Origin of the sequence: Curtobacterium sp. PhB137 (assembly GCF_003814955.1) — a bacterium.
GTDB lineage: Bacteria > Actinomycetota > Actinomycetes > Actinomycetales > Microbacteriaceae > Curtobacterium.
In genome coordinates, this window is the sequence record NZ_RKQO01000004.1 from 1,069,376 (window position 1) to 1,300,061 (window position 230,686).

Here is a 230,686-nt window from a genome sequence, read left to right on the forward strand (position 1 = left end):
GGGCCGCAAGGTCTTCGTCGGCGTCACCGCCTGCCCGACCGGCATCGCGCACACCTACATGGCGGCCGACGCCCTCGTCGCCGCGGCGCAGCGCGCCGGTGCCGAGATGCACGTCGAGACCCAGGGGTCCTCGCAGGTCGAGCCCCTCGACCCCGCCCTCATCGCCCGTGCCGACGCCGTCGTGTTCGCGGTCGACGTCGACGTCCGCGACCGCGGTCGCTTCGCCGGCAAGCCGCTCGTTTCCGGACCCGTCAAGCGCGGCGTCGACGAGCCCGACAAGATGATCGCCGAGGCCATTCGTGCCTCGGACGACCCGAACGCCGCACGCGTCCAGGGCGGTGCAGCCGTCGACGGTGCGTCCACCGCCAAGAACGAACACTTCGGCCAGGCGCTCAAGCGCTGGCTGCTCACCGGCGTCAGCTACATGATCCCGTTCGTCGCGGGCGGCGGGCTGCTCATCGCGCTCGGCTTCCTGCTCGCCGGCTACGGCATCGCGCTCACCCACGGTGACGACGGCGTGAACAACGCGGTCTTCGCGCTCCAGCACTACAACCTGGTCGACCTGCCTCCGGAGGGGCTGCGCTACTACCTCGGTGCCGCCGCGTTCCAGATCGGCTCCGTGTCGCTCGGCTTCCTCGTCGCAGCGCTCGCCGGGTACATCGCCTACGCCATGGCCGACCGACCCGGCATCGCGCCCGGCTTCGTCGCCGGTTCCATCGCCGTCTTCATGAACGCCGGGTTCCTCGGTGGCCTGATCGGTGGCCTCATCGCCGGTGCCGCGGCGTACTGGATCGGTCGCATCCCGACCTGGCGCTGGCTGCGTGGCCTGATGCCCGTCGTGATCATCCCGCTGTTCGCCTCGATCATCGCCTCCGGCCTCATGCTGCTCGTGCTCGGTGGACCGATCGCCTGGCTCATGACCCAGCTGACCGAGTTCCTCAACTCGCTGTCCGGCGCCTCGGCGATCCTGCTCGGCATCATCCTCGGCCTGATGATGGCCTTCGACCTCGGCGGCCCGGTCAACAAGGTCGCCTACGCGTTCGCCGTCGCCGGGCTCGGCGCCGGGACCGCCACCAACGTCGTGCCGTTCGAGATCATGGCTGCCGTGATGGCTGCCGGCATGGTGCCGCCGCTCGCCCTGGCACTCGCGTCGACCGTCCTGTACCGCAAGGGCTTCACGAAGCCCGAGCGCGAGAACGGCAAGGCCGCCTGGCTGCTCGGGGCGTCCTTCATCTCCGAGGGAGCGATCCCGTTCGCCGCGGCCGACCCGCTGCGCGTCATCCCGGCGTCGATGGTCGGTGCCGCGGTCACGGGTGCGATCTCGATGGCTGCCGGTGTGACCTCGCGGGCGCCGCACGGTGGGATCTTCGTGTTCTTCGCCATCGGGGACGTCGCGATGTTCATCGTCGCGATCCTGGCCGGCACGATCGTGTCCGCGCTGGTGCTCGTCGGGCTGAAGAAGTTCGTGCGTCGGGCCCCGGCGGCGGACGCCGCCGTGTCCGAGACGGCAGACGACCGCGTGGCCGTCGCCGTGTAGTCGACGTCACCGCGTGACGGACGGGAGGCCCGGTGCCAGCTGGCACCGGGCCTCCCGTCCGTCCGTGGTCGCGACGCACCGCCGGCCGCACGTCGGGCGGTCACGTTCCGTCGCTGGCGTGGCGCCCAAAAGACGAGACGTGACCGCGCGCCGGCACTGAACGGGGTGTCGTGACCACGCGAGGAGCACGCGCGTCCCGCTACTCGGCGATGTTCGCGGTGATCGCGTCGATGTAGGCGGCGCGGTCCTCGCGCGAGTGCGGCCGCCCCGGGACGCCCGGCCGCTGCTCCCACGGGAACGGCCCGGCCTCGTGCCGGTACTCGATCCCCATCGCCTCGAGCCGCGCGGTGTGCTCGGCCAACCGCCCGCGGAACTCGGCGACGTCGCGCGGTCCGGTGACGTCCGCCGACCAGAGCGCCTCGGCCAACGCCGCCACCCGCGGGAACAGCTGGTAGTCGAGCTTCCGGGCGGTGTCGACGTGCTCGGTCCACATGTTGCCCTGGCCGCCGATGACGTGGGCGCGCTCGGACTCGGTCAGGCCGGACGGCACCGGGTCGAAGCCGAAGACGTCGTCGACCGTCAGCACGATGGACACCGGGATCGGTTCGGTCGCCAGGTCGCTCTGGCGGTAGTCGAGGTAGGCCTGGTCGTCGGGCGACGAGATGACGTCGTGCCCGCGCTTCGCCGCCGTCCGCGCACCGGTCAGACCGCGCCACGACACGATGGTCGCCGAGGGGTCGAGGGTGCCGCCCTCGAGGATCTCGTCCCAGCCGAACGCCTGCCGCCCGAGCGAGGCGACGTGTGCCGCGAGCTGCCCGATGATCCAGGCCTGCAGCTGCTCTTCGTCCTCGAGCCCGAGTGAACGCATGCGCTCCTGCGTGCGGGGGTCCTCGACCCACTGCACCTTCGGGCACTCGTCGCCGCCGATGCCGATGTAGCGCGAGGGGAAGAGCGCGATGACCTCGTCGAGGACGTCCTTGAAGAAGTCGACGGTGCTGTCGTCGGCGTTCAGGACGTCGTCGGCGATGCCCCACTCGGTCCAGACCTCCACCGGCGTCTCGGGGTGCACGCCGAGCGACGGGTAGGCGGCCAGCGCGGCACGGACGTGTCCGGGGGTCTCGATCTCGGGGACGACGGTGACGAACCGGTCTGCCGCGTAGGCGACGATCTCGCGGATGTCGTCCTGCGTGTAGTAGCCGCCGTGCGGGCGGCCGTCGAACGATGCCGGGCGCAGCACGCCGTCGGCGTCGGGGACGTGTGCGCCCACCTGGGACTCGCGGCGCCACGACCCGACCTCGGTCAGGCGCGGGTACTTCCGGATCTCGATGCGCCAGCCCTGGTCCTCCGTCAGGTGGAAGTGCAGCCGGTTGATCCGGTGCGCCGCGAGCTGGTCGACGACGCGCATGACCTCGTGCTTGGTGCGGAAGTGCCGCGCGACGTCGAGCATGACGCCGCGCCAGGCGAAGGCGGGGGCGTCCTCGACGATGGTGGACGGGACGGACCACGGCCCGGTGCCGACGCGGCCGCTCCGGTACACGTCGGCGGGCAGCAGTTGGAGGAGCGCCTGGACGCCGTAGAACACGCCGGCGGCCGAGCCGCCCGCGACGTCGACACCGTCGGGTGTGACGGTCAGGCGGAAGGACTCGGCGCGCTCGCCCTCGGGCGACGGCGGACCGGCGGGCAGGGAGGGGTCGTCGGTGACGCGCAGCGAGATGACGCCCGTCCGCACCGACCCGTCGGCGGAGGCCGCCCCGTCGACGGCCACGTCCTCCGCTGCGTCGCGGACCGGCTGGCCGGTCGACGCCCGGAGCGTCTGCTGCAGGTACAGTCGGACCGATCCGCTCGCTGCGTCCGCTGCGATGCGGGTCGACGGGGTGATCTCGAAGGCGCCGGTGCCGGGGACGGCGCGGCGCGGTCGTGGGATGAGCATGTCGGAGTCCACCATTCCTCAATGATCTTTCGTAATGTGGAGGCTATGGCCGTGGACGAGACCGTGTCAACGATCCCGAGTGTCGTGGGGACGACGCCGGGTGTGCTCCGACTCATGAACTCCCGGGCCATCCTCGACGAGCTCCTGCGCGACGACGCGTCGCGCACCGTGACCGAGCTCAGCCGCACCGTCGGGCTCTCCCGCCCCACGGTCGAGGCGGCGCTCGCAGACCTGGTCGACGAGGGCTGGGTGACCGAGGCCGAGGCGATCGCCACCCCGAACAAGGCCGGCCGCCGGGCCAAGCGCTTCGCCGCGGACGCCACCGCCGGTTCCGTGCTCGGCGTCGACCTCGGACTGCACGGCATCGTCGGCATCCGCGCCGACCTGCGCGGGAACACCCTCACCCGGGTCGAGGAGCGCTACGCCGACCTCGCCGACGCGGAGCAGGCCTGGACGAGCGTGCAGGACGTCGTCCGCCGCCTGACGGCCGACTCGGAGGCGTCCCCGGTCCTCGCCGCCACGTTCGGCGTCCCCGCCGTCGTCGACCGCGCCGGCGAGATCGACTACACGGTCGCGGTGCCCGAGTGGGTCGAGCGCCGCGTGCCCGGCCGGATCCAGGACCTCTTCCCCGGCATCGCGACGTTCTTCGACAACGACGCCAAGCTCGCCGCCACCGCCGAGGCGATGTGGGGGCGCTTCCGGGGCGTCCAGGATGGCCTGTACCTGGTGATGGGTCGGCAGATCGGTGCGGCCTACGTCATCGACGGGGCGTTGGCGCGCGGGGCGCGTGGTGCGGCTGGCGAGATGGGCGGCCTGGCCTCGACCGGGTGGCCCGGTGCGCCCGCCCGCCTGGAGGCCCGGATCACGTCCGACACGGACCTCGAGTCGGTCTTCGCCGCAGCCGGGCGCGGGGGCGCAGCGCCGGGTCGCGTCGGCGAGGACGGTCCGGACCCGGCGGCGGTCGACGTCGTCCGCGCCTTCGCGGACGACGTGGCACCGGGCGTCGTGCAGCTCGTCACGACGATCGACCCCGAGATCGTGGTCGTCGGGGGCGAGGTCCTGCCGGCGGCGTCGGTGTTCGCCGAGGCGCTCGCCGCGGTGGTCATGCCCCAGCTCCGGCACCCCGTCGAGATCGTGCCGTCGACGGTGGGTCGCGACGCCGTCGCCCGCGGTGCCCTCGCGCGGTCGCTGACGCACGTGCGGACCTCGCACATGGGACTCGGCTGACGTTCAGGTACCGCGCCGGGTCCTGACAGGGCGCTCAGGGATGCTGGGGGCATGACGACTGCCGTGACCGCCCGTGCCATGACCGTCGCCACCGGCGACTCCACCGCTCCCTCGGACCTCGGCGGACTCTCCGGCCTCGTGCTCCAGATCATCGACGCCCTGGGGGAGTGGGGCGTCGCGCTCATGCTCTTCATCGAGACGGTGTTCCCGCCGATCCCGTCCGAGCTCATCCTGCCGCTGGCCGGGTTCCTGGCGGGCGCCGGCCAGATGAACCTCGTCCTCGTCCTCGTGCTGGCGACGCTCGGGTCCTACCTCGGTGCGCTGGTGCTCTACTGGCTCGGCGCGAAGATCGGGTTCGAGCGCACCACGCGGTGGTTCGGCAAGCTCCCCTTGGTCGACGAGGACGACTTCCGCAAGGCCGCCGCGTGGTTCCACCGGCACGGCAAGAGCGCCGTGTTCTTCGGCCGGTTCGTCCCGATCGTGCGGAGCCTCATCTCACTGCCCGCCGGTGCTGACCGCATGCACCTCGGCACGTTCTCGGTGTTCACGATCATCGCGAGCGGCATCTGGAACAGCGCCCTGGTGCTGCTCGGTGCCGCGTTCGGCTCCCAGTACGACCGCGTCGAGCAGTACACCGAGTGGATCGACCGGGTGCTCTACGTCGCGATCGCGGTCGTCGTGGTCACGTTCGTGGTCCGGCGGGTCCGACGGTGGCGGGCAGACCGCCGCGCGGACGGAGGTGGCAACGGCGACGGTGCCGCGAGCGGGGGCGCACGAGGTCGTCGTCGCGCCGAGCCCGCCCGCGACTGAGTCGGTCGTCGTCAGGCCTTGGTCAGCGCCGACTCCTTGTGCGCGGCCTGCTTCCCGCTCTTCTCCGACTCGACGATCCAGTACGGATCGTCGTCGGTCGGCTTGAACGTCTGACCGTCGAACTCGAAGTCGCTCGTGCGCTTCCGCACGAGTTTCCCGGTCGTCCGTCCCTGCGAGGTGTTCCAGTGCACCTCGTCACCCTTCGTCAGTGCCATCGCTGTCCTCCTTGCGTGATCGCTCACCCTGGTCGGAGGTCGAACGGTACCCTGATGCATCCGCATGAACACAGGGAAGTACGCCGATCACGATGTCATAACACCCGCCCAAAAGCGGGGTCGGACGCGTACCGTTTCTCGTGAGCCAACACGCCGGCAGCAGCCGCGGAACCTGCGGCTCCCGACGGAACGACGGACACCATGACCCTGCTCGACGGCTTGCGGACGGAGACGGTCCTGTCGGGCCGGTACCGACTGGTGAAGCTCATCGGCACGGGTGGCATGGGGACCGTCTACGAAGCCCGCGACGAGCACACCTACCGCGCCGTCGCCGTGAAGCTCTTCGCGACGCCGGACAAGATGACGACGGCCGACCGCGTCCGGCAGGAGCGCGAGATCCGGCTCCTCAGCATGCTGTCCCACCCCGGGCTCATCCCGCTCTACGACGCCGGCACGCACGACTTCCCCGACGGCCCGCACCGGTTCATCGTGATGGAGCTCATCGCCGACACGACGCTGCTCCGCCGACTGTCCGAGGGGGCCCTGCACAACTACGAGGTGGCCGACCTCGGCGCCCAGCTCGCCGACGCCCTGGCCTACGTGCACTCGCGCGGCATCGTGCACCGGGACGTCAAGCCCGCCAACATCCTGATCAGCGACGAGGGCTCGTCCGGCTTCGCCCGGACCGTGAAGCTCACCGACTTCGGCGTCGCGCACTTCGTCGACGGCTCGCGCCTGACGAACGACGGCACGATCATCGGCACGGCGGCGTACCTGAGCCCCGAGCAGGTCGCGGGTGAGCCGATCAGCTTCGCCACCGACGTGTACTCGCTCGGACTGGTGCTGCTCGAGTCCCTGACCGGCAAGCAGGAGTACTCCGGCACCCTGATCGAGGCGGCACTGGCCCGCCTGCGGCACGACCCCGAGATCCCGGACGACGTCGCCTCGGAGTGGCGCGAACTGCTCAGCCGGATGACCGCCCGCGACCCGGAGCGTCGTCCGACCGCGGTGGCGATCGCGAACGCCCTGCGGGGCGGCTCCACGCAGGTCACCGGCCCGGTGCCGCTCGGACCCGAGCGCGTCAAGCACCAGCGCGACCACCGGATGCACCGTGCGGCCCACCGGCACGCGAAGCGCGGGACCTTCTCGGCCGTCCGCCGCTGGCGTCGGCGGAACGTGCTCGTCGGCTCGTTCGCGGCGTTCGGCGTGCTGGTCGCGTGCGGCTCCGCCTACGTCGCCGGCATGCTGCACTGACGTCGCGAGCTCGTCCCGTTCGTCCGTGGTCCCTGGCAGGATGGACAGCATGACCGACCAGCGCTGGATCAAGATCTGCGGCCTGTCGACGCCCGACACCGTGGACGCCGCCGTCGACGCGGGCGCCGACGCGGTCGGGTTCGTCTTCGCCGCGAACAGCCCCCGCACCGTGACGGCCGACCTGGCGAAGGAACTCGTCGAACGGCTGCCGGACGGCATCGACGCCGTCGGGGTCTTCCGCGACCAGAAGATCGACGAGATCGTCGGCATCGCGTCCGAGGTCGGGCTCACCACCCTGCAGCTGCACGGTGGCGAAGCCGCGACCGACTTCGCCCGGGCCCGCGACGCCGGCTTCTTCACCATCCGGGCCCTCGCGGCCGAGGACTACCTGCGTGAGACCGCCGAGCAGCGCGCCTCGTACGACCACGACCTGCTGTTGCTCGACGCCGCCGTGCCGGGCAGCGGTCGGCTGATCGACCCCGCCGTGATCGAGGGCGGGATCGACGAGGCCTGGATCCTCGCGGGCGGCCTGACCCCCGCCAACGTCGTCGCCGCGGTCGAGGCGCTCGACCCCGACGGTGTCGACGTGTCGAGCGGCGTGGAGTCCGAGCGCGGCGTGAAGGACCCGGCCAAGATCCGCGCGTTCGTCGAGGCCGTCCGCAGCCTGGGCTGACGCGGGGTCAGCTGCCGCGCCGTCGGCTGCCGCGCGGTCAGCGCAGGGTCGGGATGAGCTCGGTCAGGAAGGCGTCGGTGTCCTCCCAGCCCTCGACCGCGTGGCACGGCACACCGAGGGCCTTCACCGGGTAGTCGTTGCCCTCGGGGTCGAGCCGGTCGCCGACGAAGAGCATGTCGTCGAGCGCGATGCCGGTGATCTCGGCGAGACGCTGCATGCCGTACGCCTTGTCGATGCCCTTGCGGGTGATGTCGACGCTGGTCGAGCCGCCGGATCGCACCTCGAGGTCGGGGAGCTCCGCCTGCACGCGTCGACGGAGGTCGTCCTTCTTCGCGCCGGTCGGGTCCCACTGCTTCTTGACGTCGACCGGAGCGGCCTGGCCGAGCGCGGAGAACGTGATCTGCGAGCCGCGGTCCTCGAGGATGTCACCCCAGGTCTCGGACTCCCAGTAGCCGGCGTCCTTCGCGACGGACTCGACCGCTGCGAGGGCGCGTGCCTTCTGGTCGTCGGTGAGGTCCTCGGCGTACTGCAGGGCCCAGTCGTCGTCGGCCCAGCGGTAGTACCGCGTGCCGCACGTCGGCAGGAGGTGCAGGTCGTCGAGGGTCAGGCCGTCGCGGTGGCGGAGCGGGGTGACGAGCTGCTGCTCGAACTGCGTGAAGTTGCCGCCGGAGATGACCGCGACCGGCACGACCTCGAGCAGGGACGCGAAGGTCTCGAGCATGCGGGGGTCGAGGGAGGACTTCGACGGGGCGAGGGTGTCGTCCAGGTCGAAGGCGACGAGGCGGGGCGTGGTCATGCCCCGATCCTGCCAGAGGCCACCGATCACGTGCCGGGTGCGGTGCTCACCGCGCCCGGCACGTGCGCGATGTCTGCGGGGTCACGCGCGGTCACGCGGGTCAGGCGCGGTGCGTCGCGGGGACCCGGTCGCGGTCGTACGTGATGTCCGTGTAGCCGTGCGGCGCCGGGTTGCCGTCGTCGTCGAGGTTCACGAACACGACCTCGTCGATGGTGAGGATGCTGCGGTGCGTGAAGAGGTTCCGCGCCTCGGCCCGCATCGTGAGCGAGCTGCGGCCGAAGCGGGTGGCGACGAGGCCGATCTCGACGATGTCGCCCTCCTTCGCCGAGGACACGAACTCGATCTCCGACATGTACTTCGTGACGACCTTGCCGTTGCCGAGTTGGATGATCGCGTAGACCGCGGCCTCTTCGTCGATCCAGCGGAGCAGGCTGCCGCCGAACAGGGTGCCGTTGGCGTTGAGGTCCTCGGGGCGGACCCACTTGCGCGTGTAGAAGTTCATCTCGGGCTGCATGTCACGACATTCTACGCGGCAGCGGGTACGGCAGCGGCCGCGCCCCGGTGGGGACGCGGCCGCGTGCTGGTACCGCGGACTACTCCTTGACGAGCACGACCTCGTCGAGGGGCAGGCGGGTGCGCGGTGCGACCTCGCGCTCGGCCGCCTTCTCGTCGAGCTGCGACGGGTGCGCGACGGTGCCGATGGCGGTCACGGTGAAGGGCAGGAAGCGCTCCGGCAGGTCGAACGCGGCGCGCAGGCCCGCGGCGTCGATGCCCGCCATCTGGTGCACGTGCAGGCCCTCGGCGTGCGCCTGGACGGTGAGCGCCGCGAGCGACTGGCCGAGGTCGTACTGCGCGAAGGGACGCTCGTCGCCGTCCTCGGTCACGGTCTCGAGCACGCCGACGACGAGGGCGCTGGCACGGAAGGCCCAGGCGGCGTTGAAGCCGAGCAGGTTCTCGTTGATCTTGCGGAACGTCTCGGTGCCACGACGGCCCGCGATGAAGCGGCGGGGCTGGAAGTTCATCGCCGACGCGGCCCAGCGGGCGGCCTCGAGGACGGCGTCGAACTGCTCGTCCGAGATCGTCGCGGTCTCGTCGTAGGAACGGGGGCTCCAGCGCTCTTCGAGCAGGGGTACGAGGGGCTGGCTGGAGTCGGTGGACCGGGTGAGGGTGTCGGCGTTCGTCGAGGTCATGGTGCCTGCAACGGTATTCGATGCGAACGCATTTCCGACCTGAGCGACGTCACATGGTGCAAGGATGGACGCGATGGGTGGCGTGTTGACCGGCTTCGCGATCATCGGCGCGATCATCGCCGGTGGGTACGTCGTCGGGCGCATCGGACTGCTCGGCCCGCACGCGCAGTTCGTGATGAGTCGCCTCGCGTTCTTCGTGCTCATGCCCTGCCTGCTCTTCCACACCATCGCCTCGGCCGACATCGAGTCGCTGCTGTCCCCGATGCTCTGGGTCTCGCTGCTGAGCGCCGCCGTGGTCGCACTCGGAGCGGCGGCCGTCTTCCGGTTCGTGCTGCGGCGACCGGTCACCACCACGACGGTCGGGGCCCTTGCCGCGAGCTACGTCAACGCGAACAACATCGGCCTGCCGGTCGCCGTGTACGTGCTCGGGCAGGCGACCGCGGTCGTGCCGGTGATCCTGCTGCAGCTCATCGTCATCGCGCCGGTCGCGTTGACGATCCTCGACGCCGCGACCTCGGGCGCCGGCGGCTGGGGACGCCGGATCTCCGGGCCGTTCCGGAACCCGATCATCATCGCCTCGCTGGTCGGCCTGGTGTTCTCGGCGACCGGCACCACGCTGCCCGACCCGGTGCTCGAGCCGTTCTCGCTGGTCGGCGCTGCTGCCGTGCCCGTCGTCCTGCTGTCGTTCGGGATGAGCCTGCACGGTGCCGCGCCGCTGCGGGACCCGGCGATCCGGACGGACGTCATCGTGGCGTCGTCGATCAAGCTCGTGGTGATGCCGGCGGTCGCGTACGTGTTCGCACGGTTCGTGTTCGGGCTCGGCGACCAGGACGTCTTCGTGCTCACGACCCTGGCGGCGTTGCCGGCGGCGCAGAACGTGTTCAACTACGCGCAGCGGTACGACGCGGCGGTCCCCGTCGCCCGCGACGTGGTGCTCATCTCGACGATCGGCTCGGTCCCCGTCCTGGTCGCGATCGCGGCCCTGCTGCACCCGTAGCGCGCCCTGGACGCACCGCGAGGCGGACGGGAGGCCCGTGGCGGGGCCGCCCCGTGCCTCCCGTCCGCCGTGGGGTCGCGTGCACCGCGGATGGTGAGCAGAAATGGTCGGGTCGCGGTCACCGACCCGACCATTGCTGCTCACGAAGCGCATCGGGGGCGCGCGTACGCTGACACCCACGGGGCGGACCCGCCTCGGGACCACGACGGACGGAGACCTCCGATGGACACGATGGCGATGATGAAGAACATGTCGATGACGGACATGCCCATGGAGATGGACATGGACGTGATGCAGGACACGATGATGGCGATGAACGCCGCGTCGATGGCCGCCACGATGTGCTCCGCGAGCGACATGCGCATGGGCGGCGAGATGGCCACGTGCGCCGCGATGTGCTCCAACACGGCGATGATGGCCGACACCGGCATGCGGATGATGATGCGTCCGGCAGGCATGGACCTGCCGAGCATGCAGGCGATGCTCATGGCCGTGATGACGATGGGCACGATGTGTGCCGCCGAGTGCCGGAAGCACATGGACATGGACGAGTCGTGCCGGTACTGCGCCATGGCCTGCGACGAGATGGTCGCGAAGTGCGAGGCGATGCTTGCCTCGATGTCTGCCTGAGCCGACGGGCTACGCGCTGCGTGCCGTGGTCTGACGACCGCCGGCGCTGAGGATCTCCGCCACAGGGTGGTGGGCGACCGGATCGCCGACCGACAAGAAGGCGTCGGCGTCCGCCACCCGGAGCTGGGTCACGCCGCCGTCCAGGAACACCACGACGGCGTCGGCGGGACGGGTCTCGACGACGATTCCGTCGCGCCAGGCGCCGGGGGCCGCGTTCGCCATGACGCGCTGGATGGGAAGGATCGTCGTGCGGGACATGGCTTCACCTGCTCTCGAAGGGGTTCGGTGCAGGAAATCTACGTCGGCGCCGTCACCTGCTCAACGAGGGCGGACGCCGGGCGTAACAGAACGCGTCACGACCGCGTGATCGCTCAGAAGATCATCGGGCGGTCGTCGTCGAGCGACGTGTCCAGGTCGAGGTCGACCACCACGGGGACGTGGTCGCTCGGGGCGTCGCCCTTCCGCTCGTTGCGGTGGATCGAGGCATCGGTGACGACGTCGGCGAAGGCCTGCGAGCCCATCACGAAGTCGATGCGCATGCCCTCGTTGCGCGGGAACCGCAGCTGCTTGTAGTCCCAGTAGGTGTAGCCGTCGGGGACGATCGGCCGGACGACGTCCTGCAGCCCCTTCGCCTCGAACGCCCGGAACGCGGCGCGCTCGGGTTCGCTGACGTGGGTGTGGCCCTCGAACACGCGGACGTCCCACACGTCGGTGTCGAGCGGTGCGACGTTCCAGTCGCCCATCAGCGCGAGCGGGGTCTCCGGCGACGCGGCGATCCACTCGGCGGTGCGGTCGGCCAGCTGCGCGAGCCAGTCGAGCTTGTACGTGTAGTGCGGGTCGCCGACCTCGCGCCCGTTCGGCACGTACAGGCTCCAGAGCCGCACGCCGTCGACGGTGACGCCGATGGCCCGGGCCTCGACGGGCAGGTCCGGCCCCTCGTGTCCCTTGAGGAAGCCGGGCTGGCCGGGGAAGTCGCGGGTCACGTCCTCCATCGGCAGCCGGCTGGCGAACGCGACACCGTTCCACTGGTTCAGGCCGTGCGCCTCGACGTGGTAGCCGGCGTCCTCGAACGCCTGCACCGGGAACTGCTCCGGCTTGCACTTGATCTCCTGCATGCCGAGGACGTCGACGTCCTCGCGCACCAGCCAGTCGACGACCCGCCCCACTCGGGTGCGGACGGAGTTCACGTTCCAGGTCGCCACGCGCATGGCATCGAACCTACCGGGGACGACCGACCCCGCCGTGCAGCGCGCCGCCTGCCGCTCTCGGGCGCAGCGCGGCACGATGGTGTTCGCTGGAAGTCCAGCAAGCGAGCGCAGGAGGCACTGATGGCATCGACGACGAACCGCGTCGACGGGACCGTGACGACCGGCACCACGACCGGCACCACCACCACGCAGGTCACGGCCAAGGGCAAGACGATCATCGACGACACCGTCGTCGCCAAGGTCGCGGGCATCGCCGCGCGTGACGTCCCCGGCGTCTACGCCCTCGGCGGGAACGCCTCGCGGGCCTTCGGCGCCATCCGCGACGCGATCGGCTCGAGCGCGCTCGGCCAGGGTGTCCGTGTCGAGGTCGGCGAGACCCAGGTCGCCGTCGACCTGACGATCGTCGTGGACTACCCGATCCCGATGATGGACGTCGCGTCCGCCGTGCGCGCCGCCGTCACGAGCGCCGTCACCGAGCTCGTCGGGCTCGAGGTCACCGAGGTCAACATCGCGATCAACGACGTCAACATCCCGGCACTGAACGGCACCGCCGACGACCTCGACGGCGACGTCCGCGAGGGCCGGGTCCGGTGAACGCCACCGTCGTCGGGATGGGCGTCGGCGCCCTCCTCGCGATCGTCGCGGTGACCCTCGGGTTCTGGGCGTTCGTGGTCGTCGCCGTCTGCATGGCCGTCGGCGGCCTGGTCGCCCGCATCGTCGCCGGTGACGTCGACGTGCGTCGCCTGGTCGACGTGCTGCGCGGACGCCGGAGCTCGTCGTGACCGACGCCGCCGTCGCCACGGTCGGCGACAGCGGCGTCCGGCTCCGCGGCTCCGACCGCATCGGCACGTCGGCGCTCGTGCACACCGCCCAGGCGGTCGCCGCCGAATCGCTGCGCGTGGCCTTCCGGGAGGTCCGTGCCCGGGTCTCCGACGACGGCCGCGGCGCGCTGGCGGTCGAGATCACCGCCCCGCTCACCCTGCCCGTGCTGGGGAGCCACGCGGTCCCCGACGAACCCGTCGTCACGAGCGCGCACCGGGCCCGTGGCACGATCGCCGAGCGGCTCCGGACCATCACCGGCCGACAGGTGTCCCGGGTGACCGTGACGTTCGCGTCGTCGGTCGTCGACGTCCCGCGGAGAGTCCGGTGACCGCCGTGGACGACCGGACCGCATCGGTCCCCGAAGCCGGCCCCGCACCGTCGACCGACCACGCCGCCACCTACCGCCGTCTGCTCCGCCGCGAGACCCACGTGTCCCGGTCGGGTGCCGTCGTCATCGCGATGCTCATCACCCTCGTGCTCGCCGCCGCTGCCGTCTTCGCCGGTGCCCTCGTGCTGCTCGACCAGAACGTCCTCGGCGTCGACCCGCGTGCCGTGGTGGACGCCGCCCTCGCCGCGCCGGACGGCCTCGACACCACGCTCGTCGTCGGGATCGCGGCGATCGTCGCCCTCGTCGGCCTGGTGCTCCTGCTGCAGGGGTTCCTGCCGCAGCGGCGTCCGCGCCACGCGATGGCATCCGACCGGCTCGCCGTCGTGGTCGACGACGAGGTGCTCGCCTCCGCCGCGGCACGTGCCGCCCGTTCCGTCACGCGGCTCGGGCCGGATGCCGCCGTCGGCACCGTGGGCCGCCGGACCGTCGAGGTGGTGCTGCGTCCCGCCGCCGGCGTCGACGTTCCCGCAGTGGCCGCGACCGAGGCCGTCGAGCACGAGTTCGCGGGGATCGACGCGCTGCCCGCCCTCGCTGCACGGGTGCGCGTCCAGCCGACCGGACGGGTGGACGGATGAACGCGACCAACCGTGGGCTCGGCCGGACGGCACTCGTCGTCGTCGGGCTCGTCCTGTTCGTCGCCGGGGTCGGTGCGATCCTGGTGCAGACGGCCCAGGGCCTGCCGCTCGTGGCGTCCTGGTGGCGCACGGCCGGCGACGCACTCGCGGGCCTCGGCACGGACACGTCGCGCGATGACTCCCTGCTGTCGTGGACGTGGGTGCTCGGCGGCGGGGTCGTCGTCGGCATCCTGGCGATCGTGGTGCTGACGACGCTCGGCGGTGGCCGTGCGGGCACCGTCGTCGAGAGCGACGGATCCTCCGACGGCGTCGCCGGTTCGGTGCGCGTCGAGTCCACGGCCGTGCAGCACGCGCTGTCGTCGGCGATCGGGGAGCTGCCGCAGGTGGCCTCGCTCGCGGTCGACGTCTACCGCGTCCGCGGCGGCCGGGCGATCCGGGTGCGGGTCCGTCCGCGCCGGGGTGCCTCACCGCGCGAGGTCACCGAACGGGTCGAGGCCGTCGTGGCCGACCTGGACGCCCTGCTCGGCGAACGACTGCCGGTCCTGCTCGAGATCGCACGCGGTGGGGCCGGGTCCTCGCGCCCGGACCGCGTGCACTAAGGCCGTCGTGGTGCGGTCGATCGGCGGGCTGCCGGGGCCGGACTCCGTCGTCCCCGTGCCGCGGGTGGTCGTGGAGGCCGCCCGGGGCCGCGAGGTCGCCCTGGTCTGGCACAACGAGATCGGCGGCACGACGTTCCGGATCGGCCCCGACGAGCACGCCGACGAGTTCGTCAAGGTCCTGCCGCACGCCTACGGCCGGTGGATCGGCAACGAGGCCGCGCGACTGGAGTGGGCGTCACGGTACGTGCGGGTGCCCGAGGTGCTCGACCACGGTGCGGACGACGACGGCGTGTGGCTGCACACCCGTGCAGTCCCCGGGTGGAGTGCCGTCGACCCGCGGTGGCACGACGAACCCCGGACCGCGGTGGTCGCGGTGGGCGAGGGCCTCCGCGCGTTCCACGACACCCTGCCGGTGGACGACTGCCCCTTCGTGTGGTCGACCGTGGCGCGGCTCGACCGGGCCCGCGCGGCGGGTGCCGACACGGATCGTCTCGGGCCGGAGCCTCCCCGCGACCTGACGGTGGTGTGCCATGGAGACCCGTGCACGCCGAACACGCTCATCGGTGCCGACGGTCGGTGGAGCGGGCACGTCGACCTGGACGCCACGGGTGTCGCCGACCGCTGGGCGGACCTGGGGGTGGCGACGATGGCGCTCGGGTGGAACTACGGGCCCGGATGGGAGTCGCTGTTCCACGAGGCGTACGGGGTGCCCGAGGATCCGGAGCGGACGGCGTGGTACCGGGCGCTGTGGAACGCCGACGTGGACGACCTCGGGGACTAGAAGGCGACGCCCCGCGCGGACATGAACGGCACCGGGTCGGTCGTGGCGCCGTTGATGTGCACCTCGATGTGGCTGTGGCACCCGGTCGACTGGCCGGTCGACCCGACGAGCGCGATGAGCTGCCCCGCGGAGACCTGCTGGCCGATGCCGACCCGGAAGCCGCCGTTGACGATGTGACCGTAGGCCGTCTGCACGCCGTTGCCGTGGTTGATGCGGACGTAGTTGCCGTAGCCGCCGTACCAGCCGACGTAGTCGACGGTGCCGGCCGACGCGGCGACGATGGGCGTCGAGCAGCCGCTGGCCAGGTCGGTGCCGTCGTGCTTGATGACGGTGCCGTAGATCGGGTGCACGCGGTAGCCGTACGGGCTGATGACGTAGCCGCTGGCCGGGCGGACCCAGCCCTGACCGCCACCCGAGCCGGCGGAGCCGCCACTGCCCGAGCCGCTGCTGCCGGAGCCGCCACCGCCGCCGGACGATCCGCCGCCGGCGTTCGCTGCTGCCGCTGCCGCCGCGGCCAGTTCTCGGGCGGCACGGGCTTCGGCCTCGCGCGCGGCCTTCGCCTCGGCCGCCTTGCGGACGCGCTCACCCTTGGCGAACTCGGCCTCGGTCCGGACACGGCCGGAGACCAGGGTCGCGAGCTGGGCGTCGAGACGGGCCTTGTTCGACTGCTGTTCGTCGTACGCGGTCTGCACGGCGTCGGAGGCGGCCTGCGCCTCTTGCATGCGGGCCTCGGCCTTCGCGGCGAGGCTGTCGAGTTCTTCGGAAGCGCGGTCCGCCTGTGCCTCGAGCGAGCGGGCGACGCCCGCGTCGACGCTGGCGGCGGCCTGGACGCGCTCGGCCTGTTCGGACAGCTTGCTCAGCGCGCCGAGGTCGTAGAGCAGGTCGCGGGCGTCCTCGCCCTTGGTGAGCACCGAGGTCGTGACGTCGGCACCGCCCGAGCGGGCCATCTGCGCGGCGAACTGGCCGGCCTGCGCGGCGCTCTGGTCGGCGACCTTCGCGTGTTCGTCGGCGTCGGCGCGGAGCTTCTGCTCCTTCTCGGCGGCTTCCTGCGCGTCGGACTGCGCGTCGAAGAAGACGTCGCCGAGTTCCTTCGCCTTCGCCTGGGCGGCTTCGACCTTGGCGTCGAGGTCGCTGATGATGCCCTTGATCTCGGTGATCTGCCCCTGCTTGGCGGATTCCTTGCCACGGGCGTTCTTGACCTCGTCCCACGTGGGGTAGGTCACCGCCTGGGCAGTGGGTGCATCGACGACGACCGTGCCGACGAGGCCCGCGAGTGCCAGTCCGGTGACGGCGAGGCGGAGGCGCACGGAGGCACGAGGGGTGCGGTGGCTGGTGGGGCGAGACATCGACCACGAGCCTATACATCCGTACAGAGATGATCGGACGCCGACGCGCCGCTGTGGACAACTCCTAGAACCCGCGCTCCTGCCGGATCTCGTCCGCACTGCCGACCACGTCGCGCCGGAGGACGTCCGCGCCGGAGGTCCCCGCGTAGTCGTAGACGTCGAACCCCGTGCAGTGCGTGATCGTCGCCGGGGCACCGAGGGAGTCCTCGACCGCGGTGGTCCACAGGTCGTGCGACCCGACCACCACGAACGTCGGGTCGGCGTCACGGTAGGCCCCGAGGTCGACGAGCCACGGGTACGTGTCGAAGGTGTCGCGGACCTGCAGCAGCTGCACGTTCGTCGCGGAGTACGTGGCGAGCGGCCGCACGGTCCAGAACTGGCCGACCCCGGTGACCGATCGTCCGTCGGCCCAGCGGTCCAGGCAGGACGACGGCGTGTACCGGGCGGTGGCGACGGCGTGCGCGGTGCTCGGTGCGGTGGCGATCCCGGCGGCGAGGACGGCGACGGCGGCGATCGCGACGGTGGCGCGGACCCCGCGGAACGGCCGGTGCACGCGGGTGCGACGGACCGCGGTGCGCGTGAGCTCGGCCACCGCGACGAGGGCCAGCAGCGGGGCGGTCACGACGGGCTCGAGGTACCGCGGGGTCTCCGACCCGACGAGGACGACCCCGATCGACGCCGCGACCACGGTCACCAGGGGCAACGCGGTCGCGACGAGCACGGTACGCGCGGTCCGGACCCGCCAGGCCCACACCGTGCCGCCGACGGTGACGAGCACCCCGACGAACATCAGGAACAGCCCGGCGTCGCCCGCCGCCGTGCCGGCTCGCACGTCGGTCAGCGCCGCGAAGAACTGCAGGGTCTCCACCGCGCGCGACGGCCGGACGTAGGCGGACGGGTCGAGCGACACGAAGGGCTGCAGCGGGATCCGCACCAGGTACCCGAGCAGCGACCCGACCGTCACGGTGCCGGACAGCAGCAGCGCGGGACGCCACGGCACCCGGCGCACCGCCGCCAGCAGCAGGAGCGTGACCACCACGGGTGCGGCGGACCACGGCACGTACAGCGGGTTCGACGCCGTCGTGCACAAGGCCACCAGCCCGAGCACCACGAGCACGACGACCGACGCCCGCCCGACCCGCACGGCGCGGAGCACGAGCACCGCGGTGCCGAGCATCGCCAGCACCACGCCGTAGTAGTACGTCGTCGTCAGCAGCAGGGACGCCAGCTCGAGCGACGTCGCGGTGCCGGACGACTCCGTCAGCACCAGCAGGGTCACGAACGCCACGCTCACCGCCGACACCGTGATGCGGGCCGCTCGTCCGGCCGACGGCATGAGCTCGTTCGCGGCAGCCCGGACCAGCGCGTACACGGCCAGCAGGACGAGCACCCCGTTCAGCGCCAGGGCCTGCTGCGGGGTACCCGTGACGAGGGCGCAGAGCAGGTAGACCGGCAACTCGGGGAAGAAGAACAGCGCCGGGGACATCGCCCACTCGAACGGCTGCCCGAGCTGCATCGACCGGTGCACCAGGGGCAGCAGCACCGAGTCGCCGTCGTACCAGAGCAAGGCGACCCGTTCCGTGGCGACGACGTGGCGGAGGGCGATGACGGACAGAGCCAGTGCGACCAGGGCGCCCAGGGCCTCCCGTCCGATCGCCCCGGCCACACCGCCGGACCGACGGCCGCCGGACGGAGCCGGCGCCACGGCGGAGCGACGCGGTGCTCGGGGCATGTCCCGGAGCGTACCGAGGGCTGCTCGGGACGACCCCACAGGACGGGGGAGCGCGCTGCGAGTCCGACCGGCTACCCTTGTGCGCTGTGACCGACGCGCGCGAACAGTTGATCCAGTACATCTCCTCCGAAGCGGTGTTCCACGGCGACTTCACCCTGACCAGCGGGAAGAAGGCGACGTACTACATCGACCTGCGGAAGGTCAGCCTGGACCACCGGGTCGCGCCGCTGATCGGGCAGGTCATGACCGAGCTCGTGCAGCAGGTGCCGGACGTCTCGGCCGTCGGCGGACTCACCATGGGTGCCGACCCCATCGCCAGCGCCGTGCTGCACCAGGCCGCCGCACAGGGCCTGACCTACGACGCCTTCGTCGTCCGCAAGGAGCCCAAGGACCACGGCCGCGGCAAGCAGGTCGAGGGCCCGGACCTCAAGGGCAAGCGCGTCGTCGTGCTCGAGGACACCTCCACCACGGGCGGCTCGCCGCTCAAGGCGGCCGAAGCGCTCGAGCGTGAGGGCGCGATCATCGCCGCCGTCGCGGTCGTCGTCGACCGCGACACCGGCGCCAAGGAGACCATCGAGGCAGCCGGGTACCCCTACTTCGCGGCCATCGGGTTGGCTGATCTGGGGCTGACCGCGTGAGCGGGGAGCGTCCGGACGACGCGCGCGACCCCGAGGACACGGCCGGCCCCGCAGCGGCGGCCGATGGTGCCGACGGGGTGGACGGCCAGGAGGCCCGGCGCGCGTCCGACCCGGACGCTCCGTTCCACGGTCTCCGCAGCGCCGCGGACATCTTCGGCGCCCCGCGGGGCGAGGAGGACTGGCCCTCGCGACGGGAGCGCCGCGAGGCCGAGCGCACCGCACGCGAGACGGGCGCACCGTTGCCGGAGCCGTTCGAGGCTGCGACCCCTGAGGCCTCGGCCCCCGAGGCGTCGGCGCCCGAGGCGCCCACCGCGCCTGCTGCTCCGGTGCTGGACGACGGCGCGACGCAGGCCATCTCGATGCCCGAGCAGCTGTCGGCGCCGTCCGAGAGCCCGGACGCCGCCGCCGAGCACGAGCGCTCCACCCTGCACGACCGCATCCCGCCGGCCGCCGTCGTGCCGCCGAACCCCACCGCGCCGCACCCCTCGTCGATCGTGCTCCCGACCGCGCAGACCCACCGCGACGAGCGCGCCGCGGCGTCGCAGGCCATCGAGGACGAACGTCGCCGCGTCGACCCGTTCGGCGAGGGCCGTGCCGACGTCGACTGGCTCGGCCGTGCGACCGGCTCCGGCGCACCTGTCCCGCCCGCCGGACCCGTGGCGCACCAGCCGCTCGGCGTCGAGAACGTGCTGCCCCCGTCCGAGGAGCCGCCGAGCTTCACCGACCTGCTCCGGATCGCCGGCACGGGGTCCGTGCCCACGCAGGGCGCCGGACCGGACCGGCCGTTCGACTGGGCCATCCGCGACGACGAGACCGGCGAGGTCCCGACGACCCTGACCGGCGACTCCTTCGACACGACGGCGTTCGGTGGCGGCGGTTCGTGGTCGTTGGCGGACGAGACCGATGCCGAGGACGAGGTCGTCTCCGGCGAGGTCGACACCCCGGTCGACGGGGTGCCGCAAGCGCCACGGACGTTCCCGGTGCCGCCGGCGGTGCCGACTGCTGCTGCTGCGGCTGCTGCGGCTGCCGCCGTGCCGCCTGCTGCTGTGCCGCCGACGGTGGCCGGTGCCGGGCCGGTGGCTCCCGCGGAGCCGACCGAGGCCCTGGACGCGACCCGCTCGGCTGCCGAGGGCGACGGGGCGGACGCGGCCACGGGTCTCCCGGACGCCGCGACCACCGCGCTGCCGGTCGCCGGGACGCCCTGGTGGTCCGAACCCGACGCGACCGTGCCGCCGACCGCTGCGCCGCCCCTCGTCGAGCCCGCTGCGTCGCCCGCGTACCCGGCGCACCTGCCGCCCGCGGTGGGCCAGGACCTGGACGCCGTCCTCGGCCTGCGCCGGGACGACACGGGGGCGCAGCCCACGGCGTTGCCGGCCGCGGCGCCGGACGAGCTGGACCAGTCCGAGTGGGACGGCCGCGAGACCAGCGACACGAGTGCGATCAAGGACCTGTTCGGCACCGAGGCCGTCGGGCAGCTCGGCGGCACGGGCTACGACCCGGAGGACACCGGGACGCGGATGATGCCGGCGGCCGCGGTGCCGTCGGCTGCTGCCGGTGCCGGTGCCGGTGCCGGTGCCGGTGCGTCGTCACCTGCTCCCGCTCCGTCGGGCCAGCCGGTCGAGCGTGACAACTTCATCAACCAGGGCGCTGCGCGCCTGCGGAGCGAGGGCAAGCGCGGCAAGCAGCTGCTCGTCTACGGCTCGATCGCCCTGATCGTCGTGCTCATCGTCCTGGTGTTCCTGCTGTCGAAGTGGATCCTCGGCAACAACATCTCCGACCAGGAGATCGCGCCGACGAAGTCCCCGGCGGCAGCGTCATCGGCTCCGGCGACTCCTTCGACTGCGGCGTCTGCCGCTCCCTCGGACGAGGCCGCTGCTCCGGCTGCGACGCTCCAGTTCGCCACCACGCCCGCGCTGCCGGGCGAGCACGCCTGGACCGACCTGGCCGGCGGGGAGTGCCTGTCGCCGTTCACCAACGCCTGGGCGCAGAGCTTCACGGTCGTCGACTGCGCGACGCCGCACATCGGGCAGCTCACCGCACGGATCGCCGTCGACGGGGACGCCTACCCGGGGGCCGAGGCCCTCGCGACGCAGGCGGCCGACCAGTGCCAGTCGGACGCGGCGCTGAACGCCTCGGCGGCTGCGGCCGTCGGGGACGTGCAGGTGCAGGGGTCGTACGCGCCGGACCAGGCGACGTGGGACCAGGGCGACCGGTTCATCTCGTGCTTCGTGACCCGGTCGTCGGGGCAGGAGCTCACGGCGTCGTTGGCGCCGGGGGCGTAGGGCTGCGGCTGCGGCTGCGGCTGCGGCTGCGGCTGCGGCTGCTGCTGCTGCGGCGGCGGTCGGCTGCAGGTGTCGGCTGGACGGGGTGCGTGCGGGCGCATCTTCCGACGATCCACGACGTGATCGACGCGTGTTCTGTCGGCACATGCGCACGCATCGGATGCGTGTGCAATGAGCGACGTTCCACGAGTTGATCGTCTGGTGGATCGTCGGAACATGCACACGCATCCGTGGCGCGCGAGCCAGGCCGGGGTCGAGGCGGGCGCGTGTCAGGCGGCCGCGGGGACCTTCGCCGACACGTCGGACAGGGTCTGCAGCTCGTCGGCGCTGAGCTCGAGCTCCGCCGAGGCCAGCAGCGCCGGCAGCTGCTCGGTGTTGCGGGCGCTGGCGATCGGCGCGACGACGTCCGGCTGCGCCTGCAGCCACGCCAGGGCGACGGTCGCGAGCTCGGTGTCGCGGGCCTCGGCGATGGTGGACAGGGCGTCGACCACGGCGAGTCCCTCGTCGTTGAAGTAGCCCGAGACCTGCCCCTCGCGGTCCTTGCCGGCGAAGTCCTCCTTCGAGCGGTACTTGCCGGTCAGGAACCCGGCGGCGAGAGCGAAGTACGGCACGACGCCGAGGCCGTGCGCGTGGGCGAGTGGGGCGATCTCGGACTCGTACGGCTCGCGGGTGACGAGGTTGTAGTGCGGCTGGATCGCGACCGGCTGCGCGAGGCCGTTCTCGGTCGCGATGCGGATCCACTCCTCGGCGCGGTCCTTCGAGTAGTTCGAGATCGCGGTGTAGCGGACGATGCCGTCCTTGACGAGCTGGTCGAAGGCGCGGACGGTCTCCTCGAGCGGGGTCGACTGGTCGTCGAAGTGCGCGTAGTACAGGTCGATCCGGTCGGTGCCGAGGCGCTGCAGGCTGGCACGGGCGGCAGCGGCGACGGTGTCCGCGCCGAGGCCCTGGAACTGCGGGTGCTGCGAGCCCTTCGTGGCGATGACGACGTCGTCGCGCTTGCCCGAGGCCGCGAGCCACGAACCGATGACCCGCTCGGACTCGCCGCCCTCGTTGCCGGGGGCCCACGCGGAGTACACGTCGGCGGTGTCGATGAAGTCGCCGCCCGCCGCGGTGTAGGCGTCGAGGACCTGGTGGGAGGTCGACTCGTCCGCCGTCCACCCGAAGACGTTGCCGCCGAGGGCGAGGGGGAACACGTGGAGGTCGCTGGTACCGATGCGGGGCATACGGGGGTCCTTTCGTGGTCGGGCGAGCGGTCCTCGATGCGAACCGCTCCTCGGCCGACGCTATGCCCCGAGGCTTGACACGGCCCCGGTGGCAGCGGGTTGCATGGACCCATGACCGCACTCACCGATGCCCTCGCCGACCCCCGTTCCTCGGTGCGGCTGCAGGCCGTGATGGCCGCCGGGACCACCCCGGACGCCGCCGACCTCGACGTGCTCGTCGAGCAGTGCGCCGTCGAGCCGGACTTCTTCGTCCGCGACATGCTCACCTGGGCGCTGACCCGGCACCCGTCGGCCGACGTCGTCGCGCGGGTGGTCCCGTCGCTCACCCGTTCCGAGCCGCAGGCCCGCAGTCAGGCGTTGCACACCCTGTCGAAGGTCGGCGACCCGTCGGCTTGGCCGTCGGTGCGCCCGTTGCTTGCGGACCACGACGACGACGTGCTCCGCGCCGCCTGGCGGACCGCCGTCGCGCTCGTGCCCGACGACGAGCGGGGCGACCTGGCCCGGACGTTGGCGGTGCAGCTCGGGGTCGGTCCGCGCGAACGGCGGCTCAGCCTGTCGCGGGCACTGGTCGGGTTGGGCGAGGATACGGTGGCGCCGGTGCTCGCAGCGGCTGCCGCCCGGGGCTCCGACGCCGTGCGGGACCACGTCGCCGACACCGAGCGGCTGTTGCACGACCCGGACGCTGCGTCCGCGCTCGCCCTCGAGCGGGCTCGGCGCGAGGTGGCGCTCGGCCGCACCCGGTCTGCCAAGGGCTAGGGCCGGTGGGCGCGCCCGGCTGGGCGCGTCGAGTGGTCGAGAACCGTCGGCGTTGCGGTGGTGGGGCGGGCGCGTCGCGCGGTCACGAAACCCCGTGCCCTGGGCGCCGAGTGGTCGTGAACCGTCGGTCGCGGGGCTGTCGGGCGGCGGTCCCTGGCCGCTCGGCGGACGTGAGCGGGGTGTCGTGACCAGTGGGGGCGACGGACGGGAGGCGCGTGGCGGCCGCGCACCGGGCCTCCCGTCCGACACCACGCGCGTTCGCGGGCCGCGGTGCGGTCGCGACGCCCCGTGCCCTGGGTGCCGAGTGGTCGTGAACCGTCGGTTGCGGGGCTGCCGGGCGACAGATGGTGACCGCTCGGCGGACGTGAGCGGGGAGGCGGGCGGGCCCGCTCAGTCGGCGTCGGGAGCCAGCCAGATCGCGGTCGCGGCGGCGGCGGGCAGGTCGACGAGCGCCTCGGCGCCGTCCGCCCCACGTCGGGAGACCGCGATGACGCCGGCGTAGTCCCGCACCCGCTCGACCCGCAGGTGTGTGCCGAGGCCGACCCCGAGCTCGTCGAAGTACCGCAGCAGCGAGGGGTCGTCGTCGGACACCCGGTCGACGGTGCCGCACGCGCCGGGCTCGATCGCACCGAGCAGCGTGCCGAGCGTGGCGGGGACGGTGCCGTCCGCGGCAGGGATGGGGTCGCCGTGCGGGTCGTGGGTCGGGTGCCCGAGATCGGCGTCGACCCGGTCGAGGAACCGCTCCGACACCGCGTGCTCGAGCGCCTCGGCCTCGGTGTGGACCTCGTCCCACGTGTAGCCGAGGCGGGACACCAGGAACGACTCGATCAGCCGGTGCCGTCGGACCATCGCGACCGCGACCTGCTGCCCGAGCGGGGTGAGCACGACGCCGTAGTACGGGGTGTGCTCGATGAGGCCGTCGCGGTCGAGCTTCTTGAGGTTGCCCGACACCGTCGAGGCCGACACCTTCAGCGTCGCCGCGATGTCCCGCGTGGCCAGTCCGGTGCCGCCGCGCTCCCCGGCCTTCCAGATGAGCTTGACGTAGTCCTCGGCCATGGTCGACAACGAGGGCAGGCGCATACCGCCAATCGTACGGCTGCACTGGTACAACCGGGACGTGCACCAACCCCGTCGTCGCCGCTGGCCGGTCCCGCCCTCGCTGCTCATCGGCCTCGCGCCCCTCGTGGTCTTCGCGGCGATCAGCGCGTGGCGGTCACGGCCGAGCGACGACTACCCGACACTCGGCCAGACTGTCGACAGCGTCGTCCGTGCCCTGGTGATCCCCGAGGGCATCGCCGCCGTCGCGCTCGCCGTGGTCGTCACCGGGCTCGGGTGGTGGCGGATCGCGACCGTCGACCGCACCCGGACGCCGCTGCGCTGGTCCGCGCTCGCACCGGCGCTGGTGCTCGTGGTGTGCCTGGTGCGGCTGCCCCTGATCGACTGGACGGCGCTGCCCGCGCACTACTTCCTGCTGCTCACCGTCGGGGTGCTGTTCGTCGGGGTGTTCGAGGAGCTGATGGCCCGGGGCATGCTCCTGGTCGGGTTGCGTCGCCGGGTGCCCGAGTTCGGGGTGTGGGCGCTGTCGTGCGTGCTGTTCGGGCTGCTGCACCTGCTCAACGCGCTCGCCGGGGCCGGGATCGGACCGACGATGATCCAGGTCGTGTTCGCGGCGTCGTTCGGCTCCACGCTGTACGTCGCCCGCCGAGTGACCGGTTCGCTGCTCGTCCCGGTGCTGCTGCACGCGTTCTGGGACTTCGGGTCGATCGGGTACTCCGCGACCGCTGACCCGTCGGACACGGGTCGCGTCGTGGTGCTCGGCCTGATCGGGCTGTTCTCGTTCGTCGTCCTGGGCTTCGGGATCGTCGCGGGCGGCATGGTCGCGTGGCGCGACGACCGGCCGCGTCGCCTGGCGAAGCGGTGGCGTTCCGTGCCGCCGATGGCGGCCTTCGCCCTGGAGGCCCGTGGCGACCTGGCAGCGCCGGCTGCGGACCGGTAGCGGCCCGGCTCCAGAGCCGGGCGCGCGGGCGCGCGGGCGCGCGGGCGCGCGCAGCAGCGCCCGGTGGCGCGGGCCGTCAGGGCTTGCGACCGACCGCGAAGACCCGACGGAACGGGTACACGGTGCCGTGGGCGCTCGCCGGGTACGCCTCGCGCAGCGCCGCCCGGTACCGGTCGACGTACTCCGCCGTCAGCGCACCGGAGGGGTCGGCGGCGTCGAGAGCCGCCAGTGCCGGTCGCAGCCCGGTGCCGCGCACCCAGTCGAGCACCGGGTCCTCTCCCGGCAGCAGCTGCGCGTAGGTCGTCTCCCAGGCGCGGGCGGCGAACCCGGCGTCGAGCATGATGCCGAGGTAGCCGGCGGGGTCGAGCACCGGGTCCTCGCGCAGGACACCGTCGAGCGCTGACGCCCAGGGACCGGAGGTCCCGATCGACCGCATCAGGGCGTGCGACGGGGACCCGAAGTTGCCCGGCACCTGCATCGCGAACCACGATCCGGACGGCATCGCGTCGAGCCACCGCGGCAGCAGCTCCACGTGCGACGGTACCCACTGCAGCGCCGCGTTCGTCACGACCACGTCGTCGGTCGGCCCGGGCGTCCAGTCCTCGATCGCACCGAGCTCGAACGACAGGTTCGGCAGGCCCGCCAGAGCGGGGTCGGCCGCAGCCGACGCGAGCATCTCCGCCGAGCTGTCGATCCCGACCACCGGCGACGAACGCCATCGCGCTGCCAGCGTGGCGGTGAGGGACCCGGGACCGCAGCCCAGGTCGACGACGCGACGCGGGGCCTCCCGTCCATCGTCCGCTGGCCACGCGACCTGCGCGACCAGGTCGTGGAAGGGGCGCCCACGGTCGTCCGCGAACGCGGCGTACCGTGACGGGTCCCAGCGCATCGCTACAGCTCGACCTCGAAGGGGGCGGTGCGCACGAGTTCGTGCACGCCGGAGATGACCTCGCTCGGACGGAACGGGTAGCGGTCGATCTCGGCCTGGTCGCTGATGCCCGTCATCACGAGGACGGTGTGCAGCCCCGCCTCGATGCCGGCCTGCACGTCGGTGTCCATCCGGTCGCCGATCATGCCGGTGTTCTCGGAGTGCGCGCCGATGCGGTTCATCGCCGAGCGGAACATCATCGGGTTTGGCTTGCCGACCACGTACGGCTGCTTGCCGGTCGCCTTCTCGATCATCGCGGCGATCGCGCCCGTGGCGGGCAGGACGCCCTCGGCCGACGGGCCGGTGGCGTCGGGGTTGGTGACGATGAAGCGGGCGCCGTCGCGGATCAGGCGGACGGCCTTGGTGATCGCCTCGAACGAGTAGTTGCGGGTCTCGCCGACGACGACGTAGTCGGGGGCGGTCTCGGTCATGATGAACCCGGCTTCGTGCAGGGCGGTGGTCATGCCGGCCTCGCCGATGACGAACGCGGAGCCGCCGGGCATCTGGGACTTGCAGAAGTCGGCCGTGGCGAGGGCGCTCGTCCAGATGCGCTCCTCGGGGACGTGCAGGCCCGAGCTCCGGAGCCGGGCGCTGAGGTCACGCGGCGTGAAGATCGAGTTGTTCGTCAGGACGAGGAACTCGGTGCCCTCGTCGAGCCACTGCTGGATGAGCTCGGGGGCACCGGGGAGGGCCTGGTTCTCGTGGACGAGCACGCCGTCCATGTCGGTCAGCCAGCACTCGACGTCGTCGCGGGTCGCCATGGGCTCACCCTACTGCGCACGGCCGACGGGCCGGCCCGTCGGCCGGGTTCCTTCGAAGGGGCCGGGAGGCGCGGATCGGCTCTTGCGCGTCGCCCGCGGACCCGAGATGGTCGAGTCACCGAACGCCACTCGGCTTTGCCCTAGGCTTTTCGGGACACGTACCGAATCAAGGAGAACCCGCCGTGCTCGTCGAACCCGGATCCCCGACCGCCACGCCCCGCCCCGCTGCGGTGCCGGACCTGGAAGCGGCTCCCGATCTGGTCGAGGCGACACCGCGACGACGTCGGGGCCGGCCCAACGTGCTGAGCCGCGAGCAGGTGATCGACGCCGCGACGGCGATCGCGAACGAGGACGGCCTCGACCGCCTGTCGTTCCGTGCCCTCGGGGTGCGGCTCGGCGTCGCACCGATGACCGTGCACCGGACCATCGGCGGCCTCGACGACCTGCACGGTGAACTCGTCCGTCGCACCGTCGACGAGTTCACCGCCACCTTCGTCTGGCCGGACGAGTGGCACGCCGTGGTGCGCACCTTCGCCACGACGTTCCGCGACCTGATGCGCACCCACCCCCTGGTGCTCGAGTCGCACAGCCGGCGCGGGGCCCTGGTGTCCACCGAGTCCGACGCTGTCGTGGCGAAGGTCGTCGGGGCGCTCCGTTCTGCCGGGCTGCCCGATGCCGAGGCGATGTACGCGTTCTTCGTCGTGTACGACTTCGTGGTCGGGCACACCTCGGTGGAGATCGGGCGGGGCGATGCCGAGGCCGGGCGTCCCGAGCGGCATGCGCTCGTCGGAGAGCTCCTGGGGGAGCACTCGTACGACGCACGCTTCGCGCTCGGGCTCGACGTCCTCGTCGCCGGGATCGAATCGCGCGTCCGCTGAATTTCGGTACGCTTCCCAACAAAAAAAGATGTGAGATACCGTCTTTCACGATGTCCACTCAGTACCAATCCCCACAGTCTTCCGTTCCGCAGCCCTACGGTTCCGTCCCGCACCGCACGAACACCCTCGCGATCATCTCGCTCGTCGCGGCGTTCGTCGCACCGCTGATCGGGTTCATCCTCGGTCTCGTCGCGATGTCGCAGGCGCGCAGACGATCCGAGGGGGGCCGCGGCCTCGCGCTCGCCGCGGTCATCGTCGGTGGGGTGGTCACGCTGCTGTACATCGGGCTGTTCGTGACGATCGCGGTCCTCGCGGCGAACGCCCCCGATCCGACGTACTCGTACTGACCGACCACGCACGTCGATCATGAGCACCACCGATCCGGCCGCCGCCCTCCGTGCGAAGGCCGCCGCGCAGCAGGGCAGCGCCCGTGCACTGGTCATGACGATCGTGTGGGCGGCGCTCCTGCTCGCCGTCGGCGTCGTCGTCGGGTACGCGCTCGGGTCCGTCCTCGGCACCATCCGGGACATGACCGTCAACAGCGTGTTCTCGGACACGCCGGACCCGGAGTACCCGTGGTGGGCGATGCCCGTCGCGGTCACGGGGTCGATCGTCACGCTGGGCATGTACTCGAAGTGGAACCACCGCTTCGCAGGCCGGGCGTCGGAGTTCGTCGGGGTGGGACCGGTGAGCATCTGGCTCGTCGGCGCCGCAGCCGGGCTCTGGTGGACGACCGCGACGCAGTGGGCGCCCGTCGACCGCGTCGGGACCACCGTCGACCCGGCGTTCGGCCGCGACGAAGTCTGGGGCATCGGCGGCTGGATCTGGTACGCCGCTGCGTGGTGGATCCCCGCACTGGTCACCGCGCTGGCGCTGGTCGCCCTGATCGGCGGGACGGTTGCACGCCGCGGGCAGGGCGGCCGACGCGGTCGGCTCGAACAGCTGCTGCGTGCGGGGCGCCGGGTCGACGGGATCGTCACCGCGGTCAGCGGCTCGACCGCCCACGACGCCTCCTTCACGCTGCTGCGCTGGACCTTCACGTTCACGGACCTCCAGGGACAACAGCGCTGGGTCGACCGGACCGAGGGGTTCGGCGACGGAACCGGCCCGGTGCTCGGAGCGACCGTCGTCGTCGTGTTCGACCCGACCCGTCCGAGTGATCGGAAGCGCATCTTCGCGGCGACGAACGCCGGTGCCGTGCCGGAGGACTTCCTCCGCCCGGGTACGCAGTGACACCGTGACGCGGCGGGCGTTCGGCTGGACCACGTTCGTCGGACTCGCGCCGACCGGCCCGGTTCGCCGCGGCTCTACCCTGGAGGCGTGACCGACGAGCCCGCCCCGACGCACGAACTGACGACGAACGGCGTCGGCCCGCACCCGGAGCCCTGGCCGGACGACCCGCGGCTCGACCCGGAGCTGCTGGCGGCGGGGGACTCGCGGAACGTGCTCGACCACTTCCGGTACTGGTCGATGGACGCCATCGTCGCCGAGCTCGACACCCGCCGGCACGCGTTCGACGTGGCGATCGAGAACTGGCAGCACGACCTGAACATCGGGTCGATCGTGCGGAGCGCCAACGCGTTCCTGGCCGGCACCGTGCACATCATCGGGCGGCGGCGCTGGAACAAGCGCGGCGCGATGGTGACCGACCGGTACCAGCACGTCCGGTACCACCCCGACGTGCTGGCGTTCCTGGCCGCGATGGCCGAGGAGCAGCGCCCGGTGATCGCGATCGACAACACCCCCGGCGCCGATCGCATCGAGACCGCGGCGATCCCGGAGCGGTGCGTGTTCCTGTTCGGCCAGGAGGGCCCCGGGCTCACCGACGAAGCGGTGGCCGGGGCGTCCGGGCACCTGGAGATCACGCAGTTCGGGTCGACGCGGAGCATCAACGCCTCGGCGGCGGCTGCGATCGTCATGCACTCGTGGATCGTGCAGCACGCCGGCGTCCCCCGGACGGGGTGAATGGCAGGGTGAAAAACCCTCGTTTGGGCGACACGTGTCCGTGAGCATGCACAGGATGGACCTGGCGACCTGTGAGGCGGTCGCCGTTTCCTGATCCCACCCGGCAGCGTGGACCCGACCACTCCCAAGGGTCTGTTCGACGTGCCCGGAAGGTCACTGCTTGCTGCTCGCACCACGCCCCCGCCACCGTGCGGAGACCGCCGTTCGACCCCGCTGGTTCCGGGGTCTGGCGATGGCGCTCGCCGTGCTCATCCCGACGGCCGGCGTCGCCCTCGGCACCGAGGGCATCGCCCAGGCCGCCGTCGTGCAGTGGGGTGTCGGCGGTGACCAGGCGCCGAACTACCAGGCGACGGTCAACGGCGACTTCACGATGACCGGCAACGGGGTCCTGGCGTGCTCGGGTGCGGCACTGACGGCGACGAACACCAGCGGTTCGTGCACGGACCTGCACGCCAACAACCCCGGCTCGGGCGTCTCCACGTCGTACAACGACTACTTCAAGATGGTGAACTCGAACACCGTCAGCGGGTTCAGCACGAACTCGTCGACCGGCTCGATCACGATCCCGTCCGGCGCGACCGTGGCGAAGGCGTACCTCGACTGGAGCGCCAACACCGGGGTCTTCACCGGCTCCGGCAACGTGACCTGCTCGGGCAACTCGGCGAACGGTTCGCAGTGGTACGCCACCCGTCCGGACGCGGCCTCGGGCTACCGGACCCAGGGCGTGCAGCTCAAGGTCGGCTCCGCGGCGATCCGCACCGTCACGCCCGACGCCCTGCTCGAGGACCCCGCATCGCAGGCCAGCGCGCTGTACTACTCGGGCTCCGCTGACGTCACGAGCGCCTTCGCCGGCGCCACCACCGGGTCGGCGCTGCCGGTCAGCGCCGGCAACATCTGGGCGGCGGTCGGTGCCGGGTGCTACGCGGGCTGGTCGCTGACGGTCGTCTACGACTACGGCAAGTACATCCCCGGCAACACGAACTCCGCCCCGCACAAGGTCATCTACTACCAGGGGCACGTGCGCGAGGCGGCGTCGGACAGCCCCCTCACCGTGAACTTCACCGGCTTCTCGGCGCTGCAGTCCGGTGTGAAGTTCGGCTACACGCTCTACGAGGGCGACCGCGGCATCACCGGCGATTACATGCGGTACACCCCGCAGGGCGGCTCCCCGACCGAGGTGCTCAACACGAAGAACGCCGCGGGCAACATCGGCGTCGGGCAGGCAGACGGCTCCGCGCGGTACACCCAGACGAGCGACACGTCGACGTTCACGAACCAGAGCGTCGACGTGCACACGCAGACCCTGTCCGGCGTGGACAAGGGCGACACCTCGATGACCCTGACCGTCGGCACGAGCGGGGACTCGTACCTGCTGCAGAACGCCGTGCTGTCGGTGCCGACCGCCGCGCTCAGCGTCGTGAAGACCCTCGACGGCACGGTCAACGACCAGTACCGCACCGCGACCGAGAACACCGCGTACTCGGTCACCGTGACGAACAACGGGTCGGTGGCGCTGTCGAACATCCAGCTGACGTTCCCGGACACCGAAACCTGCACGCCGTCGTCCACGATCGCGGGGCCGCTCGCGTCCGGTGCGACCGCGACCGTGCGGTGCACCGGCCCACCGCCCACCGCGGCGTCGACCACCAGCTCCGTCACCGCGACCGGCCAGGTCGCCGGCGACACGAGCGTCACCGTCGCCGACACCGGGTCGACCAACACCTACCTGTCGTCGCTGGCCCTGACGAAGACCTCCGCCCTCGCCTCCGGTGCCACCGGCAAGGCGGGCGACACCGTGAACTACACGTTCACCGCCACGAACAACGGCACCGGACCGCTCACCGGCGTCGCGATCACCGACCCGCTCTCCGGACTCTCCGCACTCACCTACGGCACCTGGCCGTCCGGCACGAGCGGGTCGCTCCAGCCCGGACAGTCCGTCACCGCGACCGGTACCTACACGCTGACCCAGACCGACGTCGATGCCGGCTCCGTCGCGAACACCGCCACCGTCACGGGCACCGACCCCGACGGCGGCCCGAAGCCCACCGCGACCGCCTCGCGCACCCAGCCGCTCACCGCGGCCAACGCCCTCGCCCTGACGAAGTCCGGCGCCCTCGCCTCCGGGTCGACCGGCCGCGTCGGCGACACCGTGAACTGGTCCTTCCGCCTGACCAACACCGGTGCCCAGACCGTCACCGCCGCGACCATCACGGACCAGGTCGCCGGGGTCTCAGCGATCACCTACGGCACGTGGCCGCAGGGAACGACCGGCAGGCTCGGTCCCGGGCAGTCCGTCACCGCCACCGCGACCGCGACCCTGACCCAGGCGCAGGTCGACGCCGGCACGGTGACGAACACCGCGACCGCGTCGGGCCGGAGCGCCACGGGCAGCACCGTCACCGCGCCGACGGCCAGCGCATCGGTCGCCGTCCCGGCCGCGAACGCCCTCACCCTGACGAAGTCGGGTGCGATCGCGTCGGGGTCCACCGGCAAGGCCGGCGACACCGTGAACTGGTCGTTCCGGTTGACGAACGCCGGCAACCAGACCGTCACGACCGCATCGATCACCGACCGGCTCAGCGGGGTCTCCGCGATCACCTACGGCACCTGGCCGTCGGGCACGAGCGGCACGCTCGCACCGGGACAGTCCGTGACCGGGACCGCGACCTCCGCCCTCACACAGACCGACGTCGACGCGGGCAGCGTCGTGAACACGGCCGGTGCCGCTGCCAAGGGGGCGACGGGGTCGACCGTCACCGCGACCGACGCGACGGCGACCGTGGCGGTGACCGACGCCTCCCGGCTGACCATCGTCAAGGACGGGAGCCTGGCGTCCGGCGCGACCGGTCGGGCCGGCGACACCGTCAACTGGACCTTCACCGTCACGAACGGGGGCAACCGCACCCTGACCGGCGTGACCATCGCCGACCCGCTCGCCGGGATCTCGGCGATCGCGTACGGCAGCTGGGCCTCCGGCACCACCGGGAAGCTCGCTCCCGGACAGTCCGTCACCGCGACCGCCACGTCGACGCTGACGCAGGCGCAGGTCGACGCCGGAGCGATCACGAACACCGCGACCGCCTCGGGCACGAACCCGTCCGGCACCGCCGTGACGAGCGGACAGACCTCGAAGACCGTCGACATCGCCGCCGCGCAGAAGATCGCCGTGACGAAGAGCGGCTCGCTCGCGAGCGGCGCGACCGGCGGCGTCGGCGACACCGTGAACTGGCGCTTCACCGCGACGAACACCGGCAACACGACCCTGTACGGCGTCGCGATCGCCGACGAACTCGCCGGCATCTCAGCGCGCACGTACTCGTGGCCGGGCGCCACCGGACGCCTCGACCCGAACCAGACCGTCACGGCGACCGCCACGTCGACCCTGACCCAGGCGGACGTCGACGCGGGCAGCATCGTGAACACCGCGACGGCAGCCGGCACCACGCGCGCCGACGGCTCCGGCCAGTCGGCGTCCTCGACGACGACCGCGGCGGTCGCGCTCTCCCGCGCACCCGGCATCGCGATCGCCAAGTCCGGCGCGCTCGCGGCCGGGTCCACCGGCGCCGTCGGCGACACCGTGACCTACACGTTCACCGTCCGGAACTCCGGCAACACCACGCTCACCGGCGTCACCGTCAGCGACCCGCTCACCGGGCTGTCGTCGATCGCGTACTCGTGGCCGGGGACCAGCGGCCGGTTGACGCCGGGGCAGACCGCGACGGCGACGGCGAACTACCAGCTCACCCAGAAGGACGTCGACGCGGGTGCGGTCCGGAACACCGCGACCGCGAAGGGCACCGCACCCGACGGCACCACCGCCACGAACGCGGCGTCCGCGACCACGACGGTCCCGGCGTCGCCCGCGCTCACCGTGTCGAAGACCGGTGCCCTGGCGGCCGGCGCGACCGGAGCCGCCGGGGACACCGTGGACTACACGTTCACCGCGCGGAACACCGGCAACCAGACCCTGACCTCGGTCACCGTCGCCGACGCCCTGGCCGGCGTCTCCGCGGTGACGTACGGGACGTGGACCTCCGGTACGGTCGGCACGCTCGCCCCCGGGCAGTCCGTCACGGCGACAGCCCGCTACACGCTCACGCAGGCCGACGTCGACGCCGGCAGCGTGGTGAACACGGCGCAGGGCTCGGCGCGGACGCCCGCGACGACGACCATCACGGCGAGCTCGCCGAACACCCTGCAGATCCCCTCGAGCGGCACCCTGTCGTTCGCGAAGTCCGGCGTCGTCGCGGGCTCCGGCACCCCGTCGGCCGGCAGCCGGGTCGACTGGACCTTCACAGCCCGCAACACCGGGAACGTCACGCTCACCGGCGTCGCGATCGCCGACCAGTTGCCCGGCCTGTCCGCGGTCACGTACTCGTGGCCCGGGGCCACCGGCCGACTCGCACCCGGTGCGACCGTCACGGCGATGGCCACCTCGACGCTGACCCAGGCGCAGATCGACGCCGGCACCGTCCGCAACACCGCGACGATCGCCGGGTCGACCCCGAACGGCACGGCCGTGAACCAGGTCGCCGCTGCCTCGGTGTCGGTGGACCGCACTGCCGCGATCAGCGTCGCGAAGTCCGGCGCGCTCGCTGCCGGGTCGACCGGTACGGCCGGCGACACCGGCACGTGGACACTCCGGATCACCAACACGGGCAACACCACGCTGACGACGGTACGGGCGACGGACTCCCTCGCCGGGCTCTCGGCACTCACCTACGGCACGTGGCCGTCCGGCACGGCGGGCACGCTCGCGCCGGGGCAGACCGTCACCGCGACGGCGACCGGCACCGTGACACAGTCCGACCTGGACGCCGGGTCGGTCACGAACACCGCGACGGCGACCGGCACCGGTCCGTCCGGCACGGCGACCCCGACGGCGCAGGGCTCCGGCACGATCCCGCTCGCGGGCAACCCGGCGCTGACGTTCACGAAGTCCGTGGCGACGGGCGCCGGGTACACCGGCGCGGCGGGCGACACGCTCGACTACACGTTCCGCGCCACGAACGCCGGCAACCAGACGCTCACGGGCGTCACGATCACCGATCCGCACGCCGGCCTCGGCACCCTGACATACCGGTGGCCGGGGGCCGCCGGGCGACTCGCCCCCGGACAGTCCGTCACGGCGACGGCCCCGTACACGGTCACGCAGGCGGACGTCGACGGCGGCACGGTGTCGAACCGCGCCACGGTGTCCGGCACGAACCCGCAGGGCACCGCCGTGGCGACCCCCGCGACGGCCGCGCAGACCATCGCGCCGGCGCCGGGGATGACCGTCACCAAGAGCGCGGTCGTCGGCGGCACCGGTCGTGCCGGTGACACCGTGACCTACCGCTTCGACGTCGCCAACACCGGCACCACGACCCTGCGCGGCATCGCCGTCACCGACCCGCTGTCCGGCCTGTCCGGCATCACGTACGGCACCTGGCCCTCGGGCACCGCGGGCACACTCGCGCCGGGGCAGACCGTCCGCGGCACGGCGACGTACACGATCAGCCAGTCGGACATCGACGCCGGCAGCATCGTGAACACCGCCTCGTCGTCGGCGACGACCCCCGGTGGCGGCACCGTCCGTGCGACCGGCACCGCCACGGTCACCCCGGCCTCGGGTGCCCCGGCCATCGCCCTCGCGAAGACCGAGCGCCTGGCCACCACGGCCACGGGGGTCGCCGGCGACACCGTGCGGCTCGGCTACACGATCACGAACAGTGGCAACCAGACCCTGACGAACGTGGCGCTGACCGACGACCAGTCCGGCCACTCCGCCTTCACGTACGGCACGTGGCCGTCCGGCACCGCCGGCACGCTGGGCGTCGGACAGTCCGTGACCGTCACGGCGACGTACACGCTGACCCAGGCCGACGTCGACCGCGGCCGGGTGTCGAGCGACGCGACCACGACGGGTGTCTCGCCCGGCGGCACCACCGTGCGGGCGTCCGACACCGGCTCCGTCGTGCCGAAGCGCGTCCCCGGGGTCGCGCTCACCGAGACCGGATCCGTGACGACCGGCAACGGCGGCGTCGGCTCCGTCGTCACCTGGACGTACCAGGCGACGAACACCGGCACCGTGACGCTGTCGGTCCCCGAGGTCGTGCACGCCCTGGGCGGCACCGTGACGTACGCGTGGCCGAACGCGCCGAACCGCCTGGCACCGGGTGAGACGCTCACCGCCACCAGCACCTCGACCGTGACCCAGGACGACGTCGACGCCGGGTCCCTCGTCGACACCTCGTCCGTCACCGGCACCGCGCCCAGCGGCACCGACCCGGCGACCGTCACCGCGACGTCCGCCGCCACCGTCCGCACCTCGGACGCCGCCCCCGGGCTCGCCGTCAGCAAGGTCCAGACCTTCGACGCCGACGGCTCGAAGACCCGCGCCGCGACCGCCGGCGACCAGGTCGACATGCGGTACGTCGTCACCAACACCGGCAACGTCACGCTCACCGTCGTGGGCGTGCAGGACGCGCAGCGCGGCATCTCGAGCGTCGTGTTCGCCGACGGTGACACCACCATCACGCTCGCGCCGGGCCGCTCCGCCACGGCGACCGCCACCTACACGATCAGCCAGTCCGACGTCGACTCCGGCGGCATCCGTTCCGCCGCGACCGCGTTCGGCACCACGCCCGCCGGGGTGCGCGTCACCGCGACCGCCACCGACGGCGTGACCATCACCCCGCAGCCCGCCGTCACGCTGACGAAGACCGCCCGCTACGGCACCGGCCCCTCCGGTGCGGTGCAGAGCGGCCAGGTCGGCGACACCGTGGTGTTCTCGTTCCTGGCGACGAACACCGGATCGGTGACGCTCACCGGGCTCGCGCTCCGCGACCAGCTGCTCGGTCTCGCGCAGGCGACCCCGGTCGACGGCTCCGCCACCCTGCGCGACGTCGAGTGGTCCGGCGGCAGCGCCGGGTCCCTGGCGCCGTGGGAGCGGGTCCGTGCCACCGCCCGGTACACGGTCACGCAGGCCGACGTCGACGCCGGCAGCATCACGAACACCGCGACCGTCTCCGGCGCGACGCCGGCCGGTTCGACGACCAGCGGCGACGCGACCGTCACGATCGCCACCGACGCCGAGAACACCGCGGCGATCGGCATCGTCAAGCAGGCCACCGTCCCCGGCACCGGGACACCGGCGCCCGGCGACCCGGTGCTGCTCGGCTACACCGTCACGAACACCGGCGACTTCACGCTCACCGGTGTCGGCATCACCGACGCCGGAGCCGATGCCGGAGCCGACCCGGGGCCCGGCGGCACCGGAGCGATCGCCTACGGCACCTGGCCGTCCGGCACCACCGGCCGGCTCACGCCCGGGCAGACCGTCACCGCCACCGCTGTGCACACCCTGACCCAGGCGGACATCGACGCCGGCTTCGTCACGAGTCCGGCGCGCACGACCGGCACCCCGTCGAACGGCGGCGAGGCCGTCACCGCGACGAGCTACCGCACCGTGCCGATCACCCAGGTGAACTCCTTCGTCTTCTCGAAGCAGGGAGCGCCCTCGGGCAGCACCGCCGGCGTCGGCGATGCGCTGACCTTCACGCTGACCGCACGCAACACCGGCAACACGACCCTCGACCTGCTGCAGATGACCGACCAGCTGCAGGGCGTCGGCGTGCTCGAGTACCGCTGGCCGGACCCCGCGAAGCCCGGCGTCGTCGGGCCGGGCGAAGCCGCGACCGCGACCGCCGCGTACACGATCAGCCAGGCAGACGTCGACTCCGGCAGCGTGCTGAACCGCGCGAACGCCGTCGCCAGCCCGCCGACCGGGTCCGCGATCACCCGGACCGCGACGAGCACCACCGGTGTCGACGCCAGCACGCCGACCATCACGCTCGACAAGACCGAGGCCCTGGCCGACGGCGACGCGGGTGTGGCCGGCGACACCGTCCGGTTCGGCTACACGATCACGAACGCCGGCACGACGACCCTCACCGGGGTCGCCCTGACCGACGAGCAGCCCGGCCTCGGCGCCGTCGCGTACGGCGCCTGGCCGTCCGGCACGGTCGGGTCGCTGGCGCCCGGACAGTCCGTCACGGCGTCCGCGACCTACCGGCTGACACAGGCGGACGTCGACCGTGCCGCCACGGACACCGCCGACGGCATCGCGCTGTCGAGCGGCGCGACCACCACGGCGACCGACCGTCGCAGCGGGGCCGCCGTCACCGCGACCGACGACGGGACGGTCACGCTCACGCCGACCTCGGGCCTCAGCACGCGGAAGACCGCCGCGACCGTCGGCACCGGGAACATCGGGGCGGTGCAGGTCGGCGACGTCGTCCGCTACACCGTCACGTCGACGAACACCGGCCAGACCACGCTCACCGGCGTCACCGTGTCCGACCCGCTCGCCGGCCTCGGCACGCCGACGACGACGTGGCCGAACACCACCGCGGGCACGCTCGCCCCGGGGCAGGCCGTCGTCGTCACCGCCGACCGCACCGTCACCCAGGACGACGTCGACGCCGGGTCGATCGCGAACACCGCGACCGCGGTGGGGACCACCCCGGCCGGCACGACCGCGTCCGGTTCGGGCACCCGCACGGTCGTGACCACGTCGGGCGCTCCCGGCATCACGGTGCAGAAGTCCGAGACGCTGCCGTCCGGTGCGACCAGCCGGGCCGGCGACACGGTCGACCTGACGTTCACCGTCACGAACCGCGGCGACGTCACGCTCACCGACGTCGACGTGTCCGACTCGCAGCAGGGCGTCTCCGCCGTCCGGTTCGACACCTGGCCGTCCGGCACCGCCGGCCGCCTGGCGCCCGGCCAGTCCGTCGTCGCCCACGCCACGTACACCCTGACGCAGCAGGACGTCGACCGGGGCACCGTCACGAGCACCGCGACGACCACCGGTGTCCCGCCGCGCGGCGCCGCCGTGTCCGACTCGGACGAGGGCTCCGTCACCATCACCCCGCGCGGCACGCTGTCGATCGACAAGACCGGCACGCTCGGCGGCGCGACCGGAGCGGTCGGCGACACCGTCCGCTACGGCTTCCGGATCACGAACACCGGCACCGTCACGCTCACCGGCGTCGGCGTCGCGGACGTCCTGTCCGGCGTCTCCGACGTCGAGATCGCGGACTGGCCCGCAGCAGCGGGCCGCCTCGAGCCGGGGCGCACCGTCACCGGCACCGCGACCTACCGGGTCACCCAGGCGGACGTCGACGCGGGCAGCGTGCTCAACGACGCCACCGCCACCGGCCGCACGCCGGCCGGCGACCCGGTCACGGCCTCGGACACCGCGACCGTGCCCCTCGCCGCAGCGGCGCCCGGGATCCGGCTCGACAAGACCGAGCAGCTCGCGCCCGGCGCCACCGGCGTGGCCGGCGACACCGTCCGTCTCGGCTACACGGTCACCAACACCGGCACGGCGACGCTGTCCGGCACCGCTCTCGACGACGCCCAGGCCGGCCTGTCCGACATCGCCTTCGGCACGTGGCCGTCCGGCACCGGCACGCTCGCACCCGGCGAGTCCGTGACGGCCACCGCCACGTACACGCTCACCCAGGCGGACGTCGACCGCGGGTCGATCGGCAGCACCGCGACCGCCACCGCCACCAGCCCGAAGGGGACCGAGGTCGCCGACGGCGCCCAGGCGGCGGTCACGCTGACCGCACCCGCCGGGGTGTCGGTCGCGAAGCGCGCCGCGTACGCCGACGGCGGCACCGGTCGTGTCGGCGACACGGTGGACTACACCTTCACCGTCACGAACACGGGGCAGGTCACGCTCGACGCCGCCCGCGTCACGGACCGGCTCGCCGGCCTCGGCACGGTCTCGGTCGGCTCCGGTCCCCAGGACGACGGTTCGCTCGCGCCCGGACAGTCGCTCGTCGCCCGCGCCGCGTACACCGTGACGCAGTCGGACGTCGACGCCGGCAGCATCGTCAACCAGGCCACGGTCACCGCGACCCCGGCCCGAGGCGACGACGTGTCGGCATCGGACAGCGCGACCGTCCGCACGTCGGACGGTGCGCCCGCGATCGACATCGTCAAGACGGAGCGCCTGACCGGGTCCGGAGCACCCTCGGTCGGCGACACCGTGCGCCTCGGGTACACGATCACGAACACCGGCAACCAGACGCTCACCGGCGTCCGTGCGACCGACGCGCAGATCGGGACCTCGACGGTCACCTACGGCACCTGGTCCGGCGGCACCGTCGGCCGGCTGGCCCCCGGGGAGTCCGTGACGGCGACCGCCACGTACGCCCTCACCCAGGCCGACGTCGACGCGGCCCGCGTCGCGAGCGCCGCCACCGCCACCGGCACCACCCCGACGGGAGGCACGGTGCGCGCCACCGACACCGCCGGCGTCGACCTCGCCGCGGCTCCAGGGCTGTCGCTCGGCAAGCAGGGTCGGCTCGCGCCCGGTGCCACGGGCGCCGCCGGCGAGGGCATCCAGTACACCTTCGCCGCGACGAACACCGGCAACGTGACCGTCGAGCTCCTCGACTTCCGCGACCGTCTGGCCGGACTCACCGACCCGACGGTCGGCGACTGGCCCGGCTCGGTCGGGGTCCTCGCACCCGGACAGACCGTCACCGCGACGGCGACCTACACGATCCTGCAGTCCGACGTCGACGCCGGTTCCGTCGCGAACACGGCGACCGTCGTCGGGCGTGCTCCCGACGGCACCGACGTCACCGGCACCGACGGTGCGACCGTCGAGACCGCCGCGTCCGGTCCGCGCATCGGCGTCGTCAAGACCGCGACGCTCGCCGACGGCGCCACCGGCAGGGCCGGCGACCGCGTCGAGTACCGCTACGACGTCACGAACACCGGCAACGTCTCGCTGTCCGGCGTCGGCGCCACCGACGACCAGACCGACGTGTCGGCGATCACCTTCGGCACCTGGCCCGGCACCACCGGCCGGCTGGCTCCGGGGCAGACCGTGACCGCCACGGCGTCGCACGTGCTCACCCAGGCCGAGGTCGACTCCGGCGCCCTGACGAGCACGGTCGCCGCGACCGGCACGGCTCCGGGCGGCGTCGGGGTCCGCGACACCGACACCCGCTCGGTGACGATCGCACCGGATGCGGAACTGGCCTTCTCGAAGACGGCTTCCTACGTCGACGGCGGCACGGGCCGGGTCGGCGACACGGTCCGCTACACGCTGCGCGGCGAGAACACCGGCACCGTGACGCTCACCGACGTCACCGCGACCGACCGCCTGGCGGGGCTCTCGCCGCTCGACGCCGACTGGCCGGCAGCCGAGGGCACCCTCGCCCCCGGAGCCGTGGTCACCGCCACCGCGGAGTACACCGTCACCCAGGCCGACGTCGACGCCGGCAGCATCGTGAACCAGGCGACCGCGTGGGCGAACCCGCCCGCCGGTGCCCCGGTGACGGCGACCGACGGCGTGACGGTCCGCACCGTCGACCCGGACGCCGCCATCGCACTGGTGAAGGACGAGCGCGTGACCTCGGGCACGGGCGTCGCGGGCGACACGGTGACGTTCACCTGGACGATCTCGAACCCCGGCAACCGCACGCTGTCCGACGTCACCCTCGACGACGACCAGCGCGGCCTCGGCACCGTGGCGTACGGCCGCTGGCCCGGAGCGGTCGGTTCGCTCGCCCCCGGGCAGACCGTCACCGCCTCGGCCACGTACACGCTGACCCAGGCCGACGTCGACCGTGGTTCCGTCACGAGCACCGCGACGACGACCGGCACCGTGCCCTCGGGCGACGTCGTCACGGCCACCGCGGCCGGTGGGGTGGACACGGTCCGGACCGCCGCGTGGACGATCGACACGACCGGCGCACTGGCCGGCGGCGCCACCGGCGTGCTCGGAGACCGCATCGACTGGACCTACCGCGTCACGAACACCGGCACGGTCACGCTCACCGACCTGGCGGTCACCGACGCGCTGCCCGGTGTGGGCGACCCCGCCGTCGTCACGTGGCCGAACGGCACCGCTGGCACCCTGCTGCCCGGACAGTCCGTCACCGCCACCGCGCGGTCGACCGTCACCCAGACGGACGTGGACGCCGGGAGCGTCGTGAACCGTGCGGCATCCGACGCTGCCGTCCCGTCGGGCGTCACCGACCCCGGCGTGCAGCGGGACAGCGCCACCGTGGCCCTGCGGAGCGCGACCCAGCGCATCGACGTCACGAAGACCGCGCGCCTGGCCGACGACGCCTCCGGACGGGCCGGTGACACCGTCGCGTTCGGCTACGTCGTGACCAACACCGGCACGTCGACGCTCACCGGGGTCACCCTCGCCGACGAACGACCCGGCACCCAGGCGATCGCGATCACCTGGCCGGGGCGGACCGGTGTGCTCGCGCCGGGCGAGAGCGCGCGTGCGACGGCGACCACGTCGTTGACGCAGGCCGACGTCGACCGGGGGACCCAGGCCTCCCGTGCGACCACGACCGGCACCGGACCCGGCGGCACGACCGTCACCGCGACCGACTCGGCCGCCGTCACGATCACCGGCCGTCCGGCCGTCGCGCTCACCGAACGGGGTGCGCTCGCACCGGGCGCGACCGGCGCGGTCGGTGACACCGTCCAGTGGACCTACGTCGTGACGAACACCGGGTCCGTGACCCTCGACCGCACCGCCCTGCAGCAGCAGCTCGGCGGCACCGCGACCTTCGGCACCTGGCCGGCCGACTCCGGGGTCCTCGCGCCCGGGCAGTCCGTCACCGCCACCGCCACGTCGGTCATCACGCAGGCGCAGTTCGACGCGGGCAGCGTGACGAACCCGGCCACCACGACGGCGACGGCACCGGACGGTTCCACCGCGACCGCCGATGCCTCGGCCACGGTCGAGACCGGACCAGCCGACGCCCGCATCGGCATCACGAAGTCGGCCACCCTGCCCGACGGTGACACCGCGCCGCGGGCCGGGGACGTCGTCACCTTCACCTACCGCGTGACCAACTCCGGCACCTCGACGCTGACCGGTGTCGGCGTGACGGACGCGCAGGACGGTGCCGGCCGACCGACCTTCGACTGGCCGGGGGCCCCGGGCACGCTCGCGCCCGGGCAGGTCGTCACCGCCACCGCGAGCTACACGCTCACCCAGGCGGACGTCGACCGCGGGACGGTCGGCAGCACGGCGACGACGACGGGCACCCCGCCGGCCGGCACGGACGTCGAGGCCACCACGGAGGCGACGCTCGTGCTGCCCGGGTCGCCGGAGCTCGAGGTCGCCAAGACCGGCACGCTGGCCGACGGCGCCACCGGTTCGGTCGGTGACACGGTCGACTACCGCGTGACGGTCCGCAACACGGGGACGACCACGGTGCGGGACCTCGCCGTCAGCGACCCGCTGCCGGGCCTCGGCGCACTGACGTTCCCGGCCGGGTTCGACGGGACACTCGCACCGGGCGACTCGGTGACCGCGACCGCCGCCGCCACCGTCACGCAGGACGACGTCGACGCCGGCAGCGTGGTGAACACCGCGACGGCGATCGGCAACCCGCCCACCGGGGCACCCGTCACCGCCACCGGCAGCACCACCGTGCCGCTCGCCGCCGCGACCGCCGGCATCTCGATCGAGAAGCGTCAGCAGCTCGCCGACGGCGCCACCGGACGTGCGGGCGACGACGTGACCTTCACGTTCACGGTGACGAACACCGGCAGCACGACCCTGCGCGGCGTCACCGTCGCCGACGGCCAGCCGGGCCTCGGCGCCGTCACGGTCCGGTGGCCGGACGCGAGCGGTGTCCTGCGGCCGGGGGAGACCGCGACGGCCACCGCCGTGTACACGCTGACCCAGGCCGACGTCGACCGCGGTTCGATCACGAGCACGGCGACCACCGCGGGCACCACACCCGACGGCGCCGCCGTGCAGGACACCGACGCCGGCACCACGACGGTCACCGGCACGCCGGCACTGCTCGTCACGAAGCGCGGCTCGACCGTCGGCGACGCCGTCGGCGGAGCCGAGGTGCGCTGGACGATCGACGTGGCGAACACCGGCACGGTGACGCTCACCGACGTGACCGTCTCGGACGAGCTCGCGGGCTTCACCACCACCGGCACCACGTGGCCCGCCGCCGCGGGCACGCTGGCACCTGGCGAGACTGCACAGGTCTCGGGCACCTCGGTCGTCACGCAGGCCGACGTCGGTGCCGGCGGGGTCGTCAACACGGCCCGTGCGACCGGCACGGCACCCGACGGCACGGCGACCGCCGGCGGTGGCGCCGCGACCGTGCCGACCACGGCCGCGCCCACGCCGCCGGCCGGTCCGCACCTGACGCTCGACAAGCGGAGCACGCTCGCCCCCGGTGCCACCGGAACGCTCGGCGACCGCGTGGACTACACGTTCACGGTCACGAACGACGGTGACGTCCCGCTCAGCGGCGTCCGGATCGACGACCCGATGGCACGACTGTCCGGGATCACCTGGAGCTGGCCGGACGAACCGGGCGTGCTCGCGCCCGGTGAGCAGGCCGTCGGGACGGCGACGTACGTCGTCACCCAGGCCGACGTCGACGCCGGCTCGCTGGTGAACACGGCGACCGTGCACGGCGACGCACCCGGCGGCATCGTCGTCGGCAGCGAGCCGTCCACCGCCGGGACCCCGCTCGGCGGCCACGGCGCGCTGACGATCACCAAGACCGTGCAGTACGCCGCGGGCACGGACGGCACCGTCGGGCAGGAGCTGCGGTACGGCTTCACCGTCGTGAACACCGGCACCGTCACGCTGCGCGACGTCCGCGTCGACGACCGCATGCCCGGACTCTCCGACGTCGTGTACGGCCAGTGGCCGGGCGCGACCGGGACCCTCGCCCCGGGGCAGCGCGTGACCGCCACCGCGACGTACACCGTCGGACAGTCCGACGGTGCGTCCGGTAGCGTCGAGAACAGCGCAACGGCGATCGGCACGCCACAGCCCGGGACCCTGCCCGGTGACGAACCGATCGTGTCCGCGCCCGACACCGTCCGGATCGTGGTCCGCCCGGCCGCGGGGGTCCCTGCCCTCGCGTTCACCGGCGCTGACCCCGTACCGGCCATCGCCGTCGCCGCACTCCTGGTGGCGCTCGGCATCGCCACGGCGGCCATCGGGAGCCGTCGCCGCACCCGGAAGGAACACCGATGACCCTGCGCCCCACGCGCTCCCTGTCCGCCCGTCTGTTCGCGATCGCCGGCGTCGCCGCGCTCGGCCTCGGCCTCGCCGGCTGCTCCGGCGGCGACACCCCGGACGGCGGCGCCTCGTCGACCCCGAAGGCCTCGGCCACCGAGCGTCCGGCGATCACCGACGTGGACACCCCGGCCGGCGGCACGGGCGACTACGTGGGGGCGCTCAAGGACGTCCAGGTCAGTTCGTGCAAGAAGTCCGGGTCCGACTGGGCCGTCACCGGCACCGTCGAGAACCCCGCGAAGAGCGCGCAGGGGTACCGCATCTACGTGTCGTTGCTCAAGGGCCAGTCGGACACCCGCGCGGTGAAGGAGGTCGACGTCGCCTCGGTCGCCGCCGGCGCCTCGGACGAGTGGTCGACGACGATCGGGACCGCCGAGAGCGGGTTGTCCTGCGTGCTGCGCGTGGAGCGGTTCGCCGCCTGAGCGCGGCCGACCTGCTTCCGTGTCGCCGTTGCCCCGGCCCCACACCACCGCTCCCGTGAGCGGCGTCCGGCGTGCGCCGACCCCGGAGATCGGACGGCCGCGACTCGTCGCCCGGATCGAGGCCGCGCTGCGTGCCGGACGTCCCGTGGTGGTGTCCGGGCCGCCGTCCTCCGGGGTGACGACGCTCGTCCGGGAATGGACCGGATCGACCACGCGGGCCGTCGCCGTCGGGCTGCGGCCGGACCGCCCCGAAGCCGACGCCGTCCTGGTGGTCGACGACGCGCACCTGTTCGGCGTCGACGGCATCCGGGCGCTCCTGGACCAGGCATCGCACGTGCCGGTGCTGCTCGCCGGTGCCGCGGGGCCCACACTCGAGCAGATCGCGGACGACACCGGCGCCGTGGTCCTCGGTGCCGGGGACCTGGCGTTCGACGCCACCGAGACCGCCACCCTGCTCGGCCGGGCCGTCGGCGTGGTCGTCGCCCCCGTGGTCGTCGCCCGGACGGTCGAGGGCGTCGGCGGTCTGGTCGGGGTGCTCGCGGCCGCAGCCGGTGCCGTCGCCGCCGAGGACCGGCCGCCCGTCGACCTCGGCACCCGGTTCCACGGCGCCGTCGACCACGCGACCGCCGCGTGGATCGACACGATCGACGACCCCGGACTGCTGACCTTCAGCGAACACGCCGCCGTCGTGCAGTCGGCGCCGATCGCGTTCCTGACCGAACTCGGCGTCGGGCCGGTGGACGACCCCGCGTCGGCGTACCGGGCTGCGGCCGCGGCCGGGCTCGGCGCACTGGGCTCGGCGGGCTCCGGGTCGCGTGCCGGTGCGGGTTCCGCGTTCACCTGGTTCGACGCCGTCGCACGGGCGTTGCGAGCCGCCGGGACGATCCGGCACCCCGAACGACACCGCGAGGTCGTCCGCCGCGCCGCCGCCTGGGCCATCACCCACGACGACACCGTCACGGCCGTCGACGCCGCCGTGCAGCTCGACGACCTCGACCTGCTCTCCGACGTGCTCACCACGTCCTGGACCCGCCTGACCGGCCCCGGTGCGCCCGCGATCGCACGGCTCCTCGACCCCATCCGGCCCCGACGTGCAGCACGGCACCCCGTCGTGCTCGCCGCGATCGCCCGCGCCGAGTCCGCTGCCGACCGGCACCACGCCAGGGCATCACGGGTGAACGCCGCGATCGTGCCGTCGGTCGCCGCGGCCATGGGCAGCGCGCACCCCGCCGAGGCGGTCTTCCTCGGCGCCGTCGAGAGCCAGGCACGGCGGATCACCGGCGACGACGCCGGCGCACGCGCGGTCGCGACCACGGTCCGGGAACGGTTGCACGCGCTCGACGCGACGGCCGCCGACCGGCTGGCACCGCGCCTCCCGTTCGTCCTGCAGCAGCTCGCCGCGACCGCGCTGGCGGACGGCGACGTCGAGACGGCGCTCGCCACCCTGGCGACGATCGAACCGGTGGACGGCCCCGACGGCGTCCTGCAGCGGGCCGCCGTCGACGGCCTCACCGCCCTCGTGCACGCCCTGGCCGGCGAGGTCGACGTCGCACGACGCTTGCTCGCCCACGACGGCGCACTCGACCTGCCCACCGGGACGCTCGCGAGTGCCGTCGTCGCCCTCGAGGACGGCGACACCGACACGGTGCTCGCGTTGCTGCACCGCGTCGACCCGCTGTTCGGCGCGTTCGAGCACTGGCCCATCGTCCTGACACTGCGGGCGCGCGCCACCACCATCGCCGGCCGGGTCCCGCCCGCCGACCAGCTCGCCGCCCACGACGCCGAGGTGCTGCGGTACCGGCTGCGGAGCACCGCCGGGGGAGTCGGCGCCCGGCTCCTCGGTCGCGCCCGGGTGCGGCTGCAGCTCGCCGCCGGTCAGCTGCAGCACGCCGAACGGGGACTCGACGCGCTCGGGCCGGTGCGCGGCTGGAACGCCGCCGAGCACATGGGCGTCGCACTCGCCCGCGCCGAACCGGAGCGCGCGCTGGAGATCGTCACCGCGGTGGCCGTGCTCGGCGGCTACGAGGCGAGGACGACCGCGCTGCTCGTGCTGCTGCGCGCCGTCGCACTGCGGCGGACCGGGGACGTGCTCGGGGCGGTCGCGGCCTTCCGCGAGGCGATCGACCTGTTCGACCGGTACGGCATGCGCGGCGAGCTGCTCACGCCTCCGCGGGACGACGTGCTGCAGCTGCTCGAGGTCGCCGAGGACGAGCGGGCGCGGGAGCTCTTCGCCTCGATCGGTCGGCTGCGGTCCGTGCTGCCCGGGCCCGACGTGTCGGTGGTGCTGTCGGAGCGGGAGTCCGTCGTGCTCGGGCTGCTCGCGGCACCGGACAGCGTGCCGGAGATCGCGTCGGAGCTGCACGTGTCGGTCAACACCGTGAAGACCCAGGTGCGGAGCGTGTACCGGAAGCTCGGGGTCTCGACGCGCCGCGAGGCCGTCGAGCAGGGCCGGTCGCTCGGGCTGCTCGCGTAGCGCGGCGCGGCGCGGCGCGCCCGCGGCGCGCGCGGCGGCGCGCGTGCGCTTGGTGAGCAGAAATGGTCGGGTACGGGCCCTGGACCCGACCATTTCTGCTCACGAAGCGGGCGTGACGGACGCGGGACGGGCCTCCCGGCAGCCGCGTCAGCGCGGGGCGGTCGTGCGGCGAGCGACCAGGCGGGGCTCGACCAGGGACTCGGTGGCGGCCAGCCCCGGGTCGGCGATGCGGGCGAGCAGGCGCTCGCCGGCGCCGCGGCCGATCTCCACGCTGCGGTCGTCGATGCTCGTCAGGCCGACGTAGCGCGTGGCGGCGACGGGGGTGTCGTCGTAGCCGATGACGGAGACGTCCTCGGGGACCCGGAGTCCGCGTTCGGCGAGTTCGGACAGTGCGCCGAGGGCCATCACGTCGTTGGCGGCGAACACCGCGGTGACGTCGGGGTGCTCGTCGAGCAGGGCGCCGAGGGCGCGGGATCCGGCCTCTTCGGTGGGTTCGCCGGGCAGGACCACGACGGCGGGACTTGCACCCGCACTGGCCGCGACGGTTGCCTCGAACCCGGCGCGGCGTTCCTTCGATGCCGCCGAACTCGCCCCCACGAAGCCGAGCCGCGTGTGGCCCAGCGCGAGCAGGTGCTCCGCCGCCATCCCGCCGCCGGCCCGGTCGTCGTTCGCCACGGTGTCCGCGCGGGGGATCGACACGCGCCCGCCGGCGATGACGACCGGCATCGAGGCCGGGATCGCCAGGTCGGTGTCGGGTTCGCCGGCGATGACGATGCCCTCGACGCGCATGGACAGGAAGCCCTCGACCGGCGAGGCGTCGAGCCCCGTGTTCAGGAACCGGTCCGCGACGACCAGACGGTGACCCTGGTCCTGCAGGGCCTCGCGCAGCCCGGTGAGCAGGTCGACGAACCACTGGTTCCGGAAGTCGTCGAGGACCACGCCGACGGTGCGGCTGCGGGTGCCGGCGAGGGACACCGCGGCGGTGGAGGGCCGGTAGTCGAGCTCCTGGATCGCCGTGAGCACGGCGGCCCGGCGCTGGTCACTGACCCGGGGGGAGCGCTGCAGCACCAGGGAGACGAGGGACTTCGAGACCCCGGCGCGCGCGGCGACGTCGTAGATGGTCGCGGGTTTGCCGTCTCCCATGATGCGCTTCGACCTCCGTTGGTTCGTCCGTCGATCGTAGCGGGCGGCGGGGTTCCGTTCGGTGCGTCGAGTGAGCAGAAGACGACGGGTGCTGGATGCTCACCCGTCTTCTTCTGCTCACTCGGTGCGCGGTGCGAGTCCTCCACACGGGAGGCGCGGTGTGCGTTGTGCACAGAACAAACGTTCGGCCTGCGGAGGCGGGGCGCGGGGCGCGAGCGTGGTGCGCATGCAACCACGCGCACTTCCGCCATCGCTCCGCGGGCGAGCGTTCGACGTCGGAGCCGCTGACCGTGCGGGTGTTCCGCGTGAACGGCTCCAGCGCCGAGACCTCGTCTGCCCGACGCGGTCCATCCGCTGGGCGCGTGACCGTCAGCCGGACCAAGTCCAGCGAATCCAGGCACTGCGACCGGTCCTGTTGCCTGGCCAGTTCATCAGCCACCTGTCGGCCGCAGTCCTGTGGGGGCTCCCGATCATGTGCTCTGACGACGATCCGGTCCACATCACGAGCGTGCTGCCGCAGACCCAAGCCCGTCGGAGCGGGGTGGTCGGGCACCGCATCGCGGCAGAGCGCGCGTCGGTCCGACTTCGTCGCGGCATGCCGGCGAGCGCGCCTGACGCGGTCTGGGTCGAGTGCGGCGCGATGCTCGACGCCGACGAGCTGGTCGTGCTCGGCGACGCGATCGTCACCGAGCGCCGCTGTGCGACGACTCCGGGCGACCTCGCCGTCGCGCTCGCCGCAGCCGGCACCCGCCGTGGCGTCCGCAAGCTGCGGACGGCACTCGAACTCGTGCGGGTCGGTGCTGGCTCACCGCAGGAGACCCGGGCGCGACTGACGATCGTGCGCGCCGGATTGCCCGAGCCGGAGCTGCAGGTCGACGTGCTCGACGAGGCAGGGCGGTTCGTGGGGCGCGTCGACATGGCGTACCCGGAGCAGCGCATCGTCATCGAGTACGAGGGGGACCAGCACCGGACCGACGCCGAGCAGTGGGGTCGTGATCTGCGGCGCTACCGCGAGATGGAGCGGCTCGGCTGGGCGGTCGTGCGGTGGACGAAGTCGGACCTGGGCGTGCACGTGTCCGGCGCCGTCGACCACCTGAGGGAGCTGCTTGCGCATCGGACTCGTCTCGCTCCTCGCTCCGGTCGCACCGAGTGAGCAGAAGACGACGGGTCGCCTCGGGCCACTCGTCGTCTTCTGCTCACTCGGCGAACGCGGGGCGCGCGACGCTGCCGGCGCCCGCCCCGCGCCCCCGCTACCCGATCAGGCTCGGGCGCAGGTCGCGCAGCGTGCGGGAGCGGGTCTGCCGCGCCGTGACCACGAAGGACACGAGCAGCGCCCCGAGCAGCCAGCAGAGCAGCACGCCCGCGTCGGACCACGCGGCGCCGAGGTTCCCGCCGTACATCGTCTGCCGGATCGCGTCGACCGAGTACGTCATCGGCAGCGCGAAGTGCAGCGCTGCCAACGGTCCGGGCAGCGTCTGCCACGGGAACGTGCCGCCGGCGGTGACGAGCTGCACGAGCATGAGCACCAGGCCGAGGAACTGTCCCACCGACCCGAGCAGCACGTTGAGCGCCATGATGACCGCCGCGAACGTCGCCGAGGCGAGCACCATGATCCCGATCGTGCCGCCGACGTGCACCACGTTGAGGTCGAGGGCGAACCGCACGATGAAGAACAGCGCGACCATCTGCACCAGGCCGAGCAGCGCCGGGGTCAGCCAGCCGCCGAACACCACCGCGAGGGGCTTCCGCACCGCGGTGATCGCCCGCTTCGAGATCGGCTTGAGGATGAGGAACAGCGCGTACATGCCGATCCAGGCCGCGAGCGAGATGAAGAACGGCGCGAGGCCGGCGCCGTAGTTCGACGCCGCGGCGACGTTGTCGTCCCCGACCTTCACCGGGTCGGAGATGACCGAGGCCTGCGACTCGCGCTCCGACGCGTTCGAGGCGGGGATCTTCGTGCGGCCCTCGTCGAGCGACGCGGCGAGCTTCGACGACCCGGTCTTGAGCTTGTCCAAGCCGGAGACGAGCGACGAAGCACCCTTGTCGGCGGACGCTGCGCCCGTGGCGAGTGACGAAGCACCTGACGACAGCGTGGGTGCGGCGGTCGCGAGCGCAGACGTACCGTCTGCGACCTTCGAGGCACCCGTTGCGAGCGTCGACGCCCCGTCCGCCGCCGACGAGATGCCCGAGGTCAACGTCGGCGCCGCTGCAGCCAGCTTCGACGTCCCGGCGGCGAGCGTGTCCGAGCCGTCGGAGAGCTGCTGGATGCCACTCGTCAGCGACGGAGCCTTCTCGGCGAGCTGCGATGCTCCGGCGGACACCTGCGCGCTGCCGGTCTTGAGCTTCTGCAGGTTGCCGGACAGCGCTCCGGCACCGGTGCCGAGATTGGCACTGCCGGTCTGCAGGTTGTCGAGCCCGGCGAGCAGCTTGGTCTTCTGGTCAGCGGTGAGCACCGTGGACGCCTGTACGACGGGCTTCAGCGACGCGACGAGTTCCGGCGACTGCGCAGAGAGCTGCTGGACACCCGCGATGAACGGTGCGGCCTTGTCGGCGAGGTCGGCGTTGCCGCTGGCGACCTTCGATGCACCGGCCGCGAGCGTCGCCGAGTCCGCAGGCAGGGTCGACGTCTGGTCACGGAGCTGGTGCAGCCCGGTCTGCAGCTGCTGCGTCCCACTGTCCAACTGCTGCGTCTGCGACGGCAGCGCCGCCGTCTGCTGCTGCGCACTCGCCAGCCCGGAGGCGAGCGTGGAAGCACCCGAGGCAACCTGCTGCGCCCCGCTGTCCAGCTGCGCGGTCTGGGACGGCAACGACGCCGTACCGGACGCGAGCCCCGCCGCTCCGGACGACAACTTGCCCGTACCGTCCGCCAGCTTGCGGGCCCCCGAGTCCGCCTTCGCGGTGCCGGAGGCGAGCTGGTCGGCCCCGTCGACGGCGTCGCCCAGGCTGTCGCGGACGTCAGCGAGCCCGACGAGCAGGGTCTTCGCCGCCTGCTTGCCGACGCGCTCGGCGACGGCCGTGCGCATGGTCTTGCCCGCCTGCTCCGCGATGGTCGAGGCCAGGTACGAGTTCGTGTCGGCCGTCGTCATGACGAGCTTCGCCTGCGTCGGGTCGTCCGACTGCGCGGACACCAGGTGCTCGGAGAAGTCGTGCGGGATCGTGACCACGAAGTCGTAGGTGCCGTTCCGCACACCGGAGCGGGCGTCGGCGGCGCTGGTCTTCGTCCACTTGAAGTCGGCGCCGTCGATCGCCTCCTTGGTGACGTCGGTGCCGTAGTCGACGTGGTCGCCGTCGAGGGTGGCGCCGGCGTCGAGGTTCACGATCGCCGCCGGGATCTGGTCGAGCTTGGCGTACGGGTCGCGGTTCGCCCACAGGTACGCGCCGCCGTACAGCAGCGGCACGATCATCAGGGCGATGAACGCCAGCCGTGCGAGCGGGGTCGCGGTGAGTCGCGCCAGTTCGGCGCGGACGAGCGAGGTGGTGGTCACGGGGTTGCCTCCGTCGGGACGGTTGCGGATTCTGCGGTGACGGAAGGGCCGGACGGGAGGCCCGGCTCGGTTCCGCCGGACAGGGCCGCGTCGTCGGGACCCTCGGTCTGGAGCGCGACGTGCGTCGCGGCGTCGTCGTGCGTCTGGACGGTTTCGGTCGTGTCGAGCAGCGTCTCGACGGTCGCGGCTGCGGCCTTCGAGGTGACGAGCACGACGGTCACGCCGCGTCGTGCGACGTCGCGGAGGACCGCGAACCACTCCTCGACGGCGCCGCCGTGCCGCTCGGGCGAGGTGACGACGAGCCCGGTGACGCCGTCGCGGAGCAGGGCGAGCTCGACGAGCAGTCGCACGCGCACGGCGGTCGGCACCCGCTGGACCGGGGTGTCCGAGTAGTGCCGCAGGCCGAGCTCCTCGAGCACGGTGTCGACGTGGTCGCGCGAGGGGCGCTGGGCGGCGAACGCGAGCTCCTCGCGCACGATCTGCTTGACGGCCATCACGGGGAAGGGCTCGGCGACGCCCGGGGTGTCGACGAGGGCGAAGGCGCGGCGCACGGCGGCGGCGTCCTCGTGCCCGTCGAGCAGCAGCCGCCCGGTGTCGGGCTGCATCCGGCCGCCGGCGACGAGCGAGGCGAGCACGGGGGCCTGCTCGGTCTCGACGGCGACGACCCCGGGGTGTCCGGGCGCGGCGACGGCGGAGACGACGGGCAGTGCCGCGCCGGGCTCCTCGCCGATGCCGACGTGGTCGAGTTCGAGCGTCATGCGGGGTCCTTCACGGGGGAGACAGCGGAGCCGGTGGCCGGGGCCGCGGGTTCGGACAGCAGTGCGGTGCGCCAGTCGATGCCGGCCATGCCGAGCGCCGACAGCACCACCATGCGCCGTCCGGCCTCGTCCGGGGTGCCCGACCGGGTCGCCTCGTCGAGGACGGCGATGCACGCGCCCTCGACCAGACGCCCGAGGGTGGCGGGGTCGACGTCGTCGCGCATGGCGCCCTCGGCGATCCCGAGCGTGCACGCCTGGCGGACCTGGGCGCGCAGGGGTGCGAACACCTCGGCGACGGGCTCGGCGAACGGGCTGCGCACCGCGACCCGGGCCATGGACCGGACGTGCGAGACCTCGGTCCAGAGCGTCACCGCGATCGCGGCGAGCCGGGCGGCCGGCGGCAGCTCCTGCAGGTCCGAGGTGGTCGGCATGGCCGCGGCGATGCGAGCGGCACCGGACGTCACGACCTCGCGAACGAGGTCGTCACGTGACGGGAAATGTCCGTACACCGCGCGGCGCGAGAGTCCCGCGGCGGCGGCGATCGTCTCGATGGAGGCGTCCGGATCGCGCTGCAGGCAGGTCCGTGCTGCGTCGAGGAGGGCTGCCCGGTTCTCGGTCGCGTCGCGGCGGGGTGCGCGTGCGGGGTGGGGAGCAGTGGTCACGGACCCCATCGTAATAACGTGCACACATGTGTGCAACTTAACAGGAAGACCGGCCCTCGAACGGGGGTGTCCCCCAAAGTGCGGACTGCCCTTTCTGAATGTAAGCGCATAACTTCACAGCAATCTCATGCGAACCACGGACTGAGCCTGGAGTGCCCTCTTTGAACCGTGCAACACCGAACCACGACCCGAACCCGACCCCGAACTCCCATCGCATCGCACGCGTCCTGACCGCCGGCATCGCCGCCGTGGCCCTGACGTGCGGCGGCCTCGCAGTCGGGGGCGCGGCCTCCGCAGCTCCTGCCGGGGTGTCGGTGGCCGACCTGAAGCTCTCCGCACCACTGCGCGACGCCAAGCCCACCAAGACCGTCGCCGCCTTCGTGCGCACGACCGGCCAGGGTGCCCTCGAGGTGGACGCGAACGCGAAGGGCGGTGACCTGACCAAGTCGAAGACGCAGTCCTCGGCAGCGAAGAGCCGCGTCAAGGCGATCGAGTCGACCACCGCGGCCGTCCGCGCCGCCGTGAAGCGCGCCGACGCCGACTCCACCGAGCTCTACTCGACCGAGTACACCGTCCCCGGTGTCGCGGTCGTCGCCGACGTCTCCGCGCTGCAGGACATCGCGAAGCGTTCCGACGTCGAGAGCATCATCCCGCTCACGCCGAAGAAGATCGTCGAGCCGACGGTCAACGCCGACGCGAGCGCCGCACCGTCCGGTGTGGACCCGAGCCTCGTGAAGCCGGGCGCCGACGGCGTCTCGCCGAAGAACGCCGCGAGCGACGTCTACACGCGCTCGCTCAACGCCTGGCAGCAGACCGGCCACACCGGCAAGGACGTCAACGTCGCCGTCCTCGACACCGGCCTGGACTACACGCAGGCCGACTTCGGCGGACCCGGCACCACCGCGGCCTACCAGCAGGCCCTGGCGAACGCGAGCTCCGGCGCCCCGGACCCCAGCCTGTACGACGCGTCGAAGTTCCTCGGCGGGTACGACTTCGCCGGTGCGACCTACAACGCCGACCCGACCGACCCGGCCTACGACCCGGTGCCGGCTCCGGACGACAACCCCATCGACGGCAAGGGTGGCGACCACGGCACGCACGTGTCCGGTTCGATCGCGGGCTACGGCCTGACCGCCGACAAGCAGCAGTTCGACGGCGACTACACCAAGCTCACCACGCAGCAGGTGCAGGACATGTGGATCGGTCCGGGCACCGCGCCCGAGGCCGGCCTCTACGCCCTCAAGGTGTTCGGTGACGGCGGCGGTTCGACCGACGTCACGGGCGCCGCGCTCGACTGGGTGGGCCAGGCGCTCACCGAGGGCAAGGACATCAACGTCCTGAACCTGTCGCTCGGCTCCGACTACGGCGCACCGGACGACCCCGACAACGCCAAGATCGACGCGCTGACCGCACGCGGGGTCCTTCCCGTGATCGCCTCGGGCAACGCCGACGACTTCACCGACATCGGTGGCTCGCCGGGCAACGCCGAGGGCGCGCTCACCGTCGCCGCGAGCGCCACCGGTCAGTCGCTCTACGACGGCGTGCAGGCCACGGCCCCCGCGAACGTCGCGAAGACCTACCGGTCGCAGTACTCGCAGAACTTCACGGGAACCCTGCCGGTCGAGGGTGACGTCGTCGTCCCGACCAGCAACATCGACGGCTGCGCCGCGTTCAGCGCCGCCGACGCCGCGAAGATCGCGGGCAAGGTCGTCTGGCTGAAGTGGACGGACGGCGCGCTCGAGTGCGGCTCCGGCGTGCGCTTCAACAACGTCCAGGCCGCCGGCGGCATCGGCGTCCTGCTCGCGGGCACGATCAACACCTTCGACTCGGGCATCGCCGGAAACGCGACCATCCCCGGAGCCGAGCTGACGCTGGACGCCGCCACGAGCCTCCAGGCAGCTGCCAAGGCGGGGACCCTGCACGTGCGCTTCGCGGACGAGCTCAAGGGCTTCGAACTCGCCACCGACCCGGAGGCCGTGAACACGCTCGCCGGGTTCACCAGCCGGGGCGTCCACGGGTCGTTCAACGACATCGTCAAGCCGGACATCGCCGGCCCCGGGGTCAACGTGATCTCGGCGGCCAACGGCACCGGTGACGGCCGCATGTCGATGAGCGGCACCTCGATGGCCACGCCGGACGTCGCGGGCATCGCGGCGCTGACCTTCCAGGCGCACCCGGAGTGGAGCGCACCGCAGGTCAAGGCGGCGCTCATGAACACGGCGACGCACGACGTCAAGGACGGCTCCCGATCGGCGACCCTGCTCCGGCAGGGCACCGGCCGCGTCGACGCCCTGCAGGCCGTGACCGCCGGCACCACCGTGCGGAGCGTCGAGAACGACCTGCTCGTCACCGCCTCGTTCGGTGTCGTCGAGGTCTCGAGCGCGACGACCGAGAGCCGCACCCTCCAGATCGCGAACACCGACGGCGTCGCGCACACCTACGACGTGGCCTACCAGCCGCAGGTGTCGCAGCCCGGCGTGACGTTCGCGCTCAACACGAAGCGTGTCACCGTTCCGGCGAACCGCACCGCGACGGTGAAGCTCACCTTCACGATCGCCGACCCGACGAAGCTCCGCCGCGTCATCGACCCCACCCAGGAGTCGGTGCAGCAGGGCTACCAGCGCGAGTTCGTCACCGCCGCCTCGGGCATCGTGGCGTTCACGCCGACCGACACGACCGCGGTGCCGCTGCGCGTCGGTGCGTACCTCGCACCGAAGCCCGTCAGCTCCGTGCAGGGTCGCTCCACCGTCGCCTTCACCGGCCCGGGCAAGTCGGCCGACCTGACGCTCAAGGGGCGCACGGTCGACCAGGGCGGCCTGACGACCGGCTACCACGCCGCCGTCGCACCGTTCGTACTCGGCGGGACCGACCCGGTCGAGTCGTTCCCGGCGGGCTCGGCGAAGCGCTCGCTGCAGGCAGCGGACATCCGCTCCTACGGCGCGAGCTACGACAAGGCCTCGGACACGATCGCGTTCGGCATCCAGACGGCCGGTCCCGACGCCAACCCCGGCGCCGTGACCAACGTCGAGGTGCTCATCGACACGAACCGTGACGGCGAGCCCGACTACCTGGTCTACAACGCCAAGTCCGCCGCGGTGGACGCGACGTTCGCGACGACGATCGACCTGGCCAAGGCCGCGTCGGACGACCCGGACGTCGACCCGGTCGTCGACGTCCAGCCGCTGAACGGCGGGGCACCCGGCCAGGACGTCAACACCTTCGACAGCTCGGTGAAGGTGCTCACGACCACGGGTGCGCTGATCGGCGCGAAGGGCAAGTTCACCTACTCGGTCCTGACCGAGTCGGCGTACGCCCCGGGTGCCGCGACCACGGGCTCCTCCGTGGTGGACGAGACGAAGAGCGCCTCGTTCGACCCGTCGAAGCCGGCACTTTCCTTCGCGCAGGGCCGCAGCACCGGCGTCCTGTTCGCCGACTCCGGCGCCCTCCGGGTCACCCGAGCGTCGGGTGTCACGAAGGCCACCGTGCTGCTCCTGCACCTCGGCAACGCGTCGGGCAAGCAGGCCGGCACGTCGACCATCTCGGTTACCCCGCCCACGCTCGCGCTCGCCGCGGGCAGCAAGGTGACGGTCAGCGGGACGGCGAAGGTCGGCTCGAAGCTGTCGGCGAACCACGGCAAGTGGAGCACGACGAAGGCGACGTACAAGTACCAGTGGCTCCGCGACGGCAAGGTCGTGAAGAAGGCCACCGGTGCGACGTACAAGCTCGGCACGTCCGACGCGGGACACAAGTTCTCCGTCAAGGTGACCGCGCACGCCTCGGGCTACAAGGACGGAACCGCGACGTCCAAGTCGACCGCGAAGGTGTCGCGCAAGTAGTCGCCGCGAGCGCGTCCGCGCGCCGCACATGGTGAGCAGAAGATGTCGGGTCCCGCGTTCGGACCCGACATCTTCTGTTCACGGAACGGGATCCGGCGGACCGCAGACGCGGAATCGGGACAGGTAGTTAGACAAACTAGTTATCGGGTGCCAAGGTTGCATCATGCAGAACACGCTGAGCCAGCTCCGGGCCAACCCGACCGAGTGGCGCCGCCGGGGGCTCACCCCGCCCGACGTCGTCCAGGCGATGATCGAGCAGCGTCTCGCCGAGCCCGGCTACTCGCAGCCCGTCGGCGACCCGTCGTACCAGGACTTCTTCCGCGCCTGATCACGCGGCGTGCGAAACGGACGGACGGGAGGCTCGGTGCCAGCTGGCACCGGGCCTTCCGTCCGTCACCTGGGTGCGTACCGGGCGTTACTCGCCGACCTTGTCGTCAGCCGCCTGCTGGGCCTTGTCGATCTGGTCGCCGTGGCCGCCGCCGGTCGCCTTGTCGGCCGCGTCGCCTGCCTTGTCGAGGCCGGCGTCGGACGCCTGCTCGCCCTTGTCACTGTTCGCGAAGTCCTTGGCCTTGTCACCGAGGTCACTCATGTCGTGCTCCTTCCGATGGTGGATCTGACCGGTACGACGGTGCTCCGGAGCCACCGAGCGTCCACACAGCCTGTGTGGTCCGGACGAGAGGTCGCGGTACCGGTGACTACGCGACCATCTGCACGACGGTGCCGAGCGGGAGTGCGTTGATCGCATCGACGGCATCACCGTCGAGGCGGACGCACCCGTGGGACACCGCTCCGCGGGCGACGGATTCGTAGTGCACGCCGATGAGCCCGCCGTCGTCACCGCCGAACGGCTCGTCCGCCGCTGCGGAGTGCAGCGTCGTCAGGTTGATCTGGTGCACCGTCTGGTCCTGGGCGGGATCCAGGTACCTCGCCTGGATGTAGCCGACGACACCGGTCGGGGTCGGAGTGTCCCCGGCACCGACGCCGGCCGGGAACTCGTGCACGACCTTGCCGCTCGCAGCGACGATCAACACGGTCTGGTCACCGACGGAGATGACGACGTGGTCGTCGAGCGCGTCGCCCTGGTGCAGCAGGTCGCGGCGCATCCAGCCGGCGGTCTGCGCTGGAGCGCCGCCCGGTGCAGTTGACGGCAGTGCCTGTCGGCTCGGGGTCATGACGAGGGCCCAGTCGCCCTGGAACCGCAGCGGGACGACGACGGTGGGGTCGCCGAGGAAGTTCTCGGCTGCGAGTCTCGCGACCGGCTCGGTGCGGTCGTCGCCGTAGAGCGGCGCGTCGCGCTGGATCGTGTACGCGTGTCCTGCGGCCTTCGGGACGTCAGGGTCGTACGAGGGCAGGAGCCCGCCGATGACCGCGTCGTACCGGGCCTCGGGGAGTGCTGCAACCGTCTTCGTCGACGGTGCGCGGTAGGGCGCGGCGGACGCCGTCGGGGTCGCCGTGGCGGTACCCGTGCTGCTCGCAGCGGTCGGGGCGGGATCAGCGTGGCAGGACGCCAGGCCGAGCGAGAGCAGCACTCCGGCGGCGACGGCGAGGACGAGGCGAGCTGAGCGGGTTGCGTGCATGTGCGGATTCCGGGTCGGGACGGCGAACGGGGACGCGACGATCCGTCGCGCCCCCGCTCGGTGGATGGTTCCGGTGTCAGCCGCTGACGACCGGGAGTGCACCCACGGCCGGGGTGCGGCCGACGGCCGGAGCGGCGCCAGCGCCGGTCTCGGTGCCGGTGCCGGTGCCGGTGCCGGGGGTCGCGCCCTGGTCGCCGCCGTCGACGGGGGTGGTGCCCTCGTCGCCGCCGTCACCCGGGGTCGTGCCCTCGTCGCCACCGTCACCGGGGGCCGCTGCCACGGCGGGCAGCGTGATCGAGAACTCGATGTTGCCCTGGCCCTGGCCGCCACCGACCTGGTTGACACTCAGGTCCTGCTCGACAGCAGCCGAGTCCGAGAAGGTGCCCGTGGTGGACCAGTTGCCGTCGGCGTCCACGATCGTCTGCGGAGCAGCGCGGTTGCCATCGGTGTCCAGCACGTTCACGGTGTCGCCCACGGCGCCGGTCCCGGTGAAAGTCACGGTGCGCGAGTCGACGGTGTCGCCGTCGGTCGGGCTGGTCAGCGAGAAGTTGAAGTCCGCAACCGCGGCTTCGGCGCGAGCCGTGACGGTGACGGAGTCGACCGTCGACAGGTTCGCGCGCTGCTCGTTGATCGTGTAGGTGTGCTCGTCGGTGTCGGTGCCCGGGATCTCGTACGAGATCGTCCAGGTGCCGTCGTCGGAGATCGGGGTGCGGCGGACGGGGTAGCCCACGTCGAAGTTCACCGTGTTGCCGACGGCGCCGGTACCGGAGACCGTCAGCGTGCGGCCGGAGACCGACTGCGACGTGACGGCGAAGGGCAGGACGGCAGCTTCCGCACGAGCGGTCACGGTCAGCGACTCGACCGTCGACAGGTTCGCGCGCTGCTCGTTGATCGTGTAGGTGTGCTCGTCGGTGTCGGTGCCCGGGATCTCGTACGAGATGGTCCAGGTGCCGTCGTCCTTGATGGCGGTGCGCTGCACCGGGAACCCCGCGTCGAAGTTGACGGTGTTGCCGACTGCGCCGGTGCCGGAGACCGTCAGCGTGCGGCCGGAGACCGACTGCGACGTGACGGCGAAGGGCTTGTCCGTGGCTTCGGGGGCGGCGGTGACCGTCACCGAGCCGTCCTGGTTCAGGCCCTTGAGCTGCTCGAACGTGTACGTCTGCGCAGTCGTGTCCGTACCGGGGATCGTGTACGAGATCGTCCAGGTGCCGCTCGCCGGGATCTCCTGGCGGGTGTTGCGGAAGTCCTCGTCGAGCTGGATGTTCTCACCGGGGGTGCCGGTGCCGCTCACGGTCAGCACGCGGCCGGAGACCGACTGGCTGGTGATGGACAGGTCGGCCGGGTCGGCCATCGCGGGGGCGGCGGCGAAGGTGACGCCACCGATCACGATCGCGGCGCACGCGGGGAGCGCGAGCGCCTTCTTGCTCCAGAGAGCCTTGTTCATCGTCGAACTCTTCTTTCCGTGCTGCATGAGGGCACGACTGTTCTGATGCATCCGGGCGCGTTGCAGCGTCCGGTGGTGCTCACGCGAATCTCGCGCTGGCTGAACGGAGTGGGTTGGACTCCGACGTGACGCCGACAGGGAAACCGACGTCGCGGTGCACGATACGTCGTGCTTCCCGAGATGTTCCGGCCTGGAACTATTTGTCCCCCCTTGTGGGGACGTTCGGCATGCACCGACGCGTAATGAGGACAATTCACCGACGCGGCGACGGTGCGGGCGACCGTGTCCGATGGGTGGCGCGCGAGTGACCAGCCGATAGACTCGGGTGGACCACCGGCCCGCCTGGTCGCGTGAGGTCCTCCGCCAACGTGAGGAGAACCAGATGCCCGCAGCAGTCATCATCGGAGCCCAGTGGGGCGACGAGGGCAAGGGGAAGGCCACCGACCTCCTCGGCTCCCGCATCGACTACGTCGTGAAGTTCAACGGCGGCAACAACGCCGGCCACACCGTCGTCGTCGGCGGCGAGAAGTACGCGCTGCACCTGCTGCCCTCCGGCATCCTCACGCCCGGCGTCACGCCGATCATCGGCAACGGCGTGGTCGTCGACCTCGAGGTGCTGTTCCAGGAACTCGACGCGCTGAAGGCCCGCGGCGTCGACACCTCGAAGCTGCTCGTGTCGGCGAACGCCCACCTCATCACGCACTACCACCGCACCATCGACAAGGTGACGGAGCGGTTCCTCGGCAAGCGCCAGATCGGCACCACCGGTCGCGGCATCGGCCCGTCCTACGCCGACAAGATCAACCGCGTCGGCATCCGCGTCCAGGACATCTTCGACGAGAACATCCTGCGGCAGAAGGTCGAAGCGGCCCTCGACCAGAAGAACCACCTGCTCGTCAAGGTCTTCAACCGCCGCGCGATCGACGCCGAAGAAGTGGTCGAGTCGCTGCTGTCCTACGCCGAGCGACTGCGCCCGATGGTCGCGGACACCGCCCTCGAGATCCACCGGGCACTGGAGCGCGGCGACACCGTCCTGTTCGAGGCCGGTCAGGCGACCATGCTCGACGTCGACCACGGCACCTACCCGTTCGTGACGTCGTCGTCGGCGACCGCCGGTGGCGCAGCGACCGGTTCCGGCATCGGCCCGGGCAAGCTCGAGCGCATCATCGGCATCGTCAAGGCGTACACGACCCGCGTCGGTGCCGGTCCGTTCCCGACCGAGCTCTTCGACGAGTCCGGCGAGTTCCTGCGCGCCAACGGCTTCGAGTTCGGCACCACCACGGGCCGTCCGCGCCGCTGTGGTTGGTACGACGCCCCGATCGCCCGGTACACCGCGCGCATCAACGGCGTGACCGACTTCGTGCTGACCAAGCTCGACGTGCTGACCGGGCTCGAGACGATCCCCGTCTGCGTCGCGTACGAGGTCGACGGCGTCCGCGTGGACGAGGTCCCCGTGAACCAGTCGGACTTCCACCACGCGAAGCCCGTCTATGAGGAGTTCCCCGGCTGGACCGAGGACATCACCGGCGCCCGCTCGTTCGACGACCTGCCGAAGAACGCGCAGGACTACGTGCTCGCGGTCGAGGCGATGTCCGGCGCGCGGATCTCCGCGATCGGTGTCGGTCCGGGCCGCGACGCCATCGTCGTCCGGCACGACCTGCTCGGCGCCGGCGCCTGACGATGCGGGTCCTGTTCGTCTGCAGCGGCAACATCTGTCGTTCACCGCTCGGCGCGCAGGTCCTGACGGCGCGACTCGGCCCGGACGCTGCGGCGTTCGTGGTCGAGTCCGCCGGCACCATCGCCGACGACGGTGCCGCGATGGACGGCGCCGCCGCGGCACAGTCCGTCCGGCTCGGCGGTGACCCGTCGGGGCACGGCTCGCGCTACCTGACGGCCGCGATCGTCGAGGAGGCCAACCTGGTGCTGACGGCCGAACGGTCGCACCGCGCGGCCGTGGTGTCGCTCGCACCCCGGGCGACGAAGCGGGCGTTCACCATCAAGCAGTTCGCGCGGGTGCTCGCGGGGCTCGAGCCCGGTGACCTGGCCGACGTGCACTCGCCCGAGGCCCTGGTCGAACGGGTCGCACGCCTGCGCGGCACCGTCCCGCCGCCGGCCGACCCCGCGGACGACGACGTCGACGACCCTTACCGCCGGTCCGAGGCGACCCACGCTCGGGTCGCCGACGAGATCGACGCCGCGCTCGCGCTGATCGCCGACGCCCTCCGGGCCGCGCTGCGCTGACGCCGCGCTGCGCCTGACACCGCGCTGCGGCAGCCGCCGCGCTGCGCCTGGTGCGAGGTTGACCACTCGGTGCAGGGCTCTGTCCGCGCACGGAGTGATCAACCTCGCACCAGGCGGCAGCCGCCGCCGCACCGCCACCACCTGCATCCTTCGATGCAAGTCCGGCAGGTGCATCCCTGCGCCGGTCGTCCCGCGACGCCGCAGTTCCTAGCGTCGTGTGCATGACGAACACCACCGAAGTCCGGCCCACCGCCGGCACCACTCCGCAGGAGCGCGGGGGAGTCAGCGGCGTCATCGCCCGGCACCCGCTCGTGTCCTTCTTCACCCTGGCACTCGGCCTGAGCTGGCTGGCGTGGATCCCGTACATCCTGTCGCCGCACGGCCTGGGCGTGTGGGACCTGCACTTCCCCGAGGTCCTCGGCTCCGCGCAGTTCACCGGCGTGCTGCCCGGGGCGCTGCTCGGCCCGTTGGGCGGCGCGTTCATCGTCACCGCGGTCGCCGACGGCCGTCCGGGCCTCCGTCGCTGGGTCGGCCGGCTGTTCCGCTGGCGGGTCGCCTGGTACTGGTACACCCTGGCGCTCGTCGTCGTGCCGGCCGTGATCGTCGCGTCCGCGCTGCCCTTCGCCGGCGGTGACGTGCGTGCTCCCTCGGCGCTGGCGTTCGCCGCCCTGGTGCCCGGGCTGCTCATCCAGCTGTTCTCGACCGGCCTGAGCGAGGAGCCCGGCTGGCGCGACTTCGCCCTGCCCCGGCTGCAGCACCGCTTCGGCGGGCTCGGAGCCGCTGCGATCCTCGGTCCGATCTGGGCGCTCTGGCACATGCCGCTCTACCTGAGCGACTGGGGCGGGTGGCCGAACGCACACTGGAGCGAGCCCGTGGTCTTCGCCCTGTTCACGATCACGTTCAACGTCGTGATGATCCAGGTGTTCAACAAGACCGGCGAGAGTCTGCCCCTGGCCCTGCTGCTGCACGTCGGCGTGAACAACACGATCTCGACGCTGTTCCCGGAGATGTACCCGAGCATGACCGCCGGCACGCTGATGCTCGGCCTGACCATCACCTCGACCGTCGCGGCCGCCGTGCTGCTCGTCGTGACCCGCGGCCGCCTGGGCTACGACCCGGCTCGCCGCGCGCTGCCGATCGACGCCCCGGTCCCCGCCCGCACCCGCCTCGTAGGATCACACGATGGCCTCCGCTGACCCGCGCACGCGCACGTCGCGCGACGGCGACCCGCGCACCCGCGACCGCCGCGTCGACGTGCTCGTCGCGCTCGGCACGGCCGTCGTGGCCCTCGGCCTGTTGCTCGGCCTGCCGCCGCTCGACGCCCTCGAGCCGGACGGCCCCGCCCTGGCCCTGCGGGTGCCGGCACCGTTCACCGCCGCGTGGACCGTCCTGGCGATCGGCCTGCTGGTCCAGTCCGCAGCCCTGCTCGCCGCCCGTCGAGCACCGCGCACCGTGCTGGTCGCGGTGTCCGCGCTGCCGGTGCTGGTCGCCGCGCTCGCTCCGCAGTCGCTCGACCTGTTCGGTCTCACCGCCCTGCCGGTGGTCGTCGCCGTGGTCCTCGCCGCCCTCCGTGTCCCGCTCGCACGCCTGTGGCCGACCCTGATGGTCGCCGGCGCGCTGGTGGCAGCCGGCAGCGCGGTCCTGTCCGGCGCACTCGGGCAGGGCGTCCTGCAGGCCATCGGCGCCGTCGGGCTCCCGCTCCTGGTCACCCTGCTGGTGCGGTCCCGCCGCGAGGTCCGCGCCGCCCGCACTGCCGAGGCGAGCGCGGTCTTCCGTGAACAGGACGCCCTGGTCGACGCCGCGGTCTCCCGTGAACGGGCCGCCATGGCCCGCGAACTCCACGACATCGCCGCCCACCACCTGTCCGGCATCGCCCTGATGGCCGCCGTGATCGACCGGCAGATCGACAGCGACCCGGAGCGCGCGCACGAGGGTGCCCGTCAGGTGCGGGAGCAGAGCACCGCCGTCCTCGACGACCTGCGCCGCCTGGTCGGGCTGCTGCGCGAGGACGTCCCCGCCGAACGTGCGGTCGAGACGGTCGCCGGCATCGTCGACCTGGTCGAGCGTGCCCGGTTCCGCAGCGACGTGCGCCTCGACGTGCTCGCTGGCGACCACCCGCGCGGAGCGCCGGCGCTCGCCGACGGCGTCGGCCCGCTCGCGCAGCTCGCCGCCTACCGGACGGTGCAGGAGGCGCTGGCCAACGCCGCCCTGCACGCCCCGTCCGCCCCGTGCACGGTCACCGTCGACGACCGCAACCCGACCCGGGTGGTGATCCGGGTGGAGAACGCACCGGCTGCCGCTCCGGCAGCGCCGACCTCACCGTCGGGCGGCAACGGCCTGAGGGGGATGCGCGAGCGGGCGGACCTGGTGGGGGCGAGCCTCCAGACCGGTCCCACCGCCACCGGCGGATGGCTGGTGGAGCTGGCGCTCGGACGGGAGGCACCTGCCGCACCCGCGCAGGCCGCCGCCGGTGGCGGAGTGGTCGCGTGATCCGCGTGCTGGTGGCGGACGACCAGCCGCTGGTCCGTGCCGGGGTGTCCGCCCTGCTCGGCGCGGAGGCCGACATCGAGGTGGTCGGCGTGGCCGCCGACGGCGGCGAGGCGCTCGCGCTGGCACGCTCGTTGCGGCCCGACGTCGCCTGCCTGGACATCCGGATGCCGGTGGTGAACGGCATCGAGCTCGCGCGGCTGTTCTGCGCTCCCGACGCCGACCCGGCGATCCCGGTGCTGATGCTCACGACGTTCGACCTGGACGACTACGTGTTCGGGGCGCTCGAGGCCGGTGCCTCCGGGTTCCTGCTGAAGGACGCCGAGCCGGACACCATCGTCGACGCCGTGCGGCAGGTCGCCGCGGGGAACGGGACGCTCGACCAGGCCCTGACGCGGCGGGTGCTGCGCGAGTTCGTGTCGCGGCGGAGCCTGCAGCCGGTGTCGGGGGACCGGGCCGACGGGGTGCTCACCGCCCGCGAACGCGAGGTCCTGCTGCTGCTCGCGCAGGGGATGTCGAACGAGGAGATCGCGGTCGCACTCGTGCTCGAGGTCTCGACCGTGAAGTCGCACCTGGCACGGATGCTGCCGAAGCTCGGGGTCCGGTCGCGGTTGCAGGCCGTGGTGTGGGCGTACCAGAACCGGATCGTGGCGGTCCCCGAGCCGTAGGACGCTGCGCTACCGGCGGAGCACGTGACGGTCGCGGCTCGCAGCGGCACCGGCCACGAACTGGAGCACGAGCAGGACGAGCAGCACCACGATCGGCACGGTCCAGCCCCCGGTCGCGGTGTGCAGCAGGCCGAGACCGAGCGGCCCGAGGCCCGCCAGCAGGTACCCGATGCCCTGCGCCATCGTCGACACGTGGGCGGTGTGCCGGGCATCGGGGGAGCGCCACACGATGTAGCTCAGCGACAGGCTGATCGCGCCGCCCTGCCCGAGGCCGAGCAGCGTCATCCACGCCCAGGCGCCCGCGGCCGGCGCGACGAGGAGTCCGGCGAACCCGGCGGCGCAGAGCACCACGACGACGAGCACCGGCAGCCAGGTCGGGCGCAGGCGTCGGGCGATCGCCGGCCCGGTGATGCCGGTCAGGATCCCCGGCAGGCTCGAGTAGGCCAGCATCAGGCCGGCAGTGTGTGCCGAGACGCCGGCGTCCTGCAGCACGGTCGGCACCCACGTCAGGAACGCGTAGTACGACAGGCTCTGCAGCCCCATGAAGCCGGTCACCGCGATCGCCACGGGGTCGCGGAGCAGCCGCGCGAAGGTCGGTTCGTCGGCGGCACCCGCGCCGGTGGCACGGGTCGGGGTGTCCGGGCGCTGCAGCGCTCGCGGCAGCCACACCACGAACGCGATCGCCGCCGGGATCGCCCAGAACGCCAGCGCCGGACGCCACGACCCGGCGAACACGGCCATCAGCGGGACGACGGCCGCCGAGGCGATCGCCGCACTGAGGAACAGCGCCGTCGAGTACAGGCCCATCATCAGCCCGACCCGGTGTGCGAAGTCGCTCTTGATCGCGGCCGGCATGCAGACGTTCGCCACCGCGATCGCCGCTCCGGCCAGGACCGTGCCGCCGTAGAGGGCCCAGCCGTGCGGCTCGAGCCGGAGCGCGATGCCGATCGCCAGCACCGCCATCGTCAGGCCGAGCAGCCGGTGCAGGCCGATGCGCCGACTGAGCACCGGGGTCAGGAACGCGAACGCCCCGAACGCGAACACCGGGATCGTCGTGAGCAGGCTCGCCGCCGACGGGGACAGCCCCAACGACCGCTCGATCGCCCCGAGCACCGGCCCGACCGAGGCCACGCCCATCCGCAGGTTGATCGCGATGAGCAGCAGGCCTGCGCCGACGTACCAGCCGGCGAGGAGCCGCGGGCTGGTGGTCGTGACGGGGATCGAGGCGGTGGTCATGGGTCGATCCCACCACTGCTCGCCACCGGCCCGGAACACGTAGACTGCCGCCCGATGTCGAATTCCAGCCAGGTGCCGGTCGACGCGCGGACCGTCGACCTGCGCACCGAGGCCGCCTTCGCCTTCGCGCACGCCGAGACCGTCCCGACGCACACGCACCCGCTCGGTCACCTGGTGCACGCCGCCTCCGGCGTGCTGTCGCTCATCACCGACGACGGCGCGTGGATCGCGCCGCCCAACCGCGTCGCGTGGGTGCCGGCCGGTGCCGAACACCGGCACCGGGCCCACGGGGCGACCGACATGCGGGTCGTGTTCCTGTCGGCGGACGCAGCCACGGGCCTCCCGTCCGGTCCGGCGGTGCTCGCCGTCTCGGCGCTGGCCCGGGAGGCACTGCTCGCGTTGACGACGGACGCTCGCCGTTCCGAGACGGCGATCGAGCACCTGCGGGCGGTCGTCGTGGACGAGCTCGCGTCCGCGCCGGAGCAGCCGCTGCACCTGCCGCAGCCGCGGGATCCGCGGCTGCGGCAGGTGGTGCGCGAGGTCGAACGGGACCTGACCCGGCCGCGCGGACTCGGCGAGCTGGCGCGCGAGGTCGGCGTGGGCGAGCGGACGCTCAGCCGCCTGTTCCGGCAGGAGACCGGGATGGGATACCGGCAGTGGCGGTTGCAGCTGCGGGTGCACCGGGCGCTCGTCCTGCTTGCAGGCGGGGCCTCGGTGACCGACGTCGCGGCGGCGTGCGGATGGGCGACGACGAGTCAGTTCATCGACCAGTTCACGCCGCTCGTGGGCATGACGCCCGGGGTGTACCGGCGGCGTCAGCCGGTGGCGAGCGGGTCGGCGGCGCCGGGGACGACGAGTTGCCAGACGCTGTCGTCGTCGTCGGGGTCGGCCTTCGTCAGGTAGAGGCGGAAGCGGCCCTCGTCCGCGAGGACGTCGCCGTCGAGGTACTCGACGGGTTCGCCGCTCGTCGTGCACTTGTCCGACGTGCTGACGACCTCGATGGTGGTGCCGGGGGCGTCACCCTTGGCGACCTTCGTGACCTCGGCGTCGTGGACGTCGTAGACGCCGCCGAGCTCGACCGTGCGGTCGGTCCTCGTGACCCGGGCGTCGACGACCAGGTCGGCGGCGTCCCGGCGCTCGGCCGCCGTCAGGGGGACGTAGTCGATGCAGGAGCTCACGGAGGTCCCCGGCCCGATCCCCTGGATCCGGCCATCGGCGCCGCACCCCGCGAGCACGCCGCTCGCGAGCACGGCCACCACCACGACCGGCACGATCCGTCCCCAACCCATGGGATGAGTATCGCTCGCACGCTGCTCCGTCGGGAGCACCGTGACCGGATCGTGCTGGTCCGATATGCGAACAGGACCCGTTCGGGGGCTTTGGCGGGACGCGTGTGCCTGGTGTGGTGAATGCATGCACATCGAAACGCCGGATCCGGCGTCGCTCCGCTCGACGGTCGTCGAGGGGATGATCCGCGCGCTCCGGGCCCGCCCGCTGCACGAGGTGAACCCGGCCGTCGTCGCGGCCGAGGCCGGAGAGTCGGTCGACGTCGTCGACCAGACGTTCCCGAGCTGGGACGGCCTGCTCCTGGCGACGATCGACCGCTGGAACGACCAGCGCACCACGCCGCTCATGCCGCTCGCCGAACAGCACGGCACCGTGCCGTTCCTGCGTGCGATCGTCACCGCCAACATCGCCGACCCGTCGCTCATGCGGTTCCTCACCGCCAGCCTGAACATCGCCGCCTCGCCGGAGCACCCGCTGGCGCCGATGCTGCACTCCCGCTGGCGACGGTTCCACGCGTTCGTGCAGCACTCCCTCGAGCGGGACATCCTGCTCGGCCGGGAGCCGCGGACCATGGAGCCCGCACGTGGTTCCGAGCAGCTGCTCGCGACCTACGAGGGGCTGCAGCTGCAGTCGATGGTGCGGCCGGAGATGGACCTGCTGGAGTCCTTCGACCGGGCCGTGACCCGCCTGCGCGAAGGATGGTCGCGGACCTACGTCGCGCCCGTCTGGGACCTCGACCTGGTGAGCTGACCCGGACCCTCGTGGGCTGACCCAGACCTCGTGGGCTGACCCAGACCTCGTGGGCTGACCCAGACCCACCACAGACCACGGACGCTAGGGCGTCCGAGGGCAGACGCAGCCGTCTGCATGCGAGACCGCTCGATTCGGGTTCGAGCGGAAGCGCACCCACCGTGCCGCCGCTCGATTCGGGTTCGAGCGGCGGCACGCACACCGACCACCCACGTGGCACCGCGACGACGCCGTGCCGGCGAGGAACGCACAGCACATGCAGCACCTGACGATCTCGGTCGCGGCCGAGCCCTTCGACCTCGAGGACGCCGTCCGGCTGCGCGCCGCGGCCCGGATCGAGGTCGACCGGATCTACGGGCGGTCCGCCGACACCGGACGGCCGCTCACCGGGGCGACCGCCGCCGTGCACGTCATCGCCCGCGACCCCTCGGGCCTGGCGCTCGGAACCGGATCGCTCAGCGCCGCGGGGGACGGGGTCTTCGAGATCCGCCGGCTGTTCGTCCGACCGGACTCCCGCGGGCAGGGCGTCGGCGACCTGCTGGTGCTCGAACTGCTCGCGCAGGCCGAAGAGCTGCAGGCACCGGCGGTCGTGGCGGAGATGGGGGTGCTGCAGCCGCACGCGGCCGCGCTGCTCGTCCGGAACGGGTTCGTGCGGATCCAGCCGTTCGGGCCGTACCGCGAGGACCCCGAGTCGGTCTGCTTCTCGCGGGCGCTCTGAGGCGGAGTCGCTGGGCTACGGTCGAGACATGGGGAACGACGACGTGGCCGGGCAGCAGCGGCGGGACCGGAACCGGTGGTGGCGCTGGTGCGCCGGCGGGTTCGTGCTGTCGCTCGTGCTGCTGCTCCTGCTGGGGCAGTGGTTCCCGGTGAGCGCCGGGGTCCTCGTCGGCTGGTTCGTGCTCGCGACCTCGGGCTGGTCACTGCCGACTGGCCGTCCGCGCCTGGGCAGCCCCGTCGCCACGTTCGTGCTGTCGACGATCACGGTCATCGGGGTGAGCTTGCTGGTCGGTGCCATCGTGCCGAACCGGGGCGACGGTGACCTTCGCATCGAGGGGATCGTCCTCGGGGCCGTGCTCACCGCGGTCGGTGTGACGTGGGGGATCGTCGTGGCGAAGCGGTTCTCGCGGCGGCAGGTCGATGCCGAGGTCGAGCGGTTCCGGCGCGAGCAGGAGTCACCGGTCGACGACTGACCTCGTCACGTGCGCTCCTGGCGCGCCGGGTGGGCGGGCAGCGCGGAGGTGTCAGCTGGTACCGGTGCTCGTCGGATCGCGATCACCGTCACGTCGTCGTCGTGCGCGACCTCGTCCGCCCGCGCGGACAGTGCCGCCACCAGCGCCGTGGGTTCGGAGCCGCAGGCCCGTGCGAGATCGGCGACCGCGTCGACGGTGTCCTCACGCCCGCCGAACAGGTCGAGCACGCCGTCACTGAACGAGATGAGCAGGTCGCCGGTGTCGAGGAACCCCTCGGTCGTCGCCCACTCGTCGCGGAGCCCCATCCCGAGCGGGAGGTCGCTCGACCGGAGCCGATCGACGGCGCCGTCCGACCGGAGCACCAGGCTCAACCCGTGGCCGGCGTCCGCCCACCGGAAGGTCCCGTCGGTGGAGATGCGCGCGTGGAACAGCGTGGTGAAGGTCACGTCGGTCGCGCTGCCCTCGGCCGCGAGCCCGTCGGCCGCCCGCAGGAGCGCCTCGGACGGGTCGTCGACGGTGCGGGCACTGCGGACCGTTGCCCGCACGGCCGCTGCGATCAGCCCCGCCCCCACGCCCTTGCCCATCACGTCACCGAGGCTGACGGCGATCCCGGTGTTCGTCTCGTACCAGTCGAAGAAGTCACCACCGACCGACTTCGCCGGCAGGCAGGCGCCCGCCACCGCGACGTCCGCGCCCAGGTGGTCGGTCGACGTCGGGAGCAGCGACCGCTGAACGGCGGCGGCCCGGTCGATCTCCGCGCGCACGCGTTCCTCGCCCAGTCGGGCAGCGCGGACGTTGCGCCGCGCTCGCCGCGAGAGTTCCTGCACGACCGCCGCGACCGTCCCGAACACGATCACGGTGACGCCGAGACGGACCAGCTCGCTCGCACCGGGCACGTTCGTCGGCGTCAGGAAGTAGGGCGCCATGATCACGAGCGTCACGCCCAGCGCCGCGTACACGACGGTCAGGCGCCCTCGCAGGGACCCGCACCAGACGACCGGCAGGACGGTGAGTGAGGTGAAGACGGAAGCACTTGCGCCCGTGCTGGTCCGGAACAGTGCGATCGCCACGAAGTCGAGCACCAGCAACGCCGGCACGAGTCCGACGGAGTGCGGCAACGCCAGTGCCACCGCAGCCACGACCGTCGCGACGCCGGTGACCGCGAGGCTCGCGACGAACAGGCCGTCGTCCGTCACCTGGAGCGACGGCACCGTGATGCTCAGGACGGCTCCGAGCGCCAACAGCGCACTCAGGGGAGCCTGCCGGGCGAGGGGGCTCTCGAGGATGCTGGTTGGGCGAGACATTCGAGAAGGACGTTACCGGTCGGGGCGGCTCATCGTGCGGTGCGATGGACGAACGGTCGCAGTGTCTCGTCGGTTCTTCGACGTGCGGGGGCGTGCGGCAATGCGGACCTCCGCAATGTTCTCGGGTCGAGAACCGTGAGAGGCCGCTCAGTCGATACTCTCCTGATCGCGTTGCTACCCGAGCAACACTCATCACGTATCTAGCCAGGAGACTCCGTGTCCGACACCACCTACTCGGCGGCACCCCACCAGCCGGTAGCACCGCAACCCCCGCAGCGCGCCGCTGGCAACGGATTCGGGATCGCCTCGCTGATCCTCGGCATCCTGACGATGGCGGGCTTCGCCATCCCGTTCTTCAACTACGTCACGATCGCCACGGGCGTCGTCGGAGTCGTCCTCGGGATCATCGGTCTCGTCATCAAGTTCCGCCCGCGCAAGGCTGCGGTCGCCGGGCTGATCCTCTCCGGCCTGGGGCTCGTCCTGTCGATCATCCTCGCGGTCGTCTACACCGCGATCTTCGCTGGTGCCGCAGAAGCGGTCAGCAAGGCGACGGTTCCGCCCGCCGGGACGTCCGCGTCAGCGGCTCCGGCTGACAGCGCCGCTGAGGACACGTCGAGCTCGACGGCCTCGTTCAAGGACGGTGTCCTGACCACGTCCGAGATGAAGATCCAGATCACGAGCCACCGCGTCATCCCGGTCGGCCAGCCCGGCAACGAGTACGGCACCAAGCCGGTCATCGCGATCGTCTACACGACGACGAACCTGACCGACAAGGCGATCAACCCCACCTTTGCCTGGATCGGCTCGTTCGAGGCGTTCCAGGACAACGACCCGAACGCGGTCAACAAGCTCGACATCGGTTCCACCCCGGGCGACCAGTACCTCGACTCGCAGACGGAGGACATCAAGAACGGTGGCACCGTCGAGAACGCGGTCGCCTACGAGCTCGACGACGAGACGACGCCCGTGAAGCTCACCGCAAGCGAGAGCCTCTTCACCGACGACCTCGGGTCCGTCACCTACGAACTGAAGTAGTCCCCTCACGACAACGGGCCGGCCTCTTCGGAGACCGGCCCGTTTTCGTCTTCGCTCATCAGCGCGGCCAGGTGAGCACGACCGCCACGGTGTTGAACAGGACGTGCGCCAGGATCGCCCCGCCGATGCGTCCGGTCATGGCAACGAGCGTCCCCGTCAGCAGGCCGAGCACCAACGTCGTCACGAAGACCTCGAAGCCCGCGACCGACGAGGTGGTCGTGCTGATCGCGAGGTGCATCAGCGCGAAGGCGAGCGCGGTCACCAGCACCGCGAGGAACCGCGTGCGCGGCGTCAGCTCGGCCGACAGCCGACGCTGCATGACGCCACGGAACACGATCTCCTCGAGCACCGGACTGACCAGGCACACCCCGATCGCCGAGACCACGAGCAGCAGCACGTCCGGGGTGCCGAGGGTCGGCTGCGGCGTGAGCCCGGTCGCACCGAAGAACGCGACCGACAGCACGGCGTCGAGCCCGCGGCACACGACGACGATGCCGATCGCCGCGACGACGTCGGCCCATCCGAGCCCGAGCCGCCGCACGAGGACGGCCGGGCTGGACTTCCGGAGCACCCACCCGACACCGAGCACAAGCGGCACCCACACCGCCAGGTCGGCGGCGAGCACCTGCGTGATCGGCGCGGGCAGACCCCCAGTCCGGGCGACGCCACCGACGATGCGGGACAGCAGCACGGCGACCAGGAGCGCGATCACGATGACCTGCAGGTCCCGCACCGCCGAGGAAGGGCGGGCGGCGGCGGGCACGTCCGGTTCGGGCTGCATGTCGACACCGTACGGGACACGCGGCGAGACGAAGCGTCGGTCGACCCGAGTGAGTCTCATCCATGTGGCAGTATTTCCATGCCGACCGCTGGGACAATCCTGGCCGACCTGCGACAGGGAAATTGCAGGACACGGCGACATTCGGGGAAGGGTGCCGCGTGGAGCTACGCGACTACATCGCAGTGTTGCGCAAGGGATGGGTCTTCATCCTGGTGCTGGCACTGGTCGGGGTGGCCGCTGCGGCGGGCTTCTCACTGCTCAAGCAGCCGGTGTACTCCGCCTCGGCGCAGGTCTTCGTCTCGACAGAGACGAGCGGGAGCGCGAGCGATCTCGCCCAAGGCAATACCTTCACGCAGCAGCGCGTGCTGACCTACTCCAACCTCGTGTCGACGCCGATCGTGCTCCTGCCGGTGATCTCCAGCCTGAAGCTCGACATGACGTCGGACGAGCTCGCCGAGATCGTGACGTCCGATGCGCCCCTCAACACCACGCTGATCTCGATCACCGTGAACGACACGAACGCGAAGCAGGCCGCCGACATCGCGAACGCGACGTCGGAGAGCCTGACCAACGTCGTCGAGAGCATCGAGGCCACCGACGCCGACGGTACGAGCACCGTCAAGCTCACCCGCGTGAAGGAAGCCCAGGTCCCGAGCGCGCCGGTCAGCCCGAACGTGCCGGTCAACGTGGTGCTCGGTCTGCTCGTCGGGCTCGCACTCGGCGTCGGCGTCGCCGTCCTGCGCGAGACGCTCGACAACCGCGTGCGCTCCGAGTCAGACGTCGAGAAGATCAGCGAGAAGCCGGTCGTCGGCGGGATCGCCTACGACAGCAAGGCCTCGGAGCGCCCGCTCATCGTGCAGGTGGACCCGCGCAGCCCGCGCGCCGAGTCCTTCCGCACACTCCGCACGAACCTGCAGTTCCTCGACCTCGGCACCGGCTCGCGCACCTTCGTGATGACCTCCTCCGTCGAGTCGGAGGGCAAGAGCACCACGGTCGCGAACCTCGCCATCGCGCTCGACAGCGCGGGCTTCCGGGTGATCCTCATCGACGCGGACCTCCGGCGCCCGAAGGTCGCCACCTACATGGACCTTGAGGGCAACGCCGGCCTGACCGACGTGCTCATCGGACGAGCGACCGTCGAAGACGTCGCCGTCCCGTGGGGCCGAGGCAACCTGGTCGTGCTGCCGGCCGGCCAGATCCCGCCGAATCCATCTGAGCTCCTCGGTTCCCGCGCGATGCAGGACCTGATCGCCGGCCTGGAGCAGCAGTTCGACTACGTCCTGTTCGACGCCCCGCCCCTGCTGCCGGTCACGGACGCCGCGATCCTTTCGAAGAAGGCCTCCGGCGCGATCGTCGCCGTCGCCTCTGGCCGTACCCACAAGGGCCAGCTCGCCGGCGCGGTCAGCGCGCTCGAGAACGTCGGTGCCCCGATCGCCGGCTTCGTCATGACGATGATGCCGACCAAGGGACCGGGTGCGTACGGCTACGGCCGATACGGCTACGCGTACGGGTACGGGTACGGCCTGCAGGACGATGACGACGCGACCACCCCGAAGCCCCCGAAGCGCGGCCGGATCGGCGCCTTCCGCGGAGCCGAGTGATGACGGCGGTTCCCGCGTGAGTCGCCGCCGAGGTACCCGAAGCCTCGGCCGCGTCTTCTCGCGCCGCCTACTCGTCTGGGTCGCCGTGGCCGTCGTCGTCCTGGTGATCGTCGACGTGCTGCTCGTCGCCCTTGCGCTCGCGCGCACCGCGCCCTCCTCCAACGGCACCACGGGCCCCGTCCCGACCTTCTCCAACACGCCGATGCCGATGTCGACGCCGTCCACGTCCGTGAAGCCGTCCGGATCCGCAACGGCAGATCCCGCAGGGATGGTCGCGCCCGCCCGCCGTCTGCTGTCCGCAGTCGACAGCCTGGAGGCATGGCGCGCCTCCAGTGGGATGTGTGACGGAACCGACGGGGTGCTGGAACACACCGTGGACGGCGGGGCCACGTGGACTCGCGTCGATCTCGGGACCGAGACCGGTGCGGTGCTGGCGCTGCGCGCCGGCAACGCGACCATCTCCGTCATCGTCGGCACGGGCGACGAGTGCACGCCGACGGTTCAGACCTCGACCGATGACGGAGTGACCTGGCAGCCGGGCATGGTCGGGGCCGCGGGGGCAGGTATCGGACCCGACGGCCTCATCCTGTCCTCCGGCACCGTCGACTCCCCATGTGCCGACCCCGTCGAAGCGTTCCAGGGGGAGCGGACCACCGCTGTCGTGTGCGACGGAGCAGTCCAGTGGCGCACCGGCTCATCGGCTTGGGTCGAGGTACCCGTCAAGGGTGTCCGCTCACTCGCGGTGAACGGCAGCAGCTACACGCTCGCTCGCAGTGGGGCGGACGTCTGCGACGGCGTGCAGATCGTGTCGATACCCGCGAGCGGTGTGACCGCGGCGACGACGGTCACTCCGCTCGGATGCGCCGACGATACCGATGGGGACGACCCAATCGTCCTCACTCGCGCCGGAGCGGACGTCTGGCTCTGGGCTGGTGACGACGTGCTCGTGTCGAGCGACGGCGGTGTGACGTGGTGAACCGACAGACCGACCGTGCGGCCGAGCCACGCACGATCGAGGCGTCGACGACGGACTGGAGCCGCGCCTACAGTCGGCGAGTCCTGTTCACCGACTTCCTCGTCCTGTTCTGGGTCGTCTTCGGTGTCCAGATCGCATGGCTCGGAATCGACTCAAACCTGGCGGCGAACGAGAATGATCTGCGACTGAGCTACACCGGTATCTCGGTGGTCGTCATCCTCCTCTGGCTCGCGGCCCTGGCGGTCTACGAGACTCGTGGTGCCCGCGTCCTGGGCGTCGGGAGCGTCGAGTACCGGCTCGTTGCCGACTCGAGCATCAGGGTCTTCGGGATCCTGGCCATCGCGGCCTTCCTGTTCCACATCGATCTCGCGCGCGGGTACGTCCTCATCGCCTTCCCGGTCGGCATCGCCTTCCTGTTGCTCTCACGGTGGATGTGGCGTCAATGGCTGGTCGCGCAGCGACAGGCCGGCAGGTACTCCGCGAAGGTGCTGCTTGTAGGGTCGATCCCCAGCGTCCTGCACATCGCACGCGAACTCGCTCGCACGCCGGAGGCCGGCTACCGGGTGCTCGGAGCCGCGGTGTCGAGCGGTCACGTCGGAGAACTGCCTGGTTCCTCGATCCGCAGCTACGGCGGGTTCGACGACCTGCACGCAGCGCTCGCGGAGAGCGGCGCCGACACCGTCGTCATAACCAGCGCTGACGACCTTCCCCCGGAACGAGTCCGTGAACTGAGCTGGACCCTCGAACCGGGAAAGCAGCACCTCGTGGTCGCGCCGAGCCTGACCGACATCGGTGGTCCGCGCATCCACACGCGCCCGGTGCAGGGCCTTCCGCTGATCCACGTCGAGACTCCGACGTACGAGGGGCGGAAGCTCTACACGAAGCGCGCCTTCGACATCGTCGCGTCCTCGCTCCTCATCGTCTTGCTCTCGCCCGTCTTCCTCGTGCTCGCCATCGTCGTCAAGCTCAGTTCACCGGGCCCAGTGCTGTTCCTGCAGGAACGCGTCGGCCTGAACGGCAAGCAATTCCGCATGATCAAGTTCCGCTCGATGGTCGTCGGCGCCGAAGAACGGGTACAGGAACTCAGCGCGCTCGACCGGGCCGAAGGTAACGCCGTGCTCTTCAAGATGAAGAGCGACCCCCGCGTCACGCGTGTCGGTGGCTTCATGCGCCGGTTCAGCCTGGACGAGCTCACACAGTTGTTCAACGTGCTGGCCGGAAGCATGTCCCTCGTCGGGCCTCGGCCACCGCTGCAACGCGAGGTCGAACGCTACGACCTCCACGTCCATCGTCGGTTCTTGGTGAAGCCAGGGATAACGGGCCTTTGGCAAGTCAGCGGCCGCTCGGATCTTTCTTGGGAGGACTCGGTGCGTCTTGACCTCTACTACGTCGAGAACTGGTCCATCGTGGGCGACGTCGTTTTGCTGTGGCGCACGGTGCGCGCGGTGACGACTAAAGACGGTGCCTATTGATCGTGTAGCGGACGCCTGATCGCCATAATCCCTCAAAGAAAGCAATAATGCTCGAGAATAGCCCGTCCTCGCTTTCCGCACTTCCTCGTCGGCTGCTCGGGGGCTTGCCCGTTATCGCTGCGTCGCCCGAGCTAGCGGCCACAGCTGTCATTCATTCGTCTCAGGCAGAGCCGCGCCGCGGGGCCGCTGTGCACCTAATCAACGCCTACTCCATCGCCCTTGCGCAAAAGGATCTGGCTTTCCGAGACTCCCTTTCCCGAGACGCGCACAACTTCCCGGACGGCAAGCCGCTCAGCTGGGTGACGAGGCTAACGCGCCAGCGACTCTCGCAGGTTCGTGGTCCGCAGTTCTTCCAGGATGTGCTCGACAAAGGCCGGGCGTCCGGAGTCCGACACTTCTTGCTCGGCGGGTCTGACGAGTTGCTGGTGGCGCTGCGAAGAAACCTCGAAGTCAAGTACCCGGGTCTCACGATAGCCGGAACACACAGCCCGCCCTTCCGGCCGCTGACGGCGGCAGAGGTGGCCTCGCAGGACAAACTCATTCTGGAGGCTGACGCCGACATCGTGTGGGTCGGACTCGGGACGCCAAAGCAGGACCATGAGGTCCAGCGCTTGGCCTACTCACTCCCCGTCGTCGCGTGTGCTGTAGGTGCTGCCTTCGACTTCGCTGCGGGCACAAAGCGTGAGGCACCGACGTGGATGACTCGGGTGGGTATGGAGTGGTTATTCCGACTGCTGTCGGAACCCAGGCGACTATGGAAGCGATACCTGATCGGCAATTTCATCTTCGTCATGGCGGTAGTTGGGAATAGGAGACGATGAAAGTCCACCCGACCGTCGTCATTAGCCAAGTGCCACCACCCACGCACGGCTCAACTTTGATCACCAAGATCCTCCTCGAGGTTCTAGCAGAGTTGGGCGAGGCGCCAGTCCTGATCGACAGGCGATTCAGTCGTGAGATCGGCGAAGTTGGTGCGCTCTCGGCACGCAAAATTGCGGCGGCCCCCGCTCTGGCGGTGCGTCTGATTCTAGTACTGCTGAAACGACCGCGATTCTGTGTGTTTTTCTGCACAAACCGCTCGTTCTCGTTTCTTGTCGATGTCGTTCTCGGCGAACTCTTGCGATTTTTCCGCATACCGACTGTGAACTATATTCACACGCGTGGGTACTCGGAACTCGCTGAGCGAGGTCGTATCTGGCGATTCCTCGTTTCCCGGCTGCTGCGGGGAGCAATTGCCAACGTCTGCCTCGGTGAAACACTCAAGGCTGATTTGCTCCCGTTCGTCGCAGAAGGGACGATCTCGGTGGTCAAGAACACGGTAGAAGTGCCCCCTCCGGAAGCTGGTATGCGTCAGCGGGGGCATATCCTGTTCCTTTCGAACCTACTGGAGGAGAAGGGTGCGGACGTTTTTGTCGAAATGGCGATCGAAATGTGCGGAATCTCTCCTGATCGGAGATTCTCGTTGGTTGGGGCACCCGTGGATGATGGTCTATTGGCGGAACTTCGCGAACGCGTGAGAAAATCGGGGCTCTCGGGCCGAATCGTTTTTCTCGGACCGCTTTTCGGGGCAGAAAAGTGGAATGCTCTCGCGTCGGCAGAGGTGTTGGTCTTCCCGACGCGCTATCGGTTTGAAGCGCAACCACTAACCATCATCGAGGCGTTCAGCGTCGGAGTGCCGGTCGTTGCCACGAACATTGGTTCGATCGGCGATCTAGTGGAAGACGGGGTGAACGGGTGGCTGGTCGCTGAGGCCAATGTCAATTCCGTAAAGGAGGCCGTCTTGAAAGCCACAAGCGAGCCAGCAACCTCAGACCGATTGGCCGTCGGCGCACGTCGCACATTTGAGCAGATGTATTCTCGAGAAGTCTTCCGCGCAGAATGGTCCCGTGTCATCGCGGGCATGAGGAAGTGACAGAATGAAGAAACTCGAGAGGTCGTCGGGCGCAGGGACACCGGAAGAGGAAGCGGCGCTTGCTTCCTTCCGCTCTGCCGCGGGATTTCGCCGGGCGCTTCGCGCTGACATTCGGGCCAATCGACGCGATTTGAAGTCGCAGTTTGTAATGGTCGGTTTTCGTGTTTGTCAGTTCTTGATGCACGACCGAGTACAACCCCGATTGCGATCGTTGCCGGCCGTTGCGCTTTACCGCTTCGCCACCGAGTTCGTCCTCGGCATCGAGCTGCGGCCGAGGACTAGGGTTGGACCTGGGCTAACGATATATCACGGCTTCGGACTGGTCGTAAACGACCATGCTCTGATCGGCTCCGGGGTCACGTTGCGCAACGGCGTAGTCATTGGCCACCAGCGACCAGGCGAAGGCGCGCCCTTCATCCGTGACGGGGTGAACGTCGGAGCAGCGGCCCTCATCATAGGAGCGCTCACGGTTGGACGAAGCGCTCAGGTCGGAGCTGGTGCCGTGGTCGTTCGAGATGTTCGTGACGGCGATACTGTCGTCGGAAACCCAGCGCGGAGTCTAGCCCGATGAGCACCGGCAACGAGACGCCGTCTCGGCGAGAAGTGAATCGAAGTGCCCGCGGCATGGCTGCGCGGGTGGCCCTCTTTGGGTCTTCGACTGTAATTTCCGGCCTGACCGCCGTCGTTGCAATCCCCATCACGGTTCGCTACGCCGGAGTGGATGTTTGGGCAGACGCAGCGGTAGGCATGTCGGTGGGTGCGATTGTTGCGACGATCGTGTCGCTCGGCTGGCCGATTACCGGCATCTCCGCAGCCGCTTCGTTAGCCGAGACTGATCGTGGGATCTTCTTTGCATCCTCTGTTTCTTCCCGAACTCTCCTGATGCTACCGGGAATCGTGGCGGCGGCGGTGGTTGCAATGCTCCTGGCCCCCAATTCAGCTCTGATAGCCGTTCTCGCGGCACTTACGCTCGCACTACAAGGATTGAATTCCAATTGGTATTTTGTTGGAGCAAATGATCCGGTGGGCATCCTGTTATGCGATGCGCTGGTCCGTGCGGGCGTGCTTGGGATTGCGGCGATCACGATCATGCTCACCTCAAATCCAGTTGTTTTCTTTACAATTCAACTGGTAGGAGGCGTGCTCTCGATTGCTTGTGCTTTCGTTCGTGTGGGCACACAAACCCACCGAAACCCATTGGGCAAGCTTGGTATTCGGGCGGGTATCCAAGCGTCTCGTAATCAGGTCCACGGCTCCGTGACCGCAACTGTGGCAACGCTCTATCAGTCATTACCGCTGATAGTGGTTTCCGCGTTAGCGCCGTCGGTAACGGGCGTATACGCAATATCCGATCGGCTACTCAAACTCTCGAATACAGCCGGACAGCCATTCATTCAGGTAATCCAGGGTTGGATACCGGCGAGTTCACAGAATCTAGATCGACGGATAGTTAAGGGCTGCTCGATAGCTCTTGGGCTCGGGGTTGTAAGCGGAAGTCTTTTGTTTGGCCTTGGTCCAGGTGCGTCTGCTCTCCTTACCGACAACAAAGCGGTTGCGTCCTTCGCTCTAATGCTACCGATTGGGATCGCGCTGGCCGCAACACTGTTCTCGCAATGTTTGGGCGTGGCAAGTCTCGTGCCCCTCGGTGGAATTAGCGCCGTGTCTCGGTCGGCGATTGCAGGGGCTTGCATCGCGGCGGTCGGCCTAGTCGTCCTAGTTCCAGTTTATGGGGCGAACGGTGCGGCTTGGAGTGTGGCCATTTCAGAGGTTCTGGTTGTGGCGTACCAAGCCATTGCGCTTGGACTGAGGCTGAGAGCCCGTTCGGCAGGACGAAAGGGGGCTGCTTCTTGAATCGGCTCGCGCGGTCTACCGCAGTTACGGTTTCGTACGGGGCGCGAGCGGACCTCCTGATCGCGACAGTTGTGAAAGTCTTGGAGGCCGGCGTGACTAACGTCATTGTCGTGGACAACGGTTGCAGTGCGTCGAGCAGAGCGCGTGTTGTCGCAGAATTCGCGGGTGATGCCCGAGTTTTCATATCCGAACCAGCTCCGAATCGTGGTTCTGCCGTCGGCTTTGGGGATGGTATCCAGATTGCGCTGAAGCAAGGCGCCGAATACCTTTGGCTACTTGACGACGATAATTGGGTGCATCCAAATGCGTTGTATGAACTCACCCGTCGCGCGCAACTGCTACCGGCAGGTTCCGCACTCTGCTCACTCCGGACTTCTGACGTTCTCCAGTATCGAGTAGCCCAGGGCGAACCCGCGAACGCAGTCTATCCCCAGCCGGGTGATTTCTTCGGCATCGACCTTACTCGGCGGTTCTTATATCGAGGAAATCGCCGACAATGGCGCGGGTTAGCTGGCAAACGCGCAGAACAGCTGCACCTAGGGCTGAGCGTGCCGTTTGCTCCGTACGGGGGTTTCTTTGCACACTCGTCAACTTTCGAGAAAATCGGTCTCCCAGATAGGGAGTTCTATCTTTACGAGGACGACACGGATTACACCGAGAGACTGACTCGAGAGGGGGGCAGAATCCTTCTTGTAGCGAGTTCGATCATCGACGATGGTGACGGGAAATGGATTGACGGCGAAGAGCGTTCCGGTATCTCTAGGCTTCTTATGGCCTCTGATGTCAGGCGGCTGCGCTTCGCTACACGGAACAGAGCCCGTGTAGATTTCGAGCGAGCACGTCGTTTCGGTCGCAGTGGCCGGGTGAGAATGAACTTTATAGTTTTCTCATCGGCGGTATTGTGGCGAGGGCTAACGTTGAGACGTTTTGGACGTGGGGTGACAATCGTTGAGTGCCTCCTAAAAGGTCTCCGTCTCGCGATTGAGTCGGGCAGACGGGCCAGGCAAGCGGAAGTTCCGTTATCTCGGAAACGCCCTGATCTCCGATGAGCCCGCGGCTACTACTGGTGGGGCATGTACATGAAACTGTCGGGGTTGAGAGCCTCCGGACCCGAATCGCGCCGAGGCTGCTATCGTCAACTCGTGGCACCTGAGAAGCTGAGACCGCGGATCCCGATCGCGTTAGCAATATCGGTCGGCTTCCTCGTGGTACAGGACACGTTGAACACGATCTTTCACATTCAGGGCGGCGTAACGGTTCTTCTTGCGGGCGCCCTTGCAATCATCGTGGCGTCCACGGCCGCGTCGGACCACAGTGCGCTCTCTATGCGTGCTGTGCCTTTATCGATGCAACTTTTTCTCGTCTGGGCAACGACACGTTTCGTGATGGAACCTTCCGAGATTGGGTTGCAGAATCTACTTGTCTGGTTTATCTTTCCTGCTACAGTTGCGGTGGTTTACTCACGTGGTGAGCAAGGGACCTTCGAGCGAATCTACCCGTGGTGGAGAGGTGCTGCCTTCGTGGCAGCATTGATCTATCTCATGGAAGTTGTGCTAGACGGTGTAGGCGCGGGCACTTTTCCATACTCAGCCAGGGGTGTCGGCTGGGTGTGCACCATAGCGCTTGTAACGGTTCTTCCAGTTACCGTCGTTCGTCGCGGATCATGGTGGCCGACGATTGCGTTAGTTGCCGCGATTACCTTGTCCCTTTCCCGTGCTTCTCTTGCAATTGCAGCGGTCTTGCTGATTGTGGTGGCGGCAACCCGTCCTTGGCGCGGAGTTCGTCCCTCGGCCAGTCGCGTGGCTGTGCGCGTAGTGGTTATGGTTGCGGCCGTAGGGTCGATTGCGTACATATTAGTCTCTCGTGTCCCCGCAATACGGGACCGGTTCACAGATGGAGATGGCTTCTCCGTCGGTGGGATCGAAATCAATTCCTCCGGCAGATCTGTGCTGTGGTCGCTGACGATCGAGCAGTGGAAACTCTCCCCGTGGTTGGGGAACGGCCCCGGATCGGCGCAAACCATGATTTCGGGCCTATTCCCCGGGTGGATCGCGCATCCGCACAATGAGTATCTACGTTTTCTGGACGATACTGGCATCATCGGGCTTGCGCTTTGGGGGCTTGGTATGAGCAGTTTGCTAGTGCGCGCGGCGCGCGCCGTGATTCGCACTTCCGATGTACAGGACAGGGCTCTGCACGTTGGAGCCTTGCTGTCGATGCTCGTGTTGCTCCTGGGGTCCATTACGGACAACGTGATGATCACGGTATACACGGTGATGATCGCTGGGTCGGTGATAGGGCTAAGTTTGCGCCGCGATCAGGATGCGAAGCTGAGGGCCGTCTGGGCCAACCGCGAGGCTTCATGCCGGGGGGATCGAACGATGGGTTCCGATTCTGGAGGCGGTTTGTCCGCGTGAGTCCCTGACGGAGAAGTCAGGGATGGCGGAGCCGACTCGTACAGAGGCTGCGAATTAGCCGCTGCCGATGCAAGCGAGGTCTTTCGTTCAGGCCCTCCGCAGTGCTGCCAGGGGGCCTCACGAGCGCTTGTGTCTCGATTGAATCAGCCGACGGGGTCGAAGATTCGTGCGACGGGTGTCGGACTGCGGTTCCAGATATTGATACCCCGGCGGCTAACTCTGCATGGTCTTTTGTTGAGCGCCCGGGTCGACTCTCGAGCGAGCTGCAATTGTTGCCGGATTGGTCCCAATGTGCTCGATTTCGTTGGTTGAGATACTCTCGATCTGCTATAGAATACGTTGCATGTGGCCGGATCTCGGCGTAGAGCGAGCGGGAGGAGTTTTTCATGGAGCTGTCTGTCCTTATCCCAGCGCGTAATGCGGCCGAGACGATCGAACGCAGTGTGCTGTCGACATTGCGGGCACTCCCGGACGATTCGGAAGTCGTCGTGCTCGATGATGGAAGCATCGACGACACATCCGAGCGCGCTCGCGGTGTGAAGGACCGTCGCCTTCGGGTCATTACGTCTGACTCCGGCTCGGGAGTTGCGGCGGCACTTAACCGATTAGTGGATGAGTCAAGTAGCAGGCTGATTGCGAGGATGGACGCTGATGATGTTGCTCTGCCGGGCCGCTTCAAGACGCAGATCGCCGCCCTTTCGCGATCGGTGGACATTGTCTTCGGGGGTGTCATTCACTTCGGTTCCAAGTTGAGGTATCCGTACCCCTCGCCCCCGTTCGCGATATCCCCGGCCGCCTTTCCAATCGCGCTTCTGATTGAGAATCCGGTTGCTCATTCAACGATGGTCGCCAGTAGGGCTGTCATTACTGATCTCGGCGGCTATAGGGAATGCCTAGCCGAAGACTACGATCTGTGGATGCGTGCCGCGGCAAGCGGGTTTCGTCTTTCAAGGTTGTCAAATCCGGTACTCGGTCTTCGCAGGCACAACGGCCAAGTCACGGCGGACGGTAGCTGGGCGGAACGCGCTGCGGTCGAGCCTGAATGGCAGGAGTCCTACGCTTCCCTCGCAGCGGAGCAGGGCCTAATTGATGACACGCCGGCTACGCGTCTCCGGCTCCGTTCAGAGACGTCGCTGAGGTCCAAGCGCTTTCTGATCCAGCCCGAACTCTCCGCCGCTGTCCGTCACTTGAACGTTCGCGATAGGATTGCCCTCGCGTTTCTGAGACGACGGGCTGAAAGGCAGTAGTAGTTCACTCGACGGTAGCGACGAAGTGTTGGACCATTGTGATGAATTTTTATTCAAACGAGGGCGAGCCGGGGCTCTGATCAGCGATGCTTAATGACGGGGGTGGTTTGGGTTAGGCTCAAGCTATCGATTTGCCCGATGCGATATGGCCGGAGTCCGGGCGACCTGCGGGTATTTTTCGTTGTGCATTGGCCGCGGGGGGCTGGACAGGCGCTAGGGTCGAATGACCTGCTGGCCGAGGGCCGGCGACGACGAAACGAGCAAGGTTGAACAAGCGCGCGCTCATCACGGGGATCACCGGACAGGACGGCTCCTACCTGGCCGAACTGTTGCTCCGCAAAGGTTACGAGGTTCACGGTCTCATCCGCCGGGCCTCGACGTTCAACACATCGCGCATCAATCACCTCTACGTGGACCCGCACAACCCAGAGGCGAAGCTGTTCCTGCACTACGGCGACCTGGGCGATGGGGCGCGGCTGGTGAGTCTCATCGGCGCGCTGAAGCCGGACGAGGTCTACAACCTGGCCGCGCAGTCACACGTGCGTGTCTCGTTCGATGAACCGGAACACACCGGGGACGTGACAGGTGTCGGTTCGATGCGGATGTTGGAAGCGGTGCGCATGTCTGGAATCCACACGCGCTTCTACCAGGCGTCGTCGTCGGAGATGTTCGGAGCGACCCCGCCGCCGCAGAACGAGGAGACTCCGTTCTGGCCGCGTTCCCCTTACGGAGCCGCGAAGGTCTACAGCTACTGGGTCACCCGCAACTACCGCGAGGCCTACGACATGTACGCGGTCAACGGGATCTTGTTCAACCACGAGTCACCGCGTCGCGGTGAGACCTTCGTGACGCGCAAGATCACCCGCGCAGTTGCTCGGATCAAGGCCGGGCGCGAGCAGTTCGTGTACCTCGGCAACCTCGACTCCGTTCGCGACTGGGGATACGCGGCGGAGTACGTCGAGGGCATGTGGCGGATGCTCCAGGCCGATGAGCCCGAGGACTTCGTCCTGGCGACCGGCGGCAACTTCACCGTCAAGGACTTCCTCGAGACAGCGTTCTCGCATGCCGGGTTGAACTGGGAAGACCACGTCAAGTTCGATGAGCGGTACCTCCGGCCTTCCGAGGTGGACGCACTCGTCGGCGATGCATCGAAGGCCAAGGAGAAGCTCGGCTGGGAAGCGACGGTCGATACGGCCGAGCTCGCGCGGATCATGGTCGATGCGGACATCGAGGCGCTCAAATGTGAAGGCCGACCGTGGATCGACAAGGTCAAGCTCGCCAGTTGGGAGTCCTGATGCCCGAAACGAACTTCGCCGCCGGTCCGCTTGATCGTGCAGCGCGTGTGTACGTCGCCGGACATCGCGGCCTCGTCGGCTCCGCAGTGTGGCGGCGGCTCGAGGGTGAGGGCTTCACCGACCTCGTCGGCCGAACGTCGAGCGAGCTCGACCTGAAGGACCGCGACGCTGTCTTCGCCTTCTTCGCCGGGCAGAAGCCGAAGTACGTGGTCCTCGCCGCCGCGAAGGTCGGCGGGATCATGGCGAACAACACGTTCCCGCACGACTTCCTCAGCGAGAACCTGCAGATCCAGGTCAACGTCATGGATGCGGCCGTCGAGCACGGCACCGACCGCTTGATGTTCCTCGGCTCGTCGTGCATCTACCCGAAGTTCGCCGAGCAGCCGATCCACGAGGACTCCCTGCTGACGGGGCACCTCGAGCCGACGAACGACGCGTACGCCATCGCGAAGATCGCCGGCATCATGCAAGTGCAGGCAGTCCGCCGCCAACACGGGCTGCCGTGGATCTCGGCGATGCCCACGAACCTGTACGGGCCCGGAGACAACTTCTCGCCGACCGGCTCGCACGTGCTGCCTGCGCTGATCCGTCGGTACGACAAGGCCGTGCGCGACGGCGCCGACAAGGTCGAGAACTGGGGGACCGGTTCGCCACGCCGCGAGTTCCTGCACGTCGACGACTTGGCAGCCGCCGTGTTGCACCTCATGGAGCACTACGACGGCCCGGAGCAGGTCAATGTCGGCACGGGCTCGGACGTCACCATCAAGGAGATCGCCGAGACGATCGCGAAGGTCGTCGGATTCAACGGTGAAACTGTCTGGGACACCTCGAAGCCGGACGGCACGCCGCAGAAGCTCCTGGACGTCTCGAAGCTCGGTGACGCCGGCTGGCGCGCCGGGATCGGTCTCGAGGACGGCCTGCGCAGCACCATCGACTGGTACCGAGAGAACGTCGACCACATCCGCGAGTGACGCGGACCGCCCGGCCGGGCACGGCCGAACGTGAGGATGAAGCAATGTCGGCCCTACCCAAGTCCCGACGCGCTGCACGACGTCAGCGGTCCCGACCTCGCTACGTCCTGTGGGGCGTCCTCGCACTCATCGTCCTGGTGATCCTCGCGGTCGCGTGGGTCGGCGTCCGCGGGCTGCTTGCGAAGCGAGATCTCGAGGCGTCGGTCTCGCACGTCGAAACGCTCAAGTCGCAGCTGACGAAGGGTGACACCAAGGGTGCGCAGCGCACGGCGAACGAGCTCGAGGACAGCGCTGCTGGAGCTCGTGCACTGACGGGCGACCCCGTTTGGGCACTCTTCGAGCGGACGCCGTTCATCGGGGAGAACCTCGCAGCGGTTCGGCAGGTCTCCGTGATCGTCGACGACGTCGCGAGCAACGCGGTGCGCCCGGTCGCTGGCGTACTCGGCGATGTGGACGTCGATGCCTTCAAGCCCCAGGATGGCAAGATCGATCTGCAGCCGCTCGTGACGGCGCAGCCGGCGGTCGCGCGGGCAACCAGTGCTCTCAGCGACGCGACGAAGGCCGCCGACGGTATCGACACGACCGACACCGTCTCCGGAGTGACCGACGCGGTTCGGCATCTCAGAACGTCGCTGGCATCGGTGACCGAGCAGGCAACCGTGGCGGACAAGGTGGTGTCGCTCGTCCCCGGAATGATGGGCGAGGACGGTGCGAAGCAGTACCTCGTGCTCTTCCAGAACAACGCCGAACTCCGGGCCGGTGGAGGTATTCCCGGCGCGGTCGCGCTGCTTGATGTCGAGGACGGGAAGATGTCGTTGTCGCAGCAGGCAGCGGGCGCTTCCTTTGGTCCCTACGACAACCCGGTGCTCCCACTCGAAACCGAGACGAGAGGGCTCTACGGATCGATCACTGGCGAGTACATGCAGGACGTGACACTGACTCCACGATTTGACACTTCGGCCGAGCTCGCGCGGCAGATGTGGAAGCAGGAGCATCGATCGCGGGTCGACGGTGTGCTATCGCTCGACCCCGTGACGCTCGGGTACATCCTGAAGGCGACCGGACCCGTGAAGCTCGCCACCGGTGACGAGCTGACGTCGGACAATGCGGTGCAGGTGCTGCTCAGCGAGGCGTACGCGAAGTACCCGGACCCGGCGGTGCAAGACCTGTTCTTCGCTTCAGCAGCCAGTGCGGTGTTCACGAAGGTGTCCGAGGGCGGATTCGACCCGAAGGAGTTCATCGCTGCGCTGACGACAGGCGTCGACGAAGGACGCGTGAAGCTCTGGAGCGCCGACAAGGATGAGCAGGCCAAGCTCGCAGGGACGGCGATCGCCGGGGAACTGCCGGTGAGCGATGACCGCTCGCAGCGGTTCGGCGTCTACCTGAACGACGCCACCGGCGCGAAGATGGACTACTACCTCGAGAAGTCCGTTGCGGTCGGAAGCGAGGTGTGCCGCAAGGACGGTCGACCGACGTGGACGGTCGAGGTCACGCTCAAGAGCACTGCTCCGGCGGACGCGGCGACCAGCCTGCCGGAGTACGTCACGGGCGGAGGAATGTTCGGCGTGTCGCCCGGGGCCGTTCGGACGAACGTCGCGATTTACGCCCCCTCTTCGGGGGTCTACGTTGCGTCCTCTCAGGATGGCAAGGCGGCCTCGCCGCAGACGGCAACGGACGGCGATCACCCGGTCGCACAGTTCCAGACCCTGCTCTCACCTGGGAAAAGCACGACGATCCGCGTCCAGTACCTCGGGGCGGCTGCTCGGGCCAAGACCGCTGTCGACGCAGTGTCCACTCCGGGAGTTCATCAGGAAGTTACGCAGCCCCTGTCCACAAGCTGTGAATCTCCGCTAGATTGAGGGAACTTCGCAATCGCGCCTGCAAGTACCTGGGGCTGGTCGCACTTCCATCCGCGCGAAGACCACAGCATCTAGGGGACTCCTCCATGAAGAAGATCATCGCTGCAGTCGTTCTGGCTGCTGCTGCGTTCGTTTCCGTTCCGTCCGCTGCGAACGCCGCCGGCTACGTGCCCGCCTCGAACGTCAGCGTCTCGGGTTCGGCTGTTGCCGGTGGCACCGCGACCGTCGGCTTCGCCGCCGGTTCGTTCGTCGCCAACGAGACGGTTTCCGTCTCGGTGACCGGCGCAGGCGCCGCGACGCTGGGCGCGCTGCCCATCACCACCGTCTCGAAGACCTACACGGCCTCGTCGACCGGCGCCGCTGCAGTCTCCGTCACCCTGCCGCAGGGCGCATCGGGCACCTACTCGCTCACCGCGACCGGCGCCACCTCGGGCAACGTCGCCACTTCGGCCCTGACGGTCGTTCCGGCTGACGGCACCGCGGTCGTCCCGGCCGCTGCTGCCGGCACCAACGGCAACGGCGAGCTCGCCTTCACCGGTTCCACGATCTCGATGCTCGCGATCTGGGTCGCCGGTGGCGCCGTCGTCCTCGGTGGCGGCCTGCTCCTGGTCCGCACCTCGGTGCGTCGCCAGCGCGAGACCGTCTGAGTCTCGATCGACTGAAAGAAGCCCCCGGAGCCTCGGCTCCGGGGGCTTCTTCGCGTTCAGGCTCAGATCGCCTGCAGGAGTCCGAAGACGATCCCGATGGTGAGGAGTGGTGCAGCGAGCCAGGCCCACCACGGGAAGACCTGGACGTGGCGCGGCGGCTGATCGGCGAGCGCTGCGTGCGGTGCACGCGGTCGCTGGGTGAGCGGGCGGGTGTACGACGCGGCTCGGCGCGAACGCGGGCGAGTCGGAGGATGAGGGTGTGTTCGGGTCACCTGTTGAACGTATTCAGCAGGTACTCGAAGTGATAGATGCTCGGACTAACCGTGCGGAGGTCCGCAAGGGAATCTGCGGGACGGTCACGCGTGATCCCGCCGTGCCGCCCACGTGAGCACCAGGGTGCCCACCACTGCCCCGAGGACCGCACCCAGGCCGTTCGCCAGGACATCGGCCAGTGACGCGGTGCGAGCGGGCAGGAAGAGCGCCTGGCCGGTCTCGATGCCGACGCTGACGACCACGCCCGCAGCCGCACCGGCCCACCACCACCGAGCGCCCGCGAGCAGGACCACGAGCAGGCCCAGCGGGACGAAGAAGACCACGTTCGACAGCGACTCGATCGTGCCGTAGCCGAACCAGTCGGGGGCCCCGTGGCGATGAGCGATCGCGATCACCCGGTCGAGCGTCGGACCGGCTGCCGCGTCGACGGGTGAACCCCAGAACCCGACGAGCACCACCGCGACGCCGTAGGCGGCGGCGAGCCACGTCGCGACCCGACGGCTGCGGCCGGTAGCCGGGGCGCGCCCTGGATCGCGGGGACTGTCGGAGGTCACCCGACCGACGGTAGTGAGTCGGGCCTCCCGGATGGGCGTCTCCGTCATTCCGTGACGCATCTCGGAGGTCCGGAAAACGAGTACCCCGATCTGACGCGTGTACCCCGGAAAGACGTCACACCACCCCGGAAACCCGGGGGATGCCGATGGGTCGCATTGACGGAACCCGTGAATCAACGGGCATCGCTGGCGGTTCGGGCCGTGGTTCTCGTAGCGTTCTGGTGTCAGCAGATGTACCCCGGATCGTGAAGGAGAGCGACATGAGCATCACCGTCAACAACGCGACGCAGGCCGAGGTCACCCTCGACACCGACACGGTCGACACCATCGCGATCCTCGAAGCCGACGTGGCGACCTCGACGCGTCCGACCCGCGCCAAGGTCACCTGGGTGCAGGAAGACCAGGGCGAGTGGATCGCCGGCTACGGCGGGTACTTCGGTGGCAGCGTCGACAAGCGCGACGGCCGCTTCGTCGCCTCGGACACCTTCGGCCTGGTCGTCGGTGAGTTCGCATCGCTGGAAGAAGCGCAGACCAAGCTCGAGGACCAGCTCCACGTCATGCTCCCGTCGGTCATCCGACCGGTCGAGTAGGCACCAGCGGCGCCGTCGGCGCCCGTCCCACCACGCACCATCGGCGTCCGCGACGCCCGCAGCACCAGTACGCAGCACAGCCCGAAGGAGCACGACCATGAGCATGACCGCCGATCACCACCAGCAGACCGAAGTGACGCTGGACACCCGGACGATCGAGGTCATCGCCGAGATCGAGGCACAGGTCGTCGCCGACACCGCGCCGGCTCGCGTCCGCATCAGCTGGGCGCAGCCCGACACCGGGCTCTGGGTCGCCAACTACGGCGGGTACTACGGCGGCACCGTCGACCGGCAGGGCACGCACTTCTTCGTCGCCGACACGTTCGGCGAGTACGTGGGGGACTTCCGCTCCCTCGACGAGGCCAAGGGCCGTCTGGCCGAACGGCTTCACGTGCTGCTGCCGGACGTGATCCGCGCCACCGCCTGATCCGGACCACGCTCGAACCCCTGAAACCCCACCGGATCCCGGTGGGGTTCACTTATGCCCCGAGCGGGTGACGTGGGCCTGTGACGCGCCTACCCCCACAACGAGTGGTCCCCCCTATTGGGGACCCGTTCCGTCCCCACTTCGGTATCGAGACCTGCCAGTATCGACCCGGCGCCAACGACCGTTCTCCCTGAACCGGCGGCTGTTGATCAGCGCCCGCATCGTCTCGACCCGAAAGTGATCATGCTGCCTGGAAACCAGGGCACCGCTGTGCCTCGACGCCGCTTCGGCGTCCGAACCGTCGCCATGTTCGGCGCCGCGCTGCTCGTCGGCGCCGGTCTGACGCAAGCCGTCGTCGCCGACCCCGCTGCGGCCGCCGGCGCGCTGTCCTGCGACCAGAACACGCTGTACGCCATCAACACGGCGGCGAACCAGCTGGCAGCCATCGACGCGACTACGGGTGCCGTCACCAACGTGACGAGCATGGCTCCCGCGAACAACGCCCTCGCGCTCGCCCGGAACGGTGTGGCGGCCTACGGCTCGGTCAACAACGGCAACACGATCAGCGGGTACGACGCCGTGAACGGTGCGCGCCTGCCCGACGTGACAGACGCCGACCCTGCCGGTGCCCACCAGCTCCTGCGCGGTGCCATCAACCCTTCCACGGGCATCTACTACTACGCCAGCGGCGCGAACCCGGCGTACCTCGGTGCCTACAACACCAAGACCGGCACGAAGATCGGCCAGGTCGGCACGATCGGCAACCTGCTGACGGGCAAGAACGGTGACATGGCGTTCAGCACGCGCGGGCTGCTCTTCGTCGTCACGGGCAACGAGATCCGCCGTGTCGATACCGAGACTGTCCCGACCACGGCCGGTACCACGGCGTTGACCACGTCGAAGGTGGCGACCCTGCCGATCGACGCCGCCGCGAACGGCAGCCCCGGCATCGCGTTCTCGTCCGACGGCTACCTGTTCGCGTCGGTCGACAGCACCATGTACAAGATCGACCCGGGCTCCGGCGCCCTGGTCACCTCCTTCCCGATCGCCGGCGGTTACCTGGCCAGCGACCTGGCGTCCTGCAACTACGCCAACACCCTCGCCGCGCAGTCGAACGTCGACAAGCGCTGGGCGTCTGGCGACCAGTTCGCTCTCGCCGTCACCGGCGGCGGGGTGACGACCGGCAACACCGCGACCACCGCGGGCACCGCGAACGGTGACCAGCCGCAGAAGGCCGGTGCGATCCTGTCGACGCCGAAGAACCGGTACACCGCGACGCAGACCGCGGCCGGCACCACGGACTCGGCGAACTACGCCACCACGTGGAAGGCCGTGAACCTGAACAACGACCAGGTCGTCGCTTCGGGCGACGGCAACAAGGCGGAGTTCGACTTCCCGTCGGCGACGTCCGCGGACGGCACCGACATCGTCGTGACCTTCACGAACACCGTGCAGGCCGTCCACGTCTCCACGACCTCGGACACCGGCAACACGCCGAACGGCACGAAGCTCACCGTGCCCGCGAAGGGCGTCTTGGCGAACGACAGCGGCACCGGCCTGTCCGTCGTGTCGAACACCACGCCCGCCCACGGCACCGCGACCGTGGCCTCCGACGGCTCGTACACGTACACCCCGGCCGCCGGCTTCTCGGGCACGGACACCTTCCAGTACACGGCGAAGGACTCGTCCGGCCAGACATCGACCAGCACGGTGACGATCACCGTCGCCCCGGCGGGCACCGACGACGCGTTCAGCGTGCACGCCGGCCAGACCGCGACTGCGGACGCCAAGACGGGTCTGCTCGCGAACGACCACGGCACCGGCCTGACGGTCACGGGCAACACGAAGCCCGCCCACGGCGACCTGACCGTCGAGAAGGACGGTTCGTACTCGTACACCCCGACCGCCGGTTACTCCGGCCCGGACTCCTTCACCTACACGGCGAAGGACGGCGACGGCGCGGAGATCTCCGGCACGGTCACCATCACGGTGCTGCCGACAGCGGTCGCCGACACCGTCACCGCGACGGCCGGCTCGCCGATCAGCGGAAGCGGAAGCGGCACCCCCGGCACCGGCACCCCCGGCACCGGCACCCCCGGCACCGCCCCCGGCCTGCTCGCCAACGACCTCGGCTCGGACCTGACGGTCACCGGCAACACCAAGCCCGCTCACGGTGACGTCGTCGTCGCGAAGGACGGCAGCTACACCTACACGCCCACGACCGGCTACTCCGGCCCCGACTCCTTCACGTACACCGTCACCGACGGCACCGGGGGGACCGACACCGTGACCGTGACCGTGAACGTCGCCCCGCTGGCGAAGGACGACACCGTCCGCGTCGCCGCCGGCACCACCTACACCGCCGACACCCGCGCCACCGGCGTCCTGGGCAACGACCTCGGCACCGGCCTGACCGTCTCGTCGAACACGAAGCCCGCGCACGGCGAGCTCACCCTCGACAAGGAGACCGGTGCGATCACCTACACGCCGGCCGACGGCTTCTCGGGCACGGACTCGTTCCGGTACACCGCGACGGACACCGCCGGTGTGCCGACGAGCGCCACGGTGACCATCACGGTCAACCCGACGATCGCGAACGACACCACGACGACGAGCGCCGGCACCCCGGTGAACGTCGACGTGCAGCACAACGACCGCGGCTCGGACCTGGTCACCACGATCGTCACCGGTCCGGCGAACGGCACCGCCGTGGTCGCCGAGGACGGCACCGTCGAGTACACGCCGACGGGTGACTTCTCCGGCACCGACTCGTTCACCTACACCGTGACCGACGGCGACAAGGTCACCACCAGCCCGGCGACGGTCACCGTCACCGTCAAGCCGGTCGCGAACGGCGACACGGTGGCGACGAAGTCCGGCGAGACGCTGACCATCGCGCCGGAGACGCTCACCGGCAACGACAAGGGAACGAAGCTGACCGTCACCGACGCGGCCGCCGTGCCGGACGCCGACGGCACGACGCACGGCGACGTCGCGATCGACCCGGCCACCGGCACGATCACGTACACGCCGAAGCCCGGCTTCTCGGGCACCGACACCGTCACCTACACGGTGCGGGACGACTCCGGCCAGACCACGACCGGCACGATCACCGTCGTCGTCGGCCCGATGGCCACCCCGGACACCGCGACCGCCACCGCCGGCACCACGCTGACCGTGGGCGGGGACGGCGACGACCGCACGGGCGTGCTCGGGAACGACGAGGGCACGAAGCTCACCGCCACGGTCGACCTCGAGCCCGCGAACGGCGACCTCGAGCTGGCGGAGGACGGGTCGTACACGTACACCCCGAAGGACGGCTTCTCGGGCACGGACACCTTCACCTACACGGCGAAGGACCCCTCCGGCGGGTCGGCCACGGGTGTCGTGACCATCACGGTCGAGCCCGGCACCGAGCCGGACGAGATCACGGTCAAGGCAGGCGGCAGCAAGACGGTCACCTCGGCCGACCTGACCGGGAACGACCACGGCACCGGCCTGTCCGTGCTCGACATCCCCGTCGGCAAGAGCGGCACGAACGGCACCGCGGTCCGGAACGACGACGGCACCGTCACCTACACGCCGAAGCCGGGCTTCTCCGGCACCGACGAGTTCACGTACACGGTCACCGACCGCAACGGCCTCACGAACACCGGCACCGTCTCCGTGCGGGTCACCCCCGTCACGGCGGGTGGCTCCACGTCCACCGACGCCGACGGATCCATCACCGTCCCGGCCGACAAGGGCGTGCTCGACGGCGCCACCGGCACCGACCTGCACGTCACGGACAACACCGACCCGTCGCACGGTGACGTCGTCGTCGACAAGGACGGCGGGTACACCTACACGCCGAAGCCCGGCTACTCCGGCCCGGACTCGTTCGACTACACCGTCACCGACGGCGCCGGCGGGACCACCACCGGCACCGTGACGATCGTCGTCGCCCCGAAGGCCGTCGCCGACACCGCGACCACCACCGCCTCGACCCCGGTCGACGTCGTGGTCACGGGCAACGACTCCGGCACGAAGCTCACCGTCACCGCGGTCACCAAGCCCGGTCACGGCGAGGTCGCGATCACCGGAGGCGGAGGCGGAGCCGGAACCGGCAACACCGGCACCGGCACCGTCACGTACACGCCGACCGACGGCTTCTCCGGCACGGACACGTTCACCTACACGGTGACCGACCCGACCGGCGGCACCGCGACGGCGACCGTCACGGTGACGGTCAAGCCCGTCGCCGTCGCGGACACCGTGCGCACCAGCGCCGGCACCGCGCTGGCGATCGCCGGCACGACGCTGACCGCCAACGACCACGGCACGACGCTCACGGTCACCGGCCACGGCGACGCCGCGCACGGCACCGTGACCAAGGGCACCGAGCCCGGCTCGCTCGTCTACCTGCCGAAGAAGGGCTTCTCCGGCACGGACACGTTCACGTACACCGTCACGGACGGCTCCGGCCGGACCACGACGGCGACCGTCACCGTCCTGGTCGGCACCATGGCGACCCCCGACACCGGCCGCACCGCCACCAACGGCACCGTGACCGCGACCGTCGGCACGGGCGTCCTCGCCGACGACGAGGGCACCGACCTGTGGGCGAAGATCGACCGCAAGCCGGCACACGGCACCGTGGCACTGGCGAAGGACGGCTCGTACGTCTACACGCCGGAGCGCGACTGGTCCGGCATCGACACCTTCACCTACACGGCGATCGACCACGACGGCAACACCGCGACCGGCCTGGTGACGATCACCGTCACCCCGACGGCGACGAACGACAAGGCAGCCACGAAGGCCGGCAAGCCGGTCACCGTCGCCGGCCCCGGCGTGCTCGGCAACGACCACGGCAGCGACCTGACGGTCGTGACCTCCGGCAAGGCGGGGCACGGCACGGTCTCGATCGCCGCGGACGGCACGTTCGTCTACACCCCGGCGAAGGGCTTCTCCGGCACCGACACCGTGACCTACCGGGCGCAGGACGGCTCGGGTCAGCAGGTCGACGCCACCGTCACCGTCACCGTCGGCATCGACGCGACGAAGGACGCCGGCCGCACCATCGCCGGCACGCCGATCGCCCGCGACGCCGCCCACGGTCTGCTCACCAACGACCAGGGCACCCGCCTCACCGCAGCGCTGGACCGCAAGCCAGCCCACGGCACGGTGACGGTCCAGCCCACCGGCGCGTACGTCTACACCCCGGCCGCCGGCTTCACCGGCACGGACACCTTCACCTACACGGTGACGGACGCCTCGGGGCAGACCACCACAGCCACCGCCACGATGACGGTCGTCGCCGCCGCGGTCGCGAAGGACGACTCCGCCACCGGGACCGTCGGGCACCAGGTCACGATCGACCCGCTCGACAACGACTCCGCCTCGGGCGGCGCCACCTTCGAGACGGGCACCCTGCACCTGATCGACCCGGAGACGGGCAAGCAGTCCGACCGCGTCGTCGTCAGCCACGAGGGCACCTGGACCGTCCGCGACGGCAAGGTCGTCTTCACCCCGGCGAAGGGCCACACCGGCACCGCGTTCATCGGGACCGCGTTCATCGGGTACACGGTGACGGACAGCAACGGCCAGACGGTGACGGCGACCATCACGGTCACCTACCCGACCGGCATCGCGGCAGCGGTCCACACCGCGGAGCTCGCCTTCACCGGTGCGACCGGCCTCGTCGGCCTCGGCCTCGCGGCGATCGCACTGCTCCTGGCCGGCGTGCTGCTCGTGACGCGTCGCCGCATCGCGGCGGGCATCGCAGCCGCCCCAGGGATCCGACGCAGCGCGCGTCCGTAACCACCGCGGTCGACCGGGAGGCCCGGATCACGTCAGCCGACAGGCGCACGTGATCCGGGCCTCCCGTCTTCCTGCCGTGGTCGCGTCCGACGCACGCCGTCACGCGGGGCGGTGCGGCTCCGCCGCTCGCTAGCCTCGGAGGATGAGCGACCGACCCACCGCACCCGGCCGGCCCACCGCGATCGTGACCGGTGGGACCAGCGGCATCGGACGCGCCGTCGTCGAGGAGCTCCGCCGGACCCACGAGGTGATCGCCGTCGGGCGTGACCGCGTGCGGCTCGACGAGGTCGGGGCACTCGACCACGTCACCGCCGTGCAGCTCGACCTGACCGACGCCGCCGGGTTCCCGGCCTTCGCCGACTCGGTACCGGAGCTCGACGTCCTGGTGCACAACGCAGCGATCGTCGAACGCCTGCGTGTCGAGGACGCCCGCGCCGAGGACTGGCAGCGCGCCTTCGCCACCAACGTCATCGCGCCGGCCGAGCTCAGCCGGGTGTTCCTGCCACACCTGCGCCGGGCCGCCGGGTCGGTCGTCGTGATCAGCTCGGGTGCCGCGCGACGGGCCGTGCCGAACAGCACCGTGTACTCCGCGTCGAAGCACGCGCTGCAGGCCGTCACCGACGGGCTCCGCCAGCAGGTCAGCGCCGACGGGATCCGGGTGAGCACCGTCGCGCCGGGACCGACCGACACCCCGCTCGCGCACACCGGCGATCGGTACGGTCCGGCCGACCCCGACGTGGTGCGGAGTGAACCATCCACCGTCGCCTCGGCCGTGCGGTTCGTGATCGACGCCCCGCGGGACTCTCAGATCGCCGAACTGTGGGTGCGTCCGAGCGTCGAGTAGGGCGGCGTCTCGCTGGCTACGCCACCGGTTCGATGAGCTGCGGGCCGTCGTTCTTCACGCTGTTCACGGTGCGGGCGACCTCGTACTGCTCCAGGCCGGCCGCGACCGTCAGTGACTCGTGGTCGAGCAGGGCCAGCAGGTCGTCGGTCTGCAACTCGCCCCCCAGCCAGTCGTCGTAGCCGTCGGGCGTCAGGAACGCCGGCATGCGGTCGTGCACCTCGCCCGGGGCCACGTGGGCGTCGCGCGTGATGATCGCCAGCGACAGCCGCCACTTGTCCGGGTCGCCCTCGGGCTTGGTCGGGTCCGGCCAGGCACTCACGACCCCGGCGATCGCCAGGGCACCGCCGGGCTCGTGCACGAAGTGCGGCTCCTTGCCGTCCTCGCGCACCACCCACTCGTAGTAGCCCTGCGCCGGCACGATGCACCGGTTCGTCGCGAAGGCCCGCTTGAACATGCCGCTCGTCGCCACCGTCTCGATGCGGGCGTTGATCGGCTTCGGGCGCTGCTTCTGGAAGTCCTTCGCCCAACTCGGCACGAAGCCCCAGCTGATCTGCGGCAGCTCGCGTTCGCCGTGCCGCTGGCGCACCGCGGACACGGGGTCGGTCGGGGCGACGTTCCAGCTCGGCACCAGGCCGGTCCCCACGACGCCGGTGTCCTGGTCGACGTGCTCGGTCCGGCCGGCGAGCTCACCGAGGAGCTCGGGCAACAGATCGGCCGTGGTGTCGGAGACGACGAACCTTCCACACATGCGCCCAGTGTGCCCCGTGCCCCCGACAGTCGCGCGGGCGGTGTCGTTCCCCTGCCCCGGATCCCGCTTCGTGAACAGAAATGGTCGGGTCCCGTCACGCCACCCGACCATTTCTGCTCACGAAGTCGGGCCGGCGGGGACCTCGAACGGCTCGGCGGCCTCGGCGGCCTCGGCGGCGACCCGCGCGCGTTCGGAGCGGCCGAGGCGGACGACGTACTCGGGCAGCACGAGGACGTAGAGCGCGACGGACACCACGGGCCACCAGGGCGCGACGTCGAGCAACGGGCCAGCACCGACGGCGGCGACCCCTGCCCCCAGCAGCGGGGTGACGCGGGCGAGCGTGCCGATCAGGCCGCGGCGGAGCAGGACCGTGTCGGTGCGGACGGCCTCGCGGTCCTCTGGACGGACAGGGCGTGGCCGTCGCAGCAGGTAGGGCTGCACCGACCACCGCACCGAGTTCTGCCACGAGGCCCGCACCTGCCGCCCGTTGATCGTCGCCGAGGGGTCCGGCAGGCGCCGCGTCGGGAAGCACGCGAACGTGAGCAGACCCACGCCGGCTGCCAGCAGCACGATGGCCGCCACGCTGCGGAGCGGAGGCTGTGCCGTCCAGCCGAGCCGGGCCTCCAGGACGAGCATGCCGACCAACGCGACCACGGCCGCTGCGCCGGACCACGCTGCTGCGCGGCGGACACGACGTGGGTCCAACACGTCGTCGACGTGCCGGAAGAAGATCCGCCAACCGAGTGCGAACACGGCTCAGTCGCCCGGCAGCGAGAGCTTGCTGCCCTTCGGGGTGCCGGGCCGGCCGCGGGCGGGCGGTGCCGGCGGGACGGGCGGGAGGGCCTCGGCCTCGACGCGCAACTGCTCCTGGCGGCCGAGGGTGCGGATCCCCATGACGCCCGTGCCGCTCGAGAAGACGAGCCACATGGACCACACACCGAGGAACACGATCATCCGGTCGGCGTCGACGGGGAACGTGAGGACGAAGACCACCGTGCCGAGGACGAGACCCACCCAGCTGGCGAACTGCAGGAACGAACGGGTGGCGAAGCGGACGATCTGGTCGCGGCTCTCCAGCAGACCGTGGAGCACGGCATCGCGGTGCTGCGGGTCCACCGCCGGAGGGTTCCTGCCGTAGTAACGGGCGATGGCCTCTTGCGTGCGCCAGCCGATGCCCGGGATCGGTGGGACGGCCCATCCCTTCGGACCGACCGGCGTCAGCGATGCGCCGAAGCACCCGAAGCCGGCGGCCACCACGACCGCGACGACGACACCGGCGGGACCGGGAACGGGGTCGTCCAGGCGGTCCAGGAGCACGCCGACGAACAGCAGCACGACGAACGCGGTCGCCGCGACGATCGCGCCGACGACCACCATGCGTCGGCGGATGCGCTCACCGATGACCTCGGGCAGTCGCTCCCGGTACACCTGCCACCCGATCTTGAACACGTGTCATGTCTACCGGGTTCGGGGTGTCGTGGGCCGGGTCGGCGGTGCATCGAGTGAGCAGAAGACGACGGGTGCGGTGATGTGACCCGTCGTGTTCTGCTCACTCGGCGGTGTGGGCACGCGCGCCGCGGACACGCCCGGCGGCGCGGGCACGCGCTGGCGCCCGGCCCCGGCACCCCGGGCACGCGCAGCACACGTCCAGGTGGGCGCGATGACCTCGGCTCCATGAGTCTCGACATCGTCTACACCGCAGCCGCCCACGCCACCGGAGGCGGCCGCGACGGGCACGTCCGCAGCGAGGACGACCGGCTCGACCTGGACACCCGACCGCCGAAGGAGATGGGCGGCAGCGGCGAGGGCACCAACCCCGAGCAGCTGTTCGCCGCCGGGTACGCCGCGTGCTTCCTCGGTGCGCTGCACGCCGCGGGCAAGGAACTCGACCTCGACACCACCGGCGCCGAGGTCTCCGCCGAGGTCGGCATCGGCGGCGCCGGCAACGGCACCTTCGGCCTGGCGGTCGAGCTCGACGTCTACGCACCGGCCGCCCCGCAGGAGCAGCGCCAGCGCCTGGCCGAGCGTGCGCACGAGATCTGCCCGTACTCGAACGCCACCCGCGGCAACATCACCGTCGCGCTGTCGATCGTCGACTAGCGTTCCGGCGTGGTCACCGACGAGACGCGCTGCCCCTGCCTGAGCGGCAACCCCTACGGCGAGTGCTGCGGCCCCCTGCACCGCGGCGCGGCCGCGCCGACCGCGGAGCGCCTGATGCGCTCACGCTTCAGCGCGTTCGCCCTGGGACTGCCGGAGTACCTGCTGCTCACCTGGCACCCGCGCACCCGTCCGGCAGCCCTCGAGTTGGACGCGTCCCAGCGCTGGACCCGGTTGGACATCCTGACGACGACCTCGGGAGGCCCGTTCGACTCCCAGGGCACGGTCGCGTTCCGCGCGTGGTGGCGTTCCGACGACGACCGCGGGACGCTCGAGGAGACGAGCGCGTTCGTCCGCGAGCGGGGACGATGGTTCTACGTGGACGGTGTCGTCGCCTGACGGCTCCGCACCACGCCAGCTGACAGGAGTCGACATGCCCGCACGCGACCTCGCCCGCTTCGGCGACCGGACCACGGCCGCCGACGTCGTCGACGGCCTCGACCTGACAGGACGCACGGCGGTCGTCACCGGTGCCGCCTCCGGCATCGGGGTGGAGACCGCCCGAGCACTCGCCGGAGCCGGAGCACGCGTGACGCTCGCCGTGCGGGACGTCGACGCCGGCCGCCGGGTCGCGGAGGACATCGCCCGGTCGACGGGGACGGACGCACCGGCCGTCGTCGAACTGCACCTGGACCGCCCGGCCTCCGTCGAGGCGTTCACCGCAGCGTGGTCGGGGCCGCTCGACGTGCTCGTCGCCAACGCCGGCATCATGGACGCGCCCGAGTCTTACACGCCCGCCGGGTGGGAGGCGCAGTTCGCGACGAACCACCTCGGGCACTTCGCCCTCGCGCTCGGGCTGCACGACGCGCTGGCGGCCTCGGGTTCGGCCCGCATCGTCTCGGTGTCGTCGAGCGGCCACGGCGGTTCGCCCGTCGTGTTCGACGACCTGTTCTTCCGCCGGCGCCCCTACGAACCCGGACTCGCCTACGGCCAGTCGAAGACCGCGAACGTGCTGTTCGCCGTCGCTGCCAGCCGGCGGTGGGCCGCCGACGGCATCACCGCGAACGCCCTGATGCCGGGCGGGATCTGGACCGGCCTGCAGAAGCACTGGGACCCGGAGGTCCTCGCCGCCACGAAGATCGCCGCGGCCGACGCCGTGAAGACCCCCGAGCAGGGAGCCGCGACCTCGGTCCTGCTCGCCACCGCACCGGAACTCGACGGGATCACCGGCCGCTACTTCGAGGACTGCCACGAAGCAGCGGTGGTCGAGCGGATCGAGGACGGCCTGCACGGCGTGCTGCCCTGGGCGCTCGACCCGGACCAGGCCGACCGGCTGTGGGACGTGTCCGTCGCCCTGCTCGACGCCGAGGCGCGGACCCGCGGCTGACCGCGGGTCGCCGGTGTCGTCGTCGGCTAGCTGCTGATGACGGCGGGCAGGCCGACAGCCGAGCGCATCGCACGACGGACGGCGGCCTCGTCGGGCAGCAGCTCGTCCTCGTCACCGGTCAGGAAGAAGCGGATCTGGCCGATGGCCTGCTCGGTGAGCATGTCGAGACCGTTCAGCACCCGGCCGCCCGCACCGGCCCAGCGCGACGCGACGGCGGTCGGCCACGGTTCGTAGGCGACGTCGAACAGCACGGCGTCCGACCCCGACGGCACCAGCTCGAGCGGGTCGGCCGCGCCGCCGGGAAGCGTCGACAGGACGAACCCGTGGCGGGTGCCGGGCAGGTCGGTGAGCGGCAGGACCTCGAGCGAGACGCCGAGCCGCACAGCCAGTTCCACAAGCGACCCGGCCTTCGCGGTGTCGCGCAGGAACACCCGCACGAGTGACGCCCCGAGCCGCACGGCTGCGGTCAGAGCGCTCGCCGCAGTCGCCCCGCCGCCGAGGATCGTGGCCTCGCCGGGCAGGTGCCCGAGGGCCTCGACCGGACGGACGAGCCCCTGGACGTCGGTGTTCGCGCCCGCGCGGACGATGCTGTCGCCCTCGTGGCGGAACGCCACCGTGTTGGCGACCCCGAGCTCGTCGACCAACGGGGTCGTGCGGTCGAGGAGCGGCAGCACCTCGCGCTTGAGCGGCATCGTGAGACTCAGCCCGCGCCATCCGGGACCCAGCCCCGCGACGAACGCGTCGAGCCCGCCGGACGCGACCTCGTGCCTCCCGTACGACCACCCCAACCCGAGCGCGTCGTAGGCCGCTTCGTGGAGCGTGGGGGAGAGCGAATGCGCGATGGGGGAGCCGAGCACCGCGAGGCGCGTGCGGTCTGGATCTGGGGCGGCCACGATCACCCAGCCTATCCAGCTGATTTCCTGTACGCCCCGTTAGGTTAGGCTACCCTTCGTGATCCGCTCATCCCTTCGTCTCCGACGTGTCCTCGCCGCTGCGGGTGCCGTCGTCGCAGCCTCCCTCGTCCTCGCCGGCTGTGCCTCGGGCTCCGGCTCGTCCACCGACACGGCTTCGTCCGGCTCGTCCGACGGCGCCTTCCCGGTGTCCATCACGACCGGCCTCGGCACCACGACGATCGACTCGCAGCCGAAGCGCGTCGTCGCACTCGGCTGGGGTGACGCCGAGACCGCACTCGAGCTCGGCGTGCAGCCGGTCGGCGCGAGCGACTGGCTCGCCTTCGGTGGCGACGGCGTCGGACCGTGGCTGAAGGACGCTTACACGAAGTCGCCGAAGATCATCCAGACGCTCGAGCCGAGCTACGAGGACATCCTCAAGCTCAACCCGGACCTGATCCTCGACGTGAAGTCGTCTGGTGACAAGGACCGGTACGACAAGCTGTCCGCGATCGCGCCGACCGTCGCGATCCCGAAGGGCGGCGAGAACTACCTCGCCTCGACCGAGCAGCAGACCACGATGATCGCGAAGGCGCTCGGCAAGGAGTCCGAGGGCAAGAAGCTGCTCTCCGACCTCGACGATGCCTACGCCACGGCGCGCAAGGCGCACCCGGACTTCGAGGGCAAGACCGCCGTCGTCGGTGCGTACAGCTCCGAGGGCTTCGGGGCGTACGCCTCCACCGACAGTCGCTCGTCGTTCATGAAGAACCTCGGGTTCACGATCCCGTCGGCCATCGACAAGGAAGCCGGCAAGGCGTTCTCCGTCACGCTGTCCGACGAGAACCTCGACCTGCTCGACGCCGACCTGACGCTGATCCTGCCGATCTACGTCGACGCGTCGAAGGCCGAGGCTGACCCGCTGTTCCAGAAGGTGCCGTCGGTCGAGGCCGGTCACTCCATCGTCTTCGACGACAAGGACGTGTCGTCGGCGTTCTCGATGGGCACCACCGCCGCGATCGAGTGGGCGCTCGACAAGCTGCCGGCCCAGTTCGAGGACAAGCTCGGCTGACCTGGCCGGTCTTCACCCGCGAAAGCGACAGGGTGCCGCCGATGTTCGGCGGCACCCTGTCGCTTTTGCGTGGCGGGGCTGACGGTCTGGTCGAGACGGCGCAGACGGCTCAGGCGGCTCAGACGGCTCAGACGGGGAAGCTCGAGCCGAGCAGCGCGAAGAGCAGCGCGATCAGCGGGAGCGTGCCCTGCTTGAACGCGGAGTTGACGTACTTGCGGCCGGAGCCGACCAGGATCACCGCGGCGCCGAGCATGCTCGCGGTCGAGAACACGACGAGGGTCCAGCCGGTTGCGGTGTTGCCCGCCAGCACCAGCACGACACCGAGGATCGCGCCGATCGCCAGGAACAGGTTGTAGAACCCCTGGTTGAACGCGAGGGAGCGGGTCGCGTCGGCCTCGGTCTCGGTCGCGATGCCGAACACCTTGCGGGCGCGTGGACTCGTCCAGATGATGGATTCGAGGAACCAGATGTACACGTGGACGAGGCCAGCGAGGACCGCACACACGCCCGAGATCACGAGCAAGACCGACATGTGCTCATTCTCGCAGGCGTCGGCGGGGTTCGGCTGCGCGTCCGCCAGTAGGCTCGGGGCATGAGCGACGACGTCACCCCGCCCGAGCCCGAAGCGACGGCCGAAGCGACGGCTGTCGCCGAACTCCGGAGCATCCGGCAGAGCATCGACAACATCGACGCCGCCGTCATCCACATGCTCGCCGAGCGCTTCAAGTACACCCAGCGAGTGGGGCACCTTAAGGCTGAATCGGGCATGCCCGCCGCCGACCCGGACCGCGAACAGATCCAGGTTGCACGGCTCCGGAGCCTCGCCGCCGAGGCGCACCTCGACCCCGCCTTCGCCGAGAAGTTCCTCAACTTCATCGTCGCCGAGGTCATCCACCACCACGAGCGCATCGCCGGGCGCGACGAATGAGCGTCGACCTGCCGACCCTGCTCGTCGGTTCCTACACCGCCACCGGCGGCGGGAACGCGACCGGCATCTCCCTGGTCGACGGCGGGGCTGCCCGCGCGGGCGCGGTCGCTCGTACCGTCGCGGTGCTCGACGATCCCTCGTTCCTCGCTGTGTCGGGCGACCGTGTCTACGCCGTGTCCGAGACGAACGACGGCGGCGTCTCCGCCTTCCGGATGCAGAACGGCGCGCTCGAACACCTGTGGGACGCCTCCGCCAGCGGTGACGCCCCGTGCCACCTGCGGGTCGACCCGTCCGGGGCGCTCATCGTCACCAACTACGTCTCCGGCACCGTCACCGCCGTGTCCCTGGCGGCGGCCGAGTCGTTCTCCGCCTCGGTCCTCGCGAGCGACGGCGTCGTCCTGCCCGCAGACGGCGTGCACGGCCGAACCGACCGGCTCGCCGTCCCCGCCTCGGCCATCGCCGTCGCGACCCTGCCCGCCGCCACCGGCCCGGTGCAGGACCGGCAGGATGCGCCGCACGCGCACCAGTCCGTCGCGACGCCGGACGGCACGGTGCTCGTCGCCGACCTCGGTGGCGACGCGCTGCACGAGTTCCGCGTGACCGTGTCGGCCGACGGCGTCCCCACGCTCGAGGCGCTGCGCGTGCACCACGTGGCGCCCGGCGTCGGCCCGCGGCACCTGGCCTGGTACGCAGGCGACCTGTTCGTCGCCGGTGAGCTCGACGGCGCTGTCCACCGACTCCGCCGCGACGAGTCCGGCTCGCTCGTGACGATCGCCTCGACCCCGACGTTCGAGGGTGCGGTGGGGGAGTCGCTCCTCAGCCACATCGAGGTCGACGACGCCGGGCTCGTGACCGTCGCCGTTCGTGGCCGCGACCTGATCGTCGTGCTCGACGCTGCCGACGACGGGCTCGCGCTCGTCGGGTCCGCCTCGTGCGGGGGTGCCTGGCCGCGGCACTTCGCCCGGGTGCCGGGGTACGTGCTCGTCGCCAACGAGCGGTCGGATGCCATCGCCGTGCTGCCGGTCGGTGCCGACGGTGTGCCGGGCGAGGCCGTGGAACAGATCGCCGTCGGGACCCCGACGTGCATCGTGCCGCTCTGACCGTGACCGAGGTCGACCCGTACACCCTGGTCGTCGGGGCGCCGCCGCTGGCGGACTACCTGCGTCTGCGCCAGGACTCCGGACTCTCACCGAAGAACGCCGAGCAGGGCGCCGGGGCGATCGCCGGCAGTTGGTCGGCGTGCCACGTCGTGGACGCCGGCGGCACACCGGTGGCAATGGGCCGGACGATCGGCGACGGCGGGTGGTACTTCCACATCGCCGACATCGCCACCGATCCCGACCACCAGCGCCGTGGGCTCGGACGCCGTGTGGTCGAGTGGCTGCTCGAGGACGTCCGCGACCGAGCACCCGCCGGGGCCTACGTCACGCTCGTCGGGGATCCGCCCGGTCAGCGGCTGTACCGATCGCTCGGGTTCGACGACGTCGCGCCGAGTCTCGGCATGGCACTCCGACTGGACTGACGCCGACAGGGCGCTAGCGCTCGATCAGGTTCTCGAACGGGCGACCCTCGGCCAGCGCGGCGACCTGCCGACGCATCAGTGCGATCGACCGCGGGACGCTCAGGTCGGTGTTGCCCCCGACGTGCGGCGTGAGGACCGTGTTCGGCGTCGTCCACAGCGGGTGGCCGTCGGGCAGGGGCTCGGGGTCGGTGACGTCGAGCGCCGCGAACAGCCGCTCGGACTGCAGCTCCGCCACCAGCGCATCGGTGTCGACGACCTTGCCACGGGCGACGTTCACCACCAGGGCGCCGTCGGGCAGCGCGGCCAGCAGCTCGGCGTCGACCAGCCGTTCGGTCTCGTCCGTCAGCGGCGCGATGAGCACGAGGACGTCCGTCGTCGGTGCCAGCTCGGGCAGCTCGCCGAACGCGTGCACGTGGCGACCGTCCTGGTCGCGAGCGGTGCGGGCCACCACGGTGACCTCGGTGCGGAACGCCTCGAACCGGGTGGCGATCGCCGACCCGATCGCGCCGTAGCCGACGACCGTGACCCGGCGGTCGGCCAGGGAACGGGTCTTCCGGGCGTCCCAGACACCGTTGGCGCGATCGGCCTGGAATGCTCCGAGCTCACGCAGCGAGGTCAGCGCCAGGCCGACGGCGAGCTCGGCGGTCTCGTCGTCGTGGATCCCCCGACCGTTCGCCAGCTGGGCGTGACCGGGCACGTGCGGCACCGCGTGCTCGTAGCCGGCGCTCGGCAGCTGCAGGAGCTCGAGCGCCGGCAGGTCGTGCACGAACTGCCAGCGGTGCCGTCCACCGAAGTAGAACGGCAGGAACGTGATGGCGACGTCGTCCGGGCGACCGTACGGCGCCTCGACGTCCCACACGTCCAGCTCGATGCCGTCCGGCACGGGGCCGAACCGGTCGACGAGCTCCGCGAAGGGCAGGGTGACGATGGGCACGCGGTGTCCGCCGGGCCTAGGAGTCCGTGCGCGGCGAGAACGCACCGTCGGAGTCGAGCGGCCCACGGCCGACGTACCCCTCGGTGACGTCCTCGACGATCACGTCGCCGAAGCGGGCCGGCAGCGTCGCGTTGTGCGTGCCGCGGAGCTCGTCGAGCGTCGCCGTGAACGCACCCTGGACCTCGAGCGCGTTCGACGTGGCGTCGGTCACGCCGATGCGCAGGACCGGGAAGCCCCGACCGGCGCACAGGCCCTGGAAGCGGACGTCGTCCTCGCGCCGGACGGTCACGATGACGCGACCGGTCGACTCGGAGAACAGCGCGGTCGCCGTGTCGACGCCGTCGCGGGACTCGAGCTCGTCGAGGACCACGCGGGCGCCGAGGCCGAAGCGGAGCACCGACTCGGCGAGCGACTGGCCGAGGCCACCGTCCGCCAGGTCGTGCGCGCTCGTCAGCAGCTGCTCGCCGCTCGCTGCGAAGAGCAGCTCGGCGAGCTCCTTCTCGCGACCGAGGTCCACCGCCGGCGGACGACCGCCGAGGTGTCCGTGCACCGTGCCGGCCCAGGCCGAACCGTCGAGCTCGAGGCTCGTGGTGCCGAGCAGGTAGATGTTGTGGCCGTCGTCCTGCCAGCCCGACGGGACGCGCTTGGCGACGTCGTCGATGACACCGAGCACACCGACGACCGGGGTCGGGTGGATCGGGGTCGAGCCGGTCTGGTTGTAGAACGACACGTTGCCGCCGGTGACCGGGATGCCGAGCTCCATGCAGCCGTCGGCCAGTCCCTCGACCGCCTCGGAGAACTGCCACATGACCTCGGGGTTCTCGGGGGAGCCGAAGTTCAGGCAGTCGGTGACCGCGGCGGGGACGGCACCGGTGACGGCGACGTTCCGGTACGCCTCGGCCAGGGCCAGACGCGCGCCCTGCTTCGGGTCGAGCTGGCAGTAGCGGCCGTTGGCGTCGGTGGCGATGGCGACACCGAGACCCGTTTCCTCGTCGACGCGGATCATGCCACCGTCGTCGGGGAAGGACAGGGCCGTGTTGCCGAGCACGTAGGTGTCGTACTGGTTCGTGACCCAGTTCTTCGACGCCAGGTTCGGCGAACCGAGCAGGCTGAGGAACTGCGCCTTGAGCGCGGGGCCGTCGGCCGGACGGTCGAGCGACGCCGCGGTGTCGGCCTGCAGCGCGTCGATCCAGGTCGGGTAGGCGACCGGGCGGTCGTAGACCGGGCCGTCGACGGCGACGGTGCGCGGGTCGACGTTGACGATCTCCTGGCCCTGCCAGTCGATGACGAGACGGCCGGTGCCGGTGACCTCGCCCAGGACGCTGGTCTCGACCTCCCACTTGCCGACCACGGCGAGGAACTCGTCGAGCTTGTCGGGGCGGACGACCGCCATCATGCGCTCCTGGCTCTCCGACATCAGGATCTCTTCGGCCGTGAGCGTGGGGTCGCGCAGCAGGACGTCGTCGAGCGAGATGTGCATGCCGCCGTCGCCGTTGCTCGCGAGCTCGGACGTGGCGCAGGAGATGCCCGCGGCGCCGAGGTCCTGGATGCCCTCGACCAGTTCCTTCTGGAACAGCTCGAGGCAGCACTCGATCAGGACCTTCTCGGCGAAGGGGTCGCCGACCTGGACGGCGGGACGCTTGGTCGGGCCGCCCTCGGTGAAGGTGTCGGACGCCAGGATCGACGCGCCACCGATGCCGTCGCCACCGGTGCGGGCACCGAACAGCACGACCTTGTTGCCGGCACCGGACGCGTTCGCCAGGTGCAGGTCCTCGTGCCGCAGGACGCCGACCGCCAGGGCGTTGACCAGCGGGTTGCCCTGGTACACCGGGTCGAAGTAGGTCTCGCCGCCGATGTTCGGCAGGCCGAGGCAGTTGCCGTAGAACGAGATGCCACCGACGACGCCGTGCACGACGCGTGCGGTGTCCTCGTGGTCGATCGCGCCGAAGCGGAGCTGGTCCATCACGGCGACCGGGCGGGCGCCCATCGAGATGATGTCGCGGACGATGCCACCGACGCCGGTCGCGGCGCCCTGGTACGGCTCGACGTAGGACGGGTGGTTGTGCGACTCGACCTTGAAGGTCACCGCCCAGCCGTTGCCGACGTCGACGACACCGGCGTTCTCGCCCATGCCGACCATCAGGTTCTTCGTCATCTCCGGCGTGACCTTCTTGCCGAACTGACGGAGGTAGTTCTTCGAGGACTTGTAGGAGCAGTGCTCGGACCACATGACGGAGTACATCGCCAGCTCGCCCGAGGTGGGGCGGCGGCCGAGGATCTCCTTGATGCGGGCGTACTCGTCCGGCTTCAGGCCGAGCGCGTCGTACGGCTGGTCCTTGTCGGGAGTCGCCGCGGCATCCTGCACGGTGTCGGGCTTCGGGCGCACGTAAGTCGTCACGGTGTTGTCGTTCCCTGTCACTGGAGTCGCGGCCGTCACTTGACGAGCGTCGACTCGATCACGGAGGTGAAGAAGGTGAGGCCGTCCGTGCCGGAGGCCATGGCAGCGGCGGTGTCCGGGCCGAAGCCGGGCTCGGTCGCGTGCTCGGGGTGCGGCATCAGGCCCACGACGTTGCCGCGCTCGTTCGAGACGCCCGCGATGTCGTCGATCGACCCGTTCGGGTTCACGCCGACGTAGCGGAACACGACCTGGCCGTTGTCTTCGATGCGCTTGATCTCGTCGGCGTCGGCGACGAACCGGCCGTCGGCGTTCTTGAGCGGGATCGTGATCTCCTGCTGCGCGGTGAACCCGGAGGTCCAGGCGGTGGAGGTGGTCTCGACGCGGAGCTTCTGGTCGCGGCGGATGAACTGCTGGTGCGCGTTGCGGGTGTGGGCCCCGGGGACCAGGCGGGCCTCGGCCAGCATCTGGAAACCGTTGCAGATGCCGAGCACGGGCATGCCCTTGCCGGCGGCGTCGATGACCTCGGCCATGATCGGCGCCTTCGCGGCGATCGCTCCGGCGCGCAGGTAGTCGCCGTACGAGAACCCGCCGGGCAGCACGATGGCGTCGACGCCCTGCAGGTCGTGGTCGCCGTGCCAGAGGGCGACGGGGTCGGCACCGGCGAGACGGACCGCGCGCTGGGCGTCACGGTCGTCGAGGGAGCCGGGGAAGGTGATGACGCCGATGCGCATCCGGGTCACTGACCTTCGACGGTCACGGAGACGACGTCCTCGATGACCGCGTTCGAGAAGACGTCGGCGGCGATGTCGCGGACCTCGGCCAGCTTGGCGTCGTCGACGGGGCCGTCGACGGTCACCTCGAAGCGCTTGCCGATGCGGACGTTGGTCAGGTCGGCCTTGCCCAGACGGGCGAGGGCGTTGCCCACCGCCTTGCCCTGGGGGTCGAGGATCTCAGCCTTGGGCATGACCTCGACGACGATCGTTGGCACGTGTTCTCTCCAGCGCTTCAGGGGTGGGGGACGCGACCAGTCTACGGGGCGCGCGCGACACGCCGGGACGGATCCGGGCCTCCTGTGGAGAACGTGCTGTGCGTTTGCTCACCTGTGTTCGACTCCGTATATTCGAAGTCGAATAGTCCAGTCGGAAGACTGCCGCATCGATCCGTCAGGAGGCCCGCATGGCGTCGCTCACGCCCCTCGCGTTCGCCGCGCTCGACCTGCTGAACGAGGCACCGATGCACCCGTACGAGATGTTCCAGACGATGGTCCACCGGCAGGAGGAGCGGAACGTCAAGGTCCGCCCGGGCACCCTGTACCACCAGGTCGGCCGCCTCGCCGAGCTCGGGTTCGCCGAGGTCGTGGGCACCGACCGCGACGGCAACCGGCCGGAACGCACCACCTACACGATCACCGACGCCGGTCGCGCAGCGCTCGCGGACGGCCTCCGCCGCATGGTGGCGGAGCCCGCGGACGAGTACCCGGAGTTCCACCTGGCCCTCTCCGTGCTCGAGAACCTGCCGCACACCGAGGCGGTCGATGCCGTCCGGGCCCGGATCGTCGCACTCGAACAGGAGCGCGACGACTACGACCAGGCACTCCAGCGCGTGCAGGCCAAGCAGCTGACCGAGCGGTACTGGCTCGACGTGTCGTACGTCCGTGCGATGCTCGCCGCGCAGATCGAGTGGCTCAGCACCACCGTCGACCGCATCGCCAGCGGCGACCTCCCCTGGGACGGCCCGGCCGTCCCCACAGACACTGACTTCCCCACGAACAGCAAGGACACCACTCGATGACCACCGTCACGCCTCCGCGGACGACCGAGAAGAAGCCGTGGCCCGCCCTCTGGGCGCTCGTCGTCGGCTTCTTCATGATCCTCGTCGACTCGACCATCGTGTCGGTCGCCACCCCCACCATCGCCCAGAAGCTCGACGCGGACATCAACTCCGTGATCTGGGTGACGAGCGCGTACCTGCTCGCCTACGCGGTGCCGCTGCTCATCACCGGCCGCCTCGGTGACCGCTTCGGCCCGAAGGTCATGTACCAGATCGGCCTCGTCGTCTTCACGCTCGCCAGCCTCTGGTGCGGTCTGGCCGGCTCGATCGAGATGCTCATCGTGGCCCGCGTCGTGCAGGGCCTCGGCGCCGCGATGATGAGCCCGCAGACGATGTCCGTCATCACGCGCATCTTCCCGCCGCAGAACCGCGGTGCCGCGATGGGTCTCTGGGGCGCCGTCGCCGGTGTCGCCTCGCTCGTCGGCCCGATCGTCGGCGGTCTGCTCGTCGACGGCTTCGGCTGGGAGTGGATCTTCTTCGTGAACGTCCCCGTCGGTGTCGTGGCGTTCGTGCTCGCGCAGCGCTTCGTGCCGTCGTTCGACCGCCACGGGCACCGCTTCGACTACCTCGGCATCTTCCTGTCGGCGGCCGGCCTGTTCCTGCTCGTCTTCGGCATCCAGGAAGGCGAGACCTACGACTGGGGCGTCATCGCCGGACCGATCTCGGTGTGGTCGCTCATCATCGTCGGGCTCGTGGTGCTTGCCGGGTTCGTCGTCTGGCAGGGCGTGCAGAAGGGTGAGCCGCTGCTGCCCCTCGGCCTGTTCAAGGACCGCAACTTCACCCTGGCCAACGTCGCCATCACGGCCGTCGGTGTCGCGATCGCCTCGTTCGCGCTGCCGATCATGCTCTGGGCGCAGGACGTCCTGCGGTTCTCGCCGACCCAGGCTGCACTGCTCCTCGTGCCGCAGGCCGTGCTGTCCGCCGGCCTCGCACCGCTCGTCGGCAAGAACCTCAACCGGTGGAACCCGCGCTGGGTCGCCGCGTTCGGCCTCGCGTGCTTCTCGGCCGGGCTGTTCTGGTTCGGCGCCCTGCTGTCGTCGAGTGCCGACTGGGGATGGGTGCTCCTGCCGAGCGCGCTCCTCGGCATCGCCAACGCCTGCATGTGGGGTCCGCTGTCCGTCTCGGCGACGCGCAACCTGCCGCCGAAGCTGGCCGGTGCCGGCTCGGGCGTCTACAACACCACGCGTCAGATCGGTGCCGTGCTCGGTTCGGCCGGCATCGCCGCGCTGATGGAGGCCCGGATCACCGCGAACTTCCCGGCGTCGACCGGTGGGACCTCCGCCGGTGGTGCCGAGCAGCAGGTCGGCGGACTGCCCGGGTTCCTGCTCGAGCCGTTCTCGCGGGCGATGGGTGAGTCGCTGTTCCTTCCGGCGATCGTGCTCATCGCGGCGATCGTGGCGGCGCTGTTCCTGGCGAAGCCGAAGCAGACCGTCGCCTGGCAGCAGACCGGTTCGGTCGCAACGCAGCCCGAGGCCGCCGGAGCCCCGTCGAAGTAGGAACGCGCACAGTTCGTGAGCAGAAATGGTCGGGTCGCCTGCGGGCACCCGACCATTTCTGCTCACCATGTGAAACCCGCCGCTCGCCCCGCCCCGCCCGCGCGCTCAACCCCGGCGCTGCAGGTGCTCCCGCGTCAGCTCGTCGATCTGCTCGTCGGTCAGGGCGTCGACGGCGTGGGCCTCGCGGCGATCGGTCCGCTGCCACCGGATGAACAGCGAGATGAGCACGGGGATGTCCGCCACCTCGGCGATGAACCACAGCAGGTCGCCCGCCAGGTGCTGATCGCGCAGCGGCGACGGGAACCACGGCTGCCCCACGGCCTGCACCACCGACCCGTCGAGCACGTGGTTCGTGATCCGGAGCACGATGCCCGGCACCGCGTCGATCATCAGCTCCACGAAGGCGAGCAGGAACTCCGCGGTGACGAACGTCGACGACCGCAGCACCCCGGGCTCGGACAGCGGAGCGAGCAACCCGAACCCGAGCATCGGGACCGTCACCGTGATCACGACGGCCCAGACGGACGATTCGCGCAGGGTCGCCGCGAACGGTGTCAGCAACAGGCCGAACAGGACGAGGGCGACGAGCGGCGCGACGATCGCGTTGCCGAGCAGGCGCACTGGACGCGACCGCATGGCGGCGTCGGCAGCGTGCGCGAGGTTATCCGGGCCTCCTGTCCGGAGCAACGAGACGGGCGCACCGAGCGCGGCGAAGGTGGGGACCGCGAAGAAGAGGAGCGCCGACCGCAGCACGAACGCCCAGCGCAGCTGCTGGTCGTACACGCCGACGATGCCGAACTGCAGGATGCCGAACAGCACCAGTGCGGCGGCGAAGGCGAGGGTGCGCCACCAGGGCCAGCGTGCGCCGCGACGTGCGGCGCCGACGACCCACCAGCCGTAGGCGACCGCGGCGACGGCGATCATCACCGCGGACAGGGGATCGAACCGCCAGGTGCTCCAGAACTCGGGTGTCGACGGCGTCGGGTGCCTCCAGGGGATCGGCCTGCCGCCATCCTCTGCCCGGCGCGTGTGCCGGTGCAGGCCGGAGTGGCCCCGAACGGTGAGAACCGTTTCAGATCCGGGTGGCGCCCCTGGCCGGCGTGGTCCGCGAGAGCAACCACACCCCGATCGGCACGGCCACGGCGCCGATGACCGCGACCCCGAAGGACAGGTGCAGCTGCATCACCAGGAACGCCGGACCGATCGTGCAGAGCGCAGCGACAGCGACGACCGGCCAGGACGGGCGGTCGGCCGGGGGCAGCAGCCGGGGGAGCGGGCGGTCGAACCAACGGAGCGCGCGAGCAACCCCGAGCGCGACGGCGAGCACCGCGACCAGCGCGATCAGCCGGGACGCCCACCACCCACCCGAGCCCGGCGACGGGAAAGGCACCCCGACCAGCAGGGCGACCCCGTTCAGCGCGATGAACAGCGGCAGGTGCCACAGGTAGATGGTCATACCGTCGCGGCCGAGGACGAACACGGCTCCGAGCGCGGCCCTGGTGCGCATCAGGCGACTGAGCGGGGCGTGCACGAGCTGGACCAGGCAGGCCTGCGCGATCGCGAGGAACGCCAGCGGGAGCATCGGCGGGTTGAGGTCCTGCAGCATGTCCGGTGCCCACAAGCCGATCGAGGTCATCGGGACGAGCAGGGCGTAGGCGGCGACGGCCACCGCGAGCAGGAGCGCCTTCGACCGCCGTGCGAACCACCCGTCGGCCCAGAGGAACCCGAGCTGCTGCGCGAAGAGCCACACCGGCCCGAGGTTGAGCAGTCCGACCTCGGCGACCCCGGTGGCCAGGCGGACCGCATCGACCACCGCGGCGAGCACGAGCAACACGCCGAGGGTTGCCCAGGGTGCGCGCTCGTGGAACCGCATCATCAGCGGCACGCAGCACTGCGTGATGCCGTACGCGGCGAGGAACCAGAGCGGCGAACCGATGCCGAACGCGACCTCGGCGAGGAGGCCCGGCGGGGTGCCGACGGCCGTGGCCACACCGAGCCCGAGCGCGAGGAACACGAACAGCGGGATCGCCGGCCGGAACAGGCGCACGAGGCGGGTGGCCAGGTAGTCGCGCGCGGGGCTCGGTGCACCGCGGGCGACGGTGCTGCGCCAGCCGACTGCGCTCGCGAAGCCGCCGACCACGAAGAAGAGGGGCATCACCTGCCCGACCCAGGTGGCGGCGACGTACCACGGGAGCTCCTGCAGGGGGCTCGTCACCCGCACCCCCTGGTCGTCGGACGCGACGCCGACCATCGTGACGTGCACGATGACGACGAGGACGACGCAGGCCGTCCGGATGAGGTCGACGACCAGGTCCCGCCTCGCGATGATCCCCCGGACGTCCGGTGCGCTGTTCGCCTGTTCAGACAGGCCGTGGCTCGTGGACATGTCGGGACGTTAGCGTGCAGACCGATCGTTCCAGCGTCCCTCCAGGTGATCGCCGCCAGATCGTGACACGTCGCATACCGGTCGCGGAATGTGTTCCGACGAGTACGCGCCACGACGGCTCGTGTACAGTGAACGTGTTGTCTTGATTCCTGCAAAAGAAAGGCTCAGCATGGACGCCGACGCCGATCTGCTCCGCACCTCGGGCCTCCGGGTCACGACGCCGCGACTCGCGGTGCTGCGGGCCACCGAATCGATGCCGCACGCCACCGCCGACGACATCGTCACGGCGCTCACGGCGGAACTCCCGACGACCAGCCACCAGGCCGTGTACGGCGTGCTCGCCGCGCTGACCGGCGTCGGCCTCGTCCGACGCATCGAGCCGGCCGGCAGCCCCGCGCGGTACGAGCGACGCACCGGTGACAACCACCACCACATCGTCTGCACCCTGTGCGGCGCGATCGAGGACGTCGACTGCGCCGTCGGACACTCGCCCTGCCTGACCCCGTCGGACGCGCACGGCTTCGCCGTCACCACCGCCGAGGTCACCTACTGGGGCATCTGCGAGCGGTGCGCTGCGGCCGAGCGCGACGACGCGGGCGATGACGCAGCCGGCGACGCAGCCGCGCCCGACGCCCCGCGCGTCCCCTGAACCACCCGAGCACCCCTGACCGAACCAACCGTTCCACCCAAGGAGGAACCGTGTCCGACCAGAACACGACGCCCGGCCAGCCGGCCGGCACCCCCACCACGACCACCAACTCCGGCGCTCCCGTCTCGAGCGACGAGCACTCGATGGGCGTCGGGGCCGACGGCCCCCTCGCGCTGCACGACCACTACCTGGTCGAGAAGCTCGCCCAGTTCAACCGCGAGCGTGTGCCGGAGCGGGTCGTCCACGCGAAGGGCGGCGGCGCCTTCGGTACCTTCACCGTCACGCAGGACGTCAGCAAGTACACCCGCGCCGCGTTCCTGCAGCCGGGTCAGCAGACCGAGATGCTCACGCGCTTCTCGTCCGTCGCCGGTGAGCAGGGTTCGCCCGACACGTGGCGCGACCCCCGCGGTTTCGCGCTGAAGTTCTACACGTCCGAGGGCAACTACGACCTCGTCGGCAACAACACCCCCGTCTTCTTCATCCGCGACGGCATCAAGTTCCCGGACTTCATCCGCTCGCAGAAGCGCCTGCCCGGCTCGCACCTGCGCGACCACGACATGCAGTGGGACTTCTGGACCCTGTCGCCCGAGTCGGCGCACCAGGTCACGTGGCTGATGGGCGACCGCGGTCTGCCCGCCTCGTGGCGCGAGATGGACGGCTTCGGCTCGCACACCTACCAGTGGATCAACGGCGAGGGCGAGCGCTTCTGGGTGAAGTACCACTTCATCACCGAGCAGGGCCACAAGACCCTGACGCAGGAGGACGCCGACCGCATCGCTGGCGAGGACGCGGACTTCCACATCCGTGACCTGCACGCCGCGATCGAGCGTCAAGACTTCCCGCGCTGGACCCTCAAGGTGCAGGTCATGCCCTACGCGGACGCCGAGTCCTACCGCTTCAACCCGTTCGACCTGACGAAGGTGTGGCCGCACGCGGACTACCCGCTCATCGAGGTCGGCACGATGGAGCTCAACCGCAACCCGGAGAACTACTTCGCCGAGATCGAGCAGGCGACCTTCGCCCCCTCGAACTTCGTGCCCGGCATCGCGGCGAGCCCGGACAAGATGCTCCTGGCGCGCATCTTCAGCTACGCGGACGCCCACCGCTACCGCGTCGGCACGAACCACGCCCAGCTGCCGGTGAACGCCCCGAAGAACGAGGTGCACTCGTACTCGAAGGACGGCGCGATGCGCTTCGACTTCCAGAAGTCCGAGGTGCCCGTGTACGCGCCGAACTCGCTCGGTGGTGCACACGCCGACCCGACCGCGACCGACGACGTGCCCGGCTGGGAGTCGGACGGTGCGCTGCAGCGTTCCGCTGCGACCCTGCACCCGGAGGACGACGACTTCGGTCAGGCCGGCACGCTCGTCCGAGAGGTCCTCGACGACGCCGCCCGTGAGCGCCTGGTCGGCAACATCGCCGGGCACGTCTCGAAGGTGACGCGCGACGACCTGCGCGAGCGCGTGTTCGCGTACTGGACGAACGTCGACGCCGACCTCGGTGCGCGCGTGCGCGCTGCGGTCGTGCCGAGCGCGCCGGGTTCGAACGAGGACCCGGAGACCGTGGCGGTCGAGGCGTAGTCCGGTGGACGCGGGGGCGTGAGCCCCGGTCCACCACCTGACGGACGGGAGGCACGGTGCCAGCTGGCACCGTGCCTCCCGTCCGTTCGTGGTCTGTTCCTAGACCTCCTGGCCGTTCAGCCAGATCGGGCCGGCCGGCCAGTCCTCCAGGGCTGCGGCCACCGGCCGCACCATCCAGCCGCCCTGCTCGGTGTTCGTGATGCCGGCGCCCTCGGCGGTGAACGCCGAGAAGGTGCCGACGACCTCGGGGAACTCGTGCCAGCCGAGCTTCGCGTAGAAGGGGATGCGGTTCTCGCCCGCGCCGAGGAAGCCGTACGGCACCGCGAGCCCGTCGAGCACGGCGTGCGTGCGCTCCATGAGTTCCCGGCCCTTGCCCGATCCCTGGAGCCTGGGCGACACGGCGACGAGGCCGGTGTCACCGACCAGGACGTCGCGCCCGCCGACCGTGATGAACATGCGGCGGATCCCGACGTGCGCCAGGACGACGCCGTCCTGGTCGCGGGCGAGGACCCGGCGTTCGGGCTGCATGCCGGACCAGCTACGGCCGCCCACGTACCAGTGGGACCAGTCCGGGAACGCCTGCGCGAGCAGTGCTGCAATCGCTTCGTGGTCCGGGAGTGAGAGGGAGCTCTCCTCGACCACCTCCCACTGGATGTCATCAGTCACGCGTCCATCCTGCACGGATGTGGTGGTGGTCGTTGCGTTCTCGTACTGACCGGTAATACGTTAACGGTGACATCAGGGCGATGTCGCGATGAAAGGGGAGATCGATGTCGATCAAGAACGTCGTACTGGGTGCGGTCGTGCTGGGGAGTGTCGTGGGCGGCGGGATCGCGGTCGACACCGTGACGGCGCCGGAGGCGAGTGCTGCCTGCTACGGGTCTGTGACCTGGACGAAGGGAAAGAACAACTCGTGTGGCAACGGCGCGCGACACTGGAACGCGATAAGGAACGCGCCGTCGAAGTACGGAAAGTGGGTCGGCAGGGGAGCGATCTCACAGCAGACCGCTTGCTGGGCCAATGCTGTCTCCTACGGGATGACGGCGCGGTAGATGCGCCGTCCGCTCGGCGGCCGTGGCGCAGTGAGCGTCATGGCCGCCGCAGTTCTCCTCTTGTCAGGATGCACCCCCGCTGTGGAAGCCACGAATTCGTCGGATGCGCACCTTGCGATGGCCGGGCCGTGGGCCGAAGAGTTCCGAGCTGCGCTCGATGACGGTGTTTCGGACTTCGAGTTCAAGGTCCTCGCTGACGGTGAGGTGACCACTGCGGAGCTCGAGGCTGCGCACGAGCGCGTGGGCCGGTGCCTCGCGGACTCCGGACTGCGGATCGACTACGACCCGGACGGTGGATTCGGCCTCGAATCACTCGATGGACGCTATCCCGACGGCTTCTTCGAGCGCTCGGACCCGATCCTCCGAAAATGCGAGGAAACCGCCGACGAGTACGTGACGTACCTCTACGAAGAGACGCGGCGGAACCCCGACCGACTCGATGATGCGAAGATCACCGTTCCGTGTCTGCGGAGGGCCGGTCTGGTCGGACCTGACTACACCGAGGAACAGTGGCGGAAGGACCAGGACGCCGACGCCTTCCCGTTCGACTCGATGGGCGAGCAGGCGAAGCAGTGCGCCCTTGATCCGCTCGGGCTCTGGCGGCAGTGATGCGCTTCCCGTCTGCCGCGCTCCTGGCGCTCGGGGCGATGGTGGTCGCGGCGGCGACGGCCGCCGCCATCGTGGTCGCTGTGCCGGCCGAGGTCCCGGCTGCACTCCGGACGGCGGCCCCCGCGAGCACCGTCCGGGTGACCGAGCGCACCGATGCCGATGAACGACAGGTGCAGCTCGCACTCGCCACCGGTGCCCCACGGGCGGTCGTGACGTCGCGGACCGGCACGGTGACGACGTCGACGTGCTCGACCGGGGCGCCCGTGCGGAGCGGGGACGTCCTCGCGCGGGTCGACGGGCGGCCGGTGATCGCGCTCGCCAGTGACGAGCCGCTGTGGCGCGACCTCGAGCTCGGCGACCGCGGGGCCGACGTCACGGGGCTGCAGCGGGAACTCACGCGCCTCGGTGCCGGACTGAGCATCGACGGCGTCCTCGGCCCGGGCACGCTCCGAGCTGCGCACCAGTTCCTGGTCGACCGAGGTGTCGACCGCGACGACCTGCCCGACGACGTCGTGCCGCGTGACCCGTTCGCATGGGTGCCAGCCGCCGAGAACGCCGTCCTGGCGTGCGTGGCCGTCGTCGGGGCGGCGGTCGACGCCGACGGTGTCCTCGTCGAACTCCCGGCCGAACTCCGCGGTGCGCGCATCGAGGCGCTCCCGGTCGATCCGGCGCCGGGGGAGCGCGTGCTGCGGATCGGGAACGCCGACGTCCCGATCGACGCCGCCGGGGTGGTCTCGTCGCCGACGTCCCTCGCCGCGATCACCGCCCTGCCGGAGTACGCGGCGACGGTCGCTTCGGCGGACGGCGTACCGACGGTGGCCGCGACGTGGACGCTCAGTCGCCCGCGGACCGTCCAGGTGGTGCCACCGACGGCTCTTTGGGACCTCGAGGGCGACCGGGCGTGCGTGCAACCGACGACGGGGCGGCCGCTCCGGGTCGAGGTCCTCGGGTCGGAACTCGGGCAGTCGTTCGTTCGGGTGCCCGGCGGACGAACGCTCGACCGGATCCGTGCCGCGCCGGACCGGTCCAGCTCGTGTCGGTGACGCTCGAGGGCGTCGGGCACGTCTGGCCGAACGGCACCGTGCTGTTCGACCGCGTCGACCGCACCTTCGCCGAGGGGAGCGTGACCGCGGTCGTCGGGCCGAGTGGCTCCGGTAAGTCCACGCTGCTCGCGATCCTCGCCGGGATGCTCCGTCCGACGCGCGGTGCCGCCGTCCGCCCGCCGGGCTGTCGGCCGCTCTGGGTCTTCCAGAACCCGTACGGGGTGGCCCGCCGCCGCGTGCTCGACCACGTCGCGTTGCCGTTCGTCGCCCAGGGCGCGGATCGTCGGACCGCGGACGTCCGGGCACTCGGGGTCCTCGAGCGCTTCGGGCTCGGTTCGCGGGCGCACGCGCGGTTCGCCGAACTGTCCGGTGGCGAGGCGCAACGCCTGATGCTCGCGCGCGCGATCGCGAGTGCGCCGGGTCTGATGCTGGTCGACGAGCCGACGGCGCAACTCGACCGGGCGACCGCGATCGAGGTGAACCGTGGGATCGGTGCGCTCGCCGCGTCGGGGACGGTCGTCGTCGTCGCCACGCACGACGACGCGACCCGTGACGCCTGCGACGGAGTGCTCGACCTCGGGCGGTACCGATGAGCCCCCGCCGGATGCAGGTGACCGAGGTCTGGCGGGAGGCGTGGCGCGACATCGCCTCCGGAGCCTCGTGGGCAGCCGTGACCGCTGCCGTCCTCGCGGTGCTGCTCAGCGGTGTCGTGGGCCTGCGCGCCGCAGCGGTCGCCGGTGACGTCCGAGCGGCTGCGGTGTTCGTCGCGAGCGGTGCGGCGACGACCGTCCAGCGAGCCGAGGGGCGGATCGACGGCCGCGTGTGCGATGCCCTCGCGGATGCCGAAGGGGTCATCGCGTCCGGTGCGTTCCGTCGCCTCGACGCCGGGGTCGTCCCCGCCGCGCTGCCGGGCTCGGCGATCCCGACCTACGAGGTGACCGCCGGGGTGCGTGGCCTGCTCGGCGGCTCCGCTGCCGACGGGGCCGCGGGAGTGATCATCTCGCCCACGGTGCACGAGACCCTGGGGCTTGCTGCCGGCGATCGCCTCGTGAGGGTGGGCGGCGCGGGCACCGGAGTCGCCGGTGTGTACGACCACCCCGACGACGGCCGGGACCCCGACCTGGAGTACGCGGTCCTCGCGCCGACGGTGGACGACGGGTCGCCGTTCGACGCCTGCTGGGCGACGGTGTGGCCGCAGCGCGACGACACGGTCTCGATGCTCCGGCGCACCGTCCTGCCGGCGAGCGGGGCCGAGGGCGGAGACCGACCCACCGCCGGGCAGCTCAACCCGACCCTGGGCGCGGTCTTCACCCCCGCGGCGCGGCAGCCAGTGCTCGTCCCGTTCGGTGCAGCGGCCCTCGTGGGGCTGACGATCGGCGCGGCAGCGGTCGCACGGCGCCGGCTCGCCCTGGCCTCCGACCGGCACGTCGGGGTGCCGCGGAGCGCGCAGGTCCTCGGCATCGTCCTGCAGCACTTGGTCTGGGGATCGGTCGGGGCTCTGGTCGCGACGAGCGTCGCGGTGGTGTCGGTGCGTGGCCTCGACGTCGACGACGCACTGCCGATCGTGCGCGAGGCGATCGCGATCGTGTCCCTCGGGCTCGTGGGCGCGCTGCTCGGCGGTGCGCTCGCCGCGGCCGCGATCCGCGAGCGCGCGCTGCACCGCTACTTCCGCTCCCGCTGACCGCGGCCGGCGGGGCGGAGGCGCACCGGGCCTCCCGTCGCCTGCGCGCCCCGTCCGCTGCGCGCCCCGTCCGCTGCGCGCCCCGTTCGCCAAAGCGACAGATTGCCGCGAACTGTTCGCGGCGATCTGTCGCTTTGGCGGGTACCTCGCACCGGGATGGCGTGGATCTGTCGCTCTGGCGCGGGCGACCGACGCCATTTGGTTGACGCGTCAACCAAATGGGCGCACACTGGTGCCATGCACACGCAGGACCTCCTCGCCGCCGACACCGGGATGGGTGCCGTCACCCTCCGCGTCGCGAACCTCGACCGGATGATCGGCTACTACCGCGACGGCGTCCAGCTCTCGCTGCTCTCGAACGAGGGCGGCGTCGCCGTCCTCGGGCGACCGGGCGCCGGTGGTCTGGCGATCCCGATCGTGATCCTCGAGCACGCGCCGTCGATGCAGCACGCCGGCCCGCACGACGCCGGCCTGTTCCACACCGCGATCCTGTTCGACACGAGGGCCGACCTGGCCGCCGCTCTGTACTCGGTCGCGACGAAGTTCCCGCAGACCTTCACCGGCAGTGCCGATCACCTGGTCAGCAACGCGTTCTACTTCACCGATCCCGAGGGCAACGGCGTCGAGCTGTACTGGGACCGTGACCGCACGGAGTGGTCGTGGACGCACGGCATGGTCGACATGGACACGAAGTACGTCGACCCGAACGCGTTCCTGCAGGAGCACCTGACGGCCGAGGCGCTGGAGTCCGCGCCGAACGCGCCGGGTCGGGTCGGTCACGTGCACCTGTCGGTCGGCGACGTCGCCAGCGCGAAGGACTTCTACGTCGACAAGCTCGGCTTCGCGACGACGGCCGGGTGGGGCGAGGCCCTGTTCGTCAGCGCCGGCGGCTACCACCACCACATGGCGATGAACACCTGGAACTCCCGTGGGGCCGGGCGCCGCCAGCTCGCGCTCGGGCTGGGGCTCGTGCGGATCGAGGTGCCCGGGTCGGACGACCTCGGTGCCCTCGTCGCACGCATGCACGACACCGGGGTGCAGACCGCCGACGACGGCCGGACGGTCGCGTTCGAGGACCCGTGGGCGAACCGCATCGAGGTGACCGCGCCCGGTCGCGGCTGACGCTGTCCGCCGCGGGGCGGCCGAGACTCGGGCTGCGCGACACTTCTCGCGCCCGCAGCCACGAGAAGTGTCGCCGACCCCGAGACTCGGCGCCGGCTGCCGCCGCCCGGGTCACGCGCGGTTCGAGATCCCGCCGTCCGACGTCAGCAGCTGCCCGTTCACCCAGCGTCCCTGCTCCGAGCAGAGGAACCCGACGAGTGCAGCGGTGTCCGACGGTCGTCCGAGTCGGCCGAGCGGCGTGCCCTCGACCGCCCAGCGCTTGACGTCGTCGGACATCCACCCGGTGTCGTTCGGGCCGGGGTTCACCACGTTCGCACTGACACCGAGGCTGCCGAGCTCCTTCGCGGCACCGAACACGAGACGGTCGAGCGCCCCCTTCGACGCCCCGTACGGCAGGTTGTACGCGATGTGGTCGCTCGTCAGCGCGACGATCCGCCGGCGGTCCCGCGGTGCGGCGTCGCCAACTCGTTCGAGTGCGGCCGCGTACGCCTGCACGAGCAGGAACGGCGCGCGGGCGTTGACCGCGAAGTGCCGGTCCCACGACTCGACCGTCGTGGTCCGGACGTCCGAGTCGACCGATTCGCAGTGCGACATCACCAGCGCGGTGACGGGGGCGCCCGCCTCGGTCTCGGCGCGGCCGACCAGGGCGGCCGCCTGGTCCGGGTCCTCCAGGTCGACCGGGAGGCGCGTCACGCGTGCACCCACCGACTCGCACTCCTGCACGACGGATTCGACCCCGTCGGGATCCGCCCCACCGCTCACGCGGTCGTCGTACGGGCCCCACCACGAGATGGCCAGGTCCCAGCCGTCGGTCGCCAGACGGGTGGCGAGCGCCGCGCCGATGCCGGCTCTGCGGCCCACACCGGTCACCAGGGCGAGTGGTCGTGCGGACGTCATACGGGCCTCCTGTCCGGTGCGCCGTCGCACCGATCGCCACCCAGTCTGCCGGAACCGGCCACGCGCGTGGCCATCGCACTCGGTGTCCTGTCGGCGAGGACCGGCACGCGAGGGCCAAGATGGACGGATGCCACGCACACGACCACCGCTCGGACGCGGACGCGGACCCCGCGGCGGTCGTCCGGACCCGCGCGACCTGCCGATCGAGCACGTCCGCGACCGGATGTCGTCCTACATCTACGGCAACATCACGGTGCTCGCCGCCGCGATCGCCGTCGACCCGGCCGCCATCCACCACGGGTCGGCGATCTGGGCCGTCCTGGCGACCGCGGTCCTGACCTACCTGGCGCACGTGCTCGCACACCTGGTGGCGCACGGCCTCGGCGGCGACGACTCCCAGACGGACGACGCCCGGCGTGAATCGGTCGTGACGATCATGCGGAACGCGAACCCGATCGCGACGTCCGGGCTCATTCCTGCGGTGCTGTACGCGGTGGCGTGGATCGGGTGGATCCCGACGGGGTGGGCGCAGACGGCCGCCCTGGTCATCCTGGTCGTGCGCATCGGGATGGTCGGTGTCTTCATGCAGCGGTTCAGCGGCAAGCGGCCCACGTTCCTCGGGCTCTGGGGCGGCATCGTGCTGGCCGCCGTGGCGTTCGTGATCGGTCTCGTGAAGGTGGTGTTGACGCATTGAGCGCCACCGAGTCCGAGCCGAAGCCGAAGCGGGCCGGCTGGAAGTTCCTCCGCGACCTCGTCGTCATCGTCGTCGTGGCGCTGCTGGCGTCGTTCCTGGTGAAGACCTACCTGGTCCGGTCCTTCTACATCCCGTCCGCGTCGATGGAGAACACGCTGCTGATCGGCGACCGCGTGCTCGTCAACGAACTCGTCCCCGGCGCCGTGCCGCTGCAGCGCGGTGACGTCGTCGTGTTCCAGGACCCGGGCGGCTGGCTCGGCACCGGGCAGGGCGACGACCTGATCAAGCGCGTGATCGGACTGCCCGGCGACACCGTCTCGTGCTGCGGCACCGGCGGACACCTGTCGGTGAACGGCCACCCGGTCGACGAACCCTACGTGGTGCCCGAGATCGGGTCGGACCGGGTCTCCGGCACCGACTTCGACATCACCGTGCCGAAGGGGCGCATCTGGGTGATGGGCGACAACCGGTACAACTCGGCGGACTCCCGCGTGCACGGCACGGTGCCGGTCGACGACGTGGTCGGTCGTGCGTTCATCACCACGTGGCCGGTGTCACGGTGGACGGTGCTCTCGCGGTACGCCGACGAGTGGGACCAGGTGCCGGACCCGTCCTGAGCGGCCCCGAGCTGCCCTGAGCGGCCTTGAGCGGTCCGGGGCGGTCGTTGCCCGCCCCGGTCGTCCGGTGCGGTAGCGTTCCGATTCCCGTGTCGGACCGTCCGCAGCGGGGTGAGCGGAGGCACTGTTCCGATGGACGCTGTGCCCATGGACGCTGTGCCCATGGACTACGTGACCGGGGGTGACGCAGAGCTGTCGATCCGGCGCATCGGGACGCACGGACACCGCTCCGGCACGATCGGCCCCCGACCGGACCACGTGGTCTTCTGGCTCGCCGACGGCCGTGCCCGCCTGACCGCGGACGACGGCTCGAGCTGGGACGTCGGCGCCGAACGCCCGATGATGCTCTCCGCCTCGGTCGCGTACGGCTTCGACACCGACGCCACGGCGATGACCCTGCTGCACCTGTCGCCGGCGTTGCTCGGCGGACGCGACGGCGACGGCGACCGCGACGGCGGCGGCGGCGACCGCGGCGGCGACCGCGGCGGCGGCCCAGCGGCCGAGTTCCGGCAACCGGACGCCGCCGACCCTCGGATCGAACCCCTCCGAGCACTGCTCCGCGACGTCACCGGTCGCGTCCTCGACCCCGCGCTGCCGGCCGACGAGCGGGCCGCCCTGAACCGACGCATCGCGACGGTCGTGCTGTCGACGTTCTCACCGTCGCGGTCCGACGTCGAGCACCGGATGCGTCGTGCGATCCGCTTCGTGCACGACCAGGCCGACCGGCCGCTCTCGGTGGGCGACATCGCGGACTCGTGCGGCCTGAGCGAGCGCGGCGTGCAGGACCTCTTCCGCCGGCGGCTCGCGGTGACGCCGATGCAGTACCTGCGCGAGGTCCGGCTCGACCGGGTCCACCTCGAACTCGGCCGGTCGCGTTCGGGCGCGCTGCTGGTGAGCGACGTCGCCCGGCGCTGGCAGTTCACGCACCTCGGGCGCTTCGCCGCCCACTACCGCGCACGCTTCGGCGAGCAGCCGCACGAGACGATCGCACGGCGTCCGGGCGCGGTCTGAACCGAGCCGCGCTCAGCAGCCCGTCGTCGTCAGCGTGACCGTCGCGACGGCGTCGTTCGTCACCGTCGTCGTCTGCGGGCACAGCGAGCCAGCGCGGACGGTGACCTTGCCGAGCGGCACGCCGGCGAAGTCCGCGGTGCCTCCGGGGAACACCCGCTGGTGCTCGGAGAGCTTGCCCGTCGACGCGAAGACCTTGACCTCGTACGGGTGGTCGGCGGCGTTGTCCGACACGGTGACCGAGACCTGGCCGGTCGAGTCGTGGGCGCCGCACCCCGCGAGCGTCACCAGAGCCGCCGCAGCGAGGGCGACAGCGGACAGGACACGGCGGGACACGCGTCCAGGGTAGTCCGGCACCGGGCCGCGCCGGACCAGGGTCGGCCGCCGAACACTCGGCGCGCCTGCCCCGCGGACTGGGGTGGTGCGTCCTCCGTAGTGGGGACAGGACCTGTCCGGTTGGCGCGTTAGCGTGGGTGCATGCACTCGGAGACAGCGACGACCGTCCCAGTCACCGGCGCGCCCGACGCCGTGCGCCGAGCAGCGCTGCTCGCCGCACTCGACGTGGTCGAGGGTGGCGCCGAAGAGCGCTTCGACCGGATCACCCGCATCGCGCGTGAAGCCCTCGGCGTCTCCGGCTCCTTCCTGAACCTGGCGGGCGAGACCTCGCTGACCATCAAGTCCCAGCAGAGCGACAGCCACTTCGGACCGGTCATCCCGCTGCAGGACACCTTCTGCGGGCGCACGCTGGGGGAGCGCGGCGCCGTGCTCGTGCCGGATGCGCGCATCGACGCCCGCTACTCCGACATGCCGATGGTCGTCGGCGACCCGAACGTGCGCTTCTACGCCGGGGTCCCGCTGCGGCTCGGCGACGACGACGTCAAGGTCGGCACGCTCTGCCTCATCGATCCGGAACCGCGGACCCTCGACGCCGACGAGGTCGCCCTGCTCCAGGAGCTCGGTGTCTGGGCCGAACGGGAACTGGCAGCCGGCGCTGACGAGGACCGCCTGCGGTCCGTGCTCGCGGGGCTCGAACCCGGCACGGTCGACGTGCCCGGCTACCGGATCGCCGGGCTGTCGGTGCCGCACGGCGTCGTCTCCGGCGACTTCCACGACTGGCACCGTTCCGGCGACGACGCCGTGCACCTCACAGTGGCGGACGTCATGGGCAAGGGCATGTCGGCTGGGCTGCTCGCCGCGAACATCCGCGGCGCACTGCTCGCCCGCGGCGACCTGGCACCCGACGTCGCCGTCGCCGAGCTCGAGGCGCAGGTCGCACCAGACCTCAGCCGCGCCGAGTCGTTCGCGACGATGTTCCACGGCCGGCTCACGCCCTCGACCGGCCGGATCGACTTCACCGACGCCGGACACGGCCTCGTCCTGCAGCTCCGCGACGACGGCGCCGAGCGCATCCTGCGGTCGTCGGACCTGCCGATCGGGCTGCACCCCGCGGGCATCGAACGTGCCTCCGGGTCGCTCGTCATGCGTCCGGGTGACGTGGTCATCGTGGTGAGCGACGGCGCGCTCGAGCTGTGGGACTCCACGCTCGCGTCGCTGTCGCAGCTCGGGGAGCTCTACCGCGGCTCGCCGGACATCGCGACGTTCCTGCAGCGGGTGCGGTCACGTGCGGTCGACCACGACCCGGGCGACGACCTGACCGTCGTCGTGGTCGCGCGCGACCTCTGACGACGAGCCGTCGGCAGGCCGTCGGCAGGCCGTACGCCGGTCGTCGGCAGGTCGGGACTGGTCGCTCGTCGACTGGTCACGACGTGCCGTCGGCGCGCCGCCGGACGGTCACGAACGGTCGGGTACCGGGGGGCTGAACGACGGCTCGTGACCGGTCGCCGGACGTGAGCGGGGTGTCGTGACCGGTCGGGGCCCGCTCGGGGCCTGCTCGGGGCCCGCTCGGGGCCCGCGCAGCAGGCCCGCAGCAGGAACCGACTAGGCCGTGTTGATCAAGAGGTTTCTCGCTCGGCTGGGTGAGTCTTGAGGGGTGACGCGACAGGAGATCTCTGACGAGGTGTGGGCCGTGATGGAACCGTTGATGCCGAGGGTGTCGGGTCGGTCGCGGCCGTGGACGGATCACCGGCTCGCGGTGGAGGGGATGGCCTGGAAGTACCGGACTGGCGCGCCGTGGCGGGATGTGCCGGAGCGGTTCGGGAAGTGGAACTCGATCTATAAGCGGTTCAACCGGTGGGCTGAGGACGGCACCTGGGAGAAGATGCTCTCCGAGGTGCAGAAGCAGGCCGATGCGGCGGGGAAGATCGACTGGGTCGTTTCCATCGACTCGACGATCGCGCGAGTGCATCAGCATGGCGCGACCCTCGCGCGGGACACAGGGGGCGCTGCCAAATCACAAGAATCCGTGGTTTGAGCCGCCTGATCACGGGATCGGCCGCTCCCGCGGCGGCCTGACGACCAAGCTGCACCTGGTCTGCGACGGGCGCGGCAGGCCGCTGGGCATGATGATCACCGGCGGGAACATCAACGACACCACGATGATGACCGCGGTGCTCGAGGACATCCATGTCCCCCGCGACGGCAAGGGCAGGCCTCGCACTCGCCCCGACCGGGTGCTGGCTGACAAGGGCTACCCGTCGAAGGCGAACCGCGCCTGGCTCCGCGATCGCGGGATCGCGGCGACGATTCCCGAGCGTGACGACCAGATCGCGCACCGCCGCAAAAAGCCGGGCCGTCCGATCGACTTCGGCGACGAGCAGCAGGAGCGCTACAAGGGCCGAAACGTCGTAGAACGCTGCTTCAACAAGCTCAAACAGTGGCGTGGCATCGCGATGCGCTCCGACAAGCTCGCCCGTAACTACCGCGCCGCCGTCAGCCTCGCCACGACGCTGAACTGGATCAAGACGGACCGTTTCGCTCCGCGCTAGTCCGCGGCGGGTGCCGGTTGCCCGCCCAGTCGGACGGTTGGCGCGTCGGACTCGTTCCAGCGGAACAGCACCAAGTGCCAGAGGCCCGGGCTCTTGCGCGAAGGGTCGATCAACCCGTTCGCGCCAGCCTCCAGGAGGTGGTCGCGCACCGTCCACGACGACGGCGTTCCTCCGGCGGTAGCGATGTCTTGCCAGGGAGCTACGGCCTTAGCGAGGTCAATGCCGGCCGACTCCAGCGCGCTCACGTCGCGCAGGTCGACGATGCGAGAAGCCTCGACGTCGATCTCGATGATCTCCAGCGCGGCCGACCGGGCGTCCTTATGAGCGATCATCGCAGCTTCGACCCCGTCGACCGATGAGCTCAAATAGAGCGTTGGTTCGTGCGCCCTCGAGTAACGGCCTGCCGAACGTGATCCCGCGATCGCGAACTCGCGGAAGTTCGGATCAATGGCGCGATAGAAGGTGCCGCGAATCGCGGGGGCGAATGTCGAGTCGATGGTTGTCACGATGCCAGCATCTCACTCTGCGTGAGCCCCGCGATCCAAACGGATGGCTTGATCAACACGCCCTAGGCGCCGAGGCGCTCGATGAGCTCGGCGTAGCGCGCGGCGGTGCGGGACACGATCGCCTCGGGCAGCACCGGGGGCGTGCCCTGGCGGTCCCAGTTGGCGCTCAGCCAGTCGCGCACGATCTGCTTGTCGAAGGAGTCCGTCCGACCGTCGGCCCGGGCGTCCCAGTACCGGCTCGAGTCGCTGGTCAGGACCTCGTCCGCGATCCGGATCCGGCCGTCGGCGTCCTGCCCGAACTCGAACTTGGTGTCCGCGATCACGACGTCGCGCTCGAGGGCGATCGCCGCCGCCTCGGTGTACACGTGCAGCGACAGGTCGCGCAGGGTCGCCGCGACCTCGGCGCCGACCAGGTCGACAGTCTGCTCGTACGAGATGTTCTCGTCGTGCTCGCCCTGCGGTGCCTTGTAGGCAGGGGTGTAGATCGGCTCGGGCAAGCGGTCGCCGTTCGACAGCCCGTCGGGCAGGGCGACGCCGCAGACGCTGCCGGTCTGCTGGTACTCGGCCCAGCCGCTGCCGACCAGGTACCCGCGCACGACGCACTCGACGGGGAACATCTCGAGCGGCATGACGTGCATCGACCGCGACTCGACCTCGGCCGGTACGGGGGTGCCGCCGGACGACGGGCCGATGATGTGGTTCGGCACGTCGCTCAGCTGCGTGAACCAGAAGCGCGACAAGCGGGTGAGCAGTTCGCCCTTGCCGGGGATCGGTGGCTCGAGCGCGAAGTCGTAGGCACTGACCCGGTCGGACGCCACGAGCAGCAGCTCGGACGCACTCTGGATGTCGGCGGTGCCGGTCGGCACGTACAGCTCGCGGACCTTGCCCGACGAGACGTGGTCCCAGCCCTCGATCACGGGCGCGGCGCTCATCGGGTGACCTTCGCGGCGATGTCGGTGCGGTACTGCGCGCCCTGCAGGGTGATGTCGCCGAGGCCCGCGTAGGCGCGCTCCCGCGCCTGGACGAAGTCGGCCCCGGTCGCGACGACGCTGAGCACACGACCGCCGGTGGCGACGAGGGAGCCGTCGAGCAGTCCGGTGGCGGCGTGTGCGACGGAGACGCCGTCGCGGGCGTTCGCGGCGTCGATGCCGGTGATCGGACGGCCGGTCTGCGGGTTCTCCGGGTAGCCCTCGCTCGCGAGCACGACCGTGACCGCCGCGTCCGGACGGAACGAGGGTGCCGGGGTGCCCCCGAGCTGTCCCGTCGCGGCGGCGAGCAGCAGTCCGCTCAGCGGCGTCGCCAGGCGGGGGAGGACGACCTGGGTCTCCGGGTCGCCGAAGCGCGCGTTGAACTCGATGACCCGGACACCCTGCTCGGTGACGATGAGCCCGCAGTAGAGCAGCCCGACGAACGGGGTGCCCTCGTGCTCGAGGCGACGGACGGTGGGCAGCGCGACCAGCTCGGTGACCTCGTCGACGAAGGCCTGCTCGGACGCCCAACGATCGGCCAGCCACGGCAGCGGCGAGTACGCGCCCATGCCGCCTGTGTTCGGCCCGAGGTCCCCGTCGGCCAGGCGCTTGTAGTCCTGCGCGGGGCTGAGCGGGCGGACGTCGTGGCCGTCGCTCAGGAAGAACAACGAGACCTCTTCGCCGTCGAGGAACTCCTCGACCACGACGTGCCCGTGCTGCAGCCAGTAGGTGGCGTGGTCGATCGCGGCTTGACGGTCCTCGGTCACGAGGACGCCCTTGCCCGCGGCCAGCCCGTCGGCCTTCACGACGTACGGTGCGCCGAGCTCGTCGATCGCGGCGACGGCCTCTTCCGCCGTGCCGGCGTACACCGGGCGGCCGGTGGGCACGTTCGCCTCGGACATGATGCGCTTGGCGAAGGCCTTCGAGCCCTCGAGCTGCGCGGCGGCCTTGCCCGGCCCGAAGACCGGGATGCCCCGGGTGCGGACGGGGTCGGCCACACCGGCGATGAGCGGCGCCTCGGGCCCGACGACGACCAGTTCGACGCCGTTCTCGATCGCGTACTCGGCGACGAGTGCGCCGTTGGTGGGGTCGAGGGAGACGGTCTCGACATCGGCGGCGATGCCGGCGTTGCCGGGAGCAGCCGTGATGACGTGGCCCGCCTGTTCAGCGAGGAGGGCCGTGATGATCGCGTGCTCGCGGGCACCGGAACCGAGGACGAGGATTCGCACCCGATCACCCTACCGATCAGGACTCGCCCCCCGCGAGGCGACGGCTAGCCTGTGGAGATGCCACCCAGGAGGATCGAGGACGCCGCCGGCCGCGCCGCACTGACCGCGGTGCAGCAGGGCGACACGGCACGGGCGACCGTCGCGACGGCCGTCCGGTGGACCCTGCAGCGCCTCGCCGACGACGTGCCGGGCAACAGCGTCGAGGTCCGGGTGCCGCCGTTCGCCGCGGTCCAGGCCGTCCCCGGCCCGCGCCACACCCGTGGCACGCCGCCGAACGTGGTCGAGACGGACGCCACGACGTGGCTCGCGCTCGCGACCGCGGAGCTGACCTGGGACGAAGCCGTCGCGCAGTCACGCGTCAGCGCTTCCGGCTCACGTGCGGACCTGACGGCGTTCCTGCCGGTGCGGGTCGCGCCGTAGTCCGGGTCGCGCGGAGTCACACCGAGGCCGGTGCGGCTCACGCCGGAGTCACACCGAGGATTACCTAGCCGGTCGAACCGAATTAGGTAGTCCCTACCGATGCGGGCGCATGCACTGCGAACCTACGCTTGAAGTCGCCGGGATTCGGACCCGACCCGAACGGGTCCGAACCCGGCGACAGGGACCAAGGTACGCGATGTTCCACACAACGTGTCAACCGCCGCGGCGCGTCGTGCTGCAATGCGCAACGTTCTTGCGTCACGAGTGGACTCAGAAGAGTCCGGCGAGCTCCGACCGGGCGTGCAGGTCCCACTTGCCGAACACCCGCGACAGGTGCGCGTCGATGGTCCGCGTCGAGAGCCCGAGCTCCTCGCCGATCAGGCGGTTGCTCAACCCCTGAGCCGCGAGCTCGGCGACCTGGTACTCGCGGTTCGTGAGCGGTGGTTTCGGCCGGCCGGCCGTGACCGCCATGCCGTGCGACGCGAGCACCCCCTGCGCCGCGATCACCCGCGTCCGGTCGCGTGCGGTCAGGGCGTCGGCGTACTCGACGATGGCCGCGGCGAGCGGACCGTCGACCCGAGCCGCTGCCTCGCGCATGCGACCGAGCGAGGTACCGGTCTCGCGTCCGTTCAGCATGTCCATCGCGTAGTGCAGCGTCTGCGCGTACATGACGTGCGTCCACCCACCGCTCGCCGTCCCGCGGTCGATGATGTCGTCGGCGTGCCGGAGCCCGGCCGGGTTGCCGAGCACCGCCTCGGTCCAGGCGATCGTCACCGCGACCTGCTCGCCCGTGATCCGCATCGCCCGCTGCGGGGTGGCCCTCGCCCGGTCGAGCGCACGAGTCGCGTCCTCGGTTCGACCGGCGTAGGCGTACGCCATCGCGAGTCGTGCCCACGGGTAGGCCGCGAAGCCGCCGTGGTCCGCGACGTCGTACCGCTCGCAGGCAGCCGAGAACGCCGCGATCGCGTCGTCCCAGCGCCGTTGGCCGATTGCGAGGTTGCCGTCGCCGATGAGCTCGAGGGTGAAGTCGTACTTCAGGTACGGGTTCGACCGGCGGACCGGCACCTCGGTGAGCAGGTCGGCGAGGTCGCCGCGCCAGACCTGCACCTGGTGCAGCACTGAAAAGATCTCGCCGACGCTCCACGGTGCGTCCTCGAGGTGCTCGATCGCGGTTGCCAGTGCCCGGTGACCGAGGGCCGAGGCGTCGTCGAGCCGGCCGGCCGTGGCGAGCGCCATGATCGCGCAGGGGGCGACGCACAGGAACGCGAACGGGATGGTCGGGGCGTGCACGATGCCGCTGTGCTCGAGTTCGGCCCGCACCTCGTCGAACCGTCCGCCCCACCCGAGGTGTGCGAGTCGCAGCAGGCGGAGCCGTTCGACCGCGTCGCCGGACACCAGCCGGCTGGCGACGTCGGTGAGCGCGACCGCTGCCAGCACGTCGTCGTCGTGGAACTGCCGGATGTTGGCGAGGATCTCGCAGGCCTCGACCACGAGGGCGTCGTCCACCGTGCCGGGGTCCGCGCGGGCGACGGCCCAGGCAGCCTCGGCGTCGGCGCGACCGGCCTCGCGCCCGTCGGTGTACGAGTACGCCAGCGACCGCAGGCAGCGCGCGGCGACCTGCTCGTTCGGGTGCAGTGTCCGCCGGAGCGCTGCTGAGGCCAGGGCGATCGCGCTCTCGTGCTCCTGCAGCCGCACCGCGACCTGCGCCGCGTCGAGCAGCTGCTCGACCGGGGGCACGACACCGCAGTCGAGCGCCCAGAGCGCCGACCGCAAGCGTGCGGCGGGCGGGGCGCCCTCGGGACTGTCGGTGCGGAAGGCGTTCGCGCGGGCGAAGAGTGCCGTGCGGCGGGCGACCGGTACCAGGCCGCGGATCACGTCGCCGACGAGCGGGTGCTGCGGACGGGCCACCGCGGCGCCGTCGTCGAGCGAGTCGATCCGGACCAGCCCGAGCGCGACCACGCGGTCGACGTCGCCGCCGCTGACCAGGCCGAGCAGCCGCGCGAGCGGGATCGGGTCGGCCAGTGCCACGATGTCGACGACGTCGCGCAGGTCCTCCGGCAACGAGCCGAGCTCCGTCCGGTACATGTCGGCGAGGCTGTTCGACGCCGTCACCCGGCCGCGCCAGTACCACCCGGAGGCCGTGTGCTCGAGCGCACCTGAAGTGCGAGCGGCGCGGACGACCTCACGCAGGTAGAGCGGGTTGCCGGCGGTCGCGCGGTGCACTCGTTCGGCCGAGGCGTTCTCGAGCTGCGAGCCGAGTGCCTCGGCCACCAGGGCCGACGTCTCGCGCAGGGTGAGCGGCTCGAGGTCGATGCGCTCGAGCAGGTCGTCCTGCCACAGGGCGCGGAGCGGTTCCGGCAGCGCGGTGAAGTCACGGCAGGTCAGGACGAGTCGCGCACCCTGGTGCCGGACGAGCCACGCCACGTACCGGGCGGAGATCGCGTCGAGGTGGTCGGCGTCGTCGACGCGCAGCAGGACGTCGCGGTCCGCCAGGTCGGCGATCGCCCGGAGGCGCTGCTCGGCCCCGGCGTCGTCGGACAGTTCGGACAGGGTCGCCGGCAGCTCGCCGAAGCGGTCCGAGATCGCGCCGAAGGGCATCGACCGCCCGGAGGCGACGGCGGTGATGGGCACCACGACCGTGCGCCCGGTGGCGTCCCGTCCGGCGACGCGGTCGGTGACGCGGGCGGCGACGGTGCTCTTGCCGAGACCCGGGGCGCCGACGAGCGCGACGCTCCACTGGTGCTCTGCGACGACGGACACGGCACGGTCCTCTTCGTGGCGTTGCATCACGGGCCAGGTCACGCGCGCCGGGGTGCTCGGGGTGCGACCTCGCCCCCGTACGGTCCGTTCTCGCATCCGTGTCACCTCCAGCCCTTGGGATACCAACGCGTACGGATCATCCTCTCCTGGATCGGACTGCGCGGACAGGCCGGGAGACGTCCCACAGTGGGGGACAATGGGTGGGTGAGCAACACCGATCGACCCGACGACCAGCCGGTCCCGGCCCCTGCGCCGAACGCCGTCTCCACCTCCGACGAGGTCACGATCCGTCGTGCCCCGAAGTTCGGGGTGTTCATCGTCGGCGGTGCGGTGCTCGGGTTCATCGCGACCCTGATCGTCGTCTCGCTCACCATGAACCTCGGTGGCCAGCAGGAGGAGTCGAGCTTCGGCAGCCTGGTGGGCTACTTCAGCCTGTGGGGCGTCACGATCGGCGCCTTCGTCGGCGCGGTCGTCGCCGTCGTGTTCGACCGGGTCTTCGCCCGGCGCGCGGCCCGCCTGACGGCGGAGCGTGTCGAGGTCGAGCTGCCGCCCGAGACGGTCGACGGCGAGATCGACGAGCACGGCGACCAGCGGCCGTAGCCGCAACCGCTTCCAGACGGGAGGCCCGTGGCGACACCGCCACGGGCCTCCCGTCTGTCAGGTGGGTGCGTCTCGGACGCGACCTAGCTGAGCTGGTTCGCCTCGACCCAGGACAGGTACTCCGGGCTCACGGTGCCCGTGACGTACTCGCCCGTGAAGCAGCTCATCTCGAGGTCGGTCACGTCGGAGCCCTCGATGATGGCGTCCCGCATGTCGCCGATCTCCTGGTAGATCAGGTGATCACTGCCGAGCACGCGGTTGATCTCCGGGATCTTCCGGTCGTGCGCGATGAGCTCGTCGCGCGTCGGCATGTTGATGCCGTAGACGTGCGGGAACCGGACCGGGGGAGCGGCACTCGTGAAGGTGACCTCGTTCGCACCGGCGGCGCGGGCCATCTCCACGATCTCCTTGCTCGTCGTGCCGCGCACGATCGAGTCGTCGACGATCAGGATGTTCTTGCCCTTGAACTCCGACGACATCGCGTTGAGCTTCTGTCGGACGGACCGCTTGCGCTCCGCCTGGCCCGGCATGATGAACGTCCGGCCGACGTAGCGGTTCTTGTAGAAGCCCTCGCGGTACTCGATGCCGAGCTTCCGTGCGACCTGCATGGCAGCCGGTCGGGACGAGTCCGGGATCGGCATCACGACGTCGATGTCACCGGTCGGCGCGTACTGCTCGATTGTGTCCGCCAGCCGGTTGCCGAGGCGCAGGCGGGCGTCGTAGACCGAGATGCCGTTCATGACCGAGTCGGGACGAGCCAGGTACACGTACTCGAACGAACACGGCACGAGCCGCGGGTTCTTCGCACACTGCCGGGCGTGCATCTGCCCGTTCATCTCGATGAAGATCGCCTCGCCCGGGGCGACGTCGCGCACGATCTCGTAGCCGCCGGACTCGAGCACCAGCGACTCGCTCGCGACGACCCACTCGGGCTGGCCGGCCTCGTCGAACTTGTGGCCGAGGATGAGCGGCCGGATGCCGAACGGGTCGCGGAAGGCCAGGAGCCCGTGGCCGGCGATCGTGGCGATCGTGGCGTACGAGCCCTCGACCCGCTCGTGCACGCGCTCGACGGCGTCGAAGACCTGCCCGGGATCGAGGTCCGTGCCGCGGACCTGTCCCTGCAGCTCGTGCGCCAGCACGTTCACCAGGAGCTCGGTGTCCGACGTGGTGTTGAGGTGCCGACGGTCGATGTCGAACAGTTCACGCGTCAGTTCCCGCGTGTTGGTGAGGTTGCCGTTGTGGACGAGGACGATGCCGTAGGGCGCGTTCACGTAGAACGGCTGCGCTTCTTCCTCGTTGCTCGCCGCGCCCTTGGTGGCGTAGCGCACGTGGCCGAGGCCCATGGTGCCGAGGAGGGCGCGCATGTCACGGGTTCGGAACGACTCCCGCACGTGGCCGCGGGTCTTGTGCATGTGGTGCACGTGACCCTCGACCGTGGCGATGCCCGTCGAGTCCTGCCCGCGGTGCTGCAGGAGGAGCAGTGCGTCGTAGATGGATTGGTTGGCGGGGCCCTGTGCAACGAGGCCGACGATGCCGCACATTCGCGGGTGTGCTCCAGACCGTAGAATCGGGGGGTACCGAACAAGTCTGCCATGTCACCGCGAAGGACTCCGCATGCCCAACCCGTACGCCGAAGCCGGAGTGGACACCGCTGCCGGTGACCTGGCCGTCGAACTCATGAAGTCCGCAGTCGCGGCGACGCACAACAGCCACGTGCTGGGCGGCGTGGGCGGCTTCGCCGGACTCTACGACGTGTCCTTCCTGAAGGACTTCTCACACCCGTTGCTCGCGACCTCGACCGACGGCGTCGGCACCAAGGTCGCCATCGCCCAGGCGATCGACAAGCACGACACCATCGGGCAGGACCTGGTCGGCATGGTCGTCGACGACATCGTGGTGGTCGGTGCGAAGCCGCTGTTCATGACCGACTACATCGCCTGCGGGCGCGTCGTGCCGAACCGCATCGCCGACATCGTCGCCGGGATCGCCCGCGGCTGCTCGGCGACGGGCACCGCGCTGGTCGGTGGCGAGACCGCCGAGCACCCCGGGCTGCTCGGCCCGGACGACTACGACGTGGCCGGTGCCGCGACCGGTGTCGTCGAGGCCGGTTCGCAGCTCGGTGCCCACCTGGTGCAGGACGGCGACGTCGTGCTCGCCATCGAGTCGTCCGGGCTGCACTCGAACGGGTACTCGCTCGTCCGGCACATCCTGGCGTCGCGCGGGGTCGGGTACACCGACCAGCTGGCCGAGTTCGGCGGCGTCTCGGTCGGCGAAGCCCTGCTCGAGCCCACCCGCCTGTACACGACGCCGCTGCTGGAGCTGCTCGAGCAGCACCCGGGCGCCGTGCACTCCCTGTCGCACGTGACCGGTGGTGGCATCGCGGCGAACCTGGCGCGCGTGCTGCCCGTCGGCTCGTGGATCGAGGTCGACCGCTCGACCTGGCAGCCGCTTCCGGTCTTCCGCGTGCTCGCCGACATGGCCGGCACGCCGATCGAGGACACCGAGGGCACCTGGAACCTGGGCATCGGCATGTTCGCCGTGGTGTCCGCCAGCGCCGCGGTGGACGTCATCGAGTCGCTCGGCGTGGCCGGGATGCCCGCGTGGCCCGTCGGCACGATCGCCACGTCGGCCCGCGACCTGACCGGCTTCGAGCAGGGCGCCAAGGGCGTCGACGGCGGTGCCGTGCGGCTCGTCGGGAGCTACGCCGCCTGAGCGAGCCGGCCACGCCCGTCACGCAGGCCGCATGGCGGGCGTTCGTCGTGCCTCCAGGCCGCACGACCTGCCGTCAGGTGTCCGCCGAGCGGTCACGAAGTGCCGCTCGGTCCGGCCGCGGGTGGCACTTCGTGACCACTCGGCATTCCCCGCGTGGGGAGTCGTGACCGGTCCGCGTCATCCGCGTGGGCACGCAGAAACGCCGCGCTGCCCGGAGGCGCGCGGCGTGACGGCTGTGCCGGTCAGGCGGACTTGTTCTGGTCCGCTTCGGTCTCGAACTCGTCGGATTCGTCTGCCGCTTCGGGACCGTACTGGTCCGCCCAGCGGTCGACAAGATCGTCATCGGAGTGTTGTCCGGCGGAGAGCTCCTGCTCGAGTGCACCGTAGTTCGTCTGCGGGCTGAAGTACTTCAGCTCACGGGCGACCTTGGTGTGCTTCGCCTTTTGACGGCCGCGCCCCATGCGTGACCCCCTCGTTCGGCTCTGGTCCGGTCCTGGCGAATGACGGAAGATCACTCGGGGAACCAGACGGTTCGTGGTTTGAAATCTGCCGATCACTCTACCATGTACCTCGATCTGGACGTCGCCGCGACGGCTCCGCGCACAGGAGAATCGAAGTGATGACCGAACCCCTCGAGAACCCAGTCGACCAGTCCGCCCGTGTCGTCGTCATCGGTGCGGGGCAGGCCGGACTGTCGGTGGGATACCACCTGCGCCGCCTGGGGCTCGTGCCCGGCACCGACCTGGTGCTGCTCGATCGTGCCCCGAGCACGGGTGGTGCCTGGCAGTTCCGGTGGGAGGCCCTGCGGCTCGGCGCGGCGCACCGCGTGCACGACCTGCCGGGGATGCGGGCGATGGGGCTCCAGTTCGACGACGCCGATCGGTCACGACCCGCCCGGGACGTCGTGGGGGAGTACTACCGGCGGTTCGAGCAGCACCACGACCTGCGGGTCCGGCGTCCGGTCTCGGTGCCGTCGGTCTCGCGCACCGAGGACGGCCGACTGTGCGTCACGACCCGCTCCGCCGACGGCACCGAGACCCGGATCCGCGCCGACGTCGTGGTGAACGCATCGGGCACGTGGGGCACGCCGTTCGTGCCGTGGTACCCGGGCCGAGGCGCGTTCCGCGGACGACAGCTCGACACGACCGAGTACCGCAGCGCCGCGGAGTTCGCCCGGCAGGACGTCGTCGTGGTCGGCGGCGGGACGAGTGCCATCGGTTTCCTGCTCGAACTCGACGGCGTCGCCCGGTCGACCCACTGGTTCACCCGACGGCCGATGGTGTGGGCGGACTCGTCGTCGCTCGACCTCGAGTCGGCGGTCGCAGCGGTCGACGAGCAGGACCGTGCCGCCCGTGCCGGCGAGGTGCTGCCGAGCATCGTGAGCGGCACGGGCGTGCCGGTCTCGCGGCGGATCCGCGCGGGCATCGACCGCGGGGTCCTGCGCGACCAGCCGATGTTCACGCGGATGGACGAGACCGGCGTGGTGACGGCCGACGGCACGCACGTGCACGCCGACGCGGTGCTCTGGGCGACCGGGTTCCGGGCCGACCTGCGGCACCTCGCGCCGCTGCACCTGCGGACCGCGGCCGGCGGGGTCGTCGTGGCGGACGGGCGCTCGGTCGACGAGCCGCGGTTGTTCCTGGCGGGCTACGGGCCGCAGGCGTCGACGATCGGGGCGAACCGGGCCGGACGGCTCATCGCCCGCCAGGTGATGGACGTGCTCGCCGCCGCCTGAGCCGCTCCGCCTGGTGCGAGGTTGACCACCCGGTGCGAGGTTCTTTCGGCGCACCGAGTGATCAACCTCGCACCAGGGGCGCAGGGCGGCGCAGGGCGGGTCAGGCGGGCAGGGGCTCCTGCACGCCACGACGGCGACGGGACGACGCCAGGAACACGGCGTCGAGCGAGAACCGCCCCGGGCCGGTCAGCGCCACGACGAGCGAACCGACCGCCAGGACGAGCACGTACTCGAAGCCGCCGTCCTGCGAGTAGAAGCCGGACGACGCGTGCGCGAGCAGCCCCGCGACGACCATGTCGACGGCGAGCAGGACGCCCACGACGCGGGTCGCGACGCCGAGCACGAGCAGCACGCCGCCGACGAGTTCGAGGCCCGCCACCAGGGGCGCGGCGACGTCGGCGAGCGGGACACCCATGCCGGAGAAGCCCTGGGCCACGTTCGGGATGCCCTGGGCGAACTTCTGCGCGCCGTGGGCGATGAACACCACCCCGAGGACGATGCGGAGCGCGGTCAGGCCGATGGAGGTCGATGTCGTTCGCATGGCCACGAAGCTAACCGGTGACACGTCATCGATGCCCCTCGTCCGGGGGTCTGCCCGGACATCACCAGAACATGCCCAGGCTGGGGTCCGCCGAAGGGCGGACCCGCTCTCAGGAACCCGTGGTGTCGGTGCCGCGGCCGGTCTGCTGCTGCAGGCGGTCGATGTGCTCCGAGGCCTCGGCCTTGGTCAGGTCAGCGGAGAGCTCCTCGCCGGCTTCACGGGCCAGGGTGTCGAGGTAGCTGCGCTGGGGTCCGGTCATCGGCTCGTCACCGGTGACCCACTGCTCGGGGTCCTTCCTCGCGTCGGTCGACGGGTCCGGACGGGCGCCGCCGAGGGTCTCTTCTGCATCACTCATGCCGAGGACGCTACGCCGCACCTCCGACGCACCCCGCAGACGGTGTGTCCCCCGTCAGACCGGCGTGGCCGAGTACCGCACCAGGTCCGGGCCGACCGCACTCGTGGCGATCGGCACGGTCCGTCCCTCGCGACGGACCCAGATCGTCGCGGCCTGCTCGTCGATCCGCTCGACCTCGTGCAGCGAGCCGTCGAGCAGCACGGTCGCGGACACCACGACCCGGCCGCTGGACGGCCGCGGGGGCAGACCGGGGACGTCGTCGTCGTACGCCGCGTACTCGCCGGGCTGCAGGAACGGGGACACCGGAGCGGTCACGACCTCGAAGCCCTCGTCGACCTCGGCGACCGCCACGAGCCGCACCGCCTGGTCCGTCGGCAGGGGGACGTCGACCACCCAGGGCGCCTCGGAACCGGCCAGTGCGCGGAAGGCGGGCCGACCGTCGGGGGCGAGCCGTGCCTCCAGGCCGTCGATCCGGACCCGTCCGCGACCGCGCGAATCGGCGTAGAGACCGGGCTCGATGCCGGACTGCCGCGCCTCGAGCCGGGTGATGACCACGCGGTCCGGGCGGTACCAGTCGCGCAGCGTCGACGGGTCGACCCACCCGACGCTGGGGACGCCGCGCGACAGCGCTGCCGACTCGTCGGCGGCGCGCTCGTCGAGCGCACCCAGGGGGTGTTCGCCGCGCACCGCGACGAGTCCTTCGTGGCGGCTGCCCGCGACGGGCTCGTGGTCCAGCACCTCGACGCGCTTCGACACCTTGCCGCCGTGGCCGTCGAACGTGGCGAACGTCCGCAGGTCGGTGATCGTCATGACGTCAGATGCTACGACTCGTCGCCCCGACGCGGCGAGGTCGGCACGAGCGCGTGCAGCTCACCGGTGCACTGCGCGGGGTCGACGCCCTCGGCGGGACCGGCCGGTCGGGTCGCGCGACGCGGCTGCAGGCTGTTCCGCTGCGCGGACCGGGCCAGGCGATCATCGACGACACCGTCGACCGGCGCTCCGGCCGAGCCGGCGAGGGACCGGCGGAGCGGGGGCCGCACGGGCTCGCCGCGACGTTCCTGGCCGGGGAGCGGACGCGACCGGCGGCCGTACAGCAGCTCGGACGAGTCGAGCAGCCACGGCACCAGCGCCACGGTGACGCCGTGCACGAGCAGGAGCTTCTTGCGGATGCGACGACCGCGGTGGTTGTGGAGCAGGCCCTCCCACCAGTGACCGACGATGAAGATCGGGGTGTAGACGGTGACGACCTCGGAGCCGTGCTCGAGCCGGTGCGCCTTGATGTACTTGATGAGCGGCATCGAGATGTCGCGGTACGGACTCGGCACGATGGTCAACGGCATCCGGATGCCGTACTCGGCCCACTGGTCGCGCAGGTTCTGGGCGTCGGCGTCGTCGATCGCGACGTGGACCGCCTCGCAGCTGGCGTGCTCGGCGGCGATCGCGTAGTCGAGGGCCTTCAGCACGGGCTTCTGCAGCTTGTTCACGAGCACGACGGCGTGGTCGCCGGTGGCACCGAACTCGGTCTCGACGTCGGCCTCGATCTCGTGCGAGACGTCGCGGTAGTAACGGTTCACGCCGAGCATGAGCACGTACAGGATCGGCATGATCAGGAACACGAGCCAGGCGCCGTGCGTGAACTTGGTGATCGTGACGATGACCAGGACGACGAGGGTGAACGTGGCGCCGATCGCGTTGATGGTGCGGGAGCGCACCACCTGCGCGCGGTTGACGGACGGATCGGCGGTGCCGGCCCGGTCCGCGCGCAGCAGTCGCGTCCAGTGCACGACCATGCCCGTCTGCCCGAGGGTGAACGACACGAAGACGCCGATGATGTAGAGCTGGATGAGGCTCGTGACGTTCGCCCGGTACACCACGAGCAGCGCCGCGGCGACGAGCGCCAGGACGATGACGCCGTTCGAGTAGATGAGCCGGTCGCCGCGCGTCGACAGGGCCTTGGGGGCGTACGAGTCGCGGGCCAGGATCGAGCCGAGCAGCGGGAACCCGTTGAACGCCGTGTTCGCGGCGAGGAGCAGGACCGCGGCCGTCGTCGCCTGGATGACGAAGAACAGCACCGAGTTGTCACCGAACGTCGCCGCCGCGATCTGGGCGATGAGGGAGCGCTGCGGCGTCGTGGCGCAGTCCGCGAACCCCTGCAGGTCGCAGGCGCGTTCGGCGTAGTGCACGCGGGACACGAGCGCGAGCGTGATGAGCCCGATGAACAGGACGATCGCGATGCCGCCCATCGCCACCAGGGTCGCCTGCGCGTTCTTGATCTTCGGGCGTCGGAAGGCCTGCACGCCGTTCGCGATGGCCTCGACGCCGGTCAGGGCCGAGCAGCCGGAGGCGAAGGCCCGGAGGAGCAGCAGGATGAACGCCGCCTGCGTCGTGTGCTCGACGTTGTCGACGGTGTACCCGGCGGACTCGGCGACCGGGGCGTGCCCGGCGGCGACGCGGACCAGGCCGGTGACGACCATCACGAAGACCGACGCCACGAACAGGTAGGTGGGGATGGCGAACGCCTTGCTCGACTCCCGCACGCCGCGCAGGTTCGTGGCGGCGAGGAGCACGACGAACACGAGCGCGAGTTCGACGCGGACGTCGTTCAGCATCGGCAGCGCCGAGATGATGTTGTCCACGCCGGAGGCCACCGACACCGCGACCGTCATGACGTAGTCGACGAGCAGCGCACTCGCGACGACCAGCCCGGCCTTCTCGCCGAGGTTCCGGTGCGCGACCTCGTAGTCGCCGCCGCCGGACGGGTACGCCTTGATGAGCTGTCGGTAGGACGCGACGACCACCACGAGCAGCAGCACGACGAGCGCGGCCACCCACGGTGCGAAGGTCAGGAACGACATCCCGCCGAGCAGCAGGATCATCAGGAGTTCCTGCGGTGCGTACGCGACGGAGGACAGCGGGTCACTCGCGAAGATCGGCAGTGCCAGGTGCTTCGGGAGGAGCTGTCCTTCGAGCTTCTCAGAGGGGAGCGGATCCCCGATCAGTCGCGCTTTCAGCGACCGGACCTCGTTCGTCACGAGCGGCAAACCTACTCAGTTCCGGGCGGGAGTCAACACGGGTCCCCGGGCGGTCATTCCCGGTCGGTCGCGTGTCGTCGACTCCGCACCCCGATCACCCCTTGCGGTTGACGTGGCGTCAACCTCTACGGTGGGCTGCATGAGGGATCCGTCAGACATCGCCACGGAAGCTGCGAAAGCACCCCACGGCATCGCCGACGTGGCGCGATCCGCCGGGGTGTCGAGCCGCACGCTCCGCCACTACGACGCCATCGGGCTGCTGCCGGCCACCGCCGTCGGCGACGGCGGACTCCGCCGCTACGACGACCGGGCACTCGTCCGGCTGCAGCGCATCCTGCTGCTGCGCGGCCTCGGCCTCGGGCTGCCCGACATCCGCCGGGTCCTCGACGGCGAGCAGGACGACGTCGCCGCCCTCACCGCGCACGTCGCCTGGCTCGAACGCGAGCGGGACCGCCTCGCCCGGCAGCTCGCCGCCGTGCGCACCACCATCACCAGGATCGAGAACGGGGACACCATGAACGCCACGGACACCTTCGACGGGTTCGACCAGACCCGCTTCAAGCACGAGGTCGAGGAGCGCTGGGGAGCGGACGCCTGGCAGCGCGGCACCGCCTGGTGGGACGCGAAGGACACCGCAGGCAAGCAGGCGTTCCAGGACGAGCTGCGCGCGATCGCCCAGGCCGCCGCAGCGCTCGCCGCGTCGGGCGACGGCCCGGACTCACCGGCCGCGCAGGCACTGGCGCGGCGGCAGTTCGCGTGGCTCGCCGAGTCGACGCCGCCGGCGGACCTCACCGCGGAGCGGTTCCGGACCCTCGCCGAGATGTACGTGCACGACGAGCGGTTCGCGCACGCCTACGACTGGGCCGGAGCGGGTGCGGCACGTGCGCTGCGCGACGCGATGGTCGCGTTCGCCGAACGCGGGCTGTAGCGCGCCGACCGCGGGCCGTCGTGCGCAGACGGAACCAGGTTCCGGTCACGACACCACGGATCGGCGTGATGCTGTGTCCGGAACCTGGTTCCGTGGGTGGGGCGGTGCGACGGGCGGCCGGGAGGCTCTGGTCGCGACCGCCTGTCGGCCGCGGGCCGTCAGAGCGACTTGCGCAGGGCCTCCAGGCCGTCACGCAGGCGCGTCACGGTGTCCGCACGGAGCGTGCCGCGGGTCGCACGTCGGCGCAGGTCCGCGCGGACCTGCTGCCGGAACGACGACAGCGCCATCTCGAGCTCGCGCAGGGCGCGGGCGCTCTCCGACGGGACCGAGACGGGCTCCTCGTGGGAACCGGTGCCGGGGCTCTCCGCCGAGGCGGCGAGGTCGGCTCGGAGGGACCGCATCGCCTCGCCGACCGAGGCGCGGACGCCGTCGGCCAGGGACTTCACCGAGTCGGCGACCCCGGACTCGACCGCGGCGATCTCGTCGGCACGGGCCGCGAGTTCGGTGCGGCCGGCCTCGGTGATCGCGTAGACGGTCTTGCGGCCGTCGGCGGTCTTCGAGACGAGGCTCTCTTCCTCGAGCTTCGCGAGCCGCGGGTACACGGTGCCGGCGCTCGGCACGTAGGTGCCGCCGAACCGGTCGCCGAGGGCCTGGATGAGCTCGTAGCCGTGCATCGGGTGGTCCGCCAGCAGCACGAGCAGGTACAGGCGGAGGTGGCCGTGGGCGAAGACGGGGCTCATGCGGGCACCTCGCCGTCGTTGGTCGGCACCGTCGGGGGCACGGACGCCGTCGGGGGCACGGGCGCCGTCGGGGGGACCGGCGCCGTCGGGGGTGCCGGGGGTGCGGTCGGCTCGGTGGCGACCGGCGGGGCGTGCAGCACCGCGATGTCGCCGGAGACCGAGTTCACGCGCAGGTCCAGCCACTGGCCGGCCAGCTCGCCACCCTGCTTGACGTACGAGCCGCGCACACCGCGGATCTCGGAGTCGTCGAACTGCAGCTTGCCGGACGCCGTGCTGACGGTGCACTGGTAGGCGACACCGTCCTCGAGCCGGACGCTCACGCCACCCGAGACCGTGTTGACGCGCGCCGACTCCGGCACGCCGTGCAGGTCGAGCACGACGTCCGCCGAGACCCCGTCCGCCTGGAACCGCGGGATCTCGCCCGTGGCCACGACGTCACCCGAGACCGTGTGGACCGTCAGGGCGCCGTCGAGTTCGCGGATGGTCGTCGCGCCCGAGACGGCGTTGACCGTGACGTCGCCGGCGACACCGTCGACCACGAGGTCACCGGACACCGTGTTGAGCATCGCGCCGCGGTTCGTGCCGGACAGCAGTGCACCCGCCGACACGACGCCGAGGTGCACCGAGGCGTCGCGGGGGACGAGGATGCTGACGTCCGCGTGGGCCTTGCCGCGGAACGACTTCAGGAACCCGATGGGGTCGTCCCACCGGATCTGCGGGTGGTCGACGGTGAGCGTGTCGCCGTCGACCTCGATCTTCAGCTGCTTGCCGGACACGCTGTGGACCTCGACCCGTGCGGTGGGTTCGTCATGTGCCACGACGTCCACCTGACCACCGACGAGTCCGACACGGAGTGTGCGGACGATGCCGGTGTCGATGACCTTGGGCTCGTCGACGAGCCACTTCTCCTGCGTCATGTTGCTTCCTCCAACTCGCGATGTATCGCGTCTGTGGAGGTCACGCTATATCGCGACTCGACGCGGCGCAAGGATGCCGGGCGGATGGTGAGCAGAAATGGTCGGGTGGGGCCCTGCGACCCGACCATTCCTGCTCACGAAGCGTGCGCGACGGAGGTGGGGCGGGCCTCCCGGACGACCCGTCGCTCCGGGCTCCACGGGAACCGGCGGAAGAACGGCATGAGTGGCTGCACCATCGGACCGATCGCGAAGGCGGCGATGACGGTGCCGGCGCCGACGTTCCCGCCGAGGATCCACCCGACGATGACGACCGACACCTCCACCAGGGTGCGCGCGAGCCAGAGTGGCCAGCCGAGGCGCTCGTGCAGTCCGACCATCAGGCCGTCACGGGCCCCGGTGCCGAACCCCGCGCCGATGTAGAACGCCGTCGCGACGGCGAGCAGCACCAGTCCGGCGACGAACAGGGCGATCCGGGCGAGCAGCCCGGACGGCTCCGGCACGAGCCAGAGCACCAGGTCGGCGCTCGGCCCGATCGCCAGCGCGTTCAGCAGGGTGCCGATGCCCGGCTTCTGGCGCAGGGGGATCCAGAACAGCAGGATCACACCGCTCGACACGACGGTGATGACGCCGAACGACCACGGCACCACGTTCTCGAGGCCCTGCGTCAGGACGGTCCACGACGAGACGCCGACGACCGCGCGGACCTGCAGCGCGGTCGAGGCGCCGTAGAGGAACAGGCCGACGAAGAGCTGGACGAAGCGGAACGTGAGGGCGGTGCTGCGGGACATGGGTTCATCGTCGACGGGGATTGGACTGCTGGTCGAGAGCCAATCGCGCTACCGTGGACCCATGACACCCGTGCTGCTGAGTGCTCGATCTGCTGCCCTGCTGCTCACCGACTGGCGCGACGGCACCGACGCCCCCGCGTACGAGGCCCTGTCCGACGCCATCCGGGTGCTCGTCATCGACGGCCGGGTCGCGCAGGGCGTGCGACTGCCGGCGGAGCGCGGACTGGCCACCGCGCTCGGCGTCTCCCGCACGACCGTGGCGAACGCGTACGCCCGACTGCGGTCCGACGGGTTCGTCGTGTCGGTCCGTGGCTCCGGCAGCGTGGTCCACCTGCCCGCGTCCCTGATCGGTCGTCCCGACCCGGAACGGCTCGGCGGGGTGGTCGACGGCGAGCTGCTCGACCTGCGGAAGGCCGCGATGCACTCGGCGCCGGGGATGGCCGAGGCCGTCGAACGGGCGGTGCGACACGTGCCCGCGGCGCTCGCCGGCATCGGGTACGACACCGTCGGCGACCCCGGGCTCCGCGCCGCCATCGCCGACCGCTACACCGAGCGCGGGCTGGCGACCGACCCGTCCCAGGTGATCGTGACGATCGGCGCGCAGCACGCCATCGCGCTGCTCGCACGGGTGCTCGTCCGCCGCGGTGACGCCGTGCTCGTCGAGTCCCCGACCTACCCGCACGCGCACGAGGCGTTCCGCGAGGCCGGCGGACGACTCGTCGGCGTGCCCGTCGACGCGCGGACCGGGTGGGACGCCGCCGCGCTCGAGACGACCCTGCGCCGGACCGCCCCGGCCGTCGCCTACGTCATGCCCGAGCTGCACAACCCGACCGGAGCGACCATGTCCGCGTCGACCCGCCAGCTGCTGCTGTCGGTCGCGGCGTCGGTCGGCACGACGGTGGTCGCCGACGAGACGATGGGCGAGCTGCGGATCGACGGCGCGCCGTCGCTGCCGCTGGCAGCAGCGGACCCGTCGGGGGCGTCGGTCGTGATGATCGGGTCGGCCGACAAGGTCTTCTGGGGCGGCCTGCGGATCGGCTGGATCCGCGCCGCGCCGGCGCTCCTGCAGCGGCTGCTCGCCGCCCGCCCGACGGGCGACCTCGGCACCCCCGTCCTCGACCAGCTGGTCGCGCGCGAGCTGGTCCCGCGCACGGCGGCCGTCCTGGAGGCGCGGCGCGAGTACCTGCGACAGGGTCGCGACGACGTCGTGGGCGCGCTCAGGGCACGACTGCCGGAATGGGACGTCCCGTCGCCCGCAGGTGGGCTGACGACGTGGGTGGGCCTCGGGCGACCGGTGTCGAGTGCGCTCGTGCTGGCCGCGCGGTCCGAGGGGGTGGTGCTGGCGTCCGGCGGGGTGTTCGGCCCGGACGGCGGGTTCGAACGGTTCCTGCGGGTGCCGTTCACGATGGCGCCGGCGGACCGCGGTCGTCTGGTGGACGTGCTCGAACGGGCGTGGGCGCGGGTCGGTGGGGAGTCCGCCGGGGTGCGGGGGTCGCTCGCCGCGGTGGTGTGAGCAGTCGTGGGGTCATCCTCTGGGGTGATGGGCCGGGGTCGTTCTCGCTCCGTGGGGTGATGTGCGCGGCGGCGGACGACGCGATGCTGATGCCATGAACGCGACCCTGTCCGCCGGTGCTCCGGCGCCTGCTGCGTCCCCGTCGTCCGCGTCGCCGTCCGAGCCGTGCCCCGCGGTGCCGGCTCTGGTGCGCGTCACGATGGCCCTGAGCGGTGCGCTGCTCGCCGGTGTGCTGACCTCGTTCGGGCAGACCGTGCCCGCACTGTCGTCGGTCGCCAACTCGGCCGGCCCCTGGTTCCTGGTCGCCGTCGCGCTGTGCATCGGCGCCGGAGCCCGTGCCGGCCGGTTCGCCCTGCCGCTCGCGATGCTGCTCGGCGTCGTGCTGCTCGAACTCATGCACGTCGGCTACTGGGCCACGACGAACCTGCGCGGCTACCCGGACTTCCTGTCCGTCACCAACCTGTGGGTGCTGCTCGGCGTCCCCGCGGGGCTGCTCGCCGGTGCGGTCGCCGTGTTCGTCCGCTCCCGTGACGCCCGCTGGCGTGCCGGAGCCTTCGGGGTCACCGCCGCGATCCTCATCGGCGAGGGGGTGCGGGCGCTGCTGAAGGTGGTGGCCACGACCGGCCCGGTGACCTGGGTGGTCGAGATCGTCGTCGGCATCCTCGTGCTCGTCGTCGGGGTGGCCACCGCCCGGTCGTCGGTCGGCCGCGTGATCGCCCTCGGCAGCGGCGTGCTCGGCACCGTCGGCGTGCTCGGCGCGTACCTGCTGCTCGGTGGCTGATGCGACGGCCTGATGCGGACGCGCACGGGCTGCGGCTGCGAGGATCGATGACGTGCACCTCCTCTCGGTCTTCAGCCTCCGCAACCGGGCCCTCATCGCGCTCGTCACGATCGTCGTCGCGATCTTCGGTGGCATCGCGCTGTCGAACCTCAAGCAGGAGCTGATCCCGAGCGTCGAGTTCCCGCAGGTCGCGATCGTGAGCGCGTACCCGGGTGCCACGCCCGAGGTGGTGTCCAACGACGTCTCGACGAAGATCGAGCAGGGGATCCAGGCGGTCCCGGACCTCGAGTCGACCTCGGCGACCTCGTCCACCGGGCAGAGCATCGTGTCGGCCTCGTTCGACTACGGCTCCAACCTGGCCAGCGCCGAGGACAAGATCCAGACCGTCGTCAATGCACTCTCGCTGCCCGACTCCGTGCAGACCCAGATCGTGACCGGGTCGTTCGACGACCTGCCCGTCCTGCAGCTCGCGGTGTCGGCGAAGGGCGACCAGGAACAGCTCGTCGAACGGCTGAACGCCACCGCGGTGCCCGACCTCGAGAAGCTCGACGGGGTGCGGGCCGCCGACGTCTACGGCAACCCCGGTCGCCGCGTCGTCATCACCCCGGACCAGGACGACCTGGCAGCCCGGGGCCTCAGCGAGACGGCGATCTCGGACGCGCTCGACGACAACGGCACCCTGATCCCCGGCGGCACGATCACGCAGAGCGGTTCGACGCTCTCCGTGCAGACCGGCGAACGCATCGCCTCGGTCGCCGACATCGAGGACCTGCCGCTGACGGGCGGCACCTCGGCGACGACCCTCGGCGACGTCGCCACCGTCGCCATCAAGGAGTCACCGCGCACCTCGATCAGCCGCGTGAACGGCGAACAGGCACTCACCATCGCGATCACGAAGACGCAGGAGGCGAACACCGTCGACGTCTCCGAGACCGTCCGTGACGCCCTGCCCGGCATCGAGGCGAAGATCGACGGCGACCCCCGGTTCACCGTCGTGTTCGACCAGGCGCCCTTCATCCAGCAGTCGATCGACTCCCTGGCCGAGGAAGGACTGCTCGGCCTGGCCTTCGCCGTCCTCGTGATCCTGCTGTTCCTGCTGTCGGTCCGGTCGACGATCGTCACCGCGATCTCGATCCCGACGTCGGTGCTCCTCGCCGCGATCGGCATGCTGGCCGCCGGCTACACGCTCAACATCATCACGCTCGCCGGCCTGACCATCGCGATCGGCCGTGTGGTCGACGACTCCATCGTCGTGATCGAGAACATCAAGCGGCACCTGCAACCCGGCGTCGACCGGCAACGGGCGGTGCTCGACGGCGTCCGCGAGGTCGCCGGCGCCGTGACCGCGTCGACCGTGACGACCGTGGTCGTGTTCCTGCCCGTCGCGTTCGTCGCCGAGCTCGTCGGCGAACTGTTCCGGCCGTTCGCCCTGACCGTGACGATGGCGCTGGTCGCCTCGCTGCTGGTCTCCCTGACCATCGTGCCGGTGCTGGCGTACTGGTTCCTGCGCGCGCCGAAGGGGCACAAGCACGCCGGGGCGGTGCAGCCGGCCGTGTCGGGGACCGACGCCGACGGGGCGGCGGGGGCCGTGCCTCCCGTCAGCTCTGCGACGGACGGTGCACTCGCGAGTGCGGCAGACCTGCACGACGCGTCCGCACCCGACCGGCTGCGCCGCGGCTACCAGCCGGTGCTCGGGTGGGCGCTCCGCGCACCGTGGGTGGTCCTCGTGCTCGCCGTGCTCGTGCTCGGAGGGACCGCAGCGGCGCTGCCCTTCGTCAAGACGAACTACCTCGGTGACTCCGGGCAGAACACCTTCACCGTCACGCAGGACCTCGAGCCCGGCACGAGCCTGGCGTCGCAGTCCGACGCGGCACGCACCGTCGAGCGCCAGCTCCGCGCGGTCGACGGCGTCGAGACCGTCCAGACCACGATCGGCACGAGCGGCGAGTCGATCCAGGCCGCGTTCGGTGGCGGCGGCACGGCATCGGTGCAGTACTCGGTGACCACCGACGAGGGCGCCGACCAGACCCGGGTGCAGTCGGACACCCGGAAGCGACTCGACGGGCTCAAGGACCAGGGCGAGCTCACGGTCGCGTCGTCGGGTGGTGGCTTCGGCGGCAGCAGCGACATCGAGGTCGACGTCAGCGCGCCGACCCAGGCGCAGCTCCGGACCGCCGCGTCGCAGGTGCTGCGCGAGATGCGGACGGTCGACGACACCACGGGGGCGACGAGCAACCTGTCGTCGGCCGAGCCGTACCTGGCCGTCCGGGTCGACCGCGAGAAGGCGGCCGCGCTCGGGCTGACCGAGACCCAGGTCGGCGGGATCGTCGCAGCCTCGGTGTCGCCGCGCGACACCGGGACGGTCGAGATCGGCGACGCCTCGCTCGACGTCTACATCGCCGCACCCTCGCCGCCGGGGACCATCACGGCACTGCGCGCACTGTCGGTCCCGACCTCGACCGGCCCGGTGCCGCTGTCCGACGTCGCCACCGTCGAACGTGCCGAGGGGCCGACGACCGTCACCACCTCGGACGCCGTCCGCACCGCGACGATCACCGTGACCCCGGACGCGTCGAACCTCGGCGCGGCGGTGCAGTCGGTGACCACGGCGGTCGACCAGCTCGACCTGCCCAAGGGTGCGTCCGCGTCGATCGGCGGCGTCGCCTCGAGCCAGACGTCGGCGTTCAGCCAGCTGCTGCTCGCCGCCCTGGTCGCGATCCTGATCGTCTACGTGGTGATGGTCGCGACGTTCCGGAGCCTGCTCCAGCCCCTGCTGCTGCTCGTCTCGGTGCCGTTCGCGGCGACGGGCGCGATCCTGCTGCAGATCGCGTCGGGCATCCCACTCGGTGTGGCGTCGCTCATCGGCGTGCTCATGCTCGTCGGCATCGTCGTGACGAACGCGATCGTCCTCATCGACCTGGTGAACCAGTACCGGCGGCGCGGACTGCGGGTGCGCGAGGCCCTGGTCGAAGGGGCCACCCGACGACTCCGGCCCATCCTGATGACCGCACTGGCGACGATCTTCGCGCTCGTGCCGATGGCGATCGGGCTGACCGGCAAGTCCGGGTTCATCTCGCAGCCGCTGGCACTGGTCGTGATCGGCGGGCTGGTGTCCTCGACACTGCTGACGCTCGTGGTGCTGCCGGCGCTGTACTTCGTGGTCGAGCGGGCACGCGAGCGCAACGCGGACCGGATCGCCGCGGGCAAGACCCGGAAGCAGGCGCGCGCTGAGCGACGCCAGGAACGCGCGGAGCTTCGGGCGGAACGACAGCGGCGTCGAGCGGCGCGTTCCGACAGCGCGGCTTAGCGGCGGTACTCGGCGTCGATCGCGGCGAGGGGCGAGACGGCGGGACGGTCGGCACGCTCCTCGCGCTCGACGGCGCGGAACCACGACACGAGCACGCAGGTCAGCGTGACCAGGAAGACGATCCCGGCGCCCTGCGCGAACACAGCGAGGTGCCCGGTCGCGGCCGCGTACCCGCCGAAGGCCATGGTGGCGGCGAACGACAGACCGAGCAGCAACTCCGAGGAGGTCTGCAGCGCAGAACGGTCCCAGCGGGTCGCGGCGGCGCGTGCAGGGCGGGTCGAGGTGTCGGTCACCCCGGAAGTCTGCGACGTGGTGGCTGTCGGCAGTAGTCCCGACTCCGGGTGCCACCCACCCGGGGCACGCGGCAGTGCGGCTCCGCGAGCGCGCCCGCTCTGGCGTCTCTGCGAAAGCGACACTTCTCCGCCGAACATCGGCGGCACAACGTCGCTCTCGCGGCACGGACGGCCGCTCGTCGGCGAGAAGTGTCGCTTCGGCGGCACACAACCCGCCCGCGACCGAACCCGCCCGCGGCCGAACCCGCCCGCGGCCGAACCCGCGCACGGCGCCCCCGCAGCGCCTCAGCCCAGCTGGGTCCGGAAGAACGTCGCCACGCGGCGGCTCATCGCCTCGTCGAGCTGCGCGATCGAGTGCGCGGTCCCCTCGACCTGCACGAACGTGACCGGCACGTCGTGCGACCGGAGCGTCGCCGCGAACTCCTGCGACTCCCACAGCGGGATGAACTCGTCCGTCGAGTGCCCGATGAAGAACGGCGCCGTGTCCGAGGTGACGTGGTACTCCGGCGACGCCCGGGTCGCCGCCGGACACTTCGCGTAGGTCCGGCAGCCGAGGTACAGCAGCTGCTTCCGCTGGAAGGACGCGGACACCCCGTCGGCCCGGGTCGAGCGTGACGTCAGGTTCGTGGGGCCGCTCAGGTCGACGACCGCATGGATCCGGTCGCCCTCGGCGTAGGCGGCGGACTCGTGGTCGGTCACCGCGAGCATCGCCGCCAGGTTGCCGCCCGCGCTCCCGCCGAACACCCCGACCCGCTGGGAGTCGACGTCGTACGTGGAGAGCGTCGTGGGGCGGAACACGTAGTCGAGCGCCCGTCGGACGTCGTCGAGACCGGCCGGGAACGGGTCGGTGGGAGCGAGCCGGTAGTCGACGTTGAACGTGACGAAGCCCTCGGACGCCAGGTACTTGCACACCGACCGGTAGGCGGCGGTGGCCTTGTCGCCGTGCGACCAGCTGCCGCCGTGGATCATCAGCACCGCGGGCCGACCGGTGCTGGCTGCGGCCTCGGCGGGGTCGGCCGTCGGGGTGGCGGACGGCGTCGCCGTGGGGGTCGCGGTCGTCTCCGGGGCGCTGTCGGCCGGCAGGCAGACGTCGAGTCGCTGCAGCGGAGCCGTGCCGTACGGCACATCCGCGACCACGTCGATGCCGTGGTACTGCAGGGACAGCGGGTAGATGACGCTGTCCGCGGTGACCGTCGCGTTCTCGTCGCCGACGGGGTCCGTACTGCAGGACGCGACCGCGCCGAGCGCCACGACCGCGGCGACGAGCGCGAGCACTGTGCGGCGGCCGGACTTCATCGGTTCCACGGTAGCCGCACCCGAGGCCGGCCACGTCACCCCAGCGGAGGAACCCCGACCGCGCACCCGACCGCGCACCCGACCGCGCACCCGGACGGCGCCGCCCGACGGCGGAACCGACACAGTGCCAGGATGAGAGCAGGGGGCACCCGCCGCCAGGACCGCAGGAGGACCCGTGAGCCGTCGCAAGGCCTGGAACGCCGATCCCGAACCACTGCTCCGCGTCGACCAGGGCTTCCGCCTCGACCAGGTCGACCCGGATGCGACGCCGGGCTTCCCCGGCCGCAAGATCGACGGGCTCGAAGCGCTCGCCGCGGGGGCGTCCCGCCTCGCCGCCCTGCAGGAGCGGCTGTACGCGGCGTCGACCGCCGGCGACCAGCGCCGGGTGCTGCTCGTCCTGCAGGCGATGGACACCGCCGGCAAGGGCGGCATCGTCTCGCACGTCGTCGGTGCGGTCGACCCCAACGGCGTGCGGTACGCGGGCTTCAAGGCCCCGACGGCCGAGGAGCGCGAGCACGACTTCCTCTGGCGCATCGAGCGTCAGCTCCCGAGTGCCGGGCAGCTCGGCGTCTTCGACCGCTCGCACTACGAGGACGTCCTCATCCAGCGCATCCGGGCGTTCGCGGCGCCGGACGAGATCGAACGACGCTACGGCGCGATCACCGAGTTCGAGGACCGCCTCACCGCCGAGGGCACCACGATCGTCAAGGTGATGCTGCACATCTCGAAGGACGAGCAGCGCGAACGCCTCGGCGAGCGACTCGACCGCCCCGACAAGCACTGGAAGTTCAACCCGGCCGACATCGACGAGCGCCTGCTGTGGGACCGGTACCAGGACGCGTACCAGATCGTGTTCGACCAGACCTCGACCCCGCAGGCGCCCTGGTACGTCGTGCCGGCGAACCGCAAGTGGTACGCCCGCCTGGCGGTGCAGCAGCTCCTGCTCCGCGCCCTCGAGGACATGCAGCTCTCGTGGCCGAAGGCGGACTTCGACGTGGCCGAGCAACGACAGCGGCTCGCCGAGTCCTGACCGACGGGCCGGCCGGGAGGCACGGGCCGGGTCCGGCTCGCGGCCGTCCGTCGACGACGGGGCTGGCATCAGAGCGCGGGGTCGCGTAGACTCGCTCGGTCGGCCTTCGACGCCGTGACATCGTGATCACGGGCTTTTTGTTGGGTGTGTGTTGCTCGAGGGCTGGAATCACGTCGAATCGCGACGGGATGAACCCCCTCTCCGCAAGCAGCCCCCGCCGATGTCGCTGTCGGGCGCTGCGGTTCGTTGCGCACCCGAGAAAGCAGTCATGGCTCCGTACAACAAGGGCGCGGACAACCGCGCCTCCGATCGTCCCCGCCACCCGAACGGCACCCCCGCCGCACGCAGCAGCAAGCACCGCGGGTTCCGCGCCGCCGAGCCGACCGCGCCGCGCCAGAAGCAGCGCTGGGACGCCGAGGAGCGGCGCGGCCGCTCGGCGCAGGGCGAGCGCCCCGCGCGCCCGAACTGGGAGCCCCGTGACAGCGGCGGCCAGCGCCGCCCGGAGCGTGACGACCGCGGTGGTCGCGGCTTCAACCGTGACGACCGTGCTCCCCGTCGCTTCGATCGCGACGACCGCGCCCCGCGTCGTGACAACGACGACCGTCCGCGTCGCTTCGATCGTGACGACCGTGCACCGCGCAGCTTCAACCGCGACGACCGCGCTCCCCGTCGTGACAACGACGACCGCCCGCGTCGCAGCTTCGACCGCGACGACCGCGCCCCGCGTCGTGACAACGACGACCGTCCCCGTCGTTCGTTCGACCGCGATGACCGCGCTCCGCGTCGTGACAACGACGACCGTCCCCGTCGCAGCTTCGACCGCGACGACCGTGCTCCCCGTCGCTTCGATCGCGATGATCGTGCGCCGCGTCGTGACAACGACGACCGTCCGCGTCGCTTCGATCGTGACGACCGTGCACCGCGCAGCTTCAACCGCGATGATCGTGCTCCCCGTCGTGACAACGACGACCGTCCCCGTCGCAGCTTCGACCGCGACGACCGTGCTCCCCGCAGCTTCAACCGCGATGACCGTGCGCCCCGTCGTGACAACGACGACCGCCCGCGTCGCAGCTTCGACCGCGACGACCGCAGCGCTCCCCGCCGCTCCTTCGACGAGCCGGAGCGCGGCAAGTTCGTCCCCGCCGACGACGTCAAGCTCGCGAAGCTCCAGGCCGAGTCCACCGTGGCGTCGGACGTCGAGGGCGTGACCTTCGGCGACCTCGGCATCGGCGGCAACATCTCCCGCGCCCTGCAGGAACTCGGCGCGAGCAGCCCGTTCCCGATCCAGGCCGCGACGATCCCCGACGTGATCGCCGGCAAGGACGTCCTCGGCCGTGGCCGCACGGGCTCCGGCAAGACCATCGCGTTCGGCGCCCCGCTCGTCGAGAAGCTCATGGAGCACGGCGGCGGCACGAAGCGCAAGATGGGCCGCGCCCCGCGTGCGCTCATCCTCGCGCCGACCCGCGAGCTGGCCCTGCAGATCGACCGCACGGTGCAGCCGATCGCCCGCTCGGTGGGCCTCTTCACGACGCAGATCTACGGCGGCGTGCCGTACGGCCGTCAGGAGGGTGCGCTCGAGCGTGGCGTCGACATCATCGTCGGCACCCCTGGTCGTGTGCAGGACCTCATGAACAAGGGGAAGCTCGACCTCAGCGAGGTCGTCATCTCCGTGCTCGACGAGGCCGACCACATGTGCGACCTCGGGTTCCTCGAGCCGGTGCAGGAGATCCTCTCCGCCACCGCCGAGGTCACCCCGCAGGGCAACCGTGCACAGAAGCTGCTGTTCAGCGCGACGCTCGACACCCAGGTCGCGGCGCTCGTCGAGCAGTTCCTGCACGAGCCGAGCGTGCACGAGGTCGCGGGTGAGGACCAGGCGTCCTCGACCATCGACCACCGTGTCCTCGTGGTCGAGCAGCGCGAGAAGGACCGTGTCCTCGAGGAGCTCGTCGCCGGCGACGGCAAGACGATCGTCTTCGCCCGGACCCGTGCCTACGCCGAGCGCCTCGCCGACCAGTTCGAGGACGCCGGGATCCGTGCCACGTCGCTCCACGGCGACCTGAACCAGTCGCGCCGGACCCGGAACCTGCAGCTCCTGACGAGCGGCCGGGTGAACGTGCTCGTCGCCACCGACGTCGCCGCCCGCGGCATCCACGTCGACGACGTGTCGCTCGTCGTGCAGGCGGATGCCCCGGACGACTACAAGGCGTACATGCACCGCTCCGGCCGGACGGGTCGTGCCGGCAAGGAGGGCACCGTCGTGACCCTCGTCCCGCGTGGTCGCATCCGCAAGATCGAGGGCATCCTCGAGCGTGCCGAGATCGCGGCGGACCTCGTGCAGGCCGCCCCTGGTGACGGCATCGTGTCGGAGCTCGCCGCGCGCTAGTCGCGACCACACGCACGACGGGAGGCCCGTGGCGAGCTCGCCACGGGCCTCCCGTCCGTCACATGGTGAGCAGAAATGGTCGGGTCCCGAAATCGGACCCGACCATTTCTGCTCACGAAGCGAGCACGCCCTCGCGACCGCGCGACCGCGTCAGCGGTTGAAGAACAGCAACCCGCGCACGAAGCCGGCCTGGCCGGCGTGCTGCGTGCAGTCGTCGAGGATGCTCACGAGCCGGGCACCGGCGGTGACGGGCGGGTCCCACGCGTCGTCGACCACGGGGTCGAGGTCGTCGGGGCCGAGCGTGCCGAGGTACGCGACGGTGCGGTCGTGGACGGCACGCAGGTACCCGGTGAGCAGCGCGGCCGAGGCACGCACGCGACCGACGTCGTCACGGGACATGCCGTAGCCGAGGGCCTCGGCCGGGAACGGCAGGCCGAACCGGTCGTACCAGCCGTCGGCGGTCCACACCTGCGCGGTGCCGGCGAGGTCGGCGATCTGGACGTCCTGCCCACGGGCGGTGTGCCACGCGAGCCATGCCAGGGTGTTCGCCCCGGCGGCCGGACGCGCTGCGAGTTGGTCCTCGGACAGGCCGTCGACGGCACGCTCGACGGTCTCGGGGACGCGGGAGAACGCTTCGATCAGGACTTCGGACGGTGTCATGCGCACCACGCTACGCGCGCGCCCCGACACACGAGGTCACGCGGAGCGGGCTGCGGTCTCCGCGCGCGAGTGGCGGTCGAGGGCGTCGCCGAGCCCGGCGAACGCGGCGGCGAGCCGGACTCGGTCGGCGGGGGCGACGACCTCGCGGAAGGCGTCCGAGTACACGGCGCCGATCTGCCGGGCCACCTCGGCGCCCGAGGCGGTGAGGTGCAGCAGCACGCTGCGACGGTCCTGCGGGTTCGGGCGGCGCTCGAGGTGTCCGCGCTGCTCGAGCCGGTCGACGAGCGAGGTCATGGCGCCTGTGGTGAGCTCGAGGTACTCGCCGGCCTGCTTCGGCGTGATCCCCTCGCCGTCGGCCGCGGCCAGGAAGAACACGAAGCGGGTGTCGGTGGCGTTCAGCCCGCGCACGACGCTCTCGTGGTGCAGGACGCGGGCGTGCTGCGTCTGGAGCAGGCGGAAGGCGGTGAGGAGCTTCGCGAGGTCGGTGTCCGAGTCCACGCGCTCCGGCACGGAGACGGTCGGCGACACGGGCGCGGGCGGCAGGGTGTCGGGCAGGACGGGCTGGGTGGTGTCCGTCATCGGCGGCTCTTCTCGGCAGGGGGTGGGAAGACTCAGTCAACAAGTATCTCACTCGTCAAGATACCCCCAGCACGGGGGTGGTTCCTTCCCTTGTGAGTTGCTCGGCGGAAAAGTAACTTGATCGTCGTAGCAAACACCACGGCACCGACGCGACCAACCACCGCGACCACGGCGCCACCGTTTCCGGATCAGGAGCTCCCGCAATGTCTCGTGTCACCCCTCGCGCCGCCCGTCTCGCGGCCTGGATCGCCATCCCCGCCGCCCTCGTCGCCTCGGGTGTCGTCGTCTCAACCGCGTCCTACTCGGCGTTCTCGGCCACCACCGTCAACCCGACCAGCAACTGGACCGCCGGCAGCGTCGCCCTCACCGACGACGACAACAACACCGCGCTCTTCACCGCGACGGGCCTGAAGCCCGGCTCGACCGGCGCCAACTGCATCACGGTCACGTCGACCGGCTCGCTGGCCTCGACCGTGAAGCTGTACGGCACGAACCCGGCCACCACGAACAACCTCTCGGGCAACATCAACCTGCAGGTCGAGCAGGGCACCGGCGGTGGCTTCGGCTCCTGCACCGGATTCACCCCGGCCGCGACCAGCGGAACGCTCTACAACGGCACCCTCGCCGCGTTCGGCACCGGCTCGACGAACTTCGCCACCGGCCTCGGCACCTGGGCCCCGACCGGGTCCGCGTCCGAGTCGCGCGTCTACCGCTTCACCTACACGGTCTCGAGCACCGCGCCGAACACGGTGCAGGGCGGCACCGCGTCCCTCGGCCTCACCTGGGAGGCCCAGAACAGCTGAGCCGGGAGCCCTCCCCACCCGGTGACCGGGGCTGAGCCCGAGCCAGCCCCGGTCACCACCCCCGAGAACGCGCCCCCGGTCGAAGGCAGTCATGAGCAGCATCGCAGTGCACGGTGGTCCCACACCGCACGCCGTGCTCCGTGACGTCGTCGACTGGGGGCGCGTCGTCGTCGGCACCGTTGCACGCGGTGTGGTCGCGACCCTCCTCGGCCTCGCCCTGTGGGCGGCAGCTCCCGCGCTGATCGGCTGGCAACCGACGACGGTGATGACCGGGTCGATGGAGCCGCGCCTCACGCCCGGGGACGTCGTCGTCTCGCGCCCGGTCGCGTCCGGTGAGGTCCGGACGGGCAAGATCCTGCTCGCGGACGACCCGGACCAGCCGGGTCACCTCCGCATGCACCGCTACGTCGAGGACGGCCCGGGAGGCACCCTGGTCACCAAGGGCGACGCGAACCCGCAGCAGGACTCCACACCGCTCGAACGCTCGGCCGTGCACGGGGTCGCCTTCCTGCGCATCCCGTTCGTCGGGGCGCCGATCTTGTGGCTCCGGCAGGGGGAATGGGTCAGGGTCGTCGTGCTCGCACTCGGCCTGACCGCGCTGCTGGCGCTCTGCACGGTCGACGGGTCGCTCCGCCGCCTCACGGCGATCGACGACGACGACGCCGACGGCTCGGACGGGGGCGACACCGCCCACGGGTCGGGTGACGGGCCGTCGGACGGTACCGATGCCGGACGGGAGGCGCGGGACGACGCCGCCACGCGCCTCCCGTCCGGCGGGACCACCGTCGTCACCCGTCGCTCGCTCCGGGTGCACGAGCGTCGCGTGCAGCGGCTGCGCCGCTTCGGCGGTGCGGCGGCGGTCCTCGTCATCGCGGGGAGCATCGGCGTGCTCGTGCCGGCGCAGGCGGTTGCCGTGCCGTGGTCGCGGACGACCGTGAACCCCGTCTCGAACTTCACGGCGGGCACGGCCACCGGTGTCCCCACGCTGACCTGCACGGCCGCGTCGTCGAGCACCGTGACGATCACCTGGACCTACACGGACCCCACCGTGCCGAACTCGTTCGACCTCATGAACGGGTCGACCCAGCTCGCGACCGCCACGACCGCTGGACAACGTTCGCTCGTCTACGGCGGGGCGGGCCTGCTCGACCTGGGCACGACCTACACGCTGAACCTCCGCACGAACCTCGGCAACAACTGGACCGCGACCAGCACGCCGACCGTCAAGGTGCGAGTCGTCTCGGTCCTCGGCCTGGCGTCGGCGAGCTGCGTGCCCTGAGTTCTCCACAGGCGGCGCGCGGCCGTCCGGCGATGTCCCCGGCCGGCGTTACCGTGTCCGCATGCGCATCCTGCACACCGGCGACTGGCACCTCGGCCGCACGCTGCTCGGTGCCGACCTCCTCGAGCACCAGGCGGCGTTCACCGACTGGCTCGTCGACCTCGTGCGGGACCGCTCCGTCGACCTCGTCGTGATCGCCGGTGACGTGTACGACCGGGCGATCCCGCCGATCGACGCGGTCCGCATGCTGTCCCGGGTGCTCGAACGCCTGGCCGAGACGGCGACCGTGGTGCTCACGCCCGGCAACCACGACTCCGCCGCACGCCTGGGCTTCGGCGCCGGCGTGATGGACCGCCGCGTCCGCATCCTCGCCGAACCCGCCCGGATCGCCGACCCGGTGCTCGTCGACGACGCCGACGGCCCGGTGGCGGTCTACGGCATCCCGTACCTGCACCCCGACCTCACCCGCTACGCACTGGCCGACGTGCCGGACGAGCCCCTCGCACGGTCGCACCACGCCGTCGTGCAGGCCGCCACCGAGCGGATCCGGTCCGACCTCGCGCTGCGCGGCGGCACCCGCAGCGTCGTCGTCGCACACGCCTTCGTCGGCGGGGCGGACCCGAGCGACAGCGAGCAGGACATCCGCGTCGGCGGTGTCGACCGGGTGGCCGAATCGGTCTTCGACGGCTTCGACTACGTCGCCCTCGGGCACCTGCACGGCCCGCAGCGGGTCGGCGACGGCGGACGGATCCGGTACGCCGGCTCACCGCTGGCGTTCTCGTTCGGCGAGAGGCACCAGCAGAAGTCGGTGACCATCGCCGAGCTCGACGCGGCCGGTGCCGTCTCGGTCGAACTCGTGCCCGCTCCCGTGCCGCGCCGCCTGGTCGACGTCCGCGGGGGCATCGACGACATCGAGGCCGGGGTCTTCCGGGCCGACGCCGACGCCTGGGTGCGGGTGGCCGTGACCGACACGGTGCACCCCGAGCGCATGTACGCCCGGGTGAAGGACCACTTCCCGCACGCGCTGGCGATCACGCACGAACCCGCCGACCGCGGCCCGGCCTCGGTGGCCCGTGCGGTCACGGCGACGTCCGACCCGGTCGAGGTCGCCGCCGACTTCGTGGCCTTCGCCACCGGTGCCGCCCCCGACGACGACGAACACGCCGTCCTGACCGAGGCGTACGAGGCCGCGGTGCTGGCGCTGCAGCGCGAGGGGGACCGCTGATGTACCTGCACCGTCTCGAACTCCGCGCCATCGGGCCCTACCCCGACCTGGTGTCCATCGACTTCGCAGCGCTCGCGGCCTCCGGGGTGTTCCTGCTCGAGGGGCCGACGGGCTCCGGCAAGTCGACCATCATCGACGCCGTCGTGTTCGCCCTGTACGGCGGGCTCGCCGGGTCCGACGCCAGCTCCGACCGCCTGCACAGCCAGCACGCCGACCCCGCGGTGGAACCGTTCGTCGAGCTCGTCTTCGAGACCACCGCAGGGACCTACCGGGTCCGCCGGACCCCGCAGTACGACCGCCCGAAGCAGCGGGGGACCGGCACCGTCAAGCAGCCGGCGTCCGTGCAGCTGTTCCGTCTGGCGAACCCGTCCGACGTCGCCGGCGAACCGATGTCGTCACGCATCCCCGAGGTCGGCGTCGAGATCGGCCGCATCGTCAGGCTCGACCGCGCGCAGTTCCTGCAGACCGTCGTGCTGCCGCAGGGCGAGTTCGCACGGTTCCTGCGGTCCCCGGGCGAAGAGCGCCGCAAGCTCCTGCAGTCCCTGTTCGGCACGCAGGTCTACGACCGCACGGCCGACGAACTCGCCGCGCGGCGCCGTGCCGTGCAGGCCGAGGTCGACGGTGCCGACGACCGCGTACGTGATGCCCTGAACCGCTTCGCCCAGGCCGCCGGTCTCGACGACGCCGACGAGACCGTGGTGCCGTCGACGGTGGCGTCGGTCCGTGCGGCCGCCGATGCCGCTGCCGCCGTCCGTGCTGCAGCAGCCGCGGCGGCGACGACCGCTGCCGAGCACGAACAGGCGGTCACGGCGCGTGCGACCGCCCTCGAACGACGCGCGGGACTGCTCGTGCGACGGGCCACGCTCGACGACGACGCCCCCGCCGTCGACGCCGCCCGGTCGGCCCTCGCCCTCGGCGAACGCGCCGCACGGGTCGCTACCGTCGCCGACGGACTCGACGCCGCAGTCATGCGCGCCGACGAGAGCACCGCGGCCGCCCGGTCGCTGCGTGACCGCCACGGGATCACCGCCGACGCCGACGCCGTCGTGCTGCGACGCGACGCCCTGGCCGACGACCTGTCGGCCGTCCGGCACCTCGTCGCGGTCGAGGACGGCGCCGCTGCCCGTCGGTCCACCATCGCCGGGGCCACCGCGGACGCCGAGCAGATCGCCGAGCAGCTGCTCGAACGCGACGCCGCACTCGACGCCCGTCCCACCGAGCGGGCCCGCATCGTCGAGGCCGCACGCACCGCGGCCCGCACGGCAGCCGACTCGGACGCCGCCGCGCACGAGGTCACCCGGATCCGGTTCCTCCGAGCCGACCTCGTGGCGCGCGACCACGCGGCGCAGCGGGTCGCCACGGCCGAGCAGTCCGTCGCCACCGCGCGCCGGTCGGCGACCGACGCCCTCGCCGCCGAGCGGGCACTCCGCGAACGCCGGATCGCCGGGCTCGCCGGAGAACTCGGGGCGGCGCTCACGACCGGCGACCCGTGCCCGGTGTGCGGGTCGACGGCGCACCCGTCGGTGGCGACCCCGCAGGACGACCACCCCACGACCGCGGCCGTCGACGCCGCCGGCGACGCCACTCGTCGCGCGGACCAGCACCTCGCCGACGCCGCGTCGGACCTGGCGGTCGAACGTGCCGAACACCAGCGGCTCGTCGACGTCGTCGGCACGGTCGACACCGCCGCGCTCGACGCCCTGACCGCGGCCGCCGACGAACGGGTCCGGGCCGCGCACGACGCTGCCGCGCTCGTCCTGCAGCACGAGCGGCAGCGGGCGGAGCACGACACGACGACCGGTCGGCTCCAGCGCGAGCGGAACGACCTCGACGTACGGCGCACCGTCCTGGTCTCGACCGCGCTGGCCGACGACGAGCGGCTCGACACCGACCTCGGCACCGTGACCGCGGCGCTCGAGCGGCTCGGAGCACTCCTCGACGAGCGTCCCGCGACGCTCCGGACGGCTGTCGAGCTCCTCGACGAGCGACTCAAGGCGTACCGCGCGGTCGCGCAGGCCGACGAACGGGTGGCCGCGGCGACCCGTGCCCGCGACGACCGCCGTGCCGAGGTTGACCGGGTCCTCGTCGACCAGGACTTCGCCGACGTCGCCGCAGCGCGGGCCGGACGGCTCGACGCCGACGACACCGACCGGCTGCGGGCGCTGATCAGCGCGGCCGAGGCCGAGCGGGCCGTCGTCGTGGCCGGCCTGGCCGAGCCCGCTGTGGTCGCCGCGGCGGACGACTCCGCGGAACGCCTCGACCTCGACGGTGCCCGTGCCGGACGCCAGCGCGCTGCCGCCGCACTCGACGAGGCCGTCGCGGTCGCCGTCTCCGCGGTCGACCGTGCCGACGCGGTCGACCGGTGCGCGACCGAGGTCACCCGGGCGATCCGTGCCCGCGACGAGACGTCGGCACGCAGCCGTGCCGTGGTCCGACTCGCCGACATCGCGAACGGGGTCACCGCGGCCAACCCGACCGGGATCACCCTGGGCACCTACGTGCTCATGCGCCGGTTCGAGGACGTCGTCGCCGCGGCCAACGACCGACTCCGGGCGATGCTCGCGGGGCGGTTCACGCTCGAGACCTCGGACGAGCGGGAGTCCGGGTCACGGGCACGCCGGACCGGCCTGGCACTCGCCGTGCACGACCACACCACCGACACCGTGCGGGACCCCCGCAGCCTGTCCGGCGGCGAGACGTTCACCGTGTCGCTGTGCCTGGCGCTCGGGCTGGCCGACGTCGTGCAAGCCGAGGCCGGTGGCGTCTCGCTCGGCACGCTCTTCGTCGACGAGGGGTTCGGCACGCTCGACCCGGAGACCCTCGACGACGTCATCGGGCAGTTGTCGCGACTGACCGCCGGTGGGCGGCAGGTCGGCATCGTCAGCCACGTCGAGGAACTCAAGCAGCGGATCCCGGAGCGGATCGCCGTGCGTCGGACGGCGGACGGCGGCTCGCAGGTGACGACAACGGTCTGACGCCGCCTGCCGTCCGCCGCCGGTCCTGGTCCCGGGTGTCGGCCGTCACGGCGTCGGCGTGGACTCCACGGTGCCGTCCGGCGGCGGCAGGATGTCCGCCGCGATCCACGGGAACACCCACTGGAACAGGACGAACACGGTCGCGGCGAGCAGCACGAGCAGCTCGAGCACCTTCAGGAACGTGGGGCCGGGCAGCAGCCGCCAGACCAGAGGGAAGATCACTTGGCCGTCTCCGAGAGTTCCTTCGGGGTGCCCTCGGACGCGGGCATCCAGTAGTCGAGCTTCGCGTGCGTGACGAACCGTTCGGCCGCCGACCACATCGGGTGGCACGCGGTCAGGGTCAGCCAGCGGTCCGACCGCGAGGGGTCGACACCCGGCTTGTTCGGCACCGGCGCGATCGTCTCGATGTGGTCCGGCGTGACGATCTGGCTGTCGGTGACCTTGTAGACGTACCAGACGTCGAACTTCGTCTTCGCGTCGGTGACCCGCACGACGACGGAGTCGTCCTTCTTGAGCTCCGCGATCTGGTTGAGCGGCTTGCCGTAGGTCACGCGGTGTCCGGCGACGGCGAAGTTGCCGGGAGCCCCGGGCATCGCGGTGTCCTGGTAGTGACCGAGCCCGATGGTGTTGAGGACCTTCTCACGGTCGGTGCCCTCGCCGATCGGCCGGTTGTAGTCCTTGCCGAAGCGGGGGATCTGCATCGTGCCGAACACGTCGGTGACGTCCGGCGGCTCGGCGAGCACGGGTGCGGTCCCACGGTGCTCGGTGCCGGCCCCGTCCGGGGTCTTCAACTGGTCGAGTCCCTCGACGAGCTTCGACTGCTCGTTGACCGCCACGACGTCCGTCCACCACGCGGTCCACACCACGTACAGCCCGGTGCCGGCACCCGCGATGATGAGCAGTTCGGCGATGAGCGAGACGATCGCGCCACCGACCGTCTGCCGTCGCCGGGGGGAGCGGCGCCCGGACCGTCTGCCGCCGTCGTCGTCCCGCGCGCTGCGGCGCGACGGGATGGTGTCGTGTGCGGTCACGGGGCTCCTGATCGGCTGGTCGGTCGGACAGGTCTATCAGATCACGACGACGGTCCGATGACGACGTTCTCCACACCCCGTAACGTGGGGGGATGGAGTACCGGATCCGCCCGTTCCGCGCCGACGACACCGACGCGGTCGTCGCCCTCTGGGAATCGTGCGGTCTCGTCCGTCCGTGGAACGACCCCCGCCGCGACATCGCGCGCAAGGCCACGGTCCAGCCCGAGCTCTTCCTGGTGGCGGAGTCGGAGAGCAGCGCCGTCGTCGCCGCGGGGATGGCCGGTTTCGACGGGCACCGCGGCTGGGTCAACTACCTCGCCGTGCAGCCGGACCTGCAGGGCTCCGGTCTCGGCCGGACGCTGATGGCCGAGTTCGAGCGGCTGCTCACCGACCTCGGCTGCCCGAAGGTGAACCTGCAGATCCGTGCCGGCAACGAGCGGGTGCTCGGGTTCTACGAGTCCCTCGGGTACTCCGACGACCGCACCGTGTCGCTTGGCAAGCGACTCATCCCCGACGTCTGAGTCGTCCGGTCACGCCAGGGCCAGGCCCACCGACGCGATGAACGCCAGCGCGATGCCGACCCACTGCGGCGCGGTCAACCGCTCCCGCAGCACCACCCCGGCCAGCACGACCGTGCCGATGGGGTAGAGCGCGTTGAGCACGCTCACGACGGGCAGGGCGCCCGGGTCGTCGCTCGCGTGCAGCCCCGCCTGGATGCACACGTTCGCCAGGGCGTCGAGGACTCCGCACGCCGCGACCGTCAGCAGCAGACGCGGCGGCCACCAGCGCCCTGGAGGCACGGCAGACCCCGGCACGCCGACCGACGCTGCGGGGTCTGCCGCGCCTCCAGACCGCGCCCCGCGCCCGGCACGCACCGTCACCACGAGCGCCGCCGCACCCAGCAGCACCGTCTGCAGCACCCGCGCGACCACGAGCGGGTGGATGCCCGCGCCGGGCGGTGTCGCGTCGTAGGCGAGCACGATCCCGCCGAACCCGCACCCGGCGACCGCGGCCGCGACGACCCCACGCACGGTGAGGCGCCCACCCGAGGTGTCCCGCACCGCCGCCACCAGCACCACCGCGACGACGGCCACGACCACCGCGGCGACGGCCAGCGGTGACAGGACGGTCCCGCGGGCCACGGCCACCAGGACCGGGACGACGGCGGCGAACACGGCGGTCAGGGGTGACAGCACGCTCATCGGGCCGATCGCCAACGCGGCTTAGAGCAGCAGGACTCCGACCGCGCCGGACAGTCCGGCGACGGCGCCCCAGAGGGTGCCCGCCCACGACGGCGTCCCCCCGAGCACGGCCAGACCGATCAGCAGCGGCAGGATCCCGATCGCCGCGGCGACGGCGGTGACCGCCACCGGACGGATGCGCCGCGACGCGAGCCCGCCGAGGAAGTCGGCGAAACCGTAGACGACGGCTCCGGTCAGGCCGAACAGCACGGTGAGCACGGGTCCCATCCTGCCCGGCCCGGTAGCCTGCGGGGCGTGAGTGTTCCCTACCACCGCCTGACCCGTGTCGACGCACGATGGAGGTGGTGGCGCCCGCTGGTCGCCCTCGCGTTCCTGGCGGGCTGGTACCTCGCCTCGCAGGTGCTCATCACCGTCGCGTACTTCGTCCCGGTCGCGGCGGTCGGGGGCGAGTCCGGCCTGTACGACCTGCTCGACGACCTGCAGCGCGGAGCCCTCGACCCGACCGATCCGCTGATCCTGTCGCTGACCCTGGTGTCGCTGGTCATCCTGCTGCCCGGCATCCTGCTGGCGGTCAAGGTCGCACGGCTCGGGCCCGGCGCGATCCTGACGTCGACGCGCTTCCGGGTGCGGTGGGCCTGGACGGCATGGTGTCTGCTGCCGACCCTGGTCATCGCGGTGATCATGTTCGTGGTGCAGACCGGCCTGTTCTGGGACGGCGGGATGATCACGACCGACGGCGGCTTCGCGTGGAACCACGCCGCGATCGGGCAGTCGACGGTGTCCCTGGGCACCCTCACGCTCACGATCGTCCTGGTCGTCCTGCTCGTGCCGTTCCAGGGCGCAGCCGAGGAGTTCATCTTCCGCGGTTTCCTCATGCAGACGATCGCCTCGTGGATCCCGCGACGCACCGGCACGATCATCGCCGTCGCGGTGTCGACCGTCGTCTTCGCGGTGCTGCACATCCCGAACGGCTACAACCTCTGGGGCATCCTCGACGTCGGTTCGTTCGGCCTGATCGCGGCGATCATCGTGCTCCGCACCGGCGGTCTCGAGGCCACCGTGCTGCAGCACGCCTTCAACAACATCATGATCTTCGTGCTGCAGGCGCCGGGCTGGTCGGGGATCGACCTGGCGTCTTCGGACGCCAACGGCACGCTCGGTGGCTGGCTCGTCACCCTCGGCACCTCGCTCGCGTTCTGGGGCATGGTCGAGGTCCTGGCGTGGTGGCGGAAGCTCGACCGGACGTTCGCCGGGCACCAGGCGCCGCGGTTCCGCGGGACGCCGCCGGTGTGGGCGGGTGGCAAGCGCTGGCTCGGCCCGGCGGGCACGGGCTGGGCCGTCGCGCCGGCTAACGCCAACGATGTCGACGCAGCTGCTGTGGACAGTGCCGCTGTGGACAGTGCCGTGGGTGTCGCCGGTCGCCCGTAGGCTCGTGGCATGAGCACCACGCCCGCGCCCGCCGCCGTGTCTGCTTCGCGAGCCGCCGCGCTCGACGTCCTGCACCGCGTGTGGGGCTACGACGACTTCCGCGGCGAGCAGGCGGCGATCATCGACCAGGTGGTCGCCGGCGGTGACGCCCTGGTGCTCATGCCCACCGGCGGTGGCAAGTCGCTCTGCTACCAGGTGCCCGCGCTCGTACGCGACGGCGTCGGGGTCGTGGTGTCGCCGCTCATCGCGCTCATGCAGGACCAGGTCGACGCCCTCGCGGCGAACGGGGTGCGTGCCGCCTTCCTCAACTCGACGCAGGGGCCCGACGAGCGTGCCCGGGTCGAGCGCGCGGTCGTCCAGGGCGAGGTCGACATGCTCTACCTCGCGCCCGAGCGGCTCCGGCTCGAGTCCACGCGCGCGCTCCTCGACCGGGCGCGGGTGTCGCTGTTCGCCATCGACGAAGCGCACTGCGTCGCCCAGTGGGGCCACGACTTCCGGCCGGACTACCTCGAGCTGAGCGTCCTGCACGAGCGCTGGCCGACCGTGCCCCGGATCGCCCTCACGGCCACGGCGACCCCGCAGACCCACCAGGAGATCTCGGCGCGGCTCGGCCTCGACGACGCCGCACACTTCGTCGCCGACTTCGACCGCCCGAACATCCAGTACCGCATCGAACCGAAGACCGGCGCGCTGCAGCAGCTCCTCACCTTCATCCGCACCGAGCACAGCGGCGACTCGGGCATCGTCTACTGCCTGTCGCGCAAGTCGGTCGAGCGGACCGCCACCGCACTGGCCGAACAGGGGATCCAAGCGCTGCCGTACCACGCGGGGCTCGATGCCCGGGTGCGAGCGCGCAACCAGTCGACCTTCCTGCGCGAGGACGGCATCGTCATGGTCGCGACGATCGCCTTCGGCATGGGCATCGACAAGCCCGACGTCCGGTTCGTGGCGCACCTCGACCTGCCGAAGTCGGTCGAGGGGTACTACCAGGAGACCGGTCGTGCCGGGCGCGACGGCCTGCCCTCGACCGCGTGGCTGGCGTACGGCCTGAACGACGTCGTGCAGCAGCGACGGATGATCGACCAGTCCGAGGGCGACGCCGCACACCGTCGGCAGCTCAGCGCCCACCTCGACGCCATGCTGAGCCTGTGCGAGACGATCGAGTGCCGCCGGGTGCGGCTCCTGGCGTACTTCGGGCAGCCGTCCACGGCCTGCGGCAACTGCGACACGTGCATCGCCCCGCCCGAGTCGTGGGACGGCACCGTGCCCGCGCAGAAGCTGCTGTCCACGGTCGTCCGGCTCGAGCGTGAGCGCGGTCAGCGGTACGGCGTCGCCCATCTCGTCGACATCCTGGTCGGCAAGCAGTCACCGCGGGTGCAGGAACTGCAGCACGAGTCCCTGGCGACCTTCGGCATCGGTTCCGACCTGTCCGACGGCGAGTGGCGCGCGGTGGCCAGGCAGCTGCTCGCGCAGGGCTACGCCGCGGTCTCGGGCGACGGGTTCGGCACGGTCGTCCTCAGCCCGACGAGCGCCGAGGTCCTGACCGGCAAGGTCCAGGTGCGGATGCGCCGCGACCCGGTGAAGGCGACGCGGGCGAGCCGGTCGTCCCGCCGGACCGTCGTCACCGACATGCCCCAGCAGGCGGTCGGCCTGTTCGAGGCGCTCCGGGTCTGGCGTGCAGCCCAGGCGCGCGAGCAGGGTGTGCCGGCGTACGTGGTGTTCAACGACGCGACGCTCCGCGGCATCGCGGCGGTGCGTCCGGCCGACGTCGACCAGCTCGCCGAGATCTCCGGGGTCGGTGCCGCGAAGCTCGAGCGGTACGGCCGCGCGGTGCTCGACGTCGTCGCGTCCGAGGCCGACTGACCTCACGGTCGGACGTGCATGCCGCCGTGGGCATGTACTGCTCGCAGGCGTGATTACACTCGGGAGTTCGCCGTCACGACGAGGAGGCCCGGTGTCCGGTTCGACCAAGTTCGCCACCGTGCTGAGCCGCGCAGTGGTGACACCGCTCGCGCGGATGCTCTGGCGACCGAAGATCATCGGACGCCGCAACGTTCCCAAGCGCGGGCCGGTGATCCTCGCGAGCAACCACCGCTCCTTCATCGACTCCCCGGCGATCACGTTGATGGCACCGCGGAAGGTCGCCTTCCTGGCGAAGCAGGAGTACTTCACCGGCACCGGGTTCCGTGGCGCGGTGTCGCGGGCGTTCTTCGGCGGCATCGGTGCGATCGGCGTCGAACGTGGTGCGGGCGCCGCGGCGCAGCAGGCGCTCGACCTGGGGCTCGCGCGGTTGAACGAGGGCGAGGCCTTCGCGATCTACCCGGAGGGCACCCGCTCCCTGGACGGCCGGATCTACAAGGGCCGCACGGGTGTGGCCTGGCTGGCCCTGACGAGCGGCGCGCCCGTGGTGCCCGTGGCGCTGACGGGCACGCAGGACGTGCAGCCCGTCGGCTCGAAGCTGCCGAAGCTCGCGAAGGTGACGATCGAGTTCGGGAAGCCGATCGACTTGTCCTCGTTCGGTGAGGCATCGTCCGGACGCGCGCGCCGTCACGCGACCGATGCGGTGATGACCGCGATCCAGGAGCTCAGCGGGCAGGAGCCGGCGAACACGTACAACAACCCGCCGGCGACGATCGTCGAGCGGGTCAAGCGGGCACTGCAGCCCGACGACCCGACCGCGGCTGCCGTCGACCCCGACTGATCGCGATCTGTTCGGTCACTATTGCACATCTGAAATATCGATGATTGAATGAGGGACGTGCCGCACGGCACGCATCCCCGACGGGTCGCCCGACAACGGCCCGCAACCACGACTCAGATCGGACGGTCAGCAGCATGTCCTCCACCCCGCTCTTCGACTCCATCGCCCAGCGACGCGACCAGCCCGAGGCCCACGTCGTCCCGGCACCGGTTCCGACCCCGGCTCGCGCGGCCGCAGCGCCCGCACCGACCTCACCGATGACCGCTCCCGTCCGTGCCGGTGACTCGACCCTCGTGCCCGCGGCCCTCGTCGCCGCGATCGACGACATCACGGTCCGCGTCACCCCGTCGGTGGTCACCGAGCTCCGCGTGCAGCCCGAGCAGCTCGTCCTGGTCGAGACCGTCGCCGACGCCATCACCCGAGCGGTCGTCGACGCCGTCGCGACCGAACTCGACCGGATCGCCCGCGACGGCGTCGTCCGCGTCTGAGCCCGGCGGTCCCCGAGCGATGACGACGCCCGCTGACGGCCTCCCGCTGCGCCCGCGCGGTGCCGAACGGCGGGCCGCGAACCGCCTCCGCACCCGCCGTCCCGAAGCGTCCGAGCGGCGCCGTGCTGGGCACGGCACGCGTCCGGACGCCCCCAGAGCCGCCGGGGTGGTGGCTCCCCCTTCCGCCACCCCGGCTTCCCCCTCCTCCTTCCGCAGTTCCGTCCGCCGCGCCCTGCCCGCGACGGCGACCGCCGCGGTGACCTGTCTCTTCGTCGCCGTCGGCTCCCCGCAAACCGCGATGGCATCGACCCCGTCGCCGAGCAGTCCCGTGCCCGGCGTGCAGCAGTTCGTCGCCGACGGTTCCGCCCGGCTCTCCGTCGACCGCGACGGCTTCTCGATCGGCAGAGCCGCTGCCGCCCAGGCACGTGCGACCGCCGTCGGCTCGTCGGACGCGGCGGCCCGCCCCACCGCGGGGAACGTGCCGGCCGCCGGTGGGTTCGGCTCGCGCTGGGTGACCGGGTGCTCCGCCTGCTCGACGAACCACCAGGGCATCGACTTCGCGGCTCCGATCGGCACCACCGTCGTCGCCGCGATGCCCGGCAGTGTCGTCTCCGCCGGGGTCCTGGGCGGGTACGGCAACCAGGTCCTGCTCCAGCACGCCGACGGCACCCAGACCCGGTACGGCCACCTGTCGGCGATCGGGGTGCGACCCGGTCAGGTCCTGTCGGCCGGCCAACGCCTCGGCGCGGTCGGCAACACCGGCGTCTCGACCGGGGCGCACCTGCACTTCGAGGTCATCGTCGGCGGGGTCCCGGTCGATCCGGCCACCTGGCTGCAGGCCCGCGGGCTCCTCTGACAGCGGCGACGGTCGAGCGCGTAGCGTCGGGAACGCCGGGGCACCGCGCCGTGGCAGGACGGAGACGCACGTGCGAGTGACGGTGTTGGGGACCGGGGCGATGGGTGCCGGCGTGGCGGGATCACTGCTGCGCGAGGGGCACCAGGTCACGGTCTGGAACCGGAGTGCCGACAAGGCCGCACCACTCGGGGAGCACGGTGCGACGGTCGCCACGGACCCGGGTACCGCCGTCGAGCACGCCGAGGTGGTCCTCCTGACCCTCTTCGACACCGACGCCGTGGTCGACGTGCTCGAACAGGCCGCCGGAGACGCTCCGACCGACGCCGTGTGGGTGCAGGCGTCCACGATCGGCGTCGACGGCACCGAGACCGTCGTGCAGCTCGCCGCGAAGTACGCCATCACCCTGGTCGAGGCGATGATGCTCGGCACGAAGGCCCCGGCGGAGCAGGGGAAGCTCACCATGCTGGCGGCCGGCCCCGCCGACCAGGTCGACCGGGTCGTCCCCGTGCTCGACGCGATCGGCGCCAAGACCATCCGCGCCGGCGAGCGGGTCGGCGACGGGACCGCGCTCAAGCTCGCGGCCAACGCCTGGATCGCCTCGATCACCGCAGCCACGGGGCAGTCGCTCGCCCTCGCCGCGGCGCTCGGGCTCGACCCGCAGCTGTTCCTCGACGCGATCGACGGCAGCGCGAGCGACTCGGCCTACGCGCACACCAAGGGCGCGGCGATCATCGCGGGGGAGTTCCCGGCACAGTTCGCGCTCGACGGGCTGCGGAAGGACATCGGGCTCATCGCCGAGGCTGCGCGGGCGAACGACGTGTCCACCACGCTCCTCGACGCCCTGGGGCGGGTCTACGCCGACGCGAGCGCAGCCGGGCACGGCGGCGACGACATCGCGGCGGTCGGCACCGCCTTCTGAGTCGGCGCGCGAGTCGACGCGTCAGTCGCGGCGGAGGAACCGTCGCAGCCGTGCCGTGAGCCGCCCCACGGCCTCGTCGTTCATGGTGTTCGCCAGGTCGAAGGCCTCGCGCGCCGGATCGGCCCCGCCCTGGATCCGTCGGAGTGCGGCGTCGGCGCGGGCCCGCGAGTCGAGTTCGGCGAACGGCATGTCGTCCTCGGGGTCGTGCGCGCCGCGAGGGTCCATGGACAGCAGGTTACGCGCGGCGGAGGGTGCGGGCGGATGCGTCGACGTCGTCGACCACGCGGACCATCTCGTCGAGGAAGTCCACGACGACGGCCATCTCGTCGGTCGGCACGTGCTCGGTGACCTCGAGGGCACGAGCGTCGAGTTCCTCGATCACGCGGAGGGCATGGCCCATCGACGTCCCCGTCGCGGTGAGGATCACGCCGCGGCGGTCGATCGGGTCCTGGTGCCGCTCGACGTGGCCGCTCCGGACCAGCCGGTCGACGAGTGCCGAGGTCGACGCCGCCGTGATCTCGAGGCGCTCGGCCAGGTCCTTCGCGTTGACGGTCCGGCCGTCGTGCTCAGCGTCGATGAGGACCCGCAGTGCGAGCAGTGCGTTCTCGCCGATGCCCAGGGCTTCGCGAGCACGACGTTGCGCGGCACTCTCGGCGGTGCGGTACCGGCGCAGGGCGTTCAGGACGTCGACGGCGGTGACCGGGGAGTCCTCGTACCAGAACCCCGCGGTGCTGGTCAGGACCTCGGACGTCATCCTGCAATGCTAGACGCTCTAGTTAGATTGTCTAGCGAGGGGTCGGTATCGCGGCGGAGACCCAGGCCCGTGCGCGGACATCGGACACTGCAACACCCGTGACGCGGCTCCGAAACACTCCCGCAACGCCCGCTGGTTAGGTTCTGGGGATGCAGGAGCAGCCGTGCTGAGCCGACTCGCGGGGAACGTCTTCCACGTGGGGAGCGCGGTCGAGCGCACCGACGTGGTCGCACGCCTGCTCGACGTCTACGTCGCCCGACGCGAACCCGGCACCGTCGAGGACGACCGGGCCGTCGCCGCGGAGCTCCGTTCGGTGGTGGGGACCGCCGGACCGGCGAACGACGCCGACCGGTCCGCGACCATCGACGCCCTGGCGCTGGACCGCCACGAGCCGGCGTCCATCGCCGCCGCGGTCGCCGTCGCGCGGGACCACGCCCGTCGAGCCCGCGAGGTCGTCTCGAGCGAACTCTGGGACTGCCTCGACGTCACCCGTTCGCGCATGCCGCGCAAGATCGCCCCGGGCCGCGCGCACGAGTTCCTCGGCTGGGCTCGGGAACGGAGCGCCCTCGCGATCGGCGTGGTCGAAGGGGACGCCAGTCGCGACGAGGTCTGGGAGTTCTTCACCCTGGGCCGCTCCCTGACCCGGGTCGCCTCGACCGCCCGGCTGCTCGCCTCGGGGTTGCTCGAACCGGACTCGGTCACCTCGTGGACGGCGGCGCTCCGGGCCTGCGGTGCGGGCGAGGCCTTCCTGCGTGGCCGGGACCACCATCCGGTGCCGGACGACGCCGCGGCGTTCCTGCTCCTGGACGAGCACAGTCCGCGGTCGCTGCGCTTCACCGTCCGACGGGCCGCCGAGTGCCTGGCCGACGTGGCTCCGTCCTGCGTCGCGGAGGAGGTCGCGGCGTTCTCCGCCGCCCGCGATCGGCTCGAGGCCGTCCCGGCGGACGCAGCCCTCGGCGTCGTCGGCGATGCCGGCGACCGGCTCGCGGCTGCTGCGGACCGCGTCACCGCGGCGCTCGACGAGCGCGTCTTCGCGGTGACCGAACCCGCGCACTGATCGCGGCCCTGGACCGGACCGGCGACGGCCGGGAGGCCCGCGGCGGGCCCGACCCGTGCCTCCCGTCCGCCACGCGGAAGCGTCAGAGCCCCGCCAACGGTTCGCGGAGATCTGTCGCTTTCGCGAGGTGGACGCTGCCGCGTCGCGGAGATCTATCGCGTTCGCGGAGCGGACGCGTCAGACGGCGCTGGAGCGGTCGGCGACCGCCTCTTCGCGCTCGAGCTCCTGGCGGAGCGCAGCGCGCGAGGCGCGAGTGCCGACCACCGGCATCGCGTGCGTGACCGCGAGGTGCAGGCGGGTGTCCGCGTCGTACCGGAGCCGGAGGCGCTGGAAGCGGACGAGCCAGACGATCGCGATGGCGAGCGCCACGAAGCCCGACGCCGCTCCGACCGCGATGGCCCAGCGGGGACCCCACGCGTCCGCGATGGCACCGACGATCGGGGCGCCGATCGGGGTGCCGCCGGCGAAGATCGCCATGTAGAGCGCCATCACGCGGCCGCGCATCGCGGGCTTCGTGGTGGTCTGCACCAGGGCGTTCGCGGTGGTCATGAAGGTCAGTGCCGCGAGTCCGACGAACACCAGGACGAACGCGAACGTCCAGTACGTGGGTGCGAGGGCGGCAGCCGTGCACGCCAGGCCGAAGCCCCCGGCGGCGAGCACCAGCGTGCGCATCCGCGGCTTGTCCCGGCGGGCGGACATCAGGGCGCCGAACACCGAGCCGATCGCCATCACCGAGTTGAGCAGGCCGAACTCGCCGGCGCCCTGGTGGAACTCGACCCGGGCCATGGTCGAGGTGAAGATCGGGAAGTTCACGCCGAACGTGCCGACGACGAAGATCATGCAGAGCACGACGATGATGTCCGGCCGGGTCCGCACGTACCGGAAGCCGGCGACGATCTGCCCCTTGCCGCGGCCGGCGTGCACCCGCTCGGCGAGCTGCGCGGGGTCGACGAAGCGCAGGGCGATGAGGACCGCCAGGAACGAGCCGGCGTTGATGACGAACACCCACCCCGACCCGATGGCGGCGATGAGCACGCCGGCGACCGCGGGGCCGATCAGGCGCGCGGCGTTGAACGAGGCGGAGTTCAGCGCGACGGCGTTCGCGACGTTCTCGCCCTGCACGACGTCGGAGACGAACGCCTGCCGGATCGGGGTGTCGAACGCGGCGACGATGCCGAGCGCGAGGGCGAAGCCGTACAGCGCGAGCAGCGTCGCGGTGTGCGTGAGGACCATGACACCGAGGCCCAGCCCGAGCAGGCCCATCAGCGCCTGGGTGAGCATGAGCATCTTGCGACGGTCGAAGCGGTCGGCGGCGAGGCCGGTCAGGGGGAGGAGCAGCAGCTGCGGGCCGAACTGCAGCGCCATCGTGATCCCCACCGCGACGGCGTCGTTGTCGGAGAGCTGGGTCAGGACGATCCAGTCCTGGGCGGTGCGCTGCATCCAGGTACCGACGTTCGACACCAGGGCACCGGCGAACCAGATGCGGTAGTTGCGTCCGGCGAGGGAGCGGAACATGGCGGTCACTGCTGGGCCAGCCTCCTCATGATCTCGGTGGCGTCGGCGAGGGTGGCGCGCTCGACGGGGGTGAGTGCGGCGAGCCGCGGGGTGAGCCAGCCGTCACGGCGGCGCCGGGTCTCCTCGACGAACGCGGCTCCGGCGGGGGTGGCGCCGAGGACGACCTTGCGCCGGTCGTCGTCGTGGCCGCCCTTCGAGACCAGGCCCCGCTCGACCAGCACCGCGATGGTCTTCGTCATCGAGGGCGGGGTGACGCCGTCCTGGCGGCTCAGGTCGGCGAGGGTCATCGCGCCGTCGCGGTGGAGCCGGGCGAGCGCCGCGAACTGGGCGTCGGTGACGGTCGTGTCGGCCTTCTGCGCGCGGAGCGTCCGGGACAGCCGGTTCACGGCGATGCGGAGGTCGGTGGCGTCGGTCACAGGTCGTTAGCCTAGCTCATTAGTTCAGTGAACGAACTGGTTTTCGGGTGTACCGTTGTCCTGGACAACAGGTGTTGTTCAGAGAGAAGGAATCATGTCCGAGTTCGAGGGCAAGGTCGCCATCGTCACCGGTGGTGGCAGCGGCATCGGCGAGTCCGTCGCGAAGGAGCTCGCCGCGGCGGGTGCCACGGTCGTCGTCACCGACATCAAGCTCGACGCTGCCCAGCGGGTCGCGTCCGAGATCACGGAGGCCGGCGGCACCGCCAGCGCGTTCGAGGCCAACTCCGCCGTCGCCGCCGACAACGAGCGCATGGTCCAGTACGCCGTCGACACCTACGGCGCGCTGCACCTCGCCGTGAACAACGCCGGCATCGGCGCCGCCCCGCAGAAGATCGGCGAGTACGACATCGCCGCCTGGGACCGCGTCCGTGCGGTCGACCTCGACGGTGTCTTCTACGGGCTCCGCTACGAGCTGCCCGCGATGGTCGCCGCCGGTGGTGGCTCGATCGTGAACATGGCGTCGGTGCTCGGCACGGTCGGCATCGCGCAGAACGCCGCGTACGTCGCATCGAAGCACGCCCTGGCCGGCCTGACCAAGGTCGCCGCGCTCGAGTACTCGGCGCAGGGCGTCCGCACCAACGCCGTGGGCCCGGGCTTCATCGACACCCCGCTGCTCCGCAACGCCATGACGCCCGAGGCCATCTCGGCGCTGGAAGCGGAGCACGCCACGAAGCGTCTCGGCACCGACAAGGAGGTCGCCGCGCTCGTGCTCTTCCTGCTGAGCGACAAGGCCTCGTTCATCACGGGCAGCTACCACCTGGTCGACGGCGGGTACAGCGCCCACTGACGTCGGGCGTACCTGGTCGAAACGGGCGTACCTGGTCGGAAGTTTCGACCAGGTACGCCCGTTTCCGTTTCCCAGCGCGGGGGCGATGGGAAGGAACGTGCTAGTGGAACTGGGGGATCGTGAGCCAGATGCCAGCGAGCACGGCTGCCGCACAGACCGCGAAGCACAGGACGGCACCCGCCAGTGCTGCCGGCGGCGTGTGCCCGGACCGCGGGGTCTCCTCGGAGTACTGGGTGCGTTCACCCCCGGTGTCGAGCGGCTGCCCGGTGCCGAGCAGCCGCAGGCCGAGCGTGTAGACGAGCACGATGCCCACCGCGGCCACGAAGCCGACGCCCGCGACCAGGCCGATGCTCGTGAAGTCGATCTCCATCGTCGTTCCCCTCAGTTCTGCGCGCCGGCCGGCTGCGGCTCGGCCTGGTCGGTGGGTTCGGTCGATCCGGCGGCGACGTCGTCGTGCGAGATCGGCTTGCGCTTGGCCAGGACGTAGAAGGTCAGCCCGCCGGCCAGGGCGAGCACCGCCACGAGCACGAGGCCGACCGCCGAGGTCGAGGCGAGCCAGGTCGCCAACCCGCCGACCACCGCGGCTGCCGGCAGCGTGATCACCCACGCGACGACGATGCGGCCGACGACCGACCAGTGCACGTCGGCGAGCTTCTTGCCGAGCCCGGACCCGATCACCGAACCGCTGGTGACGTGCGTCGTCGACAGGGCGAAGCCGAGGTGCGACGAGATGAGGATCGTCGCTGCGGAACTCGTCTCGGCCGCGAAGCCCTGCGGCGACTGCACGTCGGAGATCTTCTTGCCGACCGTCTGCATGATCCGCCAGCCACCGGTGTAGGTGCCGAGGCCGATCGCGAGTCCACAGGCCAGGATCACCCAGAGCGCCGGGCCGGTCCCGCTGTCCTGGTAGTTCGCGGCGATGAGCGTGAGCGTGATGACACCCATCGTCTTCTGCGCGTCGTTCGTGCCGTGCGCGAGCGACACCAGCGACGCCGAGACGGTCTGGCCGTGCCGGAAGCCCGTCGCCGCACCGTGCGTCGTGGCGTTCTTCGTGAGCACGTACGCCAGGTAGGTGGCCACCAGGGCGATGACCCCGGCGATGACCGGTGAGAGCAGCGCCGGCAGTACGACCTTCGACACCACCGTCGCCCAGTCCACCGAGTTCAGCCCGGCGCCGATGATCGATGCGCCGATCAGCCCGCCGAACAGCGCGTGCGTCGACGACGAGGGCAGCCCGAGGTACCACGTGGCGAGGTTCCAGAGGACCGCGCCCACCAGCCCGGCGAAGATCATCGTGGGGGAGATGTGGACGCCGTCCTGGCCCTCGCGGATGATGCCCTGCGAGACGGTCTTGGCAACCTCGGTGGAGAGGAACGCGCCGACCACGTTGAGGACGGCGGAGATGAGCACGGCGGTCCGGGGCTTGAGCGCCCCGGTGGCGACCGACGTGGCCATGGCGTTGGCGGTGTCGTGGAACCCGTTCGTGAAGTCGAACACGAGGGCCACCACGATCACGAGCACGACGATGACGAGGACGTCCATGCCGGGGACGGTAGGCCCGCCCCGAAGCCCCTGCGTGAACGCCGGATGAACAGGTTCGTGGGGGCGCCTGTCTGCGAAGATGGCAGCGTCTGCGAAACTGCGGGTGTGCCCACCTTCTCCGCAGCGCGAGGCGACGCCTCGTTCACCGACGCCCACGGCGTCGAGATCGTCTACTCGACCTGGCGAGCGGCGCGCCCCAAGGGCATCGTGCAGATCGCGCACGGCGTCGGCGAGCACGGGCTGCGGTACGAGCCGTTGGCACAGGACCTCGTGCGTGCCGGGTACACCGTGCACGCGAACGACCACCGCGGGCACGGGCGCACCGGCCTCGGCCAGTGGGACGGCGACCACGCCAAGCTCGGTCGGCTCGGCCCCGGCGGACTGCGCGCCGCGATCGCCGCCGTCGAGCAGATGGGCGAGGTCGCCCGCGGGGACACCCCCGGCGTGCCCCTGGTCCTGCTCGGGCACTCGTGGGGCTCGCTCATGGCGCAGCGGATCGTGAACAGCTCGTCGGAGTCGTGGGACGGGGTCGTGCTCTCCGCCACCGCCTACCGGCTGCCCGGCTGGATGAACAGCGGCGACCTCAACGCGCGGCACGCGGGCTCCGGTCCGACCAAGTTCGAGTGGCTCACCCGCGACCGGAAGATCATCGACGCGATGTCCGTCGACCCGCTCGCCGTCGAGGCCGACGTCATCGGCCTGTTCGGCCTGCCCGACACGCTCCGGCTGCTCGGGGTCCCGCGGCGAGGGATCCCGCACGACCTGCCCATGCTGCTGCAGGTCGGGTCCGACGACGCCCTCGGTGGGCCGCGGTCGGTCGAGCGGCTGGCACAGGCCTACCGGCGGCGCGGACGACTGTCCGACGTCTCGGTGCAGGTCTACGAGGGGGCGCGGCACGAGGTCTACAACGAGACGAACCGCGACGAGGTCGTGGCCGACCTGGTCGCGTGGCTGGACCGGGTGACGGCGCGCGCCGCGTCCTGAGACGGTACCGGCTGGCGGACGGGAGGCCCGTGGCGGCGCCGACCCGCGCCTCCAGTCCGACAGGTGGCGGGCGTAGGCTCGACGCGTGCACGGTGAGTACAAGGTCCCAGGTGGAAAACTGGTCGTCGTCGACCTCGACGTGGTGGACGGGGACATCCAGGAGTTCCGGCTCGCCGGCGACTTCTTCCTCGAACCCGACGACGCGCTGCCGCTCATCGACGCGGCCGTCAACGGGCTGCCGTCGACGACCGACGCCGCCGGCATCGCCGCGGCCGTCCGTGCGGCGCTCCCCGCCGACGCCGTGCTGCTCGGGTTCACACCCGATTCCGTCGGGGTCGCCGTCCGCCGCGCGCTGTCCCGTGCATCGTCGTGGCAGGACTACGACTGGCAGATCATCCACGAAGGTCCGATCAGCCCGAACGAGCACCTCGCACTCGACCAGGTGCTGACCGAAGAAGTCGGCGCCGGACGCCGCGGTCCGACCCTGCGCATCTGGGAGTGGGACCAGCCCGCCGTCGTCATCGGGTCGTTCCAGTCGCTGAAGAACGAGGTCGACCCGGCCGGTGCCGAGAAGTTCGGCGTGCAGGTGGTGCGGCGGATCTCCGGCGGCGGCGCGATGTTCATGGACGCCGGCGCGATCATCTCGTACTCGCTCTACGTCCCCGCCGACCTCGTGCAGGGCATGACGTTCGCAGACTCCTACGCCTACCTGGACGAGTGGGTGATCGAGGCGCTGAAGTCCCTCGGCATCGACGCGTACTACCAGCCGCTCAACGACATCACCTCGACCAAGGGCAAGATCGGCGGTGCTGCGCAGAAGCGTCTCGGCACCGGATCCCTGCTCCACCACGCCACCATGAGCTACGACATGGACGGCGAGAAGATGGTCCAGGTCCTGCGGATCGGGCGCGAGAAGATGAGCGACAAGGGGACCACGTCGGCCGCGAAGCGCGTGGACCCGCTGCGCTCGCAGACCGGGCTGTCCCGCGCCGAGATCATCGACCGGCTGATCGGCACGTTCACGAAGCTGTACGGGGCGACTCCCGGCGCGGTGACCGACGCCGAGCGCGAGAAGGCGCAGGAGCTCGTGCGCACGAAGTTCGCGACGAAGGAGTGGCTCGAGCGGGTGCCCTGAGCGGGCACTGCCCCTGAGCGGGCACTGCCCGTGAGCGGGCGCAGCCCGTGAGTGGGCACTGCCCGTGAGCGGGCGCAGCCCGACCTAGGGCCTCGGCGTACCGCCGTCGTCCTCGTCCTCGTCCTCTTCCTCGTCCACGTACTGGATGCCGGTCGCAAGCGTTCCGGTGCTCCCGTCCGGACGGAACGTGGTGCGGGACAGCGGAGCGACGGCCACCCAACCCACCTCGCCAGCGGCGAAGGCTTCGCCGTCGTCATCGTCATCGTCGTCCGGCTCATCGTCGTCAGCACCGTCGCCGGTGCGTGTGCCGAGCAGCTTCCGCGTCAACGCGCTCCGCTCGGTCAGCAGGGAGTCGAGCGCCGCACGGAGGTCCTCGTCCGCCGGCTCCGCACCACGCAGTGCCGCCCCGAGGACGCTCCGCCGCATGAGCTCCTTCGCGAACGACCCCGTCGTGCCATCAGCGTGCTCGGCTGCCTCGGCAAGGGCGTCGTCGGAGAACGGCAGCGACCCGGCGTAGCGACGGAACAAGCGCACCCGCTCGGGCAGCGCGGGGAGCGGCACCTCGACCGCCAGGTCGACCCGGCCCGGTCGGTCTGCCAGGGCGCGCTCGAGGACGGACACCCGGTTCGTCGTCATCACGAACGCCACGTCGGCGTCGCCGTCGAGGCCGTCCAGGGCATCGAGCACTTCGAACAAGAGCGGCTGCGGTGACGAGTGCCGCTCCATCGCGACGAGGTCGATGTCCTCGAGCACGACGATCGACGGCTGGAAGGTCCGAGCGATCTCGGCTGCCGAGCCGATCGCGGCGATGCTCGACCCGGTGAGCAGGATCGCCGTCACGTCGGGAGTCCGCGTCAACAGGTGCCGGATGGTCAGCGTCTTGCCGGTGCCGGGCGGCCCGTAGAGCAGGACTCCGCGCTTGAGGTGCTGACCCGCGGCCAGCAGGGCGTCACGCTGCTCTCCGATCCCCACGACGTGGTCGACGACCTCGTCCAGCACACCGTCCGCGAGCACGACGTCGTCCGCCGCGATGTCGGGCCTGCGGAGGAAGGTCGCACCGGCATCGGAGCCGTACTCGGATCGGACGAACGACAGCACCTGGCCACGGAGCACACTCCGCTCGATCATGAGCGCCCGCAGCCGCTGCAGGAACGCAGCCGCCGCGTCCTGGTCGGTGCCGAGGAGCTCGAGGGTGGCGCTCGACCGGCCGTACTCGGGCTTGGCCGAGCGCTGGACGACAGCGATCGGGGAGCCGTCGAACGTCAGCAGCCGGAGCCCGAAGGACACCACTCGACGTGTCGCGTCCGGACCGGTGGCCCGGTCGGCGTAGCTCACGGGGCCGGGGGCCCAGCGCATGTGCGGGTTGGCGATGAACTCGCTGACCGAGCTGTGGAAGCGGGAGTCGTCGCCCGCGATGCCGATCAGCGCGCCGGGCGCATCACCCGCGAGCTCCTCGAGGGCGATGTCCGCGTCGACCAGCCGGTGGTCGGGCAGTTCTTCGGTCACCACCGGGACGGACTGCGGGTCGACGCCGAGGTGATCGCGGACGCGCTCGCCGATCGGCGTCAGGACCGCCTTCTGCTCGGACTGCGCGAGTTCGTTCGCGTGGTCGATGTAGCGGGCGAAGGCCCGCATGAGGTCCCGGTCTGCGTCGTCGAACACGTCGCCATCCTGTCACGGCCCGGTGTCCGCTGGTGGGTCGGATGGTGGGCGGCCGGAGCAGAGGGGGGACGCTCCGGCCGCCGCTCGACCAGTGTGACGACCGACTCCATGAACCACACGTGCGGATCATGAGAATCCCCCGCGCGGCTGATGTCGTGGCCGGATCGTCCACGTAGCGTCGCTCGCGTGAACTGGTTGATCTTCCTGGGGGCGGTGGCCGCGGTGGCCGTCGTGGTGTGGATCGCCGATCGCGTGGGGTGGATCGACCTGTCGAACAAGTCCACGCGCAGCGGCGGATCCGGAGGCATCGGCGGGATGCTGGACGAGGTGTTCGCGCCGACCCGCCACGAGACGCAAGCCGAGTACGAACGGCAGTCGCGCCTCCCGAAGGAGGCACCGTCACCGGCGGACGACGACCACGACCTGCTCAGCGGCAGCGTGCTCATCAAGGTGCCGACGGTGCGGAGCGCCGGTCGGCACGAAGCGCGGATCGGGACGCACGACCGGTCGTACTGACCGGTGCTTGCGCGTCAGCGCGTCGTGAGCTCCTGGTAGTCCGGGTGCCGCTCGATCCACGCGCGGACGTAGCTGCACTGCGGCACGACCCGGAGGCTGCCGTCGCGCACGTCGTCGAGCGCGTGCTGCACGAGGATCGACGCGTGCCCGCCACCGCGGTGCGACGGGTCGACCTCGGTGTGGACGAAGCGGATCTCGTCGCCGTCGACCTCGTACGCCGCGAAGCCGATGACCTCGCCGTCCTCGACCAGGGAGTACTGCTGCTTGTCGGTGTCGTTGCGGACCTCGGGTGCTGCCATGCGGTGAGGCTACGCCGCGAGGCCGAGTCGCCGCTGGCTGCGGTCCGTGCGCCAGAATGGTCCGGTGCACACGGGAGACGACCGAGGCCCGGACCGCGTCGTCCTCGGCGACGCCCTCGACGTGACCCCGGCGCTCGCCGACGGCACGTTCACCCTGGTGTACCTCGACCCGCCGTTCAACACGGGGCGGTACCAGCGGCGGCATGCTTCGTCCGCGGTGCCGAGCGCCGACGGGCCGGTGATGGGGTTCCACGGACGGACCTACGAGCGGGTCCGCGGCGACCTGATGCGGTTCGACGACCGGTTCGAGGACTACTGGACGTTCCTCGAGCCCCGACTGATCGAGGCCTGGCGACTCCTCACCACCGACGGCACCCTGTACCTGCACCTCGACTACCGCGAGTCGCACTACGCGAAGGTCCTGCTCGACGCGCTGTTCGGCCGCGAGTCCTTCCTGAACGAGATCGTCTGGGCCTACGACTACGGCGCCAAGTCCAAGTCGCGGTGGCCGACCAAGCACGACACGATCCTGGTCTACGTGAAGGACCCGTCGCAGTACTGGTTCGACTCGTCGGCGGTCGACCGCGAGCCGTACATGGCGCCGGGACTCGTCACACCGGAGAAGCGGGAGCGCGGCAAGCTCCCCACCGACGTCTGGTGGCACACGATCGTGTCGCCGACCGGCAAGGAGAAGACCGGCTACCCGACGCAGAAGCCCGAGGGCGTGCTGCGGCGGATCGTGCAGGCGTCGTCGCGCGAGGGCGACTGGGTGCTCGACTTCTTCGCCGGCAGCGGGACGACCGGCGCGGTGGCGTCGGCGCTCGGGCGGCGGTACGTGCTCGTCGACGACAACCCGGCGGCGATCGACGTGATGCGGAAGCGGTTGCCGGCGGCCTCGTTCGAGGTGGCGGGTGCGGGGCCGGGTGGTCGCGCGGGAGCGGTGCCGGCGGGCTGACGGGCGGCGGCGGTGCGTGGGTGCATGCTCGGGTGCGCGTGCGTGGTGGCGCGAGTGCGTGCGCGTGGGCGCGTGGGTACATGCGGGTGCATCGTGCGACGTTCCACGAGGTGATCGACGCGTGTTCTGTCGGAACATGCACACGCACACGATGCGGGTGCATGCTGCGACGATCCACGAGGTGATCGACGCGTGGATCGTCGGAACATGCGCACGCACCGAGTGCGCGCGCAGTGCGACATCCTCGACGTCGTACGACACCGAGGACGACGCAACCGCGCGCCCGCAACAGTTGCACGCTCGCAGAGACGACAAGGTCGACGTCGTGCGACGTCGACCTTGTCGTTCCGAGTCGGCAGGGCCGACCTGCGCCTGCGCCTACTCGGCCGAGTGCCGCCCGTGCGGGTGCGCCGCGTCGTCGGCGTCGTCCAGCCGGGAGGCCCGGCTCGCCTCCGCAGCGTCGGCCCCGGTCGCAGGAGCGCCGGCGTCCACCACCGGGGCAGCATGGGCAGCCCGGGTCCGGATGGCACCGGTCGTCGTCGGGGGCTCGTCGACCGGCGCTGCCGCCGAGTGCGCGCCGTGCGTTGTGGCGTCGGGAAGGGGAGCACGGGTGTCATCCGTGGCGACGTCGTTCGGCAGCACCGACACGTCCGATGATCCGGCAGCGCGAGCCGACCGGGGCTGTGCGGGCACGTCGGGCGAGGTCGGCACTGCCTCGGATGACGCGAGCGCCGCCGAACCCGATCCGGCGCCGGCAGCACCCGCGCCCGCACCGGCAGCCGCAGCGTCAGCGTCAGCGGTCCGTGCGGCGTCCGCCTGCTCCTGCAGCGCCGAGGTCTTGCGCAGCGGCGGCACCCGGAAGAACCAGGTCAGCACGAACGCGAGCAGGATCACCGCGAGGCCGACGTAGTACACGCGGACGGCCGAGTCGCTGAAACCGACCAGGAACGGACGGGTGAGTCGCTTGTCCGCGCCGTTCAGGAACGAGGTGTCGCTCGTCGCCGCGGAACCGGACGAGCTCGCGCTCGAATCGCCGCTCTTCAGCTGCTTGATGAGCGTCGGGGCGACCTCGTCGACGACGTTCTCGCGCTGTGCCTTGTCCGAGTAGTCGACCTGCAGCGTGCCGTCGACGACGGTCGCGTTCGCCTTGGCCGCAGCCGTCTCGAGGGCCTGCTGCTCGGCGGCCGGCTTGGCGTCGTCGACCTGCTGGGCGATGACGGTGTCGGCTGCGGCGGCGGGGAGCTTGCCGGCTGCGACCTGCTGCTGCACGGCGGCGGTGACCTGCTTCGTGACGGCGGCGTCGGCGGCTTCCTTCGCCTGCACGGCGCCGTCGTTCAGGCCGTCCTGCACGTTCTTCTGCACGGGATCGACGATCTTCGTCCAGATCTGGTCCATCACGCCCTTGTTCTCGGAGGCGTTCGCGACCGAGGGGGTGAGCGCGGCGTTGAGGGCACTCTTCAGGTCGGTCTCGTTCTGCATCGCCGCGGTGATGTTCGTCGGCATCAGGGTGAACAGGACGGACAGCAGCACCGCGGTGCCCATGGTGCCGCCGATCTGCCGGAAGAACGTCGCGGCGCTGGTGGCGACGCCGATGTCCCGCGGGGACACCGAGTTCTGCGCCGCGAGGGTCAGCGTCTGCATGAGCTGCCCGAGCCCGAGGCCGATGCCGAACATGCCGAGCATCAGGAACCAGAGGGGGCGGTCGGCGGTCAGGAACGTCAGGACCGTGAAGCCGATGGCCGTGAACGCCGTGCCCGTGATCGGGAAGACCTGGTAATTGCCGGTCCGCGAGATGATCTGGCCCGAGGCGATCGACGAGATCATCAGACCGAGCACCATCGGGAGCATGGCGAACCCGGACTCGGTGGGGGTGACGCCCTTCACGATCTGCAGGTACAGCGGGATCGTCAGCATCGCGCCGAACATGCCGAAGCCGACGAGCACGGACAGGATCGCGGACATCGAGAACACCCGCGAGCCGAACAGCTTCATCGGCAGGATCGCGTCGCTGCCCATCGCCCGTTCGACGATGATGAACGCGATCAGACCGGCTGCACCGATGCCGTAGCAGGCGAAGGCGCCGGGGGAGCTCCAGCCCCACTCGCGACCCTGCTCGGCGATCAGCAGCAACGGCACGAGGGTGACGATGACGAGCGTCGCACCCCACCAGTCGATCCGGGGCTTGCCGCGGTCACCGAACTTCGGCAGGTGCAGGAACGTCAGCACCATGAAGAGCGCGATGACGCCGATCGGCACGTTGATCAGGAACACCCAGCGCCAGCCGGAGATGAACAGCAGCTCGCTCGCGCCGGCGAAGACGCCACCGACGAGCGGACCGATCACCGACGAGATGCCGAAGACGGCCAGGAAGTAGCCCTGGTACTTCGCCCGCTCGCGGGGGCGAGCATGTCGCCCATGATCGCCAGCGGCAGGGACATCAGGCCACCGGCACCGAGACCCTGCAGCGCACGGAACCCGGCGAGCATGAGCATCGAGGTCGAGAACGACGCGAGGAACGACCCGACGATGAAGATGCCGATCGCCGTGATGAACAGCGGCCGCCGACCGAAGATGTCGGAGAGCTTGCCGTAGATCGGCGTCGTCACGGTCGAGGCGATCAGGTACCCGGTGGTGACCCAGGCCTGCTGGTCGAGGCCGTGCAGGTCGTCACCGATGGTGCGGATCGCGGTGCCGACGATCGTCTGGTCGAGGGCTCCGAGGAACATCCCGGCCATCAGGCCGTAGATCACCAACAGGATCTGTCGGTGGTTCATCACGACGTTGGACGCCGTGGTGGGGGCCGCGGGTGCGGTCGCCGTCTGGGTCATGAGCAGGGTCTCCCGGTACCGATGCGCTGGCGAAACGATTTTTGCGCTGCCTGCAAAGTTACATCTGCCGCAAGTGCTCGGTTGCTCAGGAGCGGCTTCCTGTGTGGATCGGCAGTCACGGTACGCCCGGATCGTGGGCTCGGTGACGATCCCGGTTGACGGCCAGGAGGCCCGGCTCGGCCCCGTCAGACCGCTGCGGTCTCCACGACCCGGGTCACACCGCGTGCCGCCAGCGCCGCGGGGTCGGCTGCGGTCCGGCTCGTCACGACGGTCACGGCCTCGCCGGCGGCTCGCAGGCGGTGCCAGCGCTCGAAGACGGTGCCGCCCGGTGCCAGGTCCGCCCGACGGACCGGCAGGTCGGCTGCGTCGACGTCGACCACGACGGCACTCGTCCGCGGGGTCGGGGTCGGAGCGGAACGCCGAGCGTCGGCGACGACCTCGGCGTAGCGGCGGCCGAGCGGCTTCACGCGGTTGTCGACGTCGAGCAGGCCGAGCGAGTACTCCAGGTCCTTGAAGTCGCCCAGGTCGCGGGAGACGTCGTGGGAGCACCACCACGTGACCGCGTGCAGGCGCTCGGTGGTGAGGGCTGCGGCGACCGTGCGCTCGAGGAACTCGGGCATCTCGGACTCGGCGAGGTGCCGGTCGGGTGCCCCGACCTCCTGCAGCCAGACGGGCCGCTCGAGGTCGGTGGCGAAGGCGCGGGCGAGCTCGATCATCCACTCGGCGTGCCGGACGGACTCGTCGGAGAGCGCGCCGTACCGACCGGCCACCCCGTTGAAGATCCAGGAGTGCACGGTCGTGACGTCTCCGAGCCGGCTGGCGTGCGCCGGCACGAACGGGTGGCCGTCGCGGTACCAGAGGTGGTCGTTCTCGGAGTGCGTGACGACGTGTCGCGGGTCCTTGTCGCGGGGTGCGCCGAGCAGGGACTCGAGCCAGTGCGTCACCTGCGCGGTGTCGGCGGGCATCGCGGCGGGGTTCGGTGGCTGGAACTGGTTGAGCTCGTTGCCCAGGGTCAACCCGGTGAAGTTCGGGCGGTCGCGCACCGCGTCGTACACGGCGGCGACCAGGGCGGCCTGCGCGTCGATCGCCGGCTGGTCCGTGAACATGTTGCCGTCGTGCCAGTTCACGAGCCACGCGGGGACGAAGTCGAAGCCGGACATGTGCCCCTGGACGACGTCGACGCTGGCGTCCAGCCCGAACTCGGCGGCGATGTCGACCACCAGGGCCACGTCGTCGAGGGCGCGTCGGCGGATGAGTGTGCGGTTCGGCTGCAGGGTCGGCCACAGCGGGAACAGCCGGACGTGGTCGAGGCCGAGGGTGGCGATCGCCTCGAGGTCGCGGCGGATCGCGGATTCCTCCACCGACTGCCACTGGAACATCCAGTCGGTCGAGGGCACGTAGTTCACGCCGAAGCGCGTGGCGGTGGTCATCGGTCTCCTTCGGTCAGGGAACGGTGGCGGCGGCTGGGGCGGGGCCGGTCGAGCCGCGGACGTGCAGGGCGCGCCCGCCGACCTCGGCATCGGTGACCTCGTCGCCGCGGACGAGTCGTTCGACCAGGGCGACGGCGGTGCGGGCGGACTCCTCGACGGGGGCGTCCAGGGCGGTCAGCGACGGACGCACGATCGACGAGACCCACGAGTCCTCCCACGCGACGACGGACAGGTCCTCGGGCACGCGGACACCGAGCTCGGGGGCGTGCGCGATCACCTCGGCCGCGATCGCCTCGCCGTCCAGGACGATCGCCGTGGCGCGGTCCAGCCGGGCGAGCAGGTCGGCCACCGGGTCCTCGGCGTCGGCTCGCCACCCGAGCACGAGCGCGTCCACGCCCCGGCGCGCGGCTGCGGCGGTGAAGCGGGCGTCGCGGGCGCCGGTGTGCGCGAGCGCCGGACCATCCCCGACGCGGGCGATCCGGCGGTGTCCGAGCGAACCGAGGTGGTCGAGCAAGGACTCGGTCGCGTCGGCGTCGCCCACCGTGACCGCCGGGACGGTGCTGCCGGCGATCGGTGCGCCGAGCATGACGGCCGGGGCCGCCAGGTGCTGCAGCATCGGGATGCGGGGGTCGTCTGTGCGGACGTCGACGAGCAGGAAGCCGTCGACACGCTGCTCGGTCCACCACTGCCGGTAGACGGCGGCTTCGTCGTCGGCCTGCACGAGGGTGACGGACAGCGACCAGCCGATCGCGGCGAGGGGTTCGGTCAGCCCGGCGATCAGCCGCATCGTGAACGGGTCGCGCTGGAAGGTGTCGCGTGAGCGGGCGAGGACCAGTCCCAGGCTGCGACCCGCGTTGCCGGAGAGCTTGCGGCTCGCCAGGTTCGGCCGCCAGTTCAGGTCGTCGGCGGCCTTGCGGATGCGGGCCGCGGTGGCGGCGGACACGTTCGGCCGCCCGTTGAACACGTGCGAGACCGCCGAGGTCGAGACGCCGGCGCGCTTGGCGACCTGCGCGATGGTCACGCGGCGTCGGTCGATGGCTCCGGCGGTGGTGTCGCTCATGCCGTCGAGCGTAGAGGCTTGACCGCGTCGTGTAAAGCGGTATACGTTGCTCGTCACCTGAAGTACACCGCTGTACCAAATGCATCGCGATCGCTCCACCATCCACTGCCAGGGAGGCACCGTGACGGACGGCATCAGTAGGCGCACCCTCATCGGGGCCGGGCTCGGCGCCGGCATCCTCGCGCCGATCCTGGCCGGGTGCAGCGCGCTCACCCCGGCCTCGAGCGGCCCCGGCACGCTGAGCGTGCACACCCAGCTCAGCGGCGCGGTCGCGGGTGCGCAGACGTTCACGGACGTCGTCGCCGCCTACCGCCGCCGCACGGACCGCAAGGTCGCCCTGCTGTCGAACGGGTCCGACCTGCCGATCGTCTTCGAGACGAGTTCCCTCGCCGGCAAGGAAGCCGACGTCGCCATCGTGAACATGGTCGGGCGGACGTTGTCCTGGACGGGTGAGGACGCCACGATCGACGTCTCCCGGTACCTCGACGAGTGGGACCTGCGCGACAAGATCATCCCCGAGGCGCTCGAGGAGTGGACCGACGACCAGGGCCGGCTCCGGGCGTTCCCGTTCACCCGGACGAACTGGCCGGTGTCGTTCAACACGGCGCTGCTCGAACAGGCCGGAGTCAGCGAGATCCCGACGACCTCCGACGCGCTCATCGCCGCCGCCGACCGCCTGCGCTCCGCCGGCATCGGGCCGGTCACCGTCGGCGGGTCGGACTGGAGCGGGCAGAAGCTCCTCATGCAGGTGATCCAGGGGTTCGTGTCCCAGGACGAAGCGGCGAAGGTCTTCTCCACGGGCAGGATCTCGGAGAGCGCCGGTGCGGTCCGCGGAGTCGAGCACTTCGTCGAGCTCCGCGACGCCGGGGTCTTCGTGGACTCGGTGCAGGGCTTCACCTCGGACTCCGAACTGACGCAGTTCACCACGCGCAAGGCCGCGATCGTCCCCGCGATGTCCTCCGCCCTGGCGCTGGTGTCGAAGGAACGCGCGAAGGAGGTCACCGTGGGTGGCTGGCCGGTCCCCTCGCAGCACGCGGCCATCGCGCACCCGAGCGTCATCAAGAGCTACAACGGGCACGGCATCTGGATCAGCGAGAACGGCCGGGCGAAGCTCGACCTCATCAAGCCGTTCGTGCAGTACCTGTACTCGTCGGCGGTGACGACCGAGTTCGTCCTCGACTCCGGCCGCGACATGAGCCGGATCACCGACACCGTCAGCCGCGACTTCCCGCTCGTCGCCCAGGCGTCGAAGCTCACCGACGACCAGGTCACCCCGGTGATGCTGCCCGACCTGCTCGTGCCCGACTCGGCGTACGAGCCGATGATCCGTGCGACCAGCCTGGCGTACGGCTCGGGCACCTCGGCCGACCGCATCATCGACCTCTTCGAGCGCGCCTACACGGCCGCCTGACCCACCCGACCCTGCGAGAAGGAGCTCCCCATGGCAGTGCTCGTCGAGGAACCACCCGTCCGGTCGGCGTCGACCCCGCCCGGACCTGTCCGCCGCGGATCCCGCGCCGTCGGCAGCACCCGCGGCAGCTTCCCGACCTTCGCGATCCCGGCGCTGGTCTGGTACGGCCTGTTCATGATCGGGCCGGTCGTCGCGATGATCGTGATCGCCTTCCTGAGCTGGCCCGGCATGCTCGTCTCGCCGACGTTCGCGGGGCTCGACAACTTCCGGGTGCTGTTCTCCGACGAGACGTTCTGGGCCGCGGTGCGGAACAGCACGGTGCAGATCGTGGTGGGGCTGCCGATCATGATCGTGCTGGCGTTCCTGCTCGCCTTCCACGTCGTGCAGAAGCCGCGCGGGCACAAGGTGCTCCGCTACCTGCTCTTCATCCCGGCGCTCATCTCGGCACCGGCCACGGCGATGATGTTCTACGCGATGCTCAACCCCGACGGCCTGGTCAACGGGGTGCTCGCGACGCTCGGCATCGGCGGCAAGGCCTGGCTGGCCGACCCCGCGACCGCCCTCGGCGCGCTCATCGTCGTCGACCTGTGGGCCGGCATCGGGTACTCGGCGGTGCTCATCGCGAGCCGGCTCGACGGCGTCGACACCGAGGTCGTGCAGGCCGCCCGCATGGACGGCGCCGGATCGTGGCGGCTGGCGTGGGGTGTGTACTGGCCGATCGCCCGCGACTTCATCGGGGTGGTGGCGATGCTGCAGTTCCTGTCGATGCTCTTCAGCTCGGCGCAGAACGTGCTCCTGCTGACCCAGGGCGGCCCGGGCACCGCGACCACGACGTTGTCGTACCTCGTGTACCAGAAGGCGTTCGTCGACACCGACCTCGGCTACAGCCAGGCCGTCGGCGTCGTCCTGTTCGTGCTCGGACTCGCCGGGATGTTCGTCATCCGCCGGGTCCTGCGCAAGACCCACTGACCGCCCCTGACCGACAGACCCCGGGAGACCACCATGGCGAAACCCACCGCCGGCATCCGGCTGCGTGACCGGATCGGCTCCATCACGAGCGGCACCGTGGCGTGGATCTACGCCGCCCTGCTGATCCTGCCCTTCTACTACTTCGTGGTGTCGTCGTTCAAGGACAACGACGGCATCTTCGAGTCCCCGTTGGCGCTGCCCGCGTCGTGGGACCTGACGAACTTCACCGAGGCGATCCGCCAGGCCTCGCTCGGACCGGCCATCGCGAACTCGGCGATCACGACGGTGGCGGCCCTGGTGCTGACCCTCGTCCTCGCGCTGCCGGCGTCGTTCGCCCTCGCCCGGGCCACCGGCCGCGCCGGACGGATCGTCGAGGGACTGTTCTCGCTCGGGTTCCTCATCCCGTCGTTCGCGGCGCTGTTCCCGACGTTCCTGCTCGCCGCCGGGATGGGGCTGTTCCACACCCGGACGTTCCTCGTGCTCCTGCTGCCGGCGACCGCGATGCCCCTGGCCGTCGTGATCCTGACGCAGTTCATGCGGACGATCCCGCGCGAGCTGGAGGAGGCCGCGTCGATGGACGGCGCCTCGGCATGGCAGGTGATGCGCCAGGTGTACCTGCCGATCTGCATCCCGGGCATCGCCACGGTGCTGCTGCTGAACTTCCTGTCGTTCTGGAACGAGTACCTGTACGCGCTGGTGCTCATCGGGCCGGACACGGCGCAGCGGACGATCCAGGTGGCGCTCCCGACGCTGAAGGTCGACGCCGGCACCGACTACGGGATGCTCATGGCCGGCACGCTGTTCACGCTGCTGCCGGTGTACCTCGTGTACTCGATCCTGCAGCGCCAGATGCAGCGCGCCCTGGTCTCCGGAGCGATCAAGGGATGACCGGCCAGCCGACCGAGCACCCGACCGGGCACCAGACCGCGAGGAGCCTCGACGTCCGCGCCCGCATCGGCCAGCTCAACCAGCGACTGAAGGGCTGGGAGGCCGTCCGCTGGGTCGACGGCCGCCCGCGGATCACCGACGTCCTGCGCGCCGAGGTCGACCGGTGGGGCGGGATCGGCGCGGTCTACGGTGTGCTCCGCGCCGACCCCTGGTCCGGCATGCACTGGGGCAACGGCATCCCACCCGAACGCTCCGCCGAGGCCTACGCCGCCGTGCAGGACCACGTCGTCGCGCACAGTGACGGCGGCGTCCCGACGCTCTTCGTGGAAGAGGTCCCGCACGGGCTGCAGGCCCTCGGCGGCACGACAGTGCCGGTGAACCTCGCCCTCGGCGCCGCGATGGACGAGCAGCTCGTCGAGGACCTCGCGGCCGCGGTCGCCGCCGAGGTCCGCGCCCGCGGTACCCACGTCGCCCTCGTCTCCGGGCTCGACGTCCTGCGCGATCCCCGGTGGGGTCGGAGCGAGGAGTGCTGGTCCGAGGACGCCGCGCTCGCCGCGATCATGGTCGCCGCCACCGTCCGGGGCATGCAGGGCGGCGGTCCGGGCCCGATCGACGACCGACACGTCGCGGTCGTCGCGAAGCACCTGGCCGGGCAGGGCGCCGGCATCGGTGGGCGGAACGGTTCCGGCGCCCCGATCGGCCGCCGTGAGCTCGCCGAGGTGCACCTGCCGCCAGCGCTCGCCGCGGCACGCGAACACGTCGCCGGGTTCATGGCGGCGTACAACGACGTCGACGGGGTGCCGTGCTGCGGCAACCGCGACCTGCTCACCACCACGATCCGCGACACGTGGGGCTGGGACGGGCTCGTGATGGCCGACGGCACCGCCATCGACCGGCTGCGCGACGTCACCCCCGACCCGGCCTCGGCGGCTGCGCTCGCGCTCCGTGCCGGGGTCGACCTGAGCCTGTGGGACGAGTCCTACACGCACCTCGACGAGGCGCTGGACCGGGGCCTGATCAGCACCGACGACCTCGACCAGGCGGTGGACCGCGTGCTCGCCCTGAAGCGCCGCGTCGGCCTGCTCGCGACACCGACAGCACCACCAGCGACACCTGCGCCTGCGCCTGCGCCTGCGCCTGCACCAGCACCAGCACCCGGCCCGGCCGAGAACGCCGAGCCGCCGGAACGCGCGACCATCGCGCTCGCCGAACGTGCCGCCCACCGCGCCGTGGTCGCCCTGGGCGGAGCGCTGCCCGCGATCGCACCTGACGCCGTCGTCGCCGTGGTCGGCCCGAACGCCGACGACGTCGACGCCCTGCTCGGCGACTACTCACCCCCGAGGCCGCCCGACGACCCCGGTGCGTCCACCGTCCGCTCCGCCCTGGAGGCCCGGCTCGGCCCCGCCCGGATCCGCACCGCCCGGGGCAGCGGGCTCCGACAGCCCCTGCCGGGCCCCGACGGGCTCCTCGCGGTCCGCACGGCGCTCCTCGGCGCCGACGTCGCGGTGGTGGTGCTCGGCGGCTCGAGTCGTCGCGCGTACGACGACGGCTTCGAGGACAACGGCGCCGTCAGCGGTCCGGCACCGGACACCACGAACGGCGAGGGGGTCGACCTGGCCTCGATCGCCGTGCCCGAGGCGCAGCTCGACGTGCTCCGCGCCGCCCGCGAGAGCGGTCTGCCGGTCGTCGCGGTCGTCGTCGACGGTCGACCGCGGGTCCTGACCGAGGTGCTCGCCCTGGCGGACAGCGTGCTGGTCGTGCCGTTCCCGGGGCCTTCCGGTGGTCGAGCCGTCGCGGACGTGCTGTTCGGCGCCCCGGCCGAGGGGCGACTCCCCGCGACGTGGCCCGGCGCCGACGGCGTCCTGCCCGTGGCGCACGACGAGCGCCTCGAGACGGCACGCGGCTACGTCGACGTGACCAGCCGCTCGACCGTGACCGGTGCACCCGGACCGGGTGGCGGGGTGGACGTCCGCCTGGCGGAGGGGAGCGACGCGGTGACTGCTGTGCGCCTCCTGGCCGGGGGGACGGTGACCGTCCCGGTGACGGTGCGCAACACGTCGGACACGCACCGTCGGGTCTCGGTGCCCCTGTGGGGGCGGCGGCGTGAACCCGGTGTCCGTCCGCGGCGACGACGACTGCTCGCCCTGGTGACGGCCGACGTGCCCGCCGGTGGGACCGTCGACACCGCGTACGCGCTCGGACTCGATGCGCTCGGCACGTGGGACGCTGGTCTCCGGCTCGGTGCACGGCCGCTCGAACTCGACTGCTGGACGGACGACGTGCTCGATCCACCCGGGTCGACGCGGACCGTCCGCGTCACCGACGGACAGGAGTCAGTGCGATGGGTGTCGTGACGCAGACGCAGCTCGAGGAGATCACGCCGACGCTGGTGGCGGCCGCCGACCGGGTCCGGGCCGCGGTCGGCACCGAGGTCGGCGACCGCGTGGAGCGCGCGCTCGTCCGCACGCTGCGGGACACGATCTCGCTCGACGACGACGGCGCCTTCGTGATCACGGGGGACATCCCGGCGATGTGGCTCCGCGACTCGACGACGCAGATGACGCCGTACCTGCGGTTCGTGGCGGACGACCCAGCGCTCGCGGACCTGCTCTGGGCGGTCGTGCGGCGGCAGTTCCGGCTGATCGAGCACGACCCCTACGCCAACTCGTTCAACCGCGAACCGAACGGCGCGCACTACGACCCCGACGACCTGAACGCCGACCCGCTGGTGTGGGAGCAGAAGTACGAGGTCGACAGCCTGGCCTACCCGGTGACCTTCGCACACGCGCTGTGGCGGGCGACCGGGTCGACCGCGGTGCTCGACGAGCGGGCCCATCGGGCGTTCCGCACGATCGTGGCGCAGTGGCGGACCGAACAGGACCACGACGCCTCGGCCTACCGGTTCGTGCGCGACGGGGCCATCCCGACCGAGACCCTCGCGCGCGACGGCCGCGGCACCCCGGTCGCGGTGACGGGCATGACGTGGTGCGGGTTCCGCCCGTCGGACGACGCCTGCACGTACGGCTACAACGTGCCGGCGAACCTGTTCGCCGCCGAGGCGCTGCTCGCCGTCGCCGCCATCGCGCGTGACGTCTGGTCCGACACCGGCCTGGCGGACGACGCCGACGTGCTGCGCGCGAGCATCCTGGACGGCGTCCGGCAGCACGGCGTCGTGCCCGGGCCCGCGGGGGAGGACGTCTACGCCTACGAGGTCGACGGGCTGGGCGGCGTGCTGCGCATGGACGACGCGAACACCCCGTCGTTGCTGTCCCTGCCGTTGTCGGCGCCGTCGGTGCTCGACGACTCGGTGTGGGCGGCGACGCGGGACTTCGTGCTGTCACCGGCGAACCCGTTCTGGTTCAGCGGCACCGCGGCGGCCGGCGTCGGCAGCCCGCACACGTTGCCGCAGCGGGTGTGGCCGATCGCCCTGGCGGTCGAGGGGCTGGTTTCCGGGTCGCCGGCGCGTCGCCGGGAGCTGCTCGACGTGCTCGTGGCGACCGACGGCGGGACCGGCGACATGCACGAGTCGTTCGACGTCGAGGACCCGGCGCAGTTCTCGCGACCGTGGTTCTCGTGGGCCGACGCGATGTTCTGCGAACTGGCACTGGCGGCGGCCGAGGACTGATCCTCGACCGCCGCCAGTGCGGGTCCTGCGGGTGACCGACTAGGCGCCGAGTGCGGCGTCCACGATCTCCTTGGCCTCGCGCTGCACCTGCTCCAGGTGCTCCTGCCCGACGAAGCTCTCGGCGTAGATCTTGTAGACGTCCTCGGTGCCGGACGGCCGTGCGGCGAACCAGGCGTTGTCGGTGACGACCTTGACGCCGCCGACGGCCGCGTCGTTGCCGGGGGCCTTCGACAGCTTGGCGGTGATCGGGTCGCCCGCCAGGGTCTCGGCGGTGATGGCGTCGCCGTCGAGCTTCGACAGGCGGGCCTTCTGCTCCTTCGAGGCAGCGGCGTCGACGCGCTGGTAGACCGGGTCGCCGAAGCGCTCGGTCAGCTCGACGTACAGCTGCGAGGGGGTCTTGCCGGTGACGGCGACGATCTCGGACGCCAGGAGCGCCAGGATGATGCCGTCCTTGTCGGTGGTCCACGCCGTGCCGTCGGTGCGCAGGAACGACGCACCGGCGGACTCTTCGCCACCGAACGCGACGGAGCCGTCGATCAGGCCGGGCACGAACCACTTGAAGCCGACCGGGACCTCCCACAGACGGCGCCCGAGCGATTCTGCGACGCGGTCGATGATGCTCGACGACACCAGGGTCTTGCCGATGGCGGCGTCGTCGCGCCAGGCCGGACGGTGCGCGTAGAGGTACTCGATCGCGACGGCGAGGTAGTGGTTCGGGTTCATCAGGCCGCCGTCGGGCGTGACGATGCCGTGCCGGTCGGAGTCGGCGTCGTTGCCCGTGAGGACGTCGAACTCGTCCTTGTGCGCCAGGACCGAGGCCATGGCCGAGGGGCTCGACGGGTCCATCCGGATCTTGCCGTCCCAGTCGAGTGTCATGAACGACCAGGTCGGGTCGACGTCCGGGTTCACGACGGTCAGGTCGAGCCCGTAGTGGTCGCGGATGAGGTTCCAGTACGGCAGCGATGCGCCACCGAGCGGGTCGGCGCCGATCTTCACCCCGGCACGCTTGATCGCGGCGATGTCGATGATGTTCTCGAGGTCGGCGACGTAGGTGTGCAGGAAGTCGTAGCGGTCCGGGGTGGCGTGCTCGGTGCGCTGCACCTCGGCGTTGCCGCCCTCGATGATCGCGTTCGCCCGGTTGGCGATCCAGCTCGTGGCGTCGCTGTCGGCGGGGCCGCCGTGCGGCGGGTTGTACTTGAAGCCGCCGTCGCGGGGCGGGTTGTGGCTCGGCGTGATGACGATGCCGTCCGCCGTGTCGGGGTTGCCGGCGCGGTTGTAGCGGATGATCGCGTGGCTGAGCGCGGGGGTCGGCACGTAGCCGTTGTCGCTGTCGGCCAGGACGTGCACGCCGTTGGCGGCCAGGACCTCGAGCGCGGTGCGCTCGGCGGGGCCGGACAGGGCGTGGGTGTCGCGCCCGATGAACAGCGGGCCATCGGTGCCCTGCGACTGCCGGTACTCGACGATCGCCTGCGTGATCGCGGCGATGTGGGTGTCGTTGAAGGCGGAGTCGAGCGAGGAGCCGCGGTGGCCGGAGGTGCCGAACACGACCTGCTGCTCGGCGATGGAGACATCGGGCACACGGTCGTAGTAGGCGGCGACGAGCGCGTCGATGTCGACGAGGTCGTCTGCGGTCGCGGGGGTGCCGGCGCGGTCGTTCATGGGTCCATCCTGGCATCGCGCACCCGGACGCGTCCGGCCGGCGCACAGCCGGGGCCGCAGAGCGCGGCCGGAGCCGTGTCCGCCGACCGGGGCGACGGCGCGGCTCAGGCGGTGCGGAGGGAGCCGGTCGCCGTGCGGAACGAGCCGGTGGCCGTGCGGGTGGAGGCGGTCCAGGTGCCGGGACGCGACCGCTGCACGTCGGTGAAGCGCCCGAGGCGTCCGGTGATCGGCGCGCCCGTGTAGGTGCCCACCGATTCGGTGGAGCGGGTGCCCGTGAAGGACGCGCGCTCGTCACGGTCGCGGAGTCCGGACACGAAGGTGCCGCCGAGCGGGAAGGTGCTGTTCGTCATGCGCTCGACCGTACGTGACTGTCTTGCATGATGCAAAACAAGTGCACGAACGTGCGCGATCAGGCCATGAGCTCGCAGAAGCTCCGGCCCGCGACCGTCCAGCTCTGCCGCGCCACGAGGCCGGCGTCCGCCGCGTGCCGGTGCAGCGCGTCGAGTCCGACCTCGGCCCAGGGGAACCCGGCGCTCTCGTGACCGTCGGCGTCCACCACGCGGGCGGTGTACACCCGGTCGGCCAGCGGGTCGGGGTTCGTCTCGACGATCACCCGGCCACCGGCGCGGACGATCTCGCCGCAGCGCTCGAGCAGGGCGGCGGGGTCGCCGCCGATGCCGATGTTGCCGTCGATGACCAGGGCGGTGTCCCAGTGGCCCTCGTCGGGGACCGCGTCGAACACCGACCCCTGGATCGCGGTGCCACCGGACCGCTGCGCGATCGCCACGGCCTCGGCCGAGACGTCCACGCCGAGTGCGGGGATGCCGCGGTTGCGCGCGGCGACGAGCATCCGCCCGGGGCCGCAGCCGATGTCGATCACGGGGCCGTCGGCGTCGTCGAGCAGCGAGCGGTCGACCCGGTCGGCCGCGGCGCTCCACCGGCCGACGTCCATCGTCGTGACGACGTCGGGACGGTCCGGGTCGGTCAGCCGGAGCCGTCCGTCCGAGCGCAGTGCCCGGGCGTAGGGCTCGCCGCCGCCGGCGCCGAAGGAGACGGGTGCGTGCATGGTCATCGGAGACTCCCCGCGGTCTCGGCACGGAGTGCCTGGGTGAAGCCGGAGTCCGGCGCGAGTTCGGCGACGCGTTCGGCGTCGGGCATCGTGTCGACGTCGAGCAGCTCGCCGAGGATCCCGACGTCGAGGCCGGCGTCGGTCAGACGTGCGAGCTGGACGGCGCCGGTGTCGTCCTGCGACATCGGGACGCCCCGGAGCAGGTCGCCTGTCGGAGCCTGCAGGTAGAGCGACCAGAAGCCGCCGTCCTCGGCGGGGCCGAACCACGCGTCGCGCTCGGGCTGGTCGAACACCGGGGCGAGTGCGTCGGTGGACACCTGCGGGGTGTCCATCCCGACGAGCAGCAACGGGGCGTCGATGGCGTCGAACAGGAATCCGAGGCGCTCGTCGAGCCCGCCGCCGGGCTGGTGGAGGACGTCGAAGCCCTCGGCCGACTCCGGGACGACATCGCCGTCGAAGAACAGCACGCGGCGCTCGGCGGGCAGGGCGCGGACGGTCGACAGGGTGTCGGCGAGGCTCGCGGACGCCACACGGGCGGCACCCTCGGGGGAGAGCGCCGGGGTCAGCCGGGTCTTCACCTTGCCGGGCAGGCACTCCTTCGCGACCACGGCCACGGTGATGCCGGCGGTCATGCGCGCGTCCCCTCGACCGAGGCGGCGACGGGTGCGGAGTCGGGCCGTGCCACGGAACCGGTCGCGGCGGTGGAGCCGGCCACGTGGCGGACGGACGCCGGTGCGACGACCCGGACACGGGCCTCCCGGCGGTACGCACGCAGCAGTCGGGTCATGTCGCGGACCGCGTTGATGGTGCCGCGGAGCGTCCCGGTCACCTTGCTGTCGCCGATGCGCTGCGCGTAGCCGATGTCGGACTCGTCGACGCGCCAGCCGGCCGCGTGCGCGGCCAGGACCATCTCGAGCGGGTAGCCGCTGCGGCGGTCCTGCAGGTCCAGGGCGACGAGGTCCTCGCGGCGCATGACGCGCATCGGGCCGAGGTCGCGCAGGCGGTAGCCGGTCGCGCGGTGCATCAAGACGGCGAGGACGCGGTTCGCGAACCGTGCGTGCGGCGCCCAGGCGCCCTTGCTCGTCGGGACACGTCGTCCGAGCGCCAGGTCGACGCGGCCGCTCGCGACGCGGTCGACCAGCGGCGGCAGTTCGGCGGGGTCCATCGAGGCGTCCGCATCGCAGAAGGCGACGAAGTCGGCGGTGGCGGCCGCGACGCCCGCGGAGCAGGCGGAGCCGAAGCCCTTCACCGGTTCCGTGACGACGAGTGCGCCGTGGGCGCGGGCGACGTCGGCGGAACCGTCGGTCGAGCCGTTGTCCACCACGATCGCGCGGTAGCCCTCCGGGAGGCGTGCGATCACCTTCGGCAGGGCATCGGCCTCGTCGAGGCACGGGAGGATGACGTCGACACTCATGTCCGTCATTCGGTGCCGGTCGTCAGATCGACGGGTCTGTCCTGTCATGCACTCGACGTAACACGACGACGCGCGTCGGGGTACAGGAAATCTGTACCCGCTGGTCAGTCAGCGCACTGTTTCGGGGCGGGGTCCCCAGAACGGGGGACAAGCGGACGGGAGGCCCGTGGCGGGCGTTCTGGTCGGGTCGCGTCCGCAGCGTGGTTGCGCTGGGCGCGGGGCGCACGGGGCGCGCGGTGCGCTCGCTTGGTGAGCAGGAATGGTCGGGTCTCGTCCGGTGACCCGACCATTCCTGCTCACGAAGTGGGGCTACTGGACGGCGCTCCGGAGGGGAGCGGTCGCGAAGTCGCGCATGCCGGCCGCGAAGTCGACCTCGGCGCGCCAGCCGAGCTCGGCGCTGATGCGGTCCGAACTCGCCGTGACGTGGCGGACGTCGCCCAGGCGGTACTCGCCCGTGACGACCGGCTGGGGGCCGTCGGGGCCCGCGATCGCAGCGGCCATGTCGCCGATCGTGTGCACGACGTCGGACCCGACGTTGTACGCGCGGAACGAGTCGGCGGGCAGGTCGGCGGTCGCGGCGATCGAGGCGGCGTTCGCTCCGGCGACGTCGTCGACGTGCACGAAGTCACGACGCTGGGCACCGTCCTCGAAGACGCGGGGGGCCTCGCCGCGGGCCAGCGCCGAGCGGAACAGTGAGGCGACACCGGCGTAGGGGGTGTTCGCGGGCATGCCGGGCCCGTAGACGTTGTGGTAGCGGAGCGCGATCGCCCGGCCGCCCGTCGCGCGCGCCCAGCTCGAGGCCAGGTGCTCCTGCGCGACCTTCGTCTGCGCGTACACGTTGCGGGGGTCGAGCGCGGCGGACTCGTCGATCAGTCCGGGCAGCAGGGGGTGGCCGTCCGGGCCGATCGGGTCGAAGCGACCGGCGTCGAGGTCCTCGCGGCGGCGGGCCGGCGGTCGGACGGACTCGCCGTCGGACGTCGTGTACGCACCCTCGCCGTAGACGACCATCGAGCTCGCGACGACGAGTCGGCCGATGTCGTGCCGGTCCATGCCGGCGAGGACGTACGCGGTGCCGGCGTCGTTCGACGAGACGTAGTCGGGGGCGTCCTGGAAGTCGACGCCGAGGCCGACCTTGGCGGCCTGGTGGCAGACGACGTCGACGCCGTCGAGCGCGGCGTCGAGCGAGACCCGGTCGCGGACGTCGCCGTGCACGAACTCGATGCCCTGCTGCTGGTGGGCGCGCACGACCTCGCCGGGGTCGCCGTGGACGTCGTCGCGGAGGGAGTCGAGGACGCGGACCTCGTGGCCGTCGGCCAGCGCGCGGCGGACGATCGCGGAGCCGATGAAGCCGGCGCCGCCGGTGACGAGCAGGCGGGTCATGCGGTGGGGTCCGTGGTGACGGTGGGGCCCGTGCTGGCGGCGGCGGGCTGGGTCTGCATGATGCTGGCGCTGGCGCTCGCCGGGACGAGTTCGCGCGGCGTGAAGTCGGCGGGGATCGCTCCGACGATCTCGCCGATGGCGCGGACGATCACCTCGTTGGCGCGGGCGAGACGCTCCATCACGAGGGCGTGGGTGACGGGGGCGCCGGCGTCGTCGGCGGTGGCCGCGGTGGCCGCGGTGGCCGCTGTGTCCGCTGTGTCCGCTGTGTCCGCGTGGGCGGCCGCTGCGGCGGCTTCGTCCTCGGTCGGGGCCAGGCCGGCGTCGGCGTCGGTGACGAACGACAGGTTGACGGTCGCGATGCCGAGCTCGGCGGCGAGCGGGACCTCGGGGGTCATCGTCATGTTGATGGTGTGGCCACCGGCCTCGCGCAGCCAGACGGACTCGGCGCGCGTCGAGAACCGGGGGCCCTGGATGACGACGCACGTGCCGGTCGGACGGAACGGCACGTCGAGGGCGGCGATCGCGTCGACCGCGGCACGGCGCAGCGTCGGGTCGAACGGGTCGGCGAACGACAGGTGCTGGACGTCGTCCTCGAAGAACGTGTCCGCGCGGCCGAAGGTGCGGTCGATGAGCTGGTCGGTCACGACGAAGGTGCCCGGGGCGTAGTCGGGGTGCAGACCACCGACGGCGCTCGAGGACACGATCGCCCGGACGCCCAGGGAGCGGAGTGCCCAGAGGTTCGCGCGGTGGTTGATGCGGTGCGGGGCGACGGAGTGCTCACGACCGTGCCGGGTGAGGAACGCGACCCGACGTCCGGACATCGTGCCGATGCTGATCGGGCTCGATGTCGGGCCGAACGGCGTCGGCACGTCCAGTTCCTCGGCGGTCCCCTCCTCGAACAGCTGGTAGAGGCCAGAGCCCCCGATGACACCGATCGTCACGGCTTCGTCGTTCTCCACAGGTCCTCCGAAAGGTCGTCGGCGCGGTCTGCGCGCTGGATACGCTACTGACGCCGGCCCCGGACGAACCGGGAGCGGCGACACCATCCCTGTTCGGAGGCACCTGTGCGAACGATCGGTCAGCACCGCGACGACCTGGCAGCGCTGCTCGCGCCGGTCCTGGCGGGCCTCGGGGGTGCGCCGTGGCGGATCGACGACCTGGCCGTCGACGGCCGTGCCGGTCACGGGCACCGCGTGCTCGCTGCACCCGTCGCCTCGCCGGTCCCGTTGCCGCCCTTCGACAACAGTCAGATGGACGGCTTCGCGATCCGGGTGGCCGATGCCGGGCAGGACGTCCGGGTCGTCGCGCCCATCCCCGCCGGGGTCGTCCCCGCACCGCTCTCCGCCGGCACAGCGGCACCGATCATGACCGGCGCGCGGATCCCCGACGGTGCCGATGCCGTCTTCCCGGTGGAGGCCACGTCGCCGGGGTCCTTCCCGGCTGCGCTCGAACTGGGGCACGTCACGGTGCCCGCTGACCTCGTGCCGGGCACCTTCGTGCGGGCGACCGGCAGCGACCTGGCCCTCGGTGCGTCGATCGCTCCGACCGGTGCCCCGATCACCCCAGCCCTGCTCGGCGCGCTCGCGTCCGCCGGTGTGTCCACCGTGCAGGTTCGTCGACCACTGCGGGTGCTCGTGGTCTCGACGGGGTCCGAGCTGCAGGGAGCCGACACCGACGCGGCGACGATCGGCGACGCGAACGGCATCGCGCTGCAGGCGGCGCTCGCCGAGGTCGGTGCTTCGTCCCGCACGGTCCGGGTCCCCGACGACGTCGACGCGTTCGTCACCGCGCTCGACGACGCCGTGGGGGAGTGGGCCGACCTCGTGCTCACCACCGGGGGCATCAGTGCCGGTGCGTACGAGGTCGTGCGGCAGGCACTCGAACCCCGCGGGCTCGCCGTCACCCCGGTCGCGATGCAGCCCGGCGGGCCGCAGGCGTTCGGCAGCGTGGAGCTCGCCGGTCGACCGGTGCCGGTGGTGTCGTTCCCGGGCAACCCGGTGTCGGCGCTCGTCTCGTTCGAGGTCTTCCTCCGTCCGCTGCTCGCGCCCCTCGTCGGGCTGCCGGCCGACCGCCCCGTGCTGCACCTGCCCGCTGCTTCGGCTGCGCAGTCACCGGGCGGCAAGCACCAGGTTCGACGTGGACGGGTGGCCAACGGAGTCGTCCACTTCGTGGGCGGACCGAGTTCCCACCTGCTCGCGCACTACGCCGCCGCCACGCACCTCGTCCACGTCCCGGTGGGGGTCGACGCCGTCGAACCCGGTGACGTCCTGACCGTCTGGAGCCTCCGATGACCGCACCCGCCGACACGTCCGAGCAGGCCGATCCGTCCGACGCGGCCGAGCTGTCGCACGTGCGCGCCGACGGGTCCGCGCACATGGTCGACGTGTCCGCGAAGGACGTCACCGACCGCTCGGCGACCGCCACCGCCACGCTCGTCACCCGGCCCGACGTCGTCGCCCGCATCCTCGACGGTTCCCTGCCGAAGGGCGAGGTCATCGGCACCGCCCGCATCGCCGCGATCATGGCCGTGAAGAAGACCTCCGACCTCATCCCGCTCTGCCACCCGCTGCCCATCGCCGGGGTGCGGGTCGAGATCACCGGTGCCGACGACCGCGTGCTGATCGAGGTCTCGGTCCGAACGACCTCGCGCACCGGCGTCGAGATGGAAGCGCTGACCGGCGCGAGCATCGCCGCGCTGACCGTGTACGACATGGTGAAGGCCGTCGACCGGGCGGCCTCGATCACGGACGTCCGTGTGCTCGAGAAGCACGGCGGTCGGTCCGGAGACTGGAGCAACCGATGACCTCGCAGCCGACCAGGGGCCGTGCCGCCGTCGTGGTGGTGTCCACGCAGGCTGCCGCCGATCCCGCGCTCGACCGCACCGGGCCCGTCATCGCGGGGTGGCTGCGCGAGCGGGACTTCACCGTCGCCGAGCCCGTGATCGTCCCCGACGGCGGGGCGATCACCGAGACCGTGACCGCCGAACTGCTGGCCGGGGCCCGGATCGTCATCACGACCGGGGGCACCGGCGTCACCCCGACCGACCGGACGCCCGAGGCCGTCGCGCCCCTCATCGACCTGGAGCTGCCGGGTGTCCTCGAAGAGGTCCGTCGTCGCGGGCTCGCGGGGGCCGGTCCGACCGCACTGCTGAGCCGCGGCATCGCCGGCATCAGCACCGGCGGATCCCTGATCGTCACGCTGCCCGGGTCTCGCGGCGGGGTGGCGGACGGACTGGCCGTGCTCGACGGGCTGGTCGAGCACGTGCTCGCGCAGGTGCACGGCGAGGGCCATGCGCCCCGGAGTGCTTCGTGACCGCGTCGCCGACCCCGTCCCCGGCACCGGATGCGCGCGTCGTCCTCGCCGACGTCGTCGACCGGGGGATCACCGTCGACGAGGTCTCCGCCGTCGTCGCCACCGACCAGGACGGCGCGGTCGTCACGTTCGCCGGCGTCGTCCGCGACCACGACGGCGGCAAGGGCGTCACCGCGCTCGACTACGAGCGACACCCCAGCGCCGGCGACGTCATCGCCGAGGTCGCCCGCACCGTCGCCGACGCCCACCCCGACGTCCGGATCGCCGTGCTGCACCGCGTCGGGTCGCTCGGCATCGGGGACGTCGCGCTCGCCGCAGCGGTGGCGTCGTCGCACCGGGCGCAGGCGTTCGCAGCGTGCGGGGAGCTGGTCGACCTGGTGAAGGAGCGGGTGCCGATCTGGAAGCACCAGCGGTTCACTGACGGCACGGACGAGTGGGTCGCGGCCCTGTGACGGATGCTCAGGTCGAGCTGGTTCACTCAGATCGGTGACCGAAGCACAGACGGCCGCCGATCGGCGGTGGGCCGACGCGGAGATCCGGGCGAAGGCGTACCTCGCGCAGCCGCGTGACCGTCGTGTCCTGCCCATCCGCGGGTTCGTCCTGGCGGTGGCCCTCGTGATCGCGCTGCTGGTGCTCGTCGGCGTCGCGCTGCCCCCGGACTCCGATGCACGGCTGATGCTCTCGACCGTCGGACTCAGCATCGCGGTGCTCATCCTGGTGGTGGAGATCATCCGAGCGGTCCGGTTCCGGCGCCGTGCAGGACGCACCGTCGTCCGTGAGCAAGTCGTCGCCTCCCTGTTGCAGCGTGAGCAGCGTGCGGTCTCCCGTGCGGCGGTCGGCCAGGCGGAAGCGCCGGCGGATCGACGGATCGTGGTCGACGCCGTCGCGACCGACCTGGCGAGCGGTGCCGCACTCCCGATGCAGGCCGGGTTGCTCGTCGTCTGGTCGTCGATCGCCGTCGCGGGGACGGCCTTCTGGCCGGTCTACCTGACCGGAAGTCTGTTCACGGTCGCCCAGTTCTTGTGGTCGGTGCGTCGCACCGTGCTCGCCCGGCGCTGTCTCGCAGCCCCGCACCGCATGGACGTCGACCCTGTACGGCCCCGCAGCTGACCGTGGCCGGATCGCAACACCGGCACGCGTTCGGGGCGTGGCGACAGCCCTCAGGTTCTCCATAGAATCGCGAACATGAGCGTCTTGCTGCCCGGGATCACCGTCATCCTGCTGGTCTTCGCCCTGATCGACATCCTGACGAAGAACGACGACCAGATCCGCGGACTCCCGAAGATCGCGTGGGTGATCCTCGTGATCCTGGTCCCCGTCGTCGGCAGCATCGTCTGGTTCGCCATCGGCCACGACTGGGCACCGGGCGAACGGAACCACGGCCGCTACATCGAGCCCGCCCGCCACGAGGACCGGTACGCCACCCTCGGCGACGCCCGCAGTGCCCACGGCTCGAAGCGCGTGACCAGCACGGAGCAGGAGCTCGCCGAGCTCGAGCGCGAGATCGAGTACTGGGAGGCGCAGGCCCGCCTGAAGCGTGCCAAGGAAGCCGCGGGCGAGGGCGACACCGCCCCCGCGAGCTGATCGTGTCCACGCCGGCCCCGCATGAGTTCGCCGGAGCCACGGTCTCTGAGGAGACCTGGCAGCAGGTGGAGGACCGTCTCGCGGGGGCGCCAGTCGAACCGCGTGTCCGCCGTTCGATGGTCCGGCGGGTCATCTGGATCGTGCTGGCCGTGGTCGCCGCGGTTGCAGCCGGGTGGCTGAGCGCCGAACACCTGCCGCGCTTCGAGCTGCCCTCGACCGGAAGTGGCCTGCCGGACTGGGCGTTCTTCGTCATCGTCCCGCTCATGATCGTTGGCCCGGTCTGCTGGGTGATCGCCATCGTCCGGGGCGGTGGGCAGTTCCAGAGCGCGATCTCTGACCCAACGTTCGGGCTTCCCCGTGCCGACCGCCGACGGATCGAGCGCATGGCTCGTGGGCAGCGGCCCGCCGACCCGCAGCACCGGACCGCGCTCGTCACGCTCGCCGGCCGTCGACTCAGCCAATCGACATCGACGTCCTGGCTCGCCCTCGGGTGGACGCCGTTCGCGTTCGCCCAGCTCCTGCTCAACTGGATGACGTGGTTCGGGCTGCTGTACGCACTCCTCACCGTGTTCTTCTTCGCGATGCTGCTCTGGACCGTCCGCAAGCGGCGGCAGTGGCGAGCGTTCCTGCAGGAGACCGAGCCCCGCGCCGGAGCCGAGCCGGCCCCGGGGAGCTGACCCGGGCCTCCAGGCCGACGTGCCGACGCGCCAGCGCACCGTGCGCGGTCCGTCGGCTGGTGCGAGGTTGTGCGCTCCGTGCGCCGCTACAACCTCGCACCGAGCGGTCAACCTCGCACCACCCGAACAAGCGCGCACCGTGCGACCAGCCGGACGACCCGAATCACCGCCCCGCACCGACCACCCCGCCACGCCGCCTACCCTTGACGCGTGGCTCATCTCCTCGGCGCCGAGAACCTGCATCTCGAGTTCCCCACCAAGGTCGTCTTCGACAACGTCACCCTCGGCATCGACGAGGGGGACCGGATCGGCGTGGTCGGACGCAACGGCGACGGCAAGTCGACCCTCCTCGCGCTGCTGTCCCAGCGCCTCGAACCCGACGACGGCCGCGTCACGCACCGCCGCGGGTTGACCGTCGGCTACCTGGACCAGCGCGACATCCTGCCCAAGGGCGCGACCGTCGGCAGCACCGTCGTCGGCGACCTCGAAGAGCACGAGTGGGCCGGCGACCCGAAGATCCGCGACGTCATCGGCGGCCTGGTGTCGGACATCCCGTGGGACGTCAGCGTCGACGAGCTGTCCGGTGGCCAGCGCCGCCGCGTGGCACTCGCGCGGCTGCTCGTCGGCGACTGGGACGTCCTCTTCCTCGACGAGCCCACGAACCACCTCGACGTCGAGGGCATCCAGTGGCTCGCCGAACACATCAACCGTCGCTGGTCGTCGAACCAGGGCGGCATGGTGGTCGTGACGCACGACCGGTGGTTCCTCGACGCCGTGTCGACCGACACGTGGGAGGTCCACGACGGCGTCGTCGACCCGTTCGAGGGCGGCTACGCGGCGTACATCCTGCAGCGCGTCGAGCGCGACCGGCAGGCCGCCGCCAGCGAGCAGCGACGACAGAACCTGGCCCGCAAGGAGCTCGCGTGGCTGCGCCGCGGCGCACCGGCGCGGACGAGCAAGCCGAAGTTCCGCATCGACGCCGCGAACGCCCTGATCGACGACGTGCCGCCGATCCGCGACACGGTCGCGCTGGCGAAGACGGCGACCGCCCGCCTCGGCAAGGACGTCGTCGACCTGCTCGACGTCAGCGTCTCGTTCGACGGCACCCAGATCCTCGACCGCATCGAGTGGCGCATCGCACCGGGGGAGCGGACCGGCATCCTCGGCCCGAACGGTGCCGGCAAGTCGACGCTGCTCAACCTCGTCTCGGGCACGCTCGCGCCGACGAGCGGCCGGGTGAAGACCGGCAAGACCGTGCAGGTCGCGATCCTCGACCAGCAGCTCGCCGACCTGGCCCAGTTCGCGAACGACCGCGTGCGCGAGGTGGTCGCCCGCAAGAAGACGAGCTACGTCGCGGACGGCAAGGAGATGACGCCGGCGCAGCTGCTCGAACGCCTCGGCTTCACGGCGGAGCAGCTCTCCACGCCGGTCAAGGACCTGTCCGGTGGCCAGAAGCGCCGCCTGCAGCTCATGCTCATCCTGCTCGACGAGCCGAACGTGCTGATCCTCGACGAGCCCACGAACGACCTCGACACCGACATGCTCGCGGCCATGGAGGACCTGCTCGACACCTGGCCGGGCACCCTGCTGGTCGTCTCCCACGACCGGTACCTGCTCGAGCGCGTCACCGACCAGCAGTACGCCGTGCTCGGCGGGCACCTGCGGCACCTGCCCGGCGGCGTCGACGAGTACATGCGGCTCCGTGCGGCCGGCACCGGTGGCGGGACCGCCTCTGCGGCTGCCGCCGCGTCTGCCGGGAGGCCCGACACCGCTGGCGGGACCGGCTCGGCCGGTGCTGTGGCCGGGTCCAGTGCGTCAGCCGGTTCCGGCGCGTCGGCTGCGGCCGCCTCGGGCCTGTCGGGCGCGGAGCGTCGGACGGCCGAGAAGGAGATGTCGGCGCTGGACCGCAAGATCGCGAAGGTGGGTGCGGACCGGAAGAAGCTGCTCGACGACTTCGCCACCCACGACCAGTCGGACTACGCCGGGCTCGGGGAGTTGCAGGCGAAGCTCGCGGCGCACGAGGCAGAGATCGAGCAGCTCGAAGAGCGCTGGCTCGAGGTCGCGGAGCTGCTCGGGGTCTGAGTGGGTCTACTCCGCTGGCTTCGCGTCCTCGGGAGCCCCGCCGCCGGGGTTCGCAACGACCTCCCACAGGTGGCCGTCCGGGTCCTGGAAGAAGCCGGACCACATGCCCCACGGCCGTGTGTACGGCGCCGCGAGCATCGTCGCGCCGGCGATCCGGGCCCGGTCGAGGAACGCTTCGGCGTCGGCCTGACTGTCGACGAAGTGCCCGATCGTCGCCGCGGGGCCGTCGGCGAGGGCAACACCAGAGTCCTTCGCCATGTCGTCCCGCCCGTAGACGCTGACGATCAGACCGTCGTCCAGGGTGAACATCGCCGTGGTGCCGCCCGCTTCGGTCTCGGTCGGCGGGTACTCGGTGCCGATGACGCCGCTGCCCTCGATCCCGAGCAGGGCGCGGTAGAAGTCCGCCGATCGTGCGACGTCGGCGACGGCCAGGGTGATCGCGTGCATGGGCCGGAGACTAGTCCCCGAGGCCCAGGATGAGTCGTCGGAGCAGCCCGGCCAGCTGGTCCTGCTCGGCGTCGGACACCCCGGACAGGATGTCCCGCTCGGCCGTCAACAGGTCCGCGATGGCGGCGTCGACCGCGACCCGGCCCTCCGTCGTCAGGGACACGAGGATGCCGCGGCCGTCCTTCGGGTCCGTCCGCCGACCGACCAGGCCCCGCGCAGTGAGCCGGTCGACCCGGTTCGTCATGGTGCCGCTCGACACCAGGGTCTGCTGCAGCAGGGTCTTCGGGCTCAGCTCGTACGGCTCACCCGCACGCCGCAGGGCGGACAGCACGTCGAACTCCCACGGCTCCATGTCACCGGCATCGAACGCCGCTCGCCGGGCGCGGTCCAGGTGCCGCGCGAGCCGGTCGACGCGGGACAGGACCTCGAGCGGCCCGAAGTCGAGATCGGCACGCTCACGACCCCACGCCGCGACGATCCGGTCGACCTCGTCCTGGTGCGGCATCCCTCCATCTTGGCCGAACCCGGGGCGGACGGCCAGCCTCGTCGGTCATGGGAGGATGGACGAGCACCCACGGGTGCGTTCCGCCTTGGTGTAATGGCAGCACGACGGCCTTTGGTGCCGTTAGGTCCGGGTTCGAATCCTGGAGGCGGAGCCGAGGGCGTTCGGCCTTCGTGCCACGCCACTCGTCGGACCTGCACTCAGACCGTGAACTCTCCGCCGGTGACTCTGTCGAAGTCGGTGGGGTCGAGATCAGGGGGTAGACGGGGTCGCGGGAGCCGTCTACTCCATCTGCAGTAGGCGATCGAGTCTTGCCGGACGACGACCAGCCGCCGTCCGGCGCTGAGGATGAACTCATCGGGGCTAGACCCTGCACAAAGGAGTCATCATGACCGCGATCCAGTCCGCCACACCGTCAACTGTGCAACGCATCCGTCCCGCTGAGGGTGCCGTGGCGCGCACTGCCCGAGTTCCCAAGCTGGTCGCCTGGGGGACACTCATGACCGTTTCCGAGGTGGTCCGGTTCGCCGGATTCATGGTTGTGCTCGTCGCCATGGGTGTCGAGAAGCTCGCTGTGACGGTGATCTCGCGATGACGATGAGCTTCGGCCGCGCCGATGCGGAATCCGTACTGCTGCGACAGACCGTCCGCCCGGACGATCTCTTCTTGCAGGACACCGTTCCGATCGACATGACTGCCGTGCTGCTCGAGTACCCGAAATCCGTAGAACCCGCGGAACCCGCGGAACCCGCGGAGCGCCGAGCGTCAGAGCGAGAGACCACGGCGCGCGACACCATCTCAGCCACCCCGGTCTCCGACGAACGCGAGGCTGCCGTTGGCGATCGGTGAACGGTCCGGCGCGCGGCGGTGAACAGGGCTCAGAGGACGACATCGTCCGAACATCCGAGGCATGTGACGTCTGCAGGCCGCACGCCGATCTTCTCCAGGCACAATCAAACCGTGAACGACGAACCTCAGCGACCTGAGATCGAGTCGCCCCGATGGCTGCGTGCGCAGCGCGCGGTACCTCGCTCCATGCCGTACATCAGCTTCACGGCGATGCTGGTCGAGATCGCCACCGCGATCATTCTCGGCGGGTCGTTCCTCGGATACACGGGAGCCGTGGTCTGCGCGGTCGGTGCCGTAGTGGCACGTCGGCGACCTCACGTCGGCATCGGGGCAGTCCTCCTGGGGACCGCACTGGCAACACTGGGGCACCGTGACGCCCTCGCTGAGTTCACGGTGGTGGCATTCACGTTGTTCGCCATCACGGCTACCGGCACCCCGGCGTTCCGAACGACGTTGCTGTCGGCGGGAGTGGTTGCCGGGATCGTCGCCGCAAGCGGCTACCTCGACCACGGTCGGGTTGTCCAGTGGGACGGAGCTGCGGGAGTTCTGAGCGTCGTCGCGGCAGGCGCCATCGGATCGGCGTTGTTCCAGCAGTACAGGTCCTGGGAGGCGTTGCGAGCACGTGCCGAGGACGCGATCGTCACCCGAGACATTGAGGCAACTCGCCGAGTCGCTGAGGAGCGCATCCGTATCGCTCGTGATCTCCACGACATCATCGGACACCAGACCGCGGTCGTGAACATGCATCTCGGGGCGATTGCCGTATCCGGGCTGGCGACTGACTCACGGACTGCCGCATCCGTCGAGGCCGCACAGACCGCCACGCAACGCATCCTCGCAGAAACCCAGCACACCCTGCGGGTTCTCCGCGCAGACGAGCACGCAGCCGCGGCATCGAGCCCGCTGCCGAACCTCCAGGACATGGCCGCGCTTGTTCGATCGTTCTCCGAGATCGGTCTCGACGTCGACGCGCAGATCCCAACTCCCTTGCCGAAAACCTCGGACGCGGTGGGCGTGACCGTCTACCGAGTCGTGCAAGAGGCGCTCACGAACGCTCATCGATACGGCGCCGGCGAGGCAGCACTCACGCTCCACGCTGCCGCCGGTGCGCTGCACGTGGAGGTGACGAACCCAACCCGACCGGACGCATCGAATGTTCACGGAACGGGGTTCGGCATCATGGGCATGCAGGAGCGCGTCAAATCTGTTGGTGGCACCGTTCGGATTGACGTCGACGATGACGTGTTCGCAGTGTTCGTGACCATCCCCGAGGAGCAAGCATGACCTGTCGCGTACTACTCGTCGACGACCAGGAGATGATCCTTCTCGGTCTCCGAGCCATCATCGATTCCAGCCCGGACTTCGCTGTCGTGGCCGAAGCATCCGATGGATTCGAGGCCCTACGGATTCTCGACCACGAGGCCGTAGACCTGATCGTGATGGACGTACGGATGCCTGGGATCGACGGAGTCGAGACAACCCGACGGGTACGAGCGACACGATCAGCGCAGCAACTCCCGATCATCGTCCTCACCACCTTCGAGGACGACGCCGTGGTTCTCGACGCACTCCAGGCCGGTGCCAACGGGTTCCTCGGCAAAGGCGTCGGCCCAGCCGCGCTCCTCGAGCGACTCCGGCAAACGGTGCAGGGTGATGCAGTGCTTTCCCCAGCTGCGTCGAGCGCGGTCGTGGGACACGTCCAAACTGGTCCCCGACGACCAGTCGACGCCGAACTCGCACAGCGCTTCGCAGCGCTGACGCCCCGCGAACTCGACGTCGTCATCGCCGTCGCCGCGGGCGGTGACAATGAGCAGATCGCCGCAGCGATGTTCGTCTCACCCTTCACCGTCAAGACTCACGCCACCCGCGCGATGGCGAAGGTCGCAGCGCGCGACCGCGCTCAGCTCGTCGCCTTCGCCTACCGCGCTGGACTCGTCTGACCCTCCGGACATCGGAGCGTCATCTACTGCAGATGAAGTAGGAACGGCGCTTCGCACGGACGACGCCCCGACGACTGCGTCACCCGAGGATTGAGACATCAACTGCCGGCCCGAGTTCCTCCAGGGCGGCACCTCATTCTTCAGGAGCACTCATGCCGAAGTTCCTCGCGGCTGTCGGGCGATTCAGCGCCAGACACCGCTTGATCGTGATCGCAGCTTGGCTGCTGATCATCGCCGTCTTCACCGGAATCACCGCCACATCAGCTGACCTGGGCGGCGGGAAGACCACTGCCCCTGACACCCCCGCGTCCAAGGCGCTGGACACACTCCAAGACAAGTTCCCGGGCATGAAATCCTCCGGCTCGGAGGCAAAGACCCTGCAGCTGGTGATGGAAGGCCGCAACGGCGCCAACATCACGGACGCCGATTCCGTGTCCCGAGTCACTCGCATCGTGGACGCCGCGGGGGACCTCCCGCACGTGGAGTCCGTGACCTCCCCGTTCGACGAGCAGCAGCCCTACGTGTCAAAGGACCAGACCACCGCCGTGTCCACGCTGACGTTCAGCGGCATCACGGACAGCAACGCTGAGAAGACCTACGACAAGGTCCTCTCCTTCGTTCACTCGCACGACGCAGATCTTCGCATCGAAGTTGGCGGGCAGATCGCCGAGGACAGCTACCCGATCGGCGGAGCCGGGGAGATCGTCGGCCTCCTGGTTGCGTTTCTGATCCTCTTCCTGACCTTCGGATCGCTCATCACCGCCGGCGCCAACATGCTTGTCGCCCTCAGCGGCGTCGGAGCAGGCATCCTCGGCGTGCTCGCATGGTCGGCAATCCACCCTCTCGACACCACCGTGATCAGTTTGCCAGGCATGCTCGGCCTCGCGGTCGGCATCGATTACTCGCTCTTCATCCTCACACGTTTCCGCGCTGAGCTTCGTGCCGGCCGCAAGGTCGAGGACGCCGTCGCTCACGCCACGGGCACGGCCGGCACAGCCGTCGTCTTCGCTGGCCTCACCGTGATCATCGCGCTCGTCGGCTTGGTCGTCACTCGGATCAGCACCATCGAGGACATGGGCTTCGCAGGAGCCTTCGCAATCGCGATCGCCGTGCTCGCAGCCCTCACCCTCTTGCCCGTCATCCTGCGGAGCCTCGGCCTTCGCGCCCTGCCGAAGAAGGACCGCGAAACGCTCCGCGCCGGCGGAACGATCGACGTCGCCCCGAAGAAGCGTTCGTTCCTGCGCAGCTGGGGAACGGCGAACACCCGGCACCCCCTGCTCATGCTCATCGGAGGCGTTGCAGTTCTCGCCATCGTTGCGATCCCGCTGTTCAGCATGAAGACCGCCGCAAACATCCCGGGCGGCTCGAACCCGGACTCCACACAGCGCCACGCGTACAACCTCATCGTGGACAAGTTCGGTGGCACGCAGTCACCGCTCCTCGTCCTCGCCGAAGGCAACGACGTTCAGGACAAGGCTCCTGACGTGCAGAACGCGCTCGATGACCTCGCTCACGTTCGGATGGTCACCCCTGCCCAGATCGACACCTCCGGTGACACGGCCCTGTTCACCGTCATCCCGAACGGCAGCCCGATCGACGACGGCACGAAGGACCTTGTCCACGACATCCGCGACCAAGCCGATTCTGTCGGTGGTGTGCACCTCGAAGTGACCGGCGAAACTGCAATCGGTCTCGACACGACCGCACAGATGAACAAGGCACTGATCCAGTACGTCGTCGTGATCGTCGTCTTGTCGTTCCTGCTGCTGGTCGTGATGTTCCGGTCGCTCCTCGTACCGCTGTTCGCGACCCTCGGCTACCTGCTGTCGTTGGGTGCCGCACTCGGTGCACTCACTGCGGTGTTCCAGTGGAAGTGGCTGGACTTCATCATCGCCGCACCCCAGGGCGACCCCCTCGGCAGCATTCTCCCCATCATCCTCGTCGGCGTCCTCTTCGGACTCGCCATGGACTACCAGGTCTTCCTCGTCTCCAGGATCCGCGAAGAGTACGTCTCCGGGCTCCGGCCCAAGGAAGCCATCCTCGCGGGCTTCAGCAAGTCCGGCCCGGTGATCGTCGCCGCAGCCCTGATCATGGCCTTCGTGTTCGGCGGCTTCGCGTCGAGCGAGATGACGTTCGCGTCGGAGACCGCGTTCGGACTCCTGATCGGCGTGCTAGCGGATGCGTTCATCGTCCGCATGGTCCTGATGCCGGCGCTCCTGGCGTTGGCCGGACGCGCCGCATGGTGGATGCCGAAGTGGCTGGAGCGAATCGTGCCGAATCTCGACACCGAGGGTCACAGCCTGACCGAGGACGAAACGGCTGCCAACACTGAGCCGCAGCGAGAGGCGATCAAGGCCTCCTGACATTCCCGACAGCGGGGGTATCGACGAATCTTTCGTCGGTACCCCCGCTGTCGTCTGCCTGCGACTGACCGGCAGGTCCCATTCGCGCACAGCCCAACGAGCGCAGTCGCTACGATCTCATCGCGGAGAGGAATCGCGATGACCACCGGTGAAGAAGGCGCTCGAAGCAAGCGCGTCACAGCAACGCGAGAACTGATCCTGACCGCCGCCGAGCGTCTCTACGCGGAGTACGGCATCGCACACATCTCGAACAGGCAGATCGGAGAGGCTGCGGGCCAAGGAAACACCGCAGTCGTCAGCTACCACTTCGGCAGCAAGCACGAACTCATCCGCGCCATCCTCGGACGACACCAGCGGCGCATCAACGAGCTGCGTCTCCTGGAACTTGCGCGCATCGACGGGTCCACCGACGTTCGTGACTGGATCGGATGCTTCGTGCGAGCAACAACGACACATCTCGCAGCACTCGGCTCACCCACCTGGTACGGCCGGTTCAGCGCACAGGTCGCCACCGACCCGGCGTGGGCAGACATCGCGATGGACGAGGCGCGCGAGACTCCGAGCCTCCTTCGCATCGCTGAAGGCATCAGGAGCTGCCTACCCGACCTCCCTCGGCAGGTGCGGGCGGAACGCAATGCCATGGGCCGGATCTTGTTGACGCAGATGATCGCGGAGCACGAACGGTCCCTCGAGCGCGGAGGGCCCAGGATCTGGTCCGACTGGTCGGATGTCGCAGCAGCACTCACCAACGCGATCTCCGCGCTGTGGTTCGTCGATCTGCCCACGGCTGACCGTCTGCCGTGACCTGGGCCGTGGGTCCTCCGTTGAGGGGACCGTGGGGCACGGGCGGGTGAGAAAGCGGTGAGAATCTAAATCACGTGTTTGAAAATCTTGCTCGTCGGAGTTGACTACCCCTGACGGAGCGTCTCTGACTCGCAGATTCGGCTTCCGTGCGGAGGCATACATGACGACATCTGCAATCGACAGCAGCGTGCTCATCGTCGGTGCGTCCGCCGCGGGGATCGCTGTTGCGGAAGGGCTGCGACGACGAGGGCACAGCGGCCCGCTGACGTTGCTCGACAACGAACAGCACACCCCGTACGACCGTCCGCCGCTGTCGAAGCAGTACCTGAGCGGCCACTGGGACCTCGAGCAGGTGATGCTCCGGCCGCAACGGTCGCTGGATGGCCTCGGCGCGGTCTTCCGTCTCGGGCACTCCGCCACCGGACTTGACGTTGCGCGCCGAACAGTATCGGCGGGCAACGAGGCCATCGCAGCCGACAACATCGTCATTGCGACCGGTGTCCGTGCTCGTCAGCTTCCTCTCCAGCACGACCTCCTCGGAGTCCATGTCCTTCGCTCGCTCGATGACGCGCGCGAACTCCGCGAGTCGCTCCGATCGACGGTGCCCACACTCGTCGTCGGGAACGGGGTCCTTGGCAGCGAGATCGCCGCGGCGACAGTCGCTTCTGGGTCCGCAACCACACTTGTCGGCCCGGAGCCGACTCCGATGCTCGCCCAGCTCGGCTCCGTCGGTTCTGCCCTGCTCAGCAGCCGCCATGAAGACGCGGGCGTCGTCCTGCGCGGTGAGTCCCGCGTCAGATCACTCCTGCCGGATCGCGGCAGCGTGGTCGGCGCCGTACTCGATGACGGCACACAGCTTCAGGCTGGTCGAGTGATCGTGGCGATCGGGTCGACACCGAACACGGAGTGGCTCAGCGACAGCGGTCTCGATGTGTCTGACGGTGTCCTGTGTGATGGTCTTTGTCGCGCTGCACCCGGGATCTGGGCAGTTGGTGATGTCGCACGCTGGCGTCACGAAGGCCTCGGCCGGGACCTTCGGCTCGAGAACCGCACCAACGCAACGGAACAAGCGGCGGCAGTGACCCGAAACATCCTCGACGCGAACGCGGCAGCACCCTACGTGCCGGTTCCGTACTTCTGGTCTGATCAGTACGGGATCAAGATCCAGGCGTACGGCTTCCCCGGCGACGCAGATGACAGCGCAGTCATCGAGGGATCGATCGAGGAAGGTCGCTTTGTCGCGCTCGCCACACGGGCCGGTCAACCCGTCGGTGTCCTGGGGTGGGGGATGCCGAAGCAGGCACGCCTCGCGAGCGCGCTGCTCACTGACCTCTTCGCCGGTCAAGCCGCTGTCATCTGAACACCGAGAGGAAGGAAACCCGATGACTGATGTCATTGCATCGACGCAGCAGGCTGAACCGCCAGCGTTCCCCATGCGGCGAGCGAGCGCATGTCCGTTCGACCCATCTCCAGCGGCAACCCATGAACAGCAGCAGGGACCGATTCGAAGGGTTCGCCTCTGGGACGGTTCCACGCCGTGGTACGTGACTCGACATGCTGAAGCGCGGACGATCCTTGCTGATGCCCGCATCAGCGCGGACATCAGCCGACCCGGCTACCCATCCCCGGCTCCTGTCGACGGCGGCGGTTCCGGTCTGAGCTTCATCCTCATGGACGATCCCGACCACGCGCGATTGCGCCGGATGGTGACGGCGCCGTTCGCGGTGAAGCGCATCGAGGTCATGCGACCGGCAGTGCAACGGATCGCAGACGACCTGATCGACTCGATGCTCTCCCGCACCGGACCAGTCGACCTCGTCGAAGAATTTGCGCTTCCGCTCCCGTCGCTGGTGATCTGCGAGCTGCTCGGCGTGCCCTATGGCGATCACGACGACTTCCAGGAGCACAGTCGAACCATCATCAAGCGCGGTGTCGCTCGTGAGGAACAGCGTCGCGCCTTCGAATCGCTCGGCGCCTACCTCGCGCAGCTCCTGCACCGAAAGATCGCCGAACCAGGCGAGGACCTGCTCTCGGACCTCGGCCGCCGCGTCACCGACGGCGAGCTGGAGATGTCCGACGCTGTGCAGATGGGCATCCTGCTCCTCATCGCCGGTCACGAGACAACGGCGAACATGATCGCCCTCGGCACGCTCGCGCTCATCGAACACCCTGACGAGTTGGCGCGACTCCGCGACGATCCCGACCCCGCGCTCGTGGCGTCCGCGGTAGAGGAGCTTCTGCGCTACCTCACCATCACGCACGACGGGCGTAAGCGAGTCGCTGTCGAGGACATCGAAATCGACGGCGTCACCATCCGCGCTGGCGACGGGATCATCGTGGCGACCGACCTCGGCAACCGGGACGACGCCGTGTTCAGCGACCCAAACCGGCTCGACGTGGGACGGAACCCCAGAACGCACGTTGCGTTCGGGTTCGGCGTGCACCAGTGCCTCGGCCAACCGCTGGCACGAATGGAGCTGCAGGTCGCCTACGCCACGCTGCTCCGACGTATCCCCACGCTGACACTCGCCACCACCCTCGACGCGATCCCCTTCAAGCACGACGGATCCGTCTACGGGGTGTACGAACTCCCGGTCACTTGGTGCCCGGCTCACCCACAGAAGGAAGAGAAGGAGCAGACCCGATGAAGGTCATCCTCGACCAAGACAAGTGCGTCGCAAGCGGTCAGTGCGTGATGGCTGCCATGAACGTCTTCGACCAACGAGACGAGGACGGTATCGCCTTTCTCCTCAAGGACGACGTGACCGGAGAAGAAGTCGAGGAGGTCCGCGACGCCGTCGCGGTCTGCCCGGCTCTCGCGATCGCGCTTGAAGACTGACGAGCGAACTCACCGTCGACCAACCGGCCGTCGACCGAGGCGGTCACGCATCGTCACCGATCGTCCCGTTCTGGAGGAACATGACCTACCCCACCGCCAACGACATGCCTGCGCTCCGCGCGCGGTACGCGCAGGAGCGCGACCGTCGCATCCGGCCAGATGGGCTCCGGCAGTACCGACGAACCCGCGGGTCCTTCGGATACTGGGAGACCGATCCCTACACGCCGCTCAAGGAACGGACCGTGGAACACGGTGCAGTCCAAGTGCTCGTCGTCGGAGGCGGGTTCGGTGGGTTGCTCACCGCGTCGAAGTTGCGGCAGGCCGGCTTCACGTCCGTTCGCATGTCCGAGGAGGGCGGCGACTTCGGTGGCACCTGGTACTGGAACCGATATCCCGGCGTTCACTGCGACATCGAGTCGTCGATCTACATGCCACTGCTCGAGGACGTCGGCACCATCCCCTCCAGGCGCTACGCGCCGGGTGAGGAGATCCGAAAGCACGCGATGGCCATCGCCCGGAAGTTCGACCTGTACGACGACGTCCTGTTCCACACCCGTGTGACGGAACTGCGATGGCACGAGGACGACGCCGAGTGGCAGGTCGCAACCGATCGTGGTGACAGCTTCCGTGCACGGTACGTCGTCGTCTCGTCTGGGACACTCTCGCAGCCGAAGCTCCCCGCGATCCCTGGCATCGAGACGTTCCGCGGTCACACCTTCCACACGAGCCGCTGGGACTACGGCTACACGGGGGGCACGCAGGACGGCGACCTCGGAGGGCTGCGTGACAAGCGGGTCGCGGTCGTCGGCACCGGCGCCACCGGGATCCAGGTCATTCCTCAGGTCGCTCGCTCCGCTGAGCACCTCTTCGTGTTCCAGCGCACCCCGTCCAGCGTCGATGTCCGGGACAACCGAGACCTGCCGCCTGGCTGGACCCAGTCGCTGCCGCCCGGCTGGCAGGAAGAACGAATGGAGAACTTCCTCGCGGTCGTGTCCGGCGAGGAGACAGACGTCGACCTCGTCCAGGACGGGTGGACCTCCACCGCTGCCCTACAACGGACGATGCTCACCGGTCAGAGTGACGAGAGGGTCGATGCACCAGACCGAGGCCTCGTCATCGAGGTTGCAGACGCGCAGAAGATGGACCGGATCCGCGCCCGCGTCGACGCGATCGTCGACGACGCCGGCACCGCCGCAAAGCTGAAGCCCTGGTACCGGTACATGTGCAAGCGACCCACTTTCAGCGACACGTACCTGCAGACCTTCAACCGGCAGAACGTGACTCTGATCGACACGGCCGACAGCGGCGGCATCACCGCCATGACGGAGCACACGGTCGTCGTCGGCGACAACGAGTACGAAGTCGATTGCGTCATCTTCGCCACCGGATTCGAGACCGGCGTCTCCGGAGTCGTCTCCGGGACGCTACCGGTACTCGGTCGCGGCGGGGACCAGCTCCTCCAGGCGTGGGCGGAGGGGCCGAAGACGCTCCACGGCTTCATGTCGCATCGTTTCCCCAACCTCTTCCACCTCGGGTCGCTGCAGAACGCCAACTCAGTGAACTTCGTCCACGTCCTCCAGGAGCAGGCAACCCACATCGCCGCCATCCTCGGACGAGCGAGAAGCGAGGGCGCCCGCTTCGTCGAACCGACTCAAGAGGCGCAAGATGCTTGGGCCGAGACAATCAGCGCCGTCGAGACGAACAATGCGGCGTTCCTCGCCGAGTGCACGCCTGGGTACTACAACGGCGAGGGGACTCGCCGCCGCGGCGGCGGGAGCTACAGTCCCGGTCCCGTGCGGTTCCACTCGTTGCTTCGACGCTGGCGTGAGACGGAAATGAGGACCGTGCTCCATCCAGCACTCGTCGGATCCACCAGCAGTTAGACGATCTTCGTCGGTCGCGTATCGCGCGTCACCGCCCCATTAAGCTGGGCACGGCCGGGAGGAGACCGCATGGTGACCAGGAGCGAAGACGTGGCGCGTACCGCTGGTGTCTCGCGAGCGACCGTCAGTCAAATCCTGAACGGTCGCGGTGCACGTTTCTCACCCGCGACGCGCGAACGGGTCGAACGGATCGCTCTCGACCTCGGGTACCAGCCGTCGGTCGCGGCACGGGCCCTCGCGACTGGTTCCAGCGACATCGTCATCGCCCTCATCCCCAACACGACATTCCACGGCAACCTGCAGGACCTGTTCGAGCGAGCGACCGACGAGCTTGCCGATCGTGGCCTGACGCTCCTGCTGCGATTCCCGACCGCATCGGCCGAGTCACTCAATCGGATGGTCCGCGGTCTGCATCCACGTGCCGTGATCTCATTCACGCTCTTCGACAGCTTCGAGCGAGAGCTACTCGAACGGAACGGGGTCCTCGCCGTCGACCCGGGACCGCGCGCCGCAGATGACGACGTCAACAGGAGTATCGGCTGCTTGCAGGCTGAGCACCTCATCGAGAAGGGTCACCAACGCCTTGCGTTCGCTCATCTTCACGATGCGCGTGACGACCCCTTCGGTCAGGCCCGGGAGGCAGGAGTGCGAGACGCCTGCCGCGCCGTCGGCCTCCCGGACCCGTTGAACGTGAGTGTCGAGATCAACGCTGACTCCGCAGACGCCGCCCTTGATTCGCTTGCCGCGCCTGGTGTCGCGATTGCCTGCTACAACGACGACGTCGCAACTGCTCTGCTCGCCGCGGGAACGCGACGCGGGTACCGCATCCCCGAGGACGTCGCGCTGATCGGAATGGACGACACCCCGCTCTCAGCAGTGACCATCCCGCCCCTGTCGACCGTGCACGTCGATCTGGAGAGCGCGGCGCGGTCAAGTATCAACCGAGTCATCCAAGGACTCGGGCTCACAACGACCGACCCGAAGCCGGCCGAGAACCCGCTTCGGGTCGTCGTGCGTGGTACTACCTGACCCGAGGAGAACGATCCGACGCTCACCGCATGCGTCAGAACACGGACTCACCACCGTCAGACGGCAGAAGGGCGCCCGAGACGTTGACGCCGTCGTCGCTCAGCAGGAACGTGATGGATGCTGCAAGCGCCTCCGGAACGGCGATCGGGACGTCGGCGGTGTGACTGTTCAATCGCTCTTGACCGAAGGTGTTCGTCGCTGTCGGACGCATGCCGGTGAGGGTACCGCCAGGAGCGACGGCGTTCACGCGGATCCCGTTCGGCTCGTACATGAACGCAGACGAGCGCGTGACGCCGAGGACGGCGCTCTTCGACGCGGTGTACGCCAACCCCGCAGAGGAGCCGCGCAGGGCAGCCTCGGACGCTACGTTCACGATTGATCCGCGGCCAGCGGCGATCATCGCAGGAATGACCGCTCGAGACAGTCGTACCAGACCAAACACGTTCACTTCGAACACGCGACGAAGCATCGCGTCGTCCGTCTCGTGAAGGGGACTGAAATCGTCGAGGAGGCCCGCGACGTTCGCGAGCCCATCGATACGGGCTCCGGCAGCCTCAACGATCCGCGCGACGCCGTCATCGGCGGTGATGTCCGCTGCGACGGGCCGCACGGACGGGAACGCTGCCACCAGGTCGGCGAGGCGCGATTCGGCGATGTCCACAGCGACAACGGTTCCGCCCTCGCGGGCGATACGCACCGCGACGGCACGGCCGATACCCGAAGCGGCGCCCGTGACGATGACGGTGCGGCCGTCGAACCGACCGGCGGAGATGCGCTCCACCCAGCCCGCACTTTCGGCTTCTTCTTCCGGAGACACTTCTCGCCCGTTCGCCTCCCGAGTCAAAGTATCGAGCACTCCGTCACCTCGGTCCCCCATCCCAGCGATCAAGGTCTCGAGTGGCACACGGCGGAGTAGGCGAAGGGCCGATTCCTGCATGCCGAGCTGTTCACCGAACTGGCGAAGCACCGCACCCCCGGCGGGGTGCTCAAGCCACGCTCCGATCATTGTGTGGCCAGTGAGTGGCTTGTTCGACTCGGACACGTGTCCATCCCTTCGTTGGTAACGCGCGTAACTGACGCTAGAGCGGTCGCGTGTCCACGTCAACCGCGCCATCTGGTTCGAGCGGGATGCTGTTGAGGTTCCCAGCCGGTGCAAAAGGATGCCGATCGGCACCGCGTTGTCCGCGAGTGCTTCGGTGCGACGCAACGAACCGGAGCCTTGGGCTTGGCGGGTCGTCGGCGAGGGTGCTCGGCCGCGTCCGTCCTGGATTAGTGGCCCCCAGTGATCGGCATGCGGGGGAACCGTCTCGGCGGTTGACACGCAATACCCGAGCTGATTGGCTAGGTAACGCGCGATACCTGCGCAGACGATGACGTTGTGGAGACCTTGATGACCGTGCAGCTGCTCAACCAGGGTTGGTCTTACCGTCCGAAGGTCAGCGCGTTTGCCGAACTCGGCGGCGCGGGCGGCGACTGGGAAGACGTGACGTTGCCGCACGATGCACAGATCACCACGGCGCGAACGCCTGATCTCCGGAACGGCGCCGCGCCTGGCTACTTCCCGGGTGGAGCATGGGAGTACCGCACCGAGGTCTCAGTTCCAGCGGACTTCGGTGGTCAGCTCTGGGCGCTCGAATTCGACGGTGTCCACCGAGATGCGATGGTCTACGTCAACGGTGCACTCGCCGGCCAACACGCGTTCGGATACTCCCGATTCGTGGTGCGGATCGACCCGTGGCTCGAGGCCGGGACAACGAACACGATCAAGGTCGACTGCCGCACTCACCAGGACAGCCGTTGGTACACCGGAGCCGGAATCTACCGCGACGTTCGTCTCATCGTGAAGAGTGCCGCGCGGATCGCAGTCGACGGCGTGCAGGTCACCACCCCGGACGTCGATGTGGACAGAGCGGTCGTCGAGGTTGCTGCGGAGGTCGAGAACGGCGGCACAACGACCCGCACTCTCCGTCTCACGACCAACATCACGCAGGTGACCCAGGCCGAATCGTCCGCTTCCCTCGTCACGAGCAGCGCTCCGGTCAGTCTCCTTCCTGGCGAGCGCTCCACCGTCCGACTCCGACTGCCTGTGACGAACCCATCGCTGTGGGACGTGGACTCGCCGACGCTGTACGGCGCGACCGTCGTCCTGACCGACGGTGACGACGAGGTCGACCGCGAACAGGTGACCTTCGGCATCCGCACTCTGCAGCTCGACGCCGTACGCGGACTTCGGATCAACGGACGAGCTGTCCTGCTCCGCGGAGCATGCATCCACCACGACAACGGCCCCCTGGGTGCTGCCGCGATCGTCCGCGCGGAGGAGCGCCGAATCGAGCTGCTCAAAGACGCAGGGTTCAACGCGATCCGAAGTGCGCACAATCCCATGAGTTCGGCGCTACTCGAAGCGTGCGACCGGCTGGGCATGCTGGTCATGGACGAGACGTTCGATGTCTGGACCTCGAGCAAGTCCGACTTCGACTACGCGTCCGACTTCACCCAGTGGTGGGAGCGAGACGTCGAGTCAATGGTCGCCAAGGACGTCAACCACCCGAGCGTCATCATGTACTCCATCGGCAACGAAATCCCAGAAACGGGTTCCATCAGTGGCGGCATCTGGAGCAGGCGTCTCGCCGAGAAGCTCCGCTCGCTCGACCCCAACCGGTTCGTCACGAACGGCATCAACGGATTCGTGTCAGTCCTCGACCTGGTCACCGCCGGTATGGCGCAGCAGCGGGAGGCGCTGGCATCCGCAGAGCCGCAAGCCGGCGGCGTGAATGCGATGATGAGCCAGGTCGGCGACATGATGAACCAGATCTCGGCCTCGCCGCCCGTGACCGCGCGGACCGAAGAATCGTTCTCCGTGCTCGACGTCGCCGGCATGAACTACGGCGACGGGCGGTACGAACTCGACCACGAGCTCTTCCCGCACCGCGTCATCGTCGGAAGCGAGACGTTCCCCTCGCACATCGCCCGGAACTGGGACCTCGTCAAGCGGCTGGACCACGTCATCGGCGACTTCACGTGGGTGGGGTGGGACTACCTCGGCGAAGCGGGCCTCGGCGGCGTGAGCTATCACGACGAGGCAGCCGGTCCTGCCGCAGCGAAGGCTTGGCCCTGGCTCGCCGCCGCCAGCGGCGACCTCGACATCATCGGACGCCGTCGTCCCGTTTCGTACTACCGAGAGATCGTGTTCGGCCTTCGCCGCGAGCCGTACGTTGCCGTGCAGCGGCCCTCGCGTCACGGTCAGACGGTGCTCGGAACCCCTTGGTCGTGGAGCGACAGTGTGTCGAGCTGGGCTTGGGACGGCTACGACGGCCTTCCCGTAACCGTCGAGGTCTACAGCGACGCCGACGAGGTCGAGCTGCTGCTGGACGGCGACATCATCGGTCGCGCCGCCGTCGGAGCCGAGTTGGCGTTCCGGGCAACGATCGAGACGGTGTGGCAGCCCGGTGAACTGACCGCAGTGGCGTACACCGGCGGTGTCGAGACCGGTCGAACGTCGCTCCGCTCCGCCGCCGATGAGACGATCCTCTCCGTTTCGGCGGACCGGACGGAGATCACCAACGGCACGACCGACCTTGCATACATCGACATCTCACTCACCGACACCGCGGGCGTCGTTCGACCGCTGATGGATCGCGAGGTGACTGTCCTCGTTGAGGGCACAGGGACCCTTCAGTCGTTCGGCAGTGGGGATCCGGCACCGGTGTCGCTCTTCGCCGAGACAACTCGGTGCACCTTCGACGGAACCGCCCTCGCAATCGTCCGACCGACCGCTGCAGGCGTCATCACCGTGACGGTCACTGCACCCGGTTGTGCATCCGCAATCGTCGAACTCACCGTGCACTGACCGTCCGCCGGAACCGTTCTCCTCCTCTGCGAACCTAGAAGGAACGCCATGACACAGTCCACCGAACCCGTCTTCGTCAGCGCCGACACTGCAAGCGTCGAAGGCGACCCGGCACCGTACTTCCGGCGTGACTTCACGGTCGCCGAAGGACTCCGCCACGCGACGCTCACGGTGTCTGCGCTGGGCATCGCTGAGACGTACGTCAACGGACACCGCGTCGGTGATGAAGTGCTCTTCCCAGGATGGACGTCGTATCGGCACCGACTCGTCGCAAGACGCCACGACATCACCGGTCTCCTCACGAACGGCGAGAACGCGTTCGGCGCGATCGTCGGTGAAGGGTGGGCGGTCGGTGCTCTCACCTGGGAGAACCGGCGACACAACTACGCGGACCGGCCTGCCTTCTGGGCGCGCCTCGAACTCGAGTACGACGATCACATCGACGTCATCGGAAGCGACGAGCAAGTCCTCGTGAGCACCGGAGCGGTGCACTCGAGCGGGATCTACGCTGGCGAACGCTACGACGCGCGCAGTGAACCGATCGGATGGTCGACAGCGGCGTTCGACGCTGCGAACTGGTGCGCCGCGCGAGCCTTCGACTGGGACACCAAGACGCTCGTCGAGGGCGGTGCACCCCCTATCCGGCGCATGGAGGAACTAGAGCCGGTTTCCGTGACCGAGCAGTCCGCTGGGCAGTGGATCGTCGACTTCGGGCAGAACATCTCCGGCTGGGTGCGACTGACGGTGAACGGGCAAAGCGGCGACACCGTCACGCTCCGTCACGCCGAACTGCTGAAGCCAGACGGCTCCCTTGAAACCGAGACCCTTCGCAGCGCGGCCGCGACCGACGAGTACATCCTCCGGGGCGGCACAGCGGAGACGTGGGAGCCACGTTTCACCTTCCACGGTTTCCGATACGTCGAGGTAACAGGATGGCCCGGGGTACCCACAGTCGCTGATCTGCGCGCCATTGTGGTGCACACGGACATGACTCGCACCGGCTGGTTCGAGGCATCAGACCCCCGCATCACGAAGCTGCACGAGAACACCGTCTGGTCGATGCGCGACAACTTCGTCGGCGTACCGACGGACTGCCCGCAGCGTGACGAACGACTCGGATGGACGGGCGATCTGAACGCATTCACGCCCACCGCCACGTTCCTCTACGACGTCCGCGAGGTGCTCGGCTCCTGGCTGAAGGACCTCGCGGTTGAACAACAGGAGACCGGGACCGTCCCGTGGAGCATCCCGGACGTCCTCCCGACACCGTCAACCGCTACCGCGCTGTGGAGTGACGTGGCGGTCAGCCTGCCGTGGGCCCTGTACCAGGAGTATGGGGAGTCGGAGATCCTCCGACGTAGTTACGAATCGATGACGGCCTTCGTCGACGAAGTCGAATCAGTACTCGACGACGACGGGCTCTGGGGCCACGGATTCCAGTTCGGTGACTGGCTCGACCCCGACGCTCCGTCCGACAACCCCGCCGGCGGAAAGACGGACCGGTACCTCGTCGCCCAGGCGTACCTCGCCAAGACGACGAAGGAGATGGCGCAAACTGCGGCAGTTCTCGGTGAGTATGCAGACGCTCAGCACTTCGACGAATTACACACACGTGTGCGGACGGCCTTCCGGCGTCACTTCGTGACCCCCGTCGGCCGCGTGGTGAGCGAATCGGCAACCGGATACGCCCTTCCCATCATGTTCGGACTGCTTGACGACGACCAGCAGCGCGTCGCTGGAGATCGGCTCGCAGCGATCATCAGTGAGTCGGGCGCCACGATCGCCACGGGATTCGCCGGCACCCCGCTCGTCACCGACGCGCTCAGCAGCACCGGACACGTCGACGTCGCGTAC

Annotated in this window: 209 protein-coding genes, 1 tRNA gene and 1 pseudogene (2 of these 211 cut by a window edge); 130 read left to right on the forward strand and 81 right to left on the reverse strand. The window is 70.7% G+C overall.

What is annotated here, in order from left to right; all coding sequences use genetic code 11:
- A protein-coding gene (locus EDF28_RS05500; RefSeq protein ID WP_123937437.1) for a fructose-specific PTS transporter subunit EIIC crosses the window boundary here: on the forward strand, positions 1-1,537 show its 3' portion. Its footprint begins 530 nt before the window's first position; 1,537 of the gene's 2,067 nt are visible here — the last part of the coding sequence; the start codon falls outside the window, past its left edge; the stop codon is at positions 1,535-1,537.
- A 199-nt stretch (positions 1,538-1,736) separates the two neighbouring features.
- Here EDF28_RS05500 and EDF28_RS05505 read toward each other — a convergent pair whose 3' ends face one another.
- Positions 1,737-3,482, reverse strand: a complete 1,746-nt coding sequence (locus EDF28_RS05505) for a beta-N-acetylhexosaminidase (protein ID WP_123937438.1) — start codon at positions 3,480-3,482, stop codon at positions 1,737-1,739.
- Positions 3,483-3,518: 36 nt separating this feature from the next.
- On the opposite strand from EDF28_RS05505, the gene EDF28_RS05510 reads away from it, so the two are divergent.
- Both EDF28_RS05510 and EDF28_RS05515 read left to right on the forward strand, forming a co-directional pair.
- Positions 3,519-4,694, forward strand: coding sequence for an ROK family transcriptional regulator (locus EDF28_RS05510; protein ID WP_185094140.1), 1,176 nt, complete (start codon positions 3,519-3,521; stop codon positions 4,692-4,694).
- A 51-nt stretch (positions 4,695-4,745) separates the two neighbouring features.
- Positions 4,746-5,504, forward strand: a complete 759-nt coding sequence (locus EDF28_RS05515) for a DedA family protein (RefSeq protein WP_228504475.1) — start codon at positions 4,746-4,748, stop codon at positions 5,502-5,504.
- An 11-nt stretch (positions 5,505-5,515) separates the two neighbouring features.
- Here EDF28_RS05515 and EDF28_RS05520 read toward each other — a convergent pair whose 3' ends face one another.
- Entirely contained in the window at positions 5,516-5,719 is a 204-nt protein-coding gene (locus EDF28_RS05520) for a DUF2945 domain-containing protein (protein ID WP_123937440.1), read from the reverse strand.
- A gap of 201 nt (positions 5,720-5,920) precedes the next feature.
- On the opposite strand from EDF28_RS05520, the gene EDF28_RS05525 reads away from it, so the two are divergent.
- Together EDF28_RS05525 and EDF28_RS05530 are read left to right on the forward strand one after the other, a co-directional pair.
- Entirely contained in the window at positions 5,921-6,973 is a 1,053-nt protein-coding gene (locus EDF28_RS05525; protein WP_123293556.1) for a serine/threonine-protein kinase, read from the forward strand.
- A gap of 49 nt (positions 6,974-7,022) precedes the next feature.
- Positions 7,023-7,646 carry a phosphoribosylanthranilate isomerase gene (locus tag EDF28_RS05530; protein ID WP_123293557.1) on the forward strand — a complete coding sequence of 208 codons (624 nt, stop codon included), beginning with the start codon at positions 7,023-7,025 and terminating at the stop codon, positions 7,644-7,646.
- Positions 7,647-7,683: 37 nt separating this feature from the next.
- Here EDF28_RS05530 and EDF28_RS05535 read toward each other — a convergent pair whose 3' ends face one another.
- The 3 genes from EDF28_RS05535 to EDF28_RS05545 all read right to left on the reverse strand — a co-directional run bounded on the left by EDF28_RS05535 (position 7,684) and on the right by EDF28_RS05545 (position 9,632).
- Positions 7,684-8,442: an HAD-IIB family hydrolase gene (locus tag EDF28_RS05535; protein ID WP_123937441.1), complete on the reverse strand. Its 759-nt coding sequence runs from the start codon at positions 8,440-8,442 to the stop codon at positions 7,684-7,686.
- A 100-nt stretch (positions 8,443-8,542) separates the two neighbouring features.
- Positions 8,543-8,956 (reverse strand): acyl-CoA thioesterase, encoded by a 414-nt coding sequence (locus EDF28_RS05540; protein WP_111086180.1) that lies wholly within the window; start codon positions 8,954-8,956, stop codon positions 8,543-8,545.
- Positions 8,957-9,035: 79 nt separating this feature from the next.
- Entirely contained in the window at positions 9,036-9,632 is a 597-nt protein-coding gene (locus tag EDF28_RS05545; RefSeq protein ID WP_111086179.1) for a nitroreductase family protein, read from the reverse strand.
- A 73-nt stretch (positions 9,633-9,705) separates the two neighbouring features.
- Here EDF28_RS05545 and EDF28_RS05550 point away from each other — a divergent pair, with 73 nt between their 5' ends.
- Positions 9,706-10,629 (forward strand): AEC family transporter, encoded by a 924-nt coding sequence (locus EDF28_RS05550; protein WP_123937442.1) that lies wholly within the window; start codon positions 9,706-9,708, stop codon positions 10,627-10,629.
- Between the two features lie 222 nt (positions 10,630-10,851).
- Positions 10,852-11,259 carry an aldehyde dehydrogenase gene (locus tag EDF28_RS05555; protein WP_123293560.1) on the forward strand — a complete coding sequence of 136 codons (408 nt, stop codon included), beginning with the start codon at positions 10,852-10,854 and terminating at the stop codon, positions 11,257-11,259.
- Positions 11,260-11,268: 9 nt separating this feature from the next.
- Here EDF28_RS05555 and EDF28_RS05560 read toward each other — a convergent pair whose 3' ends face one another.
- Together EDF28_RS05560 and EDF28_RS05565 are read right to left on the reverse strand one after the other, a co-directional pair.
- Positions 11,269-11,517: a nuclease gene (locus EDF28_RS05560; protein WP_123937443.1), complete on the reverse strand. Its 249-nt coding sequence runs from the start codon at positions 11,515-11,517 to the stop codon at positions 11,269-11,271.
- A gap of 113 nt (positions 11,518-11,630) precedes the next feature.
- Complete coding sequence (locus tag EDF28_RS05565) at positions 11,631-12,467, reverse strand: exodeoxyribonuclease III (protein ID WP_123937444.1); 837 nt, start codon at positions 12,465-12,467, stop codon at positions 11,631-11,633.
- Between the two features lie 120 nt (positions 12,468-12,587).
- Between EDF28_RS05565 and EDF28_RS05570 the strand changes: the two genes are divergently transcribed.
- The 6 genes from EDF28_RS05570 to EDF28_RS05595 are packed head-to-tail and all read left to right on the forward strand — an operon-like array spanning position 12,588 to position 15,632.
- Positions 12,588-13,061, forward strand: coding sequence for an Asp23/Gls24 family envelope stress response protein (locus EDF28_RS05570; protein WP_123937445.1), 474 nt, complete (start codon positions 12,588-12,590; stop codon positions 13,059-13,061).
- On the forward strand, positions 13,058-13,249 hold the full coding sequence (locus EDF28_RS05575; protein ID WP_111086173.1) for a DUF2273 domain-containing protein: 192 nt from the start codon (positions 13,058-13,060) through the stop codon (positions 13,247-13,249). Before EDF28_RS05570 ends, EDF28_RS05575 begins: the two co-directional genes overlap by 4 nt.
- Positions 13,246-13,617 (forward strand): hypothetical protein, encoded by a 372-nt coding sequence (locus tag EDF28_RS05580; RefSeq protein WP_123937446.1) that lies wholly within the window; start codon positions 13,246-13,248, stop codon positions 13,615-13,617. Before EDF28_RS05575 ends, EDF28_RS05580 begins: the two co-directional genes overlap by 4 nt.
- Positions 13,614-14,252 (forward strand): hypothetical protein, encoded by a 639-nt coding sequence (locus EDF28_RS05585; RefSeq protein WP_123937447.1) that lies wholly within the window; start codon positions 13,614-13,616, stop codon positions 14,250-14,252. The genes EDF28_RS05580 and EDF28_RS05585 overlap by 4 nt, the downstream gene beginning before the upstream one ends.
- Positions 14,249-14,851: a hypothetical protein gene (locus EDF28_RS05590; protein ID WP_123937448.1), complete on the forward strand. Its 603-nt coding sequence runs from the start codon at positions 14,249-14,251 to the stop codon at positions 14,849-14,851. The genes EDF28_RS05585 and EDF28_RS05590 overlap by 4 nt, the downstream gene beginning before the upstream one ends.
- A 7-nt stretch (positions 14,852-14,858) precedes the next feature.
- Positions 14,859-15,632: an aminoglycoside 3'-phosphotransferase gene (locus tag EDF28_RS05595; protein WP_123937449.1), complete on the forward strand. Its 774-nt coding sequence runs from the start codon at positions 14,859-14,861 to the stop codon at positions 15,630-15,632.
- Here EDF28_RS05595 and EDF28_RS05600 read toward each other — a convergent pair.
- Both EDF28_RS05600 and EDF28_RS05605 read right to left on the reverse strand, forming a co-directional pair.
- Positions 15,629-16,978 carry a M23 family metallopeptidase gene (locus EDF28_RS05600; RefSeq protein WP_123937450.1) on the reverse strand — a complete coding sequence of 450 codons (1,350 nt, stop codon included), beginning with the start codon at positions 16,976-16,978 and terminating at the stop codon, positions 15,629-15,631. The two genes, EDF28_RS05595 and EDF28_RS05600, sit on opposite strands and share 4 nt — an antisense overlap.
- A gap of 64 nt (positions 16,979-17,042) precedes the next feature.
- A complete protein-coding gene (locus EDF28_RS05605; protein WP_123937451.1) occupies positions 17,043-18,710 on the reverse strand; it encodes a hypothetical protein in 1,668 nt (555 codons plus the stop codon).
- Positions 18,711-18,796: 86 nt separating this feature from the next.
- Here EDF28_RS05605 and pyrE point away from each other — a divergent pair, with 86 nt between their 5' ends.
- Both pyrE and EDF28_RS05615 read left to right on the forward strand, forming a co-directional pair.
- Positions 18,797-19,348, forward strand: a complete 552-nt coding sequence (pyrE, locus tag EDF28_RS05610; protein ID WP_071404348.1) for an orotate phosphoribosyltransferase — start codon at positions 18,797-18,799, stop codon at positions 19,346-19,348.
- Positions 19,345-21,630, forward strand: a complete 2,286-nt coding sequence (locus EDF28_RS05615; protein WP_123937452.1) for a septum formation family protein — start codon at positions 19,345-19,347, stop codon at positions 21,628-21,630. Before pyrE ends, EDF28_RS05615 begins: the two co-directional genes overlap by 4 nt.
- 269 nt (positions 21,631-21,899) lie before the next feature.
- On the opposite strand, the gene EDF28_RS05625 is transcribed toward EDF28_RS05615, so the two are convergent.
- Positions 21,900-22,853, reverse strand: coding sequence for an aldo/keto reductase (locus EDF28_RS05625; protein WP_123937453.1), 954 nt, complete (start codon positions 22,851-22,853; stop codon positions 21,900-21,902).
- A gap of 111 nt (positions 22,854-22,964) precedes the next feature.
- Here EDF28_RS05625 and EDF28_RS05630 point away from each other — a divergent pair, with 111 nt between their 5' ends.
- Positions 22,965-23,609 (forward strand): HEAT repeat domain-containing protein, encoded by a 645-nt coding sequence (locus tag EDF28_RS05630; protein ID WP_123937454.1) that lies wholly within the window; start codon positions 22,965-22,967, stop codon positions 23,607-23,609.
- A 390-nt stretch (positions 23,610-23,999) separates the two neighbouring features.
- Here the strand turns inward: EDF28_RS05630 and EDF28_RS05635 are convergent, their stop codons facing one another.
- Positions 24,000-24,689, reverse strand: a complete 690-nt coding sequence (locus EDF28_RS05635) for a metal-dependent transcriptional regulator (protein WP_123937455.1) — start codon at positions 24,687-24,689, stop codon at positions 24,000-24,002.
- Positions 24,690-24,726: 37 nt separating this feature from the next.
- On the opposite strand from EDF28_RS05635, the gene EDF28_RS05640 reads away from it, so the two are divergent.
- Positions 24,727-25,605, forward strand: a complete 879-nt coding sequence (locus tag EDF28_RS05640; protein ID WP_185094141.1) for a CPBP family intramembrane glutamic endopeptidase — start codon at positions 24,727-24,729, stop codon at positions 25,603-25,605.
- A gap of 76 nt (positions 25,606-25,681) precedes the next feature.
- Here EDF28_RS05640 and EDF28_RS05645 read toward each other — a convergent pair whose 3' ends face one another.
- A complete protein-coding gene (locus tag EDF28_RS05645; protein WP_123937457.1) occupies positions 25,682-26,494 on the reverse strand; it encodes a methyltransferase domain-containing protein in 813 nt (270 codons plus the stop codon).
- Between the two features lie 2 nt (positions 26,495-26,496).
- Positions 26,497-27,294: an HAD-IIA family hydrolase gene (locus EDF28_RS05650; protein WP_111086157.1), complete on the reverse strand. Its 798-nt coding sequence runs from the start codon at positions 27,292-27,294 to the stop codon at positions 26,497-26,499.
- 182 nt (positions 27,295-27,476) lie between these two features.
- Between EDF28_RS05650 and EDF28_RS05655 the strand changes: the two genes are divergently transcribed.
- From EDF28_RS05655 to EDF28_RS05760, 7 genes are all read left to right on the forward strand, one after another.
- Entirely contained in the window at positions 27,477-28,172 is a 696-nt protein-coding gene (locus EDF28_RS05655) for a TetR/AcrR family transcriptional regulator C-terminal domain-containing protein (RefSeq protein WP_123937458.1), read from the forward strand.
- Positions 28,173-28,222: 50 nt separating this feature from the next.
- Positions 28,223-28,519: a DUF4190 domain-containing protein gene (locus EDF28_RS05660; RefSeq protein ID WP_123937459.1), complete on the forward strand. Its 297-nt coding sequence runs from the start codon at positions 28,223-28,225 to the stop codon at positions 28,517-28,519.
- Between the two features lie 19 nt (positions 28,520-28,538).
- Positions 28,539-29,405 (forward strand): hypothetical protein, encoded by an 867-nt coding sequence (locus EDF28_RS05665; protein ID WP_123672029.1) that lies wholly within the window; start codon positions 28,539-28,541, stop codon positions 29,403-29,405.
- A gap of 87 nt (positions 29,406-29,492) precedes the next feature.
- On the forward strand, positions 29,493-30,137 hold the full coding sequence (locus EDF28_RS05670) for a TrmH family RNA methyltransferase (protein ID WP_123937460.1): 645 nt from the start codon (positions 29,493-29,495) through the stop codon (positions 30,135-30,137).
- A 160-nt stretch (positions 30,138-30,297) separates the two neighbouring features.
- Positions 30,298-45,195, forward strand: coding sequence for a DUF11 domain-containing protein (locus tag EDF28_RS19165; protein ID WP_185094142.1), 14,898 nt, complete (start codon positions 30,298-30,300; stop codon positions 45,193-45,195).
- A complete protein-coding gene (locus EDF28_RS05755) occupies positions 45,192-45,659 on the forward strand; it encodes a hypothetical protein (protein ID WP_123937461.1) in 468 nt (155 codons plus the stop codon). The genes EDF28_RS19165 and EDF28_RS05755 overlap by 4 nt, the downstream gene beginning before the upstream one ends.
- A gap of 55 nt (positions 45,660-45,714) precedes the next feature.
- Positions 45,715-48,132, forward strand: coding sequence for a LuxR C-terminal-related transcriptional regulator (locus EDF28_RS05760; protein ID WP_123937462.1), 2,418 nt, complete (start codon positions 45,715-45,717; stop codon positions 48,130-48,132).
- A 147-nt stretch (positions 48,133-48,279) separates the two neighbouring features.
- Here EDF28_RS05760 and EDF28_RS05765 read toward each other — a convergent pair whose 3' ends face one another.
- On the reverse strand, positions 48,280-49,275 hold the full coding sequence (locus EDF28_RS05765; protein ID WP_123937463.1) for a LacI family DNA-binding transcriptional regulator: 996 nt from the start codon (positions 49,273-49,275) through the stop codon (positions 48,280-48,282).
- Between the two features lie 472 nt (positions 49,276-49,747).
- Between EDF28_RS05765 and EDF28_RS05770 the strand changes: the two genes are divergently transcribed.
- A complete protein-coding gene (locus EDF28_RS05770) occupies positions 49,748-50,428 on the forward strand; it encodes an endonuclease domain-containing protein (RefSeq protein WP_173169786.1) in 681 nt (226 codons plus the stop codon).
- A gap of 97 nt (positions 50,429-50,525) precedes the next feature.
- Here EDF28_RS05770 and EDF28_RS05775 read toward each other — a convergent pair whose 3' ends face one another.
- Genes EDF28_RS05775 through EDF28_RS05785 form a run of 3 tightly spaced genes read right to left on the reverse strand, consistent with a single transcriptional unit; the run spans position 50,526 to position 54,180 of the window.
- Positions 50,526-52,760 (reverse strand): YhgE/Pip family protein, encoded by a 2,235-nt coding sequence (locus tag EDF28_RS05775; RefSeq protein ID WP_123937465.1) that lies wholly within the window; start codon positions 52,758-52,760, stop codon positions 50,526-50,528.
- On the reverse strand, positions 52,757-53,518 hold the full coding sequence (locus tag EDF28_RS05780) for a hypothetical protein (RefSeq protein ID WP_123937466.1): 762 nt from the start codon (positions 53,516-53,518) through the stop codon (positions 52,757-52,759). The genes EDF28_RS05775 and EDF28_RS05780 overlap by 4 nt, the downstream gene beginning before the upstream one ends.
- A complete protein-coding gene (locus EDF28_RS05785; protein ID WP_123937467.1) occupies positions 53,515-54,180 on the reverse strand; it encodes a TetR/AcrR family transcriptional regulator in 666 nt (221 codons plus the stop codon). The genes EDF28_RS05780 and EDF28_RS05785 overlap by 4 nt, the downstream gene beginning before the upstream one ends.
- A gap of 161 nt (positions 54,181-54,341) precedes the next feature.
- Here EDF28_RS05785 and EDF28_RS05790 point away from each other — a divergent pair, with 161 nt between their 5' ends.
- Positions 54,342-58,016, forward strand: a complete 3,675-nt coding sequence (locus EDF28_RS05790; RefSeq protein ID WP_185094143.1) for a S8 family serine peptidase — start codon at positions 54,342-54,344, stop codon at positions 58,014-58,016.
- 163 nt (positions 58,017-58,179) lie between these two features.
- Positions 58,180-58,344 carry a hypothetical protein gene (locus tag EDF28_RS19170; protein WP_159573348.1) on the forward strand — a complete coding sequence of 55 codons (165 nt, stop codon included), beginning with the start codon at positions 58,180-58,182 and terminating at the stop codon, positions 58,342-58,344.
- An 87-nt stretch (positions 58,345-58,431) separates the two neighbouring features.
- Here the strand turns inward: EDF28_RS19170 and EDF28_RS05795 are convergent, their stop codons facing one another.
- From EDF28_RS05795 to EDF28_RS05805, 3 genes are all read right to left on the reverse strand, one after another.
- A complete protein-coding gene (locus EDF28_RS05795) occupies positions 58,432-58,605 on the reverse strand; it encodes an antitoxin (RefSeq protein WP_123293590.1) in 174 nt (57 codons plus the stop codon).
- Positions 58,606-58,711: 106 nt separating this feature from the next.
- Positions 58,712-59,593, reverse strand: coding sequence for a L,D-transpeptidase (locus EDF28_RS05800; protein WP_123937469.1), 882 nt, complete (start codon positions 59,591-59,593; stop codon positions 58,712-58,714).
- Positions 59,594-59,669: 76 nt separating this feature from the next.
- On the reverse strand, positions 59,670-61,037 hold the full coding sequence (locus tag EDF28_RS05805; RefSeq protein ID WP_123937470.1) for a hypothetical protein: 1,368 nt from the start codon (positions 61,035-61,037) through the stop codon (positions 59,670-59,672).
- A 382-nt stretch (positions 61,038-61,419) separates the two neighbouring features.
- Between EDF28_RS05805 and EDF28_RS05810 the strand changes: the two genes are divergently transcribed.
- The 5 genes from EDF28_RS05810 to EDF28_RS05830 all read left to right on the forward strand — a co-directional run bounded on the left by EDF28_RS05810 (position 61,420) and on the right by EDF28_RS05830 (position 66,433).
- The gene (locus EDF28_RS05810; protein WP_111086193.1) at positions 61,420-62,715 is read left to right on the forward strand and encodes an adenylosuccinate synthase; all 1,296 of its coding nucleotides are present in this window, start codon (positions 61,420-61,422) and stop codon (positions 62,713-62,715) included.
- A gap of 2 nt (positions 62,716-62,717) precedes the next feature.
- Positions 62,718-63,278 carry a low molecular weight phosphatase family protein gene (locus tag EDF28_RS05815; protein WP_123937471.1) on the forward strand — a complete coding sequence of 187 codons (561 nt, stop codon included), beginning with the start codon at positions 62,718-62,720 and terminating at the stop codon, positions 63,276-63,278.
- Between the two features lie 221 nt (positions 63,279-63,499).
- The gene (locus EDF28_RS05820) at positions 63,500-64,474 is read left to right on the forward strand and encodes a CPBP family intramembrane glutamic endopeptidase (RefSeq protein ID WP_123937472.1); all 975 of its coding nucleotides are present in this window, start codon (positions 63,500-63,502) and stop codon (positions 64,472-64,474) included.
- Positions 64,461-65,768, forward strand: coding sequence for a sensor histidine kinase (locus EDF28_RS05825; protein WP_123937473.1), 1,308 nt, complete (start codon positions 64,461-64,463; stop codon positions 65,766-65,768). Before EDF28_RS05820 ends, EDF28_RS05825 begins: the two co-directional genes overlap by 14 nt.
- Positions 65,765-66,433 carry a response regulator transcription factor gene (locus EDF28_RS05830; RefSeq protein WP_123937474.1) on the forward strand — a complete coding sequence of 223 codons (669 nt, stop codon included), beginning with the start codon at positions 65,765-65,767 and terminating at the stop codon, positions 66,431-66,433. Before EDF28_RS05825 ends, EDF28_RS05830 begins: the two co-directional genes overlap by 4 nt.
- Positions 66,434-66,442: 9 nt before the next feature.
- On the opposite strand, the gene EDF28_RS05835 is transcribed toward EDF28_RS05830, so the two are convergent.
- Positions 66,443-67,669, reverse strand: a complete 1,227-nt coding sequence (locus EDF28_RS05835) for an MFS transporter (RefSeq protein WP_123937475.1) — start codon at positions 67,667-67,669, stop codon at positions 66,443-66,445.
- 54 nt (positions 67,670-67,723) lie between these two features.
- Between EDF28_RS05835 and EDF28_RS05840 the strand changes: the two genes are divergently transcribed.
- Positions 67,724-68,572 carry a helix-turn-helix domain-containing protein gene (locus tag EDF28_RS05840; RefSeq protein WP_123937476.1) on the forward strand — a complete coding sequence of 283 codons (849 nt, stop codon included), beginning with the start codon at positions 67,724-67,726 and terminating at the stop codon, positions 68,570-68,572.
- Here EDF28_RS05840 and EDF28_RS05845 read toward each other — a convergent pair.
- The gene (locus EDF28_RS05845) at positions 68,485-68,958 is read right to left on the reverse strand and encodes a hypothetical protein (RefSeq protein ID WP_123937477.1); all 474 of its coding nucleotides are present in this window, start codon (positions 68,956-68,958) and stop codon (positions 68,485-68,487) included. The genes EDF28_RS05840 and EDF28_RS05845 overlap by 88 nt on opposite strands.
- A 124-nt stretch (positions 68,959-69,082) precedes the next feature.
- Between EDF28_RS05845 and EDF28_RS05850 the strand changes: the two genes are divergently transcribed.
- From EDF28_RS05850 to EDF28_RS05860, 3 genes are all read left to right on the forward strand, one after another.
- A complete protein-coding gene (locus EDF28_RS05850) occupies positions 69,083-69,706 on the forward strand; it encodes a TetR/AcrR family transcriptional regulator (protein ID WP_123937478.1) in 624 nt (207 codons plus the stop codon).
- A gap of 256 nt (positions 69,707-69,962) precedes the next feature.
- The gene (locus tag EDF28_RS05855) at positions 69,963-70,424 is read left to right on the forward strand and encodes a GNAT family N-acetyltransferase (protein WP_123937479.1); all 462 of its coding nucleotides are present in this window, start codon (positions 69,963-69,965) and stop codon (positions 70,422-70,424) included.
- 28 nt (positions 70,425-70,452) lie between these two features.
- The gene (locus tag EDF28_RS05860) at positions 70,453-70,896 is read left to right on the forward strand and encodes a hypothetical protein (protein WP_123937480.1); all 444 of its coding nucleotides are present in this window, start codon (positions 70,453-70,455) and stop codon (positions 70,894-70,896) included.
- Positions 70,897-70,901: 5 nt separating this feature from the next.
- Here EDF28_RS05860 and EDF28_RS05865 read toward each other — a convergent pair whose 3' ends face one another.
- Complete coding sequence (locus EDF28_RS05865) at positions 70,902-72,200, reverse strand: PP2C family protein-serine/threonine phosphatase (protein WP_123937481.1); 1,299 nt, start codon at positions 72,198-72,200, stop codon at positions 70,902-70,904.
- A gap of 216 nt (positions 72,201-72,416) precedes the next feature.
- On the opposite strand from EDF28_RS05865, the gene EDF28_RS05870 reads away from it, so the two are divergent.
- Positions 72,417-73,235, forward strand: coding sequence for a DUF5067 domain-containing protein (locus tag EDF28_RS05870; protein WP_221182539.1), 819 nt, complete (start codon positions 72,417-72,419; stop codon positions 73,233-73,235).
- A gap of 58 nt (positions 73,236-73,293) precedes the next feature.
- Here EDF28_RS05870 and EDF28_RS05875 read toward each other — a convergent pair whose 3' ends face one another.
- Entirely contained in the window at positions 73,294-74,016 is a 723-nt protein-coding gene (locus EDF28_RS05875) for a CPBP family intramembrane glutamic endopeptidase (RefSeq protein ID WP_123937482.1), read from the reverse strand.
- A gap of 158 nt (positions 74,017-74,174) precedes the next feature.
- Between EDF28_RS05875 and EDF28_RS05880 the strand changes: the two genes are divergently transcribed.
- The 13 genes from EDF28_RS05880 (at position 74,175) to EDF28_RS05935 (ending at position 90,264) form a co-directional block, all read left to right on the forward strand.
- Positions 74,175-75,617: a polysaccharide biosynthesis tyrosine autokinase gene (locus EDF28_RS05880; RefSeq protein WP_123937483.1), complete on the forward strand. Its 1,443-nt coding sequence runs from the start codon at positions 74,175-74,177 to the stop codon at positions 75,615-75,617.
- 85 nt (positions 75,618-75,702) lie between these two features.
- Entirely contained in the window at positions 75,703-76,593 is an 891-nt protein-coding gene (locus EDF28_RS05885) for a hypothetical protein (RefSeq protein WP_148086810.1), read from the forward strand.
- Positions 76,590-78,065, forward strand: coding sequence for a sugar transferase (locus EDF28_RS05890; protein ID WP_260154546.1), 1,476 nt, complete (start codon positions 76,590-76,592; stop codon positions 78,063-78,065). The genes EDF28_RS05885 and EDF28_RS05890 overlap by 4 nt, the downstream gene beginning before the upstream one ends.
- Before the next feature lie 47 nt (positions 78,066-78,112).
- Positions 78,113-78,886, forward strand: coding sequence for a WecB/TagA/CpsF family glycosyltransferase (locus EDF28_RS05895; protein ID WP_123937486.1), 774 nt, complete (start codon positions 78,113-78,115; stop codon positions 78,884-78,886).
- A 56-nt stretch (positions 78,887-78,942) separates the two neighbouring features.
- Entirely contained in the window at positions 78,943-79,977 is a 1,035-nt protein-coding gene (locus tag EDF28_RS05900; RefSeq protein ID WP_185094144.1) for a glycosyltransferase family 4 protein, read from the forward strand.
- 567 nt (positions 79,978-80,544) lie between these two features.
- Positions 80,545-81,828 (forward strand): lipopolysaccharide biosynthesis protein, encoded by a 1,284-nt coding sequence (locus EDF28_RS19175; RefSeq protein ID WP_185094145.1) that lies wholly within the window; start codon positions 80,545-80,547, stop codon positions 81,826-81,828.
- Entirely contained in the window at positions 81,825-82,877 is a 1,053-nt protein-coding gene (locus EDF28_RS19695) for a glycosyltransferase (RefSeq protein WP_185094146.1), read from the forward strand. Before EDF28_RS19175 ends, EDF28_RS19695 begins: the two co-directional genes overlap by 4 nt.
- 93 nt (positions 82,878-82,970) lie before the next feature.
- Complete coding sequence (locus tag EDF28_RS05910; RefSeq protein ID WP_185094147.1) at positions 82,971-84,245, forward strand: O-antigen ligase; 1,275 nt, start codon at positions 82,971-82,973, stop codon at positions 84,243-84,245.
- Positions 84,246-84,631: 386 nt separating this feature from the next.
- Complete coding sequence (locus EDF28_RS05915; protein ID WP_123937490.1) at positions 84,632-85,492, forward strand: glycosyltransferase; 861 nt, start codon at positions 84,632-84,634, stop codon at positions 85,490-85,492.
- 266 nt (positions 85,493-85,758) lie between these two features.
- The gene (gene gmd, locus EDF28_RS05920) at positions 85,759-86,787 is read left to right on the forward strand and encodes a GDP-mannose 4,6-dehydratase (protein ID WP_123937491.1); all 1,029 of its coding nucleotides are present in this window, start codon (positions 85,759-85,761) and stop codon (positions 86,785-86,787) included.
- On the forward strand, positions 86,787-87,758 hold the full coding sequence (locus tag EDF28_RS05925) for a GDP-L-fucose synthase (protein ID WP_123937492.1): 972 nt from the start codon (positions 86,787-86,789) through the stop codon (positions 87,756-87,758). The genes gmd and EDF28_RS05925 overlap by 1 nt, the downstream gene beginning before the upstream one ends.
- A 137-nt stretch (positions 87,759-87,895) precedes the next feature.
- Positions 87,896-89,617 (forward strand): DUF4012 domain-containing protein, encoded by a 1,722-nt coding sequence (locus EDF28_RS05930; RefSeq protein ID WP_185094148.1) that lies wholly within the window; start codon positions 87,896-87,898, stop codon positions 89,615-89,617.
- An 86-nt stretch (positions 89,618-89,703) separates the two neighbouring features.
- Positions 89,704-90,264, forward strand: coding sequence for a sortase (locus tag EDF28_RS05935; protein ID WP_123937494.1), 561 nt, complete (start codon positions 89,704-89,706; stop codon positions 90,262-90,264).
- A gap of 356 nt (positions 90,265-90,620) precedes the next feature.
- Here EDF28_RS05935 and EDF28_RS05940 read toward each other — a convergent pair whose 3' ends face one another.
- Positions 90,621-91,091, reverse strand: coding sequence for a VanZ family protein (locus EDF28_RS05940; RefSeq protein WP_185094149.1), 471 nt, complete (start codon positions 91,089-91,091; stop codon positions 90,621-90,623).
- A gap of 260 nt (positions 91,092-91,351) precedes the next feature.
- Between EDF28_RS05940 and EDF28_RS05945 the strand changes: the two genes are divergently transcribed.
- The 4 genes from EDF28_RS05945 (at position 91,352) to EDF28_RS05960 (ending at position 98,754) form a co-directional block, all read left to right on the forward strand.
- A complete protein-coding gene (locus EDF28_RS05945; RefSeq protein ID WP_123937496.1) occupies positions 91,352-91,681 on the forward strand; it encodes a hypothetical protein in 330 nt (109 codons plus the stop codon).
- Between the two features lie 97 nt (positions 91,682-91,778).
- Positions 91,779-92,108, forward strand: coding sequence for a hypothetical protein (locus tag EDF28_RS05950; RefSeq protein ID WP_181437589.1), 330 nt, complete (start codon positions 91,779-91,781; stop codon positions 92,106-92,108).
- Positions 92,109-92,378: 270 nt separating this feature from the next.
- Positions 92,379-97,910 (forward strand): Ig-like domain-containing protein, encoded by a 5,532-nt coding sequence (locus EDF28_RS05955; protein WP_123937497.1) that lies wholly within the window; start codon positions 92,379-92,381, stop codon positions 97,908-97,910.
- A 142-nt stretch (positions 97,911-98,052) separates the two neighbouring features.
- A complete protein-coding gene (locus tag EDF28_RS05960) occupies positions 98,053-98,754 on the forward strand; it encodes an SDR family oxidoreductase (protein WP_111086110.1) in 702 nt (233 codons plus the stop codon).
- 16 nt (positions 98,755-98,770) lie between these two features.
- Here the strand turns inward: EDF28_RS05960 and EDF28_RS05965 are convergent, their stop codons facing one another.
- The 3 genes from EDF28_RS05965 to EDF28_RS05975 form a co-directional block, all read right to left on the reverse strand.
- Positions 98,771-99,502, reverse strand: a complete 732-nt coding sequence (locus tag EDF28_RS05965) for an SOS response-associated peptidase (RefSeq protein WP_123937498.1) — start codon at positions 99,500-99,502, stop codon at positions 98,771-98,773.
- Between the two features lie 117 nt (positions 99,503-99,619).
- A complete protein-coding gene (locus EDF28_RS05970) occupies positions 99,620-100,255 on the reverse strand; it encodes a hypothetical protein (protein WP_123937499.1) in 636 nt (211 codons plus the stop codon).
- A 3-nt stretch (positions 100,256-100,258) separates the two neighbouring features.
- The gene (locus EDF28_RS05975) at positions 100,259-100,951 is read right to left on the reverse strand and encodes a hypothetical protein (RefSeq protein WP_123937500.1); all 693 of its coding nucleotides are present in this window, start codon (positions 100,949-100,951) and stop codon (positions 100,259-100,261) included.
- 225 nt (positions 100,952-101,176) lie between these two features.
- On the opposite strand from EDF28_RS05975, the gene EDF28_RS05980 reads away from it, so the two are divergent.
- The 3 genes from EDF28_RS05980 to EDF28_RS05990 are packed head-to-tail and all read left to right on the forward strand — an operon-like array spanning position 101,177 to position 102,986.
- Entirely contained in the window at positions 101,177-101,602 is a 426-nt protein-coding gene (locus tag EDF28_RS05980; protein ID WP_123293624.1) for an organic hydroperoxide resistance protein, read from the forward strand.
- Between the two features lie 9 nt (positions 101,603-101,611).
- Complete coding sequence (locus EDF28_RS05985) at positions 101,612-101,998, forward strand: YchJ family protein (protein ID WP_123937501.1); 387 nt, start codon at positions 101,612-101,614, stop codon at positions 101,996-101,998.
- A 34-nt stretch (positions 101,999-102,032) separates the two neighbouring features.
- Positions 102,033-102,986 carry an SDR family NAD(P)-dependent oxidoreductase gene (locus tag EDF28_RS05990; protein WP_123937502.1) on the forward strand — a complete coding sequence of 318 codons (954 nt, stop codon included), beginning with the start codon at positions 102,033-102,035 and terminating at the stop codon, positions 102,984-102,986.
- Between the two features lie 26 nt (positions 102,987-103,012).
- Here EDF28_RS05990 and EDF28_RS05995 read toward each other — a convergent pair whose 3' ends face one another.
- Entirely contained in the window at positions 103,013-103,879 is an 867-nt protein-coding gene (locus EDF28_RS05995) for a shikimate dehydrogenase (protein ID WP_221182540.1), read from the reverse strand.
- Between the two features lie 58 nt (positions 103,880-103,937).
- Here EDF28_RS05995 and EDF28_RS06000 point away from each other — a divergent pair, with 58 nt between their 5' ends.
- Positions 103,938-104,945, forward strand: a complete 1,008-nt coding sequence (locus EDF28_RS06000; protein ID WP_123937504.1) for an iron-siderophore ABC transporter substrate-binding protein — start codon at positions 103,938-103,940, stop codon at positions 104,943-104,945.
- A 127-nt stretch (positions 104,946-105,072) separates the two neighbouring features.
- On the opposite strand, the gene EDF28_RS06005 is transcribed toward EDF28_RS06000, so the two are convergent.
- Positions 105,073-105,477: a DUF1304 domain-containing protein gene (locus tag EDF28_RS06005; protein WP_123293628.1), complete on the reverse strand. Its 405-nt coding sequence runs from the start codon at positions 105,475-105,477 to the stop codon at positions 105,073-105,075.
- A gap of 60 nt (positions 105,478-105,537) precedes the next feature.
- On the opposite strand from EDF28_RS06005, the gene EDF28_RS06010 reads away from it, so the two are divergent.
- The 3 genes from EDF28_RS06010 to EDF28_RS06020 are packed head-to-tail and all read left to right on the forward strand — an operon-like array spanning position 105,538 to position 107,395.
- Positions 105,538-105,873 (forward strand): chorismate mutase, encoded by a 336-nt coding sequence (locus EDF28_RS06010; protein WP_123293629.1) that lies wholly within the window; start codon positions 105,538-105,540, stop codon positions 105,871-105,873.
- Positions 105,870-106,973 (forward strand): beta-propeller fold lactonase family protein, encoded by a 1,104-nt coding sequence (locus EDF28_RS06015; RefSeq protein WP_123937505.1) that lies wholly within the window; start codon positions 105,870-105,872, stop codon positions 106,971-106,973. The genes EDF28_RS06010 and EDF28_RS06015 overlap by 4 nt, the downstream gene beginning before the upstream one ends.
- Positions 106,955-107,395, forward strand: coding sequence for a GNAT family N-acetyltransferase (locus tag EDF28_RS06020; RefSeq protein WP_260154548.1), 441 nt, complete (start codon positions 106,955-106,957; stop codon positions 107,393-107,395). The genes EDF28_RS06015 and EDF28_RS06020 overlap by 19 nt, the downstream gene beginning before the upstream one ends.
- Positions 107,396-107,408: 13 nt before the next feature.
- Here EDF28_RS06020 and EDF28_RS06025 read toward each other — a convergent pair whose 3' ends face one another.
- Genes EDF28_RS06025 through purS form a run of 4 tightly spaced genes read right to left on the reverse strand, consistent with a single transcriptional unit; the run spans position 107,409 to position 111,715 of the window.
- Entirely contained in the window at positions 107,409-108,329 is a 921-nt protein-coding gene (locus EDF28_RS06025; RefSeq protein ID WP_185094150.1) for a 2-hydroxyacid dehydrogenase, read from the reverse strand.
- A gap of 16 nt (positions 108,330-108,345) precedes the next feature.
- The gene (gene purL / locus EDF28_RS06030; protein ID WP_243692490.1) at positions 108,346-110,727 is read right to left on the reverse strand and encodes a phosphoribosylformylglycinamidine synthase subunit PurL; all 2,382 of its coding nucleotides are present in this window, start codon (positions 110,725-110,727) and stop codon (positions 108,346-108,348) included.
- A 35-nt stretch (positions 110,728-110,762) separates the two neighbouring features.
- Positions 110,763-111,458 carry a phosphoribosylformylglycinamidine synthase subunit PurQ gene (gene purQ, locus EDF28_RS06035; protein WP_111085606.1) on the reverse strand — a complete coding sequence of 232 codons (696 nt, stop codon included), beginning with the start codon at positions 111,456-111,458 and terminating at the stop codon, positions 110,763-110,765.
- Positions 111,459-111,463: 5 nt separating this feature from the next.
- Positions 111,464-111,715, reverse strand: a complete 252-nt coding sequence (gene purS / locus EDF28_RS06040; protein WP_017886272.1) for a phosphoribosylformylglycinamidine synthase subunit PurS — start codon at positions 111,713-111,715, stop codon at positions 111,464-111,466.
- A gap of 188 nt (positions 111,716-111,903) precedes the next feature.
- Here purS and EDF28_RS06045 point away from each other — a divergent pair, with 188 nt between their 5' ends.
- Both EDF28_RS06045 and EDF28_RS06050 read left to right on the forward strand, forming a co-directional pair.
- Entirely contained in the window at positions 111,904-112,518 is a 615-nt protein-coding gene (locus EDF28_RS06045) for a PadR family transcriptional regulator (RefSeq protein ID WP_111085590.1), read from the forward strand.
- Positions 112,515-114,053, forward strand: coding sequence for a DHA2 family efflux MFS transporter permease subunit (locus EDF28_RS06050; protein ID WP_123937507.1), 1,539 nt, complete (start codon positions 112,515-112,517; stop codon positions 114,051-114,053). Before EDF28_RS06045 ends, EDF28_RS06050 begins: the two co-directional genes overlap by 4 nt.
- A 105-nt stretch (positions 114,054-114,158) precedes the next feature.
- Here EDF28_RS06050 and EDF28_RS06055 read toward each other — a convergent pair whose 3' ends face one another.
- Together EDF28_RS06055 and EDF28_RS06060 are read right to left on the reverse strand one after the other, a co-directional pair.
- Entirely contained in the window at positions 114,159-114,977 is an 819-nt protein-coding gene (locus EDF28_RS06055) for a cytochrome c oxidase assembly protein (RefSeq protein ID WP_260154619.1), read from the reverse strand.
- Positions 114,978-115,125: 148 nt separating this feature from the next.
- Complete coding sequence (locus EDF28_RS06060) at positions 115,126-116,439, reverse strand: acyltransferase (RefSeq protein WP_123937509.1); 1,314 nt, start codon at positions 116,437-116,439, stop codon at positions 115,126-115,128.
- Positions 116,440-116,608: 169 nt separating this feature from the next.
- Here EDF28_RS06060 and EDF28_RS06065 point away from each other — a divergent pair, with 169 nt between their 5' ends.
- A complete protein-coding gene (locus EDF28_RS06065; protein ID WP_123293638.1) occupies positions 116,609-117,088 on the forward strand; it encodes a Fur family transcriptional regulator in 480 nt (159 codons plus the stop codon).
- A gap of 50 nt (positions 117,089-117,138) precedes the next feature.
- A complete protein-coding gene (locus EDF28_RS06070; RefSeq protein ID WP_123937510.1) occupies positions 117,139-118,668 on the forward strand; it encodes a catalase in 1,530 nt (509 codons plus the stop codon).
- A gap of 99 nt (positions 118,669-118,767) precedes the next feature.
- Here the strand turns inward: EDF28_RS06070 and EDF28_RS06075 are convergent, their stop codons facing one another.
- Positions 118,768-119,334 (reverse strand): GNAT family N-acetyltransferase, encoded by a 567-nt coding sequence (locus EDF28_RS06075; RefSeq protein ID WP_165918873.1) that lies wholly within the window; start codon positions 119,332-119,334, stop codon positions 118,768-118,770.
- Between the two features lie 104 nt (positions 119,335-119,438).
- Between EDF28_RS06075 and EDF28_RS06080 the strand changes: the two genes are divergently transcribed.
- The 6 genes from EDF28_RS06080 (at position 119,439) to EDF28_RS06105 (ending at position 124,175) form a co-directional block, all read left to right on the forward strand.
- Entirely contained in the window at positions 119,439-119,720 is a 282-nt protein-coding gene (locus EDF28_RS06080) for a hypothetical protein (protein WP_123937512.1), read from the forward strand.
- Between the two features lie 30 nt (positions 119,721-119,750).
- On the forward strand, positions 119,751-120,329 hold the full coding sequence (locus tag EDF28_RS06085) for a hypothetical protein (protein ID WP_123937513.1): 579 nt from the start codon (positions 119,751-119,753) through the stop codon (positions 120,327-120,329).
- Positions 120,329-121,372: a peptidoglycan-binding protein gene (locus EDF28_RS06090; RefSeq protein ID WP_123937514.1), complete on the forward strand. Its 1,044-nt coding sequence runs from the start codon at positions 120,329-120,331 to the stop codon at positions 121,370-121,372. The genes EDF28_RS06085 and EDF28_RS06090 overlap by 1 nt, the downstream gene beginning before the upstream one ends.
- Positions 121,363-121,965, forward strand: coding sequence for an ABC transporter ATP-binding protein (locus tag EDF28_RS06095; RefSeq protein ID WP_123937515.1), 603 nt, complete (start codon positions 121,363-121,365; stop codon positions 121,963-121,965). The genes EDF28_RS06090 and EDF28_RS06095 overlap by 10 nt, the downstream gene beginning before the upstream one ends.
- Complete coding sequence (locus EDF28_RS06100) at positions 121,962-123,053, forward strand: hypothetical protein (RefSeq protein WP_123937516.1); 1,092 nt, start codon at positions 121,962-121,964, stop codon at positions 123,051-123,053. Before EDF28_RS06095 ends, EDF28_RS06100 begins: the two co-directional genes overlap by 4 nt.
- Positions 123,054-123,290: 237 nt before the next feature.
- Positions 123,291-124,175 (forward strand): VOC family protein, encoded by an 885-nt coding sequence (locus tag EDF28_RS06105; protein WP_111085579.1) that lies wholly within the window; start codon positions 123,291-123,293, stop codon positions 124,173-124,175.
- 111 nt (positions 124,176-124,286) lie between these two features.
- Here the strand turns inward: EDF28_RS06105 and EDF28_RS06110 are convergent, their stop codons facing one another.
- On the reverse strand, positions 124,287-125,072 hold the full coding sequence (locus EDF28_RS06110) for an SDR family oxidoreductase (protein WP_123937517.1): 786 nt from the start codon (positions 125,070-125,072) through the stop codon (positions 124,287-124,289).
- A gap of 127 nt (positions 125,073-125,199) precedes the next feature.
- Here EDF28_RS06110 and EDF28_RS06115 point away from each other — a divergent pair, with 127 nt between their 5' ends.
- The 3 genes from EDF28_RS06115 to EDF28_RS06125 all read left to right on the forward strand — a co-directional run bounded on the left by EDF28_RS06115 (position 125,200) and on the right by EDF28_RS06125 (position 127,394).
- A complete protein-coding gene (locus tag EDF28_RS06115) occupies positions 125,200-125,766 on the forward strand; it encodes a hypothetical protein (protein ID WP_123937518.1) in 567 nt (188 codons plus the stop codon).
- Positions 125,763-126,383: a signal peptidase I gene (gene lepB / locus EDF28_RS06120; RefSeq protein ID WP_123293649.1), complete on the forward strand. Its 621-nt coding sequence runs from the start codon at positions 125,763-125,765 to the stop codon at positions 126,381-126,383. The genes EDF28_RS06115 and lepB overlap by 4 nt, the downstream gene beginning before the upstream one ends.
- A 147-nt stretch (positions 126,384-126,530) precedes the next feature.
- A complete protein-coding gene (locus tag EDF28_RS06125; RefSeq protein ID WP_123937519.1) occupies positions 126,531-127,394 on the forward strand; it encodes a helix-turn-helix transcriptional regulator in 864 nt (287 codons plus the stop codon).
- 12 nt (positions 127,395-127,406) lie between these two features.
- Here EDF28_RS06125 and EDF28_RS06130 read toward each other — a convergent pair whose 3' ends face one another.
- Positions 127,407-127,727: a hypothetical protein gene (locus EDF28_RS06130; protein WP_123937520.1), complete on the reverse strand. Its 321-nt coding sequence runs from the start codon at positions 127,725-127,727 to the stop codon at positions 127,407-127,409.
- Positions 127,728-127,868: 141 nt separating this feature from the next.
- Here EDF28_RS06130 and EDF28_RS06135 point away from each other — a divergent pair, with 141 nt between their 5' ends.
- Together EDF28_RS06135 and EDF28_RS06140 are read left to right on the forward strand one after the other, a co-directional pair.
- Positions 127,869-129,074: a PP2C family protein-serine/threonine phosphatase gene (locus tag EDF28_RS06135; RefSeq protein WP_123937521.1), complete on the forward strand. Its 1,206-nt coding sequence runs from the start codon at positions 127,869-127,871 to the stop codon at positions 129,072-129,074.
- A 346-nt stretch (positions 129,075-129,420) separates the two neighbouring features.
- A protein-coding gene (locus tag EDF28_RS06140; protein ID WP_395874939.1) for an IS5 family transposase occupies positions 129,421-130,276 on the forward strand; the annotation gives its coding sequence in 2 pieces (ribosomal slippage) (positions 129,421-129,738 and positions 129,740-130,276; 855 coding nt in all).
- Here EDF28_RS06140 and EDF28_RS06145 read toward each other — a convergent pair.
- The 3 genes from EDF28_RS06145 to purD all read right to left on the reverse strand — a co-directional run bounded on the left by EDF28_RS06145 (position 130,273) and on the right by purD (position 132,979).
- Positions 130,273-130,782: an RES family NAD+ phosphorylase gene (locus tag EDF28_RS06145; protein WP_123937522.1), complete on the reverse strand. Its 510-nt coding sequence runs from the start codon at positions 130,780-130,782 to the stop codon at positions 130,273-130,275. The two genes, EDF28_RS06140 and EDF28_RS06145, sit on opposite strands and share 4 nt — an antisense overlap.
- Before the next feature lie 62 nt (positions 130,783-130,844).
- Positions 130,845-131,714 (reverse strand): phosphoribosylaminoimidazolesuccinocarboxamide synthase, encoded by an 870-nt coding sequence (locus tag EDF28_RS06150; protein WP_123937523.1) that lies wholly within the window; start codon positions 131,712-131,714, stop codon positions 130,845-130,847.
- On the reverse strand, positions 131,711-132,979 hold the full coding sequence (purD, locus tag EDF28_RS06155; protein ID WP_123937524.1) for a phosphoribosylamine--glycine ligase: 1,269 nt from the start codon (positions 132,977-132,979) through the stop codon (positions 131,711-131,713). The genes EDF28_RS06150 and purD overlap by 4 nt, the downstream gene beginning before the upstream one ends.
- 57 nt (positions 132,980-133,036) lie before the next feature.
- Here purD and EDF28_RS06160 point away from each other — a divergent pair, with 57 nt between their 5' ends.
- Positions 133,037-133,399, forward strand: coding sequence for a sterol carrier family protein (locus EDF28_RS06160; protein ID WP_123293847.1), 363 nt, complete (start codon positions 133,037-133,039; stop codon positions 133,397-133,399).
- Between the two features lie 270 nt (positions 133,400-133,669).
- On the opposite strand, the gene EDF28_RS06165 is transcribed toward EDF28_RS06160, so the two are convergent.
- Entirely contained in the window at positions 133,670-136,159 is a 2,490-nt protein-coding gene (locus EDF28_RS06165; protein WP_123937525.1) for a LuxR C-terminal-related transcriptional regulator, read from the reverse strand.
- 204 nt (positions 136,160-136,363) lie between these two features.
- Here EDF28_RS06165 and EDF28_RS06170 point away from each other — a divergent pair, with 204 nt between their 5' ends.
- Positions 136,364-136,759: a hypothetical protein gene (locus EDF28_RS06170; protein ID WP_111085569.1), complete on the forward strand. Its 396-nt coding sequence runs from the start codon at positions 136,364-136,366 to the stop codon at positions 136,757-136,759.
- Positions 136,760-136,842: 83 nt separating this feature from the next.
- Here the strand turns inward: EDF28_RS06170 and purF are convergent, their stop codons facing one another.
- Entirely contained in the window at positions 136,843-138,300 is a 1,458-nt protein-coding gene (purF, locus tag EDF28_RS06175) for an amidophosphoribosyltransferase (protein WP_111085568.1), read from the reverse strand.
- Positions 138,301-138,373: 73 nt separating this feature from the next.
- Between purF and purM the strand changes: the two genes are divergently transcribed.
- A complete protein-coding gene (gene purM, locus EDF28_RS06180) occupies positions 138,374-139,471 on the forward strand; it encodes a phosphoribosylformylglycinamidine cyclo-ligase (RefSeq protein ID WP_123937526.1) in 1,098 nt (365 codons plus the stop codon).
- A 242-nt stretch (positions 139,472-139,713) separates the two neighbouring features.
- Here purM and EDF28_RS06185 read toward each other — a convergent pair whose 3' ends face one another.
- Positions 139,714-139,932, reverse strand: coding sequence for a DUF3073 domain-containing protein (locus EDF28_RS06185; RefSeq protein WP_111085566.1), 219 nt, complete (start codon positions 139,930-139,932; stop codon positions 139,714-139,716).
- A 158-nt stretch (positions 139,933-140,090) separates the two neighbouring features.
- On the opposite strand from EDF28_RS06185, the gene EDF28_RS06190 reads away from it, so the two are divergent.
- On the forward strand, positions 140,091-141,206 hold the full coding sequence (locus EDF28_RS06190) for an NAD(P)-binding domain-containing protein (protein WP_123937527.1): 1,116 nt from the start codon (positions 140,091-140,093) through the stop codon (positions 141,204-141,206).
- 100 nt (positions 141,207-141,306) lie between these two features.
- On the opposite strand, the gene EDF28_RS06195 is transcribed toward EDF28_RS06190, so the two are convergent.
- From EDF28_RS06195 to EDF28_RS06210, 4 genes are all read right to left on the reverse strand, one after another.
- The gene (locus tag EDF28_RS06195; protein WP_123671966.1) at positions 141,307-141,747 is read right to left on the reverse strand and encodes a DoxX family protein; all 441 of its coding nucleotides are present in this window, start codon (positions 141,745-141,747) and stop codon (positions 141,307-141,309) included.
- Positions 141,748-141,856: 109 nt separating this feature from the next.
- Positions 141,857-142,102 (reverse strand): DUF3072 domain-containing protein, encoded by a 246-nt coding sequence (locus EDF28_RS06200; RefSeq protein WP_123937528.1) that lies wholly within the window; start codon positions 142,100-142,102, stop codon positions 141,857-141,859.
- 54 nt (positions 142,103-142,156) lie between these two features.
- A complete protein-coding gene (locus tag EDF28_RS06205) occupies positions 142,157-142,912 on the reverse strand; it encodes a hypothetical protein (protein WP_111085562.1) in 756 nt (251 codons plus the stop codon).
- 11 nt (positions 142,913-142,923) lie between these two features.
- On the reverse strand, positions 142,924-145,143 hold the full coding sequence (locus EDF28_RS06210) for an APC family permease (RefSeq protein ID WP_123937529.1): 2,220 nt from the start codon (positions 145,141-145,143) through the stop codon (positions 142,924-142,926).
- Positions 145,144-145,273: 130 nt separating this feature from the next.
- Here EDF28_RS06210 and EDF28_RS06215 point away from each other — a divergent pair, with 130 nt between their 5' ends.
- Positions 145,274-146,062 (forward strand): MerR family transcriptional regulator, encoded by a 789-nt coding sequence (locus EDF28_RS06215; RefSeq protein ID WP_123937530.1) that lies wholly within the window; start codon positions 145,274-145,276, stop codon positions 146,060-146,062.
- Positions 146,063-146,220: 158 nt separating this feature from the next.
- Here the strand turns inward: EDF28_RS06215 and EDF28_RS06220 are convergent, their stop codons facing one another.
- From EDF28_RS06220 to EDF28_RS06230, 3 genes are all read right to left on the reverse strand, one after another.
- Complete coding sequence (locus EDF28_RS06220) at positions 146,221-146,802, reverse strand: PadR family transcriptional regulator (RefSeq protein WP_123937531.1); 582 nt, start codon at positions 146,800-146,802, stop codon at positions 146,221-146,223.
- A complete protein-coding gene (locus EDF28_RS06225) occupies positions 146,799-147,719 on the reverse strand; it encodes a DUF4097 domain-containing protein (RefSeq protein ID WP_260154556.1) in 921 nt (306 codons plus the stop codon). The genes EDF28_RS06220 and EDF28_RS06225 overlap by 4 nt, the downstream gene beginning before the upstream one ends.
- 134 nt (positions 147,720-147,853) lie before the next feature.
- Positions 147,854-148,507, reverse strand: a complete 654-nt coding sequence (locus EDF28_RS06230; protein WP_123937532.1) for a YitT family protein — start codon at positions 148,505-148,507, stop codon at positions 147,854-147,856.
- A gap of 61 nt (positions 148,508-148,568) precedes the next feature.
- Here EDF28_RS06230 and EDF28_RS06235 point away from each other — a divergent pair, with 61 nt between their 5' ends.
- The 3 genes from EDF28_RS06235 to EDF28_RS06245 all read left to right on the forward strand — a co-directional run bounded on the left by EDF28_RS06235 (position 148,569) and on the right by EDF28_RS06245 (position 154,108).
- Positions 148,569-150,020: a PLP-dependent aminotransferase family protein gene (locus EDF28_RS06235; RefSeq protein WP_123937533.1), complete on the forward strand. Its 1,452-nt coding sequence runs from the start codon at positions 148,569-148,571 to the stop codon at positions 150,018-150,020.
- 94 nt (positions 150,021-150,114) lie between these two features.
- Positions 150,115-150,801 (forward strand): DUF6518 family protein, encoded by a 687-nt coding sequence (locus EDF28_RS06240; RefSeq protein ID WP_123937534.1) that lies wholly within the window; start codon positions 150,115-150,117, stop codon positions 150,799-150,801.
- A 52-nt stretch (positions 150,802-150,853) separates the two neighbouring features.
- Positions 150,854-154,108 (forward strand): efflux RND transporter permease subunit, encoded by a 3,255-nt coding sequence (locus tag EDF28_RS06245; RefSeq protein ID WP_123937535.1) that lies wholly within the window; start codon positions 150,854-150,856, stop codon positions 154,106-154,108.
- Here EDF28_RS06245 and EDF28_RS06250 read toward each other — a convergent pair.
- On the reverse strand, positions 154,105-154,401 hold the full coding sequence (locus tag EDF28_RS06250) for a hypothetical protein (RefSeq protein WP_123937536.1): 297 nt from the start codon (positions 154,399-154,401) through the stop codon (positions 154,105-154,107). The two genes, EDF28_RS06245 and EDF28_RS06250, sit on opposite strands and share 4 nt — an antisense overlap.
- Before the next feature lie 285 nt (positions 154,402-154,686).
- Positions 154,687-155,697 carry an alpha/beta hydrolase gene (locus EDF28_RS06255; RefSeq protein WP_123937537.1) on the reverse strand — a complete coding sequence of 337 codons (1,011 nt, stop codon included), beginning with the start codon at positions 155,695-155,697 and terminating at the stop codon, positions 154,687-154,689.
- A gap of 175 nt (positions 155,698-155,872) precedes the next feature.
- Here EDF28_RS06255 and EDF28_RS06260 point away from each other — a divergent pair, with 175 nt between their 5' ends.
- A complete protein-coding gene (locus tag EDF28_RS06260; RefSeq protein ID WP_260154559.1) occupies positions 155,873-156,727 on the forward strand; it encodes a PPK2 family polyphosphate kinase in 855 nt (284 codons plus the stop codon).
- A gap of 268 nt (positions 156,728-156,995) precedes the next feature.
- Positions 156,996-159,110 (forward strand): DEAD/DEAH box helicase, encoded by a 2,115-nt coding sequence (locus EDF28_RS06265; RefSeq protein WP_123937538.1) that lies wholly within the window; start codon positions 156,996-156,998, stop codon positions 159,108-159,110.
- Positions 159,111-159,260: 150 nt separating this feature from the next.
- Here the strand turns inward: EDF28_RS06265 and EDF28_RS06270 are convergent, their stop codons facing one another.
- Positions 159,261-159,770, reverse strand: a complete 510-nt coding sequence (locus EDF28_RS06270) for a mycothiol transferase (RefSeq protein ID WP_123937539.1) — start codon at positions 159,768-159,770, stop codon at positions 159,261-159,263.
- A gap of 36 nt (positions 159,771-159,806) precedes the next feature.
- Positions 159,807-160,349, reverse strand: coding sequence for a MarR family winged helix-turn-helix transcriptional regulator (locus tag EDF28_RS06275; protein ID WP_123937540.1), 543 nt, complete (start codon positions 160,347-160,349; stop codon positions 159,807-159,809).
- A 203-nt stretch (positions 160,350-160,552) separates the two neighbouring features.
- Here EDF28_RS06275 and EDF28_RS06280 point away from each other — a divergent pair, with 203 nt between their 5' ends.
- From EDF28_RS06280 to EDF28_RS06295, 4 genes are all read left to right on the forward strand, one after another.
- On the forward strand, positions 160,553-161,152 hold the full coding sequence (locus EDF28_RS06280) for a hypothetical protein (protein WP_111085548.1): 600 nt from the start codon (positions 160,553-160,555) through the stop codon (positions 161,150-161,152).
- A gap of 91 nt (positions 161,153-161,243) precedes the next feature.
- Complete coding sequence (locus EDF28_RS06285) at positions 161,244-162,431, forward strand: S24/S26 family peptidase (RefSeq protein WP_123937541.1); 1,188 nt, start codon at positions 161,244-161,246, stop codon at positions 162,429-162,431.
- A gap of 61 nt (positions 162,432-162,492) precedes the next feature.
- A complete protein-coding gene (locus tag EDF28_RS06290) occupies positions 162,493-163,656 on the forward strand; it encodes an exonuclease SbcCD subunit D (protein ID WP_123937542.1) in 1,164 nt (387 codons plus the stop codon).
- Positions 163,656-166,631: an AAA family ATPase gene (locus EDF28_RS06295; protein ID WP_123937543.1), complete on the forward strand. Its 2,976-nt coding sequence runs from the start codon at positions 163,656-163,658 to the stop codon at positions 166,629-166,631. Before EDF28_RS06290 ends, EDF28_RS06295 begins: the two co-directional genes overlap by 1 nt.
- Positions 166,632-166,676: 45 nt before the next feature.
- Here the strand turns inward: EDF28_RS06295 and EDF28_RS19180 are convergent, their stop codons facing one another.
- On the reverse strand, positions 166,677-166,853 hold the full coding sequence (locus EDF28_RS19180) for a hypothetical protein (protein ID WP_185094164.1): 177 nt from the start codon (positions 166,851-166,853) through the stop codon (positions 166,677-166,679).
- Entirely contained in the window at positions 166,850-167,662 is an 813-nt protein-coding gene (locus tag EDF28_RS06300) for a class E sortase (protein ID WP_260154570.1), read from the reverse strand. The genes EDF28_RS19180 and EDF28_RS06300 overlap by 4 nt, the downstream gene beginning before the upstream one ends.
- A 92-nt stretch (positions 167,663-167,754) precedes the next feature.
- On the opposite strand from EDF28_RS06300, the gene EDF28_RS06305 reads away from it, so the two are divergent.
- Positions 167,755-168,183: a GNAT family acetyltransferase gene (locus EDF28_RS06305; protein WP_123937544.1), complete on the forward strand. Its 429-nt coding sequence runs from the start codon at positions 167,755-167,757 to the stop codon at positions 168,181-168,183.
- A gap of 9 nt (positions 168,184-168,192) precedes the next feature.
- Here the strand turns inward: EDF28_RS06305 and EDF28_RS06310 are convergent, their stop codons facing one another.
- Both EDF28_RS06310 and EDF28_RS06315 read right to left on the reverse strand, forming a co-directional pair.
- Entirely contained in the window at positions 168,193-168,864 is a 672-nt protein-coding gene (locus EDF28_RS06310; protein WP_123937545.1) for an EamA family transporter, read from the reverse strand.
- Positions 168,865-168,885: 21 nt separating this feature from the next.
- Positions 168,886-169,122, reverse strand: a complete 237-nt coding sequence (locus EDF28_RS06315) for a hypothetical protein (protein WP_123937546.1) — start codon at positions 169,120-169,122, stop codon at positions 168,886-168,888.
- Positions 169,123-169,158: 36 nt separating this feature from the next.
- Here EDF28_RS06315 and EDF28_RS06320 point away from each other — a divergent pair, with 36 nt between their 5' ends.
- The 6 genes from EDF28_RS06320 to EDF28_RS06345 all read left to right on the forward strand — a co-directional run bounded on the left by EDF28_RS06320 (position 169,159) and on the right by EDF28_RS06345 (position 175,256).
- Positions 169,159-170,292: a CPBP family intramembrane glutamic endopeptidase gene (locus EDF28_RS06320; RefSeq protein WP_123937547.1), complete on the forward strand. Its 1,134-nt coding sequence runs from the start codon at positions 169,159-169,161 to the stop codon at positions 170,290-170,292.
- A gap of 9 nt (positions 170,293-170,301) precedes the next feature.
- Positions 170,302-172,155, forward strand: coding sequence for a DNA helicase RecQ (gene recQ / locus EDF28_RS06325; protein WP_123937548.1), 1,854 nt, complete (start codon positions 170,302-170,304; stop codon positions 172,153-172,155).
- A 91-nt stretch (positions 172,156-172,246) separates the two neighbouring features.
- Positions 172,247-172,993: a 1-acyl-sn-glycerol-3-phosphate acyltransferase gene (locus EDF28_RS06330; protein ID WP_123937549.1), complete on the forward strand. Its 747-nt coding sequence runs from the start codon at positions 172,247-172,249 to the stop codon at positions 172,991-172,993.
- A gap of 134 nt (positions 172,994-173,127) precedes the next feature.
- On the forward strand, positions 173,128-173,481 hold the full coding sequence (locus tag EDF28_RS06335; protein WP_123937550.1) for a hypothetical protein: 354 nt from the start codon (positions 173,128-173,130) through the stop codon (positions 173,479-173,481).
- Positions 173,482-173,818: 337 nt separating this feature from the next.
- Positions 173,819-174,337 (forward strand): M23 family metallopeptidase, encoded by a 519-nt coding sequence (locus tag EDF28_RS06340; protein WP_123937551.1) that lies wholly within the window; start codon positions 173,819-173,821, stop codon positions 174,335-174,337.
- 82 nt (positions 174,338-174,419) lie between these two features.
- Positions 174,420-175,256, forward strand: coding sequence for an NAD(P)-dependent oxidoreductase (locus EDF28_RS06345; protein ID WP_123937650.1), 837 nt, complete (start codon positions 174,420-174,422; stop codon positions 175,254-175,256).
- A 21-nt stretch (positions 175,257-175,277) separates the two neighbouring features.
- On the opposite strand, the gene EDF28_RS06350 is transcribed toward EDF28_RS06345, so the two are convergent.
- Together EDF28_RS06350 and EDF28_RS06355 are read right to left on the reverse strand one after the other, a co-directional pair.
- A complete protein-coding gene (locus EDF28_RS06350; RefSeq protein WP_123937552.1) occupies positions 175,278-175,481 on the reverse strand; it encodes a hypothetical protein in 204 nt (67 codons plus the stop codon).
- Positions 175,482-175,491: 10 nt separating this feature from the next.
- Positions 175,492-176,010: a MarR family winged helix-turn-helix transcriptional regulator gene (locus EDF28_RS06355; RefSeq protein WP_123937553.1), complete on the reverse strand. Its 519-nt coding sequence runs from the start codon at positions 176,008-176,010 to the stop codon at positions 175,492-175,494.
- Between the two features lie 163 nt (positions 176,011-176,173).
- Between EDF28_RS06355 and EDF28_RS06360 the strand changes: the two genes are divergently transcribed.
- Positions 176,174-177,067, forward strand: coding sequence for an alpha-E domain-containing protein (locus EDF28_RS06360; protein WP_159573247.1), 894 nt, complete (start codon positions 176,174-176,176; stop codon positions 177,065-177,067).
- A gap of 177 nt (positions 177,068-177,244) precedes the next feature.
- On the opposite strand, the gene EDF28_RS06365 is transcribed toward EDF28_RS06360, so the two are convergent.
- Together EDF28_RS06365 and EDF28_RS06370 are read right to left on the reverse strand one after the other, a co-directional pair.
- Positions 177,245-178,591, reverse strand: coding sequence for an MFS transporter (locus tag EDF28_RS06365; protein WP_323749192.1), 1,347 nt, complete (start codon positions 178,589-178,591; stop codon positions 177,245-177,247).
- Complete coding sequence (locus EDF28_RS06370; RefSeq protein ID WP_123937555.1) at positions 178,588-178,998, reverse strand: MarR family winged helix-turn-helix transcriptional regulator; 411 nt, start codon at positions 178,996-178,998, stop codon at positions 178,588-178,590. Before EDF28_RS06370 ends, EDF28_RS06365 begins: the two co-directional genes overlap by 4 nt.
- A gap of 94 nt (positions 178,999-179,092) precedes the next feature.
- On the opposite strand from EDF28_RS06370, the gene EDF28_RS06375 reads away from it, so the two are divergent.
- Positions 179,093-179,845: an SDR family NAD(P)-dependent oxidoreductase gene (locus EDF28_RS06375; protein ID WP_123293686.1), complete on the forward strand. Its 753-nt coding sequence runs from the start codon at positions 179,093-179,095 to the stop codon at positions 179,843-179,845.
- A gap of 100 nt (positions 179,846-179,945) precedes the next feature.
- Here EDF28_RS06375 and EDF28_RS06380 read toward each other — a convergent pair whose 3' ends face one another.
- Positions 179,946-180,215, reverse strand: a complete 270-nt coding sequence (locus tag EDF28_RS06380; protein WP_123293687.1) for a hypothetical protein — start codon at positions 180,213-180,215, stop codon at positions 179,946-179,948.
- A gap of 11 nt (positions 180,216-180,226) precedes the next feature.
- Entirely contained in the window at positions 180,227-181,387 is a 1,161-nt protein-coding gene (locus EDF28_RS06385; protein WP_123937556.1) for an inorganic phosphate transporter, read from the reverse strand.
- A gap of 105 nt (positions 181,388-181,492) precedes the next feature.
- On the opposite strand from EDF28_RS06385, the gene EDF28_RS06390 reads away from it, so the two are divergent.
- Together EDF28_RS06390 and EDF28_RS06395 are read left to right on the forward strand one after the other, a co-directional pair.
- Positions 181,493-182,371: an alpha/beta hydrolase gene (locus tag EDF28_RS06390; RefSeq protein ID WP_123937557.1), complete on the forward strand. Its 879-nt coding sequence runs from the start codon at positions 181,493-181,495 to the stop codon at positions 182,369-182,371.
- An 85-nt stretch (positions 182,372-182,456) separates the two neighbouring features.
- Complete coding sequence (locus EDF28_RS06395) at positions 182,457-183,506, forward strand: biotin/lipoate A/B protein ligase family protein (RefSeq protein WP_123937558.1); 1,050 nt, start codon at positions 182,457-182,459, stop codon at positions 183,504-183,506.
- Between the two features lie 84 nt (positions 183,507-183,590).
- On the opposite strand, the gene EDF28_RS06400 is transcribed toward EDF28_RS06395, so the two are convergent.
- Complete coding sequence (locus tag EDF28_RS06400; protein WP_123937559.1) at positions 183,591-185,168, reverse strand: ATP-binding protein; 1,578 nt, start codon at positions 185,166-185,168, stop codon at positions 183,591-183,593.
- A gap of 186 nt (positions 185,169-185,354) precedes the next feature.
- On the opposite strand from EDF28_RS06400, the gene EDF28_RS06405 reads away from it, so the two are divergent.
- On the forward strand, positions 185,355-185,684 hold the full coding sequence (locus EDF28_RS06405) for a hypothetical protein (protein ID WP_123937560.1): 330 nt from the start codon (positions 185,355-185,357) through the stop codon (positions 185,682-185,684).
- A gap of 14 nt (positions 185,685-185,698) precedes the next feature.
- Here the strand turns inward: EDF28_RS06405 and EDF28_RS06410 are convergent, their stop codons facing one another.
- Positions 185,699-185,983 carry a GNAT family N-acetyltransferase gene (locus tag EDF28_RS06410; protein WP_123293692.1) on the reverse strand — a complete coding sequence of 95 codons (285 nt, stop codon included), beginning with the start codon at positions 185,981-185,983 and terminating at the stop codon, positions 185,699-185,701.
- Between the two features lie 64 nt (positions 185,984-186,047).
- Here EDF28_RS06410 and EDF28_RS06415 point away from each other — a divergent pair, with 64 nt between their 5' ends.
- Positions 186,048-186,938, forward strand: coding sequence for a site-specific DNA-methyltransferase (locus EDF28_RS06415; RefSeq protein ID WP_185094152.1), 891 nt, complete (start codon positions 186,048-186,050; stop codon positions 186,936-186,938).
- A 378-nt stretch (positions 186,939-187,316) separates the two neighbouring features.
- On the opposite strand, the pseudogene EDF28_RS06420 reads toward EDF28_RS06415, so the two are convergent.
- The 3 genes and pseudogenes from EDF28_RS06420 to EDF28_RS06430 all read right to left on the reverse strand — a co-directional run bounded on the left by EDF28_RS06420 (position 187,317) and on the right by EDF28_RS06430 (position 192,256).
- Positions 187,317-189,766, reverse strand: a pseudogene (locus tag EDF28_RS06420) (DHA2 family efflux MFS transporter permease subunit).
- Between the two features lie 185 nt (positions 189,767-189,951).
- Positions 189,952-191,196: a glycosyl hydrolase gene (locus tag EDF28_RS06425; RefSeq protein ID WP_123937562.1), complete on the reverse strand. Its 1,245-nt coding sequence runs from the start codon at positions 191,194-191,196 to the stop codon at positions 189,952-189,954.
- A gap of 13 nt (positions 191,197-191,209) precedes the next feature.
- The gene (locus EDF28_RS06430) at positions 191,210-192,256 is read right to left on the reverse strand and encodes a LacI family DNA-binding transcriptional regulator (RefSeq protein ID WP_123937563.1); all 1,047 of its coding nucleotides are present in this window, start codon (positions 192,254-192,256) and stop codon (positions 191,210-191,212) included.
- A 121-nt stretch (positions 192,257-192,377) separates the two neighbouring features.
- On the opposite strand from EDF28_RS06430, the gene EDF28_RS06435 reads away from it, so the two are divergent.
- Genes EDF28_RS06435 through EDF28_RS06455 form a run of 5 tightly spaced genes read left to right on the forward strand, consistent with a single transcriptional unit; the run spans position 192,378 to position 199,149 of the window.
- The gene (locus EDF28_RS06435; protein WP_123937564.1) at positions 192,378-193,667 is read left to right on the forward strand and encodes an ABC transporter substrate-binding protein; all 1,290 of its coding nucleotides are present in this window, start codon (positions 192,378-192,380) and stop codon (positions 193,665-193,667) included.
- A 30-nt stretch (positions 193,668-193,697) separates the two neighbouring features.
- On the forward strand, positions 193,698-194,636 hold the full coding sequence (locus tag EDF28_RS06440; RefSeq protein ID WP_123937565.1) for a carbohydrate ABC transporter permease: 939 nt from the start codon (positions 193,698-193,700) through the stop codon (positions 194,634-194,636).
- 33 nt (positions 194,637-194,669) lie between these two features.
- Positions 194,670-195,524 carry a carbohydrate ABC transporter permease gene (locus EDF28_RS06445; protein ID WP_123937566.1) on the forward strand — a complete coding sequence of 285 codons (855 nt, stop codon included), beginning with the start codon at positions 194,670-194,672 and terminating at the stop codon, positions 195,522-195,524.
- On the forward strand, positions 195,521-197,878 hold the full coding sequence (locus tag EDF28_RS06450; RefSeq protein ID WP_123937567.1) for a glycoside hydrolase family 3 protein: 2,358 nt from the start codon (positions 195,521-195,523) through the stop codon (positions 197,876-197,878). The genes EDF28_RS06445 and EDF28_RS06450 overlap by 4 nt, the downstream gene beginning before the upstream one ends.
- The gene (locus tag EDF28_RS06455; RefSeq protein ID WP_260154584.1) at positions 197,875-199,149 is read left to right on the forward strand and encodes a glycoside hydrolase family 125 protein; all 1,275 of its coding nucleotides are present in this window, start codon (positions 197,875-197,877) and stop codon (positions 199,147-199,149) included. Before EDF28_RS06450 ends, EDF28_RS06455 begins: the two co-directional genes overlap by 4 nt.
- Positions 199,150-199,188: 39 nt before the next feature.
- Here the strand turns inward: EDF28_RS06455 and pgm are convergent, their stop codons facing one another.
- From pgm to EDF28_RS06490, 7 genes are all read right to left on the reverse strand, one after another.
- Positions 199,189-200,808, reverse strand: a complete 1,620-nt coding sequence (gene pgm, locus EDF28_RS06460; protein ID WP_123937569.1) for a phosphoglucomutase (alpha-D-glucose-1,6-bisphosphate-dependent) — start codon at positions 200,806-200,808, stop codon at positions 199,189-199,191.
- A gap of 104 nt (positions 200,809-200,912) precedes the next feature.
- A complete protein-coding gene (locus tag EDF28_RS06465) occupies positions 200,913-201,158 on the reverse strand; it encodes a hypothetical protein (RefSeq protein WP_123937570.1) in 246 nt (81 codons plus the stop codon).
- Between the two features lie 59 nt (positions 201,159-201,217).
- On the reverse strand, positions 201,218-201,880 hold the full coding sequence (locus tag EDF28_RS06470) for a class I SAM-dependent methyltransferase (RefSeq protein ID WP_123293702.1): 663 nt from the start codon (positions 201,878-201,880) through the stop codon (positions 201,218-201,220).
- Positions 201,877-202,509 carry a DUF2064 domain-containing protein gene (locus tag EDF28_RS06475; protein ID WP_123937571.1) on the reverse strand — a complete coding sequence of 211 codons (633 nt, stop codon included), beginning with the start codon at positions 202,507-202,509 and terminating at the stop codon, positions 201,877-201,879. Before EDF28_RS06475 ends, EDF28_RS06470 begins: the two co-directional genes overlap by 4 nt.
- Entirely contained in the window at positions 202,506-203,291 is a 786-nt protein-coding gene (locus EDF28_RS06480) for a glycosyltransferase family 2 protein (RefSeq protein ID WP_311394733.1), read from the reverse strand. Before EDF28_RS06480 ends, EDF28_RS06475 begins: the two co-directional genes overlap by 4 nt.
- A 309-nt stretch (positions 203,292-203,600) precedes the next feature.
- Positions 203,601-204,671 (reverse strand): NAD(P)-dependent oxidoreductase, encoded by a 1,071-nt coding sequence (locus EDF28_RS06485; RefSeq protein WP_123937572.1) that lies wholly within the window; start codon positions 204,669-204,671, stop codon positions 203,601-203,603.
- A complete protein-coding gene (locus EDF28_RS06490; protein WP_123937573.1) occupies positions 204,668-205,630 on the reverse strand; it encodes an MTAP family purine nucleoside phosphorylase in 963 nt (320 codons plus the stop codon). Before EDF28_RS06490 ends, EDF28_RS06485 begins: the two co-directional genes overlap by 4 nt.
- A gap of 105 nt (positions 205,631-205,735) precedes the next feature.
- Here EDF28_RS06490 and glp point away from each other — a divergent pair, with 105 nt between their 5' ends.
- The 8 genes from glp to EDF28_RS06530 all read left to right on the forward strand — a co-directional run bounded on the left by glp (position 205,736) and on the right by EDF28_RS06530 (position 212,326).
- Positions 205,736-206,962 (forward strand): gephyrin-like molybdotransferase Glp, encoded by a 1,227-nt coding sequence (glp, locus tag EDF28_RS06495; RefSeq protein WP_123937574.1) that lies wholly within the window; start codon positions 205,736-205,738, stop codon positions 206,960-206,962.
- Positions 206,959-207,474 carry a cyclic pyranopterin monophosphate synthase MoaC gene (gene moaC / locus EDF28_RS06500; RefSeq protein ID WP_123937575.1) on the forward strand — a complete coding sequence of 172 codons (516 nt, stop codon included), beginning with the start codon at positions 206,959-206,961 and terminating at the stop codon, positions 207,472-207,474. Before glp ends, moaC begins: the two co-directional genes overlap by 4 nt.
- The gene (locus EDF28_RS06505) at positions 207,471-207,983 is read left to right on the forward strand and encodes a molybdopterin-binding protein (RefSeq protein WP_123937576.1); all 513 of its coding nucleotides are present in this window, start codon (positions 207,471-207,473) and stop codon (positions 207,981-207,983) included. Before moaC ends, EDF28_RS06505 begins: the two co-directional genes overlap by 4 nt.
- Positions 207,980-208,435 (forward strand): molybdenum cofactor biosynthesis protein MoaE, encoded by a 456-nt coding sequence (locus EDF28_RS06510; protein WP_123937577.1) that lies wholly within the window; start codon positions 207,980-207,982, stop codon positions 208,433-208,435. Before EDF28_RS06505 ends, EDF28_RS06510 begins: the two co-directional genes overlap by 4 nt.
- 34 nt (positions 208,436-208,469) lie before the next feature.
- Positions 208,470-209,093, forward strand: coding sequence for a hypothetical protein (locus EDF28_RS06515; RefSeq protein ID WP_123937578.1), 624 nt, complete (start codon positions 208,470-208,472; stop codon positions 209,091-209,093).
- Between the two features lie 75 nt (positions 209,094-209,168).
- A complete protein-coding gene (locus tag EDF28_RS06520; protein WP_123937579.1) occupies positions 209,169-209,567 on the forward strand; it encodes a PLDc N-terminal domain-containing protein in 399 nt (132 codons plus the stop codon).
- A gap of 2 nt (positions 209,568-209,569) precedes the next feature.
- Entirely contained in the window at positions 209,570-210,244 is a 675-nt protein-coding gene (locus EDF28_RS06525; protein WP_185094153.1) for a hypothetical protein, read from the forward strand.
- 210 nt (positions 210,245-210,454) lie between these two features.
- Entirely contained in the window at positions 210,455-212,326 is a 1,872-nt protein-coding gene (locus EDF28_RS06530; protein ID WP_123937581.1) for an ABC-F family ATP-binding cassette domain-containing protein, read from the forward strand.
- 6 nt (positions 212,327-212,332) lie between these two features.
- Here EDF28_RS06530 and EDF28_RS06535 read toward each other — a convergent pair whose 3' ends face one another.
- Both EDF28_RS06535 and EDF28_RS06540 read right to left on the reverse strand, forming a co-directional pair.
- Positions 212,333-212,773, reverse strand: coding sequence for a VOC family protein (locus EDF28_RS06535; RefSeq protein ID WP_123293714.1), 441 nt, complete (start codon positions 212,771-212,773; stop codon positions 212,333-212,335).
- Between the two features lie 10 nt (positions 212,774-212,783).
- A complete protein-coding gene (locus EDF28_RS06540) occupies positions 212,784-213,278 on the reverse strand; it encodes a MarR family winged helix-turn-helix transcriptional regulator (RefSeq protein ID WP_123937582.1) in 495 nt (164 codons plus the stop codon).
- A gap of 79 nt (positions 213,279-213,357) precedes the next feature.
- Between EDF28_RS06540 and EDF28_RS06545 the strand changes: the two genes are divergently transcribed.
- From EDF28_RS06545 to EDF28_RS06600, 12 genes are all read left to right on the forward strand, one after another.
- Positions 213,358-213,429: transfer RNA gene (locus tag EDF28_RS06545), tRNA-Gln, on the forward strand.
- Positions 213,430-213,663: 234 nt separating this feature from the next.
- Positions 213,664-213,870: a hypothetical protein gene (locus EDF28_RS06550; RefSeq protein WP_123293764.1), complete on the forward strand. Its 207-nt coding sequence runs from the start codon at positions 213,664-213,666 to the stop codon at positions 213,868-213,870.
- Positions 213,867-214,124 carry a hypothetical protein gene (locus tag EDF28_RS06555; RefSeq protein WP_123937583.1) on the forward strand — a complete coding sequence of 86 codons (258 nt, stop codon included), beginning with the start codon at positions 213,867-213,869 and terminating at the stop codon, positions 214,122-214,124. Before EDF28_RS06550 ends, EDF28_RS06555 begins: the two co-directional genes overlap by 4 nt.
- Before the next feature lie 111 nt (positions 214,125-214,235).
- The gene (locus EDF28_RS06560) at positions 214,236-215,408 is read left to right on the forward strand and encodes a sensor histidine kinase (RefSeq protein WP_123937584.1); all 1,173 of its coding nucleotides are present in this window, start codon (positions 214,236-214,238) and stop codon (positions 215,406-215,408) included.
- Positions 215,405-216,064 (forward strand): response regulator transcription factor, encoded by a 660-nt coding sequence (locus EDF28_RS06565; protein WP_123293767.1) that lies wholly within the window; start codon positions 215,405-215,407, stop codon positions 216,062-216,064. The genes EDF28_RS06560 and EDF28_RS06565 overlap by 4 nt, the downstream gene beginning before the upstream one ends.
- 152 nt (positions 216,065-216,216) lie before the next feature.
- On the forward strand, positions 216,217-218,427 hold the full coding sequence (locus EDF28_RS06570; protein WP_123340196.1) for an MMPL family transporter: 2,211 nt from the start codon (positions 216,217-216,219) through the stop codon (positions 218,425-218,427).
- A gap of 138 nt (positions 218,428-218,565) precedes the next feature.
- Positions 218,566-219,231 (forward strand): TetR/AcrR family transcriptional regulator, encoded by a 666-nt coding sequence (locus tag EDF28_RS06575; RefSeq protein WP_123293769.1) that lies wholly within the window; start codon positions 218,566-218,568, stop codon positions 219,229-219,231.
- 160 nt (positions 219,232-219,391) lie between these two features.
- Positions 219,392-220,591, forward strand: a complete 1,200-nt coding sequence (locus EDF28_RS06580) for an NAD(P)/FAD-dependent oxidoreductase (protein ID WP_123340197.1) — start codon at positions 219,392-219,394, stop codon at positions 220,589-220,591.
- Positions 220,592-220,613: 22 nt separating this feature from the next.
- Positions 220,614-221,879, forward strand: a complete 1,266-nt coding sequence (locus EDF28_RS06585; RefSeq protein WP_123293771.1) for a cytochrome P450 — start codon at positions 220,614-220,616, stop codon at positions 221,877-221,879.
- Entirely contained in the window at positions 221,876-222,070 is a 195-nt protein-coding gene (locus EDF28_RS06590; RefSeq protein ID WP_123293772.1) for a ferredoxin, read from the forward strand. The genes EDF28_RS06585 and EDF28_RS06590 overlap by 4 nt, the downstream gene beginning before the upstream one ends.
- A gap of 104 nt (positions 222,071-222,174) precedes the next feature.
- Positions 222,175-223,953 (forward strand): NAD(P)/FAD-dependent oxidoreductase, encoded by a 1,779-nt coding sequence (locus EDF28_RS06595; RefSeq protein WP_260154621.1) that lies wholly within the window; start codon positions 222,175-222,177, stop codon positions 223,951-223,953.
- Between the two features lie 69 nt (positions 223,954-224,022).
- Complete coding sequence (locus EDF28_RS06600; protein ID WP_123937586.1) at positions 224,023-224,982, forward strand: LacI family DNA-binding transcriptional regulator; 960 nt, start codon at positions 224,023-224,025, stop codon at positions 224,980-224,982.
- A gap of 34 nt (positions 224,983-225,016) precedes the next feature.
- Here the strand turns inward: EDF28_RS06600 and EDF28_RS06605 are convergent, their stop codons facing one another.
- A complete protein-coding gene (locus tag EDF28_RS06605; protein ID WP_243648835.1) occupies positions 225,017-226,024 on the reverse strand; it encodes an SDR family NAD(P)-dependent oxidoreductase in 1,008 nt (335 codons plus the stop codon).
- Positions 226,025-226,372: 348 nt separating this feature from the next.
- On the opposite strand from EDF28_RS06605, the gene EDF28_RS06610 reads away from it, so the two are divergent.
- Together EDF28_RS06610 and EDF28_RS06615 are read left to right on the forward strand one after the other, a co-directional pair.
- Complete coding sequence (locus tag EDF28_RS06610) at positions 226,373-228,832, forward strand: glycoside hydrolase family 2 TIM barrel-domain containing protein (protein WP_123937587.1); 2,460 nt, start codon at positions 226,373-226,375, stop codon at positions 228,830-228,832.
- Between the two features lie 48 nt (positions 228,833-228,880).
- Positions 228,881-230,686 carry the 5' portion of an alpha-L-rhamnosidase gene (locus tag EDF28_RS06615; RefSeq protein WP_123937588.1) on the forward strand. The gene runs 678 nt beyond the window's last position, so 1,806 of the gene's 2,484 nt are visible here — the first part of the coding sequence; it begins with the start codon at positions 228,881-228,883; its stop codon lies beyond the right edge, outside the window.

Excerpts from the sequence above, each read along its gene's own strand:
- EDF28_RS06005 (WP_123293628.1), bottom strand. The coding sequence starts at position 105,477 with ATGTCGGTCTTGCTCGTGATCTCGGGCGTGTGTGCGGTCCTCGCTGGC.
- EDF28_RS05825 (WP_123937473.1), top strand. The coding sequence starts at position 64,461 with ATGGCCTCCGCTGACCCGCGCACGCGCACGTCGCGCGACGGCGACCCG.
- EDF28_RS05545 (WP_111086179.1), bottom strand. The coding sequence starts at position 9,632 with ATGACCTCGACGAACGCCGACACCCTCACCCGGTCCACCGACTCCAGC.
- EDF28_RS06065 (WP_123293638.1), top strand. The coding sequence starts at position 116,609 with ATGGACGCCGACGCCGATCTGCTCCGCACCTCGGGCCTCCGGGTCACG.
- EDF28_RS06255 (WP_123937537.1), bottom strand. The coding sequence starts at position 155,697 with ATGAAGTCCGGCCGCCGCACAGTGCTCGCGCTCGTCGCCGCGGTCGTG.
- EDF28_RS06585 (WP_123293771.1), top strand. The coding sequence starts at position 220,614 with ATGACTGATGTCATTGCATCGACGCAGCAGGCTGAACCGCCAGCGTTC.
- EDF28_RS06355 (WP_123937553.1), bottom strand. The coding sequence starts at position 176,010 with ATGACGTCCGAGGTCCTGACCAGCACCGCGGGGTTCTGGTACGAGGAC.
- EDF28_RS06410 (WP_123293692.1), bottom strand. The coding sequence starts at position 185,983 with ATGGCAGCACCCGAGGTCCGCAACGACACCGACAAGCAGCAGTACTCC.
- EDF28_RS05565 (WP_123937444.1), bottom strand. The coding sequence starts at position 12,467 with ATGCGCGTGGCGACCTGGAACGTGAACTCCGTCCGCACCCGAGTGGGG.
- EDF28_RS05960 (WP_111086110.1), top strand. The coding sequence starts at position 98,053 with ATGAGCGACCGACCCACCGCACCCGGCCGGCCCACCGCGATCGTGACC.
- pgm (WP_123937569.1), bottom strand. The coding sequence starts at position 200,808 with ATGAACGACCGCGCCGGCACCCCCGCGACCGCAGACGACCTCGTCGAC.
- EDF28_RS05660 (WP_123937459.1), top strand. The coding sequence starts at position 28,223 with ATGTCCACTCAGTACCAATCCCCACAGTCTTCCGTTCCGCAGCCCTAC.
- EDF28_RS05865 (WP_123937481.1), bottom strand. The coding sequence starts at position 72,200 with ATGTCTCGCCCAACCAGCATCCTCGAGAGCCCCCTCGCCCGGCAGGCT.
- EDF28_RS06445 (WP_123937566.1), top strand. The coding sequence starts at position 194,670 with ATGGCGAAACCCACCGCCGGCATCCGGCTGCGTGACCGGATCGGCTCC.
- EDF28_RS06520 (WP_123937579.1), top strand. The coding sequence starts at position 209,169 with ATGAGCGTCTTGCTGCCCGGGATCACCGTCATCCTGCTGGTCTTCGCC.
- EDF28_RS05560 (WP_123937443.1), bottom strand. The coding sequence starts at position 11,517 with ATGTCCCGCACGACGATCCTTCCCATCCAGCGCGTCATGGCGAACGCG.
- EDF28_RS06295 (WP_123937543.1), top strand. The coding sequence starts at position 163,656 with ATGTACCTGCACCGTCTCGAACTCCGCGCCATCGGGCCCTACCCCGAC.
- EDF28_RS06380 (WP_123293687.1), bottom strand. The coding sequence starts at position 180,215 with ATGGAGATCGACTTCACGAGCATCGGCCTGGTCGCGGGCGTCGGCTTC.
- EDF28_RS06465 (WP_123937570.1), bottom strand. The coding sequence starts at position 201,158 with ATGACGAACAGCACCTTCCCGCTCGGCGGCACCTTCGTGTCCGGACTC.
- EDF28_RS06595 (WP_260154621.1), top strand. The coding sequence starts at position 222,175 with ATGCCTGCGCTCCGCGCGCGGTACGCGCAGGAGCGCGACCGTCGCATC.
- EDF28_RS05650 (WP_111086157.1), bottom strand. The coding sequence starts at position 27,294 with ATGGCGACCCGCGACGACGTCGAGTGCTGGCTGACCGACATGGACGGC.
- EDF28_RS06215 (WP_123937530.1), top strand. The coding sequence starts at position 145,274 with ATGAGGGATCCGTCAGACATCGCCACGGAAGCTGCGAAAGCACCCCAC.
- EDF28_RS05520 (WP_123937440.1), bottom strand. The coding sequence starts at position 5,719 with ATGGCACTGACGAAGGGTGACGAGGTGCACTGGAACACCTCGCAGGGA.
- purM (WP_123937526.1), top strand. The coding sequence starts at position 138,374 with ATGCCCAACCCGTACGCCGAAGCCGGAGTGGACACCGCTGCCGGTGAC.
- EDF28_RS06535 (WP_123293714.1), bottom strand. The coding sequence starts at position 212,773 with ATGCACGCGATCACCCTGGCCGTCGCCGACGTCGCACGATCGGCGGAC.
- EDF28_RS06060 (WP_123937509.1), bottom strand. The coding sequence starts at position 116,439 with ATGTCCACGAGCCACGGCCTGTCTGAACAGGCGAACAGCGCACCGGAC.
- EDF28_RS06505 (WP_123937576.1), top strand. The coding sequence starts at position 207,471 with ATGACCTCGCAGCCGACCAGGGGCCGTGCCGCCGTCGTGGTGGTGTCC.
- EDF28_RS06280 (WP_111085548.1), top strand. The coding sequence starts at position 160,553 with ATGTCTCGTGTCACCCCTCGCGCCGCCCGTCTCGCGGCCTGGATCGCC.
- EDF28_RS05840 (WP_123937476.1), top strand. The coding sequence starts at position 67,724 with ATGTCGAATTCCAGCCAGGTGCCGGTCGACGCGCGGACCGTCGACCTG.
- EDF28_RS06220 (WP_123937531.1), bottom strand. The coding sequence starts at position 146,802 with ATGAGCCCCGTCTTCGCCCACGGCCACCTCCGCCTGTACCTGCTCGTG.
- EDF28_RS06185 (WP_111085566.1), bottom strand. The coding sequence starts at position 139,932 with ATGGGGCGCGGCCGTCAAAAGGCGAAGCACACCAAGGTCGCCCGTGAG.
- EDF28_RS05915 (WP_123937490.1), top strand. The coding sequence starts at position 84,632 with ATGGAGCTGTCTGTCCTTATCCCAGCGCGTAATGCGGCCGAGACGATC.
- EDF28_RS06110 (WP_123937517.1), bottom strand. The coding sequence starts at position 125,072 with ATGACGTCCGCACGACCACTCGCCCTGGTGACCGGTGTGGGCCGCAGA.
- EDF28_RS06230 (WP_123937532.1), bottom strand. The coding sequence starts at position 148,507 with ATGTCCCGCAGCACCGCCCTCACGTTCCGCTTCGTCCAGCTCTTCGTC.
- EDF28_RS05875 (WP_123937482.1), bottom strand. The coding sequence starts at position 74,016 with ATGCAGCCCGAACCGGACGTGCCCGCCGCCGCCCGCCCTTCCTCGGCG.
- EDF28_RS05625 (WP_123937453.1), bottom strand. The coding sequence starts at position 22,853 with ATGCCCCGCATCGGTACCAGCGACCTCCACGTGTTCCCCCTCGCCCTC.
- EDF28_RS05845 (WP_123937477.1), bottom strand. The coding sequence starts at position 68,958 with ATGGGTTGGGGACGGATCGTGCCGGTCGTGGTGGTGGCCGTGCTCGCG.
- EDF28_RS06205 (WP_111085562.1), bottom strand. The coding sequence starts at position 142,912 with ATGACGATCACCGACCTGCGGACGTTCGCCACGTTCGACGGCCACGGC.
- EDF28_RS06565 (WP_123293767.1), top strand. The coding sequence starts at position 215,405 with ATGACCTGTCGCGTACTACTCGTCGACGACCAGGAGATGATCCTTCTC.
- EDF28_RS05635 (WP_123937455.1), bottom strand. The coding sequence starts at position 24,689 with ATGCGCCTGCCCTCGTTGTCGACCATGGCCGAGGACTACGTCAAGCTC.
- EDF28_RS06200 (WP_123937528.1), bottom strand. The coding sequence starts at position 142,102 with ATGAGTGATGCAGAAGAGACCCTCGGCGGCGCCCGTCCGGACCCGTCG.
- purF (WP_111085568.1), bottom strand. The coding sequence starts at position 138,300 with ATGTGCGGCATCGTCGGCCTCGTTGCACAGGGCCCCGCCAACCAATCC.
- recQ (WP_123937548.1), top strand. The coding sequence starts at position 170,302 with ATGAGCACCACGCCCGCGCCCGCCGCCGTGTCTGCTTCGCGAGCCGCC.
- EDF28_RS05590 (WP_123937448.1), top strand. The coding sequence starts at position 14,249 with ATGAACGCGACCAACCGTGGGCTCGGCCGGACGGCACTCGTCGTCGTC.
- EDF28_RS05530 (WP_123293557.1), top strand. The coding sequence starts at position 7,023 with ATGACCGACCAGCGCTGGATCAAGATCTGCGGCCTGTCGACGCCCGAC.
- EDF28_RS06610 (WP_123937587.1), top strand. The coding sequence starts at position 226,373 with ATGACCGTGCAGCTGCTCAACCAGGGTTGGTCTTACCGTCCGAAGGTC.
- EDF28_RS06375 (WP_123293686.1), top strand. The coding sequence starts at position 179,093 with ATGTCCGAGTTCGAGGGCAAGGTCGCCATCGTCACCGGTGGTGGCAGC.
- EDF28_RS05600 (WP_123937450.1), bottom strand. The coding sequence starts at position 16,978 with ATGTCTCGCCCCACCAGCCACCGCACCCCTCGTGCCTCCGTGCGCCTC.
- EDF28_RS06285 (WP_123937541.1), top strand. The coding sequence starts at position 161,244 with ATGAGCAGCATCGCAGTGCACGGTGGTCCCACACCGCACGCCGTGCTC.
- EDF28_RS06050 (WP_123937507.1), top strand. The coding sequence starts at position 112,515 with ATGACCACCGTCACGCCTCCGCGGACGACCGAGAAGAAGCCGTGGCCC.
- EDF28_RS06575 (WP_123293769.1), top strand. The coding sequence starts at position 218,566 with ATGACCACCGGTGAAGAAGGCGCTCGAAGCAAGCGCGTCACAGCAACG.
- EDF28_RS05850 (WP_123937478.1), top strand. The coding sequence starts at position 69,083 with ATGCACATCGAAACGCCGGATCCGGCGTCGCTCCGCTCGACGGTCGTC.
- EDF28_RS06240 (WP_123937534.1), top strand. The coding sequence starts at position 150,115 with ATGAACGCGACCCTGTCCGCCGGTGCTCCGGCGCCTGCTGCGTCCCCG.
- EDF28_RS06485 (WP_123937572.1), bottom strand. The coding sequence starts at position 204,671 with ATGACCCGCCTGCTCGTCACCGGCGGCGCCGGCTTCATCGGCTCCGCG.
- EDF28_RS05765 (WP_123937463.1), bottom strand. The coding sequence starts at position 49,275 with ATGGGAGACGGCAAACCCGCGACCATCTACGACGTCGCCGCGCGCGCC.
- EDF28_RS06470 (WP_123293702.1), bottom strand. The coding sequence starts at position 201,880 with ATGACCATGCACGCACCCGTCTCCTTCGGCGCCGGCGGCGGCGAGCCC.
- EDF28_RS05505 (WP_123937438.1), bottom strand. The coding sequence starts at position 3,482 with ATGGTGGACTCCGACATGCTCATCCCACGACCGCGCCGCGCCGTCCCC.
- EDF28_RS06010 (WP_123293629.1), top strand. The coding sequence starts at position 105,538 with ATGAGCGACGACGTCACCCCGCCCGAGCCCGAAGCGACGGCCGAAGCG.
- EDF28_RS05815 (WP_123937471.1), top strand. The coding sequence starts at position 62,718 with ATGCGGGTCCTGTTCGTCTGCAGCGGCAACATCTGTCGTTCACCGCTC.
- EDF28_RS06590 (WP_123293772.1), top strand. The coding sequence starts at position 221,876 with ATGAAGGTCATCCTCGACCAAGACAAGTGCGTCGCAAGCGGTCAGTGC.
- EDF28_RS06385 (WP_123937556.1), bottom strand. The coding sequence starts at position 181,387 with ATGGACGTCCTCGTCATCGTCGTGCTCGTGATCGTGGTGGCCCTCGTG.
- EDF28_RS05835 (WP_123937475.1), bottom strand. The coding sequence starts at position 67,669 with ATGACCACCGCCTCGATCCCCGTCACGACCACCAGCCCGCGGCTCCTC.
- EDF28_RS05935 (WP_123937494.1), top strand. The coding sequence starts at position 89,704 with ATGAAGAAGATCATCGCTGCAGTCGTTCTGGCTGCTGCTGCGTTCGTT.
- EDF28_RS05535 (WP_123937441.1), bottom strand. The coding sequence starts at position 8,442 with ATGACCACGCCCCGCCTCGTCGCCTTCGACCTGGACGACACCCTCGCC.
- EDF28_RS05895 (WP_123937486.1), top strand. The coding sequence starts at position 78,113 with ATGCTCGAGAATAGCCCGTCCTCGCTTTCCGCACTTCCTCGTCGGCTG.
- EDF28_RS06100 (WP_123937516.1), top strand. The coding sequence starts at position 121,962 with ATGAGCCCCCGCCGGATGCAGGTGACCGAGGTCTGGCGGGAGGCGTGG.
- EDF28_RS06600 (WP_123937586.1), top strand. The coding sequence starts at position 224,023 with ATGGTGACCAGGAGCGAAGACGTGGCGCGTACCGCTGGTGTCTCGCGA.
- EDF28_RS05515 (WP_228504475.1), top strand. The coding sequence starts at position 4,746 with ATGACGACTGCCGTGACCGCCCGTGCCATGACCGTCGCCACCGGCGAC.
- EDF28_RS06305 (WP_123937544.1), top strand. The coding sequence starts at position 167,755 with ATGGAGTACCGGATCCGCCCGTTCCGCGCCGACGACACCGACGCGGTC.
- EDF28_RS05525 (WP_123293556.1), top strand. The coding sequence starts at position 5,921 with ATGACCCTGCTCGACGGCTTGCGGACGGAGACGGTCCTGTCGGGCCGG.
- EDF28_RS06115 (WP_123937518.1), top strand. The coding sequence starts at position 125,200 with ATGCCACGCACACGACCACCGCTCGGACGCGGACGCGGACCCCGCGGC.
- EDF28_RS05950 (WP_181437589.1), top strand. The coding sequence starts at position 91,779 with ATGAGCATGACCGCCGATCACCACCAGCAGACCGAAGTGACGCTGGAC.
- EDF28_RS06475 (WP_123937571.1), bottom strand. The coding sequence starts at position 202,509 with ATGACCGCCGGCATCACCGTGGCCGTGGTCGCGAAGGAGTGCCTGCCC.
- EDF28_RS05605 (WP_123937451.1), bottom strand. The coding sequence starts at position 18,710 with ATGCCCCGAGCACCGCGTCGCTCCGCCGTGGCGCCGGCTCCGTCCGGC.
- EDF28_RS06055 (WP_260154619.1), bottom strand. The coding sequence starts at position 114,977 with ATGATCGCCGTCGCCGCGGTCGCCTACGGCTGGTGGGTCGTCGGCGCC.
- EDF28_RS06290 (WP_123937542.1), top strand. The coding sequence starts at position 162,493 with ATGCGCATCCTGCACACCGGCGACTGGCACCTCGGCCGCACGCTGCTC.
- EDF28_RS05990 (WP_123937502.1), top strand. The coding sequence starts at position 102,033 with ATGCCCGCACGCGACCTCGCCCGCTTCGGCGACCGGACCACGGCCGCC.
- EDF28_RS06235 (WP_123937533.1), top strand. The coding sequence starts at position 148,569 with ATGACACCCGTGCTGCTGAGTGCTCGATCTGCTGCCCTGCTGCTCACC.
- moaC (WP_123937575.1), top strand. The coding sequence starts at position 206,959 with ATGACCGCACCCGCCGACACGTCCGAGCAGGCCGATCCGTCCGACGCG.
- EDF28_RS05630 (WP_123937454.1), top strand. The coding sequence starts at position 22,965 with ATGACCGCACTCACCGATGCCCTCGCCGACCCCCGTTCCTCGGTGCGG.
- EDF28_RS06125 (WP_123937519.1), top strand. The coding sequence starts at position 126,531 with ATGGACGCTGTGCCCATGGACTACGTGACCGGGGGTGACGCAGAGCTG.
- EDF28_RS06045 (WP_111085590.1), top strand. The coding sequence starts at position 111,904 with ATGGCGTCGCTCACGCCCCTCGCGTTCGCCGCGCTCGACCTGCTGAAC.
- EDF28_RS19175 (WP_185094145.1), top strand. The coding sequence starts at position 80,545 with ATGAGCACCGGCAACGAGACGCCGTCTCGGCGAGAAGTGAATCGAAGT.
- EDF28_RS05945 (WP_123937496.1), top strand. The coding sequence starts at position 91,352 with ATGAGCATCACCGTCAACAACGCGACGCAGGCCGAGGTCACCCTCGAC.
- EDF28_RS05550 (WP_123937442.1), top strand. The coding sequence starts at position 9,706 with ATGGGTGGCGTGTTGACCGGCTTCGCGATCATCGGCGCGATCATCGCC.
- EDF28_RS05860 (WP_123937480.1), top strand. The coding sequence starts at position 70,453 with ATGGGGAACGACGACGTGGCCGGGCAGCAGCGGCGGGACCGGAACCGG.
- EDF28_RS05855 (WP_123937479.1), top strand. The coding sequence starts at position 69,963 with ATGCAGCACCTGACGATCTCGGTCGCGGCCGAGCCCTTCGACCTCGAG.
- EDF28_RS05820 (WP_123937472.1), top strand. The coding sequence starts at position 63,500 with ATGACGAACACCACCGAAGTCCGGCCCACCGCCGGCACCACTCCGCAG.
- EDF28_RS06265 (WP_123937538.1), top strand. The coding sequence starts at position 156,996 with ATGGCTCCGTACAACAAGGGCGCGGACAACCGCGCCTCCGATCGTCCC.
- EDF28_RS05925 (WP_123937492.1), top strand. The coding sequence starts at position 86,787 with ATGCCCGAAACGAACTTCGCCGCCGGTCCGCTTGATCGTGCAGCGCGT.
- EDF28_RS19170 (WP_159573348.1), top strand. The coding sequence starts at position 58,180 with ATGCAGAACACGCTGAGCCAGCTCCGGGCCAACCCGACCGAGTGGCGC.
- EDF28_RS05980 (WP_123293624.1), top strand. The coding sequence starts at position 101,177 with ATGAGTCTCGACATCGTCTACACCGCAGCCGCCCACGCCACCGGAGGC.
- EDF28_RS06540 (WP_123937582.1), bottom strand. The coding sequence starts at position 213,278 with ATGCCGCACCAGGACGAGGTCGACCGGATCGTCGCGGCGTGGGGTCGT.
- EDF28_RS05795 (WP_123293590.1), bottom strand. The coding sequence starts at position 58,605 with ATGAGTGACCTCGGTGACAAGGCCAAGGACTTCGCGAACAGTGACAAG.
- EDF28_RS05965 (WP_123937498.1), bottom strand. The coding sequence starts at position 99,502 with ATGTGTGGAAGGTTCGTCGTCTCCGACACCACGGCCGATCTGTTGCCC.
- EDF28_RS06275 (WP_123937540.1), bottom strand. The coding sequence starts at position 160,349 with ATGACGGACACCACCCAGCCCGTCCTGCCCGACACCCTGCCGCCCGCG.
- EDF28_RS06335 (WP_123937550.1), top strand. The coding sequence starts at position 173,128 with ATGTCCTCCACCCCGCTCTTCGACTCCATCGCCCAGCGACGCGACCAG.
- EDF28_RS06570 (WP_123340196.1), top strand. The coding sequence starts at position 216,217 with ATGCCGAAGTTCCTCGCGGCTGTCGGGCGATTCAGCGCCAGACACCGC.
- EDF28_RS05805 (WP_123937470.1), bottom strand. The coding sequence starts at position 61,037 with ATGAACAAGGCTCTCTGGAGCAAGAAGGCGCTCGCGCTCCCCGCGTGC.
- EDF28_RS06310 (WP_123937545.1), bottom strand. The coding sequence starts at position 168,864 with ATGAGCGTGCTGTCACCCCTGACCGCCGTGTTCGCCGCCGTCGTCCCG.
- EDF28_RS06450 (WP_123937567.1), top strand. The coding sequence starts at position 195,521 with ATGACCGGCCAGCCGACCGAGCACCCGACCGGGCACCAGACCGCGAGG.
- EDF28_RS05555 (WP_123293560.1), top strand. The coding sequence starts at position 10,852 with ATGGACACGATGGCGATGATGAAGAACATGTCGATGACGGACATGCCC.
- purQ (WP_111085606.1), bottom strand. The coding sequence starts at position 111,458 with ATGCGCATCGGCGTCATCACCTTCCCCGGCTCCCTCGACGACCGTGAC.
- EDF28_RS06105 (WP_111085579.1), top strand. The coding sequence starts at position 123,291 with ATGCACACGCAGGACCTCCTCGCCGCCGACACCGGGATGGGTGCCGTC.
- EDF28_RS06190 (WP_123937527.1), top strand. The coding sequence starts at position 140,091 with ATGACCGAACCCCTCGAGAACCCAGTCGACCAGTCCGCCCGTGTCGTC.
- EDF28_RS05540 (WP_111086180.1), bottom strand. The coding sequence starts at position 8,956 with ATGCAGCCCGAGATGAACTTCTACACGCGCAAGTGGGTCCGCCCCGAG.
- EDF28_RS05780 (WP_123937466.1), bottom strand. The coding sequence starts at position 53,518 with ATGACGCTCGAACTCGACCACGTCGGCATCGGCGAGGAGCCCGGCGCG.
- EDF28_RS06160 (WP_123293847.1), top strand. The coding sequence starts at position 133,037 with ATGCCACCCAGGAGGATCGAGGACGCCGCCGGCCGCGCCGCACTGACC.
- EDF28_RS06195 (WP_123671966.1), bottom strand. The coding sequence starts at position 141,747 with ATGCGAACGACATCGACCTCCATCGGCCTGACCGCGCTCCGCATCGTC.
- EDF28_RS05770 (WP_173169786.1), top strand. The coding sequence starts at position 49,748 with ATGTGCTCTGACGACGATCCGGTCCACATCACGAGCGTGCTGCCGCAG.
- EDF28_RS06440 (WP_123937565.1), top strand. The coding sequence starts at position 193,698 with ATGGCAGTGCTCGTCGAGGAACCACCCGTCCGGTCGGCGTCGACCCCG.
- EDF28_RS06555 (WP_123937583.1), top strand. The coding sequence starts at position 213,867 with ATGACGATGAGCTTCGGCCGCGCCGATGCGGAATCCGTACTGCTGCGA.
- EDF28_RS05800 (WP_123937469.1), bottom strand. The coding sequence starts at position 59,593 with ATGCACGCAACCCGCTCAGCTCGCCTCGTCCTCGCCGTCGCCGCCGGA.
- EDF28_RS06270 (WP_123937539.1), bottom strand. The coding sequence starts at position 159,770 with ATGACACCGTCCGAAGTCCTGATCGAAGCGTTCTCCCGCGTCCCCGAG.
- EDF28_RS06430 (WP_123937563.1), bottom strand. The coding sequence starts at position 192,256 with ATGAGCGACACCACCGCCGGAGCCATCGACCGACGCCGCGTGACCATC.
- EDF28_RS06090 (WP_123937514.1), top strand. The coding sequence starts at position 120,329 with ATGCGCTTCCCGTCTGCCGCGCTCCTGGCGCTCGGGGCGATGGTGGTC.
- EDF28_RS06150 (WP_123937523.1), bottom strand. The coding sequence starts at position 131,714 with ATGAGCGCCGCGCCCGTGATCGAGGGCTGGGACCACGTCTCGTCGGGC.
- EDF28_RS06015 (WP_123937505.1), top strand. The coding sequence starts at position 105,870 with ATGAGCGTCGACCTGCCGACCCTGCTCGTCGGTTCCTACACCGCCACC.
- EDF28_RS06425 (WP_123937562.1), bottom strand. The coding sequence starts at position 191,196 with ATGACCACCGCCACGCGCTTCGGCGTGAACTACGTGCCCTCGACCGAC.
- EDF28_RS06550 (WP_123293764.1), top strand. The coding sequence starts at position 213,664 with ATGACCGCGATCCAGTCCGCCACACCGTCAACTGTGCAACGCATCCGT.
- EDF28_RS06350 (WP_123937552.1), bottom strand. The coding sequence starts at position 175,481 with ATGGACCCTCGCGGCGCGCACGACCCCGAGGACGACATGCCGTTCGCC.
- EDF28_RS05570 (WP_123937445.1), top strand. The coding sequence starts at position 12,588 with ATGGCATCGACGACGAACCGCGTCGACGGGACCGTGACGACCGGCACC.
- EDF28_RS06480 (WP_311394733.1), bottom strand. The coding sequence starts at position 203,291 with ATGAGTGTCGACGTCATCCTCCCGTGCCTCGACGAGGCCGATGCCCTG.
- EDF28_RS05645 (WP_123937457.1), bottom strand. The coding sequence starts at position 26,494 with ATGCGCTGGGACCCGTCACGGTACGCCGCGTTCGCGGACGACCGTGGG.
- EDF28_RS05810 (WP_111086193.1), top strand. The coding sequence starts at position 61,420 with ATGCCCGCAGCAGTCATCATCGGAGCCCAGTGGGGCGACGAGGGCAAG.
- EDF28_RS06580 (WP_123340197.1), top strand. The coding sequence starts at position 219,392 with ATGACGACATCTGCAATCGACAGCAGCGTGCTCATCGTCGGTGCGTCC.
- EDF28_RS06225 (WP_260154556.1), bottom strand. The coding sequence starts at position 147,719 with ATGACGCAGGAGAAGTGGCTCGTCGACGAGCCCAAGGTCATCGACACC.
- EDF28_RS06080 (WP_123937512.1), top strand. The coding sequence starts at position 119,439 with ATGTCGATCAAGAACGTCGTACTGGGTGCGGTCGTGCTGGGGAGTGTC.
- EDF28_RS05755 (WP_123937461.1), top strand. The coding sequence starts at position 45,192 with ATGACCCTGCGCCCCACGCGCTCCCTGTCCGCCCGTCTGTTCGCGATC.
- EDF28_RS05665 (WP_123672029.1), top strand. The coding sequence starts at position 28,539 with ATGAGCACCACCGATCCGGCCGCCGCCCTCCGTGCGAAGGCCGCCGCG.
- EDF28_RS06135 (WP_123937521.1), top strand. The coding sequence starts at position 127,869 with ATGCACTCGGAGACAGCGACGACCGTCCCAGTCACCGGCGCGCCCGAC.